Below are 165,028 nucleotides of genomic sequence, written 5' to 3' on the forward strand. Positions count from 1 at the left end.
CGCGCGCCCCGGCCTCCGGCCGGGGCGCGCGGGTTCCGGTCGGGGTCGGTGTCAGGCGAGCGGGCCGGTGACCGACTCGGCCGCCGCGACCAGACCGCCGCCGCGCACGAAGTCGTACGCCGCCTCCAGGTCCGGGGACAGGAAGCGGTCCGGACCGGGGCCGCCCACTCCGGCCTCGCGCGCCGCCTTCACCACGGCCTGGGTCGCCGGGGCGGCCACCAGTACCTCGCTGCCCTGCACGCGCAGCTCGACGGCGCGTGACGCGGCCATCAGCTCGACCGCCACGATCCGGGCCAGGTTGTCCACCGCCTGCCGCAGCTTGCGCGCGGCCGACCAGCCCATCGACACGTGGTCCTCCTGCATCGCCGAGGACGGGATGGAGTCCACCGAGGCCGGGACCGCGAGCCGCTTGTTCTCGCTGACCAGCGCGGCCTGCGTGTACTGGGCGATCATCAGGCCGGAGTCCACGCCCGGGTCGTCGGCCAGGAAGGCGGGCAGGCCGTGCGAACGGCTCTTGTCCAGCAGCCGGTCGGTGCGCCGCTCCGCTATCGACCCGAGGTCGGCCGCCGCGATGGCCAGGAAGTCCAGCACGTAGGCGACGGGCGCGCCGTGGAAGTTGCCGTTGGACTCCACACGGTCTTCTCCAGAGCCTCCGGCCAGGGAGGTACCCCCGGCGAAGACGACCGGGTTGTCGATGGCCGAGACCAGCTCGCGGTCGGCGACCGTCATGGCGTGCGCCACGGTGTCCCGGCCCGCGCCGGCCACCTGCGGGGCGCAGCGGATCGAGTACGCGTCCTGGACCCGCGGGGCGTCGTCCTGGTGGTGCCCGGTGAGCCCGGAGCCGGCGAGCACGCGGCGCATGTTCTCGGCGCTGGCCGCCTGGCCGGGGTGCGGGCGGATCGCGTGGAGCTCGGGGGCGAGCACCTTGTCGGTGCCCAGCAGCGCCTCCATCGACAGCGCGGCGGTGACGTCCGCGGCGGTGAACAGCCGGCGCAGGTCGTCGATGGCCATGACGAGCATGCCGAGCATGCCGTCGGTGCCGTTGATGAGGGCCAGGCCCTCCTTCTCGCGCAGCTCGACGGGCTCGATGCCGTGCTCGGCCAGCAGCTCCGCGGCGGGGCGCACGACGCCGTCGGGGCCCTCCGCCTCGCCCTCGCCCATCAGGACCAGCGCGCAGTGCGAGAGCGGTGCCAGGTCGCCGGAGCAGCCCAGGGAGCCGTACTCGTGGACGACGGGGGTGATGCCCGCGTTGAGCAGCGCGGCCATCGTCTCGGCGACGACCGGACGGACACCGGTACGGCCGGAGGCCAGCGTCTTCAGCCGCAGGAACATCAGCGCGCGCACCACCTCGCGCTCCACGTGCGGGCCCATGCCGGCGGCGTGCGAGCGCACCAGGCTGCGCTGCAGCTGCGCGCGCAGCTCGGGGCTGATGTGCCGCACCGCGAGCGCGCCGAAGCCTGTCGAGACGCCGTAGACCGGCTCCGGTTTCGCCGCCAGGGCCTCCACGACCTCGCGCGCCGCGGCGATCCCGGCCAGCGCCTCCGCAGACAGCTCGACCCGCGCACCACCGCGGGCCACCGCCAGCACGTCCTCCGCCGCGGCCCCGTGGGCCCCGATCACCACGTTATGCATACTCATATTCACGAACCCTACGGACTGAATCGCTACCTGTCACGTGCCGGACGGGCCTCTTCCGCGCGGCCCTCGCCGCACCCGCCGGCCCGTCCCATGGTCCGCTCCCCGGCCTCCGGGCGGGCTTCAGTCCCGGCCCCGGAAGCGGCGCCGCTCCACGTCGTGGCCCGCGGGCTGGTCGGCGAGCCGGACCACCGGGTCCTCGGGCGCCCCGCGCCCGGCGACCACCGGCTCCACCGAGTGCAGGGCCTTCGCCCGGTACTGGGCCGCGTCCGCCAGCCGGAACAGCCGGCGCCCCGAGGTCACCACGCCGATCTCGGCGTCCGTGGAGGCCACCCCGACCGCCACCCCGTCGCCCAGCCCCAGCCACTTGGTCCGCACGCACAGCTCCTCGGCGACCACCACGACCTGCTCCGCGCGGTGCCCGACCGACAGCAGGCAGAACTCGTCGCCGCCCAGCCGCGCCACCAGGCTGCCCTCCAGGGCGGCCCCGCACAGCGACAGCACCGAGCCGAAGCCGACCAGCAGCCGGTCGCCGACCGCGTGCCCGAGCTGGTCGTTGACCCGTTTGAGCCCGTTGAGGTCGCAGACCATCAGGCTCACCGGGGTCCCGTCGGCCCGGTGCCGTTCCACCGCCTCCTCCAGCCGCTGGTCGACCGCCCGCCGGTTGGCCAGCCCGGTCAGCGGGTCGGTGAAGGCCAGCCGGCGCACCTCCGCCAGCCGCTCGGTCTGGGCGATCCCGGCCGCGGTGAGCGCCGCAAGCACGGTCGCGAACTCGGCGTCGTCCCGGTCGAAGACCGGCCGCCCGGCGCCCCGGGCCACGTACAGCTCGCCCCAGGCGAGCCCGTGCAGCATGATCGGCGCGACGACGCAGGAGGTGCGGCCGCGCCGCCGCAGCGTGGCCACCCGCTGGTGGCAGTAGGCACCGGTACGGCCCTCCGCCGGGCCCTCGGCCGTCTCGATCCAGGCGTGCGGCTCGCCGCCCTCGGTCCACTTGGCGTGCAGGAACTCCACGATCTCCGGGAAGTCCGCGACCGAGTACACCTCCTCGACGGGCTGCGGCTCCTCGCCGGGCGCCAGGTCCCCGTCGTTGACCAGCACCCGCAGCCGTCCCCGGTCGCGCTCCCAGCGGGAGATCGCCGCCATGGAACCGCCGAGGGCGAACCGCGCCGAGGACGCGGCGGCGACGGCCGCCTCCATGGGCGACTTCGCCGCCGCCACCGCCCGCGCGAGTTCGGCGACGGCGCGCAGTCGAGCGTCCCCGCCGGTGCCGTTCATGCGCCCGTCTCCTGTCGCCCGCAGACTTTTTACCAGTTTGCGACGTTCGCACGGCCCCGCACGTTACGCGCCCGTCGGCACGGTCGTTTCCCGCCTCAATCACTCACCCGGCCACACCGGGTCGCGCTTCTCGTTGAAGGCCGCGACACCCTCGGTGCGGTCCCCGGAGAAGGCGACCGTGCGCCACGCGGCGTCCTCGACGTCCAGCCCGGTCCGCAGGTCCGTGCCCTGGCCCAGCCGCAGCGCCCGCTTGGCCGCACGCAGGCCCACCGGCGAGTTCCCGGCGATCCGCGAGGCCAGGCCGAGCGCCTCCACACGGTCCTGGCCCTCCTCCGCGAGCACGTCCACCAGACCCAGCGCCAGCGCCTCCGCCGCGGGCACCCGGCGCCCGGTGAAGATCAGCTGCGCCGCCCGGGCCGCGCCCACCCGGCGCGGCAGCAACTGCGTGCCGCCGCCACCGGGGATCACGCCCACCGTGACCTCCGGCAGCCCCACGACGGCCGTCGGGTCGGCGACGATCACGTCGCACGCCAGCGCCAGCTCGTACCCGCCGCCGAGGGCGAAGCCGTGCACCGAGGCCACGGACGGCATCGGCAGTTCCAGCACGGCCGTGTAGGCGGCCCGCGTGTACGGGCGCTGCCGCGCGAGGTCGGCGTCGGTGAAGGAGTTGCGCTCCTTCAGGTCGGCGCCCACGCAGAACGCCCGCTCGTGGGTCGAGGTGAGCACGGCACAGCTGACCGACCGGTCGGCGGACAGCGCCGCGCACGCCTCGGTGACCGCCCGGGCCATGTCCGTCGAGATGGCGTTCATCGCCTTGGGCCGGTCCAGCACCAGTTCCGCCACCCGCCCGGCGTCACCGTGCCTGCGTACCGCCACCCACTCGCCAAACCGCTGCTCGGCCATCGCGCCGCCACCTCCGGGTCGCTGTTAACGATCGTGAACCGTCGACCGCCAGCGTAGTGGGCGTGCCCGCTCAGCCGCCCCGGCGGTTTAGCAGCCAGGGCTCGACCACGCCGAGACCACGCACCGGCCGCCGCCACATGGGCTGCAGCCCGAAGCGGTACTTCTCCTCCGACCCGGGCTCGATCTCCGCCTCCGACTCGGGTGCCTCGCCCGCCGCGACGAGCGCCTGCGCCAGCTCGCCGTCGACGAGCACCGCGTCCCGTGGCGCTATCGAGGTCAGCCGGCTCGCCAGGTTCACCGTGGTGCCGAAGACGTCGCCCATGCGGGTCGTGACGGTGCCGAAGGCCATGCCCACGCGCAGCGCCGGCATCGTCTCGTCGCCGTTCATCGTCTCGATCAGCCGCATGCCGATCTCGGCGGCCGTGCCGGCGTCGTCCGCGACGAACAGCACTTCGTCACCGAGGGTCTTGATGAGCCGTCCGCCGTGCGCGGCCACCTGGTCGGCGGCCGTGGTCTCGAAGGCCTCGACCAGCTCGCCGAGTTCCTCCTCCTCCAGCCGCCGGGTGAGCCGGGTGAAGCCGACGAGGTCGGCGAAGCCGACCGCCAGCCGGCGGTCGACGGCCTCCTCGTCGTCCGAGCGGACGACCCGGCTGGTGGCGGCGGCGAGCTGGCGCCGCCACACGTAGGTGAGGAACTCCTCCAGCTCCGGCAGCAGCAGCTCGACCAGCGGATAGGCCACCTCGCCCCGGGTCATGCCGGGTTCGGGCGGCTCGGTGAGCTCCTCCAGGAAGGAGTCGGTCTGCCACTCGGCCAGCCGGGCCGTGGTCTGGCCGGTGGAGCGGGCGACCTGGATCGCCGTGCTCTCGCTGATCAGCCCGGCCTCGACCAGACCGGCCAGGCGGCGCAGCGCCAGGACGTCGGCCTCGGTCAGCGCGCGTGCCTGGCCGATGTCGGCGAAGCCCATCGCGCGCCAGAACCGGGCGGCGAGGTCCATGGAGACGCCGGCGCTGCGGGCCGCCTGAAAGGGTGTGTAGTGCCGTCCGGAGCCCAGGATCAGGTGCTCCAGGCGCAGTGCGATCGGGTCCTCTTCGATGGCGTGGGACCGGGCGGATCCGCCCCGTTCCTCGGGCTCCTCGCGCTCGTCGCGGTCCTCGTGTTCCGCCTGTTCGCGACGAGGCCCGCCCGGCTCTTCGTGCGGCGGGAGGTCGCTCGCGTCGTCCACGGTCACCGCCCGCCCCCTCCTGGGTCCCTGCGCACCGGCCCTTCCGATCACCGCGTCGGAGGCTGCCGCCTCAACAATACGGCAGGTGTGGCCTGGCTCACTGTCCCGCTGGCCGCACGTGCACGACGTCGCCCGCGGCGACCGCCCGCTCGCCCTCGCCGGTCGCGACGACCAGCCGCCCGTCGTCGTCGACGGCCACCGCCCGCCCGCCGACCTCGCCCCCGCCGGGGAGTTCGGCGCGCACGGTGCGGCCGAGCGTCACGCAGCCGGCGGCGTACGCCTGCTGCAGCCGGGAGCCGGCCGGATCGCCGTCGGCGCGCAGCCACTCGCCGTACCAGTCGGCCACGGAACGCAGCACCGCGCGCAGCAGCGGGTCGCGGTCGGTGACCTTGGCCCCGGCGAGCATGAGCGAGCCCGCGGCGGGGACCGGCAGCTCCTCCTCGCGGAGGGTGACGTTGAGGCCGATGCCGATCACCACGGCGTCGTCGCCCACGCGCTCGGCGAGGATGCCGCCGGTCTTCCGTTCCTCGCCGTCGACGGTGACCAGCACGTCGTTCGGCCACTTCAGCCCGGTGTCCACGCCCGCCGTCCGCGCCACGGCGGTGGCCGTCGCCACACCGGCCAGCAGGGGCAGCCAGCCCCAGCGCCGGGGCGGGACGGAGGTCGGCCGCAGCAGCACGGAGAAGAACAGCCCGGAGCGGGCGGGGGCCTGCCACTGGCGGTCCAGGCGGCCGCGCCCCGCGGACTGCTCCTCGGCGACCAGCACCGCGCCCTCGGCGGCGCCCTCCCGGGCCCGGGCGCCCAGGTCGCTGTTGGTGGAGCCGGTGGAGTCGACCACGTCCAGGTCGGTCCACAGGCTGTCGGGGGTGACGATCGCGCGGCGCAGGGCGGCCGCGTTGAGCGGCGGCCGCTCGAGGTCGGACCAGCGGTTCGAGGTCATACCTCCCAGCCTAGGGTCTGCCCTCCGGATCGCCGCGGACGTGCCCGCCGGGGCCCGGGACGACGCGGCGGCCGGGAAGGCGGACCCTGGGAGTGGAGTGTGGCCAACGCCGCACTGACCGGGCAGCATCCGCGCGGTTACGCTACGAAAACAGCATTACTCGCCAGTCACGTCACACCCTCAGAACGACCCGACGAGAGCAGGAGAGCCGCCTCCCATGGCCGAGCCGGAGATCGACATCCACACCACCGCGGGGAAGCTCGCGGACCTGCGCCGCCGCGTTGACGAGGCGACCCACGCCGGCTCGGCGCGCGCGGTGGAGAAGCAGCACGCCAAGGGCAAGCTGACCGCGCGCGAGCGCATCGAACTGCTGCTGGACGAGGGCTCCTTCGTCGAACTGGACGAGCTGGCCCGGCACCGCTCGACCAACTTCGGCCTGGAGAAGAACCGCCCCTACGGGGACGGCGTCGTCACCGGCTACGGCACCGTGGACGGCCGCCCGGTGGCGGTCTTCTCGCAGGACTTCACCGTGTTCGGCGGCGCGCTCGGCGAGGTCTACGGCGAGAAGATCGTCAAGGTCATGGACTGGGCGCTGAAGACCGGCTGCCCGGTCATCGGCATCAACGACTCCGGGGGCGCGCGCATCCAGGAGGGCGTCACCTCGCTCGGCCTGTACGGCGAGATCTTCCGCCGCAACACCCACGCCTCCGGCGTCATCCCGCAGATCTCGCTGATCCTGGGCCCCTGCGCGGGCGGCGCGGTCTACTCCCCCGCCATCACCGACTTCGTGGTGATGGTCGACCAGACCTCGCACATGTTCATCACCGGCCCGGACGTCATCAAGACCGTCACCGGTGAGGACGTCGGCTTCGAGGAACTGGGCGGCGCCCGTTCGCACAACACCGTGTCCGGCAACGCGCACCACATGGCCGGCGACGAGAAGGACGCCATCGAGTACGTCAAGGCGCTGCTGTCCTACCTGCCGTCCAACAACCTCCAGGAGGCCCCGGCCTTCCCGCAGGAGGCGGAGCCGGAGGTGTCGGCGGAGGACCTCGAGCTCGACGCCCTGATCCCGGACTCGGCGAACCAGCCGTACGACATGCACCAGGTCATCGAGCACGTCCTGGACGACGGCGAGTTCCTGGAGACCCAGGTGTTGTTCGCGCCCAACATCGTCACCGGCTTCGGCCGGATCGAGGGCCACCCGGTCGGCGTCGTCGCCAACCAGCCGATGCAGTTCGCCGGCTGCCTGGACATCAACGCCAGCGAGAAGGCGGCGCGTTTCGTCCGCACCTGCGACAGCTTCAACGTCCCGGTCGTCACCTTCGTCGACGTCCCCGGCTTCCTGCCCGGCACCGACCAGGAGTGGAACGGCATCATCCGGCGCGGCGCCAAGCTGATCTACGCCTACGCCGAGGCCACGGTCCCGCTGATCACCGTCATCACGCGCAAGGCGTTCGGCGGCGCCTACGACGTCATGGGCTCCAAGCACCTGGGCGCCGACCTCAACCTGGCCTGGCCGACCGCCCAGATCGCCGTCATGGGCGCCCAGGGCGCCGTCAACATCCTGCACCGCCGGACCCTGGCCGAGGCGGGCTCCCCGGAGGAGGCGGAGGCGCTGCGCGCCCAGCTGATGCAGGAGTACGAGGACACCCTGCTCAACCCCTACGTCGCCGCGGAGCGCGGCTACGTCGACGGCGTGATCCTGCCCTCGGAGACCCGCACGCACCTGGTGAAGGCGCTGCGGACGCTGCGCAACAAGCGCGAGAGCCTGCCCCCCAAGAAGCACGGCAACATCCCCCTGTAAGGAGCGCAGCCCAGCCATGGTGATCAAGGTCGAACGGGGCAACCCGACCCCCGAGGAGCTGGCGGCCGTCGTGGCCCTCGTCCAGGCCCGGGCCGCGGCGGCCGCGGGGCCCGCCGACGGCCCGCTGGCGTCCGACGAGTGGGCCTCCCCCGCACGCAACGTCCCCGGCCGGATGCTGCGCCCGGCGCCGGCGGCCTGGCGCGCCACCTACTGGCCGCACTGAGCACGGAGCGGACGGAAATGGTCCGCATGCCCGCCCGCGCCTGAGTATCCGTACTCAGGCGCGGGCGTCCGCCACGGCGCAACCTGGACGGCATGCTGTGGTCAGACCCGTCCGACGAACCCCCCGAGGAGATGCGGCAGGCGCAGGCGATGCTGCGCCGCGCGATGATCGTGATCGCCGTCGCCGTCCCCCTGATCACGGCCCTGGTGGCCTGGCGCGGCTGACTACGATGACGGGCATGACCGACAGCAGCCGCAGCCCCCGCCCGCTCGTCCTCGCCTCCGCCTCCCCCGCGCGCCTGGGACTGCTGAAGCAGGCCGGGCTCGACCCGCGGGTCGTCGTCAGCGGCGTCGACGAGGACGCGATCAACGCGGACACCCCCGCCGAGCTGGCCCGGGTGCTGGCCGAGGCCAAGGCCTCGGTGGTCGCGGCCCAGCTCTCCGACGGCGAGGTCGTCGTCGGCTGCGACTCCGTCCTGGACCTGGACGGCCAGGCGCTGGGCAAGCCGGCCGACGCCGAGGACGCCACGGCCCGCTGGAAGTCCATGCGCGGCCGCTCCGGTGTGCTGCGGACCGGTCACTGCGTCATCGACCTCGCCACCGGCCGCCGGGTCTCGGCCACCGCCTCCACCACGGTGCGGTTCGGCACCCCGGACGACGAGGAGATCGCCGCCTACGTCGCCTCGGGCGAGCCGCTGTACGTGGCCGGCGCCTTCACCCTCGACGGCCGTTCCGCGCCGTTCGTCGAGGGCATCGAGGGCGACCACGGCAACGTCATCGGCATCTCGCTGCCGCTGCTGCGCCGTCTGCTCGCCGAGCTGGACCTGCGCATCACCGACTTCTGGGTCTGACCGGTCCGACCGGTCGGCCCGGTCAGACGGCGGCGGGGGCCACCGGCGGCGGGGGCGTGCTCCCCCCGGGCTCGTCGCCCGGACCCGGGGCCGGACCGGCGGCCGGGGCCTCCTCCCCCGCGTAGAGCACCAGGGCGAGCACCACGAACCCCAGGATCACCATCATCCCCACGAACGCCGCCCAGCCCACCGGGGCCGCCAGGCCCGCGCCCAGGACCGCGTGGGTCACCGCGCACACGATGAGCACGATCCGGCCGAAGCGGCCCGGCGCCCGGTCGCGCTGCGCCATGCGGACGAGGACGACCGCGCACCCGATGAGGAAGAGCGCCATCAGCACACCGGCCGCCCACGCGCCCACCGCCATGGCGTCCGGATCGAGCCCGGCCAGGGACATCTGCTGGTGGCGCACGGCTATGCCCATGATCCAGTTGACGAAGGCGAAGCCGAACGCCTCCAGGACCAACAACACAGCCGCCGCCACGGCGACACTTCTGCGCACTGCGCGCCCCCTGTCCCAGGACCCCATTACCGGCGGTATTTCGTGGGCCGAACGCTACTAACGGGTAGGAGTTGCGGCAAGAGTCCGCGCGGCACCACCCGTATGGGGCGCCGGTCCGGCAAAGATTTCCCCGGGCCTTCGTGGAGTTCCCACAAAAAAAGCGCCACGTCGGCCACGGTGGAGGACGGTGACCCGGCCCACACCCCAGGGCCTCAAGCACCGGGATAAATGGGGCTTTACCGTAGGAAGCCAAGGCATCCGGGTCCCGATTGGGGGCCCGTATCACCCTCCGTGTGGGCAAGCTCACCCCCAGGGGTGCCTCGGCACGAAGTGTCGCCAGTACCTAAACTCTGCTTGTTTCAAGGAGGGAGCCATCGTGCGCAAGGTGCTCATCGCCAACCGCGGTGAAATCGCAGTCCGCGTCGCCCGTGCCTGCCGGGATGCCGGGATCGCCAGCGTGGCCGTCTACGCGGAGCCGGACCGGGACGCGCTGCATGTGCGCGTGGCCGATGAGGCGTACGCGCTGGGCGGTGACACCCCGGCCACCAGTTACCTGGACATCTCCAAGGTGCTGGCGGCCGCAGCCGAGTCCGGGGCCGACGCCGTCCACCCCGGCTACGGCTTCCTGTCGGAGAACGCCGACTTCGCCCAGGCCGTCCTGGACGCCGGGCTCACCTGGATCGGCCCCCCGCCGCAGGCCATCCGTGACCTCGGCGACAAGGTCGCCGCCCGCCACATCGCCCAGCGCGCCGGAGCGCCCCTGGTCGCCGGCACCCCCGACCCCGTGTCGGGCGCCGACGAGGTCGTGGCCTTCGCGCGCGAGCACGGCCTGCCGATCGCGATCAAGGCCGCCTTCGGCGGCGGCGGCCGCGGCCTGAAGGTCGCCCGCACCCTGGACGAGGTCCCCGAGCTGTACGAGTCGGCCGTCCGCGAGGCCGTCGCCGCCTTCGGCCGCGGCGAGTGCTTCGTCGAGCGCTACCTCGACAAGCCCCGGCACGTGGAGACCCAGTGCCTGGCCGACAGCCACGGCAACGTCGTGGTCGTCTCCACCCGGGACTGCTCCCTGCAGCGCCGCCACCAGAAGCTGGTGGAGGAGGCCCCCGCGCCCTTCCTGACCCCGGAGCAGAACGCCCAGCTGTACGCGGCGTCCAAGGCCATCCTCAAGGAGGCCGGCTACGTCGGTGCCGGCACCTGCGAGTTCCTGGTCGGCACGGACGGCACCATCTCCTTCCTGGAGGTGAACACCCGTCTGCAGGTCGAACACCCGGTCACCGAGGAGGTCACCGGCATCGACCTGGTCCGCGAGATGTTCCGCGTCGCCGACGGCGAGGAGCTCGGCTACGACGACCCGCCGCTGCGCGGTCACTCGTTCGAGTTCCGCATCAACGGCGAGGACCCCGGCCGGGGCTTCCTCCCCGCCCCCGGCACCGTCACCCGTTTCGACGCGCCCACCGGCCCCGGTGTGCGTCTGGACGCGGGTGTCGAGGCCGGCAGCGTGATCGGCCCCGCCTGGGACTCCCTGCTGGCCAAGCTGGTCGTCACCGGCGCCACCCGGCAGCAGGCCCTGCAGCGCGCCGCGCGCGCCCTGGCCGAGTTCCAGGTCGAGGGCATGGCCACCGCCATCCCGTTCCACCGCGCGGTGGTCGCCGACCCCGCCTTCGCGCCCGAGGTCCACGGCAAGCCCGGTCCGTTCACCGTCCACACCCGGTGGATCGAGACCGAGTTCGTCAACGACATCAAGCCCTTCGCCGCCCCGGCCGACGCCGAGGAGGACACCGAGCCCGGCCGCGAGACCGTGGTGGTCGAGGTCGGCGGCAAGCGGCTGGAGGTCTCCCTGCCCGCCTCGCTGGGCATGACCCTGGCCCGCACCGCCGCCGCCGGCGGTGCCCGCCCCAAGCGCCGTGCCACCAAGAAGGCCGGCTCCGCCGCCTCCGGTGACTCCCTGACCTCCCCGATGCAGGGCACGATCGTCAAGATCGCCGTCGAGGAGGGCCAGCACGTCAACGAGGGCGACCTCGTCGTGGTGCTGGAGGCGATGAAGATGGAGCAGCCCATCAACGCCCACCGCGCCGGCACCATCAAGGGCCTCACCGCGGACGTCGGCTCCTCCGTCTCCTCGGGTGCCCTCCTCTGCGAGATCAAGGACTGACGTCCCGTCCGCGGACGGCAGCACGAACGCCGCGGGCCCCAGCCGGTGATCGGCTGGGGCCTGCGGCGTTCTCCGTCCGGGACGGCCCAGGTGTGGCCCAGGGCCTGTCGTCACATTGCCGCCTGCCCCGCCCTCCGGGCGGCCGACGTCGATGTGACGACAGGCCCTAGCGGCGCCGCGGGGCCAGGTCGGCGATCCGGGCGGCCTGCTGCTCCCCGGCCAGTTGGGCGGTGCGCAGCGGGGACATGCCCGACACGCCGCCGCCCGACTGGCCGGCGGCCCTGGCGCGCGGCTCGCCGGGAGCCGTACCGCCCGGATAGTTGCCGGAGGGGTGCTGATGGCGCCGGGGGCCCGGCACGGGCGGCATCTCCCGTCGCTGCCGCCCGTGGGGCATCCCGTTGTCCGCCCCGTCGGTCGACGCGACGGCGACCTGGACACCGCGGTCGGCCAGAGCCTGGAGCTCCGTCGCGGCGCGGTCGTCGCCCGCCGGCGGTTCGTCCGTGACCAGATGCGTGATCAGGTCCGTGGGCACGGTCTGGAACATGGTGTCCGTGCCCAGCTTGGTGTGGTCGGCCAGGACCACGACCTCCGCCGCCGCCTGGACCAGGGCCCGGTCGACGCTGGCGGAGAGCATGTTGGACGTGGACAGCCCGCGTTCCGCGCTCAGTCCCGCCCCGGACAGGAAGGCCCGCGACACCCGCAGCCCCTGCAGGGACTGTTCGGCGCCGCTGCCGACCAGCGCGTAGTTGGAGCCGCGGAGCGTGCCACCGGTCATGACGACCTCGACCCGGTTCGCGTGCGCCAGGGCCTGTGCCACCAGCAGGGAGTTGGTGACGACGGTCAGCCCCGGCACCCGGGCGAGCCGGCGTGCCAGCTCCTGGGTGGTCGTGCCGGCGCCGACGACGATGGCCTCGCCCTCCTCGACGAGACCTGCCGCGAGATCGGCGATCGCCGTCTTCTCCGCGGTCGATAGATGGGATTTCTGCGGGAAGCCGGACTCCCTGGTGAAGCCCCCCGGCAGCACCGCACCGCCGTGCCGGCGGTCGAGCAGTCCTTCTGCCTCCAGCGCCCGCACGTCACGCCGTACGGTCACTTCCGAGGTCTGGACGACGCGGGCGAGCTCACGGAGCGAAACCGCTCCGTTGGCGCGCACCATTTCGAGGATCAGTTGGCGACGTTCTGCTGCGAACACGAAACTGACAGTAACGCCAATGACCGTCTGCTATCAGCAGTTTGCACCGATTAACAGAAGTTGTTCGCAGTGCCGGACGTCCCGTGCTATAGAGACAATGGCATTCGCTCGGTCGACGACCGGCCTGCGCCGGAGGCGGGTCTCAGAGCTCCCCGGCCGCCTTGCGGGTCGCCAACTGCCGTGCGGCTTCGGCGATCGAGCCGGACAGCGACGGGTAGACCGTGTAGGTGTTCGCCATCTGCTCGACGGTCAGATTGTTGTCGACCGCGATCGAGATGGGGTGGATGAGTTCGCTCGCCCGCGGCGAGACGACCACACCGCCGACGATGATGCCGGTGCCCGGACGGCAGAACAGCTTCACGAAGCCGTCCCTGATGCCCTGCATCTTGGCGCGCGGGTTGCGCAGCAGCGGGAGCTTGACGACCCGTGCGTCGATGGCGCCCGCGTCGACGTCGGCCTGGGTGTAGCCGACGGTCGCGATCTCGGGGTCGGTGAAGACGTTCGAGGAGACCGTCTTGAGGTTGAGCGGGCCGACCGTCTCGCCCAGGAAGTGGTACATCGCGATCCGGCCCTGCATGGCCGCGACCGAGGCGAGCGCGAAGACGCCCGTGACGTCACCGGCCGCGTACACGCCGGGGGCCGAGGTGCGGGAGACCTTGTCGGTCCAGATGTGGCCGGAGTCCTTGAGCTTGACGCCCGCGCCCTCCAGGCCCATGGCGGCGGTGTTCGGTATCGCGCCGACCGCCATGAGGCAGTGGCTGCCGGTGATGACCCGGCCGTCGGAGAGGGTGACCTCCACGCGGTCGCCGACCCGCTTGACGGACTCGGCACGGGAGCGGGCCATGACGTTCATGCCGCGGCGGCGGAAGACGTCCTCCAGGACGGCGGCCGCGTCCGGGTCCTCGCCGGGCAGGACGCGGTCGCGGGAGGAGACGAGCGTCACCTTGGAGCCGAGGGCCTGGTACGCGCCGGCGAACTCGGCGCCGGTCACACCGGAGCCGACCACGATGAGCTCCTCGGGGAGCTCGTCCAGGTCGTACACCTGCGTCCAGTTGAGGATCCGCTCGCCGTCCGGCTTCGCGTCGGGCAGCTCGCGGGGGCGGCCGCCGGTGGCGATCAGGACGGCGTCGGCGGTGAGGGTCTCGGAAGTGCCGTCTGCCGCCTCGACGATGACGGTGCGCGAGCCGTCGATCGCCTGCATGCCCTCCAGCCGGCCGCGGCCGCGCATCACCCGGGCGCCCGCACGGGTGACGGAGGCGGTGATGTCGTGGGACTGGGCGAGCGCGAGGCGCTTCACCCGTCGGTTGACCTTGCCGAGGTCGACGCCGACGACCCGGGCGGCCTGCTCGATGTGCGGTGTGTCGTCCGCCACGATGATGCCCAGTTCCTCGTACGACGAGTCGAAGGTGGTCATCACCTCGGCCGTCGCGATCAGGGTCTTGGACGGCACGCAGTCGGTGAGCACCGAAGCCCCGCCCAGACCGTCGCAGTCGACGACGGTCACCTCCGCGCCCAGCTGGCTGGCCACGAGGGCCGCTTCGTATCCGCCGGGTCCGCCACCAATGATCACGATCCGAGTCACGTACCCCATTGTCCCGCACGCGCCAAGTGATCACTTACGGGGGCGGTGCCCCGCTGTCGTACTCTCATGACCATGTCGCTCTACGCCGCCTACGCCGGCAACCTCGACGCCCGGCTGATGACGCGCCGCGCCCCGCACTCGCCCCTGCGCGGCACCGGCTGGCTCAGCGGCTGGCGCCTCACCTTCGGCGGCGAGCAGATGGGCTGGGAGGGCGCGCTCGCCACCCTGGTGGAGGACCCGCTGCACCAGGTCTTCGTCGGGCTGTACGACATCGCCCCGGTCGACGAGGAGCCGATGGACCGCTGGGAGGGTGTCCCGCTGGGCATCTACCGGCGCCACATGGCACGGGTGCACACCCTCGACGGCGACGTGCCCGCGTGGCTCTACGTCCTCAACGACTACGAGGGCGGCCTGCCGTCCGCGCGCTACCTCGGCGAGATCGCCGACGCGGCGGAGTCCGCGGGCGCCCCGCACGACTACGTCATGGAACTGCGCAAGCGTCCCTGCTGACCCGCCGGCAACGACGGCCGCAGGACGTCCGGAAGGTCCCGCAGGGCCCGTCAATCGTCGGATCCTCCGAAATTTCGCAGACCGTGACCTGGGACGTCTACGCGCGTAGGAGAGAACCGGCTACTCTCATCCGCGTGAACTCTTCCGCAACTCCCCACGCCGCCCGAGCCCCGCTGGGCGACCCGTACGCCGCCGCCACGGCCGCCGCCGCCCGGCTGCGCGAGCTGACCGGCGGCGAGACCCACGACGTCGCCCTGGTGATGGGCTCCGGCTGGGTGCCGGCCGCCGACGCCCTCGGCGAGGCCGAGTACGAGTTCGACGTGACCGAGTTGCCGGGCTTCCCGCCGCCCGCCGTGGCCGGTCACTCCGGCAAGGTGCGCTCGGTGCGGATCGGCGACAAGCGGGCGCTGGTCTTCCTGGGCCGCAACCACTTCTACGAGGGCCACGGCGTCGCCACCGTCGCGCACGGCGTGCGCACCGCCGTGGCCGCCGGCTGCAAGACCGTCGTCCTGACCAACGGCTGCGGCGGGCTGCGCCCCACCTACCGTCCGGGCCAGGCCGTGCTGATCAGCGACCACATCAACATGACGGCCGCCTCGCCGATCGTCGGCGCCAACTTCGTCGACCTCACCGACCTGTACTCGCCGCGGCTGCGCGCCCTGTGCAAGGAGGTCGACCCCTCCCTGGAGGAGGGCGTCTACGTCCAGCTCCCCGGCCCGCACTACGAGACCCCGGCCGAGATCAAGATGGTCCGGGTCATCGGCGGCGACCTCGTCGGCATGTCCACCACCCTGGAGGCCATCGCGGCCCGCGAGGCGGGCGCCGAGGTGCTCGGCATCTCCCTGGTGACCAACCTCGCCGCCGGCATGACGGGCGAGCCGCTGAACCACGAGGAGGTCCTGGAGGCCGGCCGCGACTCCGCCGCGCGGATGGGCAGCCTGCTCGCCCAGGTGCTCGAGCGGATCTGACCGCCCCGCACCCCCGGTGGGGCGGGCCGGCGCACCCGTACGGGCACGCCGCGCGCGATCCCGGGGGTGCCCGCACCCTGGTTAGGGAAGGCGTGCCACGGGGAGGTAACCGGGCGGCGCCCGTCGCGGCAGCCCGCTCCGCCGCCGCCCGGCCGGACGGGATCCCGCCGCGCGGCCTCCCGCTGTGGCATCGGTCGCGGGCAGCACGGGCCGGAGGCCCCAGGCCGACCCGCGCACGGCGCGGGCGGCACCGAAGACGACATCGCAGGAGCATCACGTGGCAAGCGCAAGCGAGAAGGCGGAGCTGATCCCTCAGGCGCGCACCTGGCTGGCCGAGGACCCGGACCCCGACACCCGGGCTGAGTTGGAGGCGCTGCTCACGGCCGTCGAGTCGGGCGACCCGGTGGCGGCCGAGGACCTCGCGGCGCGGTTCGCCGGCACCCTGCAGTTCGGTACGGCGGGGCTGCGCGGGGAGATCGGCGCGGGCCCGATGCGCATGAACCGCTCCGTGGTCATCCGGGCCGCCGCCGGTCTCGCCGCGTACCTCAAGGCGCAGGGCCAGGGCGACGGGCTGGTCGTCGTGGGTCACGACGCCCGCCACAAGTCGGTGGACTTCGCCCGTGACACCGCCGCCGTCATGGTCGGCGCGGGCCTGCGGGCGGCCGTGCTGCCCGGGCCGCTGCCCACGCCGGTGCTGGCCTTCGCGATCCGTCACCTGGGCGCCGTCGCGGGCATCGCCGTGACCGCGAGCCACAACCCCCCGCGTGACAACGGCTACAAGGTCTACCTGGGCGACGGCTCGCAGATCGTCCCGCCCGCCGACGCCGGGATCGCCGGCGAGATCGCGGCGATCGGCCCGCTGACCGGCGTCCCGCTGGCGGACGAGGGCTGGCAGGTCCTCGGTGAGGAGGTCGTCGAGGCCTATTTGGACCGCGCCGCCTCGGTCGTGGACCGGCACACCCCGCGCGACATCTCGGTCGTCTACACCCCCCTGCACGGTGTCGGCCGCGACGTGCTGACCGCCGCCTTCGAGCGGGCCGGGTTCGGCGCCCCGCACGTCGTCGCCGAGCAGGGCGAGCCCGACCCGGACTTCCCGACCGTCGCCTTCCCCAACCCGGAGGAGCCGGGGGCGATGGACCTGGCCTTCGCCGCGGCCCGGGCCCTCGGCCCCGACGTCGACATCGTCATCGCCAACGATCCCGACGCCGACCGCTGCGCCGTGGCCGTGCCGGACCGCACCGCCGCGGACGGCTGGCGGATGCTGCGCGGCGACGAGGTCGGCGCGCTGCTCGCCACCCACCTGGTGCACCGCCGGGCCAGCGGAACCTTCGCCGCGAGCATCGTCTCCTCCTCCCTGGTCTCGCGCATCGCGGCCCGCGCGGGACTGCGCTACGCCGACACCCTGACCGGCTTCAAGTGGATCTCCCGGGTGGAGGACCTGCGGTTCGGCTACGAGGAGGCCCTGGGCTACTGCGTGGACCCCGTGGGCGTGCGGGACAAGGACGGCGTCACCGCCGCCCTGGCCGTCGCGGAACTGACCGCCGAGCTCAAGGCCAAGGGCCGTACGCTCTGCGACCTGCTGGACGACATCGCCCTGGAGTACGGGCTGCACGCCACCGACCAGCTCTCGGTACGGGTCGCCGACCTGTCGGTCATCGACGACGCGATGAGCCGGCTGCGGGAGCGGCCGCCCAGCTCGCTGGCCGGTCTCGCCGTCGTCACCGCCGAGGACCTCTCCCAGGGCAGCGCGCAGCTGCCGCCGACCGACGGCCTGCGCTACCGGCTGGCCGGCTCCCCGGGAGCCGGTGTGGAGTCGGCGCGGGTGATCGTGCGGCCGAGCGGCACCGAGCCCAAGCTGAAGTGCTACCTGGAGGTCGTGCTGCCCGTGCCGGGCGCCGACCGGCTGGCCGGCGTGCGCGCCCAGGCAGCCGACGTCCTCGCGGCCGTCAAGGCCGACCTCGCGACCGCCGCCGGGCTCCCCCGGGACGAGGCCGCGGCGAAGGCCTGACGCTCCGGTAACGCCGACGCCCCGGTCGTGCCCGCTCGGGCACGACCGGGGCGTCGGGGTATGCGCCCGGGTCCGCCGGCTCAGCCGATGGCGAGCAGGACGATCAGCACGACCGCCCCCGCCACCGCCGGGGCGATCACCTCGTACGCCCAGCGGACCGTGACCTCGCCCTGCGCGCCCTCGTGGCCGCCGTGCCGCTCCGCGAGCTCGCGCAGTTCGTCCACGACCCGGTCGGACCAGGCCCGGGCCGAGTCCGTGGCGCCGGGACGGGACCCCAGCGTCGCGCCCGGGTCGCCCGCCGCGGCGGCGCGCGTCTTGGCCCGCGCGGCCCGCTTGCGGGCGCGCATCGACACGGGGACGGCCCACAACTGGTACTTCTTGCCCTCCGCGAACAGCTCCGTCGAGTACCCCGAGCGCAGCCCCTCCACGGCGCTCCAGGGCGCGGTGACGGTGCGGAACGGGTTGCGCACCAGAAGCCGGTCGTCACCGGCCAGGACGACCGGACGCAGGGTGAACGCGACGACCAGCGGCACGATCAGCAGCAGCAGCGCGAGGGCCACCCAGGGCGTGTCGCCCGTACCGCGCACGATCGCGTCGATGCCGAGCCACAGCGTGATGGCGAGCATGAGCACGCCGCCGACGACGCCGGCCGTCGAGCGGTAGGAGCGCTCGGCGTACTTCGGCTGCCCGGGGTCGGGCTGCGGTTCGGGGGCGGGGTTCTCGGAACTCGTCATGAGATCAGATTGTGCCTGACCCCGGCCCTGCGCCCCGCGGGGCGGAGGTTGCGTTAGTGCATCGGCGTCAGCGGCCGCCTACTGGTACCCCTTGTCCTCCCTGGAGTCGTAGACGCGCTTGCCCGCCGCGTCGTAGCCCTGGATGTGCGGCAGGGAATCCTCCGGCGCGGCGAGGACCCCGGTCGCGACGAAGTAGCCGTGGTCGAGCACCGCCTGCCGGGTGACGCCGCCCCAGGAGACGGTGACCTTGGCGACCCCGGGCTCGACCGTGCCGATGCTGCCCCAGCGGAAGGGGAAGTGGTACGGCAGCCCCGGGCCGGTGGTGCCGTCCTGCTTGTAGAGCCGGTAGGCGTTGTCGTCCGGCACGACGGGCCCGCGGCCGGGAGCGCCGTCCGCTCCGACGCTGCTGTTGATGCCGCCCGCCTTGCCGTCCTTGTCCGTGCAGATCAGGCGGGCGGGGGCGCCGTCCACGGTGCCGACCGCCACCACACGGATGCCGTCGCCCGGGGAGTTCTTGTCGCCGGTGGCGTTCAGCGCGAGGATCACGCGGTAGTCATCGGCCTTCCCGTAGTCGCTTGCGAAGGCGGACGCCTTGGGCTGGTGTTGCCCGCCGTACGCCAGGCACCTCTCCAGCACCTCGCCCGCCCGCTCCATCGTGATCCCGTCCGCCAGTTGCCCCGGCGTCGCGGGGCCTTCGGGGCCGCTCGCCCGCGCCGGGGCGGAGGTGCGCGGCTGGGCGGCGCTCGCCGTCACGGACGGCCGGGAGTCGTGGGCCGGCAGGGCGGTCGTGCCGGCACCGCCGGGCTGGTAGTGCATCGCGACGGCCGTGCCCGGCACCGCGACCAGCGCCGCCAGCCCGGCCCCGGCGGCGAACACCCGGCGTCTGCGGCTCGTCCTGCCCCGGCGCACGATCGTGGCGTAGGGCGCCTCGCCCGTGCGCAGCCCGTCCGTCTGTTCCTCGAGGAGCTCGCGCAGCTGCGCCTCGAACTCCGTGTCGCCGTCCGCGGGGCCGAACCCCGCCGTATCGCCCTTGTCCCTCATCGGACCCCTCCTTCGACCCTCGTGTCCTTCGCCGGGCCCCATGGCCCCGTCCTCGTCCCTGTGGCCGCCCCGGCGGCGACCGGCTCCGCGGCCACCACGGCCGTGCCCAGCCTGGCCCGCAGCTTGGCCAGGCCCCGGGCCGCCTGGCTCTTGACCGTCCCGGCCGAGCAGCCCAGCGCATGGGCCACCTCGGTCTCCGACAGGTCGTCCCAGTACCGCAGCACGACCACGGCCCGCTGCCGGGCGGGCAGCTCGCCGAGCGCCGCCAGCAGCTCCTCCCGCAGTGCCACCCGCGCCGTGGGATCGGCTCCGGCACCTTCGGGCGGTACGTCCGTGAGCCGTTCGGCCACGCGTTTCTTGCGGAACCGGTCCTTGTTGCAGCTGATCAGGATCCGTCGCACGTAGGCGTCCGGATTGTCGCTGCGCTGCACCCGCCGCCAGGACCGGTAGGCCTTGGCCAGCGCGGTCTGCGCCAGGTCCTCGGCGTGATGCCGGTCACCCGTGAGCAGATAGGCGGTCCTGACCAGATGGGTCCATCTGGCACGGACGTAGCCTTGGAACTCCGCCTCGTCGTCTGGATTCATCGATGACCCCCTTCACCCACCAGACCACCGGTTCCGCCGATTCGGTTGCCGGACCCCCCGTACGGGGACAGTCGGACCCGTTCCGACCGGTGACATTCGCTACGCGCGTAGATATGCTGGTCTGGTGACCATGCCCACCACTGTTCCCGCTCACGGCCCCGACGCCGCGGCCCGGCTGGCGTCCATGGCCGACGTCACGGCCTCCGACGCCGCGCTGCGCCGCTTCCTGCACGGGCTGCCCGGCGTCGACGCGGTCGGCCTCGAAGGCCGCGCCGCAAGCCTCGGCACCCGTTCGATCAAGACCACGGCGAAGGCGTACGCCATCGACCTGGCGATCTCGATGATCGACCTGACCACGCTCGAAGGCGCGGACACCCCCGGCAAGGTCCGGGCGCTGTCCGCCAAGGGCGTCAGCCCGGACCCGACCGACCGCACGACCCCCCGGGTCGCCGCGATCTGCGTCTACCCGGACATGGTCGCGACCGCCAAGGAGGCCCTCGGCGACTCCGGCGTGCACGTCGCGTCCGTCGCCACCGCCTTCCCGGCCGGCCGCGCCGCGCTGCCGGTGAAGCTCGCCGACACCGCCGACGCGGTGGCCGCGGGCGCCGACGAAGTGGACATGGTCATCGACCGCGGCGCCTTCCTCGCCGGCCACTACCTGAAGGTCTTCGAGGAGATCAAGGCGGTCAAGGAGGCCTGCCGCCGTCCCGACGGCAGCTCCGCCCACCTCAAGGTCATCTTCGAGACCGGTGAGCTGGCGACGTACGACAACATCCGCCGCGCCTCCTGGCTCGGCATGCTCGCCGGCGCCGACTTCATCAAGACCTCCACCGGCAAGGTGGCGGTCAACGCCACCCCTGCCAACACCCTCCTGATGCTCGAGGCCGTGCGCGACTTCCGCGCCGCCACGGGCGTCCAGGTCGGCGTGAAGCCCGCCGGTGGCATCCGCACCTCCAAGGACGCCATCAAGTTCCTGGTCCTCGTCAACGAGACCGTGGGCGACGAGTGGCTGAGCAACGAGTGGTTCCGTTTCGGCGCGTCCAGCCTGCTGAACGATCTGCTCATGCAGCGCCAGAAGCTGAGCACCGGCCGCTACTCCGGTCCCGACTACGTGACGGTGGACTGAGAACCCCGATGACACAGACCAAGAAGAACCAGCAGCCCCAGCGGACCCAGCCGGCCGGGCAGCCGAAGACGGGCTCCGCCTTCGCGTACGCGCCGGCGCCCGAGTCCCGCTCCGTCGTCGACATCGCCCCCTCCTACGGCCTGTTCATCGACGGCGAGTTCACCGACGCCGCCGACGGCCGGGTCTTCAAGACCGTGAGCCCGTCCAGCGAGGAGGTCCTCTCCGAGGTCGCCCGGGCCGGCGAGGCGGACGTGGACCGGGCCGTCGAGGCCGCCCGCAAGGCCTTCGCGTCGTGGTCGGCGCTGCCGGGCTCCGAGCGCGCCAAGTACCTGTTCCGCATCGCCCGGATCGTCCAGGAGCGCTCGCGCGAGCTGGCCGTCCTGGAGTCGCTGGACAACGGCAAGCCGATCAAGGAGACCCGCGACGCCGACCTCCCGCTGGTCGCCGCGCACTTCTTCTACTACGCCGGCTGGGCCGACAAGCTCGCGCACGCCGGCTTCGGCCCGGCCCCCCGTCCGCTGGGCGTGGCCGGCCAGGTCATCCCGTGGAACTTCCCGCTGCTGATGCTGGCGTGGAAGATCGCCCCGGCGCTGGCCACCGGCAACACGGTCGTCCTCAAGCCGGCCGAGACCACCCCGCTGTCGGCGCTGTTCTTCGCCGACATCTGCCGCCAGGCGGGCCTGCCCAAGGGCGTCGTCAACATCCTCCCCGGCTACGGGGACGCCGGTGCCGCGCTGGTCGCGCACGAGGGCGTCGCCAAGGTCGCCTTCACCGGTTCCACCGCCGTCGGCAAGCAGATCGCCCGCACCGTCGCCGGTACGAAGAAGAAGGTCACCCTGGAGCTGGGCGGCAAGGGCGCCAACATCGTCTTCGACGACGCGCCGATCGACCAGGCCGTCGAGGGCATCGTCAACGGCATCTTCTTCAACCAGGGCCAGGTGTGCTGCGCGGGCTCCCGCCTGCTGGTCCAGGAGTCCGTCGCGGACGAGGTGCTGGACGCGCTCAAGCGCCGGCTGTCGACGCTGCGCGTCGGCGACCCGCTGGACAAGAACACCGACATCGGCGCCATCAACTCCGCCGAGCAGCTGGCCCGGATCACCGCGCTCGCCGAGGCCGGCGAGGCCGAGGGCGCGGAGCGCTGGTCGCCGGCCTGCGAACTGCCCTCCGCGGGCTACTGGTTCGCGCCGACGCTCTTCACCGGGGTCACCCAGGCGCACCGGGTCGCCCGCGAGGAGATCTTCGGCCCGGTCCTGTCGGTGCTGACCTTCCGCACCCCGGCCGAGGCCGTGGAGAAGGCCAACAACACCCCGTACGGCCTGTCCGCCGGGATCTGGACGGAGAAGGGCTCGCGCATCCTCTCGGTCGCGAACCAGCTCCGGGCCGGTGTGGTGTGGGCCAACACGTTCAACAAGTTCGACCCGACCTCGCCCTTCGGCGGCTACAAGGAGTCGGGCTTCGGTCGCGAGGGCGGCCGCCACGGCCTGGAGGCGTACCTCGATGTCTGAGAAGTCCGAGACGGTGCGGCTGTCCGTCTTCAAGACCTACAAGCTGTTCGTCGGGGGCAAGTTCCCCCGCAGCGAGAGCGGGCGGGTGTACGAGGTGACCGACGCCAAGGGCAAGTGGCTCGCCAACGCCCCGCAGTCCTCCCGCAAGGACGCCCGTGACGCGGTGTCCGCCGCCCGCAAGGCCTTCGCGGGCTGGTCGGGCGCGACCGCGTACAACCGCGGGCAGGTCCTCTACCGCATCGCGGAGATGCTGGAGGGCCGCCGGGAGCAGTTCGTCCGCGAGGTCGGCGAGGCCGAGGGGCTGTCGAAGTCCAAGGCGGCGGCCGTGGTGGACGCCGCGATCGACCGCTGGGTCTGGTACGCCGGCTGGACCGACAAGATCGCCCAGGTCGTGGGCGGTGCCAACCCGGTGGCGGGGCCGTACTTCAACCTGTCGAGCCCCGAGCCGACCGGGGTCGTCGCGGTCGTCGCGCCGCAGGAGTCGTCCTTCCTCGGCCTGGTCTCGGTGGTCGCCCCGGTGATCGCCACCGGCAACACCGCGGTCGTGGTGACCAGTGAGCGGGCCCCGCTGCCCGCCCTGTCGCTGGGCGAGGTGCTGGCCACCTCCGACCTGCCGGGCGGGGTCGTCAACATCCTGTCCGGCCGCACGTCCGAGGTCGCGCCGACGCTCGCCGCGCACATGGACGTCAACGCGCTCGACCTGGCGGGGACGGTGGACGACGCCGCGCTGGCGAAGGAGCTGGAGGTCGCCGCCGCCGACAACCTCAAGCGCGTGCTCCGTCCACAGGCTGTGGACTGGGCCGCCGAGCCCGGCACGGACCGCCTGACGGCCTTCCTGGAGACCAAGACCGTCTGGCACCCCGCGGGTGCCGGCGCGGCCTCGGGCTCCGCTTACTGACCCGGTCCCCCCGGCGGCCCGTCCCGTCGCCGGGGGACCTGCACCTCCCGCACGGCCCGGCGGCGGGTCCCCGCGACCGATGTGTCCCCGCGGGGGCCCGCCGCCGTACGCGTCCGCGCGCCGTCAGCCGCCCTGCAGGGTCCTGACGGTGTCGCCGATCAGCGGCAGGTCGGCGACCGAGCGGCTGTCGGCGACCGGCTTGGTGACGTCCGCGGTGGAGACCGGCTTGAAGTCGGCGACCTGCGAACTCACCGCGTTGTCCAGGGGGTTGACGCTGGTCTGCGCGAACGGGTTCACCGGCAGGTGGTTCACCGTGCCGATCAGGGCCGACGTCGCCGCCCGGCCGGCCTCGGCGGCCGTGGCCGCACCTTCGCTCCGGGCGTCCGCGTGCGCCGCCCCCGCCGAGGCGACGGCCGCGACGGACGACACCGCGAGGACGGTGGCGCGGAGAAGGGTGCGGGAGAACTGCGACATGAGGATCCACCTGCCTGGTCCCCGGCCCGCGTACGGACCGGTCCCGGGACGGCGCGGCGGCCGTCCCCGTACGCGACAATGACGTCACTCACGGTAGTTGGTTGAACATCACGCATCCAAAGCATGTCCCGGCGGGTCACTCCAAAGGCTGAATGCGTCACACTGGTGTCCCGTGAGCTCTCGCCCTCCCGCCGCCCGCGTGATCCTGCTGACCGGCCCCTCCGGGTCCGGCAAGTCCTCCCTCGCCGCCCGCACCGGCCTGCCGGTCCTGCGACTGGACGACTTCTACAAGGAGGGTGACGACCCGTCCCTCCCGATGCTGCCGAGCGGCATCGGCGCCGACTGGGACTCCCCGCTGTCCTGGAACGCCGACGCGGCCGTCGCCGCCGTCGCGGAGCTGTGCGCCACGGGCCGGACCGCCGTCCCGGTGTACGAGCTCTCCTCCAGCTCCATCACCGGAGGGGCGGAGGTCGGCCTCGACGGTGCGCCGCTCTTCATAGCCGAGGGCATCTTCGCCGCCGACATCGTCGCGCGCTGCGCCGAACTCGGCCTGCTCGCCGACGCGCTGTGCCTGAGCCGCGGCGCGGCCACCACCGCCCGCCGCCGCTTCGTCCGGGACCTGCGCGAGGGCCGGAAGTCGCTCTCCTTCCTGCTGCGCCGCGGCTGGAACCTGATGCGCGCCGAGCGGGGCATCGTCGCCCGGCACGCGGCGCTCGGGGCGCACGTGTGCGACCGGGACGAGGCACTGGAACGGATCGGTCGCGCATCTTTTCCACCGGTCGCCGTCCGGGTTTGAACGAAACGGCGCGCGGGTCCGTAAGGACATGCGTGAGGGAGCGGTGCGCACAGACCCCCCGCTGCGCGCGACCGCTCCCTCTTGCTTCCCCCGATTCCCCCGATTCCCCCCCCCGTGGACCCCCCGGTTCCCCGTTCCCACCCGGCGTCAGGCGACCAGCTCGCCGAACGCCGCCTCCTCGTCGACGCCCGCGCTGAGCGTCTCGTCCTCGCGCAGCCGGCGCAGGGAGCGCCAGATGCTGCTCTTCACCGTGCCGACGCTGATGCCGAGGATCTCGGCGATCTCCGGGTCGGTGCGGCCCTCGTAGTAACGGAGCACCAGCATCGTGCGCTGCGGCTCCGGGAGCTTGGCCAGCGCCTGCCAGAGCACGGCCCGCAGCTCGGTGCCGCGCATCGCGTCCGTCTCGCCCGCCGTCTCCGGCAGCTCCTCGGTCGGGTACTCGTTGAGCTTGCGGCGCCGCCAGGCGCTGATGTGCAGGTTGGTCATGGTCCGGCGCAGGTAACCGCCGACCGCGGCCTTGTCGCTGATCCGGTCCCAGGCCCGGTAGGTGGAGAACAGCGCGCTCTGCAGCAGGTCCTCCGCCTCGAAGCGGTCCCCCGTCAGGTGGTAGGCGGTCGCGTACAGGGAGGCCCGGCGCTCCTGGACGTAGGCGGTGAAGTCCGCGTCCGCCGTGAAGCACCGCTCCCCCGGGATCTCCCGGGCCCCCGTGGCCTCCCCGTGGACGACACCCCCGTGCCCCCCGTCCCCCCCGTGACCGCCCTCGATCGCCGTGATGTACGGCGGCCTGGTGCGGACCACCTGACGCCCGGTGCCACGAGCGCACCCCCGCCCGCCCGTGGCACCGGACTTCTCGACGCCCCGACCCGCGGTGTGCAGGCGCGGCTGAAGGACTGCGGTGGTCGTCGTGCTGTGCAGTGCGTTCATTTCGCGCCCCCCGTGGGTGGAGCCGGCCTGGTCTTCGTACCCGTCCGGCGGGGGCCGCCCGGTAGGCGTCCCCGTCGATGACCAATAGCTTCCCGCGCCAGTTTCATGGCGTTGTCCGCCGAGTGTCACAGCCCCGTCACAGACGACGGCGGTACCTTCCACGGTCCACTTGGGAGAGAATGCGGGCGTGCCTTTCCTGTTGCTGATCGAGGACGACGACGCCATCCGAGCGAGCCTCGAACTCGCCCTGTCGCGCCAAGGCCACCGTGTGGTGGCCGCGGCCACGGGCGAAGACGGGCTGAAGCTGCTGCGCGAGCAGCGACCGGACCTGATCGTGCTGGACGTCATGCTCCCGGGCATCGACGGTTTCGAGGTGTGCCGTCGCATCCGGCGCACCGACCAGCTGCCGATCATCCTGCTGACCGCGCGCAGCGACGACATCGACGTCGTGGTGGGTCTGGAGTCCGGAGCCGACGACTACGTCGTCAAGCCCATCCAGCCGCGCGTGCTGGACGCCCGCATCCGCGCCGTGCTGCGCCGCGGCGAGCGGGACAGCACCGACGCGGCCGCCTTCGGCAGCATCGTCATCGACCGCTCGGCGATGACCGTGACGAAGAACGGCGAGGACCTGCAGCTCACGCCGACCGAGCTGCGGCTGCTGCTGGAGCTGAGCCGCCGTCCGGGGCAGGCCCTGTCCCGGCAGCAGTTGCTGCGCCTGGTGTGGGAGCACGACTACCTCGGCGACTCGCGCCTGGTGGACGCCTGTGTGCAGCGGCTGCGGGCCAAGATCGAGGACGTGCCCTCGTCGCCGACCCTGATCCGTACCGTCCGGGGTGTCGGGTACCGCCTGGACGCGCCGGCGTGAGTCAACCGCACCACGAGGACACGACCGGTGACAACACGACGGATCAACGGCTGAGCGGCTGGAGATCACGGCTGCTGCGGCTCACCAGCCTGCGGCTGCGCCTGGTCGCCGTCTTCGCCGCCGTGGCGCTGGCGGCCGCCGTGTCCGCCTCCGGAATCGCCTACTGGCTCAACCGTGACGCCGTGCTGACCCGCGCCCAGAACGCCGCGCTCAACGACTTCCGCGCCTCGATGACCCGCAACGCGGGCTCGCTGCCGCGGCACCCGTCCTGCGACAAACTGGCGGACGCCGCGCGCAGCATCGGCACCAGCACGCAGACCTACCAGGTGCTGCTGATCGGCACCGGCCCGGACGGCGAGCGCTGCGCGACCAAGTCGCAGAGCGACGGCTTCTCGCTGGACGCCGTCCCCGCGACGCTGCGCAAGGCCGTCAGCAAGCGCAACCCCAAGGAGGGCGACCCCGCCGAGTACCACCTGTACTGGCAGCGGGTCACCCGCAACGGACAGCCGTACCTGGTGGGCGGGGCCAAGGTGATCGGCGGCGGGCCCACCGGCTACATGTTCAAGTCGCTGGAGGCCGAGCGGAAGGACCTCAACTCGCTGGCCTGGTCGCTCGGCATCGCCACCGCCCTCGCCCTGATCGGTGCGGCGCTGCTGGCCCAGGCCGCGGCCTCCACCGTGCTGCGGCCCGTGGCACGCCTCGGCGACGCCGCCAGGAGGCTCGGCGAGGGCAAGCTCGACACCCGGCTGCGGGTCACCGGCACCGACGAACTCGCCGAGCTGTCAAGGACGTTCAACCGCACCGCGGAGCGGCTGGAGCGACGCGTCGACGAGCTCAGCCAGCGTGAGGCGGCCAGCCGCCGCTTCGTCGCCGACATGTCGCACGAGCTGCGCACCCCGCTGACGGCGATCACCGCCGTGACCGAGGTGCTGGAGGACGAGGCGGACTCCCTCGACCCGATGATCGCCCCCGCGGTGCGGCTGGTGGTGAGCGAGACCAAGCGCCTGGGCGAGCTGGTGGAGAACCTGATGGAGGTCACCCGCTTCGACGCGGGCACCGCACGCCTGGTCATGGACGACGTCGACGTCTCCGACCTGGTCACCGCCTGCATCGACGCCCGTGCCTGGCTCGACGCGGTGGAGCTGGACGCGCCGCGCGGCATCATCGCGCTGCTCGACCCGCGCCGCATCGACGTGATCCTGGCCAACCTGATCGGCAACGCCCTCAAGCACGGCGGATCGCCGGTCCGCGTCAAGGTGCGGCAGGACGGGGACGAGCTCGTGGTCGAGGTCGCCGACAACGGCCCGGGCATCCCGGAGGACGTGCTGCCGCACGTCTTCGACCGGTTCTTCAAGGCGGACGCCTCCCGGGCCCGTTCCGAGGGGAGCGGCCTGGGCCTGTCCATCGCCCTGGAGAACGCGCACATCCACGGCGGAGAGATCGCCGCGGCCAACAACCCCGGTGGCGGCGCGGTGTTCACGCTGCGTCTGCCGATGCGCACCGGTGCCGGCCAGGCGGCGGAGACCGAGGAAGGGAACGAGAGCAAGTGACGCAGCCGTCCCGGGGCGCCGCCCCGGACGCCCCGGGTCTCCCGTCCGCGGGTGCCGCCCGCCGTCGCCGGCGCGCCCCGCTCCTCATCCTGCTCGGCGTGGTCCTGCTGGCCGGCTGCGGCATCCGCACCACCTCGGTGCCGGTGGACGCCGGGCCCGCGCCCTCCCGTGTCTCCTGCGCGGTGCCGGACGAGGAGGCGAGCCCCACGGCGACGGCCTCCGCGTCGCCCCAGGGCCCGGCCGCCCGGGTGTTCCTGGTGTGCAGCGCCCAGGTGGCCGCGGTGAACCGCTCGGTGCGGACCGGGGGCCTGGACCAGCTGGGCATGGCCGTGCTGCTCCTGCGCGAACTGCAGCGCAAGCCGCGCGGCGGCGAGTCGTCGGCCGGCTTCACCACGGCCGTGCAGGGCGACCTGGCCGTGGAGGGACCGCGCCGCGACGACCCGCGCGGATCGCTCCGGCTCAGCGCCCCGCTGGGCGACCTGCCGCCGTTCGCGCTCGCCCAGCTGGTCTGCACGTACGCCGGTACGGCCGCGGGCTCCGGCAGCGGCGGGGTGCTCCTGGGCGGCTCCGACGACACCCCGGTGCGCCGCTTCACCTGCACCGGGGACCTGCGCACCGACCCCGAGGCGGCGGAAACCGCTGGAACCGCCGTGAAGTGACAGACGTCCTTCCAGGCGTGCGGCGCGACGGCTCTCTCCCGAAAGTGCGCGCGGTGGGCCTGGTACTCGCCGCGGTCCATCTGGCTCTGGTGGGGTGGCTGATGTTGCGTCCGCAGTACGTGCCCTGGGTGGACGCCCCCAACCTCCGTCCGTTCGCCTCCATCCGCTCCGACCTCGCCATGGGGCCCGCGGAGGCGGCCCGCCGGATCGGCGCGGGGCTGGCGCTGCTGGCCCCACTGGGCGTGCTGCTGCCGATGGCCGGCGGCCGGGTGCGGGTGTCGGCGCCGGGCTCGTTCGCCCGCACGGTCTTCGCGGGGCTGATGATCTCGCTGGCCCTGGAGTTCGTGCAGACCGGGGTGCCGGGCCAGATCTTCGACGTGGACGCCCTGCTGCTCAACACGGCGGGCGTCGCGCTGGCCCACCTCGCCGTGGTGCCCGCGGCCCGCATGTGGGTGCACCGGCGCAGCGTCCGCCGGGAGGACCGGCTGACCGCCGCTCAGGGGCGGACCCCGAGGATTCCCAGGGTCGGGATCGCACCGTAGAGCGACGATTCACGGCGGTATGCGCTCGTACGGTGATGTCATCGGCCGGAGAGACCGGCCTGGACTCCCGAAGGAGCACCCGCCATGTCCGCACTGGTCCGCCCCCGTCACGGCCGGATGATCGCCGGGGTCTGCGCCGGACTCGCAGACCGGTTCGGCACCTCCGCCACCACGATGCGTGTGATCTTCCTGCTGTCGTGCCTGCTGCCCGGGCCGCAGTTCCTGCTCTACCTCGCGCTGTGGCTGCTGCTGCCGGACGAGGGGCGTGCGAAGACCGCCGTGTGACGCCACGGGCCCCGGAACACCTGCGGGCCGCACCCCCGAGGGGGCGCGGCCCGTCCGGCGTTCGTCCGGGTGGTGCTCAGCCGCCGATCGGCAGGCCCTGCAGCGGCAGCTGACCCAGCGGCGACTGGCCGCCGACGGGGAGGCCGCCGAGCAGGGTGCTCAGGCCAGTGGGGGCGTTCTGCACGCCGGGGACGATGTTGGCGGTCTTCGGCAGGCCGCTGGTCACGGCGCCGACCGGGACCGACTTCGCCACGTCGGCGACCGGCACGGAGGCCGGCAGGGCCGAGGCGTCCGGCAGGCCCAGGTTGGTGTCCGTCGGAGCGGCGGAGGCGACGCCCGCGGCGGCCCCGACGAAGGCCACGCCCAGCGCGGCGGCACCGAGAGTCTTGACGGTTCCGGTCTTCATGGTTGCGATCCTCGTGATGGGGGATGGTGCGTCCGCCGCGGCACACACGGAACGTGTTCGCGGGATTTCGGAACGTATCGACGGGACGCGGGGCGGTGCAAGCGGCCACGCGTGGCCGCACGCGACCGGGGCCGCCCCGCCGCCGCCCGGCGGGACGGCCCGCGTCTCATCCCTCTTCCGGCGAGGAATCGCTGGCCACGGCGGTGGCGGCGGCCGTCTGGCGGAACAGCCACTCGGCCTTCAGCTCCGAGTATCCGGGCTTGATCACGTCATTGATCATCGCGAGACGTTCATCGAAAGGGATGAACGCGGACTTCATCGCGTTGACCGTGAACCACTGCATGTCGTCGAGCGTGTAGCCGAAGGCGGCCACCAGTTCGGCGAACTCGCGGCTCATGCTCGTGCCGCTCATCAGGCGGTTGTCGGTGTTGACCGTGACCCGGAAGTGCAGCCGGCGCAGCAGCCCGATGGGATGTTCCGCGTACGAGGCGGCCGCGCCGGTCTGCAGGTTGGAGGTGGGGCACATCTCCAGGGGGATGCGCTTGTCGCGCACGTAGTTGGCGAGCCGCCCGAGCGAGACCGTGCCGTCGTCCGCGACCTCGATGTCGTCGATGATGCGCACGCCGTGCCCGAGCCGGTCGGCGCCGCACCACTGCAGGGCCTGCCAGATCGAGGGCAGGCCGAAGGCCTCGCCGGCGTGGATGGTGAAGTGGAAGTTCTCCCGCTGGAGGTACTCGAAGGCGTCGAGGTGGCGGGTGGGCGGGAAGCCGGCCTCGGCGCCCGCGATGTCGAAGCCGACGACGCCCCGGTCGCGGTAGCGGATGGCGAGTTCGGCGATCTCCTGCGAGCGGGCGGCGTGCCGCATGGCGGTGAGCAGGGCGCCCACCCGGATCCGGCCGCCCGCCTCGCGGGCCCGCCGTTCGCCTTCCCGGAAGCCCTCGTTGACGGCCTCCACGACCTCGTCGAGGGAGAGCCCGCGTTCGACGTGGAGCTCGGGGGCGTAGCGCACCTCGGCGTAGACGACGCCGTCCGCGGCGAGGTCCTCGGCGCACTCGGCGGCGACCCGGGTGAGCGCCTCGCGGCTCTGCATGACGCCGACCGTGTGCGAGAACGTCTCCAGGTAACGTTCCAGCGAGCCGGAGTCGGCGGCCTCGCGGAACCAGGTGCCGAGCTTGTCCGGACCGGTCTCCGGCAGGCCGTCGTAGCCCGACGCGCGGGCGAGGTCGACGACGGTCCCGGGGCGGACGCCGCCGTCGAGGTGGTCGTGGAGCAGCACCTTGGGCGCACGGCGGATCTGCTCGGGCGTGGGGGTGGCCCCCGCAGCGCCCGCGGGGAAGGGGAGCGTGCTTGAGCTCGTCATTTCCGAAACATACCCCCTACGCGCGTAGAACTCTTGGATGATGCCGAATATTGACCTCCCGGCCAGGTCGTGCACACCTTCCCGTCTGCCATGGTTACGCCATGGCTTCGCAAGCTTTACCGGTGCGTGGTGCGCGGTTGGGGAAGAGAGTGACACCGGGTCTGAACCCGGCGGTACGGCGGGATACGGACGACGAGGCGGTCCGTGCCGCCGTGCTGCTGCTGCCCGGCGGCAGTGCGCTGAGCACCCGTCGGCGCTCCCCCGTGGCCGCCGCGGCGATGGTGCCGCTGGCCCGCCGGCTGGTGCGGGCCGCGGGCCGCGGTGAGGGTCTGGCCGTGCACGTCGTGCACTACCGCTTCCGCGGCTGGAACGGCGGTCACGCCCACCCGGCCGAGGACGCGCGGTGGGCGGTCGACGAGGTCGTCCGCCGCTACGGTGACGTACCGGTGTCGCTGGTCGGCATGGACATGGGCGGCCGCGCCGCGCTGCGCGCGGCGGGCCATCCGGCCGTCAACTCGGCGGTCGCCATAGCGCCGTGGCTGCCGGACGGGCCGGAGCCGGATCCGGTGAAGCAGCTGATAGGCCGCCACGTCCTGATCGTGCACGGCACGAACGACGACTCCACGGACCCCGACCTCTCCTACCGCCTGGCCGAACGGGTCAAGAAGGTCAACCGGGACGTGTGCCGGTTCGAGGTGCACACCGACGGCCATCTGCTCCACGACCACCGGGCCGAAGTCGCCTCCCTGACCGCCGACTTCGTCCTCGGCACCCTGCTGGGGCGGTCCTTCGCCCGCCCGGTCGCCGACGCGCTGGCCGCCCCTCCCCCGCTCGGCCTGCGCATGCCACTGGCCTCGGGTTTCGGACGGTCGCCCCAACTGCGCTGAGCGCGCGGCGGCCGCCGCCGGGGTCACCCCCCGCGGACCCTGCGTTCGACGAGGTCGGCCACCCGGGTGAACCCGGCCATCCCGTCCCCGGGCAGGGCGGCGCCAGGACCGGCCAGGACGGCCGACGCGCCCAGGCGGAAGAGCAGGGCGCGCAGGAGCATCTGCGCGCCGTCGGCACCGGGGACCGCCCAGTCCACCAGACCGTGCCCGGCGCGGTGGTGGAGCAGGCCGTCGGCCACCACGATCGCGTCGGCGTACGCGACGGGCCGCCAGTACGGCGAGAAGTCGATGATCGCGGGGGCCCGGCCGGCCGCGAAGAGGACGTTCCCCGTCAGGTCGCCATGGATGAGCTGGTCCCGCGCGTCGACCGGTTCGCGGAGCCGTTCCATCCTGGTGACCAGCCGCCGGATCTCCGCCGGCGCCACCGCCGGCGCCACCGCTGTCGACTCGCCCCAGGCGAAGCGGTCGGCCACCGCCCACGGATGCCGGTGCGCGTCCAGGCGGCCGGGTCGCGGCACATCGCGAAGAGCCTCGTGGAAGGCCCTGCCCGCGGCCAGCAGGGCGCCCCATCTGCCGGCGGGGCCGGGCTCTCCCATCAGGAACTCGGTCGCCGCCCATCCATCGACGACGTGACCGCCACCCACGGAGCGCAGGAATCGCGGTACCCGGAAGTCCCGGCGGCCCTGCAGACGTTCCATCAGCCCCGCGGCCCAGTCGGTCTCCGCGGCGTCGGCGCCCGGCTTCAGCACCGCGCCCGCCACCCGGACGCTGCGCCCCTGGCCTCCTGCGAGCGGCTCGGGCCGGCCAAAGAGCCCGAAGGCTTCCAGGACATGCGGGGGCGGCAGGGCAGGGTCGGTCGCAGGGGGCATGCCCCGTATCCTCCGGGACCGGCGGCACTGCGCGCATCCGCGTTCCGGGCCGGCGCCGTCAGCCGGGGAGGAGCTGACCGCGCCTGCCGAGCAGGAACTGCTTGAACGCGGCGACGGGGGCCGTGTCGGGGTGGCCGCCGAGCCAGGCCACGCCGATCTCCCGGACCGCGCGCGGGGCGGTGACGGTCAGCTCCACGACGCCGGGACGCGGGACGAGCGGAGGCGGCAGCAGGGCCACCCCGAGCCCGGCCGCGACCAGGCCGCGCAGGGTCTCGGCCTCCTCCCCCTCGAAGGCCACCCGCGGGGTGAAGCCCGCCTCCGCGCAGAGGGCGTCGGTGATGCGCCGCAGCCCGTAACCGGCTTCCAGACTCACGAACAGCTCCCCAGACGCCTCCGCCAGGCGCACCCTGCGACGGGAGGCGAGCCGGTGGTCGGCGGGGACGACCAGCCGCAGCCGCTGCTCGTCGAGGCGCCGGACGACCAGGTCGGGGGCGTCCGGCACCGGTGAGGTCAGGCAGAGGTCCAGATCGCCCGCGCGCAGCCCGGCGAGCATCGCCTCGCCGTAGTTCTGCACGAGCTGGAAGCGGATCCGCGGATGGTCGGCGCGGAAGGCCCGCAGCAGGGCCGGTACGGTCTCCGGGCCGAGCGTGTGGAGGAAGCCGAAGGCGACCCGTCCCGACTGCGGGTCGGCGTCGGCGCGTACGGACTCGGCCGAGCGCTCCACCTCGCCCAGCGCCCGCTCCACCGAGGCGAGGAAGCCGCGGCCCGCGGGCGTGAGCGAGACCGTACGGCCCTGACGGGCGAAGAGCGTGACGCCCAGGTCGAGTTCGAGCCGGACCATGGCCCGGCTGAGCGTGGACTGGGGCACCCCCAGCTCGCGCGCCGCGCGGGTGACGTGCTCGTGCCGCGCCACCGCGGCGAACTGGGCGAGCCTGGGGGCCAGGACCGCCGCCCAGGAGGTGCTGTCCAGCTCTGCCCGCGTGTCTGTTGCGTCACGGGACGGTGACAGCGACCGTGTTGACCTCGCTTCATGCGCCATGGGAACGATTATGGCCACTCCGTGCATTGGACGCATGAAACCGGCCCGGCCTAGCGTGAAGGCATGTCTCCCGCCGATACAGGGGCGTCCACCGTGACACGGCCGGGCGCCGCCGCCTCCGCCCCCTCAGCCGCCGCACTGCGACCGGGTGAACCCGGCTACCGACGCGCCATCCTGGCCCTTTTCGCCGCGGGACTCGCCACCTTCGCCCTCCTCTACTCCACGCAGGCCCTGCTGCCGGCGCTCTCCACGGGCCTGTCCCTCAGCCCCGCCCAGGCCAGCCTCACCGTCTCGGCCACCACCGCCGCCCTGGCGCTGGCCCTGCTGCCGGTGAGCGCGCTGAGCGAGAAGTACGGCCGCACGGCCGTGATGACGGCGTCGGTCTTCAGCGCCTCGGCACTGGCCCTGGTCATCCCCTTCGCGCCGGACCTCACCACCCTGGTCGTCCTGCGCGCCGTGCAGGGCGTGGCCCTCGCCGGGCTCCCGGCGACCGCGATGGCGTACCTCGGCGAGGAGATCCACCCCAAGGCGGTCGCCTCCGCGATCGGCCTCTACGTCGCGGGCAACAGCATCGGCGGCATGAGCTCCCGGGTCCTCACCGGCGCCGTGGCGCAGGCCTTCGGCTGGCGCGCCGCGCTGTTCGCCGCCGGCGCCATGGCGGTGCTGTGCGCCGTCGCCTTCCGCCTGCTGATCCCCACCGCCCGCAACTTCCGTCCCGGGCCGGTCAGTCCCGCCGCCCTCCGGCGCACGGTGACCGGCCACCTGGGCACCCCGCTGCTGCGCCGGCTCTACCTGATCGGGCTGCTCTTCATGGCGGTCTTCGGCGCCGTCTACAACGTGCTGGGCTACCGGCTCGCCGCCGAGCCCTTCGGCCTGTCGCAGACCGCGATCGGCCTCATCTTCCTGGTCTACCTGGTCGGCACCGGCGCCTCCGCGGCCTCCGGCGTCCTGCACGCCCGCCTCGGGCGGCGCGGCGCCCTGTACGTCGCCGTGGTGCTGGCCGCAGGCGGGCTGCTGCTCACCCTCGCGGGCTCCCTCACCGCCGTGCTGACCGGACTGGTCCTCATCACGGCCGGCTTCTTCACCGGCCACTCCATCGCCTCCGGCGCGGTCAGCCGCACCGCCACCACCGGCCGCGCCCAGGCCTCCGCGCTCTACCTGACCGCGTACTACGTCGGCAACAGCCTCGGCGGCACCCTGGGTGCCTCCGCCTTCCACACCGCCGGCTGGGGCGGCACCGTCGCCCTGTGCCTGGCCGCCGTCCTGGGCGTCGCGGGGATCACCGTGTACGCTACCCGGCGCGCGGTCGCGGACCGGCGGCTCGCCGTCCCTGCGGGACGCACGGTCTGACGGCCGTACGACGGAGAACGGGACCGGTGGAAGTCCACCGGTCCCGTTCCGTGTCGCGGGGCGGCCCCGCTCAGGCGATGCGGTCCAGCACGATCGGGGCCGGCGTGAACGCGGTGCCCGCCGGGGAGATCTCGACGCCGCCGGCGAGGGCCGCCAGTGCGTAGTCGAACTTCTCCGGGGTGTCGGTGTGCAGGGTCAGCAGCGGCTGGCCCTGCGTGACCGTGGCACCCGGCTTGGCGTGCAGCTCGACGCCCGCGCCGGCCTGCACCGGGTCCTCCTTGCGCGCCCGGCCGGCGCCGAGGCGCCAGGCGGCGACACCGACGGCGTAGGCGTCCAGGCCGGTGAGGACACCGGACCGCTCGGCCGTGACGACGTGCTGCTCGCGCGCGACGGGCAGCGCCGCGTCCGGGTCGCCGCCCTGCGCGGCGACCATGCGGCGCCACACGTCCATGGCGGAGCCGTCGGCGAGCGCCTTGGCGGGGTCGGCGTCCTTCAGCCCCGCCGCGTCGAGCATCTCGCGCGCCAGGGCGACGGTCAGCTCGACCACGTCGGCCGGGCCCCCGCCCGCCAGCACCTCGACGGACTCGCGGACCTCCAGCGCGTTGCCCGCGGTCAGGCCGAGCGGGGTGGACATGTCGGTGAGCAGCGCCACGGTCTTCACGCCGTGGTCGGTGCCCAGCCCCACCATCGTGGAGGCCAGCTCGCGGGCCTGCTCCAGGTTCTTCATGAAGGCGCCGGAGCCGACCTTGACGTCCAGGACGAGCGAGCCCGTGCCCTCGGCGATCTTCTTGGACATGATCGACGAGGCGATCAGCGGGATCGCCTCGACGGTGCCGGTCACGTCGCGCAGCGCGTACAGCTTCTTGTCGGCGGGGGCGAGGCCGTCGCCCGCGGCGCAGATGACGGCGCCGGTGTCGCCCAGGACCCGCAGCATCTCCTCGTTGGACAGCAGCGCCCGCCAGCCCGGGATGGACTCCAGCTTGTCCAGGGTGCCGCCGGTGTGGCCGAGGCCGCGGCCGGACAGCTGGGGGACGGCCGCGCCGCAGGCCGCGACCAGGGGCGCGAGCGGCAGCGTGATCTTGTCGCCGACGCCACCGGTGGAGTGCTTGTCGGCGGTCGGGCGGGGCAGCGAGGAGAAGTCCATGCGCTCGCCGCTGGCGATCATCGCAGCCGTCCAGCGCGCGATCTCGGACCGGTCCATGCCGTTGAGCAGGATCGCCATCGCGAGCGCGGACATCTGCTCGTCGGCGACCTCACCCTTGGTGTAGGCGTCGATGACCCAGTCGATCTGGTCGTCGCCGAGGCGGCCGCCGTCGCGCTTGGTGCGGATGACGGAAATGGCGTCCATGGTTCACGTACCTTCTTAGCGGTTGGTCAGGTCGTCCGGGCCGAACGCGTCGGGGAGGACGTCGCGCATCGTGCGGATGCCGTCGGACATCTCCACCAGCAGTTCGGGGCCGCCGTGCTCCCACAGCAGCTGACGGCAGCGGCCGCACGGCATCAGCTGGTCGCCCTTGCGGTCGACGCAGGTGAAGGCGACGAGCCGGCCGCCCCCGGTGGCGTGCAGGATCGACACCAGCCCGCACTCGGCGCACAGCCCGAGGCCGTAGCTGGCGTTCTCCACGTTGCACGCCGAGATGACCCGCCCGTCGTCCACCAGCGCGGCCACGCCGACGGGGAAGTGCGAGTAGGGGACGTAGGCCCGGGACATGGCGTCCCGGGCCTGCGCCCGCAGGCCTTCCCAGTCGACGTCGTCGACGCCGACCGGGCCCGCGGCGTCGCTCACTTGCCCTGACCCTTCCGGTACCTCATACCGTCAGCCTTGGGCATCCTCAGACGTTGTGCCGACAGGGAGAGCACCAGCAGGGTGACGACGTACGGGGTCGCTCCCACGAACTCGCCGGGCACCTCGTCGGTGAACAGGTACCAGCCCAGCACCGCCGCGCCGACGACCAGGCTGACGCCGCCCTGCCAGAAGCTGCGCTTCCACAGCTTCCAGGCCGCCAGCACCACCAGCAGGACCACCAGGAGCAGCAGCAGCGCGTGCACCGTCGGGCCGCCGTTGCGCAGCTGGAGCGCGTCGGAGTAGCCGAACAGTCCGGCGCCGGTGGCGAGGCCGCCGACGCGCCAGTTGCCGAAGATCATCGCGGCGAGGCCGATGTAGCCGCGGCCGCCGGTCTGGCCCTCGAGGTAGATGTGCGCGGGGACCATCGCCAGGAAGGCGCCGCCGAGGCCGGCGAGACCGCCGGAGGTGATCACGGCGACGTACTTGTACAGGTACACGTTGACGCCGAGCGACTCGGCCGCGACCGGGTTCTCACCGCAGGACCGCAGCCGCAGACCGAACGGGCTGCGCCACAGCAGGAAGAAGCTGCCGACGAAGAGCAGCACCGCGACGATCGTCAGCGCGGAGACGTCGGTGACCAGGCCGCCGAGCACGCCGGCGAGGTCCGAGACGAAGAACCAGCCGTGCTTCTCGATGCTCGCCAGCCCGTCGGACAGCCCGGGGATGTCGAACGACGGCAGGGCGTCGACCGGTGGGGACTGCTTGGGGTTGCCGCCCTTGGTGGCCGCGTCGCCGGTGGAGAACCACAGCTTGGCGAGGTACTGGGTGGCACCGAGCGCCAGGATGTTGATGGCCACGCCCGAGATGATGTGGTCGACGCCGAAGGTGACGGTGGCGACCGCGTGGATCAGACCGCCGAGCGCACCGCCGACGACACCGGCGAGGACGCCCAGCCACGGGTTGGTCTGCCAGCCGGCCCAGGCACCGAAGAAGGTGCCGAGGATCATCATGCCCTCGAGGCCGATGTTGACCACGCCGGAGCGCTCGGACCACAGACCGGCCAGACCGGCCAGGCCGATCGGCACGGCGAGGCCGAGCGCCGCGGTGATCTGGCCCTGGGCGGTGAGCTGGTCCTGACCGGTGATGATCCGCACCACCGACACCAGCGCGAGCGCGGCGGCGATGATCAGCAGGACCATCGGGAAGGAGAGGCGGCCCTTGCGGCCCTTGGCCCCTGCGGCCTTGGGAGCCGCGGGCGGCGGGGTCTGGGTCATCGTGGCGGTCACGCCGTCACCTCCTTCTTGGTGCGGGCCTGGGCGGCGAGTTCCTCGCCGACCTTCTGCTGCTGGCGCTTGAGGCCGTAACGCCGGACGACCTCGTAGGCGATGACGACGCTCAGGACGATGACGCCCTGCATGACGCCGACGATCTCCTTGTCGTAGCCGTCGAACTCCAGGCGGCCCGAGCCACGCTCCAGGAAGCCCCACAGCAGCGCCGCCAGCGCGACGCCGACCGGGTTGTTGCGGCCCAGCAGGGCCACCGAGATGCCGGTGAAGCCGATGCCGGCCGGGAAGAGGTCGGAGCCGTAGGCGTGGGCGTCGTTCAGCAGCAGCGGCATGCCGGTGAGACCGGCCAGACCGCCGGAGATCAGCATGCTGGTGATCACCATGCGCTTGACGCTGACGCCGCTCGCGGTGGCGGCGCTCTCGGACATGCCGACGCTGCGCAGGTCGAAGCCGAAGCGGGTACGGCCCAGCACGAACCAGTAGCCGACGCCGATGACCACGGCGAGCACGACGAAGCCGTAGATCTGGCCGACGTCCTCGCCCATGTCGAAGTTGAACAGGTGGCCGGAGGAGGGCAGCGGCGTGGTCGACACCGAGGTCTGCGCCTTGTCCAGGTGGCCGAGCCGGCCGTCCTTGAGCAGGTAGCCGACGATGTAGGTGGCGATCGAGTTCAGCATGATGGTCGCGATGACCTCGCTGACCCCGCGCGAGGTCTTCAGCAGGCCCGCGATACCGGCCCACATCGCGCCGACGATCATGGCGACCACGATGATCAGCGGGACCTGCAGGAAGCCCGGCAGCGTCACCGCGCCGCCGACGGCCGCGGCGAAGAAGGCACCCAGGCGGTACTGGCCCTCGACACCGATGTTGAACAGGTTCATGCGGAAGCCGACGGCCACCGCGATGCCCGCGATGTAGTACGTGGTCGCCTTGTTGATGATCTCGACCTGGCTGTCGCTCTTGAAGCCGTAGTCGAACATCGTCCCGAAGGCGCCGAACGGCTCCTTGCCCGTGGCGAGCAGCACCAGCGCCGTGATCACGAACGCGGCCACGAGCGCCAGCACGGGGGCGGCGACGGCGAGGAGCACCCGCTCCTTGTCGATCTTCTTCATCGTTCCTCTCCCCCGTGGTCGGCGTCGCCGTCCTCGTGCTCGAGATGGCCGGTGGCCGCGCCGGTCATCGCGGAGCCCAGCTCCTCCGGGGTGATGGTGGCGGGGTCGGCGTCGGCGACCAGACGGCCGCGGTACATGACGCGCAGGGTGTCGGACAGGCCGATCAGCTCGTCCAGGTCGGCGGAGATCAGCAGGACCGCCAGGCCCTCGCGCCGGGCCTCACGGATCTGGTCCCAGATCTGGGCCTGCGCGCCGACGTCCACGCCGCGGGTGGGGTGCGCGGCGATCAGCAGCTTGGGCCGATGGCTCATCTCGCGGCCGACGATCAGCTTCTGCTGGTTGCCGCCGGACAGGGACGCGGCGGTCACCTCGATGCCGGGGGTGCGGACGTCGTACTCGCGCACGATCCGCTCGGTGTCGCGGCGGGCCGCGGCCGGGTCGAGGAAGCCGCCCTTGCTGTTGGGGCGCTCGGTGACGTGGCCCAGGATGCGGTTCTCCCAGAGCGGGGCCTCCAGCAGCAGGCCGTGCCGGTGCCGGTCCTCGGGGATGTAGCCGATGCCGTCCTCGCGGCGCTTGCGCGTCGGGCGGTGGGTGATCTCGTCGCCGTCGAGGCCGATCCGGCCCGTGTCGGGCGGCAGGATGCCCATGATCGCCTCGACGAGCTCCGCCTGGCCGTTGCCCTCGACACCCGCGATGCCGAGGACCTCGCCCTTGTGGATGGTGAAGGAGATCTGGTCCAGGACGACGCGCTCGATGCCCTCCAGGTCGGTCTCCGACAGGTGCAGACCCTCGATGGTCAGCATCGGGACGTCGGTGACCGTGGACTCCCGGGTCTCGGGGGACGGCAGCTCGCTGCCGACCATCAGCTCCGCGAGCTGCTTCGGGGTCGTGGTCCGCGGGTCGGCGGAGCCGACCGTGGTGCCCCGGCGGATGACGGTGATCTCGTCGGCGACGGAGAGCACCTCGCCCAGCTTGTGGGAGATGAAGATGACGGTCAGGCCCTCGGCCTTGAGCTCGCGCAGGTTGTCGAAGAGCGCGTCGACCTCCTGCGGGACGAGGACCGCGGTCGGCTCGTCGAGGATCAGCGTACGGGCGCCGCGGAAGAGGACCTTCAGGATCTCGACGCGCTGACGGTCGGCGACACCGAGGTCCTCCACCAGGACGTCCGGGCGCACCCCGAGGCCGTAGGCGTCGGAGATCTCCTTGATCTTGGCCCGGGCCTTGCCGCCGATGCCGTACAGCTTCTCGCTGCCGAGGACGACGTTCTCGAGGACGGTGAGGTTGTCGGCGAGCATGAAGTGCTGGTGCACCATGCCGATGCCGCGGGCGATGGCGTCGCCCGGGTCGTGGAAGGTGACCCGCTCGCCGTCGATGGTGATGGTGCCCTCGTCCGGCTTCTGCATGCCGTAGAGGATCTTCATCAGGGTCGACTTGCCGGCGCCGTTCTCGCCCACGAGGGCGTGCACCGTGCCACGGCGAACCGTGATGTCGATGTCGTGGTTGGCCACGACTCCTGGGAATCGCTTGGTGATGCCGCGGAGCTCCACGGCATTCTGGCTGGGGGGGCTGGACGCGTTGATGGCGCACTCTCCTCGCGGAAAAGAGCGGGGCGGGCGGGGTGTGGCGAACGTATCGCGAGGAGGGGCCTCTACGCGCGTAGCGTTGCCAGATCCATAAGGGGAAGAGTCACAATGGACACCGCGTGCGTGACACCCGGCTGAACGCAGGCGCGAGGCCCGGGAAGGGGGGAGCCTGGGCTGTCCCCTCCCGAGCCTCGCGACCGGCGCTCACGAGAGACCGGGCGTCACTTGACGGTCGTCTTGACCTTGATGTCGCCGTTCACGATCTTCTTCTTGGCCTCGTCCAGCTGCGACTTGATGTCGTCGATGAACCCACCGCTGGTGGACAGGCCGACACCGTCCTTGGCCAGGTCGTAGGCGTGGGTGCCGGTCAGCGGGGAGCCGCTCTTGACCGACTCGACCACCTCGTAGACCGCGACGTTCACGTTCTTCAGCGCGGAGGTCAGGATCGAGTCCTTGTACTTGGCCAGACCCGGCTGCTCGTGCTGGTCGGAGTCGACACCGATCGCCCAGGCGCCGGACTTGCCGGCGACGGCCTCGATGGCGCCGTTGCCGGAGGAGCCCGCGGCGGCGTAGATCACGTCGATGCCGTTGTCCAGCATGCCCTGCGCGGCGGCCTTGCCCTTGGCGGGGTCGGAGAAGCCGGAGAGGTCCGAGCCGCTGGTCAGGTACTGGGTGGTGACCTTGACCTTCGGGTTGGTCTCCTCGACGCCCTGGCGGAAGCCGGCCTCGAACTTGTTGATCAGCGGGATGTCCACACCACCGATGAAGCCGACCTTGTTGTCCTTGGTCTTCAGGGCGGCGGCGACACCGGCGAGGTAGGAGCTCTGCTCCTCGGTGAAGACGATGCTGTCGACGTTCTTGGCGTCGACGACCGAGTCGACGATCGCGAAGGTCGTCTTGGGGTACTTCTTGGCCGCGGCCGTGATGGACTCGCCGTAGGCGAAGCCGACACCGATGACCGGGTTGTAACCCGCGTCGGCCAGGTCCTCCAGGCGCTGCTCGCGGTCGGCCTCGGTGTCGGAGGTCTTGGCGGTCAGCTCCTTGACGTCGACGCCGAAGTCCTCCTTCGCCTTGTCCAGGCCCTGGGCGGCGGAGTCGTTGAACGAGTGGTCACCACGGCCACCCACGTCGTAGGCGACGCCGACCTTCAGCTTGCCGCTGCTGCTGCTGTCACCGTCGCTGTCCTTGGAGCTGCTGCCGCAAGCGGTCGCGGTGAGCGCGAGAGCCGCGGAGGCTATACCCGCGGCGGCGATCTTGGTTACCCGGCGCAAGAGGGTACCCCTTCAACTCTGAGCGCCCCGTCCGGCGCTGGCTTAACCGGAGCTTAACGCGCGTAGATGTCAGGTAAAGGGGGGTTGGCCGCCCGTTATCGGATCGTCGCATTTCGGCCAGGTGACCCGGCCGTGTCGACCGGGTCACCCACCGTCATGCCAGCAGCGCAGCGGAGGTGAACAGCTCCACGCCGACCTTGATCGCGCCCTCGTCGACGTCGAAGTCACCTTGATGCAGATCACGCTTTGACGTGTCCCCAACGGGCCGTACGCCCAACCTCGCCAGCGCGCCCGGAACCTGCTCCAGGTACCAGGAGAAGTCCTCGCCGCCCAGGCTCTGCTCCGTGTCCTCGACGGTGTGCGCGCCGTAGCGGGCCGTCATGGCGTCGCGCAGCAGCTCGGTCGAGTCCGCCTCGTTGACCACCGGCGGCACCCCGCGGTGGTACGTCAGCTCCCACTTCGCCCGGTACATGGCGGCCACCTGGTCGATCACCTCGTGGACCAGGTCGGGGGCCTCGTGCCAGGCGTTCAGGTCCAGGCAGCGGACCGTGCCCTCCAGCTCGGCGTGCTGCGGGATGACGTTGGCCGCGTGACCGGCCTCGATACGGCCCCATACGATGCTCATCCCGGAACGGGGGTCGATCCGGCGGGCCAGCACGGCCGGCAGCTCGGTGGCCATCTTGGCGGTGGCCATCACCAGGTCGGTGGTCAGGTGGGGGCGGGCCGTGTGGCCGCCCGCGCCGTCCAGGGAGAGCTCCAGCCGGTCCACGGCGGAGGTGATCGATCCCTGGCGCAGCCCGATCCGCCCGACCTCGACCTTCGGATCGCAGTGCAGGGCCAGGATCCGGCCCACGCCCTCCAGCGCGTCCGCCTTGATGGCGTCCAGCGCACCGCCCGGCATGACCTCCTCGGCCGGCTGGAACACCAGCCGTACCGGACGCCTCAGCTTGCCCTCGCGCTCCAGCTCCGCCAGTACCAGGCCGGCGCCGAGCACCACCGTGGTGTGCACGTCGTGGCCGCAGGCGTGCGCCCGGCCGGGGACGGTGGAGCGGTACTCCACACGCTTGGTGTCCGGGATCGGGAGCGCGTCGAGATCCGCGCGCAGCGCCAGCCGCGGACGCTCCGGGTCGGTGGCGCCGATGTCGCACAGCAGGCCGGTGCCGCCGGGCATCACGCGGGGCTTGAGGCCGGCCTGCTCCAGGCGGGCCTTCACCGCGGCGGTGCTACGGAACTCCTGCCGGCCCAGCTCGGGGTTCATGTGCAGGTCCCGCCGGAACGCCACGAGTTCGGCCCTGAGCCGCTCGGGCACGACGCCCAACAGCGCACCTTCGGGTGCGGCGGGAACTGTGGGCGCCACTGGCACGGGGTTTTCGGAGGGTTCGGAGGCTGAGTCGTTCACCTCCGACAGGCTAGACCGCATCTGTACTCCTGATCGCTACATCGCCGTAAATTCATGCCGCGCGAGGAAGAAAAACTCCCCCGTCCGGCGCGTACCCCGCCCTGTACAGGGGTATGAACCTGGTTTATCCCTAGCCACTCCATAGTGGCCCAACGATCGCCCCGCCGCGAGGCAACGCCCTGTGACCGGCCCCGGGCGGCCCAGGCGAAGGCGGCGGGAGCCCCGGATCCGGACGGCTCGAGGGAGGGGCGGCGCGGGCCCAGGAGCGTCCTCCGGCGTCGGCCGCACCGGCATGCGGACGGCGCGGTCCACCACCGACGGCCCGGCGCGGGACCACTCCCCGCCGGTGACCCGGCACGGGTCGGGCGAGGGCCAGGATCCCCCCGGCTCCGGGACCGGCGGGCGGCCCGGCGGCCTCCGCGAGGTCGGCCGGCACGCGGACCTGGCCGGCACGGACGGCCGGCCGGCCGGCCGCGAGGCAACGCCCTGTGACCGGCCCCTGGCGGCTCAGGCGAAGGCGGCGGGAGCCCCGGATCCGGACGGCTCGGGGGAGGGGCGGCGCGGGCCCAGGAGCCGCGCGTAGAGGTCGATGAGCGGCTCGGACTGCTTCTGCCAGGACCACTCGCGCAGCACGTCCGCACGCTCGTAGGCCTTGCGGTAGCGGCGCGGGTTGGTCAGCACGGCGCCGACGGCACGGACGAAGTCGGCGGTGTCCCCCGACCGGAAGACCTCGCCGTTGCCGATCTCCAGGGTCGGCTGGGCCAGCACGCGGACGTCGCTGACCACCACGGGCAGCCGGGCGTGCGCGTACTCGAAATAACGGGCCGGAAGCGCGACCTGCCGGTCGGGGAAGCGGTGCACCGGGAGCACCCCGATGTCGGCCGAGGACAGGAAGCGCGGGATCTCGGCGGGCGGCACATAGGGGAGCACGTGCAGCCGGCGGGCCACGCCCAGCTCGGCGGCGCGGCCGGTGAGGGTGCGGATCCAGGGGTCGTCGAGGTCGGGGACGACCAGCGCGGCGTGCAGGTCGTACAGCTTGGGCAGCGCGTCGACGACCGTGAGCAGGCCGCGGGCGGGGCCGGCGGAGCCGCTGTGGACCAGCAGCGGGACCTCCGCGGCGAGGTGGCAGCGGTCGCGGACGCCGGGCGGCGGCGGGGAGGGCAGCGGCTCGTGCGGCGGGGTGTTGCGGGCCACCGCGGGGCGGGCGGGCAGCCCGTGGCGCTCGCGGAGGCGGTCGGCGTAGGTGTCGGCGACGGTGACGACGCCGTCCGTCAGCGGCACGTAGCTGCGCTCGTGGGCGTCGCGGGCGACGGCGGCACGGCGGGTGGGCTCGGCCTTCGCGGTGGTGTCCCAGACCACCTCCACCCGGTGGCCGGTGCCCTCGGCGCGCATCGCGGCCCGCACGGCGGTGCCCAGGGTCCGGTGGCCCAGGGCGTGCACGAGGTGCGGGCGCAGTTCGTCGAGGACCGGGCCGTAGGCGATCTCCAGGTCTAGCAGGAGCGGGTCGAGCCGGCGCCAGCAGCGCTTGCCGAGCAGCAGCCGGGTCGCGGTGGCGGCGGCGCCCTCGAGGGGTCCGCCGGGGGTGGCGCGGCGGCGGACGGCGGCGCGGTACTGCGCCGAGCGCAGCGCCGTCCAGGCTCGGCGCAGCACGTGCCGGAACCTGCCGCCCGCGTGGGCCAGACGGGCGGCGGCCTTCACCGGTAAAGGGCGGTGGATCACGTCCAGCTCGGCCGCGCGGGAGGCCAGCAGGGCCGTGTGGGCGGCGAGCAGCGCGTTGCGGTAGGCGTGCGACTCGGAGCTGCGGTAGGCGAGGGCGTGCCGCAGGCCCGGACGGGGGCGCTGCAGCCGACGCCGGTGGAGCGTCTCGGCGACGGTGACGCGGATGAGCCGCACTCCCCCGGGCGCGGTGCCGGCACCGCGTCCGGAGGGGTGCGGCCCCTCCGGGGCACGGCCGATGAGGGTGACCTCGTACCCCGCGGCGGCCGCGGCCGCCGCCACACGGTGCGCCCGGGAGTCGCCGTCGAGCGCGCTGTCCGCGAGGACCGCGATGCGCGGCGCGGACCTCGGTGCCGTTGCCATGGATCAAGACAACCGGGTACGGGTGACCGCTCGGTGAAGTGGATCTTGCGGAGAGTGGAACGACACCGGCCGCCGTCCCGCGCGCCCTTGCGCGCCCCCGCACTACAACACGCCCCGGCGCGACCGGTTTTCCCTCTTGCCACGCCTTACGGGGGCTCGCCGGCGGCCACCAGACTGGTGTGACGAGGGGAAAAGGGGTGGGGCGTGTGACATCGCGATACCCGGGCGCCGGGAGCACGGGGGCCACCGGGGACACGGAGGCGTACGGCGCGGAAGACGGGGGTGCGGACGACGGAGGTGCGGAAGACGGAGGCGCGGCCGCGGTGCCGCCGCCCCGCCCCGGGCACGCGCCGCGGACGCCGCAGGGGGCCTCCGCGGCTCCGTACGGCGCGGAGGAGGACTGGAGCGCGTCCACCCGCTACATGTGTGCGGGGGCGCGTCTGGACGAGGGCTTCGCGCGCCGGGTGGTGCACGAGCTGCGGGACGAGCGGTACCGGGCCTGCGCGCCGTCCTACGGCGTCGACCTCGACCGGGTCGGCGCCCACGCCGAGCAGACCCTGCGCGACCTGCGCAAACGGGATCTGGCCGTCGGCGCCGTCTTCGTCCTGTCGCTGCTGGTCGCCCCGGTGACCACCCTCGCCTACTGGTTCGCCACCGCCTTCCTGCCCGGGGGCGGCACGCAGACGGGCTCGGTGGTGCCGCGGCGGCGCCGGGTCCGGGAGGGGCAGCGCGACCCGGCCGTCATGGCGGTGCTGCGGGCCCTGGCGGTGCAGCTCGCCGTCCTGCTGGCGGCCTCCTGGCTCGGCGCGCTGGTGCCGTTCTGGCCGAGTGCCGGACCGGTGGTGACCTTCCTGCTGACGCTGGTGCTGCTGATCGGCTGCCCGTGGCTGTTCACCTGGGAGCAGCGCAACGCGGCGTGGAAGGCCATCCGTGAGCAGCTGACCCGTGAGGCCTTCCGCTCCCCCGCGGAGGATCCGCCCCGCGCCCCGGACGCGGCGGGGCTCCCGCAGTCCTCCGTGGGCGGCGACGCGAACCTCGTCGTCTACAGCGGCTACCGGCCCTTCGTGGGCGCGGGCGACGAGGTCACCTCGTGGTCCTTCGCGATGCGGCTGACCCCCGAGGGCCACGAGCCGGGCTCCGGGCAGGAGCCGCCTGCGGTGCCCTTCGACACGGCCGGGCTGATCCGGCGGATGGCCGACGACCTCGACGCCCTGCGCGCGGCCGCGGCCTCCCCGGTGGACCGGATCCCCGGCCTGGAGGTCACGGAGAAGGTCTTCGTCCACGGCACGGAACTGCGGCAGAACGCGCTGTACGGGGAGGCGGTGTTCTGGCCCGGCGCCGCGGGTCACTGGCCGCCCGAGGGCAGGCCGGCCGACCAGCTCTCCTCGGAGCGGATCGCGGCGGCCCGGGGCGTCGTCGACGGCCCCGTACGGCACTGCCTGGCCGCGCAGGTGCGCAGCTGGGGGACGGACCTGGTGCTGTCGGTCTTCGTCCAGACCGCGGTGAGCGGGGCGACGCTGTACCTGCAGGCAGACACCCTGGTGCTGACCCCGGTCCGGGAGGCCTACCGGGTCGCCGACTCCGTCTCCCGTCCCGAGGAGGCCGAGGAGGCGGCGCCCGGACTCGCGGACGCGCTGCTGCTCAGCCGCTCGGTGCTGATCTCCGCGCTGCCCGACGCCTACGCGGAGCTGCGCGCCCCGGCCCGGCGCGAGCGCGCCCTGGCGGCGCAGCGGACGGCCATCGCGGACGACCGGCGCTATGACTTCGGGGCCAGGATCAGCCTGCGCGAGCTGGCGTCCTCGCACACCTACCGCGACTTCTTCCAGAAGGTGGACGTCACGCGCATCGGCAAGCAGATCGAGCTGCAGATCCTCGGCACACTCACCGAGTTCCTCGCCGAACACGGCCTGGACCGAGGGGATCTGACGCAGCATCGGAATGTCATCCTCAACCAGGGGATCATGATGACCGGCGGCTCCATGAGCGGCAGCATCGCGGCGGGCTCCGGTGCCGCCGCGATCTCCACCGGCGGCCGGCAGCCCGCGGCCGGGACGGGCAGCGAGGGGGGCGCGAAGTGACGCCGCAGGATCCGGCTCCGCAGATCAACCACGGCATCGTGATCGCGGGCGACGCCCGGGTCAGCGGCTCGGCCCTGGCCGCCGGGCGCGGAGCGTCCGCCCGCAAGGACGGCACGGACGACGAGGCGCTGCGTACGGCGCTCGCCGCGATCGGCGAACTCCGCCGTCGCCTGGACGCCTTGGAGGGCGCCGAGGCCGCCGGGGAGGAGGCCGGTGCCCTGGCGGACGACCTCACGGCGGAGGAGGTGGACGGGCGCCGGGTGGGCGAACGGCTGACCCGGCTGCGGGCCCTCGTCGGCGACGCCACCGCGCTGACCGGGCTGGTCACGGCGGTGCACGAGAGCGTACGGGCGATCACCGGTGGGTGAGCGTCCGCGCCGTGGGCGGTCGATGGCGGCGCTCGCGGTCTGCTGTGCGGCGCTGGCGGCGGCGTGCTCGCTGCCGGGGGACGGCGAGGGGGCGGGCAAGTCCGCCGACGGCCCCCGTACCACGGCGGTGTTCGCCCCGCGTGATCCCGTGGACGCGGCGCGGCTGCGGCAGATCGCCGACCTCATGGGGCGGCGTGCCGAGGGCTTCGGCTACGAGGACGTCACCGTGGAGGCCGGCGCGGGCCGGGTCACCCTCTCCCTGCGCGGAGGGAGCGAGCGGGAGATCGCCTCGCTGGGGAAGCCCGCGGTCCTGGTCTTCCGGCCGGTGGTGCTGCTGGAGGCCTCCGGCGCCGGCTCGCCCGCGTCCCCGTCCGGCTCCGGGACGGGTCCCGGCCCGGGCACCGGCACCGGCACCGGTGGCTCCGCTCCCGGCGGCGCGGAGTACGCCGCTCTGGACTGCTCGGCGCCCGCCCAGCGGGTCGACCACCAGCAGGGCGCCGCACGGTGGGCCGTGGCCTGCGCCGAACGGGCCGAGAGCGGCACGTGGACGAAGTACCTGCTCGGACCCGTCGCCCTGGGCGGCACCGAGATCAGCGACGCGGAGGCCGTGCTCGACGCGCGGAACGCCACCGGATGGCAGATCCGGATGACCTTCGGCAGCAGCGGCGCACGGAAGTTCGCCGACCTCACCGCGCAGCTGGCGGCACAGCTGAGCCCGGCCAACCAGTGCGCGATGGTGCTGGACGGTGCGGTGCTGTCGGCGCCGCTGGTCAACTCGGCCATCACCGGCGGCACCGCCGTCATCACCGGCAACTACACCCGCAGCTCCGCCGGCCGGCTGGCCGCCCAATTGGGCAGCGGCGGTCTGCCGACGGAGATGGAGCTCGTCTCCGTGACGCACTGACCCGCCGGCGGAACGGGCCGGCGGGTCGGTGCGGGTCGGTCGCGTCCGTCCGGCCGACCGGAGGGCCGACCGGACGGCCGGACGGGCTCAGTTGGCGGCGGCCGTGCCCGAGGCCACCGAGGCCAGGCCGTGCAGGTCGCGGGCGCTGCCGGTGATCCCGGACAGGAAGCTCTGGGCCCGCGGCGAGGCCCGGTCGGTCAGCCACTCCGGATCGACGTCGCAGACCGTGATCTTGACGCCGGTGCCCTCCAGGGCGAGCGGCAGGGTGTGCACGACCGTGGAGGGGAAGCTCAGGACCGTGTGCCCGATCGGGCCACGGCGGGCGATCAGTTCCAGCGGCAGGTCGGGCCGGACGATCTGCAGCCCGGTCTCCGCGGAGAGCCGGTGCAGCTTGTCGGCGCTCTCCCGGCGGTGCGCGAAGTAGCGGGTGGCACCGTGCGCCCTGGTCAGGGCGGCGACGGCGGCCAGGTAGCGCTCGGGGTCGACCACCCCGGTCTCCACCAGGGAGGTGCCGACGATGTCGGTGCCGGCACTGATGGTGGGCGGGCCGAACCGTGCCCGTGTCCAGGCGAAGCGGTTGGTCCGCAGCGCCATTCCGGGGGGAGGCGAGGCGGGCATCGAGCTGAACAGCTCGACCCGCCGCCCGGCACCTGGGGTGAGTCGGCGCCGGGCGGCAGAGGCGAAGACGCCGAAGGCCGCGTCCACCGGCGACAGCCGGCGGCCGCTGCGGTGCCAGCGGACGAGCCGGGCACCCCTGGTGAGGAGTTCGGTGAACTCCATGGTCGCCGTGCCGTCGTCCACGACGGTGATCTCCTTCGCCCGGCTGAGCGGCAGGAGCACCTGCACCAGCCGGGAGAAGGGGTCGCCGAGGACGACCCGTCCCGCGGCCCGCAGGGCCGGGGTCAGTTCGACGGCGGTGCGCACCAGCGAACCCCGGGAGGAACGGGCTTCGCACCAGCGCACCGTGATGCCCTCGTCCATCGCCAGCTCCGTCATGCGGCGGAGCTGGCCACGCGTCATGGGGTCACGCGGGGCGAGGGCGACGATGGTGAGCGGCCGCCCGGGCGCCGCCGGGCCCGGGACGGCCGTGACCGTCCCGGGCCGCGGCGTGGGCACCGCGGGCGGGTGAACATGCGCCCACTCCAGCACGTTGAGCAGCTGAACGGGGCTCTCTACGAGTGCCAGAGTGCCGCTGTCGCTCATGGATCAGGCCGACACCGACTGCGGCTCGGCCGCGGCGGCCGCCTGGGCCGCCTCCTGCTCGGCGATGACGCCGGGCACGCGGCGCAGCTTCTTCATCGGGCCGAGCTCGCCCTCGTAGACCTTCTTGACACCGTCGCCGAGCGCCTGCTCGATGATGCGGATGTCGCGGACCAGGCGGTCCAGGCCCTGCGGCTCGACGGAGGCGGCCTGGTCCGAGCCCCAGTTGGCGCGGTCGAGGGTGATGTGGCGCTCCACGAAGACCGCGCCGAGGGCGACGGCCGCGAGCGTGGTCTGCAGGCCGATCTCGTGACCGGAGTAGCCGACCGGCACGTTCGGGAACTCACTCTGCAGGGTGTTGATCATCCGCAGGTTGAGCTCCTCGTGCTTCGCCGGGTAGGTCGAGGTGGCGTGGCACAGGATGATGTTCTCGCTGCCGAGCACCTCCACCGCGTGGCGGATCTGCTTCGGGGTGGACATGCCGGTGGAGAGGATGACCGTCTTGCCGGTGGCGCGCAGGGCGCGCAGCAGCTCGTCGTCGGTCAGCGAGGCCGAGGCGACCTTGTGGACGCGGACGTTCTCGAACTTCTCCAGGAACTCGACCGAGGGGACGTCCCACGGGGAGGCGAACCAGTCGATGCCCTTCTTGGTGCAGTACGCGTCGATCGCGCGGTACTCGTCCTCACCGAACTCCACCTTGTGGCGGTAGTCGATGTACGTCATGCGGCCCCAGGGGGTGTCACGCTCGATGTCCCACTGGTCGCGCGGGGTGCAGATCTCCGGGGTGCGCTTCTGGAACTTCACACCGTCGGCGCCGGCCTCCACGGCCGCGTCGATCAGGGCGAAGGCGTCCTCGAGGGAGCCGTTGTGGTTGATGCCGATCTCGCCGGTGACGTAGACGGGCTGGCCGGGGCCGACCAGGCGGTCGCCGATCGGACGAAGGCGGGCGTTGGTGGTGGTCACTGGGAGAGTTCCCTTCGGGAAAGTGAGGGGCCGAGGATCCACGAGGCGATCTCGCGGATAGCTCCGCTTCCTCCGGGCATTGCGGTGACGGAGCGGGCGGCGTCCTTGACGATGTCGTGCGCGTTGGCGACGGCCGTGGGCCAGCCGACGAGCGCGAAACAGCCGAGGTCGTTGACGTCGTTGCCGACGTACAGGACCCGCTCGGGGGCGATTCCTTGCTCCTCGCACCACTGCTTGAGTGCGAGGTCCTTGCGGTCGATGCCGTGGAGCACGGGGACCTTGAGCTTGCGGGCCCGCGCGGCGACGACCGGGTTGGTCTCCGTGGACAGGATCAGGACGGGCAGGCCGTTGTCGCGCAGGGCGGCGATCCCGAGCCCGTCACCGCGGTGCACGGTGACGGCCTCGCGTCCTTCGGAGTCGACCAGCACCGTGTCGTCGGTCTGGGTGCCGTCGAAGTCGAGTACGACCGCGTCGACGTCGTCGCGGGTCGGGTGCGCCGGCGCCTTTGGGGCGGTCTCCGCCGCGGGGTCGAGCAGCGGGGCCAGGGCGCGGGCGCGGGCCAGGTCGTCCGGCTCGTCGATCTCCAGGACCTTGGCGGGGTCGGTCCGCACCAGCGCGGTGTGGCCGAAGAAGCGGTGCTTCGCCTCGCGGAAGCCCGGGACGCGCATCGCGTAGGCGGCGCCCGTCTCCAGCAGGTCCTGCGGGCGGTCCTGGCGGCGCGGGCGGTGGGCCTTGTCGTGGTTGACGCCGTAGCCGCCGGTCGCGGCGGCCACCGTCGTACGGGACCGGCCGCCCTCGGCGGCCTCGTCTGCGGCCGCGGCGGCGGCGCCGATCTGGTCGGCGGCGTCACGCCAGATGAAGCCGTGGAAGGGGGCCACGGTCACGGCCGTGTCCGCGCCGTCCTCGACGATCGCGGCGACCACGCCGTTGACGTCCTCGGTGGTGATGAACGGGCTGGTGCACTGGACGAGCAGCACCACGTCTGCGCCGCGCCCGGTCATCGCCTCGTGCGCGTCCATCGCGTGCAGGACCGCGGCCTCGCTGGTGGCGGTGTCCCCGGCGATGGCGGCCGGGCGCAGGACGACCTCGGCGCCGGCGGTGCGGGCCGCTTCGGCGATGGCGGGGTCGTCGGTGGAGACGACGACGTCGGTGACGAGGTCGGCCTCCCGGCAGGCGCGCACGGCGCGGACGACCAGCGGCACACCGCCGACGGGTGCGAGGTTCTTGCCGGGTACGCCCTTCGAGCCGCCGCGGGCGGGAATGACGGCCAACACCGTTGGCATGGTGGCTCCTTGCGACTTGGGGGGCGGGTTCACAGCTGGCCCCACCTGCGGATCACGGGCGCGACGCGCTGCACGCCCTGGCGGTACGCGGCGCGCGCGGAGTTGCGCGCGATGTCGCGCACGGCCCGGCGCAGCGGGCTGGGCTCGGCGGGCTCGGTCGCGGCGCCGGGCAGCGGCTCGCCCTTCGGGTCGAGGCCGTGGCGGGCGAGCACGCCGGGCAGGTAACCGGGCGCGGTGGTGGTCGTGTAGTACGGCGCCAGCGGCGGGAGCACAGGGGCGGCGGCCAGTTCCGTGACGCGCTCGCGCACGGCACGGAAGGGGTCGCCGTCGGAGGCGATGCCCTGGCTGCGGGCCCACTCGGGGTGCACCCTCGGCACCTCGCCGGAGTCGATCTGGTCCCAGGAGGCGTAGGCGCCGGAACCGAGGAAGTGGTGGTTGCCGAGCGCCTCGCGGATCCCGAGGTCGGTGAGGACGGCCGTGGGGATGCCGCGGTGCATGGACTCCAGCGCCGCCGTCGAACTCACCGTGACCAGCAGGTCGGTGCGGTCCAGGACCTCGCCCATGTGCCCGTAGACGAGCTTGAGGTTCTTCGGCGGGTCCAGCTTGGACACCAGCTTCTGGTACGGCTGTTCCTCGATGTGCGTGGTGTGCTCGCCCGGCTTGCTGCGCAGCTTGACCAGCACCTCGCGCTCCGGGTGGAAGCGCGCGTGGTCCACCGCGCGGCGCAGCAGGTACGTGCGGTCCCTGCGGCTGTCCGGCACGGAGGGCTGGACGGCGAAGACCACGGTGAACGGCCGGGCCCCGGAGGGCTCGTAGGGCTTGCCCTCCAGGAAGGGCAGGGCGGTCTCCACGACCGTCCCGGCGTCGGTGCCGACGCCCTCGTAGACGTCGCGGAAGCGCTGCGCGTCGTGGGCGCTGTTGGCGAGCACGGCGTCGGCACCGGCCCGCAGCAGGAGCCCGTCGGCGAGCTTCTCGTAGACGACCCCGACGTAGCCGGTGACGACGACCGGGCGGTGGGGGGTGCCCTGCCAGGCGCGGGCGAGTCCGTGCAGCATGGCCTGGACGGTGCCGCCGACGCAGGAGAGCACGACGACGTCCGTGGTGTCACGGGAGGTCCCGGCCAGGAACTGCGCGGCCGTGACCTCGCGCATCGAATCCGCGGGGATGCCGACCTCGGCGAGCTGGCGCTCGGTCGGGGTCGCCCGGCCGCGGAGCAGGCGGGCGTCGAGCCGCGCCTCCGGGGCGATGCGGCGCGCCGTCAGCGCACCCCATTTCCATCGGGTGTCCGAGTCGGCGAGGACGGTGACCCTGATCGGGTCGGCGGTACTTGCTGGCACGCCGCAGACGCTAGGAATGCATTCCGAGCGGGTCTCCAACGCAACGCCAACGGACGGTTAACAACGCGCCGCCGAATGGGGAATCGGCTGCCCCTGGCGGCGGATTCATGATTCCGCCATCTCCCGTTCACCCGGGAGTGGGGAAGGCGTCAGGGTGGGGGACGAGCCGCCCCATAGGGTGCGCGACGTGGTTAAGCTCTCCGTCATCGTCCCGTTCTACAACGTGCAGGATTTTGCTCCTGACATGTTGAGGAGCCTCCGCGCGAATACGCGCGCGGATTTCGAGTTCATTCTCGTGAACGACTGCGCAACGGATGACACCCCGGGAATCCTCGAGCGCGCGCTGCCCGACCTGCCCGGGGCGATACTCGTCTCCCACGACAGGAACGGCGGGCTCGCCACCGCCCGCAACACGGGCATCGACGCCGCCCGGGGCGAGTACCTGACCTTCCTCGACGGCGACGACTGGCTGGCCGAGGGCTACCTGCCCCGGCTGCTGGAGGCCATCGAGACCCTCGGCACCGACTTCGTGCGCACCGACCACGTCGTCTCCCACGGGCGCAGGCGCACCGTCGCCCGGGTGCCGCACGGCCGCCGCGGGGTCGCCCTCGACCCGCGCGAGGCGATCCTCCCCGCCGACCGCACGACCTCGGTGGACTACCCGTACGCCTGGGCCGGCATCTACCACCGGCGGCTGGTCGACGCGGGCCTGCTGCACTTCCCCGACGGGCTGCGCACCGCCGAGGACCGGCCGTGGATCTGGCGGCTGCACCGCGAGGCGAAGTCCTTCGCGGTCGTCGGCCTGCTGGGCGTCTTCTACCGGCGCGGGGTGGCCACCTCGCTCACCCAGATCGGCGACATCCGCCAGCTGGACTTCATCCGCTCCTTCGACCAGGTCCTCGCCGAGACCGCGGCGGACCCCGACGCGGACCGCTTCCTGCCCAAGGCGGTGCGCACCTACTGCGCGGTGATCGCGCACCACCTGGGCGCCATGGGCCGCTACGAGCCCCGGGTCGCGCGGAAGCTGAAGGCGATGAGCGCGGCCGCCCTGAAGCAGATGCCGCAGGAGGTCCTGAACGAGGCGCTGGACTCGATGGACATGAAGCGCAGCCTGCTGCTGCGCCGGACACGCAGGCGCCTCGGCGTCGCCGGGGCGGTGGCCGCGTGATGCCCCGCACCCAGATGTTCCTGGCGTCGACGCTGTTCGGCGCCGCCACGGTGGCCGCGGCGATGGACGCCGGACTGTTCGCCCCGGCCGACCGAAGGCTGCTGCTGGTCAGCAACAACGCCGCCGTGCCCGAGATCGCGCCGGCGCTGGACACGGCACCGGGCTTCGGTGCGCTGCGCGGCCGCTTCGACCGGGTGCTCTCGTGGAACGACACGATCGCCCCGCTGCACCCCTCGGGCTGGTCCCCGCGCCCCGAGGACGTGCCCCTGTGGGAGCGCCACCTTCGGCGGCTGTGGGACCTCGGCGAGGACGCGGTCGAGCTGGTCGTCGAATCCCTGCACGTCGACCCGGCCCTGGCGCTGGTGAACGTCTTCCCGGGCGCGCCGATCGACGTGTACGCCGACGGCCTCATGGTCTACGGCCCGACCCGGGACAAGCTGGACCCGCTGGTCACGACCCGGGTGGGCCGGCTGCTGCACCTGGACCTGGTCCCCGGGCTGCGGCCGCTGCTGCTGTCGGAGCACGACGTCCCCGCCGGGCTCGTCCCCGCGCAGGCCTTCACCGGCGTCCTGGCGGGGATCGCGGAGCACGACGCGGCCCCGGCTCCCCTCCCCGAGGGCGGCGCGCTGCTGCTCGGCCAGTACCTGTCGGCGCTGGACGTCCTCACCGTCGCCGAGGAGGAGGAGCTGCACGTCCGCATGGTGCGCGGCGCCGTCGCGGCGGGGCACCGCACGGTGGTCTTCAAGCCGCACCCGACGGCGCCCGCGCACTGGTCCCGGCGGCTGGAGCGGGAGGCGGAGGCCCTGGGGGCGGAGCTGACCGTGGCCGGGGCGTCCGAGCTCGCCGAGGTGCTCTTCCTGCGGGCCCGCCCGCGGCTGGTCGTCGGCTGCTTCTCCACCGCGCTGTTCACCGCGTCCGCCCTGTACGGGCTGCCGGTCGCCCGGGTCGGCACGGAGCTGGTGCTGGACCGGCTGTCGCCGTACCAGAACGGCAACCGCGTGCCCGTCACGATCGCCGACCGCCTCCTGCCGGACCTGGAGGACCGGACGTACCGCGAGGCGGCGGAAGCCTGGCGGCCGCCGACGGCGGAGCGGGTCGAGCGGGACCTGACGCCGCTGGTGCGCGCCGTGGGCTACTGCATGCAGCACCAGACGTACGCGCATCTGCGGGACGAGGCGGTCCGCTACCTGACCGACGGCCTGGACACCGCCACCTGGCGCTACTTCAAGCGGCGCCGGCTGGCGTCCCTGGCGCTCCCGGGGGCGGTGCCGTCCCAGCTTGCGTTCCTGCCCGCCAATCCGGCCGTGCGCAGGGTCGCACGGCGGATCAGGCATGTGACGTCCCGCGGCTGACCGCGGCCGTCAGGGCCACGAGGGCCGGCGCGGAGGATCGCGCCGGCCCTCCGCGCGGTGACGACCGCGCGATGACTACCGCGCGCCGTCCGGGGCGAGGGTCCGCTCGATGCCCGCGACGAGGATCCGCAGACCGGTCTCGAAGCGCGCGTCGTAGTGGTCGAACATCTCCCGGCCGGCCTCGCCCACCAGCGGGAACTCCCCGCCGAGACGGGCCTGCCGCTCGTCGCTGTCGTAGCGCGGGTCACGCCGGCCGGGCAGCGGCTGCACGGCCTGCTCCTCGATCACGAAGCCGATGGTGAAGGTGTACGCGGTGAACCACGCGTTGAGGGCGTCCTCGACGCGGAAGCCCTGCTCGACGAAGGCACCCGGGTAGCGCTCCAGGGCGCCCGCGTGGCTGTCGTCGGTGAGGTGCGTGCCGCTGAAGACCTTGGCGCCGTCCCGGTAGGCCAGCAGGGCCGCACGGGTGCCGCGGCAGGCGGTGGCGATCCAGTCCCGCCAGTCGGAACCGGGGACCTCCTGACCCATGCCGCGCTCCAGCAGCTACGGGCAGGAGCGGCTGCCGGTCGCCGCCGACGTCCTCGGCATGAGCACCCACCTGCACCGCAGCACGATCAGCCGGGGCCGGCCGATGGACCAGCGGGGCGCCGAGGTCCACCAGCTCGGTCTCGGCTACCGCGACGGCCCGCTCACCGCCGAGACCCGCGAGGGCCTCGCCGAGGACGCCCCGCGGGCCGGGGGCCGCGCGCCCGACGCGCCCCTGACCGGCGGCGGGCGGCTCTTCGACGTCCTGCGCGGCCCCCACTTCACGGTGCTGGCCGTCGGCGCCGAACCGCCCGCGGCGCTGCCCGGCTTCGCCCGCGCGCACCGCGCCGGGCCCGGCGGCGCGGTCCACCGCACCTACGGCGAGGGCCTGTTCGTGGTCCGCCCGGACGGCTACGTCGGCCTCGCCACGCGCGACCCGGAGGGCGTCACCGCCTGGCTCACCCGCTTCGCCGGGTGACTCAGAAGACGTCCGAGGGGACGTACGTCCCCCAGACCTCGCGGAGCGCTCCGCAGACCTCGCCCACCGTGGCCCGGGCACGGAGCGCGTCCCTCATCGGGTACAGGACGTCCTCCGTGCCCTCGGCGGCCTTCCGCAGCGCGGACAAGGCCGCGTCCACGGCCCGCCCGTCGCGCCCGGCACGCAACGCGGCCAGCCGCGCGACCTGCGCCTCCTCGATCGCGGGGTCGACGCGCAGCGGCTCGTAGGGCTCCTCCTCCCCCAGCTGGAAGCGGTTGACGCCGACGACCACTCGCTCCGCGGAGTCGGTCTCCAGGGCGATCCGGTAGGCGTTGCGCTCGATCTCGGCCTTCTGGAAGCCGCGTTCGATCGCGCTCACCGCCCCGCCGAGCTCCTCCACCCTGGCCATCAGCTCCAGCGCGGCCGCCTCCAGGTCGTCGGTCATCGACTCCACGACGTAGGACCCGGCGAAGGGGTCCACGGTCGCCGTCACGTCGGTCTCGTACGCCAGGACCTGCTGGGTGCGCAGCGCGAGCCGGGCGGACTTCTCGGTGGGGAGCGCGATCGCCTCGTCGAAGGAGTTGGTGTGCAGCGACTGCGTGCCGCCCAGCACCGCCGCCAGCCCCTGGACGGCCACCCGCACCAGGTTCACCTCCGGCTGCTGGGCGGTCAGCTGGACGCCCGCGGTCTGGGTGTGGAAGCGCAGCATCCACGACCTGGGGTTCCTCGCCCCGAACTCCTCGCGCATGACGCGGGCCCAGATGCGGCGGGCGGCACGGAACTTGGCGACCTCCTCCAGGAGCGTCGTGCGCGAGACGAAGAAGAAGGACAGCCGGGGCGCGAAGTCGTCGACGTCCATGCCCGCCGCGAGGGCGGTGCGGACGTACGCGATGCCGTCGGCGAGTGTGAAGGCGATCTCCTGCGCGGGTGAGGCGCCGGCCTCGGCCATGTGGTAGCCGGAGATGGAGATGGTGTTCCAGCGCGGGATCTCGGCGCGGCAGTAGCGGAAGAGGTCCGCGACCAGCCGCAGCGAGGGCTTGGGCGGGAAGATGTACGTGCCGCGGGCGATGTACTCCTTGAGCACGTCGTTCTGGATCGTGCCGGTGAGCCGGTCCGCGGGCACCCCCTGCTCCTCGCCGACCAGCTGGTACATCAGGAGCAGCAGGGCGGCGGGCGCGTTGATCGTCATCGAGGTGGAGACCCGGTCCAGCGGGATGCCGTCGAAGAGCACCCGCATGTCCTCGACCGAGTCGACGGCCACGCCGACCTTGCCGACCTCGCCGTGGGCGAGGGGGGCGTCGCTGTCGTGGCCCATCTGGGTCGGCAGGTCGAAGGCGACGGACAGGCCCGTGGTGCCGTGGGCGATCAGCTGCCGGTAGCGCGCGTTGGACTCGGCGGCGGTGCCGAAGCCCGCGTACTGGCGCATCGTCCAGGGCCGGGTGGTGTACATCGTCGGGTGGACACCACGGGTGTAGGGGTAGCCGCCCGGCTCACCGAGCCGTTCGCCCGGGTCCCAGCCGTCCAGGGCGTCGGGGCCGTAGACGGGCTCGATCGGCAGACCGGATTCGGACTCGCGTGCCATGCGTCATGCCTCCAGCGACTCGGCCCCCTTTCCTCAGTGTGCGGTGAACCGTGACCGGGCCGGTGCAACTACATGCCGGGGAAATCAGTCAAAGGGGGTACCGACTCATCTCCAGGGGGACGCAGTGGCACTCATATCCGTCACAAGATCACGCGCGGCGGCCGCGGCCGCCGCGCTGCTCACCGGGGCCCTCCTCGCCGGCTGTACGGCCCAGGCGAGCGAGCCCACCGCCAGGGCCTCCGTGGCACCGGACACCGCGGGCCCCGCGGCGAGCCCCTCCGCGAGCCCGAGCCCGAGCACGGCGCCGAGCAGCGGCTCCCCCTCGCCGACGGCGTCGCCGTCCGCCACGAAGAAGCCGGAGGCCGACCGCACGCCCCGGCCGGTCGTCGTGATCGCACGGGGCAGCAGCAGCGCGAAGGTGCGCGAACTGCAGGCGCGGCTGAAGCAGCTCGGTCTCTTCGGCCGCAACCCCACCGGCTACTACGGCGACGTCACCGCCTCCGCGGTGCGCGCCTTCCAGTCCCGTCACAAGCTGCCCGCCTCGGGCACCGTCACCGACAGGACCTGGGCGAAGCTGCGCTCGGTCACCCGGCAGCCCACGCGCGGCGCCATGTACCCGCCGACCAGCAACCCGGTGGCGAAGCTCGACCCGCGCTGCATGACCGGCCGCGTGCTGTGCGTCAGCAAGAACAGCCGCACCCTGGCCTGGGTGGTGAACGGCAAGGTCGTCTCCGCGATGGACGTCCGCTTCGGCTCCCAGTACACGCCGACCCGCGAGGGCACCTTCAGCGTCTTCGCCAAGAGCCGGAACCACGTGTCGACGATCTACCACACGCCCATGCCGTACGCGATGTTCTTCAGCGGCGGCCAGGCGGTGCACTACTCGGCCGACTTCGCGGCCCGCGGCTACGCGGGGGCCTCGCACGGCTGCGTCAACGTGCGCGACCGCGCGAAGATCTCGGCGCTCTTCGACCAGGTGCGGGTCGGCGACAAGGTCGTCGTCTACTGGTGACCCCGGGCCAGGAGCCCGTCCAGCGCCCGCCCGAACAGCAGCCGGCCGGCCCACGCGGTGGGCCGGTCGAACGCCCCCGGCAGCGGGCGCACCCTCAACTCCTCGCGCCACACCACGCGTGAGCCCCCCTCCTCCCGCGGCCACACCTCGATCTCGGCCCAGCCGAGCACGGTCCGGCCGCGCTTCTCCAGCCGGCACCGCCCGGGACGGCCCGCGTCCGGCGGCTCCCAGCGCACGATCTCCATGGGGTCGTCGACGGCCATCCGCCCGAGTCCGGTGCGTGCCGTGAACGACCGCTCCCCCGTGACGACGGCGGTGGTGAACGGCACCAGCTCCGCGTGGCGTTCCCAGTCGGTGACCCGGCGCCAGGCCTCGGCGGCGGGGAGCGGGCAGTGCCGCTCGATCCGGAAGATCACGTCGTCGACCCTACGCCGCCGCTCCTGCGGCGCTACGTGAGGACGCGGGCGGAGCGGGGGGAAAGCGCTCCGCCCACGTCCCTCGTTGGGGGCCCGATACGGGGGGACCGGGCGACCCCTCGACCGATGACCAGTCGGTCTACTGGTTAAAGCGCCCGGGAGGCCGAAAGTGTCACACCCCGCACGCGCCGCGCCCGGGAGCGCGGCCGGGAGGGAGAGCTGCCCGGCCGCGCTCGGGTGCGGACCCGTGGGCACGGGAAGAGCCCGGATCCGCGGGGCCGATGACCAGTCGGCCCGTCCATGGGAGCGCGCGGCGGCCGGAAAGTGTCACTCGCGGCCGTGGCCGCGGTGCGGTCCCGGCCGCCCGTCGGGGGGTACGGCCTGGGCGGACGGTGCGGCCTTGGAGGCCGGTACGGATGGTGCGGCCGGGGCGGACCGTGAGGTGCCGCGCGGGCCGTGGCCGCCCTGGCGGTGGTGTCCGCCGGAACGGTTCTTCCAACGGCCGCGGGCGTCCCGGGAGTCGTCGTCGCCCCGCTCGTCCCCCTTCCCGGCCTTGCCGCCGTTCCCCTCGTGCCCGGCGTTCCAGCCGAGCAGCCCGGCGCAGTAGCGGCGGACCTGGCGCTGGCCGCCGCCCGCCGCCTTGCGCAGCTGCTTGTAGGCCTGCTCGTCCACGCCCTTGCGGTACCGGCCGGCCGCGGCGTAGGCCCGGCACAGCGCCTTGTGGTCCAGGGCCGGCGTGGCGGACGGCGTCCCGGCCGGCCGGCCGGGCAGGACGGTGCCGTGGGTGCCGCCGGTGCCGCCCGCCGGGCGGCCGTGGCCGGGACCGGGGCGGGAGGTCGGCGGGGCCGTGCGGCCGGGTGACGGCGAACCGCTTTCCGAGGCCGCCGTCGCCGCGCTCTGGGTGTGCACCGGGGAGGGGTCCGGGACGCCGTTGCCGAGCAGGGCCGGCAGCGCGCCGGCGGCGGCCACCGCGGCGGTCGCGATCAACGTCCCCGTCAGCGATCTGGAGTGACGGGCCGTACGGCTCCGCCCGCTCCGGGACACCGCGCCCGCGCCCGCTCCGGGCGACCAGTCGTCGGCCGTGCCGAGGCGGACGCCCGCGGAGCCTCCGGTGAGCGCGTCGTCGCCGCGCGCGGCACGGAACGCGGCGACGGCGGCCTCCTCGCGTTCCGGGTCGAGGGGCGCGGGAGCCGCGGCGGCGGCCAGCAACCCGGCCAGGGCGGCGGCGCGCTCGTCGCGCCAGGCCCGCTCCGCGGGGTCGTCACCGTGGGCACCCCGCAGCAACCGCTCGGCGGTGGCCTCGTCCAGCCAGTCCTGTCCTCGGTTATCGCTCATCTCATGTCCTCAAGCGTTCGGGACGCCGAAAACGTCACACTTGACGACCCGCCGTCGGAATCCAGCAGCTCAGCCAGGCGGCGCAGGCCGCGGCTGGTGGCCATGCGCATCGCACCGGGCCTCTTGCCGACGACCTCGGCCGCCGACCGGGAGTCCAGGCCCATCACGACGCGCAGCAGCACGGCCTCGGCCTGGTCCTGGGGAAGGGCGGCGATCGCCGCCAGGGCGGCGCCGGTGCCCACCGCGGCGACCGCCTCCTCGGCGGTGTCCGAGACGGCGGGCCGGTCGAGCAGTTCCTCCACCCCGGCGGCGGCCAGCGGTCGGCGGCCCACCGCCCGCAGGTGGTCCAGCGCCCGGTTGCGGGCGACCCGGGCCGCCCAGCCGCGTACCGCGTCCCCGTCACCGTGGAAGGCCGGCAGGTCGCGCGCTATCTGCAACCACGCCTCCGACGCCACGTCCTCGGCGTCCCCCGCGCCGACCAGCGAGCGTACGTACTGCAGCAGTTGCGGCTGCACCGCTCGGTACACGAACCGGAAGCCGTCCTCGTCCCCCTCTTGCGCCGCGCGTACCGCGGTCGCCAAATCCACGTGCGGGCCTCCCCCTCGGAATCGCGCACCATACTGTCCCATGATGGGCGCCGGCAGGACGTCCGGGGGCGGCTACCCGCCGGTCACCAGGGGTCAGGACAGCAGCCGGGAGAGCCGCTTCAGACCGCGGTGCGCCGCCGTACGGACCGCTCCCGGCCGCTTGCCCAGCACCCGGGCCGCGGACACCCCGTCGAGCCCGACGACGACGCGCAGCAGCACCGCCTCCGCCTGGTCGGGCGGGAGCGAGGAGATCAGGGAGAGCGCGCGCTCGGTGGCCAGCGCCTCCAGCGCGCGGTCCGCGGTGTCCTCGGCCGCGGGGAGGTCCAGCAGTTCGGTGTCGAGGGGGCGGGCACGGGGCCTGGCGTCCTGGCGCCGCAGGTGGTCCAGGGCCCGGTGCCGGGCTATGGTCGCCGCCCAGCCCCGGAAGCCCGCCCCGTCCCCGCGGAACCGGCGGAGGTCGCGGGCGATTTCGAGCCAGGCCTCGGAGGTGACGTCCTCCGCGTCGTCGCCGACGAGGCCGCGCACGTAGCCGAGCAGCAACGGCTGGACCAGCCGGTAGACCACCGCGAAGGCGTGCTCGTCCCCGCCCTGGGCGCGCCCGACCGCGGCCCCGAGCTCCATGTCGCGGTCGGTCCGCGGGTCGTGGCGCCCCCCGTTGCTGGCCACACTGTCCTCTCGAATCGCCGACATCCTGTACAGCGTGGATTCGCACTGAATCGTCACACCTGTCGGGCCGCCCTGGCGATGGGTGTGACATTTTCGGCCGCGTTGACGCTTTAACAATCAGAAGCGGCCGAAGACGCTCCTGTGGGGGGAGGCGGACTTCGGCCGCTTCACCTGAGACGGCCGGGTACGGCGGCTCAGCCGGCCCGGTCGGCGAGGGTGCTGAAGTCCTGCCAGCTCAGGACCGGCGGGCCGGGGTCCCAGAGCTTCTGGGTGAGCGCGCGCAGGGGCATCCGGATGCCGGCCGCGACCTCGTCCTCGGTCTGGGCGTCCGCCCGGTCGCACCACACGGCCAGCCGCGCGCCGAGGATGCGGTCCGGTCCCGCGAGCGCCGCGGGCACGGCGCCGTCCCGGTAGACGACGGCCGGAGTCCACTCCTCGTAGATGCGCCGCCCGCTGGGGTAGGGGAAGTTCGCCGGCGCGCCGAGGACGTAGTAGAGGTACCAGGAGTTGAGGTTGAGCAGCTGCCGGCCCTCGCGCAGGAGGTCCTCGGGCAGCCGTCCGCGCAGTTTGTTGCTGGACCAGTAGGCGACCACCCGGTCCGGGTCCGCGGCGACCCGGGCGCCGTCGGAGAAGCCGTCGTTCCAGGCCTCGGCCCGTTTGCCGAGCGACCGCAGGGTGGCGGCGCGGTCGTTGAGCCAGCCGGCCGCCGCGTCGGCCACGCCGGCGTCCGGGCCGTAGCGCTCGCGCGCGTACGCGGCGAGCTGCGGGAAGGACGTCTCGGGGTGGTCCGCCACGAGCGGTCCGTACTCGTCGCCGCCGACGTGCCAGTACGCGCCGGGGAAGAGCGCTGCGTACTCCTTGAGCAGGTCGTCGACGACGTCCGCGGCACCGGGCCGGGAGATGTCCAGCGCCCCGCGCACGGGGGTGCCGTCCACGGAACGCAGCTGGAGGTCCGGGTGGGCGTCGAGCACGGCACCCATGTGACCGGGGCTGTCGATCTCCGGGACGACGGTGATGTGCCGCTGCGCGGCCAGGTCGACGACGGCGCGGATGTCCTCCTTCGACAGGTGCCGGGGCGAGACGATCTCGGGGTGGCTGTCGCTCTGGACGCGGAAGCCCTGGTCGTCGCTGAGGTGGAGGTGGAGCTGGTTGTACTTCAGGTCGCCCAGCTCGCGGACCCTGGCCTCCAGCCATTCGCGGCTGAAGTACTTGCGCCCGATGTCGATCATCAGTCCGCGCTCCGGCCGGTCCGGGCGGTCCTCGACGGTGCCGGCCGGCACCCGTCCGGTGGAACGGACCGCCTGGAGGAGGGTTCGCGTGCCGTAGAAGACCCCGGCGTCGGTGCCGGCGCGTACTGTCACCCCGTCGGCCGAACTTGTCATCTCGTACGACTCCGGGCCCGCATTACTCCGTTCGAGTGAAAGTGCGATGTCCCCCGGTTTGGCGGGCCCACTGACGTACGGCCGGCGGAGCTCCTCCGCGAGCAGCCGCGCCTCGTCCTCCACGGCGCTCCCGGCGGGCGCCACCACCCGCGAGCCGGGGCCCGGTACGAAGGCGTCGGTACCGGCGGCAGGGGTGAAGGAACGGACGGCGGGGATCGAGGGGAACCCGGCGGACGTGCTCACCCGCTCCGTCGGCGGGGCGCCGGGGGCCGCGGTCCCCGCGGGTGCGGCGAGCGCGGGACCGGCCCCGAGCACGCCGGTCAGCACGGCGGTCAGCACGGCCGCCGCCGCGTACGCCGACGCACGTTTCGCCCGCATCTGCCACATGATCCGAATTTATGCCCGCTGTGCGCATCTCGCCGTGCGGACCAGGGGAAGCCGTGCACTTTCGTTCCCGTACGAGTGAAATTCGTGCATCCGTCGTACAGGGCCGAACATAGGCCGATACGGTGGTCGTCACTCGTCGTCCCCCTGTGGTTCACGCCGCGCAGCCGCCTCGCGGTTCCCCCCACCCCCGTCACCGTTCCCTCCCAGGAGCCCACCGCTGTCCAGCGACACCCCCGCCGTCCCGCCGCGGGTCCCGGCGCACCTCCCTGCGCACCTCCCGGCGCAGTCACGCGGCCGGGCGCCCCGACCGGCGCCGACGGGCCGTCCCGGCCTCCCGCACGGCCTGCGGCGGCTCAACGAGGCCTCCCCCGGGGCGGCGGAGGCCGTCCTGCTGACCTGCTGCGGCAGCCTGCGCTGGGCCCGCAGGGTCGCCGCGCACCGCCCCTACCCCGACCTGGCCGCACTGCTGGCCGCCGCCGACGAGGCCGCCTACGACCTCACGCCCGCCGACCTCGCCGAGGCCCTCGCCGCCGAAGCGGCCGGCGCCCCGCCGGACGCCGCCCCCACCCGCGGCAGCCTCGCCGCGCACACGGCGCTGCGGGCAGCGCAGGCCGCGTACGAGGCTCGCTTCGGCCACGTCTTCGTGCTCTGCCTCGACGGGGTGCACCCCGGTGAGTCCCTCGACCGGATGCTGGCGTCACTCCGTCAGCGTCTCGCCAACGAACCGGACGAGGAGCGGGTCACGGCCGCCGAGGAACTGCGCCGCGTCACCCGGTCCCGCCTGGGGCGACTGGCCGTCGGGGACGCGCGGGGCGAGCCGGGGGTTCCCGGCCGATACACCCACACGTGCGGGATCGATCACACCTGAAGGACCCGGCAGGACGTGGCCGACAAGCCGTCGCTACGATGGCCAGGGCCGGAGGACCGTACCCGGCCGGGCCGACCGACCAACGAAGCCGGCAGGCCCCACACCGCTCCCGGAGGGTTTTTTCCGTGCCGGCTGGAACGTTGTACCGCGGCCGGGAAGGCATGTGGTCATGGGTGGCTCATCGAGTCACCGGTGTCCTCATCTTCTTCTTCCTGTTCGTCCACGTCCTCGACACCGCACTGGTGCGTGTCTCCCCCGAGGACTACGACAAGGTCGTCAACACCTACAAGCAGCCCATCGTCAGCCTGCTCGAGTACGGGCTGGTCGCGGCTGTCCTCTTCCACGCTCTGAACGGCCTGCGCGTCATCGCCGTGGACTTCTGGTCCAAGGGCCCGAAGTACCAGAAGCAGATGCTGTGGACGGTCATCGGAATCTGGGTCGTGCTGATGATCGGGGCCATCTACCCCGTCCTCGGTCACGCCGCACGAGTGCTGTTCGGGAGCTGAGCGAAGTCATGTCCGCAACGGACCACGTGGAGCTCAGCTCCTCCAGCGCCGCCTACGGCCCCGACAACCCGGCCCCGGTCATCGAGCCGCCGCGCGCCCGGACCAAGCGCACCCCGCGCAGCACCCGGACCAACTTCGAGATGTACGGCTGGCTCTTCATGCGCCTGTCCGGCATCGTCCTGGTCGTCCTGGTCATCGGTCACCTGCTGATCCAGCTCGTGCTCGACGGCGGCGTCACCAAGGTCGGCTTCGCCTTCGTCGCCGGCCGCTGGGCCTCGCCGTTCTGGCAGACCTGGGACCTGCTCATGCTGTGGCTGGCGATGCTGCACGGCGGCAACGGCCTGCGCACCGTGATCAACGACTACGCGGAGCGGGACAACACCCGGTTCTGGCTGAAGATGCTGGTCTACACCGCGACCGCGTTCACCATCGTCCTCGGCACGCTGGTGATCTTCACCTTCGACCCGAACATCCGCTAGCCAGGGCTGGACAGGGAAGCGACCCCTCATGCAGATCCACAAGTACGACACCGTCATCGTCGGCGCGGGCGGCGCCGGCATGCGCGCCGCCATCGAGGCGACGAAGCGCAGCCGCACCGCCGTGCTGACGAAGCTCTACCCCACCCGCTCCCACACCGGCGCCGCCCAGGGCGGCATGGCCGCGGCCCTCGCGAACGTCGAGGACGACAACTGGGAGTGGCACACCTTCGACACGATCAAGGGCGGTGACTACCTGGTCGACCAGGACGCCGCCGAGATCCTGGCGAAGGAGGCCATCGACGCGGTCCTCGACCTCGAGAAGATGGGCCTGCCCTTCAACCGCACCCCCGAGGGCCGGATCGACCAGCGCCGCTTCGGCGGCCACTCCCGCAACCACGGCGAGGCCCCGGTCCGCCGTGCCTGCTACGCGGCCGACCGCACCGGCCACATGATCCTCCAGACGCTGTACCAGAACTGCGTCAAGGAGGGCGTGGAGTTCTTCAACGAGTTCTACGTCCTCGACCAGCTCATCGTCGAGGAGGACGGCGTCAAGCGGTCCGCCGGCGTCATCGCCTACGAGCTGGCCACCGGCGAGATCCACGTCTTCCAGGCGAAGGCCGTGGTGTACGCCTCCGGCGGCACCGGCAAGTTCTTCAAGGTCACCTCCAACGCGCACACCCTCACCGGTGACGGCCAGGCCGCCGTCTACCGCCGCGGTCTGCCGCTGGAGGACATGGAGTTCTTCCAGTTCCACCCGACCGGCATCTGGCGCATGGGCATCCTGCTGACGGAGGGCGCCCGCGGTGAGGGCGGCATCCTCCGCAACAAGGACGGCGAGCGCTTCATGGAGAAGTACGCGCCGGTCATGAAGGACCTCGCCTCGCGTGACGTCGTCTCCCGGGCGATCTACACCGAGATCCGCGAGGGCCGCGGCTGCGGTCCCGAGGGCGACCACGTCTACCTCGACCTGACCCACCTGCCGCCGGAGCAGCTGGACGCCAAGCTCCCGGACATCACCGAGTTCGCGCGGACCTACCTCGGCATCGAGCCCTACACGGACCCGATCCCGATCCAGCCGACCGCGCACTACGCCATGGGCGGCATCCCCACCAACGTCCAGGGTGAGGTCCTGTCGGACAACACCACCGTCGTCCCGGGCCTGTACGCCGCCGGCGAGGTCGCCTGCGTCTCCGTGCACGGCGCCAACCGCCTCGGCACCAACTCGCTGCTGGACATCAACGTCTTCGGCCGGCGGGCCGGCGTCGCCGCCGCCGAGTACTCCGCGGACCACGACTACGTCGAGCTCCCCGAGGCCCCGGCCCAGTTCGTGGTCGACCTGGTGGAGCGGCTGCGTGCCTCCACCGGCAACGAGCGGGTCGCGCAGCTGCGCAAGGAGCTGCAGGAGACCATGGACGCGAACGTCATGGTGTTCCGCACCGAGCAGACCATCAAGACCGCCGTCGAGAAGATCGGCGAGCTGCGCGCGCGGTACCGGAACGTGTCGATCCAGGACAAGGGCAAGCGGTTCAACACCGACCTGCTCGAGGCCATCGAGCTCGGCAACCTGCTCGACCTCGCCGAGGTCATGGCGGTCTCGGCCCTGGCCCGCAAGGAGTCCCGCGGCGGCCACTACCGCGAGGACTACCCGAACCGCGACGACGTCAACTTCATGCGGCACACGATGGCGTACCGCGAGGTGGGTGCCGACGGCACCGAGGCGATCCGTCTCGACTACAAGCCGGTCGTGCAGACCCGCTACCAGCCGATGGAGCGTAAGTACTGATGAGCACCGCGACCCTCGACAAGGTCGAGGCCGAGGCCGAGGCCTCGCCCTACATCACGGTCACCTTCCGGATCCGCCGGTTCAACCCGGAGATCTCGGACGAGGCCACCTGGCAGGACTTCGAGCTGGAGATCGACCCCAAGGAGCGGGTCCTCGACGGCCTCCACAAGATCAAGTGGGACATGGACGGAACGCTGACGTTCCGTCGCTCCTGCGCCCACGGCATCTGCGGCTCCGACGCCATGCGCATCAACGGCCGCAACCGGCTGGCCTGCAAGACCCTGATCAAGGACATCAACCCGGACAAGCCCATCACCGTCGAGCCCATCAAGGGCCTGACGGTGCTGAAGGACCTGGTCGTCGACATGGACCCGTTCTTCCAGGCCTACCGGGACGTGATGCCCTTCCTCATCACCAAGGGCAACGAGCCGACGCGCGAGCGCCTGCAGTCCGCCGAGGACCGCGCGCGCTTCGACGACACCACCAAGTGCATCCTGTGCGCCGCGTGCACGTCGTCCTGCCCGGTCTTCTGGAACGACGGCCAGTACTTCGGCCCGGCGGCCATCGTCAACGCCCACCGCTTCATCTTCGACTCGCGTGACGAGGGCGGCGAGCAGCGGCTCGAGGTGCTGAACGACAAGGACGGCGTGTGGCGCTGCCGCACCACGTTCAACTGCACCGACGCCTGCCCGCGTGGCATCGAGGTCACCAAGGCGATCCAGGAGGTGAAGCGCGCGCTCATCACGCGTCGCTTCTGATCCCCTCCGCCGAGGCTCCCCCGAGGGCCCCGCAGCCGGTCAGCCGGCAGCGGGGCCCTCGGGCGTTCCCGGGGTCAGCGCGCGGCGGATCTGCCTGCGGGTGACCGTGTGGCCGGCACACCCCGCGAGCCTGCGCAGCTCGTCCCGGCCGGCGTCACCGTCCAGGCGGGCCAGGGCGCGTATGCCGGCACCGGCGACGACGGTCTTGACCGGGGAACGTTCGACGAGGGCACCCAGAACGCGGACGGTCTCCGGGTGGGGAGGCACGGACGGCGACGACAGCAGCCAGGCCAGGCCGCGGACGGCGGTGACGTTCCAGGGGTCGTGGCCGGCCGCCTCGGCGCTTCCGCCGTGGGTGGCCAGCGCGAGCCAGGGGGTGGCGGTACGGCGCACCGTCTCGGCGTCGACGCCGTCGAGGATCGTGCCCGCCGCCCGGTCCCAGCGCGCGCTGGGCGCCGGCTTGGCGGCACGCAGATGCGGGATCAGCCGCCGCCAGGGATCGCCGAGTTCCGGTAGCTGGGCCAGCACCCGGTCGGACCAGAGCTCACCGGGATTGAGGGGCGGCTCGGGGAGGCGGTCGAGCAGCAGCTGCGCCCAGCCGAGGCCATGGTGCGCGCACCTGCGGATCATCCCGACGACCTCCGCCGACAGAGGACGTCCTGCGTCGAGCAGGGCCTCGGCGACCGGGGGCATCTCGTCGTCGCAGTCGAACCAGTACGACCTACGGGCGATGCCCTCCAGCCTGTCGTTCCAGACGCCGCACCACGCGTCGTGCACGAAACCCCGGGACACCGTGGCCAGCAGCACCATGACACGCTCGTACCGGTCGGGCGTAGAGCCGGGCGCGTTGGCACGCTCGACGAGCAGCCTCGCGAGGGCGACACGTCGTTCCCAGGGCATCGCCTTCAGACGGGACACCGCTGCGTAGCCCTCGCAGTCGGCCGCCGCCAGCAGATGCCCGGCCAGCTCGGTCACCTCCCCCTCCGCGGCGAGCCGGGCGATGAATTCGATCCGGCCCTCGTCCTCCCAGGGCGAGCATCCCGGGGTCCTTGCGCGCTTCACAGCCGGCTCACGATCGTCGGGTCGGTGATCTCCGTGTCGTGGGCGAGGAGCAGCGTCTTGCCGAGGACCACCGACAGCATGGGGTCGCCCTCGAAGGGCAGGGGGCGCGGGAGCGCGCAGGCGTGGGCGGGCGGGACGACGCACAGGTGGCGGTCGCCGGGGGAGATGAGGACGTTGCCGGAACCTATGTGGATCCGGTACGTGTGCCGGTCACCGCGGACGTGCAGGAAGCGGCCCTCGACGGTGCAGCGTCCGGCGATGGCCAGCCGCGGCACGAGGCGGGACAGCACCTCGCGGCGCGTCTTCGCGCACGGGGTCAGCTCGCCGAAGCCGTAGGACGCCCAGTAGGCGCGGAAGCGGCCGTCGGGGCCGCCGTCCTGCCAGGTGGGGTCGTTGCCGATGCCAGCGGCGCCCACGAAGAGGTCCACGTCGCGCAGGACTTCGCTGAGGACGAGCGGCGGGACGTCGGCGAGCGGCAGCGGATCGGCGGCCCGGTTCCCGCGGGCGTGCAGCGGGAGGAAGCGCACCTGGTCCGTGCCGACGTACAGATGGCTGCCGAAGTGACCGAAGACGTCCCCGTCGACGCCCTGGACCCGCAGCTCCGCCCGCAGCCCCCACCGCGGGAGTTCGCGCGTGGCGGGCGGGAAGGCCTCGTCGACCGGCAGGCGCGGGCGGTACCGCCAGCCGCGGGCGGCGGCCAGCGAGGCGAACCGGTGCTGTCTCAGGACGTGGTGCGTGGCGCTGACGCGTGCGGCGTCCGCGAGGCCGTACACCTCGCGGTGGGCCTGCCGAAAGGGCTGCGTGACGCCGTGCCGCTCCAGCCACTCCCGCCAGGCGGTGATCTCCGCGCGGTCGCGCCCCCAGGGGTGCCACAGTCCGACGACGTCCTCCCCGCCGCCCAGGACCCGCTCACCGTCGAGGGTGCGCAGGCCGCCGTCGGCCCACCCGCAGGCGACCCCGTCGACCGTCCACAGCAGGCGCCGGACGAGGGTCCCGAGCAGCGGATGGCCCAGCAGCCGCTCCCGCCACACGGGGTACGCCCACGTGCGCCGTTCCGGGAACTGCCGGTCCAGCCACGCGGCCTGCGCCGCCAGCGTCCGGTCGATGTCCCCGACGGTCGCCCTGAGCCGCGTCCACTCCCCCGCGTGCTCGCGCCGCACGGCGGCCGGAGCGCCCCTCAGTGCCTTGCCCGCCGCGTTGCGCCACCCCAGCACGGCCCGCCCGTCCCGGATCCCCAGCTCCGCGGTGACCCCACCCAGCCGCTGCGCCACCCCGATCCCGTACCCGGGCACGGCCGGCTCCCCGACGTCCCCCCACGCGATGACACTCACCGTCCACCCCCTGTGCGGCGACCCCCGCAGTCCCCAACCCCGCCGAGCGTAGGACCGCCCTCTGACAACGCCCCGTCTGCGCTTGTACGTGACTTGATTCAGCCTATGGTGCGTTTATTGATGATCTGTCATGCTCCGAGCAGGATGCGGGGAGCTCCTGTGGGGGGACATGGCAAAGCTTGGGCGGCCGCAACCACTCGGACTCGGACATGCAGCCCAGGAAGCCCATTCCATCGCCGCCCCGATGTTGACGGCTGCCGCACTGGCCCTGGCCGGTGTGGTGGCGGGCGCAAACTCGAACACCTTTGTATGGTCTGGGCCGACTCTCCTCGTCCTGGTCGCAGCGTCGCTGTCCTTGGTGGCCAGCATTCAACTGCATTATCATGCACGCCATTTCTACTACTCCGTACAGGACATCGATTTCTGGTACGGGTTCGACGTCCGTCGCGGATCTGACGTCTTCAAAGAACTATGTCATCGCCAGCAGAAGGATTTCGAGATCTGGGAGCGATACATACGGCGGGCCGCGGCATGCTTCAATATAGGCGCCTTACTGCTGGGAGTCGGAGTATCCCTCGCACTTGCTCCGGCACCGGGCGACAAGCAGGAAACTTGGCGCTGGATCGCCCTCTCCATGGTGCTCGTCTGCACCGTGGCGGATGCGGCATGGGTTGCATACCTCTACAGCAAGAGGTCCGAATACGCCGACCGCGATGCCGCCCTAAATGAACTCAATGGCGTCCCCGACCAACCTAGCGAGGAATAATACAATGGACATGCACGCCATGACACTTCCAGGGTTCGTCGGCCCCCGTCGGAGGCGCCGAACCAAGGAATGTTCCGGTGAAGGATGCTTCGGGCAGATCCCCATAGAGCCAGAGACCGGGGACACCGTAACGGCATGGGCCGATACGGTGCGTCAGGGGAAAGCCGCGATCTCGGCGTACATCGAAAAATACAAGGCCCCCCACGCGCAGGGCTGCCGATATCGAGAGCTTCCGCCCTCGATCCACAGCGCGGCCGCCGCCGAAGGCCGGAGGCCAGAGCCCCATCTCGAAAGGGCCCTCGCCGAACTCAACGAAGCCCGCGGCGAAAGCTAGCCACCCGTCCGGCAACCTGGGCCACGCCCGCCACTACGATGACGCGCGTGGCTCGGACGGACAGGGAACGGGGGCGTTGTCCCGCCCCATGGCTGGGTCTGGGCGCGCTGGCGCTCGGGAGCTTCGCCGTAGGGGACACCCTGCACCGGGTGCGCGTGGCAGCGGAGTGGGCCGTCACGTGGTGGCCCTGGCTGCTGCTCGCGCTGGCGGTACTCAACCTCGTGCGGTCCTTCGTCGCCGTCAGCTCCCTCATAGCCCCTGGCGTCCTGGCCGCGATCGCACTCGTGGGGCTCGCCCACGGGCACGCCGTCAGCGGCCGTGTCCTGGTGAACGTCGTCCTGCCCGTCTCACTCGCGCTCGTGGGCGTCGCGTTGCTGCGTCCCTCCGTTCGGCCGGGGGACGGGCGGTGGACGCGGTTCCTGTCCACGGGCCGCGTCCGCGGTCCCGGGGCGATCGGAGAACGCACCCGGCACCCGCTCCTGGAGCTGCGGGCCGTCGCCGGTGAGATACGGGCGGACCTCACCGGTTCGGCGCTCGACGGTGACGTGACCGTCCGCATCACGGCGGTCGCAGGGCACGTGCATCTGACCGTTCCCCGGAGCTGGCCGGTCACGGTGCAGACGACGGGCATGCTCCTCACACGGGTCACCGACTCAGGGCCGAGGGACGCCATCGACACGGACTCCGGTGGCGTGGGCCTGCATCTCCTGGGACTGGGCGGCGCGGTCAGCCTCGTACGGGCGTAGCGCTCATCGCAGACGGTCGGATATTTGCCGGAACAGGTCCCACTCACCATCGTGGTCGGGGAGTTCGTGGCCCATCGCCTTGGCCAGATCGAGCCGGTGCAGGTCGTAGACGACGTACATCAGCCCCGCGTACGCCTGGGCAGCCGTCACCGCCCCCTTGTACGCGAGGGCTGCGCCCGCCAGGGACACGGCGAGGAGCCACCACTGCCGCGGTTCGTCGTGGAAGGCCACCGCGCCGACCAGGGTGCAGGCGAGGAAGCAGTGGCACAGGTTCACCGCGGTGTCGAGGGAGTCCCGGGCGGAACTCAGCGCGGCGGCCAGGCGGCCGGAGACCTGCGGGAGGATCCGCGGCCAGGAGGCCAGCGTCGCCAGGCCGTAGCGCTCTCCGGCTCTGAGTTCGCCCGCACGCAGGGCGTTTCCGAGGGCTGTGGGAAGCAGCACGTTGCCCGGAGGAAGCGCCGCCAGTCGCCGGACAGCCTGATGGCGGTCGCGTTCGAGGCGGGCGAGGGAGTCCCGCTCCCGTATCTGCTCGCCGAGGCTCTTGCCCGTGGAGCTCTCCACGGCCGTGTTCTCGCGTGTGGTGGCGTCGAACAGGACCAGCCACCTGCGCCGCTGGTACTCCACCAGCACTCCCGCCAGCCGCGACGTCGGCGCCCACCGCTCCCAGTAGCCCTCCAGCACCCGGACGGCCCGTACCTGGAAAGGGTGCAACAGCAGGCCGAGCAGTGCGGCGGAGGCGGAGATCGCGAGCATTGCGGCCGCGGCCGCGGCAGGGGTGGCGGGGAGGGCTTCGTGCCATCGGGTGCGGCCGGAGAACGCGCCCGCGCGGGTGAGGGTCCAGGCGTATGTGACGAACAGGGCGCTCGGCGCGAAGTGCACGGACAGCATCCGGCGCAACGGGTTCCCGCCCTTCCCCCATTCGCATCAAGGAACCCAGTATGCGCTGGGCCGACCGGTGTCCACAGCGGTGCCCCCGGTTCGGTTGCGGGGGGTCGCAGCTTGTACCGTCCCCCCATGGCCGCGACACCCCCCACACCGCCGCGACGTGCCGTCCTCGGACTCGGCGTGGCCGCCGCGCTGCTTCCCGCCGGGAAGGCGATGGCGGCCGGCAGATCCGTGGTCGGGGGCGAGCGGCTGGGGAGGCGCGGGGTGCAGGTGGCGGCGGGGGCGCCGAGGCTGCCGGAGACGAACTCCCTGTCGTGGATCGTCGCGGACGCCGACTCCGGTGACGTGCTGGCGTCGTACAACGCGCACCGGCAGCTGCCTCCGGCGAGCACGCTGAAAATGCTGTTCGCGGACACGCTGCTGCCGCGCTTCGGCCGGCGGACCCGGCACGAGGTGACGCACGCGGACCTGGCGGACATAGGAGCCGGGAGCAGTCTGGTCGGGATCGAGGCGGGGATCACCTACACGGTCGAGCAGCTGTGGCTCGGGGTGTTCCTGCGGTCGGGGAACGACGCGGTGCACGTGCTGTGCTCGATGAACGGCGGGGTGGAGAAGACCGTCCGGGAGATGCGGGCGCGGGCGCGGGAGCTGCAGGCGAACGACACGTACGTGGTGAGCCCGGACGGCTACGACACGCCCGACCAGCTGTCGTCGGCGTACGACCTGACGCTCTTCGCGCGGGCGGGGCTGCGGAACCCGGACTTCAGGTACTACTGCCGGACGCAGGTCGCGCGGTTCCCCGCGGAGAAGGGCGCGACCTTCGAGATCCAGAACACCAACCGGCTGCTGGGCGACTACGACGGCATGATCGGGGTGAAGAACGGCTACACCACCAACGCCGGGAACACCTTCACGGGCGCGGCGGAGCGCGACGGACGGACGCTGCTGGTGACCGTGATGCACCCGGAGTCGGGGTACGACGAGGTGTACCGGGAGGCGGCCGACCTGCTGGACTGGGGGTTCGACGCGGTGGGCCGCGTGGAGCCGGTCGGGGAGCTGGTGCCGACGCTGAGCCAGGTGCGCGCGATGGCCGGGGGGCCTCCCGGCGAGAGCCGCGGCCCGCGGCCCGCGGCGGCGGGGGACGCGTCGAAGGGTTCCTCGTGGTTCGGACCTGCCGTGGAGACGGTCCTGGTGGCGGCGGTCGCGGCGTTCGTCCTGGCGATCAGGCGGCGCCCCCTGCCGCAGCGGGCGGCGGCCCGGGGGGACGCCGGGCGGCGCGGGCGCGGCTCGAGCCGCGCCCGCTGAGGTCGCCGTCCCGCGGCCGGGGTACGCGGCTCACCCGGCGAAGGTCCCGTAGGCGGCGACGACCAGCGCCAGCAACCCGGTGAGCGCCGCCACGGCGGGCAGCGGCCAGCGGGAACGCTCCAGCGCCTCGATGCGGTCCTCGTGCTCGCCCAGCACCTTGTCGGTCTGGTCGGCGCGCTGCAGGAGCAGGGCGAGATCACCCCGCGTGGTGGCGAAGCCGACGTCGACGGAGCGGCGCAGTCGCTCGAGTTCGAGGGCGACCCCGAGGGTGCCTTCCTGATGCGTGGTCATCTGCCTCACCGCCTCAGCCAGGAGGGCAGCAGCCGCTCGACGGCGTCGAGGGACATCACGCGGGTGACGGCGGCCGCGACGGCGAGCACGGTGCAGGCGCCCGGCCAGGTCGCGTCGACCAGCAGCGGCGCGGCTGCGGCGAGGGCGACGCCGGTCTGGACGAGGGTGCGGACGGTACGGCGGTCGGCGTCGGTCATGTGGTCTCCTTCCTCTTCGGGACGTGCAGTCCGTCCCAACTGGTGCGGCCGGGGATGCCGTCGGCGTCCGCGCCGCCGTAGCCGAGCTTGCGCTGCCAAGCGGCGTAGGAGCGGCGGTCGGCTTCGGTCCACTCCGGCCCGGGCCCTTGCCGGTAGCGGCCGCAGCCCACGGCGACGAGGCGCCGGCCCATCGCCGTGACGACGTCGCTGCGCCGGCCGGGCCGGAAGAAGGCGGCGCCCGGGAAGGGCTCGTACGTCCGTGCGGGCGGGGTTCCGAGCCGCTTGGCGACGCGCTCCCGCATGGCCGGCATCGGGAAGCTCGGATCGATCTTCCGTCGCGTCCATTCCTTGTGCCCGATGACGTGGCCGGCGCTCCAGCCGTGCACCCGGCACAGGGCGACGGCGGTCCTCTCCACGGCCGCCAACTGGGCGGCGGGGTAGGGGTCGCGGCCATCGCCCAGGTTCTCGATCTCGAACCCGTAGAAGTGGGCGTTGCCGTCGACGGCGTCGGCACCGGGCTTCGCGGGCAGCGGGCGGCCGGTGCGGACGGCGTCGTACACGGCGCTCGAACCGCTGCCGGCGTGGTTGGTGCGCCCGTATCCGACCAGGTGCACGGTGCCGTCCTTGGCGATGACCCCGATGCACAGGGGTCCCGGCAGGTCGGCGCGGCCGGTCCGGCACAGCCCCACGCTGTCCCGGCCGGCGGTGTGATGCAGCATCACACCGTGCACCTGGCCCCAGGCGGCGACGGCGTTGCGGTTGTGGGTGCGCCAGTCGCCGTGTCCGGCGACGGTGACGCCTTCGGCATCGAGAGCGGCCAGGAATGCCGTCGCGGAGACGGGTGTGGCCATGGTTCCTCCTCTGATCGGTGGGACGTTGGGACGTTGGGACGTCGGGACTGGGAACGGGAACGGGGAAGCCCCGGGCCGCCGTGTGCACGGCGGCCCGGGGCTCTGGGCCCGGGGGCGGACGGTCCTACAGCAGCGGGTCGATCCGGATGAAGCGGGTGTCGAAGTTGGCCGTGCTGGACGCGTTGCCGGAGCGGTAGGCGGGTGTGGCGGTGTAGCCGGTGCCCGCCGTGAGGCCCGTCACGAGGAACTGGCTGGACGACGAACCCCGGCCGGTGTTGGTGACCAGTGCCGCCCGGTCGTCGCTGGTGGCGAGGATCACCGCGTTGTCCGAGGCTCTGCGGACCGTGGCGGACATGTAGGAGCTGTACGTCCCCGAGCTCCACATGTAGGCGCCCACCGTCACGATGACCTGGCCGGAGGCGGGCGCCGTGAAGGCGGCCGCCATGGGGTCGCCGACCGCGTCGGTCAGGGTCTCCGCGTACGTCGTCGAGTTCGTGGTGCCACCGTCCACGTTCACCCGGAACACCGGGACGGCCCCCACCGGTGCCCAGGCGGTCCCGGTGTACTGCACCAGCCGGCCGGGGGTCGTCAGCCAGGCGACCATGCCGGCCACGGGTGCCGTGACCTTGGCGTCGCGCGACGCCGCGTCCGCGAAGCGCATCACGGTACGGCCGTCCACGCCCTCCGCGAGCGCCCTGAGGTTCGCGGGCAGGTCGGCGGCGTCGGTGGCCTGGGGGTAGGGGAGATTGCTGATCGGGGTGTACTGCGTGCTCACGCGGTGGCCTCCGCTGCGGACTCGGGTACGCCGCCGCCTTCGGCGGTGTACGGGGACGGGGTGGCTTCCTCCTCCTCGCCGGGGCCGTGCGGGGACGGCGGGTCCGGTTCCCCGTCCGGCGGCAGGCCGTCGCTGACCGTGACGGCGACCGGAAGGTCGGGCCCGTGGTCCGCGGCCGCGCCGACGCCGAGGTATCCGGCGAGTTCCGTCGTCACCGCGTCGGCCAGCTGCAGGAACTGAACGTCCGTCAGGGTGACGGGCCCGGACGGCCCGGGGGTGTTCTCAGGCATGGGTCCCCTCCTTGATGTCCCGCCAGGTCCGGCCGCCGGCCTTCACCTCGGCGAGGGTCGGATACGCGGCCGCCACCTGGGCGTACGTCTGCCACACCTCCGTCACCGGGGCCGCCGGGGCGTCGGGGGTCAGCCCGGAGTCCGCGGGGACCCCGTTGGCCACGGTCCCGCGCAGGGTCAGGGTCTGCCGCACCCCGCCGGCCGCCGTCGCCGCGGTCTTGATCCCGGTGACCCAGGCCAGGGTGTCCAGTCGGGCGCCGCTGGTGTCGACCAGCCGCACGACGTCGCCGAGCTGGATCCGCGGGTCGGGGAGCACCTCGACGTCGCCGATGACGGGGACGGGGTACTCGCCGGCCTTGCGCATGGCGTCGGCGAGCGACTGCGCGCCCCGCAGGTCCTGCACCCAGTCCGTGGCCTCGGCGGAGTACTCCTGGCGTCCGTAGAACCGTTCGCCGGCACTGCCCGCCACCCAGGAGGTGGCGAAGCGCTCGGCCGGGTCGTCGGCCGGCTTGAGGGTCTCGAGGTGGACGGACGGCTCGCCGGTCTTCGTGACGGTGTAGAGCGTCTGCGCGCTGCGGTTGCTGAAGCGCACCACGAGGTAGCCGTCCTCACGGCGGGTCAGGACGTCGACCGCGCCCTTGACCGCCGTCGCCCCGGCCGCGGGCGACGTCGCGAAGCGCACCGAGGACCCGGAGGTGGTGACGGAGTCGTCGTCGGTCAGCGGCGGTCCGATGTCGAACTCCTCCTCGGCCATCACGTAGCTGACCGTGACCGATCGGTTCGCGGGGATCTCCCGGATGGTGCCGTCGTCGTAGACGGTCCCGGTCGCCGCGCCGGTCTTTGACCAGTCCTTGGCGGGCTGGACGCAGTAGTTCCGGCAGGCGTCGATCTCCTCCGTGACGGTCAGCGCGGCGATGTCCCGCACGGTGGTCAGCGTGAGGTCGGCCGCCGTGGGGGGCTGGGCGAACCGGGTGTGGTTGCGCCAGCGGAATACGCCGAGCTCGTCGAACTCGGCGGTCGCCATGGTCGCCTTGGCGATCTGCGTCAGCACGTCCCACTGCGAGCCCGAGACGCGGGGGACGGAGACCAGCGGGAAGACCGCGTCGTCGAGGACCGCGCCCTTGGTCCAGGTGCCGGACTGGCTGAAGACGGCCGCGGCCGGCATCGCGGCCAGCCCGGAGGTCACCTGCAGCGATTCCACGGCCACGGTGGTGACCAGCCGCACCTGGTCCAGCTCGGCGGACTTCTGGACGCCGGACGGCTGGACGTACGTGGCCGCCGTCCCCAGCAGCTGCGTTCCGTCGGGTGCGGTCAGCCTCGGCTGCACGGTGGGGTACACCGCGGTCCCGGTGCCCGCCGTGTCGAAGAACGCGCCGATGTGCCAGACGCCCCGCTGTGCCCTGATGGCCGGCCATGACCACTCGAAGTACCAGTAGCCCTGGTCCGAGCCCTCGGAGTAGAGGCGGACGGTGCCGGCGACGAAGTCGACGACCAGGCGCAGGGTGCCCGTCGCCGATCCCGTGCGGTTGAGCTGGAGGTGGATCTCCACCGTGTCGCCGATGCCGACGGCGTTGTTGACCCACGCCTCGGCGAACAGCCGGCTGCCCGGCACGGTGACCCGGCTGCGCGGGAACCAGGAGGTCGTCAGGCCCGTGGTGCCCGGCTCCAGCCCGGTGGGCACGAGCGCCATCTCGTGGGGCGCGTCCTGCCTGGTCCACGTGTAGTTCCGCGGATCGGGCAGCACCTCCGGCTGGCCGTAGGGCGTGGTGAACCCGCCGTGCAGCGTCGCGTGGACGAGGGTGAGCGGCTGCCCCTCGACGAACTCGGGGTAGCGCGCGGGCGGGGAGCTGTGGAGTCCCGCCTGCCGGAGGAGTTCGTCCACGCACCAGGTCGCCGAGGACACCGGGCGCTTCCGGAAGAACCCGATGTACGGCTTCGGCAGGACGGCGGGGCCGCGCAGCCGCTCGGCCCCGTCCAGCGCGGTGACCTTGACGGTGTCGCTGCCGGAGGCCGCGCTGCGGGCCCGGACCGTGCCGCGGAAGGCGGCCAGGTCGTTCCCGCCGAGCCCCGCGGCGTGCACCACGGACTGGCCGGGACGGACGAGGTCTCCCGTGCTCCTGGGCGCCCACGGCGAGTACAGCTGCGGGCCGGACTGGTCGGCTCTGCCCTGCAGGTGTTCGTCCGACGAGACGGCCGCACCCGAGATCTCGAACTCGGCCTGGGCCGAGGCGCTGCCCGCGAACGCCCGCATCGCCTCCGGAAGGTCGGTCGCGTACGACCGGTCCACGCTCCACGACTGCACCTGGGCGCCGAGGTCCTTGCCGCCGAAGCGGGTGGAGTGGGACGTGGTCCGCTCGCCCTGCGCGAGGGCCGCGCCGAGCGCGTCGTCAGCCCGCTGCACCGGCCACCTCCACCAGGTCGATGCTCACGCCGCGGTACGGCAGCGGCTGGGCCGGCACGTCGCTGTACCCGGTGACCGCCATCGCGGGGCAGCCGTCGCCGGGGACGCCGTCCGCGGCGCCGTCGTCGTACGACAGGCAGGCCCCGGCGAGGGCGTACGTCCCGGCGGCCCCGGGCTTCGCGCAGGGCGTCACGAAGGCCGCGCCCGCCGGTACGGTCCCCGCCACGTAGGCGCCGTTCGCCGACACCGACGACAGGTAGGCACCGGCGGCGTTCTTGAAGTCGAGGTTCACCGCGCACGTCGGCAGGGCGGCGATCGCCGTGGGGGCCCGGAAGGAGATCCGGGTGCCGGGCGCGACGGGGTGGTTGCCCCAGTAGCGGTGGCGCCAGGCGACCTTTCCTGCGGTGTCCGAGGCGGTGAAGGCGAAGACCCCGGGGGACGCCGATTCCGCGACGGTCCCCGTGCCACCGCCCACCACCAGGAACCACTGGCTGAGCCCCAGGCTCCCCGGCTCCCCCCGGCCGGCCGCCTGCAGGGCGTCCAGCATGTTGGCCGCCGCCGGGTCGAGCAGCACGACCGGCCCGGCGCCGTCGGTGCGGCGGGCCAGCCGGTCCAGCACCCTGGCCTGCGCGGGCTCCAGCGTGTCCCAGCTCAGCTTGGTCCGGCGGTTGGCGCGCGCGTTGCGCACGACGGTCACCCGGCCGCCGAGCGACGTGAACTCCGACACGCCGAGGTCGGCGCTCCGGTCGAAGCTCCGTGCCGCGCGGTCGATCTCGTACAGCGAACCGGGCGGTCCGATCCACAGGTTCCGGCCCATGTGTCACCTCGTCTCTTGCCGTCAGGGCATGAAAAAGGCCGGCGACACGGTCGCCGGCGTCGAATCCGTACGAAGGGCGGAGAGGGGCGCGGCTCAGCGCCGCGCGAGTTGCCTGTTGCCCAGCGACACGGCCCGCGCGATGGTCTGTGCGTCCACCTGGACGACGACGGGGCGCTCCGCGAGCTTCTCCACGGCCGCCGCCAGCCGCGCCATGTGCGCCGGCGATCCGCCGCCCCTGCCGAGCATCCGCTCCAGCCTGCTGAGCGGGATGACCGCCTCGGCCTCACCGCCCTCACCGACCAGCGCCAGCGTGCCGCCGTCGCGGGCGGGGACGACACCGCCCTGGGCGAGGGTGGGGATGTTGGGGATCTGCGGGAGGTGGATCGAGAAGGACTTGCCGCCGATCACCGGCACCCAGCCCGGGATCGACACGTGGACCCGGTTCAGCGCGGAGATCATGTAGTTGATGCCGCTGATGTAGGCGCGGGGCAGCGCGGTGAAGGCGTTGATGATGCCCTTCAGCACGGACTTGATGGGACCCGCGTGGGACTTGATGGCACCGAGGATGGCGTTCCAGGCCCACTTCACGCCCTTGGCCAGGGCGGCGGACACCTTGTCCATGTTGATGAACTGGGAGATGATCGGCGCGAGCAGTGCCATGACGAGCCCGAACGGGTTCGCCGCCATCGCGAGGTTGAGCCCCCGCTGCGCGAGCGAGGCCCCCTTGACCCCCTTGCCGAGGCTCCCCATGGACTTCCCACCGCGGTCGGCGTTCTTGCCGGCCTTCCCGACGGACTTCTCGACGGCGTCGGACTGACGCTTGACCTCACGCAAGGCCCCCTCGGCCTTGCCGGAGGCGCCCTTGAGCCTGTCGAGGGACGTCTTGAACTTGTCGGTGCTCCCGCGGGACTTGCCGAGTGAGCTGTCGGCTCCCACCGCGGACGCTTTCACCTTATCGAGGCCGGAGCCGCCGCCGGCCGCCGCCGACTTCATTCTGCCGAGCGAGGTGTTCAGCCGGTCCGAACCGCCGCGGATCCTGTCCAGCGAGGGGCCGGCCCCGGCTGTCGAGGACTGGATCTGCCGTGCGGCCGTAGCCGCTTGGGAAGCCGCGCCCCGAAATCGGGCCAACGATCCCGCGGCCGTGTTCGCGCTTCGCGAAAGAGACATGTGGACTCCAGGTTGTTTCAGGCCATCTGGCGTGCGGCGCCGTTCAATTCCTTGGTGAGATCACTGAGAGATCTGGACAGGGCGATGGACGCACTCCGCATGGATTTCACTCGCTCCACATCGATGCTTTCCACCGGGGCTTGCACCGCCGGCTCCGCGTTCTTCTTCCGGCGCGGAATCCCGTTCTCGTCGTGCTCGATCCGAGCCTTTCCCAAAAGGGAAGTCTTCAGCTTGTCCGTATCGAAGAGGGTGCTGACGACGAAGCCGCCCACGATCGCCGTGAGTGCCGACCAGGCCGCCACCGAGTCGGCCTTGAAGTCCTGGAGACCCTTGACCACTTCATCCAACCCGAAGCCGATCGCCTTGGCCCAGTTCTCCGCCTGGGTCGGCTCTTCCTTCGCGTCCTTGAACTTCTGGTCGAGATATTCCTTGCTGAGCCCCCCGCCTTTCTGCTCCTTGAACTTTCCGTCGATGTAAGCCTGGGTGGCTATACCACCCCCCGTCTCGAGTTTGCCCTTTATGTCTGCTACTTGGCTGTACACCTCGTCGATCGAGTGATTCGCCATGACGGCACCTTCCTCGCGGTAATGATGGGCACCCAGAGGGCACTTGACACGCGCAACCAACAACCCCAGACTGGAGCGTCGTTCATTTGGCAAGCATTTGAGGTTCCCACAAGGGGGGAAATGTACGGCCCGGCGATTCCGGTGTCCGCTCTGTCGGCCTTTGCTCTCTGGCTGTCATTGCGGATCTTCCGAGGGGGTCGCGCGCTGAGGAAGCGCGGGATCCGGACCACGGCAACGTGCGTGAACACGGGAGGCGGCCCGAACGGCAGTGTTCAGCTCATGGTGCAGTTCACCACGGACACCGGCGAAGCCGTTCGGACCAGCATTGGCCCCTTCAATTTCCCACCCGTCCGCACAGGCGGACTTCTTGAAGTGGTCTACGACCCGCAGGAGCCGGTCAACGTCGAGACCCCCGACCGGCTGACGAACGGCAGGGTGGCACTGGCTTTCGTCCTCGGCTCCGCGACCGCGCTCCTCCTCTCGCTGGCGCTGATCGTCCTGGGCTAGTGCTCCGGGGCCCTACGCCGTCTCGTACGTACCGCTGACGCGCAGGAAGCTCCCGCTCGAGAACGCCGTGCCGAACACGCCGCCGCTGCCGACCTGGTTGAGGGTGGACGCGCTCGTCGAGCCCGGCGCCCACACGGTGAAGCCGGTGGCTCCCGAGGTGGCGGCGAGCTGGCCGCTGACGAGTGCGCGGCCCGCGGAGTTGGAGGCGTTGCCGACGAACTGGACGAGGGTGCCGGTGGCGCCGGCGACGACGGGGAGGCCGAAGGTGTAGGCACCGCTGCCGTTCGCCGTGGTGGCGCCGACGGCGAGGTACATCTGGAAGTGGCAGGTCCTGCCGACGAGGGCGTAGCGGCCGGCGATCGTACCGTCGCCGATCGCGGGGTTGGTGGTCGTGGCCGTCCATGTGGGGGTGTAGCCGTTCCAGACGCCGAGCCCGACCCAGGCGGTGCCGGTGCAGTAGGTGAAGCAGCCGGGAGCGGTCAGCCAGACGAGCATGCCCGCGGCGGGTGCGGTGATCTTGGCGTCCCGCGTCGCCGCGTCGGGGAAGCGCAGGACGGTACGGCCGTCGGCCGCCTCGGCGAGGGCCTTCACGTGGGCCGGCAGGTCGGCGTTGTCGGTGGGCTGCGGATACGGAAGCGCGCTGAGCGCCGTGTAACTGGTCACGGATGGATCGGCCCCTCAGGCGAAGAAACGGATCAACTGCGCGGGCGTGGGGTTCTCGGGAAACGGCGACGGGCCCTGGTCCGCAACGGGGCCGGCCTCGGCGCCGGGGCGTGGGACGGGCTGGGGGTACTCGAGCGCCTCCGCGTCCTCGTCGCGGTTCACGGTGGCGAACATCCAGTTGGCCTCGGCGAGGTGGTCGACCACGTGGGCGAGCAGGTGGTCGCCCACCGACCAGTCGGCGGCCTCCCCGTGGATGCGGCGCAGGGTCGCGCTGTCGCGTGGCAGGTGCCGGACCAGCACCGCGAGCCGGCGGGAGGACAGCCGGCCGCGGTGCCAGTCCAGCAGGTCCACGCCGTAGTGGCGGAGCAGGTCCGCCTCGAGCGCCTCGGCGTGTTCGTCGACGAACCCGCCGAGGCTCAGCCTTCCCCCAGGCCGAGCCCGGTCTCCTTGCCGTAGGCCTCCAGGATGGCCGCGATGTCCTGCATCGTGACCTCGTGGCGGTCGAAGCGCTCGAACTGCGGCTCGCCCAGGAGCAGTTCGAGCAGCCCGTCCACGTCGTTGTCGTCCAGGGCCCGCAGCTTGCGGGCCGTGGAGCGGCCGAGCTCGGTGGGGAGCTCGAAGGTGTCACCGTCGACGGTGAAGGTCCAGGAACGGCCGAGCGCCTCCAGGCGCTGGGCCCGGGCTGCGCTGACGTCGAAACCGGCCATGGTGGATCCCCTCTGTGATGGGTGGGTGGGTGGAACGGAAGGTGCGGGACGGGGGCCGGACCCGGGGCCGGTGGCGTGGCGCCACCGGCCCCGGCGGTCGGACGGGGCGCCTACGCGTAGGAGGCGTCCTTCATGAGGATCGTGGCCAGCGGCTTGACGTCGTCCACGGCGAGCGCGGTGAAGGTGACGCCGAGCTTGACCGACGAGGTGCGGTTGAGCGTGATCTCCTCGGTCTCGGTCACCTGGCCGCGCGGGATCACGAAGCGGTAGGTGACGTTGGCGCCGTCGGTGAACTCGATGCCCATCGCCTTCTCGTTGAACTTCGGCGCGCCGGCCAGGTCGTACTTCCACTCCGTACCGGAGGCGGCCACGCTGTCGCCGCCCATGAAGAAGGGCAGGGTGTCCTCGTTGAGCTGCAGCAGCTGGAACTTCACGCTCAGGTCGCGGTCGGAGTAGATGAACCGCGCCGGGCTGACGGACTGCCAGGTCTCGACCGGGTCGAGCTTGTCCTTCTTGTTGAACTTGATGCCGTCGGGCGAGGTGTAGCCGAGGTCCTTCCAGGCGGCTGCCCAGGCGACGACGGTGTCGGCCGGGGCGGCGGTGCCGACGGGGGCGACGAGGATGCGGCCGGTGCCGGCGACGCGGATCTCGGAAGAGTTGTTGCCTGCCATGCTGAACTCCTTGCCGGGGATGCGGATATGACGAAGGCCCCGCCGGACGGCAGGGCCTGATCAGGGGTGAGCGCCGGGCGCTCAGGCGGGCCGGATGTACAGCCGCGTCGTGGAGTAGTAGCGGTTCGCGGCGGCCCGGTTCCAGTCGGGCAGCCAGCGCGGGCCGTCGGCCTCGACGACGTCGGTGACGACGGCCGTCCCGTAGGTCGTCGCCCGCAGCGCCTGCACGGCGGACCGGGCGGACAGGGCCAGGGTGTGGGCGGCCGTCTTGGTCGGGCCGTAGACCTCCAGGTCGACCAGCGGCTGGTCCAGGTGCGCGTCGTCGATCCAGGCCCCTCCCGCGCGGGAGACCAGCACGACCGGCTGGGTGCCGTCGAAGCCGGCGGGCGCGGTGTTGTCGACAGTCGCTCCGGTCAGTTCGGGGCGGGCCTTCAGGAAGTCGACGACCAGCTTCTCCACATCGGGGAAGACGGGTGGATTGGGCAAGGGCTTCTGCTCCCTTCGAACGGTGGCGGCGGCCCCGCGGTGCGGGCGATGGGCCGCCGTCCAGCACGAAGCGGCGGTCCGTCGCCCGGTGTCCCGGGCACAGCTCCGCCGCTGCATCCATGGTGATTGATTGCGCTCGCGCGCGCAACTTGAATCGTCTCCGCAATGGCTGGATCCGTGACCCGAACCGCGACGCCCGAGGATTGGCGGCACCCGAAAGTGGTGAACACGTGTTTGAAGGACGTCTGGGTCCGGCGACGCTCGACCGCCGCTCGGCACCAGGGGGTAACGGGGAGGGAGTGCCGTGCCAGGCACGGAGGACATGCACGAACCGGCGGAGCACCGGGCGCGGGAGCGCACGCAGGAACACGCACAGGAACAGGCCCGGCCGGCCGCTCCGCCGGCCGCCCGGACACTGACGGAGGAGGAGGCCCGAGGGCTCATCGAGGAGATCGTCCAGGCGTGCCTGCCCGGGGGCCTCGTGGCCGTCACTCGCTCCCACCTGGAGGAAATCACTCTGCGCGCCTACGCCCACGGCTGGCAGGACGCGATGAGCCAGTACGAGGAGGAAGCGGAGACGGAGCGGGAGGACGGCGTCGCCCGTCCGCGGCCGGGGGACTTTCCGCGGCTCGTGAGCCCGGCGCCCGACACGGCGTCCGCCCCGCCGGGGCCGGCGCCGGCTCCCCGGCCGCGGCGCCCGCGCCGCCCGCCCCGGGGTCTGCCGGGGGCGGGCATGACCTGACGCCGGCCGGTCCCCGGACACGACGCCGCCCCGCGTACCTCCTCGGGTACACGGGGCGATGCAGGGAGATGTCGTGGCGTCAGGCGCGCCGCGTGGGCGCTTTTCGGCCACGCGCCAGCCGTTCGGCGGCGAACACGTCCTCCAGCCGGTACAGGCTCGCCCGGCCGCTGCGGCCGGCCGCGGCCAGGTGCCCGAGCTGCACCCACTTGCGGACCGTGGCCGGGACGACCCCCGTCTCCCGTGCGGCGGACTCGCCGTTGATCAGCGTCGGGCCGGGGTACCGCGCGCTCCTCACACGGCCTCCCGGTCCACGAGGCCGGCGATCGCCGCCGGATCCAGGGGAAGTTGTCCCCATGCGGTCTCGGCCCAGGTGTGACGGTGCGCGGGGTCGTCCGCGCAGCCGCAGTCCTCGTCCGTGCAGCGGCACCCGGGGTTCACGCAGAGCACCGCCCTCCGGGCGGGAAGGGCTCGCAAGGAGACCGAGTCGCACCAGGGGCAGCGTCCGTCCACCCGGACCAGGACCTCGGTCTCCCCCAGCACCGACCCGCAGCGGCGGGCCATGCGACGGCATTCGTCGAGGACGTGCGCGGCCAGGACGGGGTGCTCGGCGACCCGGTCGAGCAGGCCCGCGATCCGGCTCAGCCGCTCGGGGACGGGGGCGCGGCGGGCACGGTCGAGGCCGAGCTTGTCCCGGACGGCCTCCTCCAGTTCGACGACGCCGTCGGTGACGTCCCGCAGGGCGTCGGACACATGGAGCCGCAGCGGAGCGGCGCCCCCGCCGAGCACCCACTCGCGGTCGGTCCGGTCCTCCCGGTCGCGTTCCGCGAGCGACCGCAGCGCCTGCGGCGTGAGGAGGCCCCTGGACGCGGCCGCGGAGCCGGGACTTCCGGGAACGAGTTCGCGGACGAGCTCGGGGAACTGGCGCCGGAGGATGTCGAGCCACCGGACGGCCCGGGCGGTGTGCTCGGTGGCGAGGTTGCAGGTCACGTGACGATTCCTTTCGTTGCGGACGGCGGTCCCGGGACTCACGCGGACGGGCCGGGCGCCGACGCCACCGCGGTCACCCGGCCGTTGCGCCACAGGCGGCCCGCGCAGACGCCGTCGAACCAGCTGTGCTCGGGGTCGACGACCTCCTCGCACACCGCGCGGATCGGGCACCGGCCGCAGGCGAGCAGCGCCGGCAGCGCCTCCCGGGCGTGCCGGGCGAAGACCACCGAGGGCGGCAGGCCGGCACAGGCGGGGGCTTGCGGGGGCTGAGGTTCGTACGGGGAACGTAAGGACACGACGGTCGGACCCTCCGACGGTTGACGTTGCGAATTCGAACATACTTTCGCATGTTGCGAACGCGCACGCAACAAATTTGTTCCCGGCGCAGGCCTACGGCACGTGCCTGAGGGATATGCCCGACACCCCGCGGACCAGGGGCGTCCTGAACACGGGATCTTCACCGATGCGAACGCGCAACGGTACATTTCGCACGCGCACGCTGGTTATCGTGAAGAAGCAAGAGGGAGGAGCCCCACAGGTGCCGAGCGATGCCGACCACATCGAAGAGTTCGCCGACTGGATCGAAGGCCTCATGCGCGGCCGGGGGTACGACATCGACAGCCCGCGCGGGGGCGGCAGGTCGAAGCTCGCGGACGACGCCGGAGTGCACCGCGCGGCCATCACACGGCTGCTGCAGCGGCAGAGCATGCCGGATCTGGAGACGATGCGGGGGCTCGCCCGTGCGCTCGGCATCCCCGTGCGCGACGTGCTCGTCCGGTCGGGCAAGCTGACCGAGGACGACCTTCCCCGGCCGGACGTCCACGCTTCGGGCGCCGGCCCCGCGGGACCTCGGATGACCGCCGCGCAGGCGGCGGACGCCCTGGGCATCCCCGAACACCTGAAGGCGGCGTTCATCCAGGTGACGGAGCAGTTCACGCGCCCCGACCGCGCCGCGGACCTGGGCGCGGGAGACCGCGCGACGGGCTGAGCGTCAGTTGCGGGCGACCCAGACCTGGTTGAGCTGCTCCTGGTAGTAGAAGGAGGTCAGCCCGAACGCGGGGGCCAGCAGCAGTCCCTTGAGGCCGGAGACCGTGTCGTGGAGGCCCGCGCGGCGCTGAGCGCGGGCGATGCGGCAGCCGGTGTTGTAGAGCGAGACGACGGCGGGCACGAGCAGCAGCGCGCCCAGGCTGACGGCGAGCACGGCGAGGGCGGGGCGGACCTTGATGCCGGGGTCGAATTCCCGCAGTTCCCTGTTGGCCCGGTAGTACCAGACGAGCCAGTACACGCCGAAGGTGAGGGACCCCAGGAGCCAGACGGCCCCGGGGCGGCGCATGTCGCCGGACGGCGTGGCGAGTCCCACGCCCCCGGAGACGGGGAAGCCCGGGAAGGGTCCCCGCGGGTAGGGGAGGGTCCGGTAGCGGTCCTCGTCGAACATGCTGCCCCCAGGTCGGGCCTTCGGCCGGTGACGGAGCGGTTGCGTGCCGAAGAGAAGGTAAAGCTACTCGGCGGTTCGGCGGCCTGTCAGCGGGGAACGCTCACAAATTTCGCACAGGATGTCGGATCTTCCCGGATCCTGTGTTCAGCCGTCCTCCGCCACCACCATGACGCGTCGCAGCAGGTCGGAGAGGTAGCGGCGTTCGTCGGCGTCGAGGGTCCCCAGCAGCCGGTACTCCTCGTGGCCGAGGACGTCCATGGCACCGAGCCAGGTGGCGCGGCCGTCGTCGGTGAGCTCGACGTCGACGCGCCGGCGGTCGGCGGTGGAGTGGGTGCGCCGGACGTGGCCGCGGGCCTCCAGCGCGTCGAGGCGGCCGGTGACGGACGCGGGGGCCAGGTCGAGGTCCGCGGCGAGTTCGGACGGGGCGGCGCGGCCGCCGCGCCCGGCGAGGGCGTGCAGGGTGTCGAACTCGTGCCGCTGCAGGCCGAAGTCGACCAGCGACTGCTCGCGGACCTTGCGCAGGTGGCTGGTGACGAGCTTCATGCGGGTGACGGCGCCCTCGATGTCGGGGTCGAGGTCCGGCAGGAGGGGCAGCCAGCGCTCCACGTGCCCGTCGGTCCAGTCCCGTTCCACCGCGGCTCCCACGGCGTCGGCGTCGGCGTCTGCGTCCATGGCCGAATCCTACGGCGCAGTATATTTCGGTGGCGAATGATTCGACGCCGAAATACATTGCGGTGCCATGACGACCACGCATCCCCTCCGGCTCCGCGGCTTCCGGCTGCTGTTCGCCGGACGCACCCTGTCCCTGCTCGGCGACGGGGTCGTACCCGCCGCACTGGTCATCGCCGTGACCCGGGCGACCGGCGACGTCTCGGCCCTCGCCCTCGTCCTGGCCTGCGCGATGGTGCCCAAGCTGCTGCTCCTGCCGCTCGGCGGGGTGGTCGCGGACCGCTTCGACGCCCGGCGCGTGGCGCTCCTCACCGACCTCGTACGCTGCGCCGCCCAGCTCTTCGTCGGCTTCGAACTGCTCGGCGGCGACCCGTCGCTGGCCCCCATCGCGCTCGCCGAGGCGGTGGGCGGCACCGCCTCGGCGTTCGCGATGCCGACCCAGTCGCCGCTGGTCGCCGGCACGGTCACCGACGGGGCGGCACGGCAGCGGGCCAACGCCCTGATGGGCGTGGCGAACAGCGCGACCCGGCTGTGCGGCCCGGCCCTGGCCGCGGCGCTGATCTGGGCCGCAGGCCCCGGCCTGGCCTTCGTGCTGGACGCGGCCTCCTTCGCGGTGAGCGCCGGGCTCCTTGCGGTGCTGCGGGTCGAGCGGACCCCGCTGCCGCGCGCGACGATGCTCGCGGACCTCAAGGAGGGCTGGAGCGAGGTCCGTTCCCGCGACTGGTACTGGACGAGTCTGGTCGCGCACGCCGTGTGGAACGGGGCCGCCGCGGTCCTGACCACCCTCGGCCCGGCCGTCGCGATCCACCGGCTCGGAGGCGAGGGCGTGTGGTTCTGGGTCCTGGAGGCCGGGGCGGTCGGCCTCGTCCTCGGCTCCCTGCTGGCCGCGCGGGCCCGTCCCCGCCGTCCCGTGCTCGTCGCCAACCTGGGCCTGGCGACGTACGCGCTGCCGCTGACCCTGCTGGCCCTCGCCGCCCCGGCCCCGCTGCTCGTCGTGGCGTACGGGCTGGCGCTGACCGCGCTCGGCTACCTCAACCCGGTCTGGGAGACGGTCGTCCAGCAGCAGGTGCCGCCGCGGGCACTGGCCCGGGTGACCTCGTACGACTGGCTGCTGTCGCTCGCCGCGATGCCCGTGGGCTACGCGCTGGCCCCGCTCGCCGCGAACCTGTGGGGCTCGGCGGTCCCGCTGGCGGTGTCGGCGGCGCTGGTGGCGGCCGCCTGCCTGGCGACCGCGGCGGTGCCCGCGGTGCGGGCGATCGGGGCCCAGGTCCACGCGGAGCCGGCCGCGCCCGCTCCATCCGCCGGCCGGACGGCGAAGGGCTGACCGCGAAGGGCTGACGGTCCCGGGGCGCGGCGCACCCGGGGCGGGGCGCACCCGCCCCACGGCCCCTGCGGGCCGCCGCACTTCTCGCTTGAACATGTTCAAAAACAGGTCTACAGTCATCGGCAACGGGTTTTGAACACGTTCGAAAAGGGTGGGACCCATGGACCTCACGGTCGTCGCATACGTCATCTACCTGCTCGTCAGCGTCGCGCTGACGGTGTGGGTGGCCCGGACCCTCAGCCGGGCCGGCAAGGTCTTCCTCGAAGACGTGCTCCACGGCAACGAGAAGCTGGCCGACGCCGTCAACCACCTTCTGGTGGTCGGCTTCTACCTCGTGAACCTCGGCTTCGTGGCGCTGTACCTGAAGAACGCCGACCAGGTCGGGAACGCCCGCGAGCTCTTCGAGGCGCTGTCGGTCAAGCTCGGTGTCGTCCTGCTCGTCCTCGGGGTGCTGCACCTGTGCAACGTGTACGTCCTCAACAAGATCCGCCGCCGGGGCGTCATGGACCGCGAGCAGATCCCGCCCGTCCGCCCGCAGGGCTGGACCGCCCCCGCGCAGCCGGGGGCGTGACGGCGATGGACCGCACCCCAGCGACCGGGGCCGCTCCGGCGGCCCCGGTGCCGGTCCGCCTGCTGACCGTCCTGTACGACCCGGACTGCTCGCTCTGCTCCTTCGTCCGCCGCTGGCTGGAGCGCCAGCGGCAGATCGTGCCGCTGGACCTCGTCCCGGTCGGCTCCGACGAGGCCCGCCGCCGCTTCCCTGAGCTGGACCACACCGCGACCCTGCGCGAGATCACCGTCGTCGGGGACTCCGGACAGGTCTACCGCGACGACGCCGCCTGGCTGGTCTGCCTGTGGGCCCTGGCCGAGTACCGGCCGATGGCGCACCGCCTCAGCACCCGCGCCGGAGCGCCCGTCGCCCGGGCCGCCGTGCTCGCCGCCGCCCGCTACCGCGAGGCGCAGTGGGGCGGCGGGGCCGCCGCGACGGGCTGGGGCGGCCGGGTGTACCCCAGCGGCGAGGGCTGGTCCTACGACCCCAAGGACGGCTGGACGCACCGTGCCCCGGGCGCCGTCCCGGACGCCTGCGCGGACGGCTGCGCCCCGCCCGGTTAGGCTCACGGACGTGGAAGAAGCACCCCCCGGCACGACCTCCGGGGCACCCCGGCCCCCCAAGAGCGAGCAGACGCGCGCCCTGATCCTCGAGACGGCCATGCGGCTGTTCGAGGAACGGGGATACGACAAGACGACGATGCGCGCCATCGCCAAGGAGGCCGGGGTCTCGGTCGGCAACGCCTACTACTACTTCGAGGGCAAGGAACACCTCGTCCAGGGCTTCTACGACCGCCTCGCCGCCGAACACGCGGCCGCGGTCCAGGGCCTCCTGGACGGCGGCGGGGAGAGGGACCTGGCGGCACGGCTGCTCACCGTCATGACCTCCTGGATCGACGTGGCCCGCCCCTACCACCAGTTCGCCGCGCAGTTCTTCAAGAACGCCGCCGACCCGGCGAGCCCGCTCAGCCCCTTCTCCCCCGAGTCGCACCCGGCCCGCGACGCCGCCATCTCCATCCACGAACGGGTGCTCTCCGGCTCCGACATCAAGGTCGACGCCGAACTGGCCGAGGTGCTGCCCGAGCTGATGTGGATGTACCAGATGGGCATCGTCGTCTACTGGGTCTTCGACCACTCCCCCGACACCGAGCGCACCCGCCGGCTGGTCGCGCGGACCGCTCCGCTGGGCGCGCGGATCCTCAGGCTCTCCCGCTACCGGCTGCTGCGGCCGATCGTGCGTGAGATCCGCGAACTGCTCTCGGAGTTCCTCTTCCGGCGCTGAGCCGGCCCGCCGCTCCCACCGGTCGTACGCGGCGCACCCCGTCAGCCCACGGCGGGCTCGGCCAGCACCGCCCAGACCGTCTTGCCGTACCGGCCGCGCTCCCGGACGCCCCAGGTGTCCGAGAGCGCCTGCACCAGCCGCAGACCACGCCCCGACTCGTCGCCGTCCCCCGCCTCGCGCGGCACGGGGCGGGACTGCGCATCGCCGTCGGAGACCTCGACGACGCACGAGCCGTCGCTGTGGACGGTCACCGCCACCTCGAACTCCCGCTCCAGGAGCGGACTGTGCCGTACGGCGTTGGTCGCCAGCTCCGACACGACCAGGACGACCGACTCGACGGTCCCGCCCTCCTGCTCCCAGCCCTCCAGGTGGTCACGCACCCGGTGCCGGGCCAGCCCGACCGAGGTCGGGTGCCGGGGCAGCCGGAACGCACTGCGCCTCATCAGGTCACTCTCCCCATGAGCGAACGCCCCCCTTCCGTTGCGCCATCCCTTACCAGTTTCGACGCGGGGAATGCGCTCCGTGTCGGATTGTTCTCACCCGGTGAGAACTTTCCGGCCACATTCAGGCGCGCGGTGAGGCGAGGGTCACGATCGTGATGTCGGAGGGCGCGCCCACGCGGACCGGCGGGCCCCAGGCCCCCGCGCCACGGGTCACGTACAGCTGGGTGTCGCCGTAGCTTTCCAGGCCGGCCACCGTGGGATTGGCCAGTTCCGCGATGTAGTTGCCGGGCCACAGCTGCCCGCCGTGGGTGTGCCCGGACAACTGCAGGTCGACGTGGTGCCGGACCGCTTCGTGGATCATCACCGGCTGGTGGGCGAGGAGCACGACCGCCCGCGAGGTGTCCCGGTCGCCGAGCGCCTTGGTGTAGTCGGGGGCATAGTCGTGGTCCGCGCCGCTGATGTCGTTGACCCCGGCCAGGTCGAAGCCGGCGAGTTCGGTGCGGGCGTTCTCCAGCGGGTGGACGCCCAGGTCGCGCACGAAGTCGATCCAGGGTGCGGCCCCGGAGAAGTACTCGTGGTTGCCGGTGACGAAAAAGCTCCCGTCCCGCGCCCGGAGCCGGGCCAGCGGCTCGGCCGCGGGGCCCAGTTCCGGCACCGAGCCGTCGACCAGGTCGCCGACGATGGTGACGAGGTCCGGGCGGGCCCCGTTGATCGTGTCCACGATCCGCTGGGTGTGCGCCTTGCCGAGGACCGGACCGAGGTGGATGTCGCTCACCACGGCGATCCGGTAGCCGTCGGCACGCGCGGGGAGCTTGGCGAGCGGCACGGTGACGTACTTCAGGCGCGGGCCGCGCAGCACTCCGTACGTGCCCTGGCCGACCGTCACCCCCGCGGCCACGGCCGCCGCGGCACCGACCGTACGGGCGACGAACAGCCGCCTCGTCTGCCCGGCGGGCGCGGGCTCCGGCCGCGGCCCGGGATCCGCGGCGTCCTGCCCGGCCGGCTCGGCGGCCCCGGCCTCCCGTACGCCCCGGGACCGGTCCCTGCGTTCGAGCGCGCCCCGCAGCAGCGGCCGTACGGCCTCACCGGCCAGTACCGCCAGCGTCAGGTACAGCAGCACCGCCAGCCACAGGTAGCCCGGCCAGGCCAGCCACCGCTCGGCCGCCAGTGGCAGCGCCCGCCCGCCGACCAGCGCGCCCAGGCTCAGCAGCGGCAGGACGACCGCCAGCACCGTCCCCGTCCGCCGCCACCAGCCCCCGGGCGCGGACACGTCGCGGACCAGCCGGCGCCACAGGTAGTAGTGCACCCCGCCGAGGAGGGCCAGGACGGCCGCGACGACGGCGACCACCGCGAGGATCACCGGGCAGCCCGCAGCGCTCTCAGACCGCGGACGCCGAGGACGCCGATCGCGGTGCCCAGCACGAGGGAGGTCACCGCCAGCGTCAGGTGCACCCAGAAGTACGCGGTGGGCGAGCCGTGGTCACCGCCCTCGAAGGCGAGCCCGCTGGCGTCCTTCCACAGGTTCTTGACGAACGTCGTCCATACGATCCAGCTCCACACCCCGAAGGCGGTCAGGAACCAGGACACGGGGCGGCTGAGCTTCATGCGACCAGTATGGGGGCCGCCGCGCGGCCCCCTCCGCCGGGGTCGTCCCGCCACCCGTACCGCGGGCCGCCGCCCAAGACGCCCGTGGGCACCGCCCGGTTGCACATCCGGGACGTGGGATCGGTCACGGCCCGATCGGCCCCCCACGACTGCCGCAGGTCCCGGACGGCCTGTAACTTCTCATCGTGCCGAACTCCTCCCCCCGCGCCGCGCGCCGTTCCGCCCTGGTGCTCTCCGCCCTCGCACTCGCCGGTGGTACGGCCCTGACCGCCGCGCCCGTCGCGCACGCGAAGACCCCGTCGCCCTCGGCCACTCCGACGCCGCCCGCACGGATGTCGACGGTCGGCGGGGAACGGCTGGGACAGCCCGGCACCCAGGTCAGCGCGCTGACCGGCGCTCCCGCCCTGCCGGAGCAGCTCACCTCACGGTCGTGGATCGTCTCCGACGCCGAGACCGGGCAGGTGCTGGCCGCCCACAACGCGCACTGGGAGCTGCCGCCCGCCAGCACGCTCAAGATGCTGTTCGCCGACACGGTCCTGCCGAAGCTGGACAAGTCGCAGACCTACCAGGTGCAACCCTCCGACCTCGACGGCGTCGGCGCGGGCAGCAGCCTCGTCGGCATCAAGGAGAACCTCACCTACACCGTCCACGACCTGTGGCTCGGTGTCTTCCTGCGCTCCGGGAACGACGCCGTCCACGTCCTGTCCTCCATGAACGGCGGCGTGGACGCGACCGTCCTGGAGATGCAGCGCAAGGCCGAGGACCTGCAGGCGGACGACACCACCGTGATCTCCCCCGACGGCTACGACATGCCCGGCCAGGTCTCCTCGGCGTACGACCTGACCCTCTTCGCCCGCGCCGGACTGCAGAACGCGGACTTCCGCGAGTACTGCTCGACGGTGCGCGCCAAGTTCCCCGGCGAGTGGAAGACCGTCAAGGGGAAGAAGGGCAAGAAGAGCACGAAGAAGCGCGGGACCTTCGAGATACAGAACACCAACCGGCTGCTCTCCGGCGACTACGACCTCTCGACCTACGACGGCATCGCGGGCGTGAAGAACGGCTACACCACCAACGCGGGCAACACCTTCACCGGTGTCGCGCAGCGCGGCGACCGCACGCTGCTGGTGACCGTCATGCACCCCGGCGAGGGCCACAACATGGCCTACAAGGAGGCCGCGAAGCTGCTCGACTGGGGGTTCCAGGCGGACGGCATGGTGACCCCCGTCGGCACCCTGGTGCCCCCGAAGTCCGCCATCGCGTCGGCCTCGCCCTCGCCCTCCGCCTCCCCCAGCAGGCAGGCGCGGGCGCAGGCCGCCCCGCACGCCTCCTCCGGTGGCGGCGGGGCGTGGACCGCCCTCGCTCTCGCGGGCGGCTCCGTCCTGGTCGTCGCCGCCCTGGCCTTCCTCGTACGGCGCCGCTGGCCGCTGCCGCAGCGGACGTCGACGGCCGCCATCCCCGCCCCGACCAAGCCCGGTGACGACGCGCCCGCGAAGACCGCCGAGGCGGAGACGGACGCCGGAAAGGCGGACGCCGAGAAGGCCGACGCCGCGAAGGCGGAGGAAGGGCCGAAGGAGGCCGGGGAGAGGACGGACGAGGCGAAGGCGGACGAGGCGAAGGCGGACGAGGCGGAGGGGGCGGCCGCGGAGGAGGGCACCGAGCGGGAGGCGCCCGCGCAGCAGGCCGAAGCCACGGCGGACCATCCGGCCTGACCGCCGGCCGACGTGGCCTGATCCGTCGCGTCCCGCTTCGCCGGCCGGCGGCGCCCCACTAAGGTCGGCCCGAGCCGGAAGATCGTTCCCGTCGGTCCTGCGGCCAGGCTGCGGCCGGTGGCTCCCGCCACCGGCCGCAGTCGTGTCGTGCCACGCGCACATGCCCCCGGCCCGGGGGGCGCTCGACGGCGCACGTGCGGCTCGTGCGCCCACCCCGCTGCGACCGCCCCCTGCCGCGCGGGCCGCCCGGCCGGTACCCAGGAACCAGGCAAAGCCGGTACGGGAAGGGAGCACGCCATGGGCATGTTGTCGGTCTTCGGGCTCGTCCTGGGCCTCGTCGCGGTCGCCTACTGTCTCCGCTCGGCACTCCGGGCCAAGACCCCCGCCGGACGCGCCGGATGGTTCATGGCCGCCCCGGCGGCCGTGCTCGCCGGGGTCTACCTCGTGGGCTACATCCTCGTCACCGTGCTGGTGCTGGCCGCCGCGTGGTTCACCGTCGCCCACTTCCTGCGCTGAACCGATGAGTTCCGGGCAGCCGTCCGGTCCACCTCCGCGTACACCCGACACCGGAGGAGACCACGATGACCGCCACCACCACGACCGCCCCGCCCCGCGACCGCAGCCGGGCGGACACCGCCGTGTGGGCGCTGCAGATCCTGCTCGCCCTGTTCTTCGCGGTCGCCAGCGCCACGCCGAAGCTCATCGCGCACTCCTCGGCCGCCGAGAGCTTCGACACCATCGGCTACGGCAACTGGTTCATGTACCTCATCGGCGCCCTCGAACTCGCCGGTGCCATCGGCCTCGTCATCCCGCGCCTGGCCGGGATCACGGCGGTGGCCTTCATCGGCCTGCTGGCCGGCGCGTTCACCTTCCAGGTCGTCTACTTCGACGGCGAGAACGCGGCCACGCCCATCGTCATCGCAGCCCTGATGGGCGTCATCGCCTGGCGTCGTCTGCGCCGCGCGTGACCGCGTACGCCACGAAGTCCGCCCACGCGCCGGGCGTGAACGTCAGCCGAGCCCCGGCCCGGTCCTTGGAGTCCCGCACCAGGACCGCGCCGGGGCCGAACGCGACCTCGACGCAGGCGCCGCCCTCGGAGTTGCTGTAGCTGGACGTGAACCACACGAGCCCGTCGGTCATGGCCTCTCCGCCAAGTCTTCGATGAACCGCGCGGACTCCTCGGGGCCGAGGGCCTGGCGGGTGATCATGTCGTGGCGCCGCATGACGATACTGACCCGCGCCGGGTCCGCATAGAGGACTCCCGTGGTCTGTCCCTCCTCGTAGACGAGGTGCTGGTGCTCGGCGGTCTCCAGCAACACGAACGGGCCGTGCAGCCCGGGATGGAGGCCCCGCTCCGCGGGCATGACCTGGATGGTGACGTTCCGGGTCCGTCCCCGCACCAGCAGCGTCCGCAGCTGCTCCCGGTGTGCGCCGGGGTCAGCGAAGGAGCGCAGCGCCGACTCCTCGATCACGAAGCTGAACGAGCGGGTTCGGTTGTCCAGCATCAACTGGCGTTCCAGCCGCGCCGCCACCCGTTCTTCGAGCGTCTCCTCGTCAAGCGGTGGCCAATGGGACGAGAGCAACGTGCGCACGTACGCTTCGCATTGGAGGAGCCCCGGGATGTACTGGCTCTCGTACCAGTTGACGGCGATCGCCTCGGCCTCGTACCGCATGTAGTCCCGCGCGTAGGTCGGGTACTTCTCCGGGGCGAGGAACGCCTCCGCCGCCGTGAGTTTGCCCTGTGCCCCGCACAGCCCGTCGGCGATCTGGAGCAGCCGCTGTGTCGGGCGGCGGCGCCCCTGCTCCATCGACTTGACGGTCTCGTAGCCGTACCCCGCCTCGTCGGCCAGTTGCTCGCGCGTGACGCCGGCGTGTTCGCGCCAGAGCTTGACCTGGTTGCCGCAGTACCGCCACGCCATCGGAGGCGGGGACACGTCACTGGCCACTCGGGTACAACCACCCTCCGTACTCGCGCCGCTACTCCCGACGGTACGCTGCGACCTGCACTTTTGAGCCATGGACGAGACAACTCCCCCTGCCGAGTGGTGGTTTTCGCGCCACCCGCGCAGCGTCGGGCGGGCGCGGGCCAGGCTGCGGGAACAGGCCCTCGCGTGGGGCCTCGACGCCGAGGCGACGGACACCGCGGTCCTGCTGCTCAGCGAGTTGATGGGCAACGCAGTCCGCCACGCACGGGTCCCACCGGACCGGCGGATCGCCGCTCGCGCCGCCCTGGCCTCGGGGACGCTGCGGGTGGAGGTCTGCGACGCCGGCGACGACCCGCCCGTACTGCGGCAGGCGTCGGCGACGGACGAGTCGGGACGCGGGCTGGCGCTCGTGGAGTTGCTCGCCGACGACTGGAACGTTCAACCTCGGCTGCACGGCATCGGTAAAACGGTCTGGTTCGAACTCAGAGTGACAAAACCATTCGTAAACAGTAGTGACCAGTGGCCTGATCTCGACGTAGGGTTCGCGCCATGGACAGTGACCTGGGACTCCTGAACGTCATCGACGTCGAGGCGACGTGCTGGGACGGCGAGCCGCCGCAAGGCTCGGTGAGCGAGATCATCGAGATCGGGCTGACCGTCGTGGACCTCGTCGCGGGCGAGCGCGTCGCCCGCCACCGCGTCCTCGTACGGCCCGCGCGCTCCGCCGTGAGTCCCTTCTGCACGCAACTGACCGGTCTGACGCAGGCCGAGGTGGAATCGGGCCTGGACTTCGCGGACGCGTGCAAGCTGCTCGCCGTCGAGCACCGGGCGGGGTCGCGGGCGTGGGCGAGCTGGGGCGACTACGACCGTCACCAGTTCAACCGCCAGTGCCGGGCGACCGATACGACGTACCCCTTCGGCAGCCGGCACATCAACGTCAAGACGCTCTTCACCCAGGCCCACCGCCTCACCAAGCGCCCCGGCATGGCGGAGGCGCTCCGGCTCGTCGGGCTGCCCGTCGAAGGCCGCCACCACCGCGGCGAGGACGACGCGTGGAACATCGCCGCCCTCGTCGTGGACCTGGCGCGCCGGGGCGCCTGGCCGGCGACGCCGGCCTACTGACGGCCGGGCCCTTCCACGTCGTCAGGCGGTCTCGGGGCGCGCGGGCCGCGCGTGCTCCGGCTCGCCCGGCCCGCCCGGCTCGTCCTTGCGGGCGGTGGCGAGTTCGGCGCTGTGCGGGGTGGCCGTCCAGGCCGCGCAGTACAGCAGCAGCTTCGCCGTGAAGTTCATCCACAGCAGCAGCGCGATGGGCACCCCGAAGGCGCCGTACATGCTCTTGGTGGCCACGCTCTGCAGGTAGCCGCTGATGAGCAGCTTCAGCACCTCGAAGCCGATCGCACCGATGAGGCTCGCCACGACGACGTCGCGGCGGTTCGGGGTGACCCCGGGCAGCAGGGTGAGCAGGTAGGCGAGGATCAGCAGGTCCACGAGGACGGCGATCCAGAAGCCCGCCACCGACAACAGGGCCCGCCCCGGTCCGTGTTCGTCGAGGCCGATGGCGTCGCCGAGACGGCCGACGGCCGTCCCGGCGAGGGCCGAGCAGGCGACGGAGAGCAGGGCGACGACACCCAGGCCGACCAGGACGCCGAAGTCCTTGAGCTTCTGGACGAAGGGGTTCTCGGCCTCGTCGTCCTTGTGCCAGACAGCCCTGAGGCAGTCGCGCAGGGCGCCGACCCAGCTGACGCCGGTGACGACCAGCAGGACGGCGGCGATGGTGCCCACCGTGCCCGCGTTGTCGACGAGCCCGCCGATGTTGAGCTGGTCGGCGATGCCGGGGACCTGCTCGGCCAGCTTGTCCTCGAGTTCCTTCAGCCGGCCGGGGGACAGCAGGGCCGCGCCGACGGCGGCGCCGACGGTCAGCAGCGGGAAGAGCGCGACGAAGCTGACGAAGGTGATGGCGGCGGCGAGCCGCGTCCAGTGCACGTCCTCCAGATGTTCGTACGTGCGCCAGGCGTGGGTGCGCATGAGCCGCGCGATCCACGGTCCGATCCCTGGGAGCCGAGTCAGCCATTCCATACCGCGCGCCTACCCTCCGTCACGACGTGCACTCTAGGTGGCGGTCGTCGTCGCGGTGGTGATCGCGTCCAGGACGCGGTCCGTGTCGGCCTCGGATGTACGCCAGTTGCTGAAGGCCGCCCGCACCGCGGGCACACCGTGGAGGACCGTCGGGGTGAGGAAGGCCTCCCCGGAGGCGGCGACGGCACGGACGAGCGCGTCGACGCGCTCGGGCGTGGGGTCGTCGGCCAGGGTGAAGCAGACGACGTTGAGCCGGACGGGGGCCAGCAGCCGCAGGCGGGGGTCGGCCTCGATGCGCTCGCCGAGGCGCCGGGCGCAGGCGGCGTTGCGTTCGACGACCTCGCGGTGGCCCTCGCTGCCGTAGGCGGTGAGGGAGAACCACGCGGCGAGGGCGCGCAGCCGGCGGGAGTTCTCGGGGGTGAGGTGGAGGAAGTCCGGGTCGGGCAGGGACGGCAGGCCCAGGTAGGGCGAGTCGTTGTGGAAGACCCGCACCTGGAGGTCCTGGCGGCGGGTGAACTGGACGGCGGCGTCGTAGGGCACGTTCAGCCATTTGTGGAGGTCGACGCAGACGGAGTCGGCGGCGTCGATGCCCTCGGCGAGGTGCGCGTACGCGGGTGACAGCGCGGCGAAGCCGCCGAACGCGGCGTCGACGTGGAGCCAGAAACCGTGGCGCTCCTTCAGGGCGGCGATCGCGCGCAGGTCGTCGAAGTCGACGGTGTTGACGGTGCCCGCGTTGGCGACCACGACGGCCGGACGGTCCTCCAGCGACTCCAGCGCCGCGGCGAGGCGGTCGACGTCCACCGCCTCGCGGCCACCGGGCAGCACCGGTACACGGGTCAGGGACGACCGGCCGAGGCCGAGCACGGACAGGGCCTTGCCGATGCTGGAGTGCGGGGTTCCGGACAGCACCGTCACCGGGCCGAGCGCGGCCAGCCCGTCGCGGGACACGGACAGCCCCCGCCGTTCGCCGAGCCACTCGCGCGCCACGGCCAGGCCGACGGTGTTGGAGACGGTCGCGCCGGTGACGAAGGCGCCGCTGTGCTCCTCGCCGAGGCCGAGCATCGCGCGGAGCCAGCCGACGGTCTCGCGTTCCAGGGCGGCGGCGGAGGAGTCGCCGCCCGCCGAGACGTTCTGGTCGTAGGTACTGGTGAGCCAGTCCCCCGCGACGGCGGCGGGGGTCGCTCCCCCGGTCACGAAGCCCAGGTAGCGCGGGCCGGCGCTGCCCGAGAAACCGGGTGCCCAGCGCCGTTCGAAGAGCGCGAGCGCGCCGTCGGCGCCGGTCCCGGTGACGGGGAGGGGCTGCGGTTCGGGTGCGGGCCCGGGGCGCGCGGCCGGGCGGTCGTCGACGGCGGCCAGCTCACGGGCGGCCAGGTCCCTTACCGCTTGGAGGAGTTCGGGGAGGTGTGCGCGGTCCGCGGCGAGTGTGGGGTGCATGGCGGCAGCGTAGGCGGACGCTCGTGCGCGGCTTGGCCCGGCGTGCTCACGCGTGCGGTGGGCCTCCCGCGGGAGCCGGGCTGAGCGGCTCGCACGCACCGGGCTGGTGCGGCACGAGGGAATGCCCGGCGCCGCCGAAGGGGTAGTCCCGCACACTGCGCCAGACGCCCTCGTCGTCCTGCTCGTACAGCGAGAAGCAGCTGACGGTCCAGGTGGCGACGAAGTCGGACAGCTCCGTCTCGGCGCGGTCCAGCGCCTCGTCGGGGATGCCGTGGCCGATGGTGACGTGCGGGTGGTACGGGAACTGGAGCTCGCGCCGGACCGGGCCGGAGCGGACCCGCTCCTGCAGGTCGGCGCAGTCGAGGCCGCCCTGGACGAGCTCGACGTAGACGACCGGGGTGACCGGCCGGAAGCTGGCCGTGCCCTCCAGCCGCATGGGGAAGGCACGGCCGGTGGCGGCGACCTCGGCGAGGTGCTCCCGGAAGGCCGGGAGCAGCTCCGTGTCCACCTCGGTGGGCGGGAGCAGCGTGACGTGGGTCGGGATGCAGTACGCCAGCGGGTCTCCGTAGCCGGCGCGGCGCTGCTGCAGCAGGCTGCCGTAAGGCTCGGGGACCGCGATCGACACGCCGATCATGCGGTTTCCCACGTGTTCACCCCTTCCCCTGGTCGGTTCGCGGCATCGTACGCACGCCGTACGACACCACTGCGTCAGCTGCCAGTGTGACGCGCGCGCGGCCTCCCGCGCGAGCGTCGTCCGTCACACCTGCGCGGGACCTAAGGCCCCTCTTTCCGGGCGTCCACGGGCGCGGAGGAGCCGTCAGTGCTTCGCGGGCAGGAAGCCGATCCTCTCGTACGCCTTCGCCAGGGTCTCCGCGGCGACGGACCGGGCCTTCTCGGCGCCCTTCGCGAGGACCGAGTCCAGCGTCTCCGGGTCGCCCAGGTACTCCTGGGTACGCTCGCGGAAGGGCGTGACCCATTCCACGAAGACCTCCGCGAGGTCGGTCTTGAGCGCACCGTAGCCCTTGCCCTCGTACTTCTGCTCGAGTTCCGGGATACCGGTGCCGGTGAGGGTGGAGTAGATGGTCAGCAGGTTGCTGACGCCCGGCTTCTCCTGCTCGTCGTAGCGGACCACGGTGTCGGTGTCGGTGACCGCGCTCTTGATCTTCTTCGCCGAGGTCTTGGGCTCGTCGAGGAGGTTGATCAGGCCCTTCGGGGACGCCGCCGACTTGCTCATCTTCGACAGCGGTTCCTGCAGGTCGTAGATCTTCGCCGTCTCCTTGACGATGTAGGCGCCGGGGATGGTGAAGGTCTCGCCGAACCGGCCGTTGAAGCGCTCCGCGAGGTCGCGGGTGAGCTCGATGTGCTGGCGCTGGTCCTCGCCGACCGGGACGGCGTTCGCCTGGTACAGCAGGATGTCCGCGACCTGCAGGATCGGGTACGTGAACAGGCCGACGGTGGCCCGGTCCGCGCCCTGCTTGGCGGACTTGTCCTTGAACTGCGTCATGCGGGACGCCTCGCCGAAGCCGGTGAGGCAGTTGAACACCCAGCCGAGCTGCGCGTGTTCGGGGACGTGGCTCTGGACGAACAGGGTGCAGCGCTCGGGGTCGAGCCCGGCGGCCAGCAGCTGGGCGGCGGCGAGCCGGGTGTTGGCGCGCAGCTCGGCCGGGTCCTGCGGCACGGTGATCGCGTGGAGGTCGACGACCATGTAGAAGGCGTCGTGGGACTCCTGCAGGGCCACCCACTGGCGGACCGCGCCCAGGTAGTTGCCCAGGTGGAACGAACCTGCGGTGGGCTGGATGCCGGAGAGCACACGGGGACGATCGAGAGCCATGGCACTCATTCTCTCAGGTCCGCGCGGATTCCACGGCCGCGGTGGGAACCCGGGGGCGGGCAGCGGTGTAGTAGGGGTGACGGGAGCCGCACGGGGGCGGCGCCGGCGACGGGAGGGGGTCCGCCACGGAGGGGGAGGCGGCGGTGATCGCGCGCGTACGCGCCGGTGAGCGGGAGGCGTACGCGGAGCTGGTGCGCCCGCACGCGGACGTCGCGCACCGCACCGCCGTGCTGCTCGGCGCGGGCGCCGACGCGGAGGACGTGGTGCAGGTCTCGTTCGTCAAGGCGTACCGCGCGCTCGCGACCTTCCAGGAGGGGGCTGCCTTCCGGCCGTGGCTGCTGCGGATCGTCGCCAACGAGGCGAGGAACGCCGGGCGGGCGGCGCGCCGTCTGCGGTCGGCGGTGGAGCGCAACGCCGCGCTGGAGGCCCTGCCCCTCGCGGAGGACGACCCGGAGTCGCTGGCGGTGTCGCGGGAACGCCGGGCGGAGCTGCTGTCCGCCGTGCGGGCGCTGAGCGAGCCGCACCGGATGGTGGTCACCTGCCGCTATCTGCTGGACCTGGACGAGGAGGAGACGGCGACGGTGCTCGGCTGGCCGCGTGGCACGGTGAAGTCCCGGCTGCACCGGGCCCTGGCCCGGCTGCGGGCGGGGCTCGGCGAGCCGGTGCTGTCCAGCCCGTGCGACGACGGGGGGCGGCGCCCATGACCGACCGTCTCCCGGAGGAGCTGCGCGAGGTGGGCCGGCGGCTGGAGATCCCGGCGCCGTCGCCCGACTCCGTCGCCGAGCAGGTGCTGGCCCGGCTGCTGGCCGAGGCGGTGCCGGCCCCCGTCGTGCCCGCTCCCGTCGTGCCCGGCCGCGGCCGCGGCGCCCGGGCGCGCGCGTGGGCCGCGGCGCGCTGGCGTGCCCTGACGGCGGCGCTGTGCGGGCTGCTGGTGGTGCTCGTGCTCACCCCGCCGGTGCGGGCCGCGGTCGCGGACTGGTTCGGCTTCGGCGGTGTCGTCGTGCACCGGGACCCCTCCGCCCGCCCGAGCACGGGCGCCCCGCCGCCGGTGCGGGGGGACGCGCCGCTGGACGGGGCGTACGTGCCGGCCGAGCTGGGCGAGCCGGACGGGGTGTCGGTGGTCGACGGGGGGCGGGTGCTGTCGATGAGCTGGCGGGTGGACGGGCGCACGGTACGGCTCGACCAGTTCCGGGCCACGATCGACGTGGTCTTCCTCAAGACGGTCGGCGACGCGGTCGAATGGGTCGATCTGGGCCCCGGGAGCGACTACGGGGTGTGGTTCGCCGAGCCTCACTACGTCCGGCTCGTCGACCCCGACGGCCGTGCCCGCCGCGAGCCTCCCCGGACGGCCGGACCCACCCTGGTCTGGCAGCGCGGGCGGACGACGCTGCGCCTGGAGGGCGTGCCGGACCTGGCACGCGCGGTCGCCGTCGCGAAGTCCGCCCGGCCGCGTTAGGGCCCTTCTCCGCGCGTCCGTTCCCCTCCCCTTCTCCCGCGGACGGGAACCCGGCGGGCTCGGGCGGTGTAACAGGGGCAGGACCGAGGGAGAGGGGGACCGGATGCGGATCAGAAGGATCGTCAGCTGGGCCGGAGTCACCGTCACGGCGCTCGCCGCCGTGATCGGGGGGTCGGGCCCGGCGGCCGCGGGCGGGCCGACGAGCGTGATGCTCGTCGCTCCGGGCAGTGGCAGGGCCGCGGGCATCTACGCCAGTTCACCCGACTACCAGGAATTGGACCAGGCCATCGGGAACGGCTCGAAGGAGGATCCGCCGGACTCGCTGTCGGACGTGATGAACGACCAGCACCGCCAGATCACCGTGACGTGGCTGATCCACGACGTGTCGGTCTGGAAGGTGGACTACGTGTACCCGGACGGTCCCGGCGGTGCCTGGGTCCATACCCGCACGGTGACCGACACGGGTCTGCCGGAGCAGGGTGTGTGGCGCAAGGCGGCGCAGCCGGAGACGCTCGACCGCCTGCTCGGCCGGCTGGGCCTCATGGGGTCCGACAAGGGCCTCGGCGTCAGCGCCCCCGACTACCCGCTCGGCCCGGACGGCGCCACGACCGTGGAGGAGACCGCGGCGGCCGTACCGGATGACCCCGCCACCGCCCCGCAGGCCACGGCGGCCGGGGACGGCGGCGGACCGGACGGCTGGTGGCTGTCCCTGCCCGGGCTCGGGGTCGGTCTGCTCGTCGGCGGCGCCGGCACCTTCCTCGTCCTGCGCCGGATATCCCGGCACACGCCCGGGGAGGGGCCCCGCCAGGAGCTCGTCGACGCCTGACGCGAGGGGGGTGCGGGCCACACCGGCACGCACCCCGCGCGGGCGGCGGGTCAGCTCAGGTCGATCCCGGGGTAGAGCGGGAAACCGGCCAGCAGGTCCGCCGCGCGCTGCGCGATCTCGTCGGAGACCTTCACGTCCAGCACGTGCTGCGCCTTGGACGGCTTGCCGGCCGAGGTGACGCCCGCCGTCGTGGCCGTGAGCACCCGGTCGATCAGCCCGGCGATCTCGTCCATCTCACCCGTGCCGAGGCCGCGGGTGGTCAGCGCGGGGGTGCCGATGCGGATGCCGGAGGTGTACCAGGCTCCGTTGGGGTCCTGGGGGATGGAGTTGCGGTTGGTGACGATGCCCGAGTCCAGCAGCGCGGCCTCGGCCTGCCGGCCGGTGATCCCGTAGGAGGACTCGACGTCGATCAGGACGAGGTGGTTGTCCGTGCCGCCGGTCACCAGCGTGGCACCGCGCCGCAGCAGCCCCTCGGCCAGGGCCCGGGAGTTGTCCACGATGCGCTGTGCGTAGCTGTGGAAGTCGGGGCGGCGGGCCTCCGCCAGGGCCACCGCCTTGGCGGCCATCACGTGCGGCAGCGGGCCGCCGAGCACCATGGGACAACCGCGGTCGACCTGCTCGGCGAGCGAGGAGTCGCACAGCACCATGCCGCCGCGCGGGCCACGCAGCGACTTGTGCGTGGTGGTGGTGACGATCTGCGCGTGCGGCACGGGGTCGAAGTCACCGGTGAGGACCTTGCCGGCGACCAGGCCCGCGAAGTGCGCCATGTCGACCATCAGCGTGGCGCCCACCTCGTCGGCGATCTCCCGCATGATCCGGAAGTTCACCAGCCGCGGGTAGGCCGAATAGCCCGCCACGATGATGAGCGGCCGGAACTCGCGGGCGGTCTTGCGCAGGGCCTCGTAGTCCAGCAGCCCCGTGGCGGGGTCGGTGCCGTAGCTGCGCTGGTCGAACATCTTGCCCGAGATGTTGGGCCGGAAGCCGTGCGTGAGGTGGCCGCCCGCGTCCAGGGACATGCCGAGCATGCGCTGGTCGCCGAGCTCGTGGCGCAGCCGCGCCCAGTCCTCCTCGGTCAGGTCGTTGACCTGGCGGGCCCCGGCCCGCTCCAGCGCGGGCGCCTCGACCCGGGCGGCGAGCACGGCCCAGAAGGCGACGAGGTTGGCGTCGATGCCGGAGTGCGGCTGCGCGTAGGCGTGCTGGGCGCCGAACACCTCGCGCGCGTGCTCGGCGGCGAGCGCCTCGACGGTGTCGACGTTGCGGCAGCCGGCGTAGAAGCGGCGGCCGACCGTGCCCTCGGCGTACTTGTCGCTGAACCAGTTGCCCATGGTCAGCAGCACGGCCGGGGAGGCGTAGTTCTCACTGGCGATGAGCTTGAGCGAGGCGCGCTGGTCCTCGATCTCCTGGCCGATGGCATCGGCCACGCGCGGCTCGACGCCCCTGATCACCTCAAGGGCACTGCGGAAGGCGGTGGATTCGGTGGAACCACTCGTCATGTCAGACCTCCTGCTGCACGGCACGGCATACGGGACGGCCCAGGCGCACGGCACACAGTTCACGGGCCGCTCCCCGATGGTCAATCCCATCCCAGCGCGCCAGTCACGACCCCTGGCCAGCCTAGCAACGCCCGTGGGGAAGCCGCCCGGCGCGAGGTTTCTTCGCATCCGGGACGAGCGACGATAGAAAGGGGCCCCACCGGGCCCCAGCGCCACAACTCCCGACGTACCACGAACGGAGCACTCACGTGTCGACCGCCGCCGAGCACATCGCCGCCACCGAGGCGCACAGCGCCCACAACTACCACCCCCTCCCGGTCGTCGTCGCCTCCGCCGAAGGCGCCTGGGTGACGGACGTCGAGGGCCGCCGCTACCTCGACATGCTCGCCGGCTACTCGGCGCTGAACTTCGGGCACCGCAACGCCCGTCTCATCGAGGCCGCCAAGGCCCAGCTCGACCGTGTGACGCTCACCTCGCGGGCGTTCCACCACGACCGCTTCGCGCGTTTCTGCACGGAGCTGGCCGAGCTGTGCGGCATGGAGATGGTGCTGCCGATGAACACCGGCGCGGAGGCCGTCGAGACGGCGGTGAAGACGGCCCGCAAGTGGGGCTACCGGGTCAAGGGCGTGCCGGACGGCCAGGCCAAGATCGTCGTCGCCGCGGACAACTTCCACGGGCGGACGACCACCATCATCAGCTTCTCCACCGACCCCGAGGCCCGCGCGGACTTCGGCCCCTACACCCCCGGCTTCGAGGTCGTCCCCTACGGCGACCTGCCCGCGCTGGAGGCGGCGCTGGACGACCGCACCGTGGCCGTGCTGATGGAGCCCATCCAGGGCGAGGCGGGGGTCCTCGTGCCACCGGCCGGGTACTGGGCGGGCGTGCGCCGGCTCACCGAGGAGCGCGGGATCCTCTTCATCGCCGACGAGATCCAGTCGGGGCTGGGCCGCACGGGCCGCACCTTCGCGTCGGAGCACGAGGGCGTCGTCCCGGACATGTACGTGCTGGGCAAGGCGCTCGGCGGTGGCGTCGTCCCCGTCTCGGCGGTCGTGTCCTCCGCGGAGGTGCTCGGGGTCTACCGGCCCGGCGAGCACGGCTCCACCTTCGGCGGCAACCCGCTGGCCTGCGCGGTGGCGCTGGAGGTCCTGGCGATGCTGCGCACCGGCGAGTACCAGCAGCGGGCCACCGAACTCGGCGACCACCTGCACCACGAACTGGCACTGCTGACCGGCAGCGGGGCCGTCACGAAGGTCCGCGGCCGCGGTCTGTGGGCGGGCGTGGACATCGCCCCGGAGCACGGCACCGGCCGGCAGGTCTCCGAACGGCTCCTGGAGCGGGGTGTCCTGGTCAAGGACACCCACGGCTCCACGATCCGGCTCGCGCCGCCGCTGGTGATCTCCAAGGAGGACCTGGACTGGGGTCTCGACCAGCTGCGGGCCGTGCTGTCGGCCTGAGCCCCGGGAACCGGGGCCGGGCGGAGGGGTGCGCCCCGGCGGTCAGACGCCGTCGGGGCGGACCGCCGGGGACATCCGCGTCGTCACGCCGATGCGGTTCCAGGCGTTGATGGTGATGCACATGGCGATCAGCCGGGCCAGTTCCTCCTCGTCGAAGACCCGGGCGGCCTCGTCGTAGACCGCGTCCGGGACGCCACGCTCCCCGAGCCGGGTCACCGCCTCGCTCAGCGCCAGCGCAGCACGCTCGCGCACGGTGAAGAACGGGGTCTCCCACCACACGGTGAGCCCGTTGAGCTTCTGCTCGGTCAGCCCGAGCTTGCGTGCGTCGTTCAGGTGCTGGTCCACGCAGTAGGCACAGCCGTTGAGCTGCGAGGCACGGGCCTTGACCAGTTCCTTGATCACGGGGTCGAGGCCGGTTGCCGCCGCCGCGTCCAGCGCGATCATCGCCTTGTAGAAGTCGGGGGCGGCCTTGCCGAGCACCATGCGCGGCGTGTGGGCGGGCACCAGGTCGTCCGGGCCGAGGTCGGCCGGAGCGCCGGCGGAAGTCGTGATCATCGTCATGCGACCCAACGTAGTGACGGGGTGGCCTCGGCTCGTGGTCCACTTGGAGGGTGAACGAGTGGGCCATTTCAGGGGTCGACCTCCATCTGGACCTCGCCGGCGGCACCGGTGCGCGCGCCGGGCTGGAGGACGCACTGCGTGAGGCCGTGCGCGGCGGCAGGCTCGCCCCCGGCACCCGGCTGCCGTCCTCCCGGACGCTCGCCAAGGACCTGGGCGTCGCCCGCAACACCGTCGCCGACGCCTACGGGCAGCTGGTGGCCGAGGGCTGGCTGACCGCCCGCCAGGGCTCCGGCACACGCGTCGGCGACGGCTGGCGCGCGGCGGCCCCGCCCCGCGGCCACCACGCCCGCACCACCGCACCGCAACCGGAGAGCACCGCGGACCCCGTCGGCATCCCGGAACCGGCCGGCCCGCCGCGGCCCCGGGAACAGGTCCCGTACGACCTGCGGCCGGGCTCGCCCGACCTCGGCTCGTTCCCCCGCGCCGCGTGGTCCGCCGCCGCGCGCCGCGCCCTGGCGGCCGCGCCCAACGAGGCCCTCGGCTACACCGACCCGCGCGGCCGCCCCGAACTGCGCGAGGCCCTCGCGGCGTACCTGGGCCGGGTGCGCGGCGTGCGCACCACTGCGGAGCTGGTCGTGGTGTGCACGGGCTTCGTCCAGGCCGCCGGGCTGATCGGCCGTACCCTGCGGGCCCGGGGGGCCCGCAGCGTCGCCGTCGAGGCGCTCGGCTACCCGCACACCCTGCGGATCCTGCGGAAGGCGGGGCTCACCACCGTTCCGCTGCCCGTCGACGACGACGGGGCGCAGGTCTCCCTCCTCGACGCCGGTGTCGACGCCGCGCTGCTCACGCCCGCGCACCAGTTCCCGTACGGCGCCCCGCTCTCCCCCGCCCGGCGCACGGCCGCGGTGGCCTGGGCCCGCGCCACCGGCGGCCTGGTCGTCGAGGACGACTACGACGGGGAGTTCCGCTACGACCGGCAGCCGGTCGGCGCCCTGCAGGGGCTCGCGCCCGAGCACGTCGTCTACGCCGGAACCGCCAGCAAGAGCCTCGCCCCCGGGCTGCGGCTGGCCTGGCTCGCCCTGCCGACCGCCCTCGTGGAACCCGTACTCGCCGAGAAGGTCCTCGCCGACCACCAGTCGCCCGTGCTCGACCAGCTGACCCTCGCCGAACTCATCGTCTCCGGCGGCTACGACCGCCACGTGCGCCGGATGCGGCTGCACTACCGCCGCCGCCGCGACCGCCTCGTCACCGCACTCGCCGCCCGCGCCCCCGCCGTACGGGTGTCGGGAATCGCCGCCGGCCTCCACGCCGTACTGCGGCTGCCGCCCGGCACCCCGGCCGACGCGCTGGTCGCACGGGCGCGCGAGCACGGCCTCGCCCTGCAGAGCATCACCGACTTCGGCGGCACGGAGGGCGACGCGATCGTCGTCGGCTACGGCGCACCGCCCGAGCACGCCTTCGCCGGCTGCCTGGACGTCCTGTGCGCGCTGCTCGCGGCGCACACCGGCTGAGCACACGGAACGGCCCTCCGCCGCGCCAGTGCGGGGCGCGGCGGAGGGCCGGTCGTGGGACTCGGCGTCCCGGGTTCAGATGAGGCCGAGGCCGCGGACCGCGTCGCGCTCCTCCTCGAGCTCCTTGACCGAGGCGTCGATGCGCGCACGGGAGAACTCGTTGACGTCCAGGCCCTGGACGATCTCGAACTTGCCGTCCTTCGCGGTCACCGGGAAGGAGGAGATGAGGCCCTCCGGCACGCCGTAGGAGCCGTCGGAGACGACACCGGCGGAGGTCCAGTCACCCTCGGCGGTGCCGTTGGTCCAGGTGAAGACGTGGTCGATCGCGGCGTTGGCGGCCGACGCGGCGGAGGACGCGCCACGGGCCGCGATGATCGCCGCACCGCGCTTGGCGACGGTGGGGATGAACTCCTCGGCCAGCCACTTCTCGTCGTTGACCGTCTCGGCGGCGTTCTTGCCGGCGACCTCGGCGTGGAAGATGTCCGGGTACTGCGTGGCGGAGTGGTTGCCCCAGATGGTGAGGCGGCGGATCTCGCTCACCGGCACGCCGGTCCTCTTCGACAGCTGCGAGATGGCGCGGTTGTGGTCCAGGCGGGTCATCGCGGTGAAGCGGTCGGCCGGGACGTCCGGGGCCGAGGACTGCGCGATGAGCGCGTTGGTGTTCGCCGGGTTGCCGACGACGAGGACGCGGATGTCGTCCGCGGCGTGGTCGTTGATGGCCTTGCCCTGCGGGCCGAAGATGCCGCCGTTGGCCTCCAGCAGGTCGCCGCGCTCCATGCCGGCGGTGCGGGGGCGGGCGCCGACGAGCAGGCCCACGTTGGTGCCGTCGAAGGCGACGTTCGGGTCGTCGGAGATGTCGATGCCCTGGAGCAGCGGGAACGCGCAGTCGTCCAGCTCCATCGCGGTGCCCTCGGCGGCCTTGAGCGCCGGGGTGATCTCCAGCAGCCGCAGCTTCACCGGGACATCGGGGCCGAGCAGGTGGCCGGAGGCGATGCGGAAGAGCAGCGCGTAGCCGATCTGGCCGGCCGCTCCGGTTACGGTGACGTTGACGGGAGTGCGAGTCATTGCCTTCTCCTGGCCTTCTCCTGCTGGATCCCTTGCCGCCCCGGCAGCGTCCCTTGCCCCGGAACGGGGATCTCTCGGCGTCAAGAGACCCACGCCAGGCTATACCCGTGCCGTCGTGGCGGCTGCCACCCCCAGTGTGGCCCCGGTCACCGCCCCCGCGCAGCGCGCTCGTCCACGGTCACCGTGGCGGTGCCGTTCCGTTGGGGACGGTCCGTCGGGGTGCGGGGCTTACGACCGCCGCACGGCCCGGGAGGTCGGCGGCGGTCGTCAGTCCGGCGGGGGTGTGGCGCAGCCGTGGGGGCCGGTGGTGAGGGTGGCGCAGGCGCGGGCGGCACCGGGGGTGCGGACGGCGAGCATCGACGTGTACGCCGCGGGGTCCTGGCCGATGCGGCTGTGCTGGGAGCGGTGTGCCCCGCCCGCCTCCGTGACGCTGACCGTGTCGCCGGGGGCCCCGGCGGAGATGCGGGCCCAGGCGGCCGCGCAGACCCCGCTGTAGCGCATCTCGACGTACGCGCCGCCCACCCAGGCCGCCGCGGCCGTACGGGCGTTGCCGCCGCCGCACCCCATGCCCTCCGGGTCCTTGCCGGTGCAGTCCTGGCCGGTGCACTTCACGCCCGCGGGCAGTCCGGCCGCCCGCGCGGTAGGGGACGGGCCGGGCCGCGCGCGGTCGTCCCCTCCCCCGCCGCCGGTCAGGACGGTGGCGCCGGCCACCGCCAGCACGACGGCCACGACGCCCACCACGAAGATCACGACCGGACGGCGCCGTACCGCGGAAGCGGAAGCAGGACCAGAATCAGAAGCAGAAGCAGAAGCAGAAGTGGACGCGGGAGCAGATGCGGAAGGGGCCGGAGCCGGGGCCGGGCCGAACTCCCCGAGCGCGGCGCGGGCCTCGGCGATCCGGAGCGCCTCCATCGTGACGTCGCGGCGGCCCTCGGCACGGCTCCAGACCCGCTCCGTGACCTCCCACATCGTGGTGAAGTGCGCCGGGTCGGCACCCGTCGCCTCCGCGAGGGCGACCACGGCGTAACGGGGCGGCAGCAGCCGGCCGTTGAGGTACCGCTCCCACGAACTCCTGCTGTACCCGGTCGCCTCGGCGAGCGCCGCGACGCTCAGGCCGCCACGGTCGAGCTGGCGCCGCAGTTGCTCGGTGAACTCCCGTACCCGCGGGTCCAGGTCATCGGCCAGTGGCCGCCAGCGGGCCATCTCCCGTTCCCCCTCTTGCTGTTGCCGTTCTGCCCCGGAAGACTACCGTTGAAGATGCTTCGGGCGGCCCGTCCGGTTGCGCCCGTCATCCGATGCAGATGCCCAGGATGATCAGGCCCAGGCAGAGCCCCTTGCCGGAGCTGCGGCTCGGGGAGGGGGAGGGCGCCGCCGCCGGGGCGCTCGTCGCGGGCGGCGGTGCCTGGGTGGTGGGAGCGCCGCCAACGGGTGCCGCCGTCGTCGTCCCGCCCGTGCCGGGCGCCGTGTGCGGGCCCTTGCCCGGGGCGGAGGACACCCCGCCGGTCTCCGCCACCTGCGCGGCGGGCGTGCCGCCGTCCGGGGACATGGCGCCCGCGGTACGGGAGGCCCGCGCGTCCGTCGCCTCCGCCGGGGGAACCGACCCGGGCCAGGAGGTGACGGCGGACCCGGCGGAACCCGTGGCGGAGGGCGCGGGGCCGGCCGGCACGCTGGTCGTGGGGCGGGCCGCCAGCGGCGCGTCGGCCCGCCCGGTCCCGTCCGTGGCCACCCCGCTCGCCACGAGCAGCGCGAACACCCCGCCCAGCACCAGCCCGCCCGCGGCCGCCAGCAAGGCCTTGCGCCGTCGCCGCAGGGCGTGCCGGGGCAGCCCCTCGACGGGGGCCAGCGGGTCGAGCGGGTCGGCGTACGGGAAGCCCTTCATGGTGTCGGTGACCCCGCGGTCGGCCAGCTCCCACAGGGCGATCAGCCGGTCGTAGTCGGCGCCGCTGAGCTGCCCCAGCACCTCGACCGCGTCACGCGGCGGGATCCGCACGCCGTTGAGGTACTGCTCCCAGGCCCCGGTGCTGCTCGCCGTGCGTGCGGCGAGCGCCGGGACGCTCAGCCCGCTGCGGTCCTTCATCCGGCGCAGATGCACGGCGAGACGGCGCGCGCCACCGTCCAGTGTCTCGGGCAATGGCTCCCAGCGTGCCACCACGCACCCCCCGGCTCCGTCGGTCAACCCACGGTAGCGACGCACATACGCTCGATGCATGGAATCCGGAGAATCCTCACGCTCCCCGCGGGGTGACGAGTCCGGTCTCGTAGGCGAGGACGACCGCCTGGGCGCGGCTGCCGAGGTCGAGCTTGGACATCGTGCGGTTGAGGTGGGTCTTGACCGTCGCCTCGCTGATGAAGAGGAGGTCGGCGATCTCCGGGTTCGACAGGCCACGGGCGATCAGCCGCAGCACTTCCAGTTCCCGGGCGGTCAGCGCCGCCAGTTCGGCGGGCGGGGCACGGTCCGCGCCGACGGGCGGGGCACCGGGGCGGGGCGGCGCGTAGGCCTCGATCAGCCTCCGCGTGACGCTGGGGGCGAAGAGGGTGTCCCCTCCGGCGACGGCGTGGACGGCGGCGATCAGGCGTTCGGGACCGGCGTCCTTGAGCAGGAATCCGGAGGCCCCGGCGCGCAGCGCCGTGTAGACGTACTCGTCGAGGTCGAAGGTGGTGAGGACGAGGATCCGCGGCGGCGGGTCCGCCGCGGCGGCCAGGATGCGCTCGGTGGCGACGACCCCGCTGATCCCCGGCATCCGGATGTCCATGAGGATCACGTCGGGCGCGGTCCGCGCCGCGCGCTCCACGGCCTCCTCGCCGTCGCCCGCCTCCCCGACCACCTCGACGCCGGGCGCGGCGTGCAGCAGCGCGACGAGGCCGGCCCGGATCAGGAACTGGTCGTCGACGACGAGCACCCTGGTCATACGCCCGATGCGTCCCCTCGCCGCTCTGTCCCCCGCGCGGACGTGGGGAGCACGAGCCGTACCTCGAAGCCCTCGCCGAGCGGGCCGATGTCCACCGTCCCGCCGTAGAGCCTGGCGCGCTCCCGCATGCCGATCAAGCCGTGGCCCGTTCCCGGGACGATTGTGGCCGGATCGGATCGGCCCGGTGGCGCTCCGGAGCCGCTGCCCGGGCCGATGCCGGTGCCGTCGTCGGTGACGGTCACCGTCAGGCGGTGCGGTTCGTAGGCGACCAGGACCCGGGCCCGCGCGAGGGGGGCGTGCTTGAGCACGTTGGTCAGCGCCTCCTGCACCACCCGGTACGCGCACAGGCCGACACCGGGGGCGACGGGCCGCGGCTCGCCCACGATCCGCAGCTCGACGGCGAGGCCGGCGGCCCGCACCCGCTCGATCATCTCGCCCAGCCGGGTCACCGAGGGCATCGGATCGTACGAGGCCCAGCCCTCCTCCGGTTCGCCCGGCCCGGCGCGGAGCACCTTGAGCATGCGGCGCATCTCCTGGAGCGCCTCACGGGTGGTGTCGGAGATGGTGTCGAGCGCGCCGCGGGCGGTCTCCGGGGAGGTGCGGAAGACGTACGCGGCCATGCCCGCGTGCACCGAGATCACCGACATGTGGTGGGCGACCACGTCGTGCAGCTCGCGGGCGATCCGCGCCTGCTCCTCCGCCACCGCCTCCCGGGCCCGGTCCTGCTGCTCGGTGCGCAGCTGCTCGGTGAGCCGGGCCAGCCGCTCCTCGCGCTTGCCCGACACCCGGGCGGACCGCCCGAAACGGCACATCACCAGGGGGAACACCACGGCCTGGGCGGCCACCGTGGCCATCGAGCTCTGCGCCGCCGTCAGCCCGGCGTACACCCAGACCCCGCCGGTCAGCACCGCGCAGGCCAGCGCGGTGCGCACCGGGCGCAGGGCCGCGACGGTGTAGAGCGCGAGCAGCGGCGCCATCGAGTTGACGACCGGCCAGTACCCGGCGGCGACGTACAGCGTCCAGGCGGCGCAGACGAAGACGCAGACACCGGCCGGCGCCCGGCGGCGCACCGCGACGGGCAGGTTGACCAGGGCGGTCAGCGCGTAGCCGAACAGGTCCAGCCGCATCCAGTCCCCGGGTGGCCGTTCGTGCCCCAGCAGCATGCTGGCGGCGGTGAAGCCCACCGCCAGCAGGACGTCGACCAGCCCCTTTTTCCCCACGGGCGCAGCGTAGGCCCCGGCCGTACGGGTGTGCGTCAGTCCCCCGCCGTACCGCGGAAGTTGTACGTCCTGTTCCCAAAGGTCAAACCGGCACGGGACGACCTCCCGGCACCGCCGGCCGTAGCGTCGTCGCCGGGGGCCAGAGGGGGGCGCCCCAACACGACGGTGCCCCGTCCTCCGACGGGGGGAGGACGGGGTACCCGGTCGTGCGGGTGCCGCGCGGCGCCGGACGTCCGGCTCAGACGGACATGCGCTTGCGCAGGTTCTCCTCGACGGCGGCGAGGAACCGCTCGGTCGTCAGCCACGGCTGCTCCGGGCCGACCAGCACCGCCAGGTCCTGGGTGAGCTGGCCGGCCTCGACGACCTCCAGGCAGGCGTTCTCCAGCGTCCCGGCGAACCGGGCGAGTTCGGGGGTGTCGTCCAGCCGGGCGCGGTGGGCCAGGCCGCGGCTCCATGCGAAGACCATGGCGATGGGGTTGGTCGAGGTCGGCCGGCCCGCCTGGTGCCTGCGGTAGTGGCGGGTGACCGTGCCGTGCGCCGCCTCCGACAGCACGGTCCTGCCGTCGGAGGTCATGAGGACCGAGGTCATCAGCCCCGCCGAACCGACGCCCCGGGTGAGGACCCCGGACAGGATGTCTCCGTCGTAGTTCTTGCACGCCCAGACGTAGCCGCCGGCGCCCTTCAGGGCCGAGGCCGCCATGTCGTCGACCTGGCGGTGCTCGTAGCCCAGGCCCGACGCCTCGAACTCGCGCCGGAACTCGCCGTCGAAGACCTCCTGGAAGAGGTCCTTGAAGCGGCCGTCGTACTTCCTGAGCACCGTGTTCTTCGTGGACAGGTAGACGGGGAGCCCGCGCGCCAGCCCGTAGCGGAAGGCGGCGCGCGCGAACTCGCGGATCGAGTCGTCCAGGTTGACCATGCCGAGCGCCACGCCGGCGCCCGGGAAGTGGTGGACCTCCAGCTCGACCGGGTCGGAGCCGTCGGCCGGGGTGAAGCTCAGGGAGAGGGTGCCCGCGCCGGGGATCCGCAACTCGGTGGCCCGGTACTGGTCGCCGAAGGCGTGCCGGGCGATCACCACGGGCCGGGTCCCGCCGGGCACGGCCCTCGGCACGTTCCGCAGGACGACGGGTTCACGGAAGATCCCGCCGCCGAGGCGGTCGCGGATGGTGGCGTTCGGGGAGCGGTACATCCCCTTGAGGCCGAACTCCGCGACCCGCGCCTCGTCGGGCGTGACGGTGGCGCACTTCACGCCGACGCCGTGCCTGCCGACCGCCTCCGCCGCTTCCGCCGTCACCCGGTCGTGGGTGGCGTCCCGGTGCTCGATGCCCAGGTCGAAGCGGACCAGTTCGATGTCGAGGTACGGCAGGACCAGCTCGTCCCTGATGAACCGCCAGATGATCCGCGCCATCTCGTCGCCGTCGAGCTCGACGACCGGGTTCCTTGCCTTGATCTTGGCCATGGGAGTCGTTCTCCCTCTCACGCCGGTGACGTGTGCCCGGGGTGCACGTCGTACGTCAGGACACTCGCCACACAGCGTAACCGGATCAACGCACGGAGAAGCGGACGACATCCTCCAGGAAGGGGATCTCCAGCACCGGGTGCGGCTGCGCCATCAGCGCCAGCAGCACGATCAGGGCGCCCAGCACACCGTAGGTGATCATGTCGGTGAAGCGGCTGCGGACGGCCAGCATGCCGACCGACGGCAGCAGCCGGCGCATCAGCGCGCCCGCGAGCAGCGCCGAGCCGACCAGCACCAGGCCGGCCCGGGTGACGTCCGCGGCCACCAGCACCAGGCCGAGCAGCACCGCGCCGGAGACCACGAGGATCGGCCACTGACGGGCCGGGGCCGGGGCGTGGGCGCCCATGGCCCGGCCGCCGCCCTCGGGGCGCGCGGTACCGCGGGTCAGCACCTGGAAGCGGCGGCTGCGGCCGGCTTCGCCGGCCCCCTCCGGTTCCGTCGCTCGCGTACGGGGGCCCGTCCCGGTCATGCGTACCGGCCCTCCGCGGCCTCCACGACGTTCGCCAGCAGCATGGCCCGGGTCATCGGGCCGACGCCGCCGGGGTTCGGCGAGATCCACCCGGCGACCTCGGCCACGCCCGGGTGCACGTCGCCGACGATCTTGCCGTTCTCGTCGCGGCTGACGCCGACGTCCAGCACGGCCGCGCCCGGTCGCACGTCCTCCGGCTTCACCAGGTGCGGCACGCCCGCGGCGGCCACGATGACGTCGGCCTGGCGCAGCTGGGCGGACAGGTCACGGGTGCCGGTGTGGCAGAGGGTGACGGTGGCGTTCTCCGACTTGCGGGTCAGCAGCAGCCCGATCGAGCGGCCGACGGTGACGCCGCGGCCGACCACGGTGACGTGCGCGCCGTTGATCTCCACGCCGTGCCGCCGCAGCAGCTCCACGATGCCGTTGGGGGTGCAGGGCAGCGGGCCGCGTTCGCCCAGGACCAGCCGCCCGAGGTTCGTCGGGTGCAGTCCGTCGGCGTCCTTGGCCGGGTCCATCAGCCCCAGGACGCGGTTGGTGTCGATCCCCTTGGGCAGCGGCAGCTGGACGATGTAGCCGGTGCACTCCGGGTTGTCGTTGAGTTCACGGACGACCGCCTCGATCTCCTCCTGGGTGGCGGTCTCCGGCAGCTCGCGCTGGATGGACGCGATGCCGACCTCCGCGCAGTCGCGGTGCTTGCCCGCGACGTACCAGCGGCTGCCGGGGTCGTCGCCGACCAGCAGCGTGCCCAGCCCCGGGGTGACACCCCGCGCCTTGAGCGCCTGGACGCGGGTGGACAGTTCGGACTTGATCGCGGCGGCAGTGGCCTTGCCATCGAGAATCTGGGCGGTCATACCTCCATCTTCTCAGGTCCGCACACCAACGCTGGACAGCGGATGACGCCGCCCAGGACGATGTGGCCCGTCCCCAGTCCCATCCGCGCGAAAGAAGCCAACGTGAGCTACCCGCCCGGTCCCGGCAATCCGTACGGCCAGCAGCCGCCTCAGCAGCCCTACGGCTACCCGCAGCAGCCCCCGGCCCAGCCCGGTTACGGCTACCCGACGCAGCCCCAGCCGCCCTACGGCGCCGTTCCGCCGCAGGCCCAGGGCCCGTACGGCTACGGCTACCCCGGGGGCCCCGCCGGTCCCGTCCCGGGCATGCCCCCGTTCGCGAGCTGGGGTGCGCGGGTGGGCGCGACGCTGATCGACTTCCTGGTCGCCGGACTCGTGCCGATGATCCTCATCGGCGTCGGCTACGCGCAGTTCATCACCGAGGTGGTCGACGCGGCCCGCGCGTGCGACCAGAGCGGCACCTACTCCTGCCCCGCGCCCACGATGCCGGGTGGCGCCATCGCCCTGATCGGCCTCGGCTTCCTCCTGTCCCTCGCCGGCAGCCTGTTCCTGTGCTACCGCGAGGGCAAGACCGGCCAGACGCCGGGCAAGAAGGCCCTCGGCATCATCGTGCTGCGGGAGTTGGACGGCCGTCCGCTCGGCTTCGGCATGGCCTTCGTCCGCCGGCTGTGCCACGGCCTGGACGGCGCCGCCTGCTACATCGGCTACCTGTGGCCGCTGTGGGACGACAAGAAGCAGACCTTCGCCGACAAGATCCTCAACTCGGTCGTCGTCAAGACCCAGTAGGCCCGGTTCCCCGGTCCCGTCCCCGCGAAGGAAGTGAGAAGTGAGCCATCCGCCCGGCCCCGGCGATCCCTACGGCCGGCAGCCACCGCAGCAGCCGTACGGATACCCGCAACAGCCCCCGGCCCAGCCCGGTTACGGCTACCCGACGCAGCCCCAGCCGCAGCCCCAGCCGCAGGCGCAGCCGCCGTACGGCTACCCCCAGCAGCCGCCGCAGCCGAACGCGCCGTTCGCGGCGTACCCGGGCGGGCCGGAGGTCATGCCGTCGTCGGCCAGGACGGCCCGGGCGATGCTCTTCGTGCTCGGCGGGCTCCAGATCCTGGGCGGCCTGCTGCTCCTGCTCGGGGCCGCGGCGCTCAAGAGCGTGGACGACACCGACGAACTGACCATGCCCATCGGCCTGGTCTACGTCATGGGGGTGCTCTTCCTCGCCTTCGCCGTGCTGTCGATCGGCATGGGTGCCAAGTACAGGACCGGCGGCAACGGCACACGGATCGGGTCCATCGTGATCGGCGTGCTGGTCGCGCTGAGCAGTGTCGCCACCATGTTCAGCGGCGCCTTCCTGCTGCTCGCACCGCTCGCGCTCAGCGTGCTGCTGATCGTCTTCGCGGCGAAGGCCGAGACGGCGGCCTGGTTCAAGCGCCCGCAGTACTGAGCGGGCCGCCCGCAGGCCGAAGGCCCCCGCTCGCGCGGGGGCCTTCGGCGTTCCGGCACACCGGCCGGTCAGTGGAAGAAGTGCCGCGTCCCGGTGAGGTACATGGTCACGCCGGCCTTGCGCGCGGCCTCGACCACGGCCTCGTCGCGCACCGAACCACCGGGCTGCACCACGGCCTTGACGCCCGCGCCGGTGAGCACCTCCAGCCCGTCCGGGAAGGGGAAGAAGGCGTCGGAGGCGGCGTAGGAGCCCGCGGCCCGCTCCTTGCCGGCCCGCTGGACGGCGAGCTTGGCGGAGTCGACCCGGTTGACCTGGCCCATGCCGACGCCGACCGTCGCGCCGTCCTTCGCCAGCAGGATGGCGTTGGACTTCACGGCGCGGCAGGCCCGCCAGGCGAACGCCAGGTCGGCCAGCTCGTCGGCGGTCAGCGGCTCGCCGGTGGCCAGCGTCCAGGTGGCGGGGTCGTCCCCGGCGGCCTGGAGGCGGTCCTTCTCCTGCAGCAGCAGCCCGCCCTCGACCGGACGGAACTCCGTCTCCGCGACGGGCGCCTCCGGGCAGCGCAGCACGCGGATGTTCTTCTTGCGGGCGAGGACCTCGACCGCGCCCTCCTCGAAGTCCGGCGCGACGATGACCTCGGTGAAGATCTCGGCGACCTGCTCGGCCATGGCCACGCTCACGGGCCGGTTGACGGCGATGACGCCGCCGAAGGCGGACAGCGGGTCGCAGGCGTGCGCCTTGCGGTGCGCCTGCGCGACGTCGTCGCCCACCGCGATGCCGCACGGGTTGGCGTGCTTGATGATCGCGACGCAGGGCTCGTCGTGGTCGTACGCCGCCCGGCGCGCGGCCTCGGTGTCGACGTAGTTGTTGTAGGACATCTCCTTGCCGTGCAGCTGCTCGGCATTGGCCAGGCCCGCGCCGCCGTCGGTGTAGAGCGCGGCGGCCTGGTGCGGGTTCTCGCCGTAGCGCAGCACGTTCTTGCGCTCGTAGGTGGCGCCCAGGAAGTCCGGGAAGGGGCTGTCGTCGGCGGGGGCGTACGAGCTCGCGAACCAGCTCGCGACCGCGACGTCGTACGCCGCGGTGTGCTGGAACGCCTCGGCCGCCAGGCGCTTGCGGGTGGTGAGGTCGAAGCCGCCCTCACGGACGGCGCCGAGCACGTCCGCGTACCGCTCGGGGCTGGTCACGACCGCCACGGACGGGTGGTTCTTGGCCGCGGCACGGACCATCGAGGGGCCGCCGATGTCGATCTGCTCGACGCACTCGTCCTGCGAGGCGCCGGAGGCGACCGTCTCGCGGAAGGGGTAGAGGTTGACCACGACCAGGTCGAAGGGCTCGACGCCCAGCTCCTCCAGCTGCCGGCGGTGGTCCTCCAGCCGCAGGTCGGCGAGGATGCCGGCGTGCACCTTCGGGTGCAGGGTCTTCACGCGGCCGTCCAGGCACTCGGGGAACCCGGTCAGCTCCTCGACCTTGGTGACCGGCACCCCGGCGGCGGCGATCCGCCCGGCCGTCGAGCCCGTGGAGACCAGCTGGACGCCCGCCTCGTGCAGGCCGCGGGCCAGCTCCTCCAGACCGGTCTTGTCGTAGACGCTGACCAGTGCGCGACGGATCTCCCGCTTGGTACTCACGGCAACAGAACCTTTCGTCCCTCAATGCGATAGCCGTCGCGGGACAGCCGCCCCACGACGTCGACGAGCAGCGTGCGCTCGACTTCCTTGATGCGCTCGTGGAGCGCTTCCTCCGTGTCGTCCTCCCGGACCCCGACCGCGCCCTGGGCGATGATCGGGCCGGTGTCGACGCCGTCGTCGACGAAGTGGACGGTGCAGCCAGTGACCTTCACCCCGTACGCGAGGGCGTCGCGCACCCCGTGGGCACCCGGGAAGCTCGGCAGCAGCGCCGGGTGGGTGTTGACGAAACGGCCGCCGAACCGGGCGAGGAACTCCTTGCCCACGATCTTCATGAACCCGGCCGAGACGACCAGGTCGGGCTCGTGCGCGGCCACCGCCCCGGTCAGCGCGGCGTCCCACGCCTCACGGTCGCCGTGGTCGGTGACCCGGCAGACGAACGTCGGCAGCCCGGCGCGCTCGGCGCGCTCCAGGCCGGCGATGCCGGACCGGTCCGCGCCGACGGCGACGACGTGCAGTCCCGCGTCGAGCAGCGCCTGCAGGTTCGTGCCCGAACCGGAGACGAGCACGACGAGTCGGGCGGGGCGGGAAAGGGGCGGAAAGACTGTGGCCACTGCGGGTCATCTCTCGGGATCCGGCGCTTTGGAGGATCGTACGACTCGAAGATCGCCGGAATTCCGGGGAACTCTACGAGGCCGTCGACCGTCAGCAACGATACCGGCACACCCGACCGCCCCCACGGGACGGGGGAGCGCGCGGGCGGTAGCGTCTGGGGTGAAGAACGGCGAAGTCACAGGTCCGACAACTCGAGGAGTCGACGGCAAGGGGATGACCCAGGCAAGCATGAGCAGTGGCCGAGGCCACGAGCAGGACAACCCGTTCGCCCCGCCGGCGGAGAACGCGCCCGAGCAGCCCTGGCAGCCGCGCCGGCCGGAGCAGCCCTCCGACTCCGGGGACGAGCGCCCCACGCCCACACCGCCTCCGCCGCCCCCGGCATGGGGCGGCCAGTGGAGCGAGCGGCAGCCCGGCCGCCAGGACGGCGGCTACGGCGACCGCCCCGGTGGGGGCTACGGCGGCGGGCGGCGCCCGGACGGGCCGCGCTTCGACCCCACCGACCCCGCCCAGCGGCGTGCCCGCTACGCCATGATCTGCGGCATGTGGGGGCTCTTCTTCGCCCTCTTCCTGGGCTGGACGTACGTGGGGCTGCTGCTCGGCGCCCTCGCGTTGTACTGGAGCGTCAACGCGCTGCGGATGAAGCCCGAGGAACGGGCCAAGGCCCGCGCCGAGGCGGCCGCCCTGCTGGCCGAGGGCGGCGCCACCCCTCCCCCGCAGCGGCCCACCGACCCCCGCAGCAAGCCGCAGCGCCCGGCCGCGCTCGGCGGTCTGATCATGGGCGGGCTCGCCCTCTGCGTCGTGGCGACGACCTTCACGACCCAGGTGGTCTACAAGGACTACTACTCCTGCACGCGCGACGCGCTGACCTCCTCGTCGCGCGACGCCTGCCAGCAGTTGCTGCCGACCCCGCTGCGCGACGTGCTCCACACGCCCTGACGCGCCGCTCGCGCCGACCCCGGACGGAGGCTCAGGCCTCCGACGGGGCGGCGCCGGGCAGCGCGTCGTTCTGCGCCGCCGCTTCCTCGCCCACCGCTTCCCCGCCCACAGCTTCCTCGTCCTCCGCTTCCTCGTCCTCCGCGTCCCGGCCCTTTGTCGCGGCGGCGGCGCGGCGGACCCGCACCCAGCGCACCAGCAGGGCCGTGGGCGTACCGGCGGCCGCCGTCCACCCGGCCGCCGTGAACCCAGTGAGCCACCAGGACGGCCCGAAGTCCTCCAGCGCCCCGGTGCCCAGCGGCCCCGCCGCGAACCCGGTGAGCAGCGCCATGGCGATCCCGCACACCAGCCCGCCCAGTGCGGCGTGCGCCGCGGTGCGCCCGAGGCCGCACGGCTCCCGCCGGTCGACGGCGAGCACCCCCACCGCGATCCCGGCGAGCACCGGCACGACCAGCGCCGCCCAGGTCAGCGACGTCCCGGGCCCGGGCTGGGGCAGCGCCGCGAGGAGCGGGAAGTCCGGCAGCACCGGCTCCCCCACCACGCCGGCCGGACGCACCGCGGCCTGCGTGCCGAGCGCGAAACCGGGGCCGAGCGCGTAGGCCGCGCCCCACACGGCGGCGTTCGGGATCAGCGCGACCGCCACCGCCAGCACCGCCAGCCGCCCGGACAACGCCTCGCTGAGCCGGGTGAACGACGCCCCCGCGGCGCCGGGGTGCAGCGCCAGGGTCACCGCCGTGAGCGCCGCGCCGCCCGCGACGAGCACGCAGACGCCCGCCCCCGCCGAGCGCAGCACGACCGCGGCGTCCCGCAGCGGCACCGTCACGGTCACGGTCACCCGGGACAGCCACGCGGGCAGCGGGATCCGCGGCCGCCCCCGCTCCATCCAGGCCCCCGCGGCCGCCGCGAGGGCGGCGACGAGGGGCAGGTGCACCGCGGCGCCGAGGGCGTCGCTGCGCACCGGCCCGTACGAGGTGTAGACGACCACCCCGGCGCCCACCGCGAGGTACCCGCCGATCAGCCATGCGACGGCGGACCGCGCGACCTTGTCGTCCGAGGCCGGCGCGACCGCGTCCGCCCCCGCCCGGTACAGCAGCCACACCGGGAACGCCATGGGGAGCAGCGGCGTGACGCCGATGGGCGCGGCGACGCCGGAGAGGGTCTCGGTGCGCACCAGGCCGCCGCCGTGGGCGAGCAGCCAGCAGTCCGCGGCGACGTGGAGGGCGCCGTTCAGCCCGCTGTCGGGGAACGGCGAGACGACCCACAGGAAGAGCACGAGCATGGCGAAGCCGCCCAGGCCCAGGCACGCGGCGACCACGCCGCCGGTGAAGGCGGGGGCGGACTCGGAGGTGCGCAGGGTCTCGTGGGCGGCCCGGATCCGGTGCACGACGTGACTCAGGGCGCTTGCGGCACTCACGGATCTCATGCTGCCAAGAACATCCCCTTTCGCCGTGGCAGCATGCGAATGACCGTCGTGTCGCGGAATATGGCGTTATGCGTTTCTTCATTCGATCCGAGTGGTCGATCGCATGAGCCGCACATCCACGGCGAGGGCCGCGAAGGCCATCAGGAAGCGAAGGCGTCCCCGGCCGGCCAAGGCCCCCGGGGCGGCGCAGGCCGGGAACGCCGCGCAGGACCCGCAGGCCGCGCACGCGGACGCGGCGGGGGAATCGGGCGCGCCCGCGGAACGGGTGGAGCCGGAGGTCGAGGCCGCGGCTGAGGCGCGGGACCCGGCGATCGAGGCCGTACGGATCGCCGAGGCCGCCCAGGCGGCCTTCGACGGGCTGTACACCCGCAACGCGCCCGCCCTGCTCCGCCAGGTCGAACTGCTCACCGGCAACATGCGGCTGGCCCGGCACGCCGTGCACCGCGCCTTCGACCTGGCCTGGCAGCGGTGGCCCGAGGTCGCCGTCGACCCCGACCCGGCGGGGTGGATCCGTGCGGAGGCGCACCACCACGCCCTCGCGCCCTGGCAGCAGACGCTGCCCTGGTACCGCACCCCGCCACGGGAGCGCAGCCCGTTCCAGCGGCTGCCGCGCGGCACCCGGCACGCCGTACTGCTCCACGACGGCCTGGGGCTGAGCCTGCGGCGCACGGCGGCGGAGAGCATGGCCACCACCTCCATGACCAGGCGGCGCATCGTCCGGGGGCGCGAGGCCCTGGGCGAGAGGGCGCCGGCCCGGCTGGGCGACCTGCTGGACGAGCAGCCGCAGCCGGAGTTCCCGGCGGCCATGGTGCGCGAACTGAGCGAGCAGTGGCTGCGCATCCGCACGGTGGGTGCCGTGGTGGCGACGGTGGTGATCGCGCTGGCGACGGCGGTCGGGCTGGTCTTCGGGCCGCTCAGCGACCGGGTCGCGGCCGACCACGACCCGGTCGGGCAGCGCACCTCCGCCCCCGCGCGCTGAGCACGCCCGCACACACGCACACGGGCCCGCCCCCCGGAGGGAGCGGGCCCGTGTGCGTACCTCCGTACGGAGGCGAGGATCAGCCCTGCAGGATGGCGCGCGCGAGGCGGGCCGTCTCCGACGGGGTCTTGCCGACCTTGACGCCGGCGGCCTCGAGGGCCTCCTTCTTCGCCTGGGCGGTGCCGGAGGAACCGGAGACGATGGCGCCGGCGTGGCCCATGGTCTTGCCCTCGGGCGCGGTGAAGCCCGCGACGTAGCCGACGACCGGCTTAGTGACGTGCTCGGCGATGAAGGCCGCGGCACGCTCCTCGGCGTCGCCGCCGATCTCGCCGATCATGACGATCAGGTCGGTCTCGGGGTCGTCCTGGAACGCCTTCAGCGCGTCGATGTGGGTGGTGCCGATGATCGGGTCACCGCCGATGCCGACCGCCGAGGAGAAGCCGATGTCGCTGAGCTCGTACATCATCTGGTAGGTCAGCGTGCCCGACTTCGACACCAGGCCGATGCGGCCGGAGGTGGTGATGTCGGCCGGGATGATGCCCGCGTTGGACTGGCCGGGGGTGATCAGGCCGGGGCAGTTGGGACCGATGATCCGGGTCTTGTTGCCCTTGCTGCCCGCGTACGCCCAGAAGGCGGCGGTGTCGTGGACCGCGATGCCCTCGGTGATCACGACCGCGAGGCCGATACCGGCGTCGATGGCCTCGATGACCGCGTCCTTGGCGAACTTCGGCGGGACGAAGATGACGGTGACGTCGGCACCGGTCTTCTCCATGGCCTCGGCGACGGAGCCGAAGACCGGCACATCGGTGCCGTCGAAGTCCACGCTGGTGCCGGCCTTGCGCGGGTTCACGCCGCCGACGATGTTGGTGCCCGAGGCGAGCATGCGCCGGGTGTGCTTGGTGCCCTCGGAACCGGTCATCCCCTGGACGATGACCTTGCTCTCCTTGGTCAGGAAGATAGCCATGATGTGGTGACCTGTCCCTTACTTCGCAGCCAGCTCGGCGGCGCGCTCCGCGGCGCCGTCCATGGTGTCGACCTGCTCGACCAGCGGGTGGTTGGCGTCGGTCAGGATCTGCCGACCGAGCTCCGCGTTGTTGCCGTCCAGGCGGACGACGAGCGGCTTGGTGACCTCTTCGCCCTTGGACTTCAGCAGCTCCAGGGCCTGGACGATGCCGTTGGCGACCGCGTCGCAGGCGGTGATGCCGCCGAAGACGTTGACGAAGACGGACTTGACGTCCGGGTCGCCCAGGATGATCTCGAGGCCGTTGGCCATGACCTCGGCGGAGGCGCCACCGCCGATGTCGAGGAAGTTGGCGGGCTTGACGTTGCCGTGGCCCTCACCGGCGTAGGCGACGACGTCCAGGGTGCTCATGACGAGACCCGCGCCGTTGCCGATGATGCCGACCTCGCCCTCGAGCTTGACGTAGTTGAGGCCCTTGGCCTTGGCCGCGGCCTCCAGCGGGTTGGCGGCGGCGTGGTCGACCAGCGCCTCGTGCTCCGGCTGGCGGAAGTCGGCGTTCTCGTCCAGCGAGACCTTGCCGTCGAGCGCGATGACGCGGCCGTCGGCGACCTTGGCGAGCGGGTTGACCTCGACGAGGAGCGCGTCCTCGGAGATGAAGGTCTTCCACAGGGTCTGCAGGATCTCGGTGACCTGGTCGGCGACGTCGGCCGGGAAGGCGGCCGCCACGACGATCTCGCGGGCCTTCTGCGGGGTCACGCCCTCGATGGCGTCCACCGGGATCTGGGCGACGGCCGTGGGGTTGGTCGCGGCCACCTCCTCGATCTCCATGCCGCCCTCGACGGACGCGATCGCCAGGAAGGTCCGGTTGGCGCGGTCGAGGAGGAAGGAGACGTAGTACTCGGAGGCGATCTCCGGGGCCAGCTCGGCCAGCATCACCTTGTGGACCGTGTGGCCCTTGATGTCCATGCCGAGGATCTGGCCGGCCTTCGCCACCGCGTCCTCGGGGTCCGACGCCACCTTCACGCCGCCGGCCTTGCCACGGCCACCGGTCTTCACCTGTGCCTTGACGACAGCCTTGCCACCGAGCCGCTCCGCGACCTCGCGCGCCGCCTCAGGCGTTTCGATGACTTCACCGGCCAGCACCGGTACACCGTGCTTGGCGAAGAGGTCCCTCGCCTGGTACTCGAACAGGTCCACGCGCGTCCGTCCTTGGTTATCGCGGTTCGTTGTCTGCGTGCCGGGGCGGGTCGTCGCTGACGTCTTCGTAACGAACCATACGAACGGCCGTACGGGGGGCGCACACGTCGGCCGAGCACGCGGCATGTCCGTCTCGCAGGTTATCGCCGCGCGGGCGGCACGGGTAAATCCGAGATGGTGCGAGAGCGGTGAGAACGGTCACAGACCAGCCGTTCGGGGGGTTCCCGCGGCGGCCGGGACGTGGGCGGGTCGCCCCGGCGGGGTCGCCCCGGCGGGGTCCGCCGGAACGGGGTCCGCCGGGGCGAGGTCCGCTGACCGAGGGTGACGAGGCCGCTCCCACCCGCCCCGTCCCGGCGTCACCCTCCGGGGGCGGGCTCGGGCACGGGCAGCGGCCGCTTCTCGATGGCGGCCGCCATGACCTCGGGGAAGAGGTCCGGGGTGCAGGCGAACGCGGGCGCCCCCAGCGCCGCGAGCGCCGCCGCGTGCTCGCGGTCGTAGGAGGGCGCGCCCTCGTCCGACAGCGCCAGCAGTGCCACGAACTGCACACCGGACGCCTTCATCTCCGCGACCCGCTTGAGCATCCCGTCGCGTATGCCGCCCTCGTACAGGTCGCTGATGAGAACGACGACGGTCTCGGCGGGCCGGCTGATGAGGGACTGGCAGTAGGCCAGCGCCCGGTTGATGTCGGTGCCGCCGCCGAGCCGGGTGCCGAACAGCACGTCGACGGGGTCGTCCAGATGTTCCGTCAGGTCGGCGACCGCCGTGTCGAAGACGACCAGCCGGGTGTCGATGCTGCGCATGGAGGCGAGCACGGCGCCGAAGACGGACGCGTAGACCACGGAGGCCGCCATCGAGCCCGACTGGTCGATGCAGAGCACGACGTCCTTCCGCACCGCCTGCGAGGCCCGGCCGTGGCCGATCAGCCGTTCGGGGACGACGGTGCCGTGCTCGGGCAGGTAGTGCCGGAGGTTGGCACGGATCGTGCGGTCCCAGTCGATGTCCCGGTGCCGGGGCCGGTGGACCCGCGCCGAACGGTCCAGCGCGCCGGTGAGGGTGGCCCGGGTCCGGGTCGCCAGGCGCCGCTCCAGGTCCTCCACGACCTTGCGGACCACCGCCCGCGCCGTCTCCTTCGTCGTCCCGGGCATCACCTTGTTCAGCGAGAGCAGCGTGCCGACCAGGTGGACGTCGGCCTCGACCGCCTCCAGCATCTCCGGTTCCAGCAGCAGCGCGGACAGCCCGAGCCGGTCGATGGCGTCGCGCTGCATCACCTGGACGACGCTGCTGGGGAAGTACCTGCGGATGTCCCCCAGCCAGCGCGCGACCTGGGGCGCCGAGCCGCCCAGCCCGGCGCTCCGCGCGGGCGGTGCCCCGCCCCCGTCGTGCGGGGCGGTGCCGTACAGCGCCTCCAGTGCCTGGTCCATCGCCGCGTCCCGGCCGGTGAGCCGCCGGCCCGTGCCGTCGGCGGGCCCGCCGCCGAGCACCATCCGCCAGCGCCGCAGCCGCTCGTCGGCGTCCGTGCCCGTGTCCGTGTCCATGTCCGTCATGCGTCCCGGCCCCCGTCCTCTCCGCCGGGCCCGAGCAGCAGCCGTACCGTGGACAGCGCCGCCTCCGCCCGCTCCTCGTCGAGCCCCGGGGCGAAACCCGGCAGCCCCTCCCCCGCGGCCCCGCCGCCCGCTCCCCCGCCTCCGGGGCCGCGCCGCACCAGCTCCCCCACCGTGCGCCGCGCCCCCGGGTCGAAGCCGCCGAAGGTCCGCCGCAGCAGCGGCAGCACGTCGTCGAAGGCGGCCGCCGGCACCCCGGACAGCCATCCGTCGACCAGCGTGAGCAGCCGCTCGTCGTGGACCAGCAGCATCCCGCCCCCGGCGAGGAAGCCCTCGACCCAGGCGGCCGCCTCCTGCGGCGGCGTGCCGGGCGACAGGGCGAGCCCCATCAGCCGGGCCACCTCCCCGGGCTCCAGGCGCGCGTCGTCGAGGAGCAGCCGTGCGGCGCTGCCCCGCAGCAGCCCCGGTACGCCTCGGTCGCGCACGGCCAGCCTCCGCAGCACGCCGGCCCAGCGGTCGCGCAGCGCGTCGTCGCCGAGCAGGACCAGGGCCCGCTGCACCTCCACGACATGACCGCGCATCTCGGCGGCGCCGTCCGCGTCGAGCCCCGCGCACGCGGGCGGGAGCCCGACGCAGACGCGCTCCGCGAGCCCCTCGGCGACCTCACGCAGCGCCCCCGCGTCCGTGCCCCGCACATCGCCGTAGCGGAGGGAGCGCACCAGCGCCGGCAGCGCCTGGGCGAGGTGCGCGACGTCCACGTCGAGCGCCGCGCGGTCGGCGAGCACCCGCATCACCGTCGGCAGGGCGTCCGCCAGCCCGGCGAGCAGGCAGCGTTCGGCGAGGCCCGTCACCTCGGCGAGCGCCCCCGCGTTCACCGCCGCGTCCTCGGCCCGGGCGGTGGCCGCGGACTCCACCGTGGTGCCCCACACCCCGGCCTCCGCGACCGCCACCGCGAGCTCCGGCTCCCAGCGCAGCCGCCAGCTCTCGCGGAAGGTGCCGGTGGCGGCCGTGCGGGACCGGCTCGGCTCGCCCCAGCCGATGGCGAGCATCCGCAGCCGGTGCAGCAGGCGGCTGCGTCCGGCGTCGGTGTCCTTGCGCAGGTCCAGGTCCACCTCCTTCTCCAGGGCCTCCGGTTTCATCCGCAGCCTGCGCTGCTCACGCGCCAGGTCGCGGGCGAGGGGCACCGCCGGCGCGCCCTCGGGGACCTCGCCCAGTACGTCCCCCACCACCAGCCGGTCCCGGATCAGCGCCAGCGGCACGTCCGATCCGTCGCACATCACCGCCCGTACCGCGTCCGTGGTCTCGCCGAGGCCGGGCAGCGGACGGCCGCGCAGCGTCGCGAGGGTGCCGGCGAGCCGTACCGCCTCGATGACGTGCGCGGAGGAGACCGGGAGGTCCTCCTCGCGGAGCAGGCCGGCGACCTTGGTCATCCACCGGGCGACGGGCCGGTCGGGCGAGGTGAACAGATGGCGGTACCAGCCGGGAGAGTCGACGCCCGCCCCGTAGCCACTGGCCCGGGAGAGCCTGCGGTGCGTCCAGGGCACCCAGGTGACCTCGACCTTCGCCTTGGGCAGGCCCTTGAGCAGGACCCGGTCGGAGGTGACCCCGCCGCCCCCGGCGAGCGCGGGCACGTGCCAGGCCCCGCACACCACGGCCACTCTCCCGTGCGCGCGGCGCGCCTCCCGTATCCGCAGCCGCATGTGGGCCTCGCGCACCGCGTCCTGCGGATGCCCCCCGTCGCCGTAGGTCTCGCGCAGCACGCCCATGGCCTCGGCGAGCGCCCCGAACGCGGCCAGCGGGTCGCCGTCCCCCTCCCCGTCCCGGCCGCGGTGCTCGACGGCGTCCTCCCACCACCGCTCCGGGTCGTCGTGGCCGGCCGTGCGCGCCAGCACGGCGAGCGGGTCGATGCGCGCGTCCGCCGCCTCCGGCTCCGCTTCTCCCCCGTCTCCTTCTCCTCCCTCCCCTTCTCCTCTTCCCTCTCCTTCCGTTCCCCCTTCTCCTCGCTCGTCGCGGAGCAGGAGCGAGTGCGCGGCGGGCAGGTCGATGAAGCGCACCGGCACCTCGCGTCCGGCCGCCCAGCGGATCGCCTCCCACTCGGGGGAGAACTCGGCGAAGGGCCAGAAGCCGGCCCGGGACGGCTCGTCGACGACGTGGGCGAGCAGCGCGACCGGCGGTCGCATCCCGGGATCGGCAGCGAGTGCCAGCACCGCGTCCGCCTCCGGCGGGCCCTCGACGAGCACGATCCCCGGCTGCAGCCGGTCGAGCGCGGCCCGCACGCCGCGGGCCGACCCGGGGCCGTGGTGCCGCACCCCCAGCAGCGCCACCCCGTCCGCGGCGGTCACGGCGTTCACGGGGTCACCTCCCGGCAGGCGCGGTAGAAGTCCTTCCAGCCCTCCCGCTCGCGGACGACGGTCTCCAGGTACTCCTGCCACACCACGCGGTCGGCGGCCGGGTCGCGGACCACCGCGCCGAGCAGCCCGGCGGCGACGTCCCCGGCACGCAGCACGCCGTCGCCGAAGTGCGCGGCCAGGGCGAGCCCGTTGGTCACCACGGAGATCGCCTCGGCCGTGGAGAGCGTGCCGGAGGGGGACTTCACCTTCGTGCGCCCGTCGGCGGTGACCCCGCCGCGCAGTTCGCGGAAGACGGTGACCACCCGCCGGATCTCGTCCGCGCCTTCCGGGGCGGCCGGCAGTTCCAGCGAGCGCCCGAGCTGGCCGACGCGGCGGCTGACGATGTCGACCTCCTCCTCCACGGTCGCGGGCAGCGGCAGCACGACCGTGTTGAAGCGCCGGCGCAGCGCGCTGGACAGGTCGTTGACGCCGCGGTCCCGGTCGTTGGCGGTCGCGATCAGGTTGAACCCGCGCACCGCCTGGGTCTCGGTGCCCAGCTCCGGTATCGGCAGCGTCTTCTCCGAGAGGATGGTGATGAGGGTGTCCTGGACGTCCGCGGGGACGCGGGTCAGCTCCTCCACGCGGGCGATGCGACCCTCGGCCATCGCCCTCATGACCGGGCTCGGGACCAGGGCCTCCGGGCTCGGCCCGCCGGTGAGCAGCCGGGCGTAGTTCCACCCGTAGCGGATGGCCTCCTCCGGCGTGCCCGCGGTGCCCTGCACGAGCAGCGTGGAGTCACCGCTGACGGCGGCGGCGAGGTGTTCGGAGACCCAGGTCTTCGCGGTGCCCGGGACACCGAGCAGCAGCAGCGCCCGGTCGGTCGCGAGCGTGCTGACCGCGACCTCCACGATCCGCCGCGGACCCACGTACTTGGGGGTGACGACCGTGCCGTCGGACAGCTCGCCGCCGAGCAGGTACGTGGCGACCGCCCACGGCGACAGGTTCCACCGGGCCGGGCGCGGCCGGGCGTCGGCCGCCGCGAGAGCCTTGAGCTCATGGGCGAACGCGTCTTCGGCGTGCGGCCGGAGTGCGGTGTCCACGGACATGGTTCTCCCCTGTTCTCACGTGGAGCGGATGGCGCGGACGCCTCGTCAGCCCCCCGCGGGGCGTCCGCGTTCCCACCATCGCGCACCCCACTGACAATCCCGTGCCCCCGTCAGGAACCCGCAGCTCAGGGCGGTTTGTCAGTGCCTGCCCGTAGCGTCGTGGCCATGGACGGGATGGACGGACAGCGGGCGGGGCGGTGGACCGCCGACCAGGTCCTGGCACTCGCGCCCGACGCGTCGTCGCGCAAGGCCGGGACGGCGCTGGCGACGGCCGCCCGCTGGTCCGGGACGGGGTCCTCGGGCACGGCGGTGTGGGGGTTGTGCGCGGGCAGCGGCGGCGCGCCGTACCAGGCGGTGGTCGACACGGCGGGGCCCGCCTTCAGGTGCGGCTGCCCCAGCCGCAAGTTCCCGTGCAAGCACGCGCTCGCGCTGCTCCTGCTGTGGGCGGGGGGCGAGGTCGGACCGGCCGCACACGGGGGCGGCCGGCCCGACTGGGTCACCGAGTGGCTGGACGCGCGCCGCGCGCGCGAGGAGCGGACGTCCCCGGGCGGGCGCGGCACGTCCGGCGGCGGTGACCCGGAGGCGGCGCGCAGGCGGGCCGAGCGCCGGGCGGGGCGGGTGGCCGCCGGCGCCACGGAGCTGGAGCGACGGCTGGCGGATCTGCTGCGGGACGGCCTGGCGGGAGCGGACCGCGAGGGGTACCGGCGGTGGGACGAGACGGCGGCGCGCATGGTGGACGCCCAGGCTCCCGGGCTCGCCTCGCGGGTGCGCGAGCTGGGCGCGCTGGCGGGGTCGGGGGGCGACTGGCCGTCACGGCTGCTGGAGGAGACGGCGCTGCTGCATCTGCTGGCCCGGGGCTGTCTGCGGCAGGACGCGCTGCCCGCGCCGCTGGCGGCCACCGTCCGGTCCCGGGTCGGCTTCACGGTGGACTCGGCGGAGCTCCTCGCGGGGCCGACGGTGCGGGACCGCTGGCTGGTCCTGGCACGGCACGACACCGCCGACGACCGTCTCACCACCCGCAGGACCTGGCTGCACGGGGAGGCCACCGGCCGTACCGCGCTGCTGCTGTCCTTCGGGGCCGCGGGCCGGGCGCCGGAGCCGGCACTGCCGGTCGGCCTCGGCCTCGACGCGGAGCTGGCCTTCCACCCCGGGGCCCGTCCGCTGCGGGCGGTGCTCGGGCCGCGGCACGACACGCCGCTGCCCGGCCGTGTGCCGCCGGGCGTGCCGGTCGCCGCGGCGCTCGGCGCCTACGGGGAGGCCCTGGCCGACGACCCGTGGCTGGACGCCTGGCCGGTCGTGCTCGCCGGCGTCGTGCCGATACCGGGCGGGACGGGCTGGCAGGTGGCGGACGCGGACGGGAGCGACGCCGTCCCGGTCACGGCGGGCGGCGCCGGTGCCGGAGCGGGGCTGTGGCGCCTCGCGGCGGTCTCCGGCGGCCACCCGGTGACGGTGTTCGGCGAGCTCGGCCACCAGGGCTTCCGGCCGTTCACGGCCTGGGGCGGCGCGGGCGCGGAGCCGGTGCCGCTGACGGTGTGATCCCGGCCGGGCTCCCGCGGGCGGCCGCACGGAGGAGACGACGAAGGAGGACCGATGACGACGACCTGGGCCGACCTGGTCGGCACCGCGCTCCTCGGCACCGACCGCAGGGGCGGCACACCCGAGGAGCTGCTGGACTCCGCCGCGCTCGCCGTCGTACGGCGCCGCGCCGGAGCACGGCCGGCGACGGCGGGGGCGCGGCCGGGCACGACGCCCCACGACCCGCGGCCGCCGCTGCCCGAGGCGGCACGACGGCGCCTGTCCCTGCTGCTGGCGGACCGCTCGGTCGGGGGCGGCGGGGGCAGCCGGCGTGGCGCCGCCCCCAACCTCGCCGAGCTGCTGCCCCAGTGGCTCGCCGTGGCCAACGCCCGCGGCTGGGCGTCCCCGCCGGAGCTGCTGCCCGCGCTGCTGGACGCCGCCCGCGCACGCACCGACCTGCGGCCGGACGCCCTGGCGCTGGCGGGACCGCGCGGGTTGTGGCTGGCGGAGCTGAACGCCGACTGGCGGTTCGCGCTGCGCGCCGGGGCGCCGGGCGTCGTGCCCGACACCGGTGACCCGGGCGCCGTGCGGACGCTGTGGGAGGAGGGGCTGTTCGCCGAACGGGTGGCCTTGCTGTCCCGGCTGCGGGCCCGCGACCCACGGCAGGCGCTGGAGCTGCTGCGCTCGGGATGGGCCGCGGAGCGCGCCGAGGACCGGCTGATGTTCCTGGACTCGCTCCGCGAGGGCCTGTCGCCGCAGGACGAGCCGTTCCTGGAGCAGGCCCTCACCGACCGCAGCCGCAATGTGCGGGCCACCGCCGCGGAGCTGCTGTCGGCGCTCCCCGGCTCCGCCCTCGCCGCCCGGATGGCCGCACGGGCCAGGACGTGCGTCGCGTGGGATCCGGGGGGCGGCCGGATCGGGGTGGAGGCGCCGTACGAGTGCGACGCGGCCATGGAACGCGACGGCGTGGTGGCGATACCGCCCGCCGGGCGCGGGGAGCGGGCGTGGTGGTTCGGCCAGGTGGTGGACGCGGCGCCGCTCGTCACGTGGCGGGAGCGGTTCGGCGGCCGGACGCCGGAGGAGATCATCGCGCTGCCGGTCGCGGACGACTGGCAGGCGGATCTGCACGCGGCGTGGTGCCGGGCCGCGGTGCGCCAGGGGGACGCGGCCTGGGCACGCGCCCTGCTGGGCCCCACCCCGGCGCCCGCGACGGCGGTCAGCCCCGTCGGGGACCCGGCGAAGCTGCTGTCGATCCTCCCGGCCCCGGAGCGGGCGGAGTGGGTGGCCCGCTTCATCGCGGCGCACGGCCTGTCGGAGGCGTTCCAGATGCTCGCGGTATGCGCCGTGCCCTGGGCCGAGCCGCTGGGGGCGGCGGTGGTGGACGCGCTGGACATCGCGCGGGACGCGGGCAGCTACCCGTGGAGCTTCAGCGGGGTGATGGGCCTGGCCGAACGGTGCATGGACCCCGCGGAGGCCGACCGGGCGGCCCCGCTGGCCGCGGTGCCGGCCGAGTCCGCCGACACCTCACCGGGCGCCGGGGCGTACTGGGCGGAGGCCTTCCAGCGACTGGTCGGCACCTTGCGCCTGCGGGCCGCGATGCTGGCGGAGCTCGCCTGAGCTGGCGACCGGAGCGGGCGGCGGTCCGGGCGGAAGGCCCGCACCGCCGCCCGTGACGATCAGGCTTCGGCCGGATGGCGGATGTTGTCGTTCACCCAGGTGACGACGTCGCCGGTCGACGTGCCCGGGGTGAAGATCGCGGCCACGCCCAGTTCCTGCAGCGGGGCGATGTCGTCCTCGGGGATGATCCCGCCGCCGAACACCTTGATGTCCTCCGCGTCACGCTCCCGGAGCAGCTCGATCACCTTGGCGAACAGCGTCATGTGGGCTCCGGAGAGGATGGACAGCCCGACGGCGTCGGCGTCCTCCTGGATCGCGGTGTCCACGATCTGCTCGGGCGTCTGGTGGAGACCGGTGTAGATGACCTCCATGCCGGCGTCCCGCAGCGCTCGCGCGATGACCTTGGCCCCGCGGTCGTGGCCGTCCAGGCCCGGCTTGGCGACCACCACACGGATCGGTCCGGACACTCCCATCGCTGCCTCCATACACGATTGCTGCGCTCAGCGGGCACATGTGTGAACGAACGTTATCGCCAGCATCCCCCGTGCGGACAGTTTCACGAAGGGCCCCGAGGGGGAAATCACACATGGGACACGTTCACGTTAGAAACGCGTTCGGCCCGTGGCCGTCCTTCGTTCAGCAGGCGACACGGGCCGTCGCGTTCTCGGCGCACGGGGGACAGGGCCGTCTCCGTGTGCCCACGGGAGGTAGGCCATGGGCGTCCTGTCTTTCGGTGTCGGAGACCGCTTGGTACGCCAGGCGGCCTACGTACGAGCCGCGGCGATCGAGATCGCCATCCTGACCGGTCATGTCTTCCTCTACCCGACCGGTATCTTCCAGGAGCGCGGGCCGCAGTTGACGGCCGGCGACTCCGAGGCGCCGCCACGGCTCCCCACCGCGGGCCGGAGCCATCCCCCGGTGCTCCTGCTGCACGGCTTCGTGGACAACCGTTCGGTGTTCGCGATGCTCCGCCGGTCGCTGCGACGGCACGGCTGGCCGCATGTGCAGGCGCTCAACTACTCGCCGCTGACCTGTGACATCCGTACGGCGGCCGCCCTCCTGGGACGCCATGTCGAACAGATCTGCGAACAGACGGGGCACCGCCAGGTGGACATCGTGGGCCACAGCCTCGGTGGACTCATCGCCCGCTACTACGCCCAGCGCCTGGGCGGCGACACGCGGGTGCGCACCGTGGTCACCCTGGGCACCCCGCACGCCGGGACCCGCGCCGCGCCGCTGCTGAACCCGCACCCGATCGTCCGGCAGATGCGGCCCAACTCCGACCTCATCGAGGAACTGGCCAAGCCGGCGACCGGCTGCCGCACCCGTTTCGTGGCGTTCTGGAGTGATCTGGACGAGCTGATGAGCCCGGTCGAGGCCGCCCGGCTCGACCACCCGGACCTCATCGCCCGCAACGTCCACGTCGCGGGGGTCGGGCATCTGACCATGCCGGTCCACGCGGCCATCGCCGCCGGCATCCGGCAGGCGCTGCTGGGCGAGGAACTGGCGTCGGGGGCCGTGGACGCCGCCTGACGGCCTTGCCCCCATAAGCATCGAAAGGCCATCGAACACAAGGCATCGGGGATACCCGAATCCCGCCGAAGATTGTGGGCGTCGCCCGCTGGGGGATACAGTCGCCGCTAATTCTCCTGCTGCCGAGGCGAAAGAGAAGCGGTGAACGACCGTCATCCGGCGGGGTACGCCCCCGAGTACAGCGGCTATGGGTACGAGGGGCATTCCGACGCCTCCTACGCGCCCGTGGGCGCCGCTCACGCGGATGACGATCCACTCTTCGGCTCCTGCCAGGGCTACCCCGCCTACGACACGGGGTCCTACGCCACCGTCTCGTACGACACCACCGCGACCGGTTACTGGCCCTCGGGGCAGGCCGCCGGCACCGCCGCCTACGGCGATCACGCGGGCACGGCCACCGGCACCTGGTACCCGGACGCCGCACAGGCGCAGCCGGCGGCGGCCTACGACTACGCGCAGTACGAGCACACGGCCGTCCACACCGCCTACGAGGAGCCCGAGGCCGCTCACGCCCACGCTCCCGAGCCCGCCGCCTACGAGCAGCCGGACCGGTACGGGACCGAGACGTACGCCCAGGAGCACTACGAGGCCGAGCACTACGAGGCCGACCGGTACGAGCCGGAGTCGTACGAGGCCGAGCAGTACGAGCCCTACGAGCCCGACGCCCACGACACCGCCGAGGACGACGCGGAGGCGGACCCGGAGCACGGCACCGAGGACGGCACCGAGGACGGCGCAGCCCCGGCCCCCCTGCCGCGCCCGCGCAGCGGGAACGGCGTCGGGAGCCGCCGGCGCCGCCCGGCCCGGCGCTCCGCCCTGCTCACCGTCGCCGTCCCCTCCGTGGCGGTGATGGGCGTCGCCTGCGCGGCCGCCGTCACCGTCAACACCGACGACCCCGACAGCAGCCGCACCCAGGCCGACGGCGTGCCCGAGGCGGCCAACGCCCCGACCACGAAGCTCGACCAGCAGCTCGCCGGGGTCAACCGGGACGTCGACGACTTCACCGACCGGGCCAGCCGCAACCAGGAGCGCATCGACCTCAAGGAGCGCCAGGCGCTGGAGCGTGCGAAGAAGGCGGCGGAGGCGGCCCTCAAGGAGCAGCTGCGCCCCAAGTTCCTGCTCCCGGTCAAGCAGCACGGCCTGAGCGCCTACTTCGGCCAGGCGGGCGTGAACTGGATGTCGGTCCACACCGGCATCGACTTCCCGGTGGACTACGGCACCCCGGTGATGGCCGCGACCGACGGCGTCGTGCGCACCCAGTGGAACAGCGCCTACGGCAACATGGCGATAGTGACCGCCCCCGACGGCACCGAGACCTGGTACTGCCATCTGAGCAGCACCAAGATCCGCTCGGGCTCGGTCAAGGCCGGCGAGGTCATCGCCTACTCGGGCAATTCCGGCAACTCCACCGGACCGCACCTCCACTTCGAGGTGCGTCCCGCGGGCGGCGCGGCCATCGACCCGCTGCAGTGGCTGCTGAAGCACGGGATCGACCCGCGCTGAGCCCGGGCCCCGCCGGAGCGGGACCAGGGCCGGGGTCGGAACCGGGACCGGACGAGGCCCGGGCGAGGACCGTTCCTGAAGCCCGCTAGAGCTTCTCCACCGGCGCGTACCGCAGCAGCAGCACCTTCGGCCGCTCGTCGCCGAAGTCGATGGTGGCCTTGGCCTTCTCCCCGCTGCCGTCGACCGCGACGACCGTGCCCAGCCCGAAGGTGTCGTGCGTGACCCGGTCACCGACCGCCAGCGAGATGACCGGGCGGTCCTGGGTGCGCCGCGTCGCGAATCCGGAGGGCCCGCTCTTCGACGGGGAACGCGACAGCATCGAGGCCGCCGCCGACACCGAGGCGGAGGGTGCCGCGGAGGCGCCCGTGCGCTTCCACTCGATGAGCGGCTCCGGGATCTCCTCCAGGAAGCGCGAGGGCGGGTTGTACGAGGGCTGGCCCCAGGCGCTGCGCATGGTCGACCGCGTCACGTACAGCCGCTGCCGCGCCCGCGTGATGCCGACGTAGGCGAGCCGCCGCTCCTCCTCCAGCTCCTTGGTCTGGCCGAGCGCGCGCATGTGCGGGAAGACCCCGTCCTCCATGCCGGTCAGGAAGACCACCGGGAACTCCAGGCCCTTGGCGGTGTGCAGGGTCATCAGCGTTATGACGCCGCCGCCCTCGTCGTCGTCCGGGATCTGGTCGGAGTCGGCGACCAGCGCGACCCGCTCCAGGAACTCCGCGAGCGTGCCGGGCTCCTCCTCGGTGCGCTCCTGCTCGAACTCCAGTGCCACCGCCGCGAGTTCCTGGAGGTTCTCGATGCGGGTCTCGTCCTGCGGGTCGGTGGAGGCCTGCAGCTCGGCCAGGTAGCCCGTGCGCTCCAGCACGGCCTCCAGGACGGTGGCGGGGCCGGCGCCGGAGTCGACGACGGTGCGCAGCTCCTCCAGGAGCTCGTTGAAGCGCTTGACGGCGTTGACCGAGCGCGACGCCATGCCGAAGGCCTCGTCGACCCGGCGCAGCGCGGCGGCGAAGGAGATCCGCTCGCGTGAGGCCAGGGCGTCGACCATGGCCTCGGCGCGCTCCCCGATGCCGCGCTTGGGCACGTTGAGGATGCGGCGCAGCGGGACGGTGTCCTCGGGGTTGGCGAGCACGCGCAGGTAGGCCAGGACGTCCCGGACCTCCTTGCGCTCGTAGAAGCGGACCCCGCCGACGACCTTGTAGGGCAGGCCGACGCGGATGAAGACCTCTTCGAAGACACGGGACTGCGCGTTGGTGCGGTAGAAGACCGCGACCTCGCCGGGGCGGGCGTCGCCGGCGTCGGTGAGCCGGTCGATCTCGTCGGCGATGAACTGCGCCTCGTCGTGCTCCTGGTCGGCGACGTAGCCGGTGATGACGGGGCCCTGGCCGGCCTCCGTCCACAGGTTCTTGGGGCGGCGGGAGGCGTTGCGCTCGATGACGGCGTTGGCGGCGGTCAGGATGTTCTGGGTGGAGCGGTAGTTCTGCTCCAGCAGGATCGTGCGGGCCTGCGGGTAGTCCTCCTCGAACTGGAGGATGTTGCGGATCGTGGCGCCGCGGAAGGCGTAGATGCTCTGGTCGGCGTCACCGACCACGCACAGCTCGGCGGGCCCCTCGCCGCCCTCCTCCGCGTCACCGGTCCCGACCAGCTCGCGCACCAGGGTGTACTGGGCGTGGTTGGTGTCCTGGTACTCGTCGACCAGGACGTGCCGGAACCGGCGCCGGTAGTGCTCGGCGACGTCCGGGAAGGCCTGGAGCAGGTTGACCGTGGTCATGATGATGTCGTCGAAGTCGAGCGCGTTGGCCTCGCGCAACCGCGACTGGTACATCGCGTAGGCCTCGGCGAGCTTCTTCTCGAAGGGGTTCTCGGCCTGGTCGGCGAAGGTCTCCTCGTCGATGAGCTCGTTCTTGAGGTTGGAGACCTTGGCGCTGAAGGACTTCGGCGGGAACTGCTTGGGGTCCAGGTCCAGGTCGCGGCAGACCAGGGCCATCAGCCGCTTGGAGTCGGCCGCGTCGTAGATCGAGAAGCTGGAGGTGAAGCCGAGCCTCTTGGACTCCCGGCGCAGGATGCGGACGCACGCGCTGTGGAAGGTGGAGACCCACATCACATTGGCGCGCGGGCCGACCAGCTGCTCGACGCGCTCCTTCATCTCCCCGGCGGCCTTGTTGGTGAAGGTGATCGCCAGGATCTGGCCGGGGTGCACCTTGCGGGCACCCAGCAGGTACGCGATGCGGTGGGTGAGCACCCGGGTCTTGCCGGAGCCGGCGCCGGCGACGATGAGCAGCGGGGAGCCGGTGTGCTCGACGGCGGCACGCTGCTGCTCGTTGAGCCCCTCCAGCAGCGCGGTCGGGTCGACGACCGGGCGGGGGGCGCCGTCCCGGTAGTACGCGTCCCGGTCGACGGGCGCGTCGAAGCGCCCCTCGAAGAGGTCGTCGGTAGCCGTGTCGGGCTCGTCCTCGGGAGGCGGCGGGGGCTCCTCCTCCCTCGGTTCGAGGCCGGCCAGGAAGCTGTCGTCAAAGAGGCTGCTCATCGCCTCCCGAGTCTAGGCCGTGGGACGGACAGCGGTGCGCCGCTTGCCCGAGCCCGAGCCCGCGTCCGCACCCTCCGCGGCACGGCCCGTCGCCGCCCGCGGCGGCCCCGCATGGTGAAGGTCACGAAATGATTGCGGACAATTCGAACACCAGGGTTCCCACGGACCCCCGCAGTTGACTACCGTGCCGCATCAGGCGGTCCGCTCCATGCGGCGGCGACCGTGCCGTCACGGGCCGCCTCCGCTGAGTCCGGCGACCGCCGGAGCCGGGGACCCACGACCTTGGGGTGAATCGGTCCGTACGAGCGCAGCGCGCCCGCACGGCCCGTAGGGCGGCCTTCCGAAGCCCGAACCCGACAGCTAACCCGGTAGGCGGTCCACGGAAGGAGCCGCCTGACTTGGCGACGCACCGCAAGCCGCGCCCGCGCGCGCTGACCGTCCCCGGCCCCAGGGCCGCGGTGGGGCTCACGACCGCCGCACTGGCGACCGTCACCCTCTTCGGCGAGAGCGCGAGCGCGGCGCCCGCCTCACCCGACAAGCCCTCCATCACCGAGGTCAAGGCCCAGGTCGACAAGCTCCACCACCAGGCCGAGGCCGCCACCGAGCGCTACAACGGCGCCAAGGAGCAGACCGAGCAGCAGCGGGCGCGCGCCGACGCGCTGCTGGACCAGGTGGCCCGCAGGACCGAGACGCTCAACTCCGCCCGCCGCACCATCGGCGAGTACGCCGCGGCGCAGTACCGGGGCGGCGGCCTGGACGGGACGACGAGCTTCCTGCTCACCTCCGACCCGCAGCAGTTCCTGGACCAGGCGCACCTGATGGACCGCCTGTCCGACCGCCAGGAGCACGCGCTGGAGACCTTCCGCTCCGAGCAGGCCGAGACGACGGCCAAGCGCGCCGAGGCCGTCGAGAGCCTGCAGAAGCTGACCGACGCGCAGCAGCGGCTGAACGCGGAGAAGACCACGGTCAAGCAGAAGCTCGCCGCGGCGCAGAAGCTGCTGAACAGCCTCACCGCCCAGGAGAAGGCGCGGCTGGCGGCGCTGGAGAAGAAGCGGCAGGAGGAGGCCGCCGCGAAGGCCGCGGAGATCGCCGCCAAGGAGAAAGCCGCGCAGGAGGCGGCCGGGGAGTCGGGCTCGACGGCCCCGGTGTCCGGCACCTACGCCGCCAAGGCGGCCAAGGCGATCGAGTTCGCGCGCGCCCAGTTGGGCAAGCCGTACGTGTACGGGGCCACCGGCCCCAACTCCTACGACTGCTCGGGCCTGACCCAGGCCGCCTGGGGCGCCGCGGGCGTCTCGATCCCCCGCGTCACCTACGACCAGGTCGACTTCGGCAGCCGCGTCACCGCCGACCAGCTGCAACCCGGCGACCTGGTCTTCTTCTACTCGGACGTCACCCACGTCGGCCTCTACATCGGCGGCGGCCAGATGATCCACGCCCCCCACACCGGGAGCGTGGTGAAGATCGCCCCGATCACGGAGATGCCGATCTACGGCTACGCCCGGATGGCCTGAGCCCCCGCCCGGCCCGTCCCCTCGGCCGGGCTCAGGTCCACAGCACCGCGATGAAGATGTTGGCGGTGGTCAGCGCACCCACGGTGCCGAAGGCCGCCGCCGGCACCTTCTCCTCGTCCCGCTTGACGTAGACCAGGCCGAGGATCACCACCAGGATCGCCAGCTTCACGCCGATCTTGATGTTGTTGACCGGCTGGTCGTCGGCCTGGTTGAGGCCGACCAGCAGCGCGCCCGTGACCAGCATGGTCAGCGCGCCGTGCAGCATGCCCGGCACGAACCGGGCCTCGCCGCGGCCCATGGCCTTCATCTGGGTGAGGAAGCCGCCCAGCAGCGCGGCGATGCCGATGATGTGCAGGCCGACGATCAGGTTGATGAGTACGTCCATGGCTCAGGACCCTAGTCAGGCTCATACCAGCACTCGGCACCGAGGTCGCCCTCTTCCGTCATATCGGTCACGGCCGGACCGCAAGTGACCAGGTCACCCGTCGAACAGCGGTCATCCGCGGGCAGTCCGCGGCCGAATCGGACCAGTCCCGCACAGTCCGGAGCCCGCTCACGACGTCCAGGTTTAGCGTCCTGCCCCAGGTGGCCGATCCCCACTGCCGCGAGGACCCCGTCCCCGGCACGGCCGCCCCCGCCGAAGGTCCGGCGGTGGACGGCTCCCCGTCCGCCCGCCGCCGGACCGCAGGGGGGCGTACGGACAGCCCGGAAGGAGTGACGGCGCGTGGCGTCGCACAGAAGGCCCAGGGAACGCGGCCTGGCAGGCACGACCGCGCGCACCGCAGCCGGTCTCGCCCTGGCGGGCGCGGCCTCCGTGACGGTGTTCGGGGAGGCCGGGCACGCCGAACCCCGGCTGACCACGGACGAGGCCAGGGCCCGGGTGGACCGGCTGTACGAGGAGGCCGAGCAGGCCACCGAGCGGTACAACGGAGCGAAGGAGAAGGCGGACACGGCCACCGGGCGGATCGAGCGCCTCCAGGACGAACTCGCCCGCAGGACCGAGCGGCTCAACGTCACCCGCGACGGCCTCGGCTCCCTCGCCACCGCCCAGTACCGCAGCGGCGGCATCGACCCCGCCGTCCAGCTGGCCCTCGCCTCCTCCCCCGGCGACTACCTGGAGCGCGCCGGGATGCTGGACCGGATGAGCAGCCGCCAGAACGCCGCGCTGCGCGCCCTGTCGGCCCAGCGGCGGGGCATCGAGCAGTTGCGCACCGAGACCGAGGGCGAGCTGGCGGAACTGCGCGGCACCCGCGCCGAACTCGCCCGCCACAAGCACACCGTGGAGCAGCGCCTGGCCTCCGCGCGGCAACTGCTCGGCCGTCTCACCGCCGCCCAGCGCGCCGAGGTGCTGTCCTCCGGGGGCCACGGTTCCGCCGACCCGGCCCGCGCCGGCCGCGGCGCCACCGGCTCCCGCGCCGGGCTGGCGCCCGCGGCCGCCCCCAACGCACGCGCCGCCCGTGCCGTCTCCTTCGCCTACGACTCCCTCGGCCTGCCCTACGTCTGGGGCGCCACCGGGCCCTCGGCGTACGACTGCTCGGGCTTCACGCAGGCCGCCTGGCGGTCGGCCGGGGTCTCCCTGCCGCGCACGACGTACACCCAGATCAACGCGGGCACCCGGATCTCCCGATCCCAACTGGAGCCCGGCGACCTGGTGTTCTTCTACTCGGGGATCAGCCACGTCGGCCTCTACGTGGGCAACGGCATGATGATCCACGCCCCCCGCACCGGTGACGTCGTCAAACTCGCCCCGGTCGACCAGATGCCCTTCGCGGGCGCCGCGCGTCCGGCGTGACGCCCGCGCCGCGGGCCCTCAGACCAGCCGGCGCGCGGTCGCCCAGCGGGTGAGTTCGTGCCGGTTGCTGAGCTGCAGCTTGCGCAGCACCGCCGAGACGTGCGACTCGACCGTCTTCACCGAGATGTAGAGCTGCTTGGCGACTTCCTTGTACGCGTAGCCGCGCGCGATCAGCCGCAGCACCTCGCGCTCACGCTGGGTCAGCCGGTCCAGGTCCTCGTCGACCGGCGGGGCGTCGGTGGAGGCGAAGGCGTCCAGGACGAAGCCGGCCAGCCGGGGCGAGAAGACGGCGTCGCCGTCGGCGACCCGGAAGACCGAACTGACCAGGTCGGGGCCGGTGATGGTCTTGGTGACGTAGCCGCGGGCGCCGCCGCGGATCACCCCGATGACGTCCTCGGCGGCGTCGGAGACCGACAACGCCAGGAAGCGCACGGGGTGTTCGGCGTCGGCCATGAGACCGGCGCAGCGCTTGAGGACCTCGACCCCGCCGCCGCCCGGCAGGTGGACGTCGAGCAGGACGACACCGGGCCGCGTCGCGGTGATCACGGAGACCGCCTGGTCCACGTCGGCGGCCTCGCCGACCACGTCGACCCCGGTCCGCTCGGTCTCGCCGATCTCGGCCTGCACCCCGGTGCGGAACATCCGGTGGTCGTCGACGAGGACGACCCTCACGCGTCGTTCCGTGCTCATGACGACCTCCCTGGTCCCTGGGCCCTGTCCATCTCCAGCTCCACTTCCGTCCCCCCGCCCGGCGCGGAGCGCAGCCGCGCCTCGCCGCCGTTGCGCCGCATCCGGCCGATGATGGACTCCCGGACGCCCATCCTGTCCGACGGTACGTCGTCGAGGTCGAAGCCGGGTCCGCGGTCGCGGACCGACACGAAGACCCTGCTCTCCTCGACCTCCGCGTACACCTGCACGGGTTCGTCCCCACCGTACTTGGCGGCGTTGACCATGGCCTCGCGGGCCGCCTGCATCTGCGCCACCAGGCCTTCGTCGAGCGGGCAGTCGCCCACGCACACCACTTCGACGGGGACGCCGTGCGCGTCCTCCACCTCGGCCGCGGCACGGCGCACCGCCTCGGCGAGGGTGGCCGGCTCGTCCTCCTTGCCGTTGCCCTCGGGCCGGTAGAGCCAGGCCCGCAGCTCGCGTTCCTGCGCGCGGGCCAGCCGCGCGACCTCGCGCGGGTCCTCGGCGTGCCGCTGGATGAGGGTCAGGGTGTGCAGCACGGAGTCGTGGACGTGTGCGGCGACCTCGGCCCGCTCCTGCGCGCGGATGCGGGCCAGCCGCTCGGCCGACAGGTCCTGGGTCATGCGCACGAGGTACGGTCCGGCGATCAGCGCCACGCCGACCAGGACGGCGAGCGCGGCCTGGAGGATGGTGCCCAGGTGGCTGACCGAGCCCTGCACCACGAGGAAACCGGTCACGCCCACGCCGACGAGGATCACCCCGGCGGCGCCGCGCGCGAACGGCAGCAGCCTCCTGCGGCGGCTCAGCTCGGCCCAGCGGGCCCGGCGGGCGTTGTCGGCCTGCCGCCACACCAGGGCGACGCCTAGCCCGATCAGCAGCAGCGGCCAGACGTAGGCGTTGGCCCTGCCGAGGTTGAGGTTGTCCAGCAGGATGCCGAGGCCGATGGCGAGTGCGATGAGCGCGACGATCTGGCCCCGGTCGGGCCTGCGTCCGGCGAGCCAGGAGCGGGCGTCGCGCGGCTCCTTGGCCTCGACCACCCCGCCGACGCCGAGCGGCACCACGAACCAGAAGACCGCGTACAGCAGGATGCCCAGGCCCTGGATGGTGGCCAGGACGACGAAGACGACGCGCACCCAGGCCACGGGCAGTCCGAGGTGTCCGGCCAGCCCCCGGGCGACGCCGCCGATCATCCGGCCCTCGGAGCTGCGGTAGAGCTTGCGGACCGGGGATCCGGCCGGGTCCGGCGGCGCGAAGTACGACGCCCCGTTGGGTGGGCTGGTCGGTGGTCCGGCGGCTGGCATGTCCCGATCGTCACACGTTTCGCGCACGGTGGGTATCAGGGTTGGCCCCCATGCGGGGTCAGGGTCGTTCCGGATACCGGCACACGTCCCGGCACGCCACCATGGAGCCATGACGGAGCAGCACACGGAGACGGAGGCGGCCGGGGCACCGCCGGGCCGGCGGCTGGCGCGCTGCCGCGAACGGAAGGTGGTCGCCGGCGTCTGCCAGGGCGCGGGACGGTACTTCGACATCGACCCGGTGGTCTTCCGGATCGTGCTCGGCGTGCTGGCGCTCACCGGTGGCCTCGGGCTGGTGGCCTACGGCTTGGCGTGGCTGCTCGTCCCGCTGGAGGGGGAGACCGAGAGCGAGGCGCACCGGCTGCTGTCCGGCCGGGTGGAGGGGACCGCGCTGACGGCGGTGCTGGTCGCGCTGGTCGGCTGCGGGCTGTTCCTGTCGATGCTGGGCAGCGGCGGGAACCTGGCCTTCTCGCTGGGGCTGCTGGCGGCGTTCGCCGGTGCCGTGTACTGGTCGGTGCACCGGCGCCAGGCGACCGAGGCGCCCGCGCAGCCGGTCGCGCCACCGCCGACCCAGCCGCCGCCGCAGCCCGCCACGGCGGCGTGGTGGAAGGAGACCTCGGTCGAGGACGCGCCCCCGGTGCCGGGGCCGGGCGGCTACCTGTGGGGGCCGGACGACGGTCCCGCGGACGTGGAGCGCGACCGCCGCGAGTGGCGGGACCGGCGCCGGGCGGTGCGGCGCGAGGGCGCCTGGCTGGGCGTGCTCGTGTTCTTCGCGGCGACGGCGGCGGCCGCGGCCGGCCTGGCCGCGTCCTGGTCGTCCCAGCCGCTGGCCACCGGCGTGCAGATCGGCCTCGGTTCGGCGCTGGCCGTCTTCGGCCTGGGCTTCGTGGTGAGCACCTGGTGGGGGCGGCTCGGCGGCGGCACCGTCTTCGCGGTGCTGCTGACCGCCGCGCTGCTGGTGGGCTCCACGACGCTGCCCCGGTCGGTCGGCACCGACTGGAAGCAGCGCACCTGGACGCCCACCACGCTCTCGGCGGTGCAGGACTCGTACGAGCTGGGCACGGGCCGGGCGACGCTGGACCTGTCCAGGCTCCAGCCGGGCGGGCGGACCGTCACGACGCGGGCCGAGGTCGGGGCGGGACAGCTGGTGGTCAGGATCCCGGAGGACGTCACGCTGCGGATGCACGTCCAGGTGGGCGTGGGCGACGTGCAGTTGCCCGGCGAGAAGGAGAAGGACATCGACGTCCAGCCCGGGCTCGACCGGAAGGTGACCCTGGACCCGGTGGACGGCCGGAAGTCCGCGGGCACGGTGGAACTCGACGTGGAAGTGGGCGTCGGACAGGTGAAGGTGGTGCAGTTCCCGTGAGGCGGCATCGGTTCGCGCCCTCGGCGCTCCTGACCGGCCTGGTCCTGCTGGGACTGGCCGCGGTGTTCCTGCTCGACGCCGCCGGCGAGGTGTCGCTGTCCCCGCACGCCGCGGTGCCCCTGACCTGTACGGGTCTGGGGCTCGCGGCGCTCGGCGCGGTCACCTCCCGGATGCTCCGGGGGCGGAGCGCCCGGCGCTCAGGCCAGGCCGCGCCGTCCCCGGCCGCGGCGTCCGGCGATCATCGCGTCGACGGACAGTAGCGGGGCGCCGGCGAGGACCAGCGGCAGCCAGGCCATCAGGTAGGCCAGGTCGTTGCCGTAGTAGTACGGCTGCGTGGACCAGCTCATCGTGAGCCACAGGCTGAGCGAGATCAGCGCGCCGCCGAGGGCGGCGATCCGGCTGAGCAGGCCGAGCAGCGTGCCGATGCCGACGGCGATCTCACCGAAGGCGATGGCGTAGCCGAAGCCGTGCGGGTTCTTCAGGGCCAGGTCGATCATGGCCGGGATGGCGGCGGTGCCGCGGACCCCGTTGAGGGTGCCGACGAGCGAGCCCGGGGCGCCGTCGGTGAAGAAGGTGTCGGACAGCAGTTTGTCGAAGCCGGCGTAGACGAAGGTCACGCCGAGGAAGATGCGCAGCGGCAGCAGGGCGTAACGCCGTGCCGTGTCCCGCCACGGTCCCTGACTGGGGTACCGCTCCGTGTCTCTCGTTCCGCTCATGCCCGTTATGCCCGTCACGCTCATGCCGTCCGCCCTCTCGCACACACCTGCCGTGGACCCCCTCCCGGACCGATTCTCCAGGAGCGCCCTGGGAGATACGTAGGCGAAGCGGCCGTCGTTCAATCAAAAAGCTCTGGATTATCGCGGGCTATCCGCTCATAGGTGGGCTGGTAGTTGATCCAGGCGACCAGATCGTGTCCCAGTTGCTCACGCGTGGCGATCGCGTCCTCGTGCGCGATCCACACCGGCTTGCCCGCCGCCTTCGCGCTCAGCTGCACCTGGCAGGACTTCTCCATCGTCATGAACCACCACGCCGCCGCGTCCACGGTCTCGCCGACCGTCAGGAGCCCGTGGTTGCGCAGCACGACCGCCTTGTGCGCTCCCAGGACCACCGCGATGCGCCGCGCCTGCGCCTCGTCCACGACGACCCCGGTGTAGGCGTCGAACAGGGCGTGGTCCTCGTAGAAGGCGCAGGCGTCCTGGGTGATCGGCTCCAGCCGCTCCCCCAGCGCGGCCAGCGCCCGGCCGTAGGTGGAATGGCTGTGGACGACGGCCGTCGCGTCGGGCCGTGCGGTGTGCACATGGGCGTGGATGGTGAAGGCCGCCTGGTTGACGTGGTGCCGGCCCTCGACGACGGCGCCGTACTGGTTGACCAGGATCAGCTCGCCCACGGCGAGGTGCCGGAACGGCACCCCGAAGGGGTTCACCCAGTAGTGGTCCGGCAGATCCGGATCGCGCACGGTGATGTGCCCCGACACCCCGTCCTCGAACCCCAGCTCCGCGAACGCCCGCAGCGCCGCCACCAGCCGCTCCTTGCGGTGGCGGCGTTCCTCCGCCGGGTCCTCGAAGGTGGGCGGGAGGGCGAAATGCAGCCGATCGGGCGGTACGGGCTGCGGCACGGTGTCGGTCATGGCGCGGAAGTTACCCCGAGGTACCGCAGATGAACAGGGGCGATACCAGGTTTCCCCGGTATCGCCCCAAGCCTGCCCCACGCAGAGGCCGCGCGGCCTCTACGGGGCTACTCCCACTCGATGGTGCCCGGGGGCTTGCTGGTGACGTCCAGCACGACGCGGTTGACGTCGGCCACCTCGTTGGTGATCCGGGTGGAGATCCGGGCCAGCACCTCGTACGGCAGCCGCGACCAGTCCGCGGTCATGGCGTCCTCGCTGGAGACCGGGCGCAGCACGATGGGGTGACCGTAGGTGCGGCCGTCGCCCTGCACGCCCACCGAGCGGACGTCGGCGAGGAGGACCACCGGGCACTGCCAGATGTCGCGGTCGAGACCGGCGGCGGTCAGCTCCTCGCGGGCGATCGCGTCGGCGTCGCGCAGCAGGTCCAGGCGCTCCTTGGTGACCTCGCCGACGATGCGGATGCCCAGGCCCGGTCCCGGGAAGGGCTGCCGCTGGACGATCTCCTCGGGCAGGCCGAGCTCCTGGCCGACCATGCGGACCTCGTCCTTGAACAGCTTGCGCAGCGGCTCGACGAGCTGGAACTGCAGGTCCTCGGGGAGGCCGCCCACGTTGTGGTGGGACTTGATGTTGGCGGTACCGCTGCCGCCGCCGGACTCCACCACGTCCGGGTAGAGGGTGCCCTGCACCAGGAACTCCACCGACTCGCCGTGCGCGCCGGCCTCGGCGACGATCTCGCTCGCGGCCTGCTCGAAGACCCGGATGAACTCCCGGCCGATGATCTTGCGCTTCTCCTCGGGGTCGGAGACCCCGGCGAGCGCGGTCAGGAAGCGCTCCTGCGCGTCGACGACCTTCAGCTGCACGCCGGTGGCCGCCACGAAGTCCTTCTCGACCTGCTCGGACTCGCCCTTGCGCATCAGGCCGTGGTCCACGTAGACGCAGGTCAGCTTCTCCCCGATGGCCTTGTTGACCAGGGCCGCGGCGACCGCGGAGTCCACGCCGCCGGAGAGGCCGCAGATGGCGCGCTTGTCGCCGACCTGGGCGCGGATCGCGGCCACCTGCTCCTCGACCACGTTGTGCGTGGTCCAGTCGGGGGCGATGCCCGCGCCGCGGTAGAGGAAGTGCTCGAGCACCTGCTGGCCGTGGTCGGAGTGCAGGACCTCGGGGTGGTACTGGACGCCGTAGAGCTTCTTCTCGTCGTTCTCGAACGCGGCCACCGGCACCAGGTCGGTGGAGGCGGAGACGATGAAGCCCTCGGGGGCGGCGGAACAGGTGTCGCCGTGCGACATCCACACCGACTGCTCGGCCGGGGTGCCCTCGAAGAGCGTGGAGCCGGTCTTGCCGACGTGCAGCGGGGTACGGCCGTACTCGCGCGACCCGGTGTTGTCGACGGTGCCGCCGAGGGTGATCGCCATCAACTGGAAGCCGTAGCACATGCCGAAGACGGGGACGCCCGCCTCGAACAGGGCGCGGTCCAGCCGCGGGGCGTGCTCGGCGTACACGGACGACGGGCCGCCCGACAGGATGATCGCCGCGGGCCGCTTGGCCAGCATCTCCTCGACCGGCATCGTGCTCGGCACGATCTCGCTGTAGACCCGGGCCTCGCGGACGCGGCGGGCGATGAGCTGGGCGTACTGCGCCCCGAAGTCAACGACGAGGACGGTGTCGGGGGCGGCTGGGGTCGCTGATGCCACGGTGGGCCTTCCGGCGGTGTCGAACGTGGGGTCCCCACCGAGTCTACCGGGGCCCACGGCTTTACTTCCCCGGCCCGAGGGCGCACACTGTGCCGCATGCTCCACGGCACGCGCTTCGCGTTTACCTATGGCACCGGCTGGTCCGGCTGCCATGGTCGTGCTGTCTGAGCGAGGAAACGCAACCAGACGTCACCAGGCGCCCCGGGCCACACGGCCCGGGGCGCCTGGCGTTTCCCGCCCCGTGCGGCCCGGGGGCCCGGCCCCCGAGGAGGAACCCCCATGAGCGGCACCCCGGCAGCACAGCGGACGACCGGCCCCGCCGACGCCCCCGCCACCGACCCCGCCGCCGTCATCGCGGACGCCCGCGAGCGCATCGACGACCTCGACGCGAGGATCATCGCGCTGGTGGGGGAACGCATGACGGTCTCGGCCGGCATCCAGCGCGCCCGCATCGAGTCCGGCGGCCGCCGGGTGCACCTCTCCCGTGAGATGGACATCCTGCGCCGCTACAGCGACCGGCTCGGCAAGCCCGGCACCACCCTCGCCATGACCCTGCTGGAACTGTGCCGCGGACGGGTCTGAAACCCCCGTGGCACCGGCCCTGTGACCCGTTCGGGGGGCATCACCCGTACGGCACGTGACCGCCTACGGACGCCTTCGTTGAATCCGGTGTCCGTGCCAGCCAGGCGCGGTCACCCCGGGCCAGGGAAGCAAGGACGTCGAACACCACGCGTGGACACCGCTCAGACGCAGCTGGGCGGGGTGCCACCGGAGCGATGAGGCGCGCCCGCGCGAGTGGAAGCAATGCGGCCGCGCCGTGGGACCTCGCTCCGGTGATCCAGTGACCGGACAGCAGGGGACAGCAGCCCGGTCACGACTCAAAGTGGCGGTCGGTTCCGGGGACGCCCGGGACCGGCCGCTCTGCGAGGAACACACTACTCATTTCGCGGCACTTGAGCAGGTATCCGACCCTCGATCGAGTGAGTCGGACCCCGCACCGCGCCCCCCGCACGGTCCGGAACCCGTACGGAGCACGGCCGAGGGTGCCGCGTCCCGGACGGGTGCGGCCCCCTCGGCGTCCGGCGGGATCAGGCCTTGGGCGGGACCGGCGGGACGGGCAGCACCGGCAGCCGCAGGGCGCCGAAGGCGTCCGCCGGGACGACCGGGTGCTTGGGCTCGACCGCGGCGACGCGCCGGTAGGCCTCCCCCTGGGCCGGACGCGGGTCGGCGTCGCCCTTGTTGGGCCACAGGGACATGGCGCGTTCGGCCTGCGCGGTGATGGTGAGCGAGGGGTTGACCCCCAGGTTGGCGGAGACCGCGGCGCCGTCCACCACGTGGATGCCCGGGTGCCCGAACAGCCGGTGGTACGGGTCGATCACGCCGTGCCCGGCGTCCTCGCCGATCACGCAGCCGCCCAGGAAGTGGGCGGTGAGCGGCGTGCCCATCAACTCGCCGACGTTGCTTCCCGCGAAGCCGTTGATCTCCTCGGCCAGCAGGCGCGCGGCCTCGGCGCCCTCGGGGATGAAGGAGGGGTTGGGCGCGCCGTGCCCCTGCCGGGCGGTGAGCAGTCCCTTCCCCAGGCCCTTGGGCTTGCGGTAGGTGGTCAGCGAGTTGTCCAGGGACTGCATGACCAGGCCGATGATGGTGCGCTCGGACCAGCGGCGGTTGGACAGCGACCGCATCAGCAGGACCGGGTGGCGCGCGCAATGCGCCAGGTAGGCCAGCCCGCGCGGCAGCCGCGTGCCGTGCGGGACCTGCAGGATGGACAGGCCGCCCATCGAGTTGGAGCCCTTGCCGTAGCGGACCGGCTCGATGTGGGTGTTCTCGTCGGGGTGGATCGAGGACGTGATGGCCACGCCCCGTGTGAAGTCCACCCGCTGCTCGCCGGTGCGACGGCGGTAGCGGCGGCTGTCGGTCTGCGCGCCCACCAGCGCCTCGGAGTTGGTGCGGGTCAGCTCGCCGAGCCGCGCGGACAGGCCGGGCAGCCGGCCCGCGTCGCGCATGCGGTGCAGCAGCGTCTGGGTGCCGTAGGTGCCGGCGGCGACGACCACGTGCCCGGCACGCAGCACGCGCGGCTTCGCCTTGCGCCGGCGGTCGGTGGGCACGACGGTGACGTCGTAGCCGCCCTCGGCGTTCTCCGACAGCCCGGTGACGGTGGTCATCGCGTGGATCTCGGCGCCCGCCTTCTCGGCGAGGTGGAGGTAGTTCTCGTTGAGGGTGTTCTTGGCGCCGTGGCGGCAGCCGGTCATGCACTCCCCGCACTCCGTGCAGGCCCGCCGGGCGGGGCCGGCGCCGCCGAAGTACGGGTCGGGCACCTCGCCCCCGGGCGTTGCCTTGGCGTCGCCCGAGGCGTCCTGGCCGTCGCCGAAGAACACGCCGACCGGGGCCATGTGGAAGGAGTCGCCGACGCCCATCCGCTCGGCGGTCGCCTTCAGGTGGACGTCCGAGGGGGTCATGGTCGGGTTGAGCCGCACGCCGAGCATGCGCTTGGCCTGGTCGTAGTGGGGGGCCAGTTCCTCCTGCCAGTCGGTGATGTGGCCCCACTGGCGGTCCTCGAAGAAGGCCTTCGGCGGGACGTAGAGGGTGTTGGCGTAGTTGAGCGAACCGCCGCCGACCCCCGCGCCGGCCAGGATCATGACGTTGTCGAGCAGGTGGATGCGCTGGATCCCGTACAGGCCGAGCGCCGGGGCCCACAGGTAGTCCTTGATGTGCCAGGAGTTCTTCGGCAGCGACTCCCGGGTCCAGCGGCGGCCGGCCTCCAGGACGCCGACCGTGTAGCCCTTCTCCGTCAGGCGCAGCGCCGACACGGATCCGCCGAAGCCGGACCCGATCACGATCACGTCGTAGTCGTAGGACATCCGCTCCCCCTCCATCAGCGGAGCCTCAGCGCCTTCATCACCCGGAGACTGCGGCTCATGAAGGCCGCGTACGCCGCGTCGTCCATGCCCAGCGACGGGGCCATCGGCAGCAGGCGCTGCGTCGCCACCGTCTGCGCCTCGGTGTACTTGAGGATGCCCTCGGAGCCGTGCCTGCGGCCGAGCCCGGAGTCCTTCATGCCGCCCATCGGTGACTGCACGCTGCCGTACGCCGGCGCGTAGCCCTCGTTGACGTTGACGGTGCCGCTGCGCAGACGCGCGGCGATGCGGGCGCCGCGGCGCGTGTCCTTGGTCCAGACGCTGGAATTGAGGCCGTACGGCGTCGCGTTGGCGCGCTCGACCGCCTCGTCCTCGTCGGTGAAGCGGTACACGGACACCACCGGGCCGAAGGTCTCCTCCGCGCACACGGCCATCGGCGGCTCGACGCCGTCCAGGACGGTCGGCTCGAAGAAGTACGGGCCGACGTCGGGCCGGGCCCTGCCGCCGGTGAGGACGGTGGCGCCCTTGGCGACGGCCTCCTCCACGTGCCGGGTGACGGTCTCCAGCTGGCGCTCGCCGGCCAGCGACCCCATCCCGGCGCCGTAGGCGAGGGCGGTGCCGAGCTTGAGGGCCCCGGCGCGCGCGGTGAAGCGCTCCAGGAAGGCGTCGGCGACGGACGCGTGGACGAAGAGCCGCTCGATGGAGATGCACAGCTGGCCCGCCGAGGAGAAGCAGGCGCGGACCGCGCCCTCGGCCGCCTTGTCGAGGTCGGCGTCCTCCAGCACCAGCAGGGCGTTCTTGCCGCCGAGTTCGAGGGAGGCGCCGATCAGGCGGGCCGCGGCACGCGTGGCCACGTCCCGGCCGGTACGGGTGGAGCCGGTGAAGGACACGTAGTCGGCGTGCTCCACGACCGCCGGGCCGACGACCGGGCCCTCGCCGATGACGACCTGCCAGACGTCGGCGGGCAGTCCGGCCTCGATCAGCTGCTCGCGCGCCCACAGGGCGGTCAGCGCGGTCTCGGTGTCGGGCTTCATCACCACGGCGTTGCCGGCGGCGAAGGCGGGCAGCGCGTCGCCGATGGAGAGTTCGAGGGGGTAGTTCCACGGCGCGATCTGGCCGACGACACCGCGCGGGTGCCGCAGCTCCCGCACCTTGGTGAGGGCCGGGATGGCGCCGGTGTGCCGCTTGGGCCTCAGGTACGACGGGGCCTTGACGCCGTAGTGCCGCGCCGCGACGGCGACCGCGAGCACCTCCTCGTGCGCGTGCAGCCGCGTCTTGCCGGTCTCCAGCTGGATCAGGTCCAGCACCTCGGACTGGCGGGCCAGTACGAGGTCGTGGAAGCGCAGCAGCACCGCGGCGCGGCGGCGCACCGGCGTCGCCGCCCACGCCTGCTGCGCCTCCCGCGCCCGCTCGTAGGCCGCCGCCACGTCCTCCGGCGTCGACTCGGGGAGCTCCGCCAGCTTCTCGCCGGTCAGCGGCGTGTGGTTCACGGTCCGGCCGCTGCCGGCGACGCCCCGCGTCAGCCGCGCCACGAGGTCCGGTGTCACCACGTCCGCGGCGGTCCTGGTGCCGGAGGGGGCGACCGGATTGCCGTTACCGGCAGTAGGAGAGTCCGTCATGGCGGGAGCGTACGACGGGGTGACACCGCGTGCATACCCGTCAGTAGCCAGTTTTCACAATTACGCCAGCAAAAGCTGGCAGGAACGCCGCGACCCGTCCCCGGTCCCTCCGTGCCGGGACGTCATCCGGTGCGGAAGGTGACGCGGGCGGTGTCGAAGTAGTCCCGTCCCCGCTCGGCCAGCTGCAGGGGCGAGGAGACCCACAGGTCGTACTGGCGGCCGTCCTCCTCCCAGCACAGGTCGAAGGTGCGGCGCGGCTCGCCGGGCGTGAAGCCGTCCCAGGTGAACTGCCACAGCGCGGCCGGGTGCCCGTTCTGCGTGGTGGGGGTGACGAAGCCGTCCCGGTAGCCCCGGTACGCCGCCGGGCCGGAGGCGTCCTGGGCCCGCATGACCGCCTCGGGGCCGCGGGCGTCCGGCGGCCGGCTGCGGATGCCGACGCGGAACTCCTCGCCGGCGGAGTAGTAGAAGATCCGCGGCGGTTCCAGGGAGCGCCGGAAGCCCTCCGGCAGGGCGAGCGAGAAACCGGCGGGGTCGTCGACCGTGCGGAAGCCCGCGGGGAGCGCCGAGGCGGACGGCGCCGGGGAGGCCGGTGTGGACGAGGCGGACGGGGTGGCGTGCGTGCCCTTGCCGCTGCTGGCGACGGTGCGGACCGGGGAGGCGCCGTCCCCCGGCGATCCCCCGTGCGGCAGCAGGGACGCCGCCGCGACGCCGGCCCCCGCCAGCACCGCCACGCCCAGCGCGGCCGTGAGCGGGGCCCGCCTGCGCCGGGCCCGCGGAAGCGGCGCGTCCTGCCGCTCCGTCTCCGGGACGGGCGCCGGCGCGGGCACCGCGGTGGGCGGCACACCGGTCTCGGCGTAGGCGGCGAGCAGGGTCTCGGTCTCCTCCGCGGTCGGCCGCCGCCCGGGCTCGCGGCGCAGCAGCGCCTCGACCACCGGCAGCAGCGGCCCGGTCCGCTCCGGCGGCCGGATCTCGTCGAAGACGACGGCGTGCAGCACCTCCCCCAGCGAGTCACGGCGGAACGGCGACCGCCCGACGACGGCCGCGCACAGCAGGACGCCCACCGACCACAGGTCGGAGGCGGGCCCGGCGGCCTGCCCGGACATGCGCTCGGGGGCGGTGTACTCGGGAGAGCCCACGAAGTCCCCGGCCTTGGTCAGCGTGGTCGCGCCCGCCACCCGCGCGATGCCGAAGTCGGTCAGCACGACCCGACCGGTGCCGTGCTCGACGAGGACGTTGCCGGGCTTGATGTCGCGGTGGAGGACCCCGCGCTCGTGCGCCGCCCGCAACGCGCCGGTGACGGCGGCGCCGACGCGGGCGGCCTCGCGCGGCGCCAACGGGCCGTCCTGGGCGAGGACTTCCGCCAGCGAGCGGCCGTCGACGAGTTCCATGACGATCCAGGGGCGGCCGTCCTCCTCGACCACGTCGAACAGGACGATCACGTGGGGATGCCGTATCTGCGCGACCGTACGGGCCTCCCGCAGGGCGCGGTCCTCCTCGCCCTCGGCGTGCAACTCCTTGACCGCCACCCGGCGGCCCAGCAGTTCGTCGTCGGCCCGCCACACCGTGCCCATGCCGCCGCGCCCGAGCCGCCCCGTGATCCGGTAGCGCCCGGCGACCAGCCGCCCCCCGTCGCCCGTCATGGGGCCATGATGCCGCACCGTCAGTTCCCCGGCTCCGGTCGCCAGGTCCGCAGCGCCACCTGGAACCCGGCGGAGGCGGCGGCCCAGTCGCCGGCCGGCGCCCCCATGTAGAGGGCGTACTCGGTGCCGTCGGCCGCGACGTACGCCTGGTCGACGGCACGGCGCGGGCCCGGGTGCTCCTTGGAGTCGGTCCAGCTGAACTCCCACAGGCAGCCGTCGCCGCCCCGGAAGGTGTTCTGGTGCAGCCGCACCCGGGTGTAGTCGGGCAGCGCCCGGACGCTCTTCTCCAGTTCGAGCAGGTGCATGTACGGATTGAGCCCCGGCGCCGCGCGGCCGACGCCGATGCGCAGCCGGTGCGCGCCGTCGTCGGGCGTGTAGTCGATCTGGTCGCCGTCCAGTTGCCGCTTCCAGCCGCGCGGCACGGCCAGGCTGAACCCCGCCGGGTCGTGGACCCGCACGTAGCCCGCCGGGACCCCGGTGCCGTCGCCGTGCCCCTTCACCACCGCCAGGACGGCTCCGGTGCCCGCGAGCAGCGCCACCGCGACCGCGGTCGCCACGAGGGCGGTGCGCCGCCCGCCGGGGCGGCGGCGCCGTGGACCATCCGCCGCGATGGCCGCGAGGGTGGTCGCCAACCGCCCGGCCTCCGGCCGCGCGGCCGGCTCCTTCGCGAGCAGCGCCGCGATCACCGGGCGCAGCGGACCGGCGGCCCGGGGTTCGGGCAGGTCCTCGTACACCACGGCCTGCAGCGTGCCGATCGGCGAGGTGCGGCGGAACGGCGAGCGTCCCTCGACCGCCGCGTAGAGCGTGGCGCCCAGCGACCACAGGTCGGACTCCGGCCCGGGACGGCCGCCGCGGGCCCGTTCGGGCGCCAGGTAGTCGACGGAGCCGACGAGTTCGCCGGTCCGGGTGATCGCCGAGTCGCCCTCGACGACGGCGATGCCGAAGTCCGTCAGCAGGACCCGGCCGTCGCGGGCGAGCAGCACGTTGGCCGGCTTCACGTCCCGGTGGAGCACCCCCGCGGCGTGCGCCGCGCGCAGCGCCTCCAGCACGGCGGCGGCCACGGCGGCCGCCCGCCGCGGAGGCAGCGGGCCGTCCCGCCGCACCACCTCGTCCAGGGAAGGGCCGTCGACCAGTTCCATGACGATCCAGGGCCGGCCGTCCTGTTCCACGACGTCGTGGACGGTCACCACGTTGGGGTGGTTGATCCGGGCGGCGGCGCGCGCCTCCTGCTTCATGCGCTCCTGGAGCACGGCCCGGTCGTCCTCGGCGAGGTGGGCGCCGAGCGTCAGCTCCTTGACGGCGACGGTGCGCCGCAGCACGACGTCCTGGGCCTCCCACACCCGCCCCATGCCGCCGCGGCCGATGACGTCGCCGAGCCGGTACCGTCCGGCCAGCACGCTTCCGCTCCCGCTCACTCCCCTGCCCCCACGGCTTCTGCGACGCGCGCCGGAACCGCGCGGTTCCGGTCCGGGCGCCGCCCTCAGGTGGTGCGGTAGGTCTCCGCGGCCTTCTCGAAGTACCGCTTGACGTCGGCGCGCCGGCCGTCCGGCCCGATGACCAGGACGACGTGGTACCTGCCGTCGCGGATCATCACCAGGTTGCGCGCGAACAGCTGCCGCCCGGAGCCGTCGCTCCAGCTGAACTCCCCTTCGGCGGCGGCGATCCCGCCCATGTCGAGGCGGCGCAGGCCGGAGGCCGAGGACCACCCGGAGGCGCGGAAGCCCGCCAGCTCCGGCTCGTCGTTCTGGTAGACGATCGGGTCGCCGCCCTTGTCGGCGACCAAGTCGCGGCCGGGTACGACGAGCAGCTGGTAGTCGCCGCCGGTGTAGCGGACCTGCCCGTCGGCGTTCTTCCCCGTGCGCTGCCAGCCGTTGGGGACGGCGAGGCTGAAGCCGGCCGGGTCGGTGCGCAGCCGGAAGTCGCCGCCGAGGCCGGTGGTGGCGGCGGCGTCCGCGGGGGCGGACCGCGTGGGCGGCGGGGCGCTCGTGGCGGGGGCCGTGCTCCGCGGGGCCTTGGTGCCCGGCGGCTTGGTCGTCTGCGGCCGCTCGTCGCCGCCGGGCACCTGCGCGGGCAGGGTCCGCGTGGCGCCGGCCGCGCCCTGGTCGTCCGTGGTCCCGCCGCGCGGCATGAAGAGCACCGCGTACAGCACGGCGGCGACCATCAGGAGCAGCACCAGACCGACCAGGGTGACCCCGAGGCTGCGCGGACCGCGTGCCGTCCCCTGCCGCCGCTCCTTGGTGCGCTTGTGGCGCCCGTGGGCGGGATGGGCGGGTACGGGGTCGGCGGCGGCCTTGCGGCGCCGCACCAGTTCGCCGCGGCGGCGTACGACCGGCAGCTTGTGCGGATCGTCGGCGGGCACGGGCACCGTGCTCAGCCCCACGTCCGGCTCGGGCGCGGACCGGACGAGCGAGCGCAGCCAGCCGCGCAGCTCCTCCGCGTCGGGCCGCTCCTCGGGGTCCTGGCGGAGCAGGGACTCCACGACGGGCCGCAGCGGGCCGCACTCCTCGGCGTACGCGGGCGGCTCGGCGATGACCAGCTGGACCAGTTCCGCCGTGCTCTCCTCCGGGAACGGCGGATGCCCCTGGACGCTGCGGAACAGCAGGGACCCCAGCGCCCACAGGTCGGCGGCCGGACCGACCGGCGGGGCGAGCTGCCAGTTCTCGTGGACCTCGGTGGCCTGCTCCGGGGCCCACCGCTCGGTGACCGGGCCGACCACGGTGAGCCGGGCCTGCCGGGCACGCTCCAGTTCCAGCGCGGAGTGCGGGCCGTCCCAGCTGCCGCCGGGCGCCTCACCGCCCCCGGCCATGGCGGGCACCGGCACCGGGTTGTACCCGCACAGCGCTTCCTGGGCGGCGCCCACGGCCAGGCCCGAGAGCATCGCCCGGCCGTCGTCGCAGACCAGCACGGTCCCGCCGGTGACATTGCGGTGGACCCAGCCCTGCGTGTGCAGCACGCGCAGGGCGGTCAGCACGTCGGAGGCCACCTCGGCGGCGCGGTACGGGCTGAGCCGCTTGTCGGCGAGGACCGCGGCCAGCGGGCGGGCGGCGACCAGCTCGCTCACTATCCACACGCTGCCGTCCTCGACGAAGATGTCGAAGACCTGCACCAGCCGGGGGTGATCGGGTATCGCGGCCGCGGCCCGCGCCGCCTCCAGGGCCCGGCGGGCGGTGTCCCCGCCGTCACCGTGCTGGGGCCCGGGCTCGGCGCTGACGACCTCGGGGAGCAGGACCTGGCGTATCAGCACCTCCTGGTTGCTGAAGGTGTCCCAGGCCCGGGTCTCCACCAGTTCGAACTCGTCGGCGGGCGGCCGCGGCAGGCGGTAGCGGTCGGCCAGTACGCGTCCCGCGTAGTCGTCCACGACGCCTCCCCAAAGCGTCAGATCCGATCCGTTCTGGATGCGGACAGTCCGCAATGACTCACGATACGTGCTCGAGCGGCGTCACTTGGCCGGTTTGAAGGTCTTGAAGAAGCTCGCCAGCATGGCCTGGGTCTTCGGGCTGTCCCAGTCCGCGGCGGGCGCCGTGAACAGGATCGCGTAGCCGTGGTGGTCGTCCACCACGAAGCCCCGGTTCACCGCGCGCATCTTGGTGCCGCCGGAGGTGAAGGTGAACTGCCAGTCGGCGGTGGTGCGGTAACCGCGGTAGTCGACCGTCTTGATGAACAGCCGCTGGTAGCCGGGGTATCCGCTCCTCGACCGCGGCTCCTGGTCCCGCCAGGCGGCCGCCGCGTCCTTGCCGGGCGTGGTGGTCCAGTCGACCTGCACACGCGGCCGGTTGCCGGAGTTGAATATCCGGCCGGTGCCGTAGCCGTTGTCCTTGCTGTTCGTGGCCCAGCCGTCGGGCAGCGCTATCGAGAAGTCACCGGCCGACGAGGTGTAGGTCTTCCAGCCGGCCGGAACGGCGGCGGCGCCGTCCTTCCCGCCGCCGGAGCCGTCCGGGGACCCGGAGGACGAACTGCCCGACCCCTTGCCGGAGTTGTCCCCATTCCCCTTGTCGTCGCCCTTGCCGGAGTCGTCCTCGCTCCCCTTGCCCTGGTCGTCGCCGCCCTTGCCGTCCTGGACGCCGTCGTCACCGGACTTGGGGCTCGCCGAGGCGGCCGGCCCGGCGGGCTGGCTCGCGCCCGGGTCGTCGTCGCCCTGGGCGGCCCAGAAACCGATCCCGGTCCCGAGCAGCGCGAGGGCCACCACGACCGCCGCGAAGAGCAGTCCGCGGCGGCGGCGCTCGTCCAGCGACGCCAGGAACGGCACCCGGGGGGCGGCGGGGGCGGGGACCGGTACCGGCGCGGACGCGGTCGCCGGGGTGACCGCGGTCGCCGGGGTGGTCTCGGGCTCCGGCTTGGCCTTGGCGGCCCGCAGGGCCGCTTGGTCTGCGGCGGCGGCCCGGGTGGCCGGCGGCGCGTCGGTGGGCGTCGGCTGCGGGTCGGAGGGCGGCAGCGGCATGGTGCGCGTGGCCTCCGCGACCGGGACGTCCGGCGCGTGGGCGACGCCGGTGAGCAGCGGGCGCACACCCGCGTCGTCCAGCCGCAGATCGGGGTCCTTGTTGAGCAGCCCCTGGATCGCGTCGGCCAGCGGGCCGGCGTTGCGCGGGGTGCGCAGCGGCTCGGTCATGACCGCGGTGAGCGTGGCGATGGCGGAGCCCTTGTCGTACGGCGGCCGGCCCTCGATCGAGGCGTACAGCAGGGCGCCCAGCGACCACAGGTCGGCCGGCGGGCCAGGCTTCTGGCCGCGCGCCCGCTCCGGCGAGATGTACGAGGGAGCGCCGACGAGCATGCCGGTGGAGGTGACCGACGGGTCGCCGTCGATCTGCGCGATGCCGAAGTCACTGAGCACGACGCGGCCGTCGTCGGCGATCAGGACGTTGGACGGCTTCACGTCGCGGTGGAGGATGCCCTCCTTGTGGGCGGCCCGCAGGACGTCCAGGACGGTCAGCCCGACCTCGGCGGCCCGCTTGGGCGTGAGCGGTCCGTCCTCGCGGATCGCGTCCGACAGCGAGCGGCCCTCGACCAGCTCCATGACGATCCAGGGCCGGCCGTCCTCCTCGACGACGTCGAAGACCGTCACGGCCCCGGTGTTGCGGATCCGGGCGGTCGCCTTGGCCTCGCGCAGGGTGCGGGTCACCAGGCGGCGCTTCTCGTCCTCGTCGATGTTGTGCGGGAAGCGCAGCTCCTTCACGGCGACCGTGCGACCGAGCGTCTCGTCGACGGCCCGCCAGACGGTACCCATGCCGCCCTTGCCGAGGACGGCGCCGAGACGGTAGCGGTCGGCGATGAGACGCTGGTCGGTGTCGTGCGCCTGGCCCATGAATTCCCTCTGCCGTCGCTGAAGATGAAGCTCCCTCATCGCCTGCTTTCGGCGACCGGGGGATGGAGACCTCCATCATCCCTGACTCGGGGCCGTGGTCCCACCCCGGCCCCGGCGTGTGCTAGTCGTGGACGACGAGTCCGGCCACCGCGTTGTCGAAGACCGGCCGGAAATCACCCCATTGAGCCGTCGGCGCGGAGAGGTAGACGGCGAATTCGCGTTCACCGGGCTCTCCGAAGCCCAGGTCGATGGCGCGGAAGTCGCGGGCCTTGCCCTTGAAGCTGAACTCCCATATGGCCGCCGGGCGCTCGCGCCAGCGGGTGCTCTGCATGCGCAGCCGCTCGTAGCCGTCCAGCTTGGGGATGGTCTGCTGTTCCTCTTCCTCGAAGTGCTCCAGCGGGTCGTTCGCCGCGTAGTCCAGCGTGCCGATCCGCATGCCGGCCAGACCGGTCGGGTCGATGTAGATGACCTGCTGGCCGTCGTCGCTGATCTGACGGGTCCACCCGTCGGGCACCGGGACCGAGAACCCGCGGTCCGGTTCCTCCGCCAGGTGGTAGCCGGCCGGCACGGGCGACGGGCCCGGCACGGACGGGGAGGACGGGGAGGACGGGGAGGGCGAGGAGGGCGACGACGACGTCGCGGAGTGGCTCGGCCGCGCCCCGTCGCCCTGCGCGCCGCCGGAGCTGCCGAAGTGCTCGGCGGCGTAGAACCCGCCGCCGGCGAGGGCGGCGGCCAGCACCACGGCCACCAGCGCCCGTACGCCGGTGCGGCGCCGGCGCTCCGGGGCGGGCGGCGGGACCGGGACCCCCGACGGGACCGTGGGGGCGTGCGACGGCGCGGGCTGCGCGGCCGGTGCCGGGGGCCGGACGACGGTGGTCGGCGCGGTGTGCGACAGGGTGAGGCTCTCGCGGGGGACGCTGGCGGTCTCGGTCTCGGCGGCGCTCGCCCGCAGCATCCGCTCGGCGTCCGACGCCGACAGACGCCGCTCCGGCTCCCGCACCAGCAACCCCGCGATGACCGGCCCCAACGGCCCCGCCCCACCCGCCACCGGCACCTCATCGGTGG

Annotated in this window: 164 protein-coding genes and 2 riboswitches; of the genes, 64 read left to right on the forward strand and 100 right to left on the reverse strand. The window is 73.1% G+C overall.

The genetic code is table 11. The features are described from left to right. Positions 1-51: 51 nt before the first annotated feature. The 5 genes from hutH to ACFV3E_RS21795 all read right to left on the reverse strand — a co-directional run bounded on the left by hutH (position 52) and on the right by ACFV3E_RS21795 (position 5,975). Positions 52-1,632 carry a histidine ammonia-lyase gene (gene hutH / locus ACFV3E_RS21775; protein ID WP_500536237.1) on the reverse strand — a complete coding sequence of 527 codons (1,581 nt, stop codon included), beginning with the start codon at positions 1,630-1,632 and terminating at the stop codon, positions 52-54. A 126-nt stretch (positions 1,633-1,758) separates the two neighbouring features. After that, complete coding sequence (locus ACFV3E_RS21780) at positions 1,759-2,910, reverse strand: GGDEF domain-containing protein (RefSeq protein ID WP_500536109.1); 1,152 nt, start codon at positions 2,908-2,910, stop codon at positions 1,759-1,761. Positions 2,911-3,009: 99 nt separating this feature from the next. Next, positions 3,010-3,813 carry an enoyl-CoA hydratase/isomerase family protein gene (locus ACFV3E_RS21785; RefSeq protein ID WP_500366836.1) on the reverse strand — a complete coding sequence of 268 codons (804 nt, stop codon included), beginning with the start codon at positions 3,811-3,813 and terminating at the stop codon, positions 3,010-3,012. A gap of 70 nt (positions 3,814-3,883) precedes the next feature. Next, positions 3,884-4,906 (reverse strand): adenylate/guanylate cyclase domain-containing protein, encoded by a 1,023-nt coding sequence (locus ACFV3E_RS21790; protein WP_500536238.1) that lies wholly within the window; start codon positions 4,904-4,906, stop codon positions 3,884-3,886. 226 nt (positions 4,907-5,132) lie between these two features. Next, positions 5,133-5,975 (reverse strand): biotin--[acetyl-CoA-carboxylase] ligase, encoded by an 843-nt coding sequence (locus tag ACFV3E_RS21795; protein ID WP_500536110.1) that lies wholly within the window; start codon positions 5,973-5,975, stop codon positions 5,133-5,135. Positions 5,976-6,192: 217 nt separating this feature from the next. On the opposite strand from ACFV3E_RS21795, the gene ACFV3E_RS21800 reads away from it, so the two are divergent. The 4 genes from ACFV3E_RS21800 (at position 6,193) to ACFV3E_RS21815 (ending at position 8,855) form a co-directional block, all read left to right on the forward strand. Next, positions 6,193-7,782 (forward strand): acyl-CoA carboxylase subunit beta, encoded by a 1,590-nt coding sequence (locus ACFV3E_RS21800; protein ID WP_500536111.1) that lies wholly within the window; start codon positions 6,193-6,195, stop codon positions 7,780-7,782. A 16-nt stretch (positions 7,783-7,798) separates the two neighbouring features. Beyond that, the gene (locus tag ACFV3E_RS21805) at positions 7,799-8,005 is read left to right on the forward strand and encodes an acyl-CoA carboxylase epsilon subunit (protein WP_500536112.1); all 207 of its coding nucleotides are present in this window, start codon (positions 7,799-7,801) and stop codon (positions 8,003-8,005) included. 92 nt (positions 8,006-8,097) lie between these two features. After that, on the forward strand, positions 8,098-8,229 hold the full coding sequence (gene mmpB / locus ACFV3E_RS21810; protein WP_499513634.1) for a morphogenic membrane protein MmpB: 132 nt from the start codon (positions 8,098-8,100) through the stop codon (positions 8,227-8,229). 14 nt (positions 8,230-8,243) lie between these two features. Beyond that, positions 8,244-8,855, forward strand: coding sequence for a Maf family protein (locus ACFV3E_RS21815; protein ID WP_500536113.1), 612 nt, complete (start codon positions 8,244-8,246; stop codon positions 8,853-8,855). Positions 8,856-8,877: 22 nt separating this feature from the next. Here ACFV3E_RS21815 and ACFV3E_RS21820 read toward each other — a convergent pair whose 3' ends face one another. Beyond that, positions 8,878-9,336: a hypothetical protein gene (locus ACFV3E_RS21820; protein WP_500536114.1), complete on the reverse strand. Its 459-nt coding sequence runs from the start codon at positions 9,334-9,336 to the stop codon at positions 8,878-8,880. A 394-nt stretch (positions 9,337-9,730) separates the two neighbouring features. On the opposite strand from ACFV3E_RS21820, the gene ACFV3E_RS21825 reads away from it, so the two are divergent. Continuing rightward, complete coding sequence (locus ACFV3E_RS21825; RefSeq protein ID WP_500536115.1) at positions 9,731-11,503, forward strand: acetyl/propionyl/methylcrotonyl-CoA carboxylase subunit alpha; 1,773 nt, start codon at positions 9,731-9,733, stop codon at positions 11,501-11,503. 166 nt (positions 11,504-11,669) lie between these two features. Here the strand turns inward: ACFV3E_RS21825 and ACFV3E_RS21830 are convergent, their stop codons facing one another. Both ACFV3E_RS21830 and ACFV3E_RS21835 read right to left on the reverse strand, forming a co-directional pair. After that, complete coding sequence (locus ACFV3E_RS21830) at positions 11,670-12,659, reverse strand: DeoR/GlpR family DNA-binding transcription regulator (protein WP_500335551.1); 990 nt, start codon at positions 12,657-12,659, stop codon at positions 11,670-11,672. Positions 12,660-12,837: 178 nt separating this feature from the next. Then, entirely contained in the window at positions 12,838-14,286 is a 1,449-nt protein-coding gene (locus ACFV3E_RS21835; protein ID WP_500536116.1) for an NAD(P)H-quinone dehydrogenase, read from the reverse strand. A gap of 63 nt (positions 14,287-14,349) precedes the next feature. Between ACFV3E_RS21835 and ACFV3E_RS21840 the strand changes: the two genes are divergently transcribed. From ACFV3E_RS21840 to ACFV3E_RS21850, 3 genes are all read left to right on the forward strand, one after another. Then, positions 14,350-14,787 carry a gamma-glutamylcyclotransferase family protein gene (locus ACFV3E_RS21840; RefSeq protein WP_499513629.1) on the forward strand — a complete coding sequence of 146 codons (438 nt, stop codon included), beginning with the start codon at positions 14,350-14,352 and terminating at the stop codon, positions 14,785-14,787. A 134-nt stretch (positions 14,788-14,921) separates the two neighbouring features. After that, entirely contained in the window at positions 14,922-15,755 is an 834-nt protein-coding gene (locus ACFV3E_RS21845) for a purine-nucleoside phosphorylase (protein ID WP_500536117.1), read from the forward strand. A 277-nt stretch (positions 15,756-16,032) separates the two neighbouring features. Beyond that, positions 16,033-17,763 (forward strand): phospho-sugar mutase, encoded by a 1,731-nt coding sequence (locus ACFV3E_RS21850; protein WP_500536118.1) that lies wholly within the window; start codon positions 16,033-16,035, stop codon positions 17,761-17,763. 80 nt (positions 17,764-17,843) lie between these two features. On the opposite strand, the gene ACFV3E_RS21855 is transcribed toward ACFV3E_RS21850, so the two are convergent. The 3 genes from ACFV3E_RS21855 to ACFV3E_RS21865 form a co-directional block, all read right to left on the reverse strand. Next, positions 17,844-18,497: a PH domain-containing protein gene (locus tag ACFV3E_RS21855; RefSeq protein ID WP_500536119.1), complete on the reverse strand. Its 654-nt coding sequence runs from the start codon at positions 18,495-18,497 to the stop codon at positions 17,844-17,846. Positions 18,498-18,575: 78 nt separating this feature from the next. Then, complete coding sequence (locus ACFV3E_RS21860) at positions 18,576-19,538, reverse strand: hypothetical protein (protein WP_500536120.1); 963 nt, start codon at positions 19,536-19,538, stop codon at positions 18,576-18,578. Continuing rightward, positions 19,535-20,122 carry a SigE family RNA polymerase sigma factor gene (locus tag ACFV3E_RS21865; RefSeq protein ID WP_500366856.1) on the reverse strand — a complete coding sequence of 196 codons (588 nt, stop codon included), beginning with the start codon at positions 20,120-20,122 and terminating at the stop codon, positions 19,535-19,537. Before ACFV3E_RS21865 ends, ACFV3E_RS21860 begins: the two co-directional genes overlap by 4 nt. 130 nt (positions 20,123-20,252) lie before the next feature. Between ACFV3E_RS21865 and deoC the strand changes: the two genes are divergently transcribed. From deoC to ACFV3E_RS21880, 3 genes are read left to right on the forward strand one after another with little or no spacing between them, the layout of a single operon-like run. Next, on the forward strand, positions 20,253-21,248 hold the full coding sequence (deoC, locus tag ACFV3E_RS21870) for a deoxyribose-phosphate aldolase (RefSeq protein WP_500536239.1): 996 nt from the start codon (positions 20,253-20,255) through the stop codon (positions 21,246-21,248). Between the two features lie 8 nt (positions 21,249-21,256). Beyond that, on the forward strand, positions 21,257-22,753 hold the full coding sequence (locus tag ACFV3E_RS21875) for an aldehyde dehydrogenase family protein (protein ID WP_500536121.1): 1,497 nt from the start codon (positions 21,257-21,259) through the stop codon (positions 22,751-22,753). Beyond that, on the forward strand, positions 22,746-23,651 hold the full coding sequence (locus tag ACFV3E_RS21880) for an aldehyde dehydrogenase family protein (RefSeq protein ID WP_500536122.1): 906 nt from the start codon (positions 22,746-22,748) through the stop codon (positions 23,649-23,651). The genes ACFV3E_RS21875 and ACFV3E_RS21880 overlap by 8 nt, the downstream gene beginning before the upstream one ends. A 123-nt stretch (positions 23,652-23,774) precedes the next feature. Here ACFV3E_RS21880 and ACFV3E_RS21885 read toward each other — a convergent pair whose 3' ends face one another. Further along, complete coding sequence (locus tag ACFV3E_RS21885) at positions 23,775-24,125, reverse strand: hypothetical protein (RefSeq protein ID WP_500536123.1); 351 nt, start codon at positions 24,123-24,125, stop codon at positions 23,775-23,777. Between the two features lie 172 nt (positions 24,126-24,297). Between ACFV3E_RS21885 and ACFV3E_RS21890 the strand changes: the two genes are divergently transcribed. After that, a complete protein-coding gene (locus tag ACFV3E_RS21890) occupies positions 24,298-24,921 on the forward strand; it encodes an ATP-binding protein (protein WP_500536124.1) in 624 nt (207 codons plus the stop codon). A 147-nt stretch (positions 24,922-25,068) separates the two neighbouring features. Here ACFV3E_RS21890 and ACFV3E_RS21895 read toward each other — a convergent pair whose 3' ends face one another. Beyond that, on the reverse strand, positions 25,069-25,845 hold the full coding sequence (locus tag ACFV3E_RS21895) for a SigE family RNA polymerase sigma factor (protein ID WP_499513619.1): 777 nt from the start codon (positions 25,843-25,845) through the stop codon (positions 25,069-25,071). Between the two features lie 187 nt (positions 25,846-26,032). Here ACFV3E_RS21895 and ACFV3E_RS21900 point away from each other — a divergent pair, with 187 nt between their 5' ends. The 5 genes from ACFV3E_RS21900 to ACFV3E_RS21920 all read left to right on the forward strand — a co-directional run bounded on the left by ACFV3E_RS21900 (position 26,033) and on the right by ACFV3E_RS21920 (position 29,746). Further along, on the forward strand, positions 26,033-26,710 hold the full coding sequence (locus tag ACFV3E_RS21900; protein WP_026251393.1) for a response regulator: 678 nt from the start codon (positions 26,033-26,035) through the stop codon (positions 26,708-26,710). Further along, a complete protein-coding gene (locus ACFV3E_RS21905) occupies positions 26,707-28,260 on the forward strand; it encodes an ATP-binding protein (protein ID WP_500366869.1) in 1,554 nt (517 codons plus the stop codon). Before ACFV3E_RS21900 ends, ACFV3E_RS21905 begins: the two co-directional genes overlap by 4 nt. Beyond that, complete coding sequence (locus tag ACFV3E_RS21910; protein WP_500536125.1) at positions 28,257-28,919, forward strand: hypothetical protein; 663 nt, start codon at positions 28,257-28,259, stop codon at positions 28,917-28,919. Before ACFV3E_RS21905 ends, ACFV3E_RS21910 begins: the two co-directional genes overlap by 4 nt. A gap of 53 nt (positions 28,920-28,972) precedes the next feature. After that, positions 28,973-29,461, forward strand: coding sequence for a VanZ family protein (locus ACFV3E_RS21915; RefSeq protein ID WP_500536126.1), 489 nt, complete (start codon positions 28,973-28,975; stop codon positions 29,459-29,461). Between the two features lie 84 nt (positions 29,462-29,545). Further along, complete coding sequence (locus ACFV3E_RS21920; RefSeq protein WP_500366875.1) at positions 29,546-29,746, forward strand: PspC domain-containing protein; 201 nt, start codon at positions 29,546-29,548, stop codon at positions 29,744-29,746. 76 nt (positions 29,747-29,822) lie between these two features. Here ACFV3E_RS21920 and ACFV3E_RS21925 read toward each other — a convergent pair whose 3' ends face one another. Both ACFV3E_RS21925 and ACFV3E_RS21930 read right to left on the reverse strand, forming a co-directional pair. Beyond that, complete coding sequence (locus tag ACFV3E_RS21925; RefSeq protein WP_500536127.1) at positions 29,823-30,152, reverse strand: hypothetical protein; 330 nt, start codon at positions 30,150-30,152, stop codon at positions 29,823-29,825. A 166-nt stretch (positions 30,153-30,318) separates the two neighbouring features. After that, positions 30,319-31,512, reverse strand: coding sequence for an adenosine deaminase (locus ACFV3E_RS21930; protein ID WP_500536128.1), 1,194 nt, complete (start codon positions 31,510-31,512; stop codon positions 30,319-30,321). Positions 31,513-31,613: 101 nt separating this feature from the next. On the opposite strand from ACFV3E_RS21930, the gene ACFV3E_RS21935 reads away from it, so the two are divergent. After that, a complete protein-coding gene (locus ACFV3E_RS21935; protein WP_500536129.1) occupies positions 31,614-32,399 on the forward strand; it encodes an alpha/beta hydrolase in 786 nt (261 codons plus the stop codon). Between the two features lie 23 nt (positions 32,400-32,422). Here the strand turns inward: ACFV3E_RS21935 and ACFV3E_RS21940 are convergent, their stop codons facing one another. Then, on the reverse strand, positions 32,423-33,268 hold the full coding sequence (locus ACFV3E_RS21940; protein WP_500536130.1) for an aminoglycoside phosphotransferase: 846 nt from the start codon (positions 33,266-33,268) through the stop codon (positions 32,423-32,425). A gap of 58 nt (positions 33,269-33,326) precedes the next feature. Beyond that, on the reverse strand, positions 33,327-34,307 hold the full coding sequence (locus ACFV3E_RS21945) for a LysR family transcriptional regulator (protein WP_500536131.1): 981 nt from the start codon (positions 34,305-34,307) through the stop codon (positions 33,327-33,329). Between the two features lie 63 nt (positions 34,308-34,370). On the opposite strand from ACFV3E_RS21945, the gene ACFV3E_RS21950 reads away from it, so the two are divergent. Further along, entirely contained in the window at positions 34,371-35,657 is a 1,287-nt protein-coding gene (locus ACFV3E_RS21950) for an MFS transporter (RefSeq protein ID WP_500536132.1), read from the forward strand. A gap of 70 nt (positions 35,658-35,727) precedes the next feature. Here ACFV3E_RS21950 and ACFV3E_RS21955 read toward each other — a convergent pair whose 3' ends face one another. The 8 genes from ACFV3E_RS21955 to ACFV3E_RS21990 form a co-directional block, all read right to left on the reverse strand. Then, on the reverse strand, positions 35,728-37,005 hold the full coding sequence (locus tag ACFV3E_RS21955; protein ID WP_500326654.1) for a thymidine phosphorylase: 1,278 nt from the start codon (positions 37,003-37,005) through the stop codon (positions 35,728-35,730). Positions 37,006-37,020: 15 nt separating this feature from the next. Beyond that, complete coding sequence (locus tag ACFV3E_RS21960; protein ID WP_500536133.1) at positions 37,021-37,443, reverse strand: cytidine deaminase; 423 nt, start codon at positions 37,441-37,443, stop codon at positions 37,021-37,023. After that, positions 37,440-38,729, reverse strand: a complete 1,290-nt coding sequence (locus ACFV3E_RS21965) for an ABC transporter permease (protein ID WP_500536134.1) — start codon at positions 38,727-38,729, stop codon at positions 37,440-37,442. The genes ACFV3E_RS21960 and ACFV3E_RS21965 overlap by 4 nt, the downstream gene beginning before the upstream one ends. Then, positions 38,726-39,841 carry an ABC transporter permease gene (locus ACFV3E_RS21970; protein WP_500536135.1) on the reverse strand — a complete coding sequence of 372 codons (1,116 nt, stop codon included), beginning with the start codon at positions 39,839-39,841 and terminating at the stop codon, positions 38,726-38,728. Before ACFV3E_RS21970 ends, ACFV3E_RS21965 begins: the two co-directional genes overlap by 4 nt. Then, positions 39,838-41,388: an ABC transporter ATP-binding protein gene (locus tag ACFV3E_RS21975; protein WP_500536136.1), complete on the reverse strand. Its 1,551-nt coding sequence runs from the start codon at positions 41,386-41,388 to the stop codon at positions 39,838-39,840. Before ACFV3E_RS21975 ends, ACFV3E_RS21970 begins: the two co-directional genes overlap by 4 nt. 257 nt (positions 41,389-41,645) lie before the next feature. After that, a complete protein-coding gene (locus tag ACFV3E_RS21980; RefSeq protein WP_499513603.1) occupies positions 41,646-42,695 on the reverse strand; it encodes a BMP family lipoprotein in 1,050 nt (349 codons plus the stop codon). A gap of 154 nt (positions 42,696-42,849) precedes the next feature. Beyond that, entirely contained in the window at positions 42,850-44,052 is a 1,203-nt protein-coding gene (locus tag ACFV3E_RS21985; RefSeq protein WP_500536137.1) for an amidohydrolase, read from the reverse strand. A gap of 549 nt (positions 44,053-44,601) precedes the next feature. After that, positions 44,602-46,173, reverse strand: a complete 1,572-nt coding sequence (locus ACFV3E_RS21990; protein ID WP_500536138.1) for a glycosyltransferase — start codon at positions 46,171-46,173, stop codon at positions 44,602-44,604. A gap of 206 nt (positions 46,174-46,379) precedes the next feature. On the opposite strand from ACFV3E_RS21990, the gene ACFV3E_RS21995 reads away from it, so the two are divergent. From ACFV3E_RS21995 to ACFV3E_RS22005, 3 genes are read left to right on the forward strand one after another with little or no spacing between them, the layout of a single operon-like run. Beyond that, on the forward strand, positions 46,380-48,251 hold the full coding sequence (locus ACFV3E_RS21995; protein ID WP_500536139.1) for an AbeC-like domain-containing protein: 1,872 nt from the start codon (positions 46,380-46,382) through the stop codon (positions 48,249-48,251). Then, positions 48,248-48,619: a hypothetical protein gene (locus tag ACFV3E_RS22000; protein ID WP_500536140.1), complete on the forward strand. Its 372-nt coding sequence runs from the start codon at positions 48,248-48,250 to the stop codon at positions 48,617-48,619. The genes ACFV3E_RS21995 and ACFV3E_RS22000 overlap by 4 nt, the downstream gene beginning before the upstream one ends. A gap of 22 nt (positions 48,620-48,641) precedes the next feature. Further along, positions 48,642-49,523, forward strand: a complete 882-nt coding sequence (locus tag ACFV3E_RS22005; RefSeq protein WP_500536141.1) for a SecDF P1 head subdomain-containing protein — start codon at positions 48,642-48,644, stop codon at positions 49,521-49,523. 87 nt (positions 49,524-49,610) lie between these two features. Here the strand turns inward: ACFV3E_RS22005 and ACFV3E_RS22010 are convergent, their stop codons facing one another. Genes ACFV3E_RS22010 through ACFV3E_RS22025 form a run of 4 tightly spaced genes read right to left on the reverse strand, consistent with a single transcriptional unit; the run spans position 49,611 to position 54,306 of the window. After that, entirely contained in the window at positions 49,611-50,726 is a 1,116-nt protein-coding gene (locus ACFV3E_RS22010; protein WP_500536142.1) for a hypothetical protein, read from the reverse strand. Positions 50,727-50,729: 3 nt separating this feature from the next. After that, entirely contained in the window at positions 50,730-51,686 is a 957-nt protein-coding gene (locus tag ACFV3E_RS22015; RefSeq protein ID WP_500366905.1) for an N-acetylneuraminate synthase family protein, read from the reverse strand. Continuing rightward, positions 51,683-52,969, reverse strand: coding sequence for a cytidylyltransferase domain-containing protein (locus tag ACFV3E_RS22020; protein ID WP_500536143.1), 1,287 nt, complete (start codon positions 52,967-52,969; stop codon positions 51,683-51,685). The genes ACFV3E_RS22015 and ACFV3E_RS22020 overlap by 4 nt, the downstream gene beginning before the upstream one ends. Positions 52,970-52,998: 29 nt before the next feature. Continuing rightward, on the reverse strand, positions 52,999-54,306 hold the full coding sequence (locus ACFV3E_RS22025; RefSeq protein WP_500536144.1) for a DUF6716 putative glycosyltransferase: 1,308 nt from the start codon (positions 54,304-54,306) through the stop codon (positions 52,999-53,001). A 187-nt stretch (positions 54,307-54,493) separates the two neighbouring features. Here ACFV3E_RS22025 and ACFV3E_RS22030 point away from each other — a divergent pair, with 187 nt between their 5' ends. Beyond that, the gene (locus ACFV3E_RS22030; RefSeq protein ID WP_500536145.1) at positions 54,494-55,474 is read left to right on the forward strand and encodes a glycosyltransferase family 2 protein; all 981 of its coding nucleotides are present in this window, start codon (positions 54,494-54,496) and stop codon (positions 55,472-55,474) included. Continuing rightward, positions 55,474-56,826 (forward strand): polysialyltransferase family glycosyltransferase, encoded by a 1,353-nt coding sequence (locus ACFV3E_RS22035; RefSeq protein ID WP_500536146.1) that lies wholly within the window; start codon positions 55,474-55,476, stop codon positions 56,824-56,826. Before ACFV3E_RS22030 ends, ACFV3E_RS22035 begins: the two co-directional genes overlap by 1 nt. Positions 56,827-56,901: 75 nt before the next feature. Here ACFV3E_RS22035 and ACFV3E_RS22040 read toward each other — a convergent pair whose 3' ends face one another. Then, on the reverse strand, positions 56,902-57,354 hold the full coding sequence (locus ACFV3E_RS22040) for a TetR/AcrR family transcriptional regulator C-terminal domain-containing protein (protein WP_500536147.1): 453 nt from the start codon (positions 57,352-57,354) through the stop codon (positions 56,902-56,904). Here ACFV3E_RS22040 and ACFV3E_RS22045 point away from each other — a divergent pair. Further along, positions 57,353-57,829 (forward strand): hypothetical protein, encoded by a 477-nt coding sequence (locus tag ACFV3E_RS22045; RefSeq protein ID WP_500536148.1) that lies wholly within the window; start codon positions 57,353-57,355, stop codon positions 57,827-57,829. The genes ACFV3E_RS22040 and ACFV3E_RS22045 overlap by 2 nt on opposite strands. Position 57,830: 1 nt before the next feature. On the opposite strand, the gene ACFV3E_RS22050 is transcribed toward ACFV3E_RS22045, so the two are convergent. Further along, positions 57,831-59,411: an acyl-CoA mutase large subunit family protein gene (locus ACFV3E_RS22050; RefSeq protein ID WP_500536149.1), complete on the reverse strand. Its 1,581-nt coding sequence runs from the start codon at positions 59,409-59,411 to the stop codon at positions 57,831-57,833. A 124-nt stretch (positions 59,412-59,535) separates the two neighbouring features. Between ACFV3E_RS22050 and ACFV3E_RS22055 the strand changes: the two genes are divergently transcribed. Next, the gene (locus tag ACFV3E_RS22055; RefSeq protein WP_500536150.1) at positions 59,536-60,423 is read left to right on the forward strand and encodes a L,D-transpeptidase family protein; all 888 of its coding nucleotides are present in this window, start codon (positions 59,536-59,538) and stop codon (positions 60,421-60,423) included. On the opposite strand, the gene ACFV3E_RS22060 is transcribed toward ACFV3E_RS22055, so the two are convergent. From ACFV3E_RS22060 to ACFV3E_RS22080, 5 genes are all read right to left on the reverse strand, one after another. Continuing rightward, positions 60,414-60,839 (reverse strand): SRPBCC family protein, encoded by a 426-nt coding sequence (locus tag ACFV3E_RS22060; protein ID WP_500536151.1) that lies wholly within the window; start codon positions 60,837-60,839, stop codon positions 60,414-60,416. The genes ACFV3E_RS22055 and ACFV3E_RS22060 overlap by 10 nt on opposite strands. A gap of 327 nt (positions 60,840-61,166) precedes the next feature. Next, the gene (locus ACFV3E_RS22065; protein ID WP_500536152.1) at positions 61,167-62,174 is read right to left on the reverse strand and encodes a hypothetical protein; all 1,008 of its coding nucleotides are present in this window, start codon (positions 62,172-62,174) and stop codon (positions 61,167-61,169) included. After that, entirely contained in the window at positions 62,171-62,803 is a 633-nt protein-coding gene (locus ACFV3E_RS22070) for an RNA polymerase sigma factor (RefSeq protein ID WP_500536153.1), read from the reverse strand. Before ACFV3E_RS22070 ends, ACFV3E_RS22065 begins: the two co-directional genes overlap by 4 nt. Before the next feature lie 51 nt (positions 62,804-62,854). After that, the gene (locus ACFV3E_RS22075; RefSeq protein WP_500536240.1) at positions 62,855-63,382 is read right to left on the reverse strand and encodes an RNA polymerase sigma factor; all 528 of its coding nucleotides are present in this window, start codon (positions 63,380-63,382) and stop codon (positions 62,855-62,857) included. A 239-nt stretch (positions 63,383-63,621) separates the two neighbouring features. Beyond that, positions 63,622-65,187: a beta-N-acetylhexosaminidase gene (locus ACFV3E_RS22080; RefSeq protein ID WP_500536154.1), complete on the reverse strand. Its 1,566-nt coding sequence runs from the start codon at positions 65,185-65,187 to the stop codon at positions 63,622-63,624. A gap of 226 nt (positions 65,188-65,413) precedes the next feature. On the opposite strand from ACFV3E_RS22080, the gene ACFV3E_RS22085 reads away from it, so the two are divergent. From ACFV3E_RS22085 to ACFV3E_RS22105, 5 genes are all read left to right on the forward strand, one after another. Continuing rightward, positions 65,414-66,064 carry a 2-oxo-4-hydroxy-4-carboxy-5-ureidoimidazoline decarboxylase gene (locus ACFV3E_RS22085; RefSeq protein ID WP_500536241.1) on the forward strand — a complete coding sequence of 217 codons (651 nt, stop codon included), beginning with the start codon at positions 65,414-65,416 and terminating at the stop codon, positions 66,062-66,064. A gap of 125 nt (positions 66,065-66,189) precedes the next feature. Then, a complete protein-coding gene (sdhC, locus tag ACFV3E_RS22090) occupies positions 66,190-66,570 on the forward strand; it encodes a succinate dehydrogenase, cytochrome b556 subunit (protein ID WP_499513584.1) in 381 nt (126 codons plus the stop codon). A gap of 8 nt (positions 66,571-66,578) precedes the next feature. Then, the gene (locus ACFV3E_RS22095; protein ID WP_500536155.1) at positions 66,579-67,049 is read left to right on the forward strand and encodes a succinate dehydrogenase hydrophobic membrane anchor subunit; all 471 of its coding nucleotides are present in this window, start codon (positions 66,579-66,581) and stop codon (positions 67,047-67,049) included. A gap of 28 nt (positions 67,050-67,077) precedes the next feature. Next, positions 67,078-68,832: a succinate dehydrogenase flavoprotein subunit gene (sdhA, locus tag ACFV3E_RS22100; RefSeq protein ID WP_500536156.1), complete on the forward strand. Its 1,755-nt coding sequence runs from the start codon at positions 67,078-67,080 to the stop codon at positions 68,830-68,832. After that, a complete protein-coding gene (locus tag ACFV3E_RS22105) occupies positions 68,832-69,590 on the forward strand; it encodes a succinate dehydrogenase iron-sulfur subunit (protein WP_500536157.1) in 759 nt (252 codons plus the stop codon). The genes sdhA and ACFV3E_RS22105 overlap by 1 nt, the downstream gene beginning before the upstream one ends. A gap of 39 nt (positions 69,591-69,629) precedes the next feature. On the opposite strand, the gene ACFV3E_RS22110 is transcribed toward ACFV3E_RS22105, so the two are convergent. Next, positions 69,630-70,652 (reverse strand): hypothetical protein, encoded by a 1,023-nt coding sequence (locus ACFV3E_RS22110; RefSeq protein ID WP_500536158.1) that lies wholly within the window; start codon positions 70,650-70,652, stop codon positions 69,630-69,632. After that, on the reverse strand, positions 70,649-71,983 hold the full coding sequence (locus tag ACFV3E_RS22115; RefSeq protein ID WP_500536159.1) for a DUF4132 domain-containing protein: 1,335 nt from the start codon (positions 71,981-71,983) through the stop codon (positions 70,649-70,651). The genes ACFV3E_RS22110 and ACFV3E_RS22115 overlap by 4 nt, the downstream gene beginning before the upstream one ends. A 244-nt stretch (positions 71,984-72,227) precedes the next feature. Between ACFV3E_RS22115 and ACFV3E_RS22120 the strand changes: the two genes are divergently transcribed. Together ACFV3E_RS22120 and ACFV3E_RS22125 are read left to right on the forward strand one after the other, a co-directional pair. Beyond that, positions 72,228-72,749 carry a hypothetical protein gene (locus ACFV3E_RS22120; RefSeq protein ID WP_500536160.1) on the forward strand — a complete coding sequence of 174 codons (522 nt, stop codon included), beginning with the start codon at positions 72,228-72,230 and terminating at the stop codon, positions 72,747-72,749. 381 nt (positions 72,750-73,130) lie between these two features. Continuing rightward, a complete protein-coding gene (locus tag ACFV3E_RS22125) occupies positions 73,131-73,829 on the forward strand; it encodes a hypothetical protein (protein WP_500536161.1) in 699 nt (232 codons plus the stop codon). A 3-nt stretch (positions 73,830-73,832) separates the two neighbouring features. On the opposite strand, the gene ACFV3E_RS22130 is transcribed toward ACFV3E_RS22125, so the two are convergent. After that, the gene (locus tag ACFV3E_RS22130; RefSeq protein ID WP_500536162.1) at positions 73,833-74,717 is read right to left on the reverse strand and encodes a hypothetical protein; all 885 of its coding nucleotides are present in this window, start codon (positions 74,715-74,717) and stop codon (positions 73,833-73,835) included. Between the two features lie 126 nt (positions 74,718-74,843). Between ACFV3E_RS22130 and ACFV3E_RS22135 the strand changes: the two genes are divergently transcribed. After that, on the forward strand, positions 74,844-76,019 hold the full coding sequence (locus ACFV3E_RS22135) for a D-alanyl-D-alanine carboxypeptidase family protein (protein WP_500536163.1): 1,176 nt from the start codon (positions 74,844-74,846) through the stop codon (positions 76,017-76,019). A 30-nt stretch (positions 76,020-76,049) separates the two neighbouring features. Here ACFV3E_RS22135 and ACFV3E_RS22140 read toward each other — a convergent pair whose 3' ends face one another. The 9 genes from ACFV3E_RS22140 to ACFV3E_RS22180 all read right to left on the reverse strand — a co-directional run bounded on the left by ACFV3E_RS22140 (position 76,050) and on the right by ACFV3E_RS22180 (position 83,374). Continuing rightward, positions 76,050-76,310 (reverse strand): hypothetical protein, encoded by a 261-nt coding sequence (locus ACFV3E_RS22140; protein WP_500366940.1) that lies wholly within the window; start codon positions 76,308-76,310, stop codon positions 76,050-76,052. A 5-nt stretch (positions 76,311-76,315) separates the two neighbouring features. Next, positions 76,316-76,507 (reverse strand): hypothetical protein, encoded by a 192-nt coding sequence (locus tag ACFV3E_RS22145; protein ID WP_500536164.1) that lies wholly within the window; start codon positions 76,505-76,507, stop codon positions 76,316-76,318. Next, complete coding sequence (locus ACFV3E_RS22150; protein ID WP_500536165.1) at positions 76,504-77,358, reverse strand: peptidoglycan-binding protein; 855 nt, start codon at positions 77,356-77,358, stop codon at positions 76,504-76,506. The genes ACFV3E_RS22145 and ACFV3E_RS22150 overlap by 4 nt, the downstream gene beginning before the upstream one ends. A 124-nt stretch (positions 77,359-77,482) precedes the next feature. Next, entirely contained in the window at positions 77,483-78,133 is a 651-nt protein-coding gene (locus tag ACFV3E_RS22155) for a hypothetical protein (protein WP_500536166.1), read from the reverse strand. Further along, positions 78,130-78,423, reverse strand: coding sequence for a hypothetical protein (locus tag ACFV3E_RS22160; RefSeq protein WP_500536167.1), 294 nt, complete (start codon positions 78,421-78,423; stop codon positions 78,130-78,132). The genes ACFV3E_RS22155 and ACFV3E_RS22160 overlap by 4 nt, the downstream gene beginning before the upstream one ends. After that, the gene (locus ACFV3E_RS22165) at positions 78,416-80,824 is read right to left on the reverse strand and encodes a hypothetical protein (protein ID WP_500536168.1); all 2,409 of its coding nucleotides are present in this window, start codon (positions 80,822-80,824) and stop codon (positions 78,416-78,418) included. Before ACFV3E_RS22165 ends, ACFV3E_RS22160 begins: the two co-directional genes overlap by 8 nt. Beyond that, positions 80,811-81,641 (reverse strand): hypothetical protein, encoded by an 831-nt coding sequence (locus ACFV3E_RS22170; RefSeq protein WP_500536169.1) that lies wholly within the window; start codon positions 81,639-81,641, stop codon positions 80,811-80,813. The genes ACFV3E_RS22165 and ACFV3E_RS22170 overlap by 14 nt, the downstream gene beginning before the upstream one ends. Before the next feature lie 93 nt (positions 81,642-81,734). After that, on the reverse strand, positions 81,735-82,577 hold the full coding sequence (locus ACFV3E_RS22175; RefSeq protein WP_500536170.1) for a hypothetical protein: 843 nt from the start codon (positions 82,575-82,577) through the stop codon (positions 81,735-81,737). Positions 82,578-82,825: 248 nt separating this feature from the next. Continuing rightward, positions 82,826-83,374 (reverse strand): hypothetical protein, encoded by a 549-nt coding sequence (locus ACFV3E_RS22180; RefSeq protein ID WP_500536171.1) that lies wholly within the window; start codon positions 83,372-83,374, stop codon positions 82,826-82,828. A gap of 279 nt (positions 83,375-83,653) precedes the next feature. Here ACFV3E_RS22180 and ACFV3E_RS22185 point away from each other — a divergent pair, with 279 nt between their 5' ends. Then, positions 83,654-83,881: a hypothetical protein gene (locus ACFV3E_RS22185; protein WP_500536172.1), complete on the forward strand. Its 228-nt coding sequence runs from the start codon at positions 83,654-83,656 to the stop codon at positions 83,879-83,881. A gap of 12 nt (positions 83,882-83,893) precedes the next feature. Here ACFV3E_RS22185 and ACFV3E_RS22190 read toward each other — a convergent pair whose 3' ends face one another. From ACFV3E_RS22190 to ACFV3E_RS22210, 5 genes are all read right to left on the reverse strand, one after another. Further along, positions 83,894-84,544 (reverse strand): hypothetical protein, encoded by a 651-nt coding sequence (locus ACFV3E_RS22190; RefSeq protein WP_500536173.1) that lies wholly within the window; start codon positions 84,542-84,544, stop codon positions 83,894-83,896. A 15-nt stretch (positions 84,545-84,559) separates the two neighbouring features. Beyond that, positions 84,560-84,895, reverse strand: coding sequence for a hypothetical protein (locus ACFV3E_RS22195; protein WP_500536174.1), 336 nt, complete (start codon positions 84,893-84,895; stop codon positions 84,560-84,562). Positions 84,896-84,960: 65 nt separating this feature from the next. Continuing rightward, complete coding sequence (locus tag ACFV3E_RS22200; protein ID WP_500536175.1) at positions 84,961-85,251, reverse strand: hypothetical protein; 291 nt, start codon at positions 85,249-85,251, stop codon at positions 84,961-84,963. A 110-nt stretch (positions 85,252-85,361) separates the two neighbouring features. Further along, on the reverse strand, positions 85,362-85,922 hold the full coding sequence (locus tag ACFV3E_RS22205; RefSeq protein WP_500366961.1) for a phage tail tube protein: 561 nt from the start codon (positions 85,920-85,922) through the stop codon (positions 85,362-85,364). Positions 85,923-86,003: 81 nt separating this feature from the next. Continuing rightward, a complete protein-coding gene (locus ACFV3E_RS22210) occupies positions 86,004-86,408 on the reverse strand; it encodes a phage tail termination protein (protein ID WP_500536176.1) in 405 nt (134 codons plus the stop codon). Positions 86,409-86,712: 304 nt separating this feature from the next. Between ACFV3E_RS22210 and ACFV3E_RS22215 the strand changes: the two genes are divergently transcribed. After that, positions 86,713-87,150 carry a hypothetical protein gene (locus tag ACFV3E_RS22215; protein ID WP_500536177.1) on the forward strand — a complete coding sequence of 146 codons (438 nt, stop codon included), beginning with the start codon at positions 86,713-86,715 and terminating at the stop codon, positions 87,148-87,150. 79 nt (positions 87,151-87,229) lie between these two features. Here ACFV3E_RS22215 and ACFV3E_RS22220 read toward each other — a convergent pair whose 3' ends face one another. Genes ACFV3E_RS22220 through ACFV3E_RS22230 form a run of 3 tightly spaced genes read right to left on the reverse strand, consistent with a single transcriptional unit; the run spans position 87,230 to position 88,433 of the window. Beyond that, a complete protein-coding gene (locus tag ACFV3E_RS22220) occupies positions 87,230-87,445 on the reverse strand; it encodes a hypothetical protein (protein ID WP_500536178.1) in 216 nt (71 codons plus the stop codon). After that, entirely contained in the window at positions 87,442-88,137 is a 696-nt protein-coding gene (locus tag ACFV3E_RS22225) for a hypothetical protein (protein ID WP_500536179.1), read from the reverse strand. Before ACFV3E_RS22225 ends, ACFV3E_RS22220 begins: the two co-directional genes overlap by 4 nt. A gap of 38 nt (positions 88,138-88,175) precedes the next feature. After that, positions 88,176-88,433 carry a WhiB family transcriptional regulator gene (locus ACFV3E_RS22230; RefSeq protein WP_500536180.1) on the reverse strand — a complete coding sequence of 86 codons (258 nt, stop codon included), beginning with the start codon at positions 88,431-88,433 and terminating at the stop codon, positions 88,176-88,178. A 242-nt stretch (positions 88,434-88,675) separates the two neighbouring features. Between ACFV3E_RS22230 and ACFV3E_RS22235 the strand changes: the two genes are divergently transcribed. After that, a complete protein-coding gene (locus ACFV3E_RS22235; protein WP_500366971.1) occupies positions 88,676-89,125 on the forward strand; it encodes a helix-turn-helix domain-containing protein in 450 nt (149 codons plus the stop codon). Positions 89,126-89,128: 3 nt separating this feature from the next. Here ACFV3E_RS22235 and ACFV3E_RS22240 read toward each other — a convergent pair whose 3' ends face one another. Then, positions 89,129-89,572 carry a DUF4234 domain-containing protein gene (locus ACFV3E_RS22240; RefSeq protein ID WP_500536181.1) on the reverse strand — a complete coding sequence of 148 codons (444 nt, stop codon included), beginning with the start codon at positions 89,570-89,572 and terminating at the stop codon, positions 89,129-89,131. Positions 89,573-89,716: 144 nt separating this feature from the next. Continuing rightward, the gene (locus ACFV3E_RS22245; RefSeq protein WP_500536182.1) at positions 89,717-90,244 is read right to left on the reverse strand and encodes a MarR family winged helix-turn-helix transcriptional regulator; all 528 of its coding nucleotides are present in this window, start codon (positions 90,242-90,244) and stop codon (positions 89,717-89,719) included. 67 nt (positions 90,245-90,311) lie between these two features. Between ACFV3E_RS22245 and ACFV3E_RS22250 the strand changes: the two genes are divergently transcribed. From ACFV3E_RS22250 to ACFV3E_RS22265, 4 genes are all read left to right on the forward strand, one after another. After that, on the forward strand, positions 90,312-91,565 hold the full coding sequence (locus tag ACFV3E_RS22250) for an MFS transporter (protein ID WP_500536183.1): 1,254 nt from the start codon (positions 90,312-90,314) through the stop codon (positions 91,563-91,565). Positions 91,566-91,725: 160 nt separating this feature from the next. Then, positions 91,726-92,136 (forward strand): hypothetical protein, encoded by a 411-nt coding sequence (locus ACFV3E_RS22255; protein WP_500536184.1) that lies wholly within the window; start codon positions 91,726-91,728, stop codon positions 92,134-92,136. A gap of 5 nt (positions 92,137-92,141) precedes the next feature. After that, complete coding sequence (locus ACFV3E_RS22260) at positions 92,142-92,678, forward strand: thiol-disulfide oxidoreductase DCC family protein (protein WP_500536185.1); 537 nt, start codon at positions 92,142-92,144, stop codon at positions 92,676-92,678. 97 nt (positions 92,679-92,775) lie between these two features. Then, complete coding sequence (locus ACFV3E_RS22265) at positions 92,776-93,396, forward strand: TetR/AcrR family transcriptional regulator (RefSeq protein ID WP_500372677.1); 621 nt, start codon at positions 92,776-92,778, stop codon at positions 93,394-93,396. A 41-nt stretch (positions 93,397-93,437) separates the two neighbouring features. Here the strand turns inward: ACFV3E_RS22265 and ACFV3E_RS22270 are convergent, their stop codons facing one another. The 3 genes from ACFV3E_RS22270 to ACFV3E_RS22280 form a co-directional block, all read right to left on the reverse strand. Next, entirely contained in the window at positions 93,438-93,842 is a 405-nt protein-coding gene (locus ACFV3E_RS22270; RefSeq protein WP_500536242.1) for an ATP-binding protein, read from the reverse strand. Between the two features lie 118 nt (positions 93,843-93,960). Further along, positions 93,961-95,199 carry a metallophosphoesterase gene (locus tag ACFV3E_RS22275; RefSeq protein WP_500536186.1) on the reverse strand — a complete coding sequence of 413 codons (1,239 nt, stop codon included), beginning with the start codon at positions 95,197-95,199 and terminating at the stop codon, positions 93,961-93,963. Continuing rightward, positions 95,196-95,444 (reverse strand): SCO4848 family membrane protein, encoded by a 249-nt coding sequence (locus ACFV3E_RS22280; RefSeq protein ID WP_500366983.1) that lies wholly within the window; start codon positions 95,442-95,444, stop codon positions 95,196-95,198. Before ACFV3E_RS22280 ends, ACFV3E_RS22275 begins: the two co-directional genes overlap by 4 nt. A 185-nt stretch (positions 95,445-95,629) precedes the next feature. Between ACFV3E_RS22280 and ACFV3E_RS22285 the strand changes: the two genes are divergently transcribed. The 3 genes from ACFV3E_RS22285 (at position 95,630) to ACFV3E_RS22295 (ending at position 98,121) form a co-directional block, all read left to right on the forward strand. Next, positions 95,630-97,153 (forward strand): D-alanyl-D-alanine carboxypeptidase family protein, encoded by a 1,524-nt coding sequence (locus ACFV3E_RS22285; protein ID WP_500536187.1) that lies wholly within the window; start codon positions 95,630-95,632, stop codon positions 97,151-97,153. A 297-nt stretch (positions 97,154-97,450) separates the two neighbouring features. Further along, complete coding sequence (locus tag ACFV3E_RS22290; protein ID WP_500326555.1) at positions 97,451-97,669, forward strand: hypothetical protein; 219 nt, start codon at positions 97,451-97,453, stop codon at positions 97,667-97,669. Between the two features lie 65 nt (positions 97,670-97,734). Next, on the forward strand, positions 97,735-98,121 hold the full coding sequence (locus ACFV3E_RS22295) for a DoxX family protein (protein ID WP_500536188.1): 387 nt from the start codon (positions 97,735-97,737) through the stop codon (positions 98,119-98,121). Here the strand turns inward: ACFV3E_RS22295 and ACFV3E_RS22300 are convergent. Further along, positions 98,090-98,293, reverse strand: a complete 204-nt coding sequence (locus ACFV3E_RS22300) for a DUF397 domain-containing protein (protein WP_500536189.1) — start codon at positions 98,291-98,293, stop codon at positions 98,090-98,092. The genes ACFV3E_RS22295 and ACFV3E_RS22300 overlap by 32 nt on opposite strands. Beyond that, positions 98,290-99,072, reverse strand: a complete 783-nt coding sequence (locus ACFV3E_RS22305) for a helix-turn-helix domain-containing protein (RefSeq protein ID WP_500372679.1) — start codon at positions 99,070-99,072, stop codon at positions 98,290-98,292. The genes ACFV3E_RS22300 and ACFV3E_RS22305 overlap by 4 nt, the downstream gene beginning before the upstream one ends. A 97-nt stretch (positions 99,073-99,169) precedes the next feature. On the opposite strand from ACFV3E_RS22305, the gene ACFV3E_RS22310 reads away from it, so the two are divergent. Beyond that, positions 99,170-99,652, forward strand: coding sequence for an ATP-binding protein (locus ACFV3E_RS22310; protein ID WP_500536190.1), 483 nt, complete (start codon positions 99,170-99,172; stop codon positions 99,650-99,652). Then, complete coding sequence (locus ACFV3E_RS22315) at positions 99,628-100,200, forward strand: 3'-5' exonuclease (protein ID WP_500536191.1); 573 nt, start codon at positions 99,628-99,630, stop codon at positions 100,198-100,200. The genes ACFV3E_RS22310 and ACFV3E_RS22315 overlap by 25 nt, the downstream gene beginning before the upstream one ends. A 21-nt stretch (positions 100,201-100,221) precedes the next feature. Here ACFV3E_RS22315 and ACFV3E_RS22320 read toward each other — a convergent pair whose 3' ends face one another. The 4 genes from ACFV3E_RS22320 to trpS form a co-directional block, all read right to left on the reverse strand. Next, positions 100,222-101,154, reverse strand: a complete 933-nt coding sequence (locus ACFV3E_RS22320; protein ID WP_500536192.1) for a YihY/virulence factor BrkB family protein — start codon at positions 101,152-101,154, stop codon at positions 100,222-100,224. Between the two features lie 33 nt (positions 101,155-101,187). Then, positions 101,188-102,588, reverse strand: a complete 1,401-nt coding sequence (locus ACFV3E_RS22325) for a pyridoxal phosphate-dependent decarboxylase family protein (protein ID WP_500536193.1) — start codon at positions 102,586-102,588, stop codon at positions 101,188-101,190. Between the two features lie 46 nt (positions 102,589-102,634). Beyond that, entirely contained in the window at positions 102,635-103,234 is a 600-nt protein-coding gene (locus ACFV3E_RS22330) for a 2'-5' RNA ligase family protein (protein ID WP_500536194.1), read from the reverse strand. Between the two features lie 171 nt (positions 103,235-103,405). Beyond that, positions 103,406-104,419, reverse strand: a complete 1,014-nt coding sequence (trpS, locus tag ACFV3E_RS22335) for a tryptophan--tRNA ligase (protein WP_500536195.1) — start codon at positions 104,417-104,419, stop codon at positions 103,406-103,408. Between the two features lie 143 nt (positions 104,420-104,562). On the opposite strand from trpS, the gene ACFV3E_RS22340 reads away from it, so the two are divergent. From ACFV3E_RS22340 to ACFV3E_RS22350, 3 genes are all read left to right on the forward strand, one after another. Beyond that, complete coding sequence (locus tag ACFV3E_RS22340) at positions 104,563-105,123, forward strand: RNA polymerase sigma factor (protein WP_499513539.1); 561 nt, start codon at positions 104,563-104,565, stop codon at positions 105,121-105,123. Then, a complete protein-coding gene (locus ACFV3E_RS22345) occupies positions 105,120-105,875 on the forward strand; it encodes a hypothetical protein (RefSeq protein WP_500536196.1) in 756 nt (251 codons plus the stop codon). The genes ACFV3E_RS22340 and ACFV3E_RS22345 overlap by 4 nt, the downstream gene beginning before the upstream one ends. A 103-nt stretch (positions 105,876-105,978) precedes the next feature. Next, a complete protein-coding gene (locus ACFV3E_RS22350) occupies positions 105,979-106,701 on the forward strand; it encodes a hypothetical protein (RefSeq protein WP_500536197.1) in 723 nt (240 codons plus the stop codon). Positions 106,702-106,751: 50 nt separating this feature from the next. Here ACFV3E_RS22350 and ACFV3E_RS22355 read toward each other — a convergent pair whose 3' ends face one another. After that, the gene (locus ACFV3E_RS22355; protein ID WP_500536198.1) at positions 106,752-108,194 is read right to left on the reverse strand and encodes a glycine hydroxymethyltransferase; all 1,443 of its coding nucleotides are present in this window, start codon (positions 108,192-108,194) and stop codon (positions 106,752-106,754) included. Between the two features lie 30 nt (positions 108,195-108,224). Further along, a riboswitch (ZMP/ZTP riboswitch) is annotated at positions 108,225-108,311 on the reverse strand. Positions 108,312-108,442: 131 nt separating this feature from the next. Here ACFV3E_RS22355 and rocD point away from each other — a divergent pair. Beyond that, positions 108,443-109,648, forward strand: a complete 1,206-nt coding sequence (rocD, locus tag ACFV3E_RS22360) for an ornithine--oxo-acid transaminase (RefSeq protein WP_500536199.1) — start codon at positions 108,443-108,445, stop codon at positions 109,646-109,648. A 42-nt stretch (positions 109,649-109,690) separates the two neighbouring features. On the opposite strand, the gene ACFV3E_RS22365 is transcribed toward rocD, so the two are convergent. After that, the gene (locus ACFV3E_RS22365) at positions 109,691-110,203 is read right to left on the reverse strand and encodes a carboxymuconolactone decarboxylase family protein (protein WP_500536243.1); all 513 of its coding nucleotides are present in this window, start codon (positions 110,201-110,203) and stop codon (positions 109,691-109,693) included. A gap of 56 nt (positions 110,204-110,259) precedes the next feature. On the opposite strand from ACFV3E_RS22365, the gene pdxR reads away from it, so the two are divergent. Beyond that, a complete protein-coding gene (pdxR, locus tag ACFV3E_RS22370) occupies positions 110,260-111,720 on the forward strand; it encodes a MocR-like pyridoxine biosynthesis transcription factor PdxR (protein WP_500536200.1) in 1,461 nt (486 codons plus the stop codon). A gap of 75 nt (positions 111,721-111,795) precedes the next feature. On the opposite strand, the gene ACFV3E_RS22375 is transcribed toward pdxR, so the two are convergent. The 8 genes from ACFV3E_RS22375 to ACFV3E_RS22410 form a co-directional block, all read right to left on the reverse strand. Beyond that, entirely contained in the window at positions 111,796-112,785 is a 990-nt protein-coding gene (locus tag ACFV3E_RS22375) for a malate dehydrogenase (RefSeq protein WP_500367012.1), read from the reverse strand. A 267-nt stretch (positions 112,786-113,052) separates the two neighbouring features. Beyond that, positions 113,053-113,988, reverse strand: a complete 936-nt coding sequence (locus ACFV3E_RS22380) for a helix-turn-helix domain-containing protein (RefSeq protein WP_500536201.1) — start codon at positions 113,986-113,988, stop codon at positions 113,053-113,055. Between the two features lie 85 nt (positions 113,989-114,073). Further along, positions 114,074-114,916, reverse strand: a complete 843-nt coding sequence (locus ACFV3E_RS22385; protein WP_500536202.1) for a helix-turn-helix domain-containing protein — start codon at positions 114,914-114,916, stop codon at positions 114,074-114,076. Positions 114,917-115,010: 94 nt separating this feature from the next. Further along, positions 115,011-115,694, reverse strand: coding sequence for a response regulator (locus tag ACFV3E_RS22390; RefSeq protein WP_500536203.1), 684 nt, complete (start codon positions 115,692-115,694; stop codon positions 115,011-115,013). Beyond that, positions 115,691-116,914, reverse strand: coding sequence for a sensor histidine kinase (locus tag ACFV3E_RS22395; protein WP_500536204.1), 1,224 nt, complete (start codon positions 116,912-116,914; stop codon positions 115,691-115,693). Before ACFV3E_RS22395 ends, ACFV3E_RS22390 begins: the two co-directional genes overlap by 4 nt. A 238-nt stretch (positions 116,915-117,152) precedes the next feature. Continuing rightward, positions 117,153-118,370 carry an NADP-dependent isocitrate dehydrogenase gene (locus tag ACFV3E_RS22400; RefSeq protein ID WP_500536205.1) on the reverse strand — a complete coding sequence of 406 codons (1,218 nt, stop codon included), beginning with the start codon at positions 118,368-118,370 and terminating at the stop codon, positions 117,153-117,155. Positions 118,371-118,455: 85 nt separating this feature from the next. Further along, positions 118,456-118,899, reverse strand: a complete 444-nt coding sequence (locus ACFV3E_RS22405) for a DUF3017 domain-containing protein (protein ID WP_500367023.1) — start codon at positions 118,897-118,899, stop codon at positions 118,456-118,458. After that, positions 118,896-119,750, reverse strand: coding sequence for a bifunctional methylenetetrahydrofolate dehydrogenase/methenyltetrahydrofolate cyclohydrolase (locus ACFV3E_RS22410; RefSeq protein ID WP_500536206.1), 855 nt, complete (start codon positions 119,748-119,750; stop codon positions 118,896-118,898). The genes ACFV3E_RS22405 and ACFV3E_RS22410 overlap by 4 nt, the downstream gene beginning before the upstream one ends. Positions 119,751-119,852: 102 nt before the next feature. Between ACFV3E_RS22410 and ACFV3E_RS22415 the strand changes: the two genes are divergently transcribed. Beyond that, positions 119,853-120,533, forward strand: coding sequence for an RDD family protein (locus tag ACFV3E_RS22415; protein WP_500536207.1), 681 nt, complete (start codon positions 119,853-119,855; stop codon positions 120,531-120,533). Positions 120,534-120,573: 40 nt separating this feature from the next. Further along, positions 120,574-121,185 (forward strand): hypothetical protein, encoded by a 612-nt coding sequence (locus ACFV3E_RS22420; protein ID WP_500536208.1) that lies wholly within the window; start codon positions 120,574-120,576, stop codon positions 121,183-121,185. A gap of 68 nt (positions 121,186-121,253) precedes the next feature. Here ACFV3E_RS22420 and purH read toward each other — a convergent pair whose 3' ends face one another. Next, positions 121,254-122,807, reverse strand: a complete 1,554-nt coding sequence (purH, locus tag ACFV3E_RS22425) for a bifunctional phosphoribosylaminoimidazolecarboxamide formyltransferase/IMP cyclohydrolase (protein ID WP_500536209.1) — start codon at positions 122,805-122,807, stop codon at positions 121,254-121,256. Further along, positions 122,804-123,418, reverse strand: a complete 615-nt coding sequence (purN, locus tag ACFV3E_RS22430) for a phosphoribosylglycinamide formyltransferase (RefSeq protein ID WP_500536210.1) — start codon at positions 123,416-123,418, stop codon at positions 122,804-122,806. The genes purH and purN overlap by 4 nt, the downstream gene beginning before the upstream one ends. A gap of 229 nt (positions 123,419-123,647) precedes the next feature. On the opposite strand from purN, the gene ACFV3E_RS22435 reads away from it, so the two are divergent. Then, positions 123,648-124,355 (forward strand): hypothetical protein, encoded by a 708-nt coding sequence (locus ACFV3E_RS22435; protein ID WP_499513518.1) that lies wholly within the window; start codon positions 123,648-123,650, stop codon positions 124,353-124,355. A 31-nt stretch (positions 124,356-124,386) separates the two neighbouring features. Here ACFV3E_RS22435 and ACFV3E_RS22440 read toward each other — a convergent pair whose 3' ends face one another. Then, positions 124,387-125,766, reverse strand: coding sequence for a cell division protein PerM (locus tag ACFV3E_RS22440; protein ID WP_500536211.1), 1,380 nt, complete (start codon positions 125,764-125,766; stop codon positions 124,387-124,389). Between the two features lie 112 nt (positions 125,767-125,878). On the opposite strand from ACFV3E_RS22440, the gene ACFV3E_RS22445 reads away from it, so the two are divergent. Next, positions 125,879-126,754 (forward strand): RNA polymerase sigma factor, encoded by an 876-nt coding sequence (locus ACFV3E_RS22445; protein ID WP_500536212.1) that lies wholly within the window; start codon positions 125,879-125,881, stop codon positions 126,752-126,754. 79 nt (positions 126,755-126,833) lie between these two features. Here the strand turns inward: ACFV3E_RS22445 and sucD are convergent, their stop codons facing one another. The 5 genes from sucD to ACFV3E_RS22470 all read right to left on the reverse strand — a co-directional run bounded on the left by sucD (position 126,834) and on the right by ACFV3E_RS22470 (position 133,889). Beyond that, positions 126,834-127,718 (reverse strand): succinate--CoA ligase subunit alpha, encoded by an 885-nt coding sequence (gene sucD, locus ACFV3E_RS22450; protein WP_500367043.1) that lies wholly within the window; start codon positions 127,716-127,718, stop codon positions 126,834-126,836. An 18-nt stretch (positions 127,719-127,736) separates the two neighbouring features. After that, entirely contained in the window at positions 127,737-128,912 is a 1,176-nt protein-coding gene (gene sucC / locus ACFV3E_RS22455; RefSeq protein ID WP_500536213.1) for an ADP-forming succinate--CoA ligase subunit beta, read from the reverse strand. Between the two features lie 356 nt (positions 128,913-129,268). Continuing rightward, a complete protein-coding gene (locus ACFV3E_RS22460) occupies positions 129,269-130,456 on the reverse strand; it encodes a VWA domain-containing protein (RefSeq protein WP_500536214.1) in 1,188 nt (395 codons plus the stop codon). Continuing rightward, positions 130,453-132,795, reverse strand: a complete 2,343-nt coding sequence (locus ACFV3E_RS22465; protein ID WP_500536244.1) for a DUF5682 family protein — start codon at positions 132,793-132,795, stop codon at positions 130,453-130,455. Before ACFV3E_RS22465 ends, ACFV3E_RS22460 begins: the two co-directional genes overlap by 4 nt. Positions 132,796-132,800: 5 nt before the next feature. Beyond that, the gene (locus ACFV3E_RS22470) at positions 132,801-133,889 is read right to left on the reverse strand and encodes an ATP-binding protein (protein WP_500536215.1); all 1,089 of its coding nucleotides are present in this window, start codon (positions 133,887-133,889) and stop codon (positions 132,801-132,803) included. Positions 133,890-134,054: 165 nt separating this feature from the next. On the opposite strand from ACFV3E_RS22470, the gene ACFV3E_RS22475 reads away from it, so the two are divergent. Together ACFV3E_RS22475 and ACFV3E_RS22480 are read left to right on the forward strand one after the other, a co-directional pair. Continuing rightward, on the forward strand, positions 134,055-135,425 hold the full coding sequence (locus ACFV3E_RS22475) for an SWIM zinc finger family protein (RefSeq protein ID WP_500536216.1): 1,371 nt from the start codon (positions 134,055-134,057) through the stop codon (positions 135,423-135,425). 54 nt (positions 135,426-135,479) lie between these two features. Then, complete coding sequence (locus ACFV3E_RS22480; protein ID WP_500536217.1) at positions 135,480-137,021, forward strand: DUF5691 domain-containing protein; 1,542 nt, start codon at positions 135,480-135,482, stop codon at positions 137,019-137,021. A gap of 59 nt (positions 137,022-137,080) precedes the next feature. Here the strand turns inward: ACFV3E_RS22480 and icmB are convergent, their stop codons facing one another. Continuing rightward, positions 137,081-137,494 carry a coenzyme B12-dependent isobutyryl CoA mutase small subunit gene (gene icmB / locus ACFV3E_RS22485; RefSeq protein ID WP_500367054.1) on the reverse strand — a complete coding sequence of 138 codons (414 nt, stop codon included), beginning with the start codon at positions 137,492-137,494 and terminating at the stop codon, positions 137,081-137,083. Positions 137,495-137,735: 241 nt separating this feature from the next. Between icmB and ACFV3E_RS22490 the strand changes: the two genes are divergently transcribed. Further along, positions 137,736-138,554: an esterase/lipase family protein gene (locus ACFV3E_RS22490; protein WP_500536218.1), complete on the forward strand. Its 819-nt coding sequence runs from the start codon at positions 137,736-137,738 to the stop codon at positions 138,552-138,554. Positions 138,555-138,695: 141 nt separating this feature from the next. Beyond that, complete coding sequence (locus ACFV3E_RS22495; RefSeq protein ID WP_500536219.1) at positions 138,696-140,057, forward strand: M23 family metallopeptidase; 1,362 nt, start codon at positions 138,696-138,698, stop codon at positions 140,055-140,057. Between the two features lie 85 nt (positions 140,058-140,142). On the opposite strand, the gene pcrA is transcribed toward ACFV3E_RS22495, so the two are convergent. Then, positions 140,143-142,578, reverse strand: a complete 2,436-nt coding sequence (gene pcrA, locus ACFV3E_RS22500; protein WP_500536220.1) for a DNA helicase PcrA — start codon at positions 142,576-142,578, stop codon at positions 140,143-140,145. Positions 142,579-142,810: 232 nt separating this feature from the next. Continuing rightward, positions 142,811-142,968: riboswitch (cyclic di-AMP (ydaO/yuaA leader) on the forward strand. Positions 142,969-142,976: 8 nt separating this feature from the next. On the opposite strand from pcrA, the gene ACFV3E_RS22505 reads away from it, so the two are divergent. After that, positions 142,977-144,089, forward strand: coding sequence for a C40 family peptidase (locus ACFV3E_RS22505; RefSeq protein ID WP_500536221.1), 1,113 nt, complete (start codon positions 142,977-142,979; stop codon positions 144,087-144,089). A 31-nt stretch (positions 144,090-144,120) separates the two neighbouring features. Here ACFV3E_RS22505 and ACFV3E_RS22510 read toward each other — a convergent pair whose 3' ends face one another. Beyond that, on the reverse strand, positions 144,121-144,474 hold the full coding sequence (locus tag ACFV3E_RS22510; RefSeq protein WP_500367063.1) for a hypothetical protein: 354 nt from the start codon (positions 144,472-144,474) through the stop codon (positions 144,121-144,123). Positions 144,475-144,813: 339 nt separating this feature from the next. Here ACFV3E_RS22510 and ACFV3E_RS22515 point away from each other — a divergent pair, with 339 nt between their 5' ends. Further along, on the forward strand, positions 144,814-145,881 hold the full coding sequence (locus tag ACFV3E_RS22515) for a C40 family peptidase (RefSeq protein ID WP_500536222.1): 1,068 nt from the start codon (positions 144,814-144,816) through the stop codon (positions 145,879-145,881). Between the two features lie 18 nt (positions 145,882-145,899). Here ACFV3E_RS22515 and ACFV3E_RS22520 read toward each other — a convergent pair whose 3' ends face one another. Together ACFV3E_RS22520 and ACFV3E_RS22525 are read right to left on the reverse strand one after the other, a co-directional pair. Beyond that, positions 145,900-146,571, reverse strand: a complete 672-nt coding sequence (locus ACFV3E_RS22520; protein WP_018561203.1) for a LuxR C-terminal-related transcriptional regulator — start codon at positions 146,569-146,571, stop codon at positions 145,900-145,902. After that, entirely contained in the window at positions 146,568-147,869 is a 1,302-nt protein-coding gene (locus ACFV3E_RS22525; RefSeq protein ID WP_500536223.1) for a PspC domain-containing protein, read from the reverse strand. Before ACFV3E_RS22525 ends, ACFV3E_RS22520 begins: the two co-directional genes overlap by 4 nt. Positions 147,870-147,978: 109 nt before the next feature. On the opposite strand from ACFV3E_RS22525, the gene ACFV3E_RS22530 reads away from it, so the two are divergent. Beyond that, positions 147,979-149,232, forward strand: coding sequence for a PspC domain-containing protein (locus ACFV3E_RS22530; RefSeq protein ID WP_500536224.1), 1,254 nt, complete (start codon positions 147,979-147,981; stop codon positions 149,230-149,232). Continuing rightward, entirely contained in the window at positions 149,229-149,492 is a 264-nt protein-coding gene (locus tag ACFV3E_RS22535) for a hypothetical protein (protein ID WP_500536225.1), read from the forward strand. The genes ACFV3E_RS22530 and ACFV3E_RS22535 overlap by 4 nt, the downstream gene beginning before the upstream one ends. On the opposite strand, the gene ACFV3E_RS22540 is transcribed toward ACFV3E_RS22535, so the two are convergent. The 3 genes from ACFV3E_RS22540 to guaA all read right to left on the reverse strand — a co-directional run bounded on the left by ACFV3E_RS22540 (position 149,430) and on the right by guaA (position 152,550). Then, positions 149,430-149,948 (reverse strand): DoxX family protein, encoded by a 519-nt coding sequence (locus tag ACFV3E_RS22540; protein ID WP_500536226.1) that lies wholly within the window; start codon positions 149,946-149,948, stop codon positions 149,430-149,432. The two genes, ACFV3E_RS22535 and ACFV3E_RS22540, sit on opposite strands and share 63 nt — an antisense overlap. Before the next feature lie 119 nt (positions 149,949-150,067). Then, positions 150,068-150,859 (reverse strand): class II aldolase/adducin family protein, encoded by a 792-nt coding sequence (locus ACFV3E_RS22545; RefSeq protein WP_500536227.1) that lies wholly within the window; start codon positions 150,857-150,859, stop codon positions 150,068-150,070. A gap of 107 nt (positions 150,860-150,966) precedes the next feature. Continuing rightward, entirely contained in the window at positions 150,967-152,550 is a 1,584-nt protein-coding gene (guaA, locus tag ACFV3E_RS22550; RefSeq protein WP_500536228.1) for a glutamine-hydrolyzing GMP synthase, read from the reverse strand. A 279-nt stretch (positions 152,551-152,829) separates the two neighbouring features. On the opposite strand from guaA, the gene ACFV3E_RS22555 reads away from it, so the two are divergent. Next, positions 152,830-153,132, forward strand: coding sequence for a chorismate mutase (locus tag ACFV3E_RS22555; protein ID WP_500536229.1), 303 nt, complete (start codon positions 152,830-152,832; stop codon positions 153,130-153,132). A gap of 506 nt (positions 153,133-153,638) precedes the next feature. On the opposite strand, the gene ACFV3E_RS22560 is transcribed toward ACFV3E_RS22555, so the two are convergent. The 7 genes from ACFV3E_RS22560 to ACFV3E_RS22590 all read right to left on the reverse strand — a co-directional run. Beyond that, positions 153,639-155,408, reverse strand: a complete 1,770-nt coding sequence (locus tag ACFV3E_RS22560; RefSeq protein ID WP_500536230.1) for a GMC oxidoreductase — start codon at positions 155,406-155,408, stop codon at positions 153,639-153,641. A gap of 14 nt (positions 155,409-155,422) precedes the next feature. After that, positions 155,423-157,024, reverse strand: coding sequence for a succinic semialdehyde dehydrogenase (locus ACFV3E_RS22565; protein WP_500536231.1), 1,602 nt, complete (start codon positions 157,022-157,024; stop codon positions 155,423-155,425). Positions 157,025-157,146: 122 nt separating this feature from the next. Next, positions 157,147-158,664 (reverse strand): serine/threonine-protein kinase, encoded by a 1,518-nt coding sequence (locus tag ACFV3E_RS22570; RefSeq protein ID WP_500536232.1) that lies wholly within the window; start codon positions 158,662-158,664, stop codon positions 157,147-157,149. Positions 158,665-158,684: 20 nt separating this feature from the next. Next, positions 158,685-160,061, reverse strand: a complete 1,377-nt coding sequence (locus ACFV3E_RS22575; RefSeq protein ID WP_500536233.1) for a serine/threonine-protein kinase — start codon at positions 160,059-160,061, stop codon at positions 158,685-158,687. Between the two features lie 83 nt (positions 160,062-160,144). Continuing rightward, positions 160,145-162,022 carry a serine/threonine protein kinase gene (locus ACFV3E_RS22580; protein ID WP_500536234.1) on the reverse strand — a complete coding sequence of 626 codons (1,878 nt, stop codon included), beginning with the start codon at positions 162,020-162,022 and terminating at the stop codon, positions 160,145-160,147. An 81-nt stretch (positions 162,023-162,103) separates the two neighbouring features. Continuing rightward, complete coding sequence (locus ACFV3E_RS22585) at positions 162,104-163,963, reverse strand: protein kinase domain-containing protein (protein WP_500536235.1); 1,860 nt, start codon at positions 163,961-163,963, stop codon at positions 162,104-162,106. 121 nt (positions 163,964-164,084) lie between these two features. Beyond that, on the reverse strand, positions 164,085-165,028 hold a 944-nt coding region (locus ACFV3E_RS22590), incomplete at its 5' end, for a serine/threonine kinase C-terminal domain-containing protein (protein ID WP_500536236.1).

The organism is Streptomyces sp. NPDC059718, assembly GCF_042733315.1.
GTDB lineage: Bacteria > Actinomycetota > Actinomycetes > Streptomycetales > Streptomycetaceae > Actinacidiphila.

What these genes read in the sequence shown, in the direction of transcription:
- ACFV3E_RS22565 (WP_500536231.1), bottom strand. Translation starts at nt 157,024, where the DNA reads ATGACGGACTCTCCTACTGCCGGTAACGGCAATCCGGTCGCCCCCTCC.
- ACFV3E_RS22525 (WP_500536223.1), bottom strand. Translation starts at nt 147,869, where the DNA reads ATGCCAGCCGCCGGACCACCGACCAGCCCACCCAACGGGGCGTCGTAC.
- ACFV3E_RS21875 (WP_500536121.1), top strand. Translation starts at nt 21,257, where the DNA reads ATGACACAGACCAAGAAGAACCAGCAGCCCCAGCGGACCCAGCCGGCC.
- ACFV3E_RS22245 (WP_500536182.1), bottom strand. Translation starts at nt 90,244, where the DNA reads ATGGACGCAGACGCCGACGCCGACGCCGTGGGAGCCGCGGTGGAACGG.
- ACFV3E_RS22295 (WP_500536188.1), top strand. Translation starts at nt 97,735, where the DNA reads ATGACCGCCACCACCACGACCGCCCCGCCCCGCGACCGCAGCCGGGCG.
- ACFV3E_RS22585 (WP_500536235.1), bottom strand. Translation starts at nt 163,963, where the DNA reads ATGGGCCAGGCGCACGACACCGACCAGCGTCTCATCGCCGACCGCTAC.
- ACFV3E_RS22150 (WP_500536165.1), bottom strand. Translation starts at nt 77,358, where the DNA reads ATGGCCACACCCGTCTCCGCGACGGCATTCCTGGCCGCTCTCGATGCC.
- ACFV3E_RS22160 (WP_500536167.1), bottom strand. Translation starts at nt 78,423, where the DNA reads ATGCCTGAGAACACCCCCGGGCCGTCCGGGCCCGTCACCCTGACGGAC.
- ACFV3E_RS22135 (WP_500536163.1), top strand. Translation starts at nt 74,844, where the DNA reads ATGGCCGCGACACCCCCCACACCGCCGCGACGTGCCGTCCTCGGACTC.
- sdhA (WP_500536156.1), top strand. Translation starts at nt 67,078, where the DNA reads ATGCAGATCCACAAGTACGACACCGTCATCGTCGGCGCGGGCGGCGCC.
- ACFV3E_RS22510 (WP_500367063.1), bottom strand. Translation starts at nt 144,474, where the DNA reads ATGGACGTACTCATCAACCTGATCGTCGGCCTGCACATCATCGGCATC.
- ACFV3E_RS22460 (WP_500536214.1), bottom strand. Translation starts at nt 130,456, where the DNA reads ATGACGGACATGGACACGGACACGGGCACGGACGCCGACGAGCGGCTG.
- ACFV3E_RS22250 (WP_500536183.1), top strand. Translation starts at nt 90,312, where the DNA reads ATGACGACCACGCATCCCCTCCGGCTCCGCGGCTTCCGGCTGCTGTTC.
- ACFV3E_RS22475 (WP_500536216.1), top strand. Translation starts at nt 134,055, where the DNA reads ATGGACGGGATGGACGGACAGCGGGCGGGGCGGTGGACCGCCGACCAG.
- ACFV3E_RS22105 (WP_500536157.1), top strand. Translation starts at nt 68,832, where the DNA reads ATGAGCACCGCGACCCTCGACAAGGTCGAGGCCGAGGCCGAGGCCTCG.
- ACFV3E_RS22045 (WP_500536148.1), top strand. Translation starts at nt 57,353, where the DNA reads ATGCCGCGCTCCAGCAGCTACGGGCAGGAGCGGCTGCCGGTCGCCGCC.
- ACFV3E_RS22075 (WP_500536240.1), bottom strand. Translation starts at nt 63,382, where the DNA reads ATGGAGCTCGGGGCCGCGGTCGGGCGCGCCCAGGGCGGGGACGAGCAC.
- ACFV3E_RS22375 (WP_500367012.1), bottom strand. Translation starts at nt 112,785, where the DNA reads ATGACTCGCACTCCCGTCAACGTCACCGTAACCGGAGCGGCCGGCCAG.
- ACFV3E_RS22180 (WP_500536171.1), bottom strand. Translation starts at nt 83,374, where the DNA reads ATGGCGAATCACTCGATCGACGAGGTGTACAGCCAAGTAGCAGACATA.
- ACFV3E_RS22520 (WP_018561203.1), bottom strand. Translation starts at nt 146,571, where the DNA reads ATGAGCACGGAACGACGCGTGAGGGTCGTCCTCGTCGACGACCACCGG.
- ACFV3E_RS22240 (WP_500536181.1), bottom strand. Translation starts at nt 89,572, where the DNA reads ATGTTCGACGAGGACCGCTACCGGACCCTCCCCTACCCGCGGGGACCC.
- ACFV3E_RS22095 (WP_500536155.1), top strand. Translation starts at nt 66,579, where the DNA reads ATGTCCGCAACGGACCACGTGGAGCTCAGCTCCTCCAGCGCCGCCTAC.
- ACFV3E_RS22405 (WP_500367023.1), bottom strand. Translation starts at nt 118,899, where the DNA reads ATGACCGGGACGGGCCCCCGTACGCGAGCGACGGAACCGGAGGGGGCC.
- ACFV3E_RS22040 (WP_500536147.1), bottom strand. Translation starts at nt 57,354, where the DNA reads ATGGGTCAGGAGGTCCCCGGTTCCGACTGGCGGGACTGGATCGCCACC.
- ACFV3E_RS22035 (WP_500536146.1), top strand. Translation starts at nt 55,474, where the DNA reads ATGCCCCGCACCCAGATGTTCCTGGCGTCGACGCTGTTCGGCGCCGCC.
- ACFV3E_RS22435 (WP_499513518.1), top strand. Translation starts at nt 123,648, where the DNA reads ATGAGCAGTGGCCGAGGCCACGAGCAGGACAACCCGTTCGCCCCGCCG.
- ACFV3E_RS22200 (WP_500536175.1), bottom strand. Translation starts at nt 85,251, where the DNA reads ATGGCCGGTTTCGACGTCAGCGCAGCCCGGGCCCAGCGCCTGGAGGCG.
- ACFV3E_RS21835 (WP_500536116.1), bottom strand. Translation starts at nt 14,286, where the DNA reads ATGGGGTACGTGACTCGGATCGTGATCATTGGTGGCGGACCCGGCGGA.
- ACFV3E_RS21795 (WP_500536110.1), bottom strand. Translation starts at nt 5,975, where the DNA reads ATGACCTCGAACCGCTGGTCCGACCTCGAGCGGCCGCCGCTCAACGCG.
- ACFV3E_RS22380 (WP_500536201.1), bottom strand. Translation starts at nt 113,988, where the DNA reads ATGGCCCGCTGGCGGCCACTGGCCGATGACCTGGACCCGCGGGTACGG.
- ACFV3E_RS22555 (WP_500536229.1), top strand. Translation starts at nt 152,830, where the DNA reads ATGAGCGGCACCCCGGCAGCACAGCGGACGACCGGCCCCGCCGACGCC.
- ACFV3E_RS21920 (WP_500366875.1), top strand. Translation starts at nt 29,546, where the DNA reads ATGTCCGCACTGGTCCGCCCCCGTCACGGCCGGATGATCGCCGGGGTC.
- ACFV3E_RS22350 (WP_500536197.1), top strand. Translation starts at nt 105,979, where the DNA reads ATGCGGATCAGAAGGATCGTCAGCTGGGCCGGAGTCACCGTCACGGCG.
- ACFV3E_RS21970 (WP_500536135.1), bottom strand. Translation starts at nt 39,841, where the DNA reads ATGAAGAAGATCGACAAGGAGCGGGTGCTCCTCGCCGTCGCCGCCCCC.
- ACFV3E_RS22365 (WP_500536243.1), bottom strand. Translation starts at nt 110,203, where the DNA reads ATGATCACGACTTCCGCCGGCGCTCCGGCCGACCTCGGCCCGGACGAC.
- ACFV3E_RS22185 (WP_500536172.1), top strand. Translation starts at nt 83,654, where the DNA reads ATGGTGCAGTTCACCACGGACACCGGCGAAGCCGTTCGGACCAGCATT.
- ACFV3E_RS22540 (WP_500536226.1), bottom strand. Translation starts at nt 149,948, where the DNA reads ATGAGCGGAACGAGAGACACGGAGCGGTACCCCAGTCAGGGACCGTGG.
- ACFV3E_RS22480 (WP_500536217.1), top strand. Translation starts at nt 135,480, where the DNA reads ATGACGACGACCTGGGCCGACCTGGTCGGCACCGCGCTCCTCGGCACC.
- ACFV3E_RS21955 (WP_500326654.1), bottom strand. Translation starts at nt 37,005, where the DNA reads ATGGACGCCATTTCCGTCATCCGCACCAAGCGCGACGGCGGCCGCCTC.
- ACFV3E_RS22050 (WP_500536149.1), bottom strand. Translation starts at nt 59,411, where the DNA reads ATGGCACGCGAGTCCGAATCCGGTCTGCCGATCGAGCCCGTCTACGGC.
- mmpB (WP_499513634.1), top strand. Translation starts at nt 8,098, where the DNA reads ATGCTGTGGTCAGACCCGTCCGACGAACCCCCCGAGGAGATGCGGCAG.
- ACFV3E_RS22355 (WP_500536198.1), bottom strand. Translation starts at nt 108,194, where the DNA reads ATGACGAGTGGTTCCACCGAATCCACCGCCTTCCGCAGTGCCCTTGAG.
- ACFV3E_RS22260 (WP_500536185.1), top strand. Translation starts at nt 92,142, where the DNA reads ATGGACCGCACCCCAGCGACCGGGGCCGCTCCGGCGGCCCCGGTGCCG.
- ACFV3E_RS22325 (WP_500536193.1), bottom strand. Translation starts at nt 102,588, where the DNA reads ATGCACCCCACACTCGCCGCGGACCGCGCACACCTCCCCGAACTCCTC.
- ACFV3E_RS22305 (WP_500372679.1), bottom strand. Translation starts at nt 99,072, where the DNA reads ATGGCGTGGCGGTACTGCGGCAACCAGGTCAAGCTCTGGCGCGAACAC.
- ACFV3E_RS22120 (WP_500536160.1), top strand. Translation starts at nt 72,228, where the DNA reads ATGTTGACGGCTGCCGCACTGGCCCTGGCCGGTGTGGTGGCGGGCGCA.
- ACFV3E_RS21990 (WP_500536138.1), bottom strand. Translation starts at nt 46,173, where the DNA reads ATGGCAACGGCACCGAGGTCCGCGCCGCGCATCGCGGTCCTCGCGGAC.
- ACFV3E_RS22300 (WP_500536189.1), bottom strand. Translation starts at nt 98,293, where the DNA reads ATGACCGACGGGCTCGTGTGGTTCACGTCCAGCTACAGCAACTCCGAG.
- ACFV3E_RS21840 (WP_499513629.1), top strand. Translation starts at nt 14,350, where the DNA reads ATGTCGCTCTACGCCGCCTACGCCGGCAACCTCGACGCCCGGCTGATG.
- ACFV3E_RS22470 (WP_500536215.1), bottom strand. Translation starts at nt 133,889, where the DNA reads ATGTCCGTGGACACCGCACTCCGGCCGCACGCCGAAGACGCGTTCGCC.
- ACFV3E_RS21860 (WP_500536120.1), bottom strand. Translation starts at nt 19,538, where the DNA reads ATGAGGGACAAGGGCGATACGGCGGGGTTCGGCCCCGCGGACGGCGAC.
- ACFV3E_RS22265 (WP_500372677.1), top strand. Translation starts at nt 92,776, where the DNA reads ATGCGGCTGTTCGAGGAACGGGGATACGACAAGACGACGATGCGCGCC.
- ACFV3E_RS21930 (WP_500536128.1), bottom strand. Translation starts at nt 31,512, where the DNA reads ATGACGAGCTCAAGCACGCTCCCCTTCCCCGCGGGCGCTGCGGGGGCC.
- trpS (WP_500536195.1), bottom strand. Translation starts at nt 104,419, where the DNA reads ATGGCTCTCGATCGTCCCCGTGTGCTCTCCGGCATCCAGCCCACCGCA.
- ACFV3E_RS21805 (WP_500536112.1), top strand. Translation starts at nt 7,799, where the DNA reads ATGGTGATCAAGGTCGAACGGGGCAACCCGACCCCCGAGGAGCTGGCG.
- ACFV3E_RS21940 (WP_500536130.1), bottom strand. Translation starts at nt 33,268, where the DNA reads ATGCCCCCTGCGACCGACCCTGCCCTGCCGCCCCCGCATGTCCTGGAA.
- ACFV3E_RS22320 (WP_500536192.1), bottom strand. Translation starts at nt 101,154, where the DNA reads ATGGAATGGCTGACTCGGCTCCCAGGGATCGGACCGTGGATCGCGCGG.
- ACFV3E_RS22545 (WP_500536227.1), bottom strand. Translation starts at nt 150,859, where the DNA reads ATGACCGACACCGTGCCGCAGCCCGTACCGCCCGATCGGCTGCATTTC.
- ACFV3E_RS22530 (WP_500536224.1), top strand. Translation starts at nt 147,979, where the DNA reads ATGACGGAGCAGCACACGGAGACGGAGGCGGCCGGGGCACCGCCGGGC.
- ACFV3E_RS22490 (WP_500536218.1), top strand. Translation starts at nt 137,736, where the DNA reads ATGGGCGTCCTGTCTTTCGGTGTCGGAGACCGCTTGGTACGCCAGGCG.
- ACFV3E_RS22315 (WP_500536191.1), top strand. Translation starts at nt 99,628, where the DNA reads ATGGACAGTGACCTGGGACTCCTGAACGTCATCGACGTCGAGGCGACG.
- ACFV3E_RS22280 (WP_500366983.1), bottom strand. Translation starts at nt 95,444, where the DNA reads ATGAAGCTCAGCCGCCCCGTGTCCTGGTTCCTGACCGCCTTCGGGGTG.
- ACFV3E_RS22070 (WP_500536153.1), bottom strand. Translation starts at nt 62,803, where the DNA reads ATGGGACAGTATGGTGCGCGATTCCGAGGGGGAGGCCCGCACGTGGAT.
- ACFV3E_RS22410 (WP_500536206.1), bottom strand. Translation starts at nt 119,750, where the DNA reads ATGACCGCCCAGATTCTCGATGGCAAGGCCACTGCCGCCGCGATCAAG.
- ACFV3E_RS22400 (WP_500536205.1), bottom strand. Translation starts at nt 118,370, where the DNA reads ATGGCCAAGATCAAGGCAAGGAACCCGGTCGTCGAGCTCGACGGCGAC.
- ACFV3E_RS22130 (WP_500536162.1), bottom strand. Translation starts at nt 74,717, where the DNA reads ATGCTGTCCGTGCACTTCGCGCCGAGCGCCCTGTTCGTCACATACGCC.
- ACFV3E_RS22345 (WP_500536196.1), top strand. Translation starts at nt 105,120, where the DNA reads ATGACCGACCGTCTCCCGGAGGAGCTGCGCGAGGTGGGCCGGCGGCTG.
- ACFV3E_RS22560 (WP_500536230.1), bottom strand. Translation starts at nt 155,408, where the DNA reads ATGTCCTACGACTACGACGTGATCGTGATCGGGTCCGGCTTCGGCGGA.
- ACFV3E_RS21895 (WP_499513619.1), bottom strand. Translation starts at nt 25,845, where the DNA reads ATGAACGCACTGCACAGCACGACGACCACCGCAGTCCTTCAGCCGCGC.
- ACFV3E_RS21935 (WP_500536129.1), top strand. Translation starts at nt 31,614, where the DNA reads ATGGCTTCGCAAGCTTTACCGGTGCGTGGTGCGCGGTTGGGGAAGAGA.
- ACFV3E_RS22145 (WP_500536164.1), bottom strand. Translation starts at nt 76,507, where the DNA reads ATGACCGACGCCGACCGCCGTACCGTCCGCACCCTCGTCCAGACCGGC.
- ACFV3E_RS21945 (WP_500536131.1), bottom strand. Translation starts at nt 34,307, where the DNA reads ATGGCGCATGAAGCGAGGTCAACACGGTCGCTGTCACCGTCCCGTGAC.
- ACFV3E_RS22290 (WP_500326555.1), top strand. Translation starts at nt 97,451, where the DNA reads ATGGGCATGTTGTCGGTCTTCGGGCTCGTCCTGGGCCTCGTCGCGGTC.
- ACFV3E_RS22570 (WP_500536232.1), bottom strand. Translation starts at nt 158,664, where the DNA reads ATGACGGGCGACGGGGGGCGGCTGGTCGCCGGGCGCTACCGGATCACG.
- ACFV3E_RS22065 (WP_500536152.1), bottom strand. Translation starts at nt 62,174, where the DNA reads ATGAGCGATAACCGAGGACAGGACTGGCTGGACGAGGCCACCGCCGAG.
- ACFV3E_RS22445 (WP_500536212.1), top strand. Translation starts at nt 125,879, where the DNA reads ATGAGCCGCACATCCACGGCGAGGGCCGCGAAGGCCATCAGGAAGCGA.
- ACFV3E_RS22010 (WP_500536142.1), bottom strand. Translation starts at nt 50,726, where the DNA reads ATGAGCGACAGCGGCACTCTGGCACTCGTAGAGAGCCCCGTTCAGCTG.
- ACFV3E_RS21815 (WP_500536113.1), top strand. Translation starts at nt 8,244, where the DNA reads ATGACCGACAGCAGCCGCAGCCCCCGCCCGCTCGTCCTCGCCTCCGCC.
- ACFV3E_RS21800 (WP_500536111.1), top strand. Translation starts at nt 6,193, where the DNA reads ATGGCCGAGCCGGAGATCGACATCCACACCACCGCGGGGAAGCTCGCG.
- ACFV3E_RS21780 (WP_500536109.1), bottom strand. Translation starts at nt 2,910, where the DNA reads ATGAACGGCACCGGCGGGGACGCTCGACTGCGCGCCGTCGCCGAACTC.
- ACFV3E_RS21880 (WP_500536122.1), top strand. Translation starts at nt 22,746, where the DNA reads ATGTCTGAGAAGTCCGAGACGGTGCGGCTGTCCGTCTTCAAGACCTAC.
- ACFV3E_RS21925 (WP_500536127.1), bottom strand. Translation starts at nt 30,152, where the DNA reads ATGAAGACCGGAACCGTCAAGACTCTCGGTGCCGCCGCGCTGGGCGTG.
- ACFV3E_RS22080 (WP_500536154.1), bottom strand. Translation starts at nt 65,187, where the DNA reads ATGCGGGCGAAACGTGCGTCGGCGTACGCGGCGGCGGCCGTGCTGACC.
- sucD (WP_500367043.1), bottom strand. Translation starts at nt 127,718, where the DNA reads ATGGCTATCTTCCTGACCAAGGAGAGCAAGGTCATCGTCCAGGGGATG.
- ACFV3E_RS22255 (WP_500536184.1), top strand. Translation starts at nt 91,726, where the DNA reads ATGGACCTCACGGTCGTCGCATACGTCATCTACCTGCTCGTCAGCGTC.
- ACFV3E_RS21785 (WP_500366836.1), bottom strand. Translation starts at nt 3,813, where the DNA reads ATGGCCGAGCAGCGGTTTGGCGAGTGGGTGGCGGTACGCAGGCACGGT.
- ACFV3E_RS21950 (WP_500536132.1), top strand. Translation starts at nt 34,371, where the DNA reads ATGTCTCCCGCCGATACAGGGGCGTCCACCGTGACACGGCCGGGCGCC.
- ACFV3E_RS21830 (WP_500335551.1), bottom strand. Translation starts at nt 12,659, where the DNA reads ATGGTGCGCGCCAACGGAGCGGTTTCGCTCCGTGAGCTCGCCCGCGTC.
- icmB (WP_500367054.1), bottom strand. Translation starts at nt 137,494, where the DNA reads ATGGGAGTGTCCGGACCGATCCGTGTGGTGGTCGCCAAGCCGGGCCTG.
- ACFV3E_RS22390 (WP_500536203.1), bottom strand. Translation starts at nt 115,694, where the DNA reads ATGACCAGGGTGCTCGTCGTCGACGACCAGTTCCTGATCCGGGCCGGC.
- ACFV3E_RS21855 (WP_500536119.1), bottom strand. Translation starts at nt 18,497, where the DNA reads ATGACGAGTTCCGAGAACCCCGCCCCCGAACCGCAGCCCGACCCCGGG.
- ACFV3E_RS21885 (WP_500536123.1), bottom strand. Translation starts at nt 24,125, where the DNA reads ATGTCGCAGTTCTCCCGCACCCTTCTCCGCGCCACCGTCCTCGCGGTG.
- ACFV3E_RS21865 (WP_500366856.1), bottom strand. Translation starts at nt 20,122, where the DNA reads ATGAATCCAGACGACGAGGCGGAGTTCCAAGGCTACGTCCGTGCCAGA.
- deoC (WP_500536239.1), top strand. Translation starts at nt 20,253, where the DNA reads ATGCCCACCACTGTTCCCGCTCACGGCCCCGACGCCGCGGCCCGGCTG.
- hutH (WP_500536237.1), bottom strand. Translation starts at nt 1,632, where the DNA reads ATGCATAACGTGGTGATCGGGGCCCACGGGGCCGCGGCGGAGGACGTG.
- ACFV3E_RS22005 (WP_500536141.1), top strand. Translation starts at nt 48,642, where the DNA reads ATGGCGGCGCTCGCGGTCTGCTGTGCGGCGCTGGCGGCGGCGTGCTCG.
- ACFV3E_RS22205 (WP_500366961.1), bottom strand. Translation starts at nt 85,922, where the DNA reads ATGGCAGGCAACAACTCTTCCGAGATCCGCGTCGCCGGCACCGGCCGC.
- pcrA (WP_500536220.1), bottom strand. Translation starts at nt 142,578, where the DNA reads ATGAGCAGCCTCTTTGACGACAGCTTCCTGGCCGGCCTCGAACCGAGG.
- ACFV3E_RS22310 (WP_500536190.1), top strand. Translation starts at nt 99,170, where the DNA reads ATGGACGAGACAACTCCCCCTGCCGAGTGGTGGTTTTCGCGCCACCCG.
- ACFV3E_RS22170 (WP_500536169.1), bottom strand. Translation starts at nt 81,641, where the DNA reads ATGGGCCGGAACCTGTGGATCGGACCGCCCGGTTCGCTGTACGAGATC.
- ACFV3E_RS22140 (WP_500366940.1), bottom strand. Translation starts at nt 76,310, where the DNA reads ATGACCACGCATCAGGAAGGCACCCTCGGGGTCGCCCTCGAACTCGAG.
- ACFV3E_RS22020 (WP_500536143.1), bottom strand. Translation starts at nt 52,969, where the DNA reads ATGCCAACGGTGTTGGCCGTCATTCCCGCCCGCGGCGGCTCGAAGGGC.